This window comes from Paenarthrobacter sp. Y-19 (assembly GCF_029223985.1).
Classification (GTDB): domain Bacteria; phylum Actinomycetota; class Actinomycetes; order Actinomycetales; family Micrococcaceae; genus Arthrobacter; species Arthrobacter nicotinovorans.
On record NZ_CP119414.1, the window covers coordinates 3,197,419 to 3,427,238 of the forward strand.

At 63.8% G+C, this 229,820-nt stretch carries 210 protein-coding genes and 1 tRNA gene (2 of these 211 only partly in view); 99 read left to right on the forward strand and 112 right to left on the reverse strand.

What is annotated here, in order from left to right; translation table 11 throughout:
• Positions 1-115 carry the final stretch of a dienelactone hydrolase family protein gene (locus PYR64_RS14910; RefSeq protein ID WP_275776030.1) on the forward strand. It extends 611 nt beyond the left edge of the window, so 115 of the gene's 726 nt are visible here — the last part of the coding sequence; its start codon lies off the left edge, out of view; it ends in the stop codon at positions 113-115.
• 114 nt (positions 116-229) lie between these two features.
• Here the strand turns inward: PYR64_RS14910 and PYR64_RS14915 are convergent, their stop codons facing one another.
• Complete coding sequence (locus PYR64_RS14915; RefSeq protein WP_275776032.1) at positions 230-1,693, reverse strand: amino acid permease; 1,464 nt, start codon at positions 1,691-1,693, stop codon at positions 230-232.
• 368 nt (positions 1,694-2,061) lie between these two features.
• Here PYR64_RS14915 and PYR64_RS14920 point away from each other — a divergent pair, with 368 nt between their 5' ends.
• The 6 genes from PYR64_RS14920 to PYR64_RS14945 all read left to right on the forward strand — a co-directional run bounded on the left by PYR64_RS14920 (position 2,062) and on the right by PYR64_RS14945 (position 7,704).
• Positions 2,062-3,312, forward strand: a complete 1,251-nt coding sequence (locus PYR64_RS14920) for an Nramp family divalent metal transporter (RefSeq protein ID WP_018776957.1) — start codon at positions 2,062-2,064, stop codon at positions 3,310-3,312.
• A gap of 52 nt (positions 3,313-3,364) precedes the next feature.
• Positions 3,365-4,093 (forward strand): CPBP family intramembrane glutamic endopeptidase, encoded by a 729-nt coding sequence (locus tag PYR64_RS14925; RefSeq protein ID WP_018776958.1) that lies wholly within the window; start codon positions 3,365-3,367, stop codon positions 4,091-4,093.
• Positions 4,094-4,198: 105 nt separating this feature from the next.
• Positions 4,199-4,636: a VOC family protein gene (locus PYR64_RS14930; protein ID WP_026267050.1), complete on the forward strand. Its 438-nt coding sequence runs from the start codon at positions 4,199-4,201 to the stop codon at positions 4,634-4,636.
• Between the two features lie 21 nt (positions 4,637-4,657).
• The gene (locus PYR64_RS14935) at positions 4,658-5,620 is read left to right on the forward strand and encodes a 1,4-dihydroxy-2-naphthoyl-CoA synthase (RefSeq protein ID WP_018776960.1); all 963 of its coding nucleotides are present in this window, start codon (positions 4,658-4,660) and stop codon (positions 5,618-5,620) included.
• Positions 5,621-5,629: 9 nt separating this feature from the next.
• On the forward strand, positions 5,630-6,769 hold the full coding sequence (locus PYR64_RS14940; protein ID WP_275776033.1) for an AMP-binding protein: 1,140 nt from the start codon (positions 5,630-5,632) through the stop codon (positions 6,767-6,769).
• 53 nt (positions 6,770-6,822) lie between these two features.
• On the forward strand, positions 6,823-7,704 hold the full coding sequence (locus PYR64_RS14945) for a 1,4-dihydroxy-2-naphthoate polyprenyltransferase (protein WP_018776962.1): 882 nt from the start codon (positions 6,823-6,825) through the stop codon (positions 7,702-7,704).
• Between the two features lie 59 nt (positions 7,705-7,763).
• Here PYR64_RS14945 and PYR64_RS14950 read toward each other — a convergent pair whose 3' ends face one another.
• On the reverse strand, positions 7,764-8,075 hold the full coding sequence (locus tag PYR64_RS14950) for a DUF4229 domain-containing protein (RefSeq protein WP_018776963.1): 312 nt from the start codon (positions 8,073-8,075) through the stop codon (positions 7,764-7,766).
• Positions 8,076-8,162: 87 nt separating this feature from the next.
• Between PYR64_RS14950 and PYR64_RS14955 the strand changes: the two genes are divergently transcribed.
• Together PYR64_RS14955 and PYR64_RS14960 are read left to right on the forward strand one after the other, a co-directional pair.
• Complete coding sequence (locus PYR64_RS14955) at positions 8,163-8,570, forward strand: PLD nuclease N-terminal domain-containing protein (RefSeq protein ID WP_275776036.1); 408 nt, start codon at positions 8,163-8,165, stop codon at positions 8,568-8,570.
• Positions 8,571-8,576: 6 nt separating this feature from the next.
• Positions 8,577-9,167 (forward strand): hypothetical protein, encoded by a 591-nt coding sequence (locus tag PYR64_RS14960; RefSeq protein WP_275776037.1) that lies wholly within the window; start codon positions 8,577-8,579, stop codon positions 9,165-9,167.
• Here PYR64_RS14960 and PYR64_RS14965 read toward each other — a convergent pair.
• The 10 genes from PYR64_RS14965 to PYR64_RS15010 form a co-directional block, all read right to left on the reverse strand.
• Entirely contained in the window at positions 9,148-10,626 is a 1,479-nt protein-coding gene (locus PYR64_RS14965; protein ID WP_189075383.1) for a dynamin family protein, read from the reverse strand. The genes PYR64_RS14960 and PYR64_RS14965 overlap by 20 nt on opposite strands.
• Complete coding sequence (locus PYR64_RS14970; RefSeq protein WP_275776039.1) at positions 10,623-12,506, reverse strand: dynamin family protein; 1,884 nt, start codon at positions 12,504-12,506, stop codon at positions 10,623-10,625. The genes PYR64_RS14965 and PYR64_RS14970 overlap by 4 nt, the downstream gene beginning before the upstream one ends.
• Before the next feature lie 130 nt (positions 12,507-12,636).
• Positions 12,637-14,010: an IniB N-terminal domain-containing protein gene (locus tag PYR64_RS14975; protein WP_275776041.1), complete on the reverse strand. Its 1,374-nt coding sequence runs from the start codon at positions 14,008-14,010 to the stop codon at positions 12,637-12,639.
• 172 nt (positions 14,011-14,182) lie between these two features.
• The gene (locus PYR64_RS14980; RefSeq protein WP_275776043.1) at positions 14,183-16,252 is read right to left on the reverse strand and encodes a LuxR C-terminal-related transcriptional regulator; all 2,070 of its coding nucleotides are present in this window, start codon (positions 16,250-16,252) and stop codon (positions 14,183-14,185) included.
• Between the two features lie 3 nt (positions 16,253-16,255).
• Positions 16,256-18,307, reverse strand: a complete 2,052-nt coding sequence (locus PYR64_RS14985; RefSeq protein WP_275776045.1) for an Hsp70 family protein — start codon at positions 18,305-18,307, stop codon at positions 16,256-16,258.
• A 177-nt stretch (positions 18,308-18,484) separates the two neighbouring features.
• Positions 18,485-19,552 (reverse strand): c-type cytochrome biogenesis protein CcsB, encoded by a 1,068-nt coding sequence (ccsB, locus tag PYR64_RS14990; RefSeq protein WP_018776971.1) that lies wholly within the window; start codon positions 19,550-19,552, stop codon positions 18,485-18,487.
• The gene (locus PYR64_RS14995; RefSeq protein ID WP_189075388.1) at positions 19,552-21,261 is read right to left on the reverse strand and encodes a cytochrome c biogenesis protein ResB; all 1,710 of its coding nucleotides are present in this window, start codon (positions 21,259-21,261) and stop codon (positions 19,552-19,554) included. The genes ccsB and PYR64_RS14995 overlap by 1 nt, the downstream gene beginning before the upstream one ends.
• Positions 21,261-22,016 carry a cytochrome c biogenesis CcdA family protein gene (locus tag PYR64_RS15000; RefSeq protein ID WP_018776973.1) on the reverse strand — a complete coding sequence of 252 codons (756 nt, stop codon included), beginning with the start codon at positions 22,014-22,016 and terminating at the stop codon, positions 21,261-21,263. The genes PYR64_RS14995 and PYR64_RS15000 overlap by 1 nt, the downstream gene beginning before the upstream one ends.
• 5 nt (positions 22,017-22,021) lie before the next feature.
• Positions 22,022-22,627, reverse strand: coding sequence for a TlpA disulfide reductase family protein (locus PYR64_RS15005; protein ID WP_018776974.1), 606 nt, complete (start codon positions 22,625-22,627; stop codon positions 22,022-22,024).
• A gap of 6 nt (positions 22,628-22,633) precedes the next feature.
• Entirely contained in the window at positions 22,634-23,299 is a 666-nt protein-coding gene (locus PYR64_RS15010) for a histidine phosphatase family protein (protein ID WP_189075389.1), read from the reverse strand.
• 208 nt (positions 23,300-23,507) lie between these two features.
• Between PYR64_RS15010 and PYR64_RS15015 the strand changes: the two genes are divergently transcribed.
• The 3 genes from PYR64_RS15015 to PYR64_RS15025 all read left to right on the forward strand — a co-directional run bounded on the left by PYR64_RS15015 (position 23,508) and on the right by PYR64_RS15025 (position 25,878).
• On the forward strand, positions 23,508-24,059 hold the full coding sequence (locus PYR64_RS15015) for a YceI family protein (RefSeq protein WP_026267054.1): 552 nt from the start codon (positions 23,508-23,510) through the stop codon (positions 24,057-24,059).
• A 166-nt stretch (positions 24,060-24,225) separates the two neighbouring features.
• A complete protein-coding gene (locus tag PYR64_RS15020; protein ID WP_144027583.1) occupies positions 24,226-24,906 on the forward strand; it encodes a hypothetical protein in 681 nt (226 codons plus the stop codon).
• Between the two features lie 228 nt (positions 24,907-25,134).
• On the forward strand, positions 25,135-25,878 hold the full coding sequence (locus PYR64_RS15025) for a hypothetical protein (RefSeq protein WP_018776980.1): 744 nt from the start codon (positions 25,135-25,137) through the stop codon (positions 25,876-25,878).
• 48 nt (positions 25,879-25,926) lie between these two features.
• On the opposite strand, the gene PYR64_RS15030 is transcribed toward PYR64_RS15025, so the two are convergent.
• Positions 25,927-26,634 (reverse strand): redox-sensing transcriptional repressor Rex, encoded by a 708-nt coding sequence (locus PYR64_RS15030; RefSeq protein WP_039242779.1) that lies wholly within the window; start codon positions 26,632-26,634, stop codon positions 25,927-25,929.
• Positions 26,635-26,711: 77 nt separating this feature from the next.
• Positions 26,712-26,966, reverse strand: a complete 255-nt coding sequence (locus PYR64_RS15035) for a glutaredoxin family protein (protein ID WP_018776982.1) — start codon at positions 26,964-26,966, stop codon at positions 26,712-26,714.
• A gap of 200 nt (positions 26,967-27,166) precedes the next feature.
• Between PYR64_RS15035 and PYR64_RS15040 the strand changes: the two genes are divergently transcribed.
• Both PYR64_RS15040 and PYR64_RS15045 read left to right on the forward strand, forming a co-directional pair.
• A complete protein-coding gene (locus tag PYR64_RS15040; RefSeq protein ID WP_018776983.1) occupies positions 27,167-27,985 on the forward strand; it encodes an HAD-IB family hydrolase in 819 nt (272 codons plus the stop codon).
• Positions 27,986-28,206: 221 nt separating this feature from the next.
• Complete coding sequence (locus PYR64_RS15045; protein ID WP_275776051.1) at positions 28,207-29,172, forward strand: DUF559 domain-containing protein; 966 nt, start codon at positions 28,207-28,209, stop codon at positions 29,170-29,172.
• Between the two features lie 199 nt (positions 29,173-29,371).
• Here the strand turns inward: PYR64_RS15045 and PYR64_RS15050 are convergent, their stop codons facing one another.
• The 4 genes from PYR64_RS15050 to PYR64_RS15065 form a co-directional block, all read right to left on the reverse strand.
• Entirely contained in the window at positions 29,372-29,470 is a 99-nt protein-coding gene (locus PYR64_RS15050) for an AURKAIP1/COX24 domain-containing protein (protein WP_003792170.1), read from the reverse strand.
• 164 nt (positions 29,471-29,634) lie between these two features.
• Positions 29,635-29,847 (reverse strand): helix-turn-helix domain-containing protein, encoded by a 213-nt coding sequence (locus PYR64_RS15055; protein WP_017199160.1) that lies wholly within the window; start codon positions 29,845-29,847, stop codon positions 29,635-29,637.
• Between the two features lie 139 nt (positions 29,848-29,986).
• Positions 29,987-31,135 (reverse strand): 3-deoxy-7-phosphoheptulonate synthase, encoded by a 1,149-nt coding sequence (locus tag PYR64_RS15060; protein ID WP_039242783.1) that lies wholly within the window; start codon positions 31,133-31,135, stop codon positions 29,987-29,989.
• Between the two features lie 219 nt (positions 31,136-31,354).
• Positions 31,355-32,374, reverse strand: coding sequence for an acetylxylan esterase (locus PYR64_RS15065; RefSeq protein WP_275776058.1), 1,020 nt, complete (start codon positions 32,372-32,374; stop codon positions 31,355-31,357).
• Positions 32,375-32,612: 238 nt separating this feature from the next.
• Between PYR64_RS15065 and PYR64_RS15070 the strand changes: the two genes are divergently transcribed.
• Positions 32,613-34,664, forward strand: coding sequence for a DUF6807 family protein (locus PYR64_RS15070; RefSeq protein WP_275779975.1), 2,052 nt, complete (start codon positions 32,613-32,615; stop codon positions 34,662-34,664).
• Here the strand turns inward: PYR64_RS15070 and PYR64_RS15075 are convergent.
• The 5 genes from PYR64_RS15075 to PYR64_RS15095 all read right to left on the reverse strand — a co-directional run bounded on the left by PYR64_RS15075 (position 34,615) and on the right by PYR64_RS15095 (position 39,881).
• Entirely contained in the window at positions 34,615-35,916 is a 1,302-nt protein-coding gene (locus PYR64_RS15075; protein ID WP_275776060.1) for an MFS transporter, read from the reverse strand. The two genes, PYR64_RS15070 and PYR64_RS15075, sit on opposite strands and share 50 nt — an antisense overlap.
• Before the next feature lie 96 nt (positions 35,917-36,012).
• Positions 36,013-36,654, reverse strand: coding sequence for a Poxvirus protein I5 (locus PYR64_RS15080; RefSeq protein WP_275779977.1), 642 nt, complete (start codon positions 36,652-36,654; stop codon positions 36,013-36,015).
• Positions 36,655-36,676: 22 nt separating this feature from the next.
• Positions 36,677-37,594 carry a carbohydrate ABC transporter permease gene (locus tag PYR64_RS15085; RefSeq protein WP_018776990.1) on the reverse strand — a complete coding sequence of 306 codons (918 nt, stop codon included), beginning with the start codon at positions 37,592-37,594 and terminating at the stop codon, positions 36,677-36,679.
• The gene (locus PYR64_RS15090) at positions 37,591-38,541 is read right to left on the reverse strand and encodes a sugar ABC transporter permease (protein ID WP_018776991.1); all 951 of its coding nucleotides are present in this window, start codon (positions 38,539-38,541) and stop codon (positions 37,591-37,593) included. Before PYR64_RS15090 ends, PYR64_RS15085 begins: the two co-directional genes overlap by 4 nt.
• Positions 38,542-38,591: 50 nt before the next feature.
• On the reverse strand, positions 38,592-39,881 hold the full coding sequence (locus tag PYR64_RS15095; protein WP_018776992.1) for an ABC transporter substrate-binding protein: 1,290 nt from the start codon (positions 39,879-39,881) through the stop codon (positions 38,592-38,594).
• Between the two features lie 194 nt (positions 39,882-40,075).
• Between PYR64_RS15095 and PYR64_RS15100 the strand changes: the two genes are divergently transcribed.
• The gene (locus PYR64_RS15100; protein ID WP_275776063.1) at positions 40,076-42,094 is read left to right on the forward strand and encodes a beta-galactosidase; all 2,019 of its coding nucleotides are present in this window, start codon (positions 40,076-40,078) and stop codon (positions 42,092-42,094) included.
• Positions 42,095-42,168: 74 nt separating this feature from the next.
• On the opposite strand, the gene PYR64_RS15105 is transcribed toward PYR64_RS15100, so the two are convergent.
• The 3 genes from PYR64_RS15105 to PYR64_RS15115 all read right to left on the reverse strand — a co-directional run bounded on the left by PYR64_RS15105 (position 42,169) and on the right by PYR64_RS15115 (position 45,599).
• The gene (locus PYR64_RS15105) at positions 42,169-43,545 is read right to left on the reverse strand and encodes an extracellular solute-binding protein (protein WP_055971174.1); all 1,377 of its coding nucleotides are present in this window, start codon (positions 43,543-43,545) and stop codon (positions 42,169-42,171) included.
• A gap of 184 nt (positions 43,546-43,729) precedes the next feature.
• Positions 43,730-44,662, reverse strand: a complete 933-nt coding sequence (locus PYR64_RS15110) for a carbohydrate ABC transporter permease (RefSeq protein WP_018776995.1) — start codon at positions 44,660-44,662, stop codon at positions 43,730-43,732.
• Entirely contained in the window at positions 44,655-45,599 is a 945-nt protein-coding gene (locus PYR64_RS15115; protein ID WP_026267057.1) for a sugar ABC transporter permease, read from the reverse strand. Before PYR64_RS15115 ends, PYR64_RS15110 begins: the two co-directional genes overlap by 8 nt.
• Positions 45,600-45,971: 372 nt before the next feature.
• Here PYR64_RS15115 and PYR64_RS15120 point away from each other — a divergent pair, with 372 nt between their 5' ends.
• Genes PYR64_RS15120 through PYR64_RS15130 form a run of 3 tightly spaced genes read left to right on the forward strand, consistent with a single transcriptional unit; the run spans position 45,972 to position 50,325 of the window.
• The gene (locus PYR64_RS15120; protein ID WP_275776067.1) at positions 45,972-47,177 is read left to right on the forward strand and encodes an acetylxylan esterase; all 1,206 of its coding nucleotides are present in this window, start codon (positions 45,972-45,974) and stop codon (positions 47,175-47,177) included.
• Entirely contained in the window at positions 47,174-49,222 is a 2,049-nt protein-coding gene (locus tag PYR64_RS15125; RefSeq protein WP_275776069.1) for a DUF6807 family protein, read from the forward strand. The genes PYR64_RS15120 and PYR64_RS15125 overlap by 4 nt, the downstream gene beginning before the upstream one ends.
• Complete coding sequence (locus PYR64_RS15130) at positions 49,219-50,325, forward strand: M24 family metallopeptidase (protein ID WP_189075398.1); 1,107 nt, start codon at positions 49,219-49,221, stop codon at positions 50,323-50,325. Before PYR64_RS15125 ends, PYR64_RS15130 begins: the two co-directional genes overlap by 4 nt.
• Before the next feature lie 97 nt (positions 50,326-50,422).
• Here the strand turns inward: PYR64_RS15130 and PYR64_RS15135 are convergent, their stop codons facing one another.
• Genes PYR64_RS15135 through PYR64_RS15155 form a run of 5 tightly spaced genes read right to left on the reverse strand, consistent with a single transcriptional unit; the run spans position 50,423 to position 56,350 of the window.
• Entirely contained in the window at positions 50,423-51,874 is a 1,452-nt protein-coding gene (locus tag PYR64_RS15135; RefSeq protein WP_189075399.1) for an aldehyde dehydrogenase (NADP(+)), read from the reverse strand.
• Positions 51,855-53,009 (reverse strand): mandelate racemase/muconate lactonizing enzyme family protein, encoded by a 1,155-nt coding sequence (locus PYR64_RS15140; protein ID WP_275776072.1) that lies wholly within the window; start codon positions 53,007-53,009, stop codon positions 51,855-51,857. The genes PYR64_RS15135 and PYR64_RS15140 overlap by 20 nt, the downstream gene beginning before the upstream one ends.
• Positions 53,009-53,914 carry a 5-dehydro-4-deoxyglucarate dehydratase gene (locus PYR64_RS15145; RefSeq protein WP_275776074.1) on the reverse strand — a complete coding sequence of 302 codons (906 nt, stop codon included), beginning with the start codon at positions 53,912-53,914 and terminating at the stop codon, positions 53,009-53,011. Before PYR64_RS15145 ends, PYR64_RS15140 begins: the two co-directional genes overlap by 1 nt.
• Positions 53,911-54,906: an NAD(P)-dependent oxidoreductase gene (locus PYR64_RS15150; protein WP_275776076.1), complete on the reverse strand. Its 996-nt coding sequence runs from the start codon at positions 54,904-54,906 to the stop codon at positions 53,911-53,913. Before PYR64_RS15150 ends, PYR64_RS15145 begins: the two co-directional genes overlap by 4 nt.
• 31 nt (positions 54,907-54,937) lie before the next feature.
• On the reverse strand, positions 54,938-56,350 hold the full coding sequence (locus PYR64_RS15155; protein WP_055971153.1) for a Gfo/Idh/MocA family oxidoreductase: 1,413 nt from the start codon (positions 56,348-56,350) through the stop codon (positions 54,938-54,940).
• Between the two features lie 180 nt (positions 56,351-56,530).
• Between PYR64_RS15155 and PYR64_RS15160 the strand changes: the two genes are divergently transcribed.
• Complete coding sequence (locus PYR64_RS15160; RefSeq protein WP_055971151.1) at positions 56,531-57,559, forward strand: LacI family DNA-binding transcriptional regulator; 1,029 nt, start codon at positions 56,531-56,533, stop codon at positions 57,557-57,559.
• 69 nt (positions 57,560-57,628) lie between these two features.
• On the opposite strand, the gene PYR64_RS15165 is transcribed toward PYR64_RS15160, so the two are convergent.
• Positions 57,629-58,324: an FCD domain-containing protein gene (locus PYR64_RS15165; RefSeq protein ID WP_018777006.1), complete on the reverse strand. Its 696-nt coding sequence runs from the start codon at positions 58,322-58,324 to the stop codon at positions 57,629-57,631.
• A 90-nt stretch (positions 58,325-58,414) separates the two neighbouring features.
• On the opposite strand from PYR64_RS15165, the gene PYR64_RS15170 reads away from it, so the two are divergent.
• Positions 58,415-59,746: an alpha-hydroxy acid oxidase gene (locus tag PYR64_RS15170; RefSeq protein WP_275776079.1), complete on the forward strand. Its 1,332-nt coding sequence runs from the start codon at positions 58,415-58,417 to the stop codon at positions 59,744-59,746.
• Positions 59,747-59,835: 89 nt separating this feature from the next.
• Here PYR64_RS15170 and gdhA read toward each other — a convergent pair whose 3' ends face one another.
• On the reverse strand, positions 59,836-61,173 hold the full coding sequence (gdhA, locus tag PYR64_RS15175) for an NADP-specific glutamate dehydrogenase (RefSeq protein ID WP_055971149.1): 1,338 nt from the start codon (positions 61,171-61,173) through the stop codon (positions 59,836-59,838).
• A gap of 208 nt (positions 61,174-61,381) precedes the next feature.
• The gene (locus PYR64_RS15180) at positions 61,382-61,915 is read right to left on the reverse strand and encodes a metalloregulator ArsR/SmtB family transcription factor (RefSeq protein ID WP_055971146.1); all 534 of its coding nucleotides are present in this window, start codon (positions 61,913-61,915) and stop codon (positions 61,382-61,384) included.
• A 177-nt stretch (positions 61,916-62,092) separates the two neighbouring features.
• Between PYR64_RS15180 and PYR64_RS15185 the strand changes: the two genes are divergently transcribed.
• On the forward strand, positions 62,093-62,569 hold the full coding sequence (locus tag PYR64_RS15185) for a hypothetical protein (protein ID WP_039242798.1): 477 nt from the start codon (positions 62,093-62,095) through the stop codon (positions 62,567-62,569).
• A gap of 23 nt (positions 62,570-62,592) precedes the next feature.
• Here PYR64_RS15185 and PYR64_RS15190 read toward each other — a convergent pair whose 3' ends face one another.
• Complete coding sequence (locus PYR64_RS15190; protein WP_275776080.1) at positions 62,593-63,819, reverse strand: acetoin utilization protein AcuC; 1,227 nt, start codon at positions 63,817-63,819, stop codon at positions 62,593-62,595.
• A gap of 102 nt (positions 63,820-63,921) precedes the next feature.
• On the opposite strand from PYR64_RS15190, the gene PYR64_RS15195 reads away from it, so the two are divergent.
• Together PYR64_RS15195 and PYR64_RS15200 are read left to right on the forward strand one after the other, a co-directional pair.
• On the forward strand, positions 63,922-65,355 hold the full coding sequence (locus PYR64_RS15195; protein ID WP_018777012.1) for a potassium transporter TrkG: 1,434 nt from the start codon (positions 63,922-63,924) through the stop codon (positions 65,353-65,355).
• A gap of 40 nt (positions 65,356-65,395) precedes the next feature.
• The gene (locus tag PYR64_RS15200) at positions 65,396-66,034 is read left to right on the forward strand and encodes a TrkA family potassium uptake protein (RefSeq protein ID WP_011775951.1); all 639 of its coding nucleotides are present in this window, start codon (positions 65,396-65,398) and stop codon (positions 66,032-66,034) included.
• A gap of 64 nt (positions 66,035-66,098) precedes the next feature.
• Here the strand turns inward: PYR64_RS15200 and proC are convergent, their stop codons facing one another.
• The 7 genes from proC to PYR64_RS15235 form a co-directional block, all read right to left on the reverse strand.
• On the reverse strand, positions 66,099-66,929 hold the full coding sequence (gene proC / locus PYR64_RS15205; RefSeq protein ID WP_055971140.1) for a pyrroline-5-carboxylate reductase: 831 nt from the start codon (positions 66,927-66,929) through the stop codon (positions 66,099-66,101).
• Positions 66,930-67,247: 318 nt separating this feature from the next.
• Positions 67,248-68,078: a sugar phosphate isomerase/epimerase gene (locus PYR64_RS15210; protein WP_018777014.1), complete on the reverse strand. Its 831-nt coding sequence runs from the start codon at positions 68,076-68,078 to the stop codon at positions 67,248-67,250.
• 1 nt (position 68,079) lies between these two features.
• The gene (locus PYR64_RS15215; protein ID WP_018777015.1) at positions 68,080-69,201 is read right to left on the reverse strand and encodes a Ppx/GppA phosphatase family protein; all 1,122 of its coding nucleotides are present in this window, start codon (positions 69,199-69,201) and stop codon (positions 68,080-68,082) included.
• 89 nt (positions 69,202-69,290) lie between these two features.
• Positions 69,291-69,725 carry an SseB family protein gene (locus PYR64_RS15220; RefSeq protein ID WP_018777016.1) on the reverse strand — a complete coding sequence of 145 codons (435 nt, stop codon included), beginning with the start codon at positions 69,723-69,725 and terminating at the stop codon, positions 69,291-69,293.
• Positions 69,726-69,790: 65 nt separating this feature from the next.
• Complete coding sequence (topA, locus tag PYR64_RS15225) at positions 69,791-72,514, reverse strand: type I DNA topoisomerase (RefSeq protein ID WP_055971137.1); 2,724 nt, start codon at positions 72,512-72,514, stop codon at positions 69,791-69,793.
• Between the two features lie 124 nt (positions 72,515-72,638).
• Positions 72,639-73,349, reverse strand: coding sequence for a winged helix-turn-helix domain-containing protein (locus PYR64_RS15230; protein WP_026267060.1), 711 nt, complete (start codon positions 73,347-73,349; stop codon positions 72,639-72,641).
• Positions 73,346-74,995 (reverse strand): methyltransferase, encoded by a 1,650-nt coding sequence (locus tag PYR64_RS15235; protein ID WP_235502995.1) that lies wholly within the window; start codon positions 74,993-74,995, stop codon positions 73,346-73,348. Before PYR64_RS15235 ends, PYR64_RS15230 begins: the two co-directional genes overlap by 4 nt.
• 93 nt (positions 74,996-75,088) lie before the next feature.
• On the opposite strand from PYR64_RS15235, the gene PYR64_RS15240 reads away from it, so the two are divergent.
• Both PYR64_RS15240 and PYR64_RS15245 read left to right on the forward strand, forming a co-directional pair.
• Entirely contained in the window at positions 75,089-75,532 is a 444-nt protein-coding gene (locus tag PYR64_RS15240) for a hypothetical protein (protein ID WP_052247271.1), read from the forward strand.
• A 65-nt stretch (positions 75,533-75,597) separates the two neighbouring features.
• Positions 75,598-76,125 carry a hypothetical protein gene (locus PYR64_RS15245; protein ID WP_055971131.1) on the forward strand — a complete coding sequence of 176 codons (528 nt, stop codon included), beginning with the start codon at positions 75,598-75,600 and terminating at the stop codon, positions 76,123-76,125.
• Between the two features lie 8 nt (positions 76,126-76,133).
• Here PYR64_RS15245 and PYR64_RS15250 read toward each other — a convergent pair whose 3' ends face one another.
• A complete protein-coding gene (locus PYR64_RS15250) occupies positions 76,134-77,030 on the reverse strand; it encodes a rhodanese-related sulfurtransferase (RefSeq protein WP_275776081.1) in 897 nt (298 codons plus the stop codon).
• Positions 77,031-77,157: 127 nt separating this feature from the next.
• On the opposite strand from PYR64_RS15250, the gene PYR64_RS15255 reads away from it, so the two are divergent.
• Both PYR64_RS15255 and PYR64_RS15260 read left to right on the forward strand, forming a co-directional pair.
• The gene (locus PYR64_RS15255) at positions 77,158-77,853 is read left to right on the forward strand and encodes a GNAT family N-acetyltransferase (RefSeq protein WP_026267063.1); all 696 of its coding nucleotides are present in this window, start codon (positions 77,158-77,160) and stop codon (positions 77,851-77,853) included.
• A gap of 84 nt (positions 77,854-77,937) precedes the next feature.
• Positions 77,938-80,280 carry a DEAD/DEAH box helicase gene (locus PYR64_RS15260; protein ID WP_064721415.1) on the forward strand — a complete coding sequence of 781 codons (2,343 nt, stop codon included), beginning with the start codon at positions 77,938-77,940 and terminating at the stop codon, positions 80,278-80,280.
• A gap of 12 nt (positions 80,281-80,292) precedes the next feature.
• On the opposite strand, the gene PYR64_RS15265 is transcribed toward PYR64_RS15260, so the two are convergent.
• From PYR64_RS15265 to ssd, 7 genes are all read right to left on the reverse strand, one after another.
• Positions 80,293-80,655, reverse strand: a complete 363-nt coding sequence (locus PYR64_RS15265; protein WP_275776082.1) for an Rv3654c family TadE-like protein — start codon at positions 80,653-80,655, stop codon at positions 80,293-80,295.
• Positions 80,652-81,038, reverse strand: coding sequence for a TadE family type IV pilus minor pilin (locus tag PYR64_RS15270; RefSeq protein WP_064721414.1), 387 nt, complete (start codon positions 81,036-81,038; stop codon positions 80,652-80,654). Before PYR64_RS15270 ends, PYR64_RS15265 begins: the two co-directional genes overlap by 4 nt.
• Positions 81,035-81,385: a DUF4244 domain-containing protein gene (locus PYR64_RS15275; RefSeq protein ID WP_275776083.1), complete on the reverse strand. Its 351-nt coding sequence runs from the start codon at positions 81,383-81,385 to the stop codon at positions 81,035-81,037. The genes PYR64_RS15270 and PYR64_RS15275 overlap by 4 nt, the downstream gene beginning before the upstream one ends.
• 170 nt (positions 81,386-81,555) lie before the next feature.
• Positions 81,556-82,197, reverse strand: coding sequence for a type II secretion system F family protein (locus PYR64_RS15280; protein ID WP_275776084.1), 642 nt, complete (start codon positions 82,195-82,197; stop codon positions 81,556-81,558).
• Positions 82,197-82,988 (reverse strand): hypothetical protein, encoded by a 792-nt coding sequence (locus tag PYR64_RS15285; RefSeq protein WP_275776085.1) that lies wholly within the window; start codon positions 82,986-82,988, stop codon positions 82,197-82,199. The genes PYR64_RS15280 and PYR64_RS15285 overlap by 1 nt, the downstream gene beginning before the upstream one ends.
• Complete coding sequence (locus PYR64_RS15290; protein WP_064721411.1) at positions 82,985-84,178, reverse strand: TadA family conjugal transfer-associated ATPase; 1,194 nt, start codon at positions 84,176-84,178, stop codon at positions 82,985-82,987. Before PYR64_RS15290 ends, PYR64_RS15285 begins: the two co-directional genes overlap by 4 nt.
• Positions 84,175-85,293 (reverse strand): septum site-determining protein Ssd, encoded by a 1,119-nt coding sequence (ssd, locus tag PYR64_RS15295; protein ID WP_275776086.1) that lies wholly within the window; start codon positions 85,291-85,293, stop codon positions 84,175-84,177. The genes PYR64_RS15290 and ssd overlap by 4 nt, the downstream gene beginning before the upstream one ends.
• Before the next feature lie 161 nt (positions 85,294-85,454).
• On the opposite strand from ssd, the gene PYR64_RS15300 reads away from it, so the two are divergent.
• Complete coding sequence (locus tag PYR64_RS15300) at positions 85,455-87,143, forward strand: bifunctional 3'-5' exonuclease/DNA polymerase (protein WP_275776087.1); 1,689 nt, start codon at positions 85,455-85,457, stop codon at positions 87,141-87,143.
• A 173-nt stretch (positions 87,144-87,316) separates the two neighbouring features.
• Entirely contained in the window at positions 87,317-87,517 is a 201-nt protein-coding gene (locus PYR64_RS15305; RefSeq protein ID WP_179128305.1) for a DUF1508 domain-containing protein, read from the forward strand.
• A 21-nt stretch (positions 87,518-87,538) separates the two neighbouring features.
• Here the strand turns inward: PYR64_RS15305 and PYR64_RS15310 are convergent, their stop codons facing one another.
• The 3 genes from PYR64_RS15310 to PYR64_RS15320 are packed head-to-tail and all read right to left on the reverse strand — an operon-like array spanning position 87,539 to position 90,479.
• Positions 87,539-88,216, reverse strand: a complete 678-nt coding sequence (locus tag PYR64_RS15310) for a CoA pyrophosphatase (RefSeq protein ID WP_018777034.1) — start codon at positions 88,214-88,216, stop codon at positions 87,539-87,541.
• Positions 88,213-89,007, reverse strand: coding sequence for an endonuclease III (nth, locus tag PYR64_RS15315; RefSeq protein WP_275776088.1), 795 nt, complete (start codon positions 89,005-89,007; stop codon positions 88,213-88,215). Before nth ends, PYR64_RS15310 begins: the two co-directional genes overlap by 4 nt.
• A gap of 11 nt (positions 89,008-89,018) precedes the next feature.
• The gene (locus PYR64_RS15320; protein WP_275776089.1) at positions 89,019-90,479 is read right to left on the reverse strand and encodes a hypothetical protein; all 1,461 of its coding nucleotides are present in this window, start codon (positions 90,477-90,479) and stop codon (positions 89,019-89,021) included.
• 427 nt (positions 90,480-90,906) lie between these two features.
• Here PYR64_RS15320 and acs point away from each other — a divergent pair, with 427 nt between their 5' ends.
• The 5 genes from acs to PYR64_RS15345 all read left to right on the forward strand — a co-directional run bounded on the left by acs (position 90,907) and on the right by PYR64_RS15345 (position 97,443).
• Complete coding sequence (gene acs, locus PYR64_RS15325) at positions 90,907-92,952, forward strand: acetate--CoA ligase (protein ID WP_055971103.1); 2,046 nt, start codon at positions 90,907-90,909, stop codon at positions 92,950-92,952.
• Between the two features lie 157 nt (positions 92,953-93,109).
• Entirely contained in the window at positions 93,110-93,898 is a 789-nt protein-coding gene (locus PYR64_RS15330; protein WP_055973002.1) for a DeoR/GlpR family DNA-binding transcription regulator, read from the forward strand.
• An 87-nt stretch (positions 93,899-93,985) separates the two neighbouring features.
• Positions 93,986-94,735: an ABC transporter ATP-binding protein gene (locus PYR64_RS15335; RefSeq protein WP_275776090.1), complete on the forward strand. Its 750-nt coding sequence runs from the start codon at positions 93,986-93,988 to the stop codon at positions 94,733-94,735.
• Positions 94,728-96,098 (forward strand): FtsX-like permease family protein, encoded by a 1,371-nt coding sequence (locus PYR64_RS15340; RefSeq protein ID WP_275776091.1) that lies wholly within the window; start codon positions 94,728-94,730, stop codon positions 96,096-96,098. Before PYR64_RS15335 ends, PYR64_RS15340 begins: the two co-directional genes overlap by 8 nt.
• Before the next feature lie 289 nt (positions 96,099-96,387).
• Positions 96,388-97,443, forward strand: a complete 1,056-nt coding sequence (locus tag PYR64_RS15345) for an IS30 family transposase (RefSeq protein ID WP_227453710.1) — start codon at positions 96,388-96,390, stop codon at positions 97,441-97,443.
• 43 nt (positions 97,444-97,486) lie between these two features.
• On the opposite strand, the gene PYR64_RS15350 is transcribed toward PYR64_RS15345, so the two are convergent.
• Positions 97,487-98,506, reverse strand: a complete 1,020-nt coding sequence (locus tag PYR64_RS15350) for a LacI family DNA-binding transcriptional regulator (protein WP_039242847.1) — start codon at positions 98,504-98,506, stop codon at positions 97,487-97,489.
• A 14-nt stretch (positions 98,507-98,520) separates the two neighbouring features.
• Positions 98,521-99,720 carry a Gfo/Idh/MocA family oxidoreductase gene (locus tag PYR64_RS15355; protein ID WP_064721405.1) on the reverse strand — a complete coding sequence of 400 codons (1,200 nt, stop codon included), beginning with the start codon at positions 99,718-99,720 and terminating at the stop codon, positions 98,521-98,523.
• A 350-nt stretch (positions 99,721-100,070) separates the two neighbouring features.
• Here PYR64_RS15355 and PYR64_RS15360 point away from each other — a divergent pair, with 350 nt between their 5' ends.
• From PYR64_RS15360 to PYR64_RS15375, 4 genes are all read left to right on the forward strand, one after another.
• A complete protein-coding gene (locus tag PYR64_RS15360) occupies positions 100,071-100,892 on the forward strand; it encodes a sugar ABC transporter permease (protein ID WP_110504012.1) in 822 nt (273 codons plus the stop codon).
• 9 nt (positions 100,893-100,901) lie between these two features.
• A complete protein-coding gene (locus PYR64_RS15365) occupies positions 100,902-101,828 on the forward strand; it encodes a carbohydrate ABC transporter permease (RefSeq protein ID WP_039242850.1) in 927 nt (308 codons plus the stop codon).
• Positions 101,829-101,899: 71 nt separating this feature from the next.
• Positions 101,900-103,264, forward strand: coding sequence for a sugar ABC transporter substrate-binding protein (locus PYR64_RS15370; RefSeq protein WP_275776092.1), 1,365 nt, complete (start codon positions 101,900-101,902; stop codon positions 103,262-103,264).
• A gap of 123 nt (positions 103,265-103,387) precedes the next feature.
• Entirely contained in the window at positions 103,388-105,559 is a 2,172-nt protein-coding gene (locus PYR64_RS15375) for an alpha-galactosidase (protein WP_275776093.1), read from the forward strand.
• Between the two features lie 85 nt (positions 105,560-105,644).
• Here PYR64_RS15375 and aroQ read toward each other — a convergent pair whose 3' ends face one another.
• Together aroQ and PYR64_RS15385 are read right to left on the reverse strand one after the other, a co-directional pair.
• Positions 105,645-106,109: a type II 3-dehydroquinate dehydratase gene (gene aroQ, locus PYR64_RS15380; RefSeq protein WP_018777047.1), complete on the reverse strand. Its 465-nt coding sequence runs from the start codon at positions 106,107-106,109 to the stop codon at positions 105,645-105,647.
• A 97-nt stretch (positions 106,110-106,206) separates the two neighbouring features.
• On the reverse strand, positions 106,207-107,391 hold the full coding sequence (locus PYR64_RS15385; RefSeq protein ID WP_110503676.1) for a MarP family serine protease: 1,185 nt from the start codon (positions 107,389-107,391) through the stop codon (positions 106,207-106,209).
• A 236-nt stretch (positions 107,392-107,627) separates the two neighbouring features.
• Here PYR64_RS15385 and PYR64_RS15390 point away from each other — a divergent pair, with 236 nt between their 5' ends.
• A complete protein-coding gene (locus PYR64_RS15390) occupies positions 107,628-108,305 on the forward strand; it encodes a Crp/Fnr family transcriptional regulator (RefSeq protein ID WP_011775987.1) in 678 nt (225 codons plus the stop codon).
• A 224-nt stretch (positions 108,306-108,529) separates the two neighbouring features.
• On the opposite strand, the gene PYR64_RS15395 is transcribed toward PYR64_RS15390, so the two are convergent.
• From PYR64_RS15395 to PYR64_RS15405, 3 genes are read right to left on the reverse strand one after another with little or no spacing between them, the layout of a single operon-like run.
• Complete coding sequence (locus PYR64_RS15395) at positions 108,530-109,441, reverse strand: NUDIX hydrolase (RefSeq protein WP_018777049.1); 912 nt, start codon at positions 109,439-109,441, stop codon at positions 108,530-108,532.
• 17 nt (positions 109,442-109,458) lie between these two features.
• The gene (locus PYR64_RS15400) at positions 109,459-109,995 is read right to left on the reverse strand and encodes a RidA family protein (protein ID WP_018777050.1); all 537 of its coding nucleotides are present in this window, start codon (positions 109,993-109,995) and stop codon (positions 109,459-109,461) included.
• 2 nt (positions 109,996-109,997) lie between these two features.
• The gene (locus tag PYR64_RS15405) at positions 109,998-110,153 is read right to left on the reverse strand and encodes a DUF4177 domain-containing protein (RefSeq protein ID WP_011775990.1); all 156 of its coding nucleotides are present in this window, start codon (positions 110,151-110,153) and stop codon (positions 109,998-110,000) included.
• Between PYR64_RS15405 and PYR64_RS15410 the strand changes: the two genes are divergently transcribed.
• The 6 genes from PYR64_RS15410 to PYR64_RS15435 all read left to right on the forward strand — a co-directional run bounded on the left by PYR64_RS15410 (position 110,152) and on the right by PYR64_RS15435 (position 117,973).
• Positions 110,152-112,506 carry a transglycosylase domain-containing protein gene (locus PYR64_RS15410; RefSeq protein ID WP_082010240.1) on the forward strand — a complete coding sequence of 785 codons (2,355 nt, stop codon included), beginning with the start codon at positions 110,152-110,154 and terminating at the stop codon, positions 112,504-112,506. The genes PYR64_RS15405 and PYR64_RS15410 overlap by 2 nt on opposite strands.
• A 3-nt stretch (positions 112,507-112,509) precedes the next feature.
• Positions 112,510-113,457, forward strand: a complete 948-nt coding sequence (locus PYR64_RS15415) for a metallophosphoesterase (protein WP_110503675.1) — start codon at positions 112,510-112,512, stop codon at positions 113,455-113,457.
• A 151-nt stretch (positions 113,458-113,608) separates the two neighbouring features.
• Positions 113,609-115,408, forward strand: a complete 1,800-nt coding sequence (locus tag PYR64_RS15420; protein ID WP_110503674.1) for an ABC transporter ATP-binding protein — start codon at positions 113,609-113,611, stop codon at positions 115,406-115,408.
• Positions 115,405-117,237, forward strand: a complete 1,833-nt coding sequence (locus PYR64_RS15425; RefSeq protein ID WP_275776110.1) for an ABC transporter ATP-binding protein — start codon at positions 115,405-115,407, stop codon at positions 117,235-117,237. Before PYR64_RS15420 ends, PYR64_RS15425 begins: the two co-directional genes overlap by 4 nt.
• A 99-nt stretch (positions 117,238-117,336) precedes the next feature.
• Positions 117,337-117,413: transfer RNA gene (locus PYR64_RS15430), tRNA-Pro, on the forward strand.
• Between the two features lie 206 nt (positions 117,414-117,619).
• Positions 117,620-117,973 carry an SdpI family protein gene (locus PYR64_RS15435; protein WP_275776112.1) on the forward strand — a complete coding sequence of 118 codons (354 nt, stop codon included), beginning with the start codon at positions 117,620-117,622 and terminating at the stop codon, positions 117,971-117,973.
• Positions 117,974-118,066: 93 nt separating this feature from the next.
• Here PYR64_RS15435 and PYR64_RS15440 read toward each other — a convergent pair whose 3' ends face one another.
• On the reverse strand, positions 118,067-118,282 hold the full coding sequence (locus tag PYR64_RS15440; RefSeq protein WP_018777056.1) for a hypothetical protein: 216 nt from the start codon (positions 118,280-118,282) through the stop codon (positions 118,067-118,069).
• A 124-nt stretch (positions 118,283-118,406) separates the two neighbouring features.
• Here PYR64_RS15440 and PYR64_RS15445 point away from each other — a divergent pair, with 124 nt between their 5' ends.
• A complete protein-coding gene (locus tag PYR64_RS15445; protein WP_018777057.1) occupies positions 118,407-119,672 on the forward strand; it encodes a helix-turn-helix transcriptional regulator in 1,266 nt (421 codons plus the stop codon).
• A gap of 70 nt (positions 119,673-119,742) precedes the next feature.
• Here PYR64_RS15445 and PYR64_RS15450 read toward each other — a convergent pair whose 3' ends face one another.
• Together PYR64_RS15450 and purD are read right to left on the reverse strand one after the other, a co-directional pair.
• Positions 119,743-120,681: a phosphoribosylaminoimidazolesuccinocarboxamide synthase gene (locus tag PYR64_RS15450; protein WP_079580979.1), complete on the reverse strand. Its 939-nt coding sequence runs from the start codon at positions 120,679-120,681 to the stop codon at positions 119,743-119,745.
• Between the two features lie 2 nt (positions 120,682-120,683).
• Complete coding sequence (gene purD, locus PYR64_RS15455) at positions 120,684-121,994, reverse strand: phosphoribosylamine--glycine ligase (RefSeq protein WP_039242858.1); 1,311 nt, start codon at positions 121,992-121,994, stop codon at positions 120,684-120,686.
• A gap of 111 nt (positions 121,995-122,105) precedes the next feature.
• On the opposite strand from purD, the gene PYR64_RS15460 reads away from it, so the two are divergent.
• Complete coding sequence (locus tag PYR64_RS15460; protein WP_055971075.1) at positions 122,106-123,122, forward strand: asparaginase; 1,017 nt, start codon at positions 122,106-122,108, stop codon at positions 123,120-123,122.
• Positions 123,123-123,143: 21 nt separating this feature from the next.
• The gene (locus PYR64_RS15465) at positions 123,144-123,554 is read left to right on the forward strand and encodes a sterol carrier family protein (RefSeq protein WP_189075425.1); all 411 of its coding nucleotides are present in this window, start codon (positions 123,144-123,146) and stop codon (positions 123,552-123,554) included.
• A 72-nt stretch (positions 123,555-123,626) separates the two neighbouring features.
• Here PYR64_RS15465 and PYR64_RS15470 read toward each other — a convergent pair whose 3' ends face one another.
• The 5 genes from PYR64_RS15470 to PYR64_RS15490 form a co-directional block, all read right to left on the reverse strand.
• Positions 123,627-125,114 (reverse strand): cation:dicarboxylase symporter family transporter, encoded by a 1,488-nt coding sequence (locus PYR64_RS15470; protein ID WP_039242863.1) that lies wholly within the window; start codon positions 125,112-125,114, stop codon positions 123,627-123,629.
• 179 nt (positions 125,115-125,293) lie between these two features.
• Positions 125,294-126,304, reverse strand: a complete 1,011-nt coding sequence (locus PYR64_RS15475; protein WP_275776119.1) for a hypothetical protein — start codon at positions 126,302-126,304, stop codon at positions 125,294-125,296.
• A gap of 128 nt (positions 126,305-126,432) precedes the next feature.
• The gene (locus tag PYR64_RS15480) at positions 126,433-127,200 is read right to left on the reverse strand and encodes an SDR family oxidoreductase (RefSeq protein WP_039242866.1); all 768 of its coding nucleotides are present in this window, start codon (positions 127,198-127,200) and stop codon (positions 126,433-126,435) included.
• A 37-nt stretch (positions 127,201-127,237) separates the two neighbouring features.
• Positions 127,238-127,984 (reverse strand): aspartate/glutamate racemase family protein, encoded by a 747-nt coding sequence (locus tag PYR64_RS15485; protein ID WP_275776122.1) that lies wholly within the window; start codon positions 127,982-127,984, stop codon positions 127,238-127,240.
• Positions 127,985-128,016: 32 nt separating this feature from the next.
• Positions 128,017-129,582, reverse strand: a complete 1,566-nt coding sequence (locus PYR64_RS15490) for an NCS1 family nucleobase:cation symporter-1 (RefSeq protein ID WP_275776124.1) — start codon at positions 129,580-129,582, stop codon at positions 128,017-128,019.
• A 290-nt stretch (positions 129,583-129,872) separates the two neighbouring features.
• Here PYR64_RS15490 and aceE point away from each other — a divergent pair, with 290 nt between their 5' ends.
• Complete coding sequence (aceE, locus tag PYR64_RS15495) at positions 129,873-132,632, forward strand: pyruvate dehydrogenase (acetyl-transferring), homodimeric type (RefSeq protein ID WP_275776126.1); 2,760 nt, start codon at positions 129,873-129,875, stop codon at positions 132,630-132,632.
• Positions 132,633-132,717: 85 nt separating this feature from the next.
• Here aceE and PYR64_RS15500 read toward each other — a convergent pair whose 3' ends face one another.
• Complete coding sequence (locus PYR64_RS15500; RefSeq protein WP_039242869.1) at positions 132,718-132,909, reverse strand: DUF1508 domain-containing protein; 192 nt, start codon at positions 132,907-132,909, stop codon at positions 132,718-132,720.
• Between the two features lie 159 nt (positions 132,910-133,068).
• On the opposite strand from PYR64_RS15500, the gene nboR reads away from it, so the two are divergent.
• Positions 133,069-133,707, forward strand: coding sequence for a nicotine blue oxidoreductase (nboR, locus tag PYR64_RS15505; protein ID WP_018778866.1), 639 nt, complete (start codon positions 133,069-133,071; stop codon positions 133,705-133,707).
• A gap of 9 nt (positions 133,708-133,716) precedes the next feature.
• Positions 133,717-134,184 (forward strand): GNAT family N-acetyltransferase, encoded by a 468-nt coding sequence (locus tag PYR64_RS15510; protein ID WP_039242871.1) that lies wholly within the window; start codon positions 133,717-133,719, stop codon positions 134,182-134,184.
• 105 nt (positions 134,185-134,289) lie between these two features.
• On the opposite strand, the gene PYR64_RS15515 is transcribed toward PYR64_RS15510, so the two are convergent.
• The 5 genes from PYR64_RS15515 to PYR64_RS15535 form a co-directional block, all read right to left on the reverse strand.
• On the reverse strand, positions 134,290-137,064 hold the full coding sequence (locus tag PYR64_RS15515) for a molybdopterin cofactor-binding domain-containing protein (protein ID WP_275776132.1): 2,775 nt from the start codon (positions 137,062-137,064) through the stop codon (positions 134,290-134,292).
• Complete coding sequence (locus tag PYR64_RS15520) at positions 137,054-137,989, reverse strand: FAD binding domain-containing protein (RefSeq protein WP_275776134.1); 936 nt, start codon at positions 137,987-137,989, stop codon at positions 137,054-137,056. Before PYR64_RS15520 ends, PYR64_RS15515 begins: the two co-directional genes overlap by 11 nt.
• Positions 137,980-139,203: an XdhC/CoxI family protein gene (locus PYR64_RS15525; protein WP_275776136.1), complete on the reverse strand. Its 1,224-nt coding sequence runs from the start codon at positions 139,201-139,203 to the stop codon at positions 137,980-137,982. The genes PYR64_RS15520 and PYR64_RS15525 overlap by 10 nt, the downstream gene beginning before the upstream one ends.
• Before the next feature lie 329 nt (positions 139,204-139,532).
• On the reverse strand, positions 139,533-141,116 hold the full coding sequence (locus PYR64_RS15530) for an NCS2 family permease (protein WP_064722679.1): 1,584 nt from the start codon (positions 141,114-141,116) through the stop codon (positions 139,533-139,535).
• Positions 141,117-141,122: 6 nt separating this feature from the next.
• Complete coding sequence (locus PYR64_RS15535; protein WP_275776139.1) at positions 141,123-141,614, reverse strand: nucleoside deaminase; 492 nt, start codon at positions 141,612-141,614, stop codon at positions 141,123-141,125.
• A gap of 399 nt (positions 141,615-142,013) precedes the next feature.
• Here PYR64_RS15535 and PYR64_RS15540 point away from each other — a divergent pair, with 399 nt between their 5' ends.
• Positions 142,014-143,369, forward strand: coding sequence for an 8-oxoguanine deaminase (locus PYR64_RS15540; RefSeq protein ID WP_275776141.1), 1,356 nt, complete (start codon positions 142,014-142,016; stop codon positions 143,367-143,369).
• A 143-nt stretch (positions 143,370-143,512) separates the two neighbouring features.
• On the opposite strand, the gene PYR64_RS15545 is transcribed toward PYR64_RS15540, so the two are convergent.
• Entirely contained in the window at positions 143,513-144,799 is a 1,287-nt protein-coding gene (locus tag PYR64_RS15545; protein ID WP_275776143.1) for a hypothetical protein, read from the reverse strand.
• Here PYR64_RS15545 and PYR64_RS15550 point away from each other — a divergent pair.
• Together PYR64_RS15550 and PYR64_RS15555 are read left to right on the forward strand one after the other, a co-directional pair.
• On the forward strand, positions 144,789-145,121 hold the full coding sequence (locus PYR64_RS15550; RefSeq protein ID WP_275776145.1) for a hypothetical protein: 333 nt from the start codon (positions 144,789-144,791) through the stop codon (positions 145,119-145,121). The genes PYR64_RS15545 and PYR64_RS15550 overlap by 11 nt on opposite strands.
• A 427-nt stretch (positions 145,122-145,548) precedes the next feature.
• Positions 145,549-146,481 (forward strand): type IV toxin-antitoxin system AbiEi family antitoxin domain-containing protein, encoded by a 933-nt coding sequence (locus tag PYR64_RS15555; RefSeq protein ID WP_110505665.1) that lies wholly within the window; start codon positions 145,549-145,551, stop codon positions 146,479-146,481.
• Positions 146,482-146,653: 172 nt separating this feature from the next.
• On the opposite strand, the gene PYR64_RS15560 is transcribed toward PYR64_RS15555, so the two are convergent.
• Positions 146,654-146,830 (reverse strand): hypothetical protein, encoded by a 177-nt coding sequence (locus PYR64_RS15560; RefSeq protein WP_018778855.1) that lies wholly within the window; start codon positions 146,828-146,830, stop codon positions 146,654-146,656.
• Positions 146,831-147,199: 369 nt separating this feature from the next.
• Between PYR64_RS15560 and pucL the strand changes: the two genes are divergently transcribed.
• Both pucL and PYR64_RS15570 read left to right on the forward strand, forming a co-directional pair.
• Entirely contained in the window at positions 147,200-148,114 is a 915-nt protein-coding gene (gene pucL, locus PYR64_RS15565) for a factor-independent urate hydroxylase (protein ID WP_018778854.1), read from the forward strand.
• Positions 148,115-148,281: 167 nt separating this feature from the next.
• On the forward strand, positions 148,282-149,784 hold the full coding sequence (locus tag PYR64_RS15570; protein ID WP_189075433.1) for a nucleobase:cation symporter-2 family protein: 1,503 nt from the start codon (positions 148,282-148,284) through the stop codon (positions 149,782-149,784).
• A 130-nt stretch (positions 149,785-149,914) separates the two neighbouring features.
• On the opposite strand, the gene PYR64_RS15575 is transcribed toward PYR64_RS15570, so the two are convergent.
• Positions 149,915-150,670 carry an IclR family transcriptional regulator gene (locus PYR64_RS15575; RefSeq protein WP_018778852.1) on the reverse strand — a complete coding sequence of 252 codons (756 nt, stop codon included), beginning with the start codon at positions 150,668-150,670 and terminating at the stop codon, positions 149,915-149,917.
• A 221-nt stretch (positions 150,671-150,891) separates the two neighbouring features.
• Here PYR64_RS15575 and PYR64_RS15580 point away from each other — a divergent pair, with 221 nt between their 5' ends.
• The 4 genes from PYR64_RS15580 to PYR64_RS15595 are packed head-to-tail and all read left to right on the forward strand — an operon-like array spanning position 150,892 to position 156,000.
• Positions 150,892-152,292 carry an NAD-dependent malic enzyme gene (locus PYR64_RS15580; protein ID WP_018778851.1) on the forward strand — a complete coding sequence of 467 codons (1,401 nt, stop codon included), beginning with the start codon at positions 150,892-150,894 and terminating at the stop codon, positions 152,290-152,292.
• A gap of 18 nt (positions 152,293-152,310) precedes the next feature.
• Complete coding sequence (gene aceB / locus PYR64_RS15585) at positions 152,311-153,909, forward strand: malate synthase A (RefSeq protein ID WP_275776152.1); 1,599 nt, start codon at positions 152,311-152,313, stop codon at positions 153,907-153,909.
• A 1-nt stretch (position 153,910) separates the two neighbouring features.
• Positions 153,911-155,173, forward strand: coding sequence for an aldolase (locus PYR64_RS15590; protein WP_275776154.1), 1,263 nt, complete (start codon positions 153,911-153,913; stop codon positions 155,171-155,173).
• Between the two features lie 14 nt (positions 155,174-155,187).
• Positions 155,188-156,000: a bifunctional allantoicase/(S)-ureidoglycine aminohydrolase gene (locus PYR64_RS15595; RefSeq protein ID WP_055972375.1), complete on the forward strand. Its 813-nt coding sequence runs from the start codon at positions 155,188-155,190 to the stop codon at positions 155,998-156,000.
• Positions 156,001-156,098: 98 nt separating this feature from the next.
• Here PYR64_RS15595 and PYR64_RS15600 read toward each other — a convergent pair whose 3' ends face one another.
• From PYR64_RS15600 to PYR64_RS15620, 5 genes are all read right to left on the reverse strand, one after another.
• A complete protein-coding gene (locus PYR64_RS15600; protein ID WP_018778847.1) occupies positions 156,099-156,404 on the reverse strand; it encodes a hypothetical protein in 306 nt (101 codons plus the stop codon).
• A 10-nt stretch (positions 156,405-156,414) separates the two neighbouring features.
• The gene (locus tag PYR64_RS15605) at positions 156,415-156,723 is read right to left on the reverse strand and encodes an MmcQ/YjbR family DNA-binding protein (RefSeq protein ID WP_018778846.1); all 309 of its coding nucleotides are present in this window, start codon (positions 156,721-156,723) and stop codon (positions 156,415-156,417) included.
• Between the two features lie 102 nt (positions 156,724-156,825).
• Complete coding sequence (locus PYR64_RS15610) at positions 156,826-157,731, reverse strand: carbohydrate ABC transporter permease (protein WP_018778845.1); 906 nt, start codon at positions 157,729-157,731, stop codon at positions 156,826-156,828.
• 10 nt (positions 157,732-157,741) lie between these two features.
• Positions 157,742-158,740 carry a sugar ABC transporter permease gene (locus PYR64_RS15615; RefSeq protein ID WP_018778844.1) on the reverse strand — a complete coding sequence of 333 codons (999 nt, stop codon included), beginning with the start codon at positions 158,738-158,740 and terminating at the stop codon, positions 157,742-157,744.
• Entirely contained in the window at positions 158,740-160,077 is a 1,338-nt protein-coding gene (locus PYR64_RS15620; protein WP_275776158.1) for an extracellular solute-binding protein, read from the reverse strand. The genes PYR64_RS15615 and PYR64_RS15620 overlap by 1 nt, the downstream gene beginning before the upstream one ends.
• A 243-nt stretch (positions 160,078-160,320) precedes the next feature.
• Here PYR64_RS15620 and PYR64_RS15625 point away from each other — a divergent pair, with 243 nt between their 5' ends.
• On the forward strand, positions 160,321-161,391 hold the full coding sequence (locus tag PYR64_RS15625) for a Gfo/Idh/MocA family oxidoreductase (protein ID WP_275776160.1): 1,071 nt from the start codon (positions 160,321-160,323) through the stop codon (positions 161,389-161,391).
• Here PYR64_RS15625 and PYR64_RS15630 read toward each other — a convergent pair.
• Positions 161,388-162,836 (reverse strand): sulfatase-like hydrolase/transferase, encoded by a 1,449-nt coding sequence (locus PYR64_RS15630; RefSeq protein WP_275776162.1) that lies wholly within the window; start codon positions 162,834-162,836, stop codon positions 161,388-161,390. The genes PYR64_RS15625 and PYR64_RS15630 overlap by 4 nt on opposite strands.
• A 153-nt stretch (positions 162,837-162,989) precedes the next feature.
• On the opposite strand from PYR64_RS15630, the gene PYR64_RS15635 reads away from it, so the two are divergent.
• Complete coding sequence (locus tag PYR64_RS15635; protein ID WP_055972395.1) at positions 162,990-164,177, forward strand: substrate-binding domain-containing protein; 1,188 nt, start codon at positions 162,990-162,992, stop codon at positions 164,175-164,177.
• Positions 164,178-164,209: 32 nt separating this feature from the next.
• On the opposite strand, the gene PYR64_RS15640 is transcribed toward PYR64_RS15635, so the two are convergent.
• Genes PYR64_RS15640 through PYR64_RS15655 form a run of 4 tightly spaced genes read right to left on the reverse strand, consistent with a single transcriptional unit; the run spans position 164,210 to position 167,411 of the window.
• Positions 164,210-166,582 carry a polysaccharide lyase 8 family protein gene (locus tag PYR64_RS15640; RefSeq protein ID WP_275776164.1) on the reverse strand — a complete coding sequence of 791 codons (2,373 nt, stop codon included), beginning with the start codon at positions 166,580-166,582 and terminating at the stop codon, positions 164,210-164,212.
• A gap of 10 nt (positions 166,583-166,592) precedes the next feature.
• Complete coding sequence (locus PYR64_RS15645; protein WP_144027665.1) at positions 166,593-166,781, reverse strand: hypothetical protein; 189 nt, start codon at positions 166,779-166,781, stop codon at positions 166,593-166,595.
• Between the two features lie 58 nt (positions 166,782-166,839).
• The gene (locus PYR64_RS15650) at positions 166,840-167,208 is read right to left on the reverse strand and encodes a type II toxin-antitoxin system death-on-curing family toxin (RefSeq protein ID WP_018778838.1); all 369 of its coding nucleotides are present in this window, start codon (positions 167,206-167,208) and stop codon (positions 166,840-166,842) included.
• Positions 167,205-167,411: a ribbon-helix-helix protein, CopG family gene (locus PYR64_RS15655; protein WP_223941739.1), complete on the reverse strand. Its 207-nt coding sequence runs from the start codon at positions 167,409-167,411 to the stop codon at positions 167,205-167,207. The genes PYR64_RS15650 and PYR64_RS15655 overlap by 4 nt, the downstream gene beginning before the upstream one ends.
• 112 nt (positions 167,412-167,523) lie before the next feature.
• Between PYR64_RS15655 and PYR64_RS15660 the strand changes: the two genes are divergently transcribed.
• The 11 genes from PYR64_RS15660 (at position 167,524) to PYR64_RS15710 (ending at position 178,948) form a co-directional block, all read left to right on the forward strand.
• Positions 167,524-168,105, forward strand: a complete 582-nt coding sequence (locus tag PYR64_RS15660; protein ID WP_039242981.1) for a DinB family protein — start codon at positions 167,524-167,526, stop codon at positions 168,103-168,105.
• 84 nt (positions 168,106-168,189) lie between these two features.
• Entirely contained in the window at positions 168,190-169,176 is a 987-nt protein-coding gene (locus tag PYR64_RS15665) for a phosphodiester glycosidase family protein (RefSeq protein WP_275776172.1), read from the forward strand.
• Positions 169,173-170,306: a bifunctional glycosyltransferase family 2/GtrA family protein gene (locus PYR64_RS15670; RefSeq protein WP_018778834.1), complete on the forward strand. Its 1,134-nt coding sequence runs from the start codon at positions 169,173-169,175 to the stop codon at positions 170,304-170,306. The genes PYR64_RS15665 and PYR64_RS15670 overlap by 4 nt, the downstream gene beginning before the upstream one ends.
• On the forward strand, positions 170,303-170,956 hold the full coding sequence (locus PYR64_RS15675) for a DUF4956 domain-containing protein (protein ID WP_275776181.1): 654 nt from the start codon (positions 170,303-170,305) through the stop codon (positions 170,954-170,956). The genes PYR64_RS15670 and PYR64_RS15675 overlap by 4 nt, the downstream gene beginning before the upstream one ends.
• A complete protein-coding gene (locus PYR64_RS15680; RefSeq protein WP_275776183.1) occupies positions 170,953-171,756 on the forward strand; it encodes a polyphosphate polymerase domain-containing protein in 804 nt (267 codons plus the stop codon). Before PYR64_RS15675 ends, PYR64_RS15680 begins: the two co-directional genes overlap by 4 nt.
• Before the next feature lie 10 nt (positions 171,757-171,766).
• The gene (locus PYR64_RS15685) at positions 171,767-173,353 is read left to right on the forward strand and encodes a carbohydrate-binding domain-containing protein (protein WP_275776184.1); all 1,587 of its coding nucleotides are present in this window, start codon (positions 171,767-171,769) and stop codon (positions 173,351-173,353) included.
• A gap of 461 nt (positions 173,354-173,814) precedes the next feature.
• Positions 173,815-174,855: an MFS transporter gene (locus PYR64_RS15690; protein ID WP_275776185.1), complete on the forward strand. Its 1,041-nt coding sequence runs from the start codon at positions 173,815-173,817 to the stop codon at positions 174,853-174,855.
• Between the two features lie 38 nt (positions 174,856-174,893).
• Complete coding sequence (locus PYR64_RS15695) at positions 174,894-175,253, forward strand: MFS transporter (protein WP_275776190.1); 360 nt, start codon at positions 174,894-174,896, stop codon at positions 175,251-175,253.
• A complete protein-coding gene (locus PYR64_RS15700) occupies positions 175,243-175,956 on the forward strand; it encodes an aspartate/glutamate racemase family protein (RefSeq protein WP_275776191.1) in 714 nt (237 codons plus the stop codon). The genes PYR64_RS15695 and PYR64_RS15700 overlap by 11 nt, the downstream gene beginning before the upstream one ends.
• Positions 175,957-176,156: 200 nt before the next feature.
• Entirely contained in the window at positions 176,157-176,657 is a 501-nt protein-coding gene (locus PYR64_RS15705) for an ATP-binding protein (RefSeq protein WP_018778828.1), read from the forward strand.
• A 107-nt stretch (positions 176,658-176,764) separates the two neighbouring features.
• On the forward strand, positions 176,765-178,948 hold the full coding sequence (locus PYR64_RS15710) for a transglycosylase domain-containing protein (RefSeq protein ID WP_018778827.1): 2,184 nt from the start codon (positions 176,765-176,767) through the stop codon (positions 178,946-178,948).
• Between the two features lie 124 nt (positions 178,949-179,072).
• Here the strand turns inward: PYR64_RS15710 and PYR64_RS15715 are convergent, their stop codons facing one another.
• Positions 179,073-179,804: a glutamine amidotransferase gene (locus PYR64_RS15715; protein ID WP_189076642.1), complete on the reverse strand. Its 732-nt coding sequence runs from the start codon at positions 179,802-179,804 to the stop codon at positions 179,073-179,075.
• A gap of 155 nt (positions 179,805-179,959) precedes the next feature.
• Here PYR64_RS15715 and PYR64_RS15720 point away from each other — a divergent pair, with 155 nt between their 5' ends.
• Both PYR64_RS15720 and PYR64_RS15725 read left to right on the forward strand, forming a co-directional pair.
• Complete coding sequence (locus PYR64_RS15720) at positions 179,960-181,201, forward strand: MFS transporter (RefSeq protein ID WP_039242894.1); 1,242 nt, start codon at positions 179,960-179,962, stop codon at positions 181,199-181,201.
• A gap of 175 nt (positions 181,202-181,376) precedes the next feature.
• Positions 181,377-182,702, forward strand: coding sequence for an ammonium transporter (locus PYR64_RS15725; protein WP_039242895.1), 1,326 nt, complete (start codon positions 181,377-181,379; stop codon positions 182,700-182,702).
• Positions 182,703-182,795: 93 nt separating this feature from the next.
• On the opposite strand, the gene PYR64_RS15730 is transcribed toward PYR64_RS15725, so the two are convergent.
• Positions 182,796-183,392 carry a DUF1992 domain-containing protein gene (locus PYR64_RS15730; RefSeq protein ID WP_189076643.1) on the reverse strand — a complete coding sequence of 199 codons (597 nt, stop codon included), beginning with the start codon at positions 183,390-183,392 and terminating at the stop codon, positions 182,796-182,798.
• Between the two features lie 232 nt (positions 183,393-183,624).
• Positions 183,625-185,910, reverse strand: a complete 2,286-nt coding sequence (locus tag PYR64_RS15735) for a bifunctional SulP family inorganic anion transporter/carbonic anhydrase (RefSeq protein ID WP_275776201.1) — start codon at positions 185,908-185,910, stop codon at positions 183,625-183,627.
• 244 nt (positions 185,911-186,154) lie between these two features.
• On the opposite strand from PYR64_RS15735, the gene PYR64_RS15740 reads away from it, so the two are divergent.
• From PYR64_RS15740 to PYR64_RS15750, 3 genes are read left to right on the forward strand one after another with little or no spacing between them, the layout of a single operon-like run.
• On the forward strand, positions 186,155-187,231 hold the full coding sequence (locus tag PYR64_RS15740) for an acyl-CoA dehydrogenase family protein (protein ID WP_275776203.1): 1,077 nt from the start codon (positions 186,155-186,157) through the stop codon (positions 187,229-187,231).
• A complete protein-coding gene (locus PYR64_RS15745; protein WP_275776205.1) occupies positions 187,225-188,589 on the forward strand; it encodes a bifunctional PIG-L family deacetylase/class I SAM-dependent methyltransferase in 1,365 nt (454 codons plus the stop codon). Before PYR64_RS15740 ends, PYR64_RS15745 begins: the two co-directional genes overlap by 7 nt.
• Entirely contained in the window at positions 188,586-189,332 is a 747-nt protein-coding gene (locus PYR64_RS15750) for a glycosyltransferase (protein ID WP_275776207.1), read from the forward strand. Before PYR64_RS15745 ends, PYR64_RS15750 begins: the two co-directional genes overlap by 4 nt.
• 4 nt (positions 189,333-189,336) lie before the next feature.
• Here the strand turns inward: PYR64_RS15750 and PYR64_RS15755 are convergent, their stop codons facing one another.
• Positions 189,337-190,278: a LysR family transcriptional regulator gene (locus PYR64_RS15755; RefSeq protein WP_018778818.1), complete on the reverse strand. Its 942-nt coding sequence runs from the start codon at positions 190,276-190,278 to the stop codon at positions 189,337-189,339.
• 122 nt (positions 190,279-190,400) lie between these two features.
• On the opposite strand from PYR64_RS15755, the gene PYR64_RS15760 reads away from it, so the two are divergent.
• The 3 genes from PYR64_RS15760 to PYR64_RS15770 are packed head-to-tail and all read left to right on the forward strand — an operon-like array spanning position 190,401 to position 193,035.
• Positions 190,401-191,393, forward strand: a complete 993-nt coding sequence (locus PYR64_RS15760; protein WP_039242901.1) for a DUF1852 domain-containing protein — start codon at positions 190,401-190,403, stop codon at positions 191,391-191,393.
• A 20-nt stretch (positions 191,394-191,413) separates the two neighbouring features.
• The gene (locus tag PYR64_RS15765; RefSeq protein WP_189076647.1) at positions 191,414-192,460 is read left to right on the forward strand and encodes a methionine synthase; all 1,047 of its coding nucleotides are present in this window, start codon (positions 191,414-191,416) and stop codon (positions 192,458-192,460) included.
• A gap of 2 nt (positions 192,461-192,462) precedes the next feature.
• Complete coding sequence (locus PYR64_RS15770) at positions 192,463-193,035, forward strand: flavin reductase family protein (protein WP_039242903.1); 573 nt, start codon at positions 192,463-192,465, stop codon at positions 193,033-193,035.
• Between the two features lie 136 nt (positions 193,036-193,171).
• Here PYR64_RS15770 and PYR64_RS15775 read toward each other — a convergent pair whose 3' ends face one another.
• Both PYR64_RS15775 and PYR64_RS15780 read right to left on the reverse strand, forming a co-directional pair.
• The gene (locus tag PYR64_RS15775) at positions 193,172-193,750 is read right to left on the reverse strand and encodes an adenylate kinase (protein ID WP_039242904.1); all 579 of its coding nucleotides are present in this window, start codon (positions 193,748-193,750) and stop codon (positions 193,172-193,174) included.
• Positions 193,751-193,800: 50 nt separating this feature from the next.
• Positions 193,801-194,679: a MurR/RpiR family transcriptional regulator gene (locus PYR64_RS15780; RefSeq protein ID WP_082924656.1), complete on the reverse strand. Its 879-nt coding sequence runs from the start codon at positions 194,677-194,679 to the stop codon at positions 193,801-193,803.
• 108 nt (positions 194,680-194,787) lie between these two features.
• Between PYR64_RS15780 and PYR64_RS15785 the strand changes: the two genes are divergently transcribed.
• The 4 genes from PYR64_RS15785 (at position 194,788) to PYR64_RS15800 (ending at position 198,675) form a co-directional block, all read left to right on the forward strand.
• The gene (locus PYR64_RS15785) at positions 194,788-196,182 is read left to right on the forward strand and encodes an MFS transporter (protein ID WP_064722704.1); all 1,395 of its coding nucleotides are present in this window, start codon (positions 194,788-194,790) and stop codon (positions 196,180-196,182) included.
• A complete protein-coding gene (locus PYR64_RS15790) occupies positions 196,179-196,688 on the forward strand; it encodes a GAF domain-containing protein (RefSeq protein WP_275776217.1) in 510 nt (169 codons plus the stop codon). The genes PYR64_RS15785 and PYR64_RS15790 overlap by 4 nt, the downstream gene beginning before the upstream one ends.
• 1 nt (position 196,689) lies before the next feature.
• The gene (locus PYR64_RS15795; RefSeq protein ID WP_039242906.1) at positions 196,690-197,922 is read left to right on the forward strand and encodes an amidohydrolase family protein; all 1,233 of its coding nucleotides are present in this window, start codon (positions 196,690-196,692) and stop codon (positions 197,920-197,922) included.
• A 99-nt stretch (positions 197,923-198,021) separates the two neighbouring features.
• Positions 198,022-198,675, forward strand: coding sequence for an SRPBCC family protein (locus tag PYR64_RS15800; protein WP_275776219.1), 654 nt, complete (start codon positions 198,022-198,024; stop codon positions 198,673-198,675).
• Positions 198,676-198,748: 73 nt separating this feature from the next.
• Here PYR64_RS15800 and PYR64_RS15805 read toward each other — a convergent pair whose 3' ends face one another.
• Complete coding sequence (locus PYR64_RS15805) at positions 198,749-200,779, reverse strand: rhamnogalacturonan lyase (RefSeq protein WP_275776221.1); 2,031 nt, start codon at positions 200,777-200,779, stop codon at positions 198,749-198,751.
• 345 nt (positions 200,780-201,124) lie between these two features.
• Here PYR64_RS15805 and PYR64_RS15810 point away from each other — a divergent pair, with 345 nt between their 5' ends.
• On the forward strand, positions 201,125-202,261 hold the full coding sequence (locus tag PYR64_RS15810) for an LLM class flavin-dependent oxidoreductase (protein WP_275776223.1): 1,137 nt from the start codon (positions 201,125-201,127) through the stop codon (positions 202,259-202,261).
• Between the two features lie 54 nt (positions 202,262-202,315).
• On the forward strand, positions 202,316-202,759 hold the full coding sequence (locus PYR64_RS15815; RefSeq protein ID WP_275776225.1) for a rhodanese-like domain-containing protein: 444 nt from the start codon (positions 202,316-202,318) through the stop codon (positions 202,757-202,759).
• On the opposite strand, the gene PYR64_RS15820 is transcribed toward PYR64_RS15815, so the two are convergent.
• The 4 genes from PYR64_RS15820 to PYR64_RS15835 form a co-directional block, all read right to left on the reverse strand.
• Positions 202,723-204,258 (reverse strand): MFS transporter, encoded by a 1,536-nt coding sequence (locus PYR64_RS15820; protein WP_275776226.1) that lies wholly within the window; start codon positions 204,256-204,258, stop codon positions 202,723-202,725. The genes PYR64_RS15815 and PYR64_RS15820 overlap by 37 nt on opposite strands.
• 88 nt (positions 204,259-204,346) lie before the next feature.
• Positions 204,347-205,507 (reverse strand): LLM class flavin-dependent oxidoreductase, encoded by a 1,161-nt coding sequence (locus PYR64_RS15825; RefSeq protein ID WP_275776228.1) that lies wholly within the window; start codon positions 205,505-205,507, stop codon positions 204,347-204,349.
• 22 nt (positions 205,508-205,529) lie between these two features.
• A complete protein-coding gene (locus tag PYR64_RS15830) occupies positions 205,530-206,189 on the reverse strand; it encodes a methionine ABC transporter permease (RefSeq protein ID WP_039242913.1) in 660 nt (219 codons plus the stop codon).
• Positions 206,190-206,191: 2 nt separating this feature from the next.
• Entirely contained in the window at positions 206,192-207,301 is a 1,110-nt protein-coding gene (locus PYR64_RS15835; RefSeq protein ID WP_275776230.1) for a methionine ABC transporter ATP-binding protein, read from the reverse strand.
• Between the two features lie 223 nt (positions 207,302-207,524).
• On the opposite strand from PYR64_RS15835, the gene PYR64_RS15840 reads away from it, so the two are divergent.
• The 8 genes from PYR64_RS15840 (at position 207,525) to PYR64_RS15875 (ending at position 215,355) form a co-directional block, all read left to right on the forward strand.
• Positions 207,525-208,409 (forward strand): MetQ/NlpA family ABC transporter substrate-binding protein, encoded by an 885-nt coding sequence (locus PYR64_RS15840; RefSeq protein ID WP_018778801.1) that lies wholly within the window; start codon positions 207,525-207,527, stop codon positions 208,407-208,409.
• Between the two features lie 58 nt (positions 208,410-208,467).
• Entirely contained in the window at positions 208,468-209,832 is a 1,365-nt protein-coding gene (locus tag PYR64_RS15845) for an LLM class flavin-dependent oxidoreductase (RefSeq protein WP_039242915.1), read from the forward strand.
• On the forward strand, positions 209,829-210,374 hold the full coding sequence (locus PYR64_RS15850) for a GNAT family N-acetyltransferase (protein WP_018778799.1): 546 nt from the start codon (positions 209,829-209,831) through the stop codon (positions 210,372-210,374). The genes PYR64_RS15845 and PYR64_RS15850 overlap by 4 nt, the downstream gene beginning before the upstream one ends.
• Positions 210,375-210,518: 144 nt before the next feature.
• The gene (locus PYR64_RS15855) at positions 210,519-212,495 is read left to right on the forward strand and encodes a hypothetical protein (RefSeq protein ID WP_039242916.1); all 1,977 of its coding nucleotides are present in this window, start codon (positions 210,519-210,521) and stop codon (positions 212,493-212,495) included.
• A 108-nt stretch (positions 212,496-212,603) separates the two neighbouring features.
• Positions 212,604-213,434, forward strand: coding sequence for an oxidoreductase (locus tag PYR64_RS15860; protein WP_275776235.1), 831 nt, complete (start codon positions 212,604-212,606; stop codon positions 213,432-213,434).
• Between the two features lie 180 nt (positions 213,435-213,614).
• Positions 213,615-213,785, forward strand: coding sequence for a hypothetical protein (locus tag PYR64_RS15865; protein WP_018778796.1), 171 nt, complete (start codon positions 213,615-213,617; stop codon positions 213,783-213,785).
• Positions 213,786-214,004: 219 nt separating this feature from the next.
• Entirely contained in the window at positions 214,005-215,156 is a 1,152-nt protein-coding gene (locus PYR64_RS15870) for a glycosyltransferase family 2 protein (RefSeq protein ID WP_275776239.1), read from the forward strand.
• Positions 215,157-215,163: 7 nt separating this feature from the next.
• Complete coding sequence (locus tag PYR64_RS15875) at positions 215,164-215,355, forward strand: hypothetical protein (RefSeq protein WP_275776241.1); 192 nt, start codon at positions 215,164-215,166, stop codon at positions 215,353-215,355.
• On the opposite strand, the gene PYR64_RS15880 is transcribed toward PYR64_RS15875, so the two are convergent.
• Positions 215,352-216,677, reverse strand: coding sequence for a hypothetical protein (locus PYR64_RS15880; protein ID WP_039242919.1), 1,326 nt, complete (start codon positions 216,675-216,677; stop codon positions 215,352-215,354). The two genes, PYR64_RS15875 and PYR64_RS15880, sit on opposite strands and share 4 nt — an antisense overlap.
• A 284-nt stretch (positions 216,678-216,961) precedes the next feature.
• On the opposite strand from PYR64_RS15880, the gene PYR64_RS15885 reads away from it, so the two are divergent.
• Positions 216,962-217,459, forward strand: coding sequence for an NUDIX domain-containing protein (locus PYR64_RS15885; RefSeq protein ID WP_039242987.1), 498 nt, complete (start codon positions 216,962-216,964; stop codon positions 217,457-217,459).
• On the opposite strand, the gene PYR64_RS15890 is transcribed toward PYR64_RS15885, so the two are convergent.
• From PYR64_RS15890 to PYR64_RS15900, 3 genes are read right to left on the reverse strand one after another with little or no spacing between them, the layout of a single operon-like run.
• Positions 217,460-218,239, reverse strand: coding sequence for an alpha/beta hydrolase (locus PYR64_RS15890; protein ID WP_275776243.1), 780 nt, complete (start codon positions 218,237-218,239; stop codon positions 217,460-217,462).
• 26 nt (positions 218,240-218,265) lie between these two features.
• Positions 218,266-218,457 (reverse strand): helix-turn-helix transcriptional regulator, encoded by a 192-nt coding sequence (locus tag PYR64_RS15895; RefSeq protein WP_018778791.1) that lies wholly within the window; start codon positions 218,455-218,457, stop codon positions 218,266-218,268.
• Positions 218,454-218,891: a hypothetical protein gene (locus tag PYR64_RS15900; RefSeq protein ID WP_275776246.1), complete on the reverse strand. Its 438-nt coding sequence runs from the start codon at positions 218,889-218,891 to the stop codon at positions 218,454-218,456. The genes PYR64_RS15895 and PYR64_RS15900 overlap by 4 nt, the downstream gene beginning before the upstream one ends.
• A gap of 76 nt (positions 218,892-218,967) precedes the next feature.
• On the opposite strand from PYR64_RS15900, the gene PYR64_RS15905 reads away from it, so the two are divergent.
• Positions 218,968-219,537 (forward strand): MOSC domain-containing protein, encoded by a 570-nt coding sequence (locus PYR64_RS15905; RefSeq protein ID WP_275776248.1) that lies wholly within the window; start codon positions 218,968-218,970, stop codon positions 219,535-219,537.
• A 149-nt stretch (positions 219,538-219,686) separates the two neighbouring features.
• Here PYR64_RS15905 and PYR64_RS15910 read toward each other — a convergent pair whose 3' ends face one another.
• From PYR64_RS15910 to PYR64_RS15920, 3 genes are all read right to left on the reverse strand, one after another.
• On the reverse strand, positions 219,687-221,663 hold the full coding sequence (locus tag PYR64_RS15910) for an ABC transporter ATP-binding protein (protein WP_275776250.1): 1,977 nt from the start codon (positions 221,661-221,663) through the stop codon (positions 219,687-219,689).
• The gene (locus tag PYR64_RS15915) at positions 221,660-223,393 is read right to left on the reverse strand and encodes an ABC transporter ATP-binding protein (RefSeq protein ID WP_275776252.1); all 1,734 of its coding nucleotides are present in this window, start codon (positions 223,391-223,393) and stop codon (positions 221,660-221,662) included. The genes PYR64_RS15910 and PYR64_RS15915 overlap by 4 nt, the downstream gene beginning before the upstream one ends.
• A gap of 115 nt (positions 223,394-223,508) precedes the next feature.
• Positions 223,509-224,186 carry an NAD(P)H-dependent oxidoreductase gene (locus PYR64_RS15920; protein ID WP_275776254.1) on the reverse strand — a complete coding sequence of 226 codons (678 nt, stop codon included), beginning with the start codon at positions 224,184-224,186 and terminating at the stop codon, positions 223,509-223,511.
• A gap of 124 nt (positions 224,187-224,310) precedes the next feature.
• Between PYR64_RS15920 and PYR64_RS15925 the strand changes: the two genes are divergently transcribed.
• On the forward strand, positions 224,311-224,745 hold the full coding sequence (locus PYR64_RS15925) for a helix-turn-helix domain-containing protein (RefSeq protein WP_275776255.1): 435 nt from the start codon (positions 224,311-224,313) through the stop codon (positions 224,743-224,745).
• Here PYR64_RS15925 and PYR64_RS15930 read toward each other — a convergent pair.
• From PYR64_RS15930 to PYR64_RS15960, 7 genes are all read right to left on the reverse strand, one after another.
• Positions 224,735-226,279 (reverse strand): CYTH and CHAD domain-containing protein, encoded by a 1,545-nt coding sequence (locus PYR64_RS15930; protein ID WP_275776257.1) that lies wholly within the window; start codon positions 226,277-226,279, stop codon positions 224,735-224,737. The genes PYR64_RS15925 and PYR64_RS15930 overlap by 11 nt on opposite strands.
• An 87-nt stretch (positions 226,280-226,366) precedes the next feature.
• Positions 226,367-226,852, reverse strand: a complete 486-nt coding sequence (locus PYR64_RS15935) for an SRPBCC family protein (RefSeq protein WP_018778783.1) — start codon at positions 226,850-226,852, stop codon at positions 226,367-226,369.
• Positions 226,853-226,967: 115 nt separating this feature from the next.
• Positions 226,968-227,396 carry a hypothetical protein gene (locus PYR64_RS15940; protein ID WP_035733983.1) on the reverse strand — a complete coding sequence of 143 codons (429 nt, stop codon included), beginning with the start codon at positions 227,394-227,396 and terminating at the stop codon, positions 226,968-226,970.
• A gap of 47 nt (positions 227,397-227,443) precedes the next feature.
• The gene (locus PYR64_RS15945) at positions 227,444-227,779 is read right to left on the reverse strand and encodes a PRC-barrel domain-containing protein (protein ID WP_275776261.1); all 336 of its coding nucleotides are present in this window, start codon (positions 227,777-227,779) and stop codon (positions 227,444-227,446) included.
• Positions 227,769-228,194 carry a hypothetical protein gene (locus PYR64_RS15950; RefSeq protein ID WP_039242929.1) on the reverse strand — a complete coding sequence of 142 codons (426 nt, stop codon included), beginning with the start codon at positions 228,192-228,194 and terminating at the stop codon, positions 227,769-227,771. The genes PYR64_RS15945 and PYR64_RS15950 overlap by 11 nt, the downstream gene beginning before the upstream one ends.
• Positions 228,191-229,420 (reverse strand): divalent metal cation transporter, encoded by a 1,230-nt coding sequence (locus tag PYR64_RS15955; RefSeq protein WP_275776264.1) that lies wholly within the window; start codon positions 229,418-229,420, stop codon positions 228,191-228,193. Before PYR64_RS15955 ends, PYR64_RS15950 begins: the two co-directional genes overlap by 4 nt.
• Positions 229,417-229,820, reverse strand: the 3' portion of a protein-coding gene (locus PYR64_RS15960) for a hypothetical protein (RefSeq protein WP_018778778.1). 73 nt of this gene lie beyond the right edge of the window; 404 of the gene's 477 nt are visible here — the last part of the coding sequence; the start codon falls outside the window, past its right edge; it ends in the stop codon at positions 229,417-229,419. The genes PYR64_RS15955 and PYR64_RS15960 overlap by 4 nt, the downstream gene beginning before the upstream one ends.

The window sequence follows — 229,820 nt, forward strand, 5'->3', positions numbered from 1 at the left end:
ACCGAAGCTGCTCCGCCCCCTGACGCGGGTCATGGGCATCAAACCCGATCCAGCCTCCGCCCCGGAAGCATGGCGGCGCATCGAAGAGCATTTCGCGAAGCACTTGGCAGGCTGACCCGGGCAAAGCTGATTCGGGCAAAAGCGGGCCGAAACGACGGCGGGCGCCCCTTCCGGTGAACGAATCACTGGAGGGGGCGCCCGTCGTCGAGCCTCTGTCAGCTCATAAGCGTCAGCTGAAAAGCTCGCTCTTCGGCTGGTTGTTCTTGACCTTCTGCCAGCCGAGCCACAGCACCAGGGCGAAGAACGGAATGGTGGCAAGGGTCCACAGGCCCAGCAGGAAGACCTCGCCTGTTGCCTTGTCGGTCATGGTGTCGAAACCGATCAGCACAGTGATGGCAAGCAGGGCGACCAAACCCAGCCAGCTGGTCCACGGCGAACCGGGCATGGGGAGGCTGGAGACCTTGCCATGCTTCTTACGAAGCGCGATCTGGCTGGCGAAGATGGAACCCCACGTGAAGATCACGCCGATGGAGGCCGTGTTCAGTGCGAGGTCGAAGGCGTGCGAGCCACCCAGCCAGATGTTGAGCAGGATGCCAACGAGGTACACGCCGCCGATCGCGAGGATGGCCGCGTACGGCACATGGCGGGTGGACATCTTGGTGAGCCACTGCGGGGCGTGGCCGTTGTTGGCCATGGTGCGGAAGATACGGCCGATCGAGTAGAGACCGGAGTTGCAGGAGGACAGCGCGGCGGTGATGACGATCATGTTCATGACATCGCCCATCCAGCCAAGTCCCATCTGGCCGAACACGGTAACGAACGGCGAGGTGCCGGCGACGTACTGGTCGGACGGCAGCAGCATGGCAAGCAGCGTCACCGAACCGACGTAGAAGACAACGATGCGGAATACGACGGCGCGGATCGCCTTGGGAACTTCGCGTTCCGGGTTCTCCATCTCACCTGCGGTGATGCCGACGAGTTCAATGGCGTTGTAAGCGAAGATCACGGCGTTGAGGACCAGGATCATCACCAGGCCGCCCTTGGGGAACATGCCGCCGTCTTCGTGGAAGAGGTTGGCTACGGATGCATGGCCGTCGCCCACCTTGGCGTTGGTGACAACCATGAACGTGCCAACAGCCAGGAAGATCACGATTGCTGCGACCTTGAGGCAGGACGCCCAGAATTCGAACTCGCCGAACGCCTTGACGCTGAACAGGTTCACAGCCACCAGCAGCACCAATGCGGCAATGGCGGACAGTTCAATCGGGACGTTGGGGAAGAAGAACTGGAAGTACAGTCCGATCGCGATGAGTTCGGCAATGCCCGTCATGGCCCAGTTGATGAAGTACATCCAACCGGAGAGGAAGGCGCCCTTCTTGCCGAACATTTCGCCGGCGTAGCTCACGAAGGAGCCCGATGTCTGGCGGTACATGATGAGCTCACCGAGTGCGCGCATCAGCAGGTAGGCGATGACGCCGGCGATGGCGTAGGAGAAGATGAGGGCCGGGCCCGTGGAGGCCAGGCGGCCACCGGCACCCATGAAGAGGCCGACGCCGATGGCGCCACCCATGGCGATCATGGTGACGTGGCGGCGGCTCAGGGTCTTTTTGTATCCCTCGGCGCTGAGGGTAGAGCCTGCGGCTGTGGATGAGGCCTTGGGGCTCTGGAGATCTGTGGGAGTACTTTGCGGCACAGCTGTTCCTTGTGGGTTGGGGTATTGCTGTAGGGGTTTCGCCCAGTGCCGGGACACGGGCGGCTTTGGCACACATAATTCGAGCTTTCCCGCTTTGAGGATCCCGAAGTGTGACAAAGAACGCAGAACGCCGAAGCTTCGCGCAACCCGTCTATCTTACGGGATTAACCGGAATGCCCGTGACGCAGGCAACAGCACCCCTTTCTCCGGAAGCCACGCGGGGTCGGATATGGCCCATATTTATCCGCTGGATGGGCCATATCCGACCCCGGATTTCGGTTCTCCAATGGATTGCCTAAATAAAACTTTTCGGTGTGCCTAAATTTCGCTATCCTCGTAGTGAGTACCCCCAACGATGAGGAACCCCAATGGCTGCACCCACCCTGGAAACACGTGCCACCCCCGGCAAAGTATGGTCCCGGCTCTTGCTCCTGGGACCTGCTTTCGTTGCTGCGATCGCCTACGTGGATCCGGGAAACGTCGCAGCCAACCTCACGGCCGGTGCCAACTACGGCTACCTGCTGGTCTGGGTCCTGGTTGTAGCGAACGCCATGGCAGTCCTGGTCCAGTACCAGTCAGCCAAACTCGGCCTCGCCACGGGGATGAGCCTCCCTGAGATTCTTGGCAAGCGGCTCGGCAACAAGCGCCGGCGCCTCTATTGGCTGCAAGCTGAAGTTGTTGCCGGAGCCACGGATATGGCGGAAGTCATCGGTGGAGCCGTGGCCTTGAACCTGCTGTTCGGAATTCCGCTGCTTGCCGGTGGCGTGATCGTCGGCATCGCGTCCATGCTGCTTTTGGCCTTGCAGTCGCGGCGGGGACAGCGCTCTTTCGAGTACGCCATCCTGGTTCTCCTGGGGATCATCGCCGTGGGCTTCGTGTCCGGGCTGTTCGTCAATCCCCCGGATGCGGGGAGCGCCCTTGGCGGGCTGCTTCCGCGTTTTGAAGGTACGGACACCATCCTTCTGGCAGCGAGCATGCTGGGCGCCACGGTGATGCCCCACGCGATCTACCTCCACTCGGCCCTTGCCCGCGACCGGCACGGTTTCTCCCCGGACCCCGTTATCCGGACAAAGCTGATCCGCGCCACCCGCACGGACGTCGTCGGCGCCCTGCTCCTGGCCGGGGTCGTCAACATCTCGATGCTCCTTCTTGCCGCCTCCAGCCTGCGCGGCATAGAAGGCACGGACACTATCGCCGGAGCCCACGCCGCGGTGACGTCCGCCCTGGGCCCGGCCATCGGCGTGATCTTTGCCATCGGCTTGCTGGCATCCGGACTGGCGTCCACATCGGTTGGTTGCTATGCCGGCGCGACCATCATGGGCGGCCTCCTCAAAGTCCGTATTCCCCTGCTCACCCGCCGCGTCATCACCCTGATCCCCGCACTGATCGTGCTGGGTGCCGGGATTGAGCCGACACTCGCCCTGGTGCTGAGCCAGGTGTTGCTCAGCTTCGGTATTCCTTTCGCTTTGATTCCCCTGATCCGGCTCACCGGCAAGAAGGATGTCATGGGCCTCCACACCGACGGCATGCCGCTGAAGATCGCGGGTTGGACAAGTGCCGTGCTGATCGTCGGTTTGAACTGTGTCCTCATCACGCTCACCCTCACAGGGCAGTCCTGATATCCCGCTTGGCCTGATCCGGAGCATCAGGCAGCAAAGCTAGGCTGGAGCCATGGGCACTCTTCATACCAAGGCATCTTTGTACAGATTCACTGCCCTGGATGCCTTAGCAGTAGCCGTCTATCTCGGATTCACCATCTACTTCACGGTCAGCGGGGAAGCCGTCGAACGGCTGATGCTTCAGCTGTTTCCCGACCCGGCCACAGCGTCCTATGCCGTCAACGCGGTCTTCTATGCCGGCGTCGGAATATTTGCCGTGGCGTCAGCCTGGCGTGTGGCGGGACGTGACCTGAAGATCCTGGGGACACGTCCGTGGTTCACCTTGGGCATGATTCCCCTCGCGATCGTGGTAATGCTCATCCTGACGGCTCTGCTCGTCGCCGCGTTCGGGACCGCCCAAAGCTCCGAGAACCAACTGGGTATCCAGGGATTGCTGCAGCACGTTCCGGCCTGGTTGATGGTGCCGCTGCTGGTGGTTCTGGGGCCGTTTGTTGAGGAGTACCTGTTCCGCCATCTCCTGATCGGCAAGTTGTCGCAGCATGTGAACATCTGGATCTGCTGCGTGATCTCCGTGGTGGTTTTCGCGTCCATCCATGTGGTGGGCCGCGAAGGACTGGTGCTTTCAGCCCTGGCGCCCTACCTGGGAATGGCCGCGGTGCTGGTGGCCGTCTATGTCTGGACAGGTAAGAACCTGATGTTTTCCTACTTCGTGCACGCGGCCAAGAACCTCATGGCGGTCGTGCTGATCTACGCGGTCCCGCCCGAGCTCCTGTCCAACTAAGGGACAGCAAATCTCTACGCGCACTGTCCTCCGCTCGGGTAACCCGGACGGAAGTTGACCGCATTGCGCTACCCAGCCACCCGCCGTCGGAATAGCTTGGTGGGCATGACACTCAACATCCAGGTAGCCGTCGACTGCAGGAAGCCCCACGAACTCGCCGATTGGTGGGCCGAGACCCTCGAATGGACCGTGGAACCCCAGGACGAGGCGTTCATCCGGTCCATGATCGAGCAGGGATTCGCCACCGAAGACCAGACCATCACCCACAACGGCAAACTCGTCTGGGCCGAAGGCTGTGCGATCGTGCCCGCCGAAGACACCGATCCCAAAACAGGCCGCCGTATCCTCTTCCAGACCGATCCCAACCCCAAGACCGTCAAGAACCGGGTGCACTGGGACGTCCGCCTGGACGGCCGGGACAAGGACGTCGTGCGCAAGGAGCTGGAAGCCCGCGGCGCCAAACACCTCTGGACCGCCCGCCAGGGACCCCAGGAATGGCACACCATGGCCGACCCCGAAGGCAACGAGTTCTGCATCAGCTAAGGCCATTACTAGACTCGGACTGTGAACAACGATCTCCCTGCCAAGGTTTCCGACATCTTTGACCCCTCGCGCTGGCGCACGGTTTCGGGTTTCGACGACTTCAAGGACATGACGTACCACCGGCAGGTCGAACGGTCCGCGGACGGCACGGTCAAGGATCTGCCCACGGTCCGTATCGCGTTCAACCGTCCCGAGGTCCGCAACGCGTTCCGTCCCGGCACCGTCGATGAGCTCTACCGGGCCATGGACCACGCCCGGATGACTCCGGACGTCGCCACCGTGCTGCTCACCGGCAACGGGCCGTCCGAAAAGGACGGCGGACATTCGTTCTGTTCCGGTGGCGACCAGCGGATCCGTGGCCGCGACGGTTACAGGTACGCAGTAGAAGACGCCCCAGGAGACTCTGCTGAATTTATAGACCCAGCCCGTGCAGGCCGCCTCCACATCCTGGAAGTCCAGCGGCTCATGCGGACCATGCCCAAGGTGGTCATCGCCGTCGTCAACGGCTGGGCGGCCGGCGGCGGGCACTCCCTGCACGTGGTCAGCGACCTCACCATCGCCTCCCGCCAACACGGCAAGTTCAAGCAGACGGACGCCACGGTAGGAAGTTTCGACGCCGGATACGGCTCTGCGCTGCTGGCGCGCCAGATCGGGCAGAAAGCCGCGCGGGAAATCTTCTTCCTCGCCCGCGAATACTCCGCCGAGGACATGGTCCGGATGGGTGCCGTCAACGAGGCCGTGGACCACGAACGCCTCGAAGAAGTCGCCCTCGAGTACGCCGCCGACATCGCCCGCCAATCCCCGCAGGCCATCCGCATGCTCAAATTCGCGTTCAACCTGGCCGACGACGGACTGGCCGGGCAGCAGGTCTTCGCGGGCGAAGCCACCCGCCTGGCGTACATGACGGACGAGGCCGTGGAAGGCAAGGAAGCGTTCCTCCAAAAGCGGGATCCCGACTGGTCCAGCTTCCCCTACTACTTCTAGGACTCCTCCGTGAACGTCGATCCTGTCCTCAAAGCCCTGATGGCTGCCCTCCACGGTGAGGGTCCCGCCGTCGAAATCGTCTTCGATGAAAACGGCGAACCCCGGGCGGTGCCGGTGGAGACCGGCGTCGAGGATGCCGCGGTGGTGGTCCGCACCTCCGGTTCCACGGGAACACCCAAGGCAACTGTCCTGACCGTCGATGCCCTCGCGGCGTCGTCGGTGGCGACCGCCATGGCACTGCGCGGCGAAGGCCAGTGGCTGCTCGCGCTGCCCCTGCAGTACGTGGCCGGCGTGCAGGTGCTGGTCCGCTCCCTTTATGCGGGAACCCGGCCGTGGGTGATGGACCAGACCAACGGCTTCACTCCGGAGGCCTTCACCGCCGCAGCCGAGGAACTGACGGACAAGATCCGGTTCACCTCCCTGGTGCCGACGCAGCTGCAACGGCTCCTGGACTCCCCCGCGCCCGAAACCCTCGCCGTACTGCGCCGCTTCAACGCCATCTTGCTGGGCGGCGCACCGGCGTCGCCCGACCTCCTGGCAGCCGCCCAGGCCGCGGGCCTGAAGGTGGTCACCACCTACGGTTCCGCCGAAACGTGCGGCGGGTGCGTGTACGACGGCGAGCCGCTTGACGGCGTCGAAATCCGGATCGGCGACGGCGACCTGGAAGGCCGGGTCCTGCTGGGCGGCGACACGGTGGCCGCGGGTTACCTGGATGCTGCCCGCGCGTCAAAGGCTGCGTTCTTCGAAGAGGACGGTACGCGCTGGTACGTCACCGGCGACCTCGGGGAACTGTCCCCGGAAGGCAAACTCACCGTGCTGGGACGCGCCGACGACGTCATCATCACCGGGGGCGTCAAGGCCTCCGCCACGTATATCCAGAGCAAGCTGGAAGAGCTCGACGGCGTCACCGCGGCTTTCGTCGCAGGCGTCCCCTCGCGGGAATGGGGCCAGGCTGTTGCGGCCTACGTGGCCGTCGAGGATCCCAGCCCTGACGGAATCAAGGGTTTCACGGCCCGGCGGGAGGCCGCCCTGGGCGTCCTGGCCCCGAAAACAGTGTTGGCCGACAAGGAATTGCTGATGCTGCCGAACGGAAAACCGGACAGGCTGGCCATGATTGAACAGCTTTCCAATCTGCATCAGGGACAATAGACAAGTTCTTCCCCCCAACTGAGATCAAACGCGAAACACACGAGGTACTACACGTGGCGACAGCTGCACAATGGATCCAAGGAGCCCGGCTCCGCACCCTGCCCGCGGCAATAGCGCCGGTCCTGATCGGTTCGGCAGCGGCGTACGAGCTCCATGCTTTCCGGCTGCCGAACGCGATCCTCGCGGCGCTTGTCGCGCTTCTGCTGCAGATCGGCGTCAACTACGCCAACGACTACTCCGACGGCATCCGCGGAACCGATGAGGACCGGGTCGGCCCGCTGCGCTTGGTGGGTTCCGGGGCAGCGAAGCCGGAACAGGTGAAGTGGGCGGCCTTCGCCCTGTTCGGCGCTGCCATGCTGTGCGGCCTCATCCTGGTGATCATTACCCAAACGTGGTGGCTCATCCTGGTGGGCATCGGTTGCGTCCTGGCAGCGTGGGGTTACACGGGCGGCAAGAACCCCTACGGCTACATGGGCCTGGGTGATGTGTTCGTGTTTGTGTTCTTCGGACTGGTGGCCACCCTGGGTACCACCTACACGCAGGCCGGCCAGGTGAGCCTGGCCGCAGTCATCGGCGCAATAGGTACCGGCCTCATCGCCTGCGCCTTGCTCATGGCCAACAACGTACGGGACATCCCCACGGACACCGCGGCCGGAAAGCGGACCTTGGCAGTCCGCCTGGGTGACCGTCATGCCCGCGAAAGCTACGTGCTGATGCTGGCCGTGTCCATCCTGCTGGTGATCGTCCTGGCGCCCACGAAGCCCTGGATGTTGATCGTGCTCCTGCTGATCCCCGCCTGCCTCATGCCTGCATGGCTGATGGTCAACGGCAAGAAGCGCAAGAGCCTCATCCCGGTGCTCAAGCAGACCGGCCTGATCAACCTCGGCTACAGCCTGTTGTTCTCGCTCGGGCTCATTCTGAGCCGCGGCTTCTAGGCTCCACAAAAAGCGAACGCCCCCGGCAATGTGCTGAGGGGCGTTCGCTGTTTCAATTCTTAGGCCGCGCCGGGGCGCTTGTCGTTATTGACGGCAATGTCCGGGTTCTTCTCCACCAGGCTGTCCTCAGCTTCGGCGTCTTCAACCTCGCCTGCGGTGCGGATGGGCTTGGCGCGCCCGGAGAAACGCTCGCGCATCGCCGCCGTGGCTTCGTCGCGCTGCTTCTGGAAGAACAGGTAGCTGATGGCGAAGGCCATGAGCCCTGCGAAGATGGCCGCAGGCAGCAGACCCACCTGCAAAAGGGCGAAGATGATGAACAACGGCACGAACAGCGCCAGGCGGATGAGGGAATACTTCAGGAAAGCCACCATCCAAGTTTAGCCGCCCGAATGGTTGCACTCTGGTCACGGCCCAAAGAGGGCGTCCAGCGAACGGCTTCCGGGCACTAGACTTGATGCATGCTCCGCGTTATAGGCGTCGTCGTCGTTCTTGTTGTCTTCGTCTATGCCCTGGTGGATGTCATACGCACTGACCGGCACCAGACCCGCGGCATTTCGAAGACCGCGTGGATCATCGTGATGATCGTCCTGCCGTTGCTGGGTGCCGTTCTGTGGTTCATTTTCGGCCGTCCCTACAACAAGCCCACGGCCACCCCCGTAAGGCGCCACCCCACCGCACCGGACGACGACCCCGAGTTCCTCCGCAACCTGGAGACCCGCCGTCGCAACCAAGCCGAAGAGGACCGCCTGAAGAAGCTCAAGGCGGATCTCGAAGCCAAGGAACGCAAACTCCGGGACACGTCTTCAGGCACGGACGATGCCCAACGCGGTGAGCCGGATACGCATGATACCGACGAGCTGAAGTAGGCAAACATGGCCCAGCAAGCTGATGGTTCACGGCAGTCACCCTCCACGCCATCAGTCAGCGGGCCACCGGCGCCACCCCAGCGCCCGGGCATGTCCCTTTCCACTCCGCCGCCCATCCCTGCAGCGGTAAAGCCTCCCGGCCCGGCCCGGTTGTCCCGTTCGCTGTGGCTGGCAAGTTTCGTGGCCGGCATCGCCGTGGTCTTCACGGGGTTCCTTGGCCGCGACGCCCACTTTGAACGCTTGAAGGGCGTTATCCAGTCCATGGTCCCGGACGGCGACGCTAACTCCGTCGAGGGGGCCGCCGCCGTCGTATTCCTCGGCAGCCTGGCCATGATCGCCGTGGTGGTCGCGATGGAAGTCGTCCTCTTGGCGATCCTTTTCAGGCGACGCACGTGGCCCCGTTGGGCCTTGGCTCCCCTGCTCCTCCTCCACGCCGTCGTCACCGTGATCACCGCTGATTATGTGGTGGCTCCGGGCAATGACGGCGTCATGGCCATGGTGCTTCTCGCCGCGCAATTCATCCTCGCTGCAGCCGGCCTGATTCTGCTTTTCCTGCCGTCGACGACAGCCTGGCTGCTCAGCGGGCGGCGGGCATAGCCGCCAGGATACCTTCGCAACTGCGCAGGACAACCCGGCAGGCTTCCACCGCCGAAGGCTCGACCAACAACGGGTTTTCCGCGATCTGCCGCCAACGGTCAAGGGCCCTGCGGGTTTCGCGCGCGATCTCCTCCGCGTCCGCGTCCGGGGGAAGTCCCAGCCTCTGGAACGGAAGGTTGCCGCGGCCGCCCACCAGTCGTTCCGCGTCCTCTGCCTGCCCGGGTGGCAGGACCACACCACCTGTCCGCAGCGAGCCCAGGAGCTTGAGTTCGCGGAATTCGTGCGCGCCGGCGAGCAACTCCTCCAGCGCCGGTTCGAGGACTGCTGACTGGCCGGGTTGGGAGCCGCTCAGCAGTGACTCCAAACCCACGACGGCGGCACGCGCCTTGAGTGCGTCGGCCCGCGTTTGGAACAAGGAGGCCACGGTGTCCAGCAGGCGGCCGAGTCCGCTGCGTCGCGCCAGTTCGTGCGCCAGTTCCGTCGGGTTGGTGATTCCGCCCCGGATCAGGGCCACTGCCAGCCTGATCCCGAACAGCCCGAACCGTTGGACCAGGGAAGCCTTCAGGCCGGGCTCCACGCCTTCCGGTCCGGCCGCGCGGACAAAGCGGTCAACAGAAAGCATCATCCTTTCGCGCTGGTTCCGGTCCATTCGCGCAAGGAGCATGAGGGCGTCCACGTCGCCCTGGCGCATGGTCCTGGAGCTCTGCGCCAGCAGTCCCGCCACGGGTACAACTCCCAGCGCGAGCGGTTTGAGGTTTTCGTCCCGGCTGTATCTGTCGGCAATCACGGCAGCGGAAATGAGCGAATCTATCCTGCCGGCACCTATCTCATCCGCGCGTGACAGGACAGCGAGGGCATTGACCGTCCCGGACTTCCCGGCGGCGGTGTCCTTGAAGGATTCGAGGAACCGGACATCCGAGGCGTGCAAATGACGCATCAGGTAGATGACGGCGTCCGCAGCGGTGGGAGCGTCTTCGGGAAGCAGGAAGGCCGTGGACCTCCCGGATACATCCTTGGACAAGGAAGCGATGCCCGGAGTGTCGATCAAGGTGAGATCCCGGAGGCTGGCTGCCGGCCAATCAACCACGAGCTTTTCCACGTCCTCCGCCTGGAATTCCCCCAATGAAAACACCAAGCGGCCATCTTCACGGTGCACTGGCAGCGCCTGCGGCCCGCCTGCCAAGGGGTGCAGGGTGATACGGGGAGCGTGCCCGTAGCGGTACCACGTGACGATCTTCGTGCACTCACCGGCGTCGGTAGGAGCGATCTCCTCGCCGATGATGGCATTGAGAAGGGTGGACTTTCCGGCTTTGACCATTCCGGCCACCGCAATGCGCAACGGCCCGGCAAGGCGTTGGTCGAGGTCGTCCAGGACAGCCAGGGCAGCCGGGTCCCCCTGGAAGACCTCCCGCGCTTGCCGGAGCAGCTCCGCTGCGCCGGCGATTCCCGATTCGATCATCCCGCCGGAACCGCGGACGACGCCGGAACGGCGTGCTGTCCTCCGGCCCCTTCTTCCTGAAGTTGCCGGGCAACCGCGTGCAAGTTTTCCACGGCTTTGAGCTGGTTCTTGATCTCCTTGATCCGCAGGTCCCGCTCGGCAGCGTAGGTGGCTGCCGCCTTCTGCGCCGCAGCCACGGATTCGGTGAGGGAACGGTGGTGTTCCTCTGCGATGTCGGTGAAGTGATCCCGGGTGGCCCGCTGAACCAGCCGCAACCGGTCCTTGAGTTGCTTGCCCACCTGGAACACGACGTCGTCCACCTGCTTCCGCACCAGGAGTTTGGCCTCTGCCTGCCGACGTTTCAGCCGTGCTTCCTGCTCCTCCCGATACGCTTTCCGGCCCAGCATGAGCCCGGCCCCCACAGACAGCGGGTTGATCAGGGCCAAGCCAAACAAACCCGTCAAGAGGCCAAACATCAGCACCCCGCCGTAGGACCCGCGCATGCCGATCAGAACCTTCTGCACAGGTCCCATACGGCCATCTTCCATGTCCTGGATTTCTGCCACGGGGTCAAGCACTCCGCCGGTGTCGGCAACGTGGAGGGCAGGCAAAGCCACTTCGTCTTCGGAAAAATGCTCTGCCACCTGTCCGGCCAGCCACTGTGCCCGCTCGCTGGTCCACACGAAAGTGTCGGACACGGCGGCGGCAACGCTTTGTTCAAGCCACTTGGCGAACTGTTCCCACGCGGGCCCGGGATCGCCCTGGTCAATGGCCGCCTCGGCTTCGCGTTGTATTCGCCGAAGACGGTCCTTGAGATCATATTCCATGTCCGCGATGAGATCGCCAATGCCGTCATTCAGGGTGGTCTGCCATCGGGCGGACTTCTTCCGGAGCGCGTCGGCATCGTCCTTGGCCGCTTTCAGGCCCGCGATCATCTGCGGTGTGTCTTCGGGATTTTCCAAGGCCCCAAGTTCCGACCGCAACGCCAGCATGAGGTTCCCCGTAACCGACACGAGGTCGTTGCCTACGGACCGGCGCTGGATGAGGGCCGCCTCAGCAACAATGGCGTTTCGCAGGTAGGAGACCAGCTCCGGGAACCCGGATTCGTTGTTCAATTCGGCGTCCTGGAGCCTCGCGGCCTCGAGCCGCAGCTCCGAAGAGACAGGAAACAGGGGGATGTCCGGCCCGACGTCGGCCAGGTGGCCCTTGTCCAGCTCAGCGATCTGGCGCCATGCCGGATAGAGGTCTGTTTTGGACAGCACGCAGGCTACGTTGGGACTCACGCGCATGGCTTGCCGGAGGAAGCGCATTTCCGGTTCTGTGTACTCCTGGGACGCATCGGAGACAAACAGCATGGCATGTGCCGAGGGCAATGCCGTGAGCGTGGTCAGGGTGTGGCTTGAGCCAAGTCCTCCCACTCCCGGGGAATCCACAATGCAGAGCCCGCCTGACAGGAGCTTCCTGGGAAGGGCGACCTCCGCTGCAACGATGTTCCTGGCATTTCCCGGGTTGCCCTTCTCGGAGACAAAGTCCGACAATTCGGCCAACGGCACGGGCTTGCGCTCAAGGCGCGATTCACCGCCGTCGATGTCCGTAAAGCTGTCCGGCCCGGGGGGATCGGCCGCAGGGACGAGGACAACCGCCGACGCCGGATCACCTTGCCTTACCAGCGTGGGAACGGTGGTGGCGATGTCGTCATCCACCGGGCACACAGGAGCGTTGACCAAAGCGTTGATGAGCTGGCTCTTCCCTTGTTTGAACTCGCCCACCACAATCACCCTGACGTTGGGGTCCTGCAGGCGTCGGAGCGTGTTGTCCAAGCGCCGCCTGAGGTCGTTCCGCTCACCTGCCAGTGCTATCCCGTGCTCCACAAGGGTGGTCATGCGTACTGTTTCCGCCATGGTTCTTCCTTTGCTCACATGCCGCCCCTTGTCCGGGGGCCACGAAGTGCCCGGCAGGAGGGGGTCCACCTGCCGGGCACTGCTGGGGTTTCGCGCTTGTGCTTGCAACTCCTGCGCGGAGGGTGCTGCCTCAGTCGATGTCGACGTCGTTCTTGGCAACCACCACCGAATCATCAATGTCGTTGTACTCGACATCGAGTTCGTTATCCGCCACAACAACGTTGTCCTCGACGTTGGTGTAGTCAACGTCGACGTCGCCTACGGTGGTGGAGTTGTCCTCGGTGTAGGTCAACTCGTTGTCGGCCACAACGATGGAATCGTTGATGACGTTGACGTCGTCCACTTCCACGTTGGTGGAGTAGTCCGGCGAGTATTCCAGGTCCAGTTCGTTGTCCTGGACCACCACGGAATCGTTCACCACTTGTACGTCCTCCAGATCGACATCCACGTCCGTGGAGTTGTCGTTGAACGAGTCCGTGGCCGTGTTGGTGGTGTTGGTTGTGGTGGTCGTGTTCGTTGTGTTGGTGGTATTCGTTGTGTGGTTGGAGTTGTCCTCGTTGAACGAATCCTCGATCTCCACGTCCACGTCAACATCGGTGTTGTACGAATCCTCGGTGTTGTAGGAATCGTCCGTGTTGTACGAGTCCTTGGTCACCGAATGATCCGAGTAGTCGTTGCCCACCGAGACATCGTTGTTGTTGCCGCTGGTGTTGACGTTGACCGAGTTGTCCACGGTGTGGTCATCGTTGTTCGTGGTGGTGGTTGTGGTCGTGGTGTTTCCGGAATTCGTGACATCGTCGCCGGCGGCAATGGCACCATCACCGGAGGCGATCACTGCGTCCTGGTTGAACATCTGGGAGACATCACCGTTGGCCCAGATGTTCTGGTTCACCGACTGGTCCGTGATCGTGTCGCGGTCATCGATGGTGGTGGTGTAGGAGTAGTTGTTCACCACGTGGACGAGTTGCTGGACCGCATGTGCATGGTCTTCGTGCCCGCCGCCCCAACCACCGCCGGCACCGCCACCGCCACCGCCACCGCCGTGATCGTCGTCGTGGTCGTGGTCGTGACCGTCATGCCCGCCATCCCAACCACCGCCGGCACCGCCACCGCCGCCGCCGTGATCGTCGTCGTGGTCGTGGTCATGACCGTCATGCCCGCCATCCCAACCACCGCCGGCACCGCCACCGCCGCCGCCGTGATCGTCATCGTGTTCCGGGCGTCCGCCGCCACTCCAGCCGCCGCCATCGTGCTCGGGCCGTCCGCCGCCGGTCGTCGCGTGGTTTCCTCCGGTGTTGTATTCACGGTCGAAGGACGACCGGGCATTGATCGGTGCGTAGTCGAGGACCACGGGGCGGACGGCGTCGACATCTGCGGAGGAGACATCCCGTAGGCCCGCAGCGGCGAGGGCTGCTTCGGGATCGCGTACAAAGTCTTCTGCGGCGTCAGGATCGTTGAACAGGCTCATCAGGAACTGCACGAGCTGTTGTGCGAGTGTTGGCATTGGAGTGCTCCCTCAAATTCTGTGGTTTTCGAAATTGGCCCGGCGCCTTTGCCGGGCTTGCATTCAACGTATTGCCAGGACCGAAGACCGGGCATCGGGGGTGGTCCCCCTACCCCATGCCCTGCCGTTAGGGGATTGCCGGGTTTTCCGTTAGGGGCTGAGGGGGTCCTGCTTACGGAGGGGGGTACCCCTCCCCCAACGCCAGGCGCAGGCGGACCAGCAGCTCTGAACGGTTTTCCGCTCCCAAGCGACGCCGCATGCGCGCCACATGGTGTTCCGCGGTGCGGGGCGAGATGTAGATGGCCTCGCCGATCTCGCGGTAGGTCTTGCCTTCCAGGATGAGCCGGGCGACCTCGCGCTCCCTGGGGCTGAGCCCGGATGAATCCTGAACCCCCGGACTCCCGTACTCCCCGGCAAGTGCATGCAAGGAGACGTCAGCTTGTGAAGCGCCGGCCCGCTCCGGAGGCGGGGCCGATGGGGAAACCCCTTGGGGGTGGATGTCCCGCGCACAGGCAAGGAGCCGCACCATGTCCCGCCGCTCTTCGGCGTGCGCAGCGGCATGGCCGGCCAGCCGTGCGCCTTCCCAGGGCAATCCGACCGAGGCCAAACCACGGGCGGCGGTTTCGACGTCGGACGCTTCAAACCGTGCGGCCAGGACCGAAACCCAGGCTTTGCCCGCTGCAGCGAGCACGGACGCCAGGTGGCTGTGTTCGGAGGCACGCACCAGCGCAGCAGCGTGGGGAGCGAGTTCGGCCGGACTTTCGCTAAGAAGGGCTGCCTGCACTCCAGCCCAATGCAGGGGCACCGACCATAATGGGGCATCCCCCAGCTGGCCAAGGAAGTGCCAGACACCGTCCAGGTAATGCCCCACCCGGCGGGTCTCCCGCAACCGTGCGGCGGCGATCATGAGCTCTCCCCAGGGCAGGAGACTGAACAGGTCCACTGACACATGCATCATTGCCTCGCGGGCCCGCTCCCACGCCAGCAGCAGCTCGTGGACTTCGCTGCCCCGGCGTGCCAAACCGACATCCAATGCAGCAAGCAGGAAATCATCCCTGGGCGCCAGGGGCCAGTGGTTCGCTTTCACTGCTTCGTTGATGGCCAAGCGGGCTTCGTCCGGGTTGTCCTGCTGCATGGCGGTCCAGGCCTGCAACAGGAACAGTCTGGGACGGGCCGTATTGCCGCCCTGTCCGGCGGCAAGCGCTGCCTTGAGGACCATATCGGCGATGCCGGCTTCCCCGGTGTGGAGGGCGCACAGCGCGGCAAGGGCCGCCGGTGTCTCCACAAGGGGAATCGACGTGCCGGCCGCGTTCATCATGTCGGAGGCCCTGATGAGCTCGGGCAGTGCGATTTGCGGCGTGGGTCCCAGTGTTTGACGAAGTCCCTGCTGGGTCAATGACAGAGCCACAGCCAGGAGTGTAGGTGAGCCCTCCGGCGAGGCAGCAGCCGCCAACTGACCGGCGCCCGCAACGTTGCCTGAACCGATCATGGCCACGGCTGCAAGGGGCGCCGAACCGTCGATCCTATCCCGCCCCAGCCAGGTGTAGGTGTCCGCGCTCCGGGAGAGCATGCCCCGCTGTGCCCAAACAGCCGCAGCAACGTCAACTCCCAGGCGGATGTGAGGGGCCTCCGGCGTTGCCAGGAGCCGGTCCACTATCCTGCCGGCAGTGTCCAGATCGCCCAAGGCCGCCGCTGCCTGCGCCCGCCTGGCCGCCGTGGTGGTCTCCTGTCCTCCGGCGAGAAGTGCTTCTGCATAGAGTTCGGCCGCCAGGCCGGGCTCGGAGTCCAGAACCCCCTCCGCGGCACGCTCCAGCTCCGCGACGATCCGTGGATCCTGGAACCCGTTCTGCGCAAGCTGCCGGGCGACGTCGCCCAAGGGACGGCCCTCTGCCGCGGTCCTGTCCACCAGTTCCCTCTGCAGGGCCCGGATGCGCGCCGGCGCTGTGCTCGAGAGCAAGGCATAGTGGACGGTCCCAACCACTGATCCATCAGGCGATATCAGCCCGGCGTCCTTTGCCACGTGGATGACCGAGTCCAGGTCTTCGCGGTGTTCAAGGCTGCCCGGCAGAAGGGAGTGGAGGGAAAAACCCAAGGACAGCGCCAGCAGCAATTCCTGGACTGCGGCGGGCTGACCGGGCAGTTCAGGGCCCGGCGCCTCCCTCGGGGCGCCGGCCGGGAGGCCGGACGGCTGCTCATCCCGCCCGGGCGGAGAATGCCGCGGCCGGTGGTCCTGTCCCGTCATGGGTCAGACCGCCGGAGTCAGTGCTGGATCCGGGGCCGGACTTGTTTCTGTTGGCAGGGGCTCCGGGGCGACTGTGGCCGGCGGGATGGTGGGCTCGGGCTGCACTGTTGGTTCAGGCGGCGGTGGAGCAGGGTCCTGGGTCACTGTGGGTTCTGGCTGCGGCACCGTGGGTACCGGCGATGGGGTAACCGGGTCCGTCGGTATGACAGGTGGCGTGGAAGGATCGGTTACCGGCGGCGGCACAGTGGGTGGCGTCGTTGCCGGTGGTGGTGTGGGTCCGCTGGCGGCCCCGCCTGTAGGCTCCGGGGTGGGCGTCGCCGCCGGTGGGTTGCTGGAGCCGCTTCCGGGAGTCTCCGGCGTCGTGGTTCCAGTGGCAGCCCCGCCTGTAGTGGCAGCCCCGCCTGTCCCGGCCGCGTTGCCTGTCCCGGCCGCACTGCCTGCTCCGCCGGTACCGGCTGTCTGGCCTTGGGCGGCCCCCGATCCCGCACCTGAGCCGTTTCCCGTGCTTCCCGACCGTGCCGGGCTCTTTCCGGTCCCGGTCCCCGCCCGCGTCACTCCAGCGCGGGCACTGGCCTCAAGTCCCGCCGTCGGACTTCCCACCGCCGGTGCCGCACCCGGGGCGGCACCGCCCCCGCCGTTGGCTTGGGCTGCGGCAACCGGCGAGCCGTCGCCGCGCATGACGTCGGCAGCCTGGTTTCCGAACATGGACGCCAGAATGCCGCTGCCTTCCGGGCTCTGCGCCGCCGTGGCGGTGGCAATGGTCAGCGCAGTTGCTGCTGCAACCGCCGCTGCGGCCAGGCGGACGTGGGAGCGGTGTGCGCCCCCGGGAGCGACCGCGGCTTTGACGGCACCGAGGTGGGGCCTGGAGCCGGCGACGGGCGGCCGCGCAGTCTTCGCCCGCTTGGCAACGCCACGTCCTTCCATCACCGTCGCCGGGGCAGCCTCAGCTTCGGCCGCTTCCAGGTCTGCTGCAGTTGCGGTACCCAGACCCGCGACAGCGGCGCCAAGGCAGATGGACGACTTGGGATCGGCATCGACGGCGATAGGACGGTCCAGTTCCACCGAAATCATTTCCGCCACCAAGGGAATGCGGGACGAGCCGCCGATGAGCAGCACGGTACTCAGGTCCCCGGGCTCAAGGTGGATGCTGCGCAGGCTCCGTTCGAGAGCGTGCACGGTTTCCCGGATGGACGCCTCGATCAGGGCCTCGAACTCGGACCGCACCAGCCGCAGGGTCCGCTGGGTTCCCGGCAGCGCGACGGCGATACTGGCCTCGCTGTCCATGGACAGCGCTTCCTTGGCTTCGCGGCACTCCCTCCGCAGCCTGGATAACGCTGCCTTGCTTTCCGGCGCCTCCGGCTCGAGTCCCTCCAAGGCGTCCCCGAGGTGACCCATGACGTAGCGCAGAACGGCGGCGTCGAAATCGGCGCCGCCAAGAGTTTCAATGCCGTCGGGACGGCCCAGGAGTTCGAAGCTGCCAGCGCCCGCCTTGCGCAGGACCGCGGTATCGAACGTTCCGCCGCCAAGGTCATACACGGCGATGGTGCTGCCGTCCTCCACGCGGGTTTGGGTGGCGTAGTGCAGGGCGGCGGCAACGGGTTCGCTGATCAGGGTGACATCGTGCAGGCCCGCAACGTTCAACGCGGCGAGGACCGTCGAGGTACGGTGCGCGCCCCACGCTGCGGGGTGCGTCATGATGATCGACGACGGCAGGCTCCCCTCCCGCTCTTCGGCCCTGTCCACCACCCATCGAGCCATGGTGGCGTACACGTCCTCGGGCGACATCCAGCCCTCACCCACAGCGAGTGGAACGGAGTCGCCTATGCGGCGCTTGAATTCCCTGACCATCCGCCGGGGATCGTCCAGGCCCCGGCGTTCAGCCGCCTCGCCCACCAATATCCGGCCGTCGTCCGCGTAGAAAAGCACCGAAGGCACAGTGCTTCCATGGATCCCAAGGGGCAGGATTTCAGGCGTGGGTGCGGCGCTCCGCCCAGGCTTGATAAGAGCTGCGGCGGTGTAACTTGTCCCGACATCAATGGCGAGAACATAGCTCATGGGTACCTCGAGAGTTCACATGGCACGACGCAAGCGAGCTGCTTCACTAGCGGGTCTTGAACAAGTTAGCACCTGCTCCGGACACGCAAAAGGCTTAATTGCTACACCGAATTGTCAATTTCCCGAGGCCGCTGATGACTATTGAAGTAAAGCTCCTGCTCAGCGCCGGATTGGACCTTAGAGGCCGGAGTAGGAATGCAAGCCGTTGAAAACGGTATTTACCAACGTGAAGTTGATGATGACGCAGGCGTATCCGACGATTGACAACCACGCTGCACGGGTGCCTGTCCAACCACGGGTGGCACGGGCGTGCAGGTAGCCTGCGTAGACAACCCAGATCACGAAGGTCCAGACTTCCTTGGGATCCCAGCCCCAGAACCGGCCCCAGGCCTTCTCGGCCCAGATCGCGCCGAACATGAGCGTGAACGTCCAGCCAATGAACGCGATCGCGTTGATGCGGTAGGACAGGTTCTCCAGGCTCAGGGCGTTGGGAACCACGCGCATGAAGGCCAGGTTGTCTGCGCGGCCGGCCGCCAGGTTCTTCTGCCGGTACGACTGCAGCAACTGCAGGACGGACATGGCGAAGGTCAGGGTGAACAAAGCGGATGACAGGACCGCGATGGAGACGTGGATGATGAGCCAGTAGCTCTGCAATGCGGGGACCAGGTGGCCAACCGGGGTCCAGAAGGACACCGACGCAGCCACCAGCATGATGATAGCCAAGCCCAGCACGAACGTGCCGAGGAACCGCAGGTCGCGGCGGATCAGCGTGATCAGGAAGACGGCCACGGCAACGAAAGCGCCCGTGGTGAGGAATTCATACATGTTGCCCCACGGCACGCGGCCGGCGCCCAATGCCCGGGTCACCACTCCTGCGCCGTGAATCAGCACGCCAAGCACCGTCAAGGCCACTGCCACGCGAGCGGGAACGCGCCGTTCGGCCGTGTACCGCATGTCGCCTGCCGCAGTCCCGCCTGCATGGGTGGGGCCCGACGTCGGACGCTCGGCCCGGCCGGCCGGCCCGCCGGCGTCGGGACCTGACAGGGCAGCCCCAACGCGACCGGCTGCAACGCTGACCTTTTCGCTGGTGGACCTGGCTGCTGCCTTCAAATCCACTGCCTGGAAGGTCTTGCTGCTCTTCGCCAGATCCCAGGCAAAGGCGATGAACGCCACGGTGTACGTGCCGGCGGCCAACAGCATGAACAGCTCGCTGTACTGGCCCAGGGTTTCGTTGATGGCTGGCATTACTGGTCCTTCGAGGTTGAGGAAGAGACGGTTCGAGGTGCGGGAGGCTCCGGTGATTCCGGGAGGTTCCATTCGCGGGCAAAGATTTCACGCAGTGCTGCGGCTTCTCCGGCGAGGCGGTGGTCTTCACCGCGTGCCAGCAAGCCGTACTCCACCATGGTGCGCCCGTCCTGGTGGGTTCCGGTGCGGACCCAGACCCGGCGGCGGTTGACGTAAAGGGAAACCATCAGGCCACCCACCGCCAGCAGGCCGAAGATAAGGGCGTACAGCTGGCCGGGGTTGTGGTGGATGTCAACGCCGATGTACTTCTTAACACTGTCGAAGGTGATGCTTCCCTTACCCTCGGGCAGAGTTGCGGTCTGGCCCAAACCGAGCACGATGCCGCCGGCCTCAAGCTTGCGCCCGTTCAGCTGGGTAAGGTTCTTGACGTCCAGTTCAAAGACATTCTGGGGCGTTCCCTCATCCAGGCCCAGGTCGCCGTAGTAGGAATCCAGGTTCAACTGCGGGTTGGCCAAAGCGGGGTCGGCACTGAAGGAGATTCCTTGTTCCGACTCGAAGGCGGTCGGCAGGAAGAAGCCGTTGAAGCCAAGCTGGTCGGGAGTGCCGTCCGGGACCTTGATGACCACGGACGAGTAGTAGTTGGCCCCCTGGACCTTCGCGGTGACGGGACCTTGGAAAGCCACGTTGCCGTCGCCGTCCCGGACCGTGACCACGGGTGCGTAGCCGTTGCCCGTGAGGTACAGGCTTGTTCCGCCCAGGGAAATGGGGTCGTTGACCTTCAGCACTTCCTTCTGCTCGGGCGCGCCTGGGTCTTCCTTGGTGGTGACCTCGGCCGTGTAGTCGATCGGCTGGCCGGTCTTCTTGGGCGACTCCCGGTCGAACGTTGCCTGGAACTTGTCCAAACGGACCGAGTACGGCTGAAGCGAGCTGCTTTGGAAGTTGGTGCCCGGGGTGAACTGGTCATAGCCAACCAGGGTGTTGACGAAAGTTTCGCCTTCGACCAGGATGCGCTGGCCGCTGTATCCGAACAGGCCGCCGATGGCCACGGACACCAGCACGCCGATCAACGAGGTGTGGAACACCAGGTTGCCCACTTCCTTCAGGAAGCCCCGCTCGGCGCCCAAGGACGGCAGGGCGCCGTCGACGTCGCGTACATCAACGCGGTAACCGCGCTTCTTGAGCAGCCCGGCGGCATCGTTGATGGCTTTCGACGCCGGGATCCCGGCGTCGGCGGGCAGCGCCAGGGTGCCGTACTCCGGAAGCCGCGAAAGGCGCTTGGGAGTGCGCGGCGGCTGCGACTTCATGGCTTTGTAGTGCGCAATGGCGCGGGGGGTCACGCAGCCGATCAGCGAAATGAACAGCAGAATGTAGATGGCCGAGAACCAGGCGGACGAATAGACGTCGAACATCTGGAGGGCATCCAGGAACGGCCCGGTTGCAGGGTTGTTCTTGATCCACTCAGTGACCGTGACAGGGTTGGCGGCGCGCTGCGGGAACAGCGAACCCGGCACTGCACCGACGGCCAGCAAGAGAAGCAGGAACAGCGCTGTACGCATGCTCGTCAACTGGGTCCAGGCCCACCTGAGCATGCCCTTGAATCCGAGCACGGGTACCGCGGCCTCAGACTTGGCCTGCTGGAGTTTTCCTTCCGCTGTGGTGGCGCCTTCAGCGGCTGGTGACTTCTTCTTGGCTTTCACGGACTCGCTCATCAGATTGGCAACTTCACGTCATTTTGGAACCAGTACTGCAACCCGGTCACCCACTGGCCCCACACACCGGTGGCCATCAGGATGCCGAGCAAAATCAGGATGCCTCCGCCGATCCGCTGGATGGCCAAACGGTGCTTGCGGAAGAAGGACATGACACCCATGCCCCGGCGGACGGCCAGAGCGATCAGGAGGAACGGGATGCCCAGGCCAAGGCTGTAGATGAACGCCAGGAGCGCACCTTTGGCCGCCGACGATCCGCCGGACAAGCTCAGCAACTGTACCGCGGAGTAGGTCGGGCCAATGCATGGTGCCCAGCCCAAACCGAACGTGAGTCCAAGCAGCGGCGCACCCCACAGTCCGGCCGGCGGTTTGGCGTGGATCTTGGCATCACGCTGAAGCCAGCCGAAGCCGCCCATGAACACGACGCCCATGACGATCACCAGAAGGCCCAGCAGCTGCGTGATCCAGGCGTTCTGCGGGCCCGTCAGCAGCGTCCCGAGCTGGCCGAAGGCGCCGCCCAGGAGCACGAAAATTACGGAGAATCCGAGGACAAACAGCCCGATCCCCGCCAGCATCCGGCCACGCCGCTGCTTTTGCAGGTCGACGCCGGTCAGCCCGGTGACGTACCCCAGGTACCCGGGTACCAACGGCAGCACGCACGGCGAGAGGAACGAAACCAGCCCGGCCAGCAATGCGACCGGCACGGCCAGCAGAAGGGAACCGTTGAGGATGGTCTCGGCGAAAGGACTGTTCACGGTGACTACTCGCCCACGGCTGAGGTGATGAGGGCCTTCAAGGTGCTCTTTTCAATCTCGCCAAGCACGCGGGAGGCAACTTTGCCTTCCTTATCAAGGACCAGGGTTGTGGGGACGGCACCGGGCGGGACGATGCCGGACACGGACAGCAGCACGGACCCGTCCTTGTCGTTGAAGCTCGGGTAGGTGAGGTTGAACGTCTTGTCGAAGGCCTCAGCGGTGGCCTTTTCATCGCGGAGGTTCACGCCGAAGAACTGGACGCCCTGGTCCTTGAATTCCTGGTGCAGCGCTTCAAGCTGCGGCGCTTCGATCCGGCAGGGAGCGCACGCAGCAAACCAGAAGTTCAGGACCGTGACCTTGCCCTTGAGGTCCTCGGGCTTGACCTCATTTCCGTTGAACAGGGTGCCCTTGAGGGCTACGGGCGCTGCACGGTCGGCTTTGGCGAATTCCGTCACCGAGCCGTCGCCGGCCACGTAGTTCTTGTTGTCGCCCGCCTTTGCCTGCTCCGCAAGGGAGTCCTTCTGGGCGCACGCGGAAAGTCCCATGGTCAGTCCCGCCAGCAGGACACCGCCGGCGGTAAGAACGCCTCGACGTGAAAGGTTGTTGTCCATGTCTTCCTATGCCCCCGGAGTGCTGGCCGCACCGGGAAGCAGCGCGGCGGCAGGTTCGCTGTACTCAACCCGGATAATCCGGCCGTCGTCGTCGAGCGTCAGGGACGTAAGCGACGTCAAAGTGCATTCACGTTTACGGGGATCGTGCGCCAGGCGACGGCCCTCAGCCGTGAGCCGTGTTGACCAGATCGGCAGCTGGTGGCTGACCAGGATGGCCTCGGCGCCGTCCCCGCCAAGTTCGATTGCCTTGACGCGGGCATCCTCAACTGCAGCCAGCACGCGGGCTGCCTGCTCCTTGTACGGCTCGCCCCAGGAGGGCCGCATTGGATTCCGGAAGTAGAACCAGTGCTTGGGCTTCAGGAACTCGCTCTTTGTGGGGTGGAGTCCCTGGAAGTGGTTCTCGGCTTCGATGATGCGCGGCTCGACCGTGATTTCGAGGTTCAGTGCTTCCGCCGTCGGCATGGCCGTCTCCTGGGCACGCGTCAACGGAGAGGCCACCAGATGGACTATCTTCGCACCGTCGGCGGCGCGGGCAACAAAGTGGTCGGCCAGCATACGGGCCATCTCCCGGCCACGCTCGGAGAGGTGGAACTCCGGCAGGCGACCGTAGAGGACGCCGTCGGGATTGTGGACCTCGCCATGGCGAAGCAGATGGACAGTTGCTTGGGGCATGTTTACCAGTTTCTCAAAGAAGCGGGGCGATCCGAAATCTTCTACCGCAAGTAGAACTCAAAGTTTTCCGTAAATGTTCCGTGGAGTTGGAATAAAAGATGCATATGCATGTTTATACTAGACACGAAGCTCAGTTGACGCTTCAAGCAATTGGTTCAACCGGGCAAGCACGCAGTACCTTCCACTACCTATAGGAGCAACAACCATGATGACCCTCCCCGCTTCCGTCACCACCGGCACCTGGACCCTCGACGCTTCCCACAGCGAGATCGGCTTCACCGTCCGCCACGCAGGCATCAGCAAGGTCCGCGGCCAGTTCAAGGACGCTTCGGCCACTTTGGAGGTCGGCGAAACCCTGACGGACTCCAAGGTCTCCGCAACCATCCAGACCGCCAGCTTCGACTCCGGCGATGTCAACCGCGATGGCCACGTCAAGGGCGAAGACTTCTTCGACGTCGAGAAGTTCCCGGAAATCACCTTCGTGTCCCGCCACGTCAAGGCCAACGGAAACAGCTTCGACCTCGTGGGCGATCTCACAATCAAGGGCGTCACCAAGGAGGTCTCCATCGAGACCGAATTCAACGGCGTTGCAGTAGACCCGTTCGGCAACACCCGCGCAGGCGTCTCGGGTGAAACCACCATCAGCCGCAAGGACTTCGGCCTTACCTGGAACGCAGTCCTCGAAGCCGGTGGCGTTTTGGTCAGCGACAAGGTCGTTATCAACCTCGAACTCGCGTTCATCGCTCCGGCCGCAGCCTGATTCCAGAACACCCCGGACGGCGTCCCTGCCCAGCTTCGCGCTGCAGGGGCGCCGTTTCGCATACACATGAGTCACCCGGCCATTGTTCGGCAAACACCCTGTATTTAGCTGCGAGTTGGCTCGGAATTTCCTATGCAACCTTCAACCTGCGGTCTACAGTGATGCCATGAGTACCCCAGATGAAGCACCTCAGCCACAGCAGCCCGGCGCCCAGCCACCGCAGCCAGGCAATGTTCCTCCTGCGGGCTACCAACCTCCCGGCGGTTACCAGCCTCCCCAAAGCGGATCTGTTCCGCCAGGTGGCTACCAAGGGCAGCAAGGTTACCAACCTCCCCCTGCCTACCAGCAGCCGGGACAACCCGCCTACACAGCACCGGCCGGCCCGAACCCCGCACCGCCCGCCGGACTCGGCTATAACGCACCTCCGCGGAACGTCTTCGGTTTGGACTTCAACAACATCGCCCAGAGATTCCGTGACACCACGGGCGTCCCTAAGACCCTCACCACGTCCTACTGGCTGTGGATTGCCGCAGCGGCACTGGGCGTCATCGCCAACTTCGCCAATATCTTCATCTACCGCGACTACTTCGGAGCCCTGGCCATCGGGACGGGGATCTTCAACTTCGTCTTCAGCATCATCATGGCCGCCGTCTACGCCTTCATCGCCATCCGCATGAAGGAGGGCGCCCGGTGGGCCCGGCTGGTCCTCTCCATTTTGGGCGGCTTCGCGGTCTTCTCCCTGCTGTTCCTCCTGATCACTTTCAACCTCGGGTTGCTCAGTTCGGCGGCCGCTGTTGCCGCAGCAATCATGATGTGGCTCCCGGAATCGCAGAAACACTTCGTTTAGCACTTGCTGAGCATGAAGGCCGCGGCCGGATCCCCTGGGATTCCCGCGGCCTTCATCATGAAGACGTACGCCAACATGATGATTTTCCCTGCCCTCTTGAAATTCCTGCGTGTGGTATGCAGCGGCGCGGGACCCTGGGGGTACGGTGGAAGCAGAACCACGCTGGGGGCAGGGTCACTTTGCTGATCCCGGCGGCCGTACCTGCAGTCGAACAAGCAAAGGAATGCCATGAGCAACCCTCCATACCCGCCGTCGAACCCGGGCGACTCCAACCAGCCTGAGCAGCCGGGCACGCAGCCCGCTGCACCACAGTACGGCCAGCAGTCCCCACCGCCGGCAGCTCCGCAATATGGCCAGCCTGCTGCACCACAGTACGGCCAGCCTGCAGCACCGCAGTACGGCCAGCAGTCCCAGCCGCCAGCGGCCCCACAGTACGGCCAGACCGGCGCTTCGCCCTATGGCCAGGCGCCCCAGTACGGTCAGGACACCAACTGGCCGAGTCAGCAGCCGGGTCCTGCCACAGTCCCGCAAATGGTCAACATCGCCTTCTGGTTGATTGTCGGCGCAGGCGCAATCTGGCTGATCTCCATCCTTATTTCCATGGCGGCACTGAACGACCCCTCCTTCAGGAGCATGTTCGAAGACCAGATGTCGGCCGGCGGCGCCGCGGATGTCCGCTTTGAAGACGTCCAGGGCTTCATCGTCGGCGTCATGATTGCACTCGGTGTCATTGGTGCCGGCCTGTACGCACTCGTTGCCATCAACGTCCGCAAGGGCAAGAACTGGGCTCGCATCCTCGGCACGGTCCTCGCCGCGCTCTCGATCTTTGCCCTCGTGCCGCTCAGCCTGGCGACGCTTTCAGCACTGCTCGGAATCGTAGCGATCGTCCTGCTGTACCTGCCGGCGTCGGCTCCGTACTTCCGCAAGACACCGCAGTTCGGAAACCCGTACCAGACTCCCTCCGGACGCTAAAGCGACAGGGTTCCAAACACACCACTACGGGCGCGGACCCGGCGAAGGCTAAACAGCCTGGCCCGGGGTCTGCGCCCGTTGTGCGTGGTAGGCAAGAATCTGCAGCTCCGTGGCCATGTCCACTTTCCGCAGATTCACGTGCGGCGGAACTTGCAGGAGCACCGGAGCAAAGCTCAGGATGCTCCTGATGCCGGCAGCAATAACCCGGTCACACACTGCCTGCGCCACCGTGGCCGGCAGGGCAAGCACCACCATGTTCGTGTGGGTTCGCTCCAGGACCCGCTCAAGCTCGGCTGAGTCGCTGACGCGCAGCCACCCTACCTCGTTGCCTATCACCATGGGGTCCGCGTCGAAGATGGCTACGACGTCGAATCCCCTGGACTCGAAGCCGCCATACCGGGCCAGGGCCTTGCCGAGGTTGCCGGCACCGACGATGGCGACTTTCCAGTCATGGGTCAGACCCAGCGCCGCGGCGATGTGACGGCTCAAGTACTGGACTTCATAGCCGACCCCGCGCGTGCCATACGAGCCTACGTACGAGAGGTCCTTGCGGAGCGTGGAGGAACTGACACCTGACGCCTCGGCCAGCGCTTCGGAGGAGACGCGCTCAACTCCTTCGGCCAAGAGCGAGTTCAGCGCACGCAAATAGAGGGTCATCCGGGCCACAGCCGCGGGCGGGATCTGCTTAGCCGCAGGTTCGTTGTCCCCGGATAGTGCTTCCGCGGACGGTTCCAGCGCAGTCACGGTATTCTCCATTGCGTCGCTTTGTTGTTCCACTCTATGACCCCCGGGCCGGACTCAACAAAAGCCGCTACATACGGGCAAGGCCACCCTCAGCCCTCCAGGGCTTTCTTCAAGGTGCGGGTCAGCCGGGCCTCGTCGATCTTCCAAAAATCGCGCTGGACACCGTTCACCAGCACCACCGGAATCTCTTCCGCGTAGCGCTCCTGAAGTTGGGGGTCGGCGTCGATCCGCTGTTCAGACCAGCTCAAGCCGAGGCCCGCAGTAACGCGCTCGACGGCGGCGCGGGCGTCCGTGCAGAGGTGGCAGTCAGCTTTGGTGAGGAGGACGACGTCGGGAGTAGCCATGTGATTAACGGTAACCGCCCCGCGATCCTCCCTCACACCCCACCCCCTTCAACCCCACCCTCCCTCACACCCCACCCCCTTCAACCCCACCCTCCCTCACACCCCACCCCCTTCAACCCCACCCTCCCTCACACCCCACCGGTAAGGGCGTTCGAGTGCGCCCTCAACGCGGGGTACTCGCCATTGACTAGACTCAAGGCATGCCCGAGGAGAAGAACGTCGCCGTTGCCGCTGCTGCCCAAGCGCAGAAGCACAGCGGCGAAGCTGCTTTCTTCGACGTCGACAACACGTTGATGAAGGGTGCGAGCCTCTTCCACGTCGCACGCAAAATGTATGAACGCAAAGCTTTTACCTTGCCGCAAGCGGCCGGGTTCGCCTGGAAGCAATTTAAGTTCGTGATGCGCGGCGAGAACATGGAGGACGTCCATGCCGTTCGCGACTCGGCCTTGACCCTGGCGGCCGGCATCACCGTAGATGACATCAAAGCCCTGGGCGAAGAGGTCTACGACGAAATGATCGAGTCCCGGATTTGGCCCGGAACGAAGGCTCTCGCAGAGCAACATCTCAGGGTGGGCCGTAAGGTCTGGCTGGTGACGGCGACGCCGATCGAGGTTGCCACCGTAATTTCCACCCGGCTCGGGCTCACCGGTGCATTGGGGACCGTGGGTGAAGTGCATGAGGGCATGTACACGGGGAAATTGGTCGGAGACATCCTGCACGGACCGGCCAAGGCGGTCGCCGTGCAGTTGGTCGCCGACCGGGAGGGCCTGGATCTGGACCACTGCTGGGCCTACAGCGATTCCGCCAACGACATCCCGCTTTTGACAATGGTGGGGCACCCCGTCGTCATCAATCCTGACGCCAAGCTGCGACGCCATGCCCGCGACAACAACTGGCCCGTATACGACTTCCGGTCCGGCCGACGCGCGGCAACCCTCGGCCTCAAAGCCGCCACCGTCGGAGGGGCGATCTACGGCCTGTGGCGCGGCTTCTCACGATTCCGCGGCCCCCGCCTCTAGCGTCGCCAAACCCTCCCTCACATCCCCACTGCTTGAACCAAACCCTCCCTCACATCCCCGCTGCTTGAACCAAACCCTCCCTCACATCCCCGCTGCTTGAACCAAACCCTCCCTCACGTCCCCGCTGCTTGAACCAAACCCTCCCTCACGTCCCCGGATGAGGGCAGACCCGCCTGTGGATAACTTCTGCGCTCACAGCCGGATCCGGGTAACAATGCCGTATGCAGATACCGAAACCCGTTCCGTCCCAACTGGGATCCGCTCCGTTCACTCTTGACGAGGCCAAGGCTGCCGGTCTCGCGCATCGCAATCTCTGGAACCGCGTCAGCATTGAAGCAGTGAGTAAAGGTATCTACCGGCCATCGGATTGGGACTTCGACCTTGAAGCAGCTGCCCGATCGCTCTCGGTCGCGAGTCCAGGCGCCTGGATTTCGCATGTCACTGCCGCCCGGCTGCACGGCTTGCCGCTCCCTCCGTGGCTCGCCGATTCCAATGAGCTGCACCTGAGCAAGCCTCGAAATCTGCCGGCAGTGCGGCGAAAGGGCGTCTCCGGGCATAGCGTCGTAGTGGCGGAGAGCGAGGTTGAGTTGGTCCGAGGGTTTTGGATCAGCACCCGGTCCCGGACCTGGCTGGATTTGGCCCGCATATTGCCGTTGAAGGAACTCGTCTGCGTCGGAGACCAACTCATCCGCGTACCCAGGCCCGAATTTGAACAACGGGACACAGCGTTTGCAACCATTGCTTCCCTCCGCTCGATGGTGGAGCTCCACAAGAACCTTCAAGGTGTCGTGCGGGCTCGGGAAGCAATCGACCTGATGCGGGTAGGCGCTGACTCAGCCCCCGAGTCGCTGCTTCGTCTTGCGATGCTTGACGACGGTCTTCCGGAACCCGAACTGCAACTTCGGCTCCGGCTGGCCGATCCCCTCTCCCCTTCTGCCGACCTCGGTTACCGGGAGCGTCGGATCGCTATCCAGTACGACGGCGGCCATCACCTCGCGGAGGAACAGATCTTTAGCGATCGGCGCAGGGACAAAGCGTTCGAGACTGCCGGGTGGACGGTGCTCATCTTCGGGAAGGACGACCTCGCAGACAATTTCGCAAACGCTACCCGGCAGATAAAGAGGGCGTTGCGGCAAGGATGGGTAGACCCCGCAGTCCGTTCCGGCTTCGCACGGCCCCGGACGTGAGCAAGCGTCACACCCAAACCCGCGGGATGTGAGCAAGCGTCACACCCAAACCCACGGAACGTGAGCAAGCGTCACCACCAAACCCACGGAACGTGAGCAAGCGCCACACCCAAACCCGCGGGATGTGAGCAAGCGTCACGGATGCAAAAATGCCCGCCACCTCGAGAGGCAACGGGCATTCACGCTTGATGAAGTATCTCTACTTCTTATTGCGGCGCTGGTGGCGAGTCTTGCGAAGCAGCTTGCGGTGCTTCTTCTTGGCCATACGCTTGCGGCGCTTCTTAATAACTGAACCCACGAAAGTTCCTTACAAACTAGAAGTTCCTGTCTGTTGGAACACATCCGCGGAAGCAGACAAGTACAACTGACAGATTCTTACATTGACGTAAAACGTTCCTTAACAGAGTACCGCTTCAAAGGGGTACCCCATGACCACGGTCCGTTGGACGGACCCCGGCAGCCTCAGGCGGTCTCGGATTGTCCGTCAACCACAGCACCTTTGAGGTACTGGGCCACGGCTTCTTCGGGGACCCGGAAGGAGCGGCCAAACCTGACGGCCGGCATTTCCCCTGAGTGGACCAGGCGGTACACGGTCATTTTGGAAACACGCAAGACGTCGGCCACTTCAGCCACCGTCATGAATCGCGCATTCGAGAAGTTGGTCTCCGCGGACATTTCCCATATTCCTTTGCTCTCAGCCGACTAGGACACCCCCAGGAAACGGTGTGACGATGCTGAGCCATCAAACAACCATGTGCTAGATACTCTAGAGGCTGATGGGGCCTATGTGAAAGCCTTTCGACGAAGTGGGATACTACTCCCCCGAGACTTCCCGGCGCTTCCGGGCTGAGGCCGCGAGCTGCTCCAGCACCGAAGCGGTGACATCCCATTCCATGCAGGCATCAGTAACGCTCTGGCCGTACACGAGCTCCTGTTCACCGGCCAACTGCTTGGCAACATCCAGGTTCTGCGCACCGCCCACCAGGAAGCTCTCCAGCATGATGCCGGCAATCGGGGAGGAAGCACCTGCTTCGAGCTGGGCTCCGATCTCCAGGGCAACCTCTGCCTGCCGGTGGTGGCTCTTGCCGCTGTTGGCATGGCTCGCATCAACGATCAAGCGCGGGTTGAGTCCCTTGGCCGCCAGTTTGGCGGAAGCCGCTGCTACATCGTCCTGCGAGTAGTTCGGTCCCTTGCGTCCGCCGCGGAGAATCACGTGCGTGTCCGGATTGCCGGAGGTCGCCACGAGGGCCGCCCGGCCGTCGTCGTCGATTCCCAGGAAGGCCTGTTCAGCGGCCGAGGCGCCGCAAGCGTCGATGGCAACCTGGAGGTCGCCGTCGGTACCGTTCTTGAAGCCGATCGGCATGGACAGGCCCGAGGCGAGCTGGCGGTGGATTTGGCTCTCGGTGGTGCGGGCACCGATGGCACCCCACGAGACCAGGTCAGCCATGTACTGCGGGCTGATGGGCTCCAGGAATTCGGTGGCTGTGGGCAGGCCCAAGGCGGTGACCTGCTTCAGGAAACCGCGGGCGGCACGAAGGCCTGCAGCGATGTCGTGGCTGCCATCCAGGTGGGGATCGTTGATGAGCCCCTTCCATCCGACGGTGGTGCGCGGCTTTTCGAAGTACGTACGCATCACGATCAGCAGGTCTTCCTTGTGCTTCTCGGCCTGGCTGACCAAGCGGCGGGCGTATTCAAGTCCGGCTTTGGGATCGTGGATGGAGCAGGGTCCCACGATCACCAGCAGGCGGTCGTCGACGCCGTCCATGATGGCGCGGACCTGGTCACGGCCACGGTCGACGACGGCTGCTGAGCGGGCGTCCAGCGGCAACTCGGCGATGAGGTCCTGCGGGGCCGGAAGGGGCTCGAAGCGGGCAACCCGCAGGTTGGAGGTGGCGGGCTGCGCGGCGTCCGTTGCGGCTGCGGAATCGAGCGCTTCGATGGATTCGGGGGCGGTGCTGGTCATGTCTGGGTCCTGTCCGGGATACGGAGCGGGCCCCTTTTCAGAACCCGCCGGATATGGCGAAGGGCAGAGAATCATCTCTGCCCTGTTGGCTCTGAAGGAAAGTTGGATGCGTGTCAGTTAGACGCGGGCCCCTCCAGAGCCAACGAAAAATACGCATACCAACGGTTTGTCATAGCCACACCATAACCGCGCCCGATCAAACCCGGCAAATCGTGTTCATCATGATGACAAAAGTTTGCGCAGGAACTGCAACTGCTTGATCCAGTGGTGTTCCTGGCCGCCCTCGTGGTTGTTGAAGCGGTACACCTCGATGTCCTTGGCGGGCTCGCTGCCCTTGGCCCGGGAATCAGTGCCGTAGTTGTTGTAGCTCGCGAACACCGTGGACGGCGGGCAGATATCGTCCATTTGGGCTGCTGAGAACAGCGCCGGGACGCTTGCCGCCCGGCCAAGGTGGACGCCGTCGAAGTAGTTGAGCACCGCCAGCATGGGCTCGTAACGGTCGCGGTGGCGGCCCAGGAAACCGGCGATCTCCGGGTACGGACCACGCGGGGCGATGTCGATGGCGCGCGGGAAGTCCTGCAGGAAGGGGACGTCGGGCAGCGCGGCGATGACGCCGTCGAGCCTTCCGGCCGTCAGCCCGGCAGCCGCCACAGTGATGCCGCCGCCCTGGCTTATGCCGGTGAGGACCACCGCGGAAGGGTCGACGGCGGGATGGTTCTGTGCCGCCTCTACCGCGCGGAAGGCGTCGACGTAGACCCGGCGGAAGTAGTAGTTGTCCTTGTGGTCGGCACCGCGGGTCATCAGGCCCGCATAGTTGACCTCGCCGGCTGACGGGTGGGGATCCGGGGTATCCCCGGCGACACCACCGTAGCCCTGCCCGCGGGTGTCCATGATGAAGTGCGCATAGCCGGCCTGCGCCCAGCGGGTGTTCTGGTTGACCAGGCCGCGACCGCCCGAGTAGCCGATGTATTCCACCACGACCGGGAGCTGCTGCCCGGCCTCGAGGTGGGCGGGCACGTGCAGCCAGCCCTTGATCCGGTCTCCCCCGAAGCCGGAGAACGTGACATCGAACGTGTCGATCACGCTGAGGTAATTGTCCACCGGTTCGAACACTGCATCGAGCGGAACCGTGCGGGCTTCGGCGATGGTACGGTCCCAGAACTGATCCAGGTCGGCCGGCGGGAGCGCTGGTGAGACGTACTCGCGGAGTTGCTCGAGGGGGAGGTCAAAGAGAGGCATGAGGACATCCTATGTCATGGTTTTGGGGGCGACGCCACCGGGTAAAGCCGACCTTTTTGAATCGTTACATTTCTACGTACCCCGCGCTACACTGATCTGTAACTACCATTGGAAAGCGCTTGCTAAGTAGAGTCTTAGCCAGCACAGTACACCGTAAAGACTCCGACGACGACGTCACGCGCCTTCGTTGCAGCCCCAGCAGAGGAGAGCCATGGACACCCCATCTTTCGAGCCCGCCATGGGTTCGAGGCCCTTGCAGAGCACATCGGGAACCACCCCAGTACGGGCACGGGTTGCTTTGGTAGGAGTCCATGGATTCGGCACTCACCACCTCCACAACCTTGAGCGGCTCGCCGCCGATGGAATGGTGGAACTTGTTGCGGTGGCAGACCCCAATCCCCCTGCTGCAGGAGGCTTGCCGGGCACAACGGCGGTCCACAGCACACTGGATGAACTGCTTGCCGCAGACCACCGCCCGGACATCATCATCGTGGCAACACCCATCCAGACCCACGCACCCCTGGCACTGTCCGTACTGGCCTCCCATGCGGACCTCTACCTGGAAAAGCCCCCTGTGGCGTCCATGGCGGATTTCCTGCGGCTTCAGGAAGCGGCATCCGCCACCGGCCGGAGTGTCCAGGTGGGGTTCCAAAGCCTTGGCTCACATGCCCTGGCCGCACTGGAACAACTGGCGGTCGGCAACTCCACGGCGGACTTCCCCGGCATTGGCACCCTCAAGGGAATCACGGCGACCGGGCGTTGGGTCCGGGACCGGGCCTACTACAAACGCTCGCGCTGGGCCGGAAAGCGCAGCCTGGATGGCGTGGACGTGGTGGACGGCGTGGCTACCAACCCCTTGGCCCATGCGATCGCGACGGCCCTGCGCATCGCCGGGGCACGCGAACCACATGACCTGGCCTCGGTGGAAACCGACCTGTACCGCGCGAACGACATTGAAGCCGACGACACCTCCGTGATCCGCCTCCGGACCGCCAGCGGCCTACCGATAACCTGCGCCCTCACCCTCTGCTCGGCCGAATCAGTGGAACCATACATCACGCTGCAGGGCACTAAAGGAACAGCTGTCTTCCACTACACCGAGGACCGCGTGGCCGTCACCACGGAGGCGGGCGAAAGCAGCCGTGTCTTCGGGCGCGACGACCTCACCGGGAACCTGATAGAGCACCTGGCCACCGGCGTACCGCTGATCAGTCCACTCCAGCACAGCGGTGCGTTCATGCGTGTTGTGGAAGCCATCCGCACTGCGGAACCGCCCCAGCCGATCTCGCCGGACTTCGTGGAGTGGGTGGGTACAGGCCAGCAGGCCCATGCGGTGATTCCGGGCATCCAGGACGCCGTGGAACGTGCGACGCATGCCCACGCAACCTTCGCCGAATTGGGCCTACCCTGGGCACGACAGGCAACGACGAACACCGAACCGCTGTTCGCGAACGGACCGTCCGACACCGTCCTTCGGAACGGGAGTGGCCTCGAATCCTGGCTCTCGCCCCGCCCCTACCTGCACCCCGTCAGCACCCCGTCCGGGACAGTGGTGACGGACCATCTTCCGTCGGACCACGTCTGGCACCTGGGGGCTGGTTTCGCGCTCCAGGACGTCAACGGGAGCAATTTCTGGGGAGGTCGAAGCTACCGGCGGAGCGCCGGAAAGTACGTGGACCTGATGGACCACGGCCGGATCGAGATCGCCGCTGCTGCCCGCGCTGCCGACCACACCGCCTTGGACCTCGACTGGTTCGGTTCGGACGGCAGCCTCCTCCTCCAGGAACGCCGGACCTTCGAACGGACCGCCATCACCGCCCGCACGTGGCGACTGGACATCCGGACCCGGCTCACCGCCGTCGTCGACGCCTCGCTGGGGAGCCCGGGATCGCATGGTGCCCCCGGCAGCGGCTACGGCGGATTCTTTTGGCGGCTTCCGGCAAACTCCTCGCCGCGCGTCTTTTCCTCCACAGCCGACGGCGAATCCGCCGTGCACGGCTCGGTTTCGCCTTGGTTGGCCTGGGCGGGAGAGTTCGACGCCGGCCCTGCCACCTTGGTGTTCGCCGCACCCCGGGAGTCGGCGGACCCATGGTTCGTCAGGTGCGGGGGCTACCCGGCCGTTGGCTCGGCTCTGGCCTGGGATGAGTCCGTCGAGTTGGCTGCCGGTGAGACGCTGACGCGGACCAACTCCGTCTGGATCAGTGACGGCTTGCTGGATCCGCGGGAGATCGAGGACTTGGTTACGGCTGGACGCGACGACGCCCTGAGCCCCACATCAGGAGGCCAATGACCACGGCGGAGGCCATGCCCAGGGCACCGGTCACCACCAGACCGGTCCGCACGCCGAAGTCCTCGGTGAGCCACCCCGCGAGCAGCCCGCCCAACGCATGGCCACCCAGGAGCAGCGGAAAGTAGAGCGCCAGGACCCGGCCCCGGACATGCGCGCCGGCTTCAAGCTGCACGGCAGTAGCCGCGCTGGTGAGGAAGACGAGCGTCATGAAGCCAACCACCACGAGCATGGCCACGAACCATTCCTGCGTTGGCATCATGGCGGCGATCGCTTGTGTCAACCCAAAAAGGCCTGCGCTGGCCACGATTCCTTTCCGGCCAAAGCGCTTGATCCGGGTAGCCACCAGCGCCCCGGCCAACGCGCCGAGGGCACTGACGGTGTTGAACAAACCGAAGCCCGCGGGACCGCTGTGCCAGACCCGGTCGGCGAAGGCGGCCAGAACCACAGGACCGTTCATTCCGAAGGCACCCAGCAAGCCTGCCAGCAGCATGGTGAGGAGGAGTCGTGGGCGGGCACGGACGAAGTGGAATCCAGCCAATACCCGGCCTTTTCGCACCGTAGGATCAGGCACCACCGGCGAGTGATGGAGTTCCCCGGGCCTGATGGCTGCGATCATCACCAGGACCGCTACGCCAAGGCAGGCATTGGCCGCGAACGCCGCCGCCGGGCCTGCCTGGGCAATGACAACGCCTGCCAGCGCGGGTCCGGCCATGGCCCCCAGTTGGCCGATGGCGCTGTTCAGTCCGATGGCCGCCGGCAACCCGGCGTCGCCCACCACTTCGTTGACGAAAACCTGCCGTGCGGGGCCGTCAATGGCGCTGGTTACTCCCAGTGCGATGCACGCGGCGTAGACAACCCAGACGTCGCTGCCTCCCATCGCGTTCCAGACAGCGAGCCCGGCAGCCAGGACGGCGGCTACCGATTGGCAAACAACGAGAATGCGGCGTTTGGGGAATAGGTCCACCAAGACACCGCTGACCGGGCCCACCACCAGCATGGGCAGGAATTGGAGCGCGACGGCAAGACCCACGGCGGCCGGGCTGCCCGTGAGCTGGAGAACCAGCCAGTCCTGGGCCAAACGCTGCATCCAGACCCCGCCGCTGCCCACCAATGAGAGGGCCACAAAGATCCGGTAGTTGTGGTTCCGCAACGGATAGTGCCAGGTCTCGACCGAGCGGGCCCGTGGGCTTGCAGGCTGAGTGGGGGTGGATCGACGTGGAAAAAGGCGCGGTGGAAAGGGGCGCGGCGACACTGGGGGTCTGCTCGATTCAGCTGGGTCGGTGGGGAGTTTTTGTACAGCTGATGCCTTTAAGAAGGCTTCTTTAGGGCATCAGCTGTACAAAAACTCCTAGTGGTGGGAGCGGATTTTGACGGCCGCAGCGGCCAGGACCAGAGTTCCGGGGACAATGACGAACAAGGCTTGCAACATCCAGACGAACACCACTGCCATGAACACGGCCGCGAGCAGCAGCAGTGAGCCGCTCCAGTCACGGAGCGAATCAGCCTTGGCGCTGGAGTAGGCAGCAGCCCAGCGCTGTGGTCCGGGGACGTCGGCGGGGTGCCGGTCGGCGTCGCCGTCCCAGGTCACTCCCCCGCTCCAATTCGCGACGATCCGAAGGAACAGCACGGCGCCGGCCGCAGCCAGGATCAGCGTGGCGGGCAGGATGACTGCCCGGCCGGGCAGTTGGCCCACCAGGGCGAGCAGCAGGTTCAGGACAATCACGACGGCGGCTGCCGCCGTCGTGATTCCGATCTTCCAACTGCCGGGCAGCGCACGGCGGAAATTCCCCCACAAGCTGCGGAGCGAATCGTCCCTGCCGCTGAGGTGCCTCTCCAGGTGTGCGACGCCGGCCGCATAGGCAGCCGGCGCCGTCACCAAGGGGATGGACAGGAGGAGCACGATGACTCCCGCCAGGATGGTCTCGGCGAAGAGGGCAAAGCGGTTGACCGGAATCCCGGGCTTCGGCGAGGACTTGCCAGTGGCGTCCATGGTGCTCATTTCTGTCTCTCCCCTAGCCTTTGAGGCCTTGTGTTGAAACGCCTTCGACGATGTAGCGCTGGAAGACCAGGAAGAACACCAGCACGGGCAGGAGGGCCAGGACCGACATGGCGATCATCGCTCCGTAGTCCGATGACTGGGTCTGGTCCACAAAGAGCCGCAATGCCAACGGCAGCGGGTACTTCTCGGGGGTGTTCAAGTAGAGCAGCGGCCCCAGGAAGTCGTTCCAGCTCCAGATGAAGGAGAAGATCGACGTGGAAATCAGGGCCGGTTTCATGAGCGGGAGCATGATGGAACCGAAGATGCGGACGTGTCCTGCGCCGTCGATACGCGCTGCTTCGTCCAGTTCGGCCGGCAGTCCGCGCATGAACTGGACCATGAGGAACACGAAGAACGCATCCGCTGCCAGGAACTTGCCGATCAGCAAGGGTACGTAGGTGTCTACGAGGCCCAGCTGCTGGAACACGATGTACTGCGGAATGATCACCACGTGGAAAGGCAGTAGCAGGGTGGCGATCATCATGCCGAAGAACAGTCCGCGGCCGGGGAAGTTGATCCGGGCGAAGGCGTAGGCGGAGATACTCGCTGAGAGCACAGTCCCGACGACGGCGCCGACGGCCAGGATCAGCGAGTTGGTGAAGAACGTCAGTGTGGAGACCCCGCCGATGCCTTCCATGGCCGTGGCGAAGTTGTCGAAGCTGAAGTTGTTCGACCACAACGCGTTGTTCGCGCCGCCGATTTCGGAGTTCGGTTTGAAGGCGGAAGTGATCATCCACAGGGCAGGGTAGAGAACCATGGCCACCAGTGCCAGGGCAATAATGTGGAAGATGGCGCTCTTGATCCGCTTGGCCATGACGGATTCGGACTTCGGGTTGTAGGCCGGCGCCGGAGTGCTTGGCGTGGACTGGATGGGCGTTGCCGTGGTTGTCATTTTGAATCACCGCTGTAGTGGACCCAGGACTTGGAGGTCTTGAAGAAGATCAGCGTTATGATGCCGACCACGATCACCAGGAGCCAGGCCATCGCCGAGGCGTAACCCATCCGGAAATCGGAGAAACCGCGCAAGTACAGGTAAAGGGTGTAGAAGAGGGTGGATCCTGCCGGGCCGCCTTCACCGTTGGAGATGATGTAGGCCGAGGCGAAGATCTGGAACGCGTGGATGGTTTCCATCAGGAGGTTGAAGAAAATCACCGGGGACAGCATGGGCCAGGTGATGTTCAGGAACTTCCGGACCGGTCCGGCGCCGTCCATTGACGCTGCTTCGTAAAGGTCCGTGGGGATCTGCTTGAGGCCGGCGAGGAAGATCACCATGGGGGCGCCGAACTGCCACACGGTCAGCAGGATCATCATGCCCATGGTCATGTTGGGGTTGCCCACCCAGCCACCGAGGTTGATTCCGAAGAAGGACAGTCCCTGGTCCACGGGGCCGGAATCGCCGAACATGGCCTTCCAGACGATTGCGATGGACACCGATGCGCCGATCAGGGACGGGGCGTAGAACGCGGACCGGTAGAAACCCTGGCCCTTGCGTTTGCTGTTGAGCAGCATCGCGATGGCCAACGCCGCCGCGAGCTTCAGCGGGGTACCGAAGACAACGTATTGCAGGGTCACACCTACCGACTGCAGGAAGCGTTCGTCCTGGAAGAGGGTGGTGTAGTTATCGAAGCCGATCCATTTGGGGGCATCAAAGAGGTTGTAGTTGGTGAAGGAAAGGTACAGCGAGGAAATCATCGGTCCTACGGTCAAGGCGATGAATCCCAGCAGCCAGGGCAGCAGGAAGGTGTAGCCGGCGCGGGCGTCCGCCCCGCGCCGCCGCGACTTGCGCGGCTGCGAGGGAGCGGAGGCGGTGCGCCTGCTCAGGGTTGGGCTTTGAGTCACGAGATCAGTCCGTCAGTTGGGAAGCCAGGATCAGACACGGAAGGTCTGGATCAGGCGTTCTGCTTGATGAGGTCTTCGGCTTCCTTGAACCACGCATCCACTGCGCCGTCCACGGTGAGCTTTCCGTAGTTCAGGTCCTGGGTGACCCGCTTGAACGTGGACTCGAGGGTGCCGAACCCAACGATGGGCGGCTCCGGTGCGTCCTTCAGGTACTTCTCGATGGACTTCTCGTAATCGACCACGAGTTTGTCCGTGCCTTCGAAGGTGGTTCCGTCGCGCTGGGTCTTCGACGCCGGTACACCGCGGGAGGTCTTGAAGATCTGGCCGACCTCGGGATCGTTGACCATGAAGTCGATGAAGCGTGCAGCAGCGTCCTTGTACTTGGTCTTCGCGCTGGCCACCATCAACATGGACGGCTTGAGGAACAGGCCCAGGTTGTCCGGATCATCCGATGGGACCGGCACCAGCTTGAGTTCCTTGGCGCCGCTGTCCGCGAGGTACCCGGCCATGAAGTTGTCCCAGGTGACTTCGGTAGCGGTGACATTCGAACCGAACGGGGACTTGGGCAGCAGCTGGGTGGCCTTGTCTTCGCCCACAATCGCACCGGTACCGCGCAGGTCCGCGGTGAGGTTCCACCACTTCTTCAGGTCGTCTTTGGAGAAACCGAGTTTGCCTTCGTCGGTGAAGGCCTTGATGTTGTTCTGCCGCAGCCAGATGTTGAAGTTCCACCAGATGCCCGTGTAGTCGGTGCCGCCGAACAGTGTGCCGTTACCCTTGGCCCCAACCTCAGCCAGGAACGCGTTGAATTCCTTGTAGTTCCAGGAACCGTCCGGCTCCGCAATGCCCAGTGAAGCGAGCTTGGCGGGATCGTAGTACACCGCGAAGGCATTGGTGCTGGTGGGGATGCCGTAGGTCTTGCCGCGGATCTGGCCCGACGGAAGGAGGGACTTCTCAAAGGCGTCCGTGTTGATCTTTACTGTGCCCAGGTCCAGGAGCTGGTTCCGCTGCCCGTAATCGCGCAGATAGGACAGGTCCCACTGCATCACATCCGGCAGGCCACCGCCGGCGGCCTCCGTAGCACGCTTCTGCCAGTAGCCCGCGAAGTCCGAAAAGTTGCCGTTGACCTTGATGTCCGGGTTCTTGGACTCAAACAACGCAATGGCCTTGCGGGTGCGTTCGGCACGGTCGTCGTTGCCCCACCAGGTGTAGGTGATGGTGACGGGGTTGTCCGCGGAACCGGTCTGTCCGCTGGACGACGACGACTGGCCACAAGCGGAGAGGAACGCGGCAGATGCAGTGCCGAGAGCCACCGTGGTGAGGAATTTCCTTCTGTCGATCATGAGAGCCTCCTTGCTCAGTTGGTGCAAGCTTTCCGAGTTTCTGCAACGTGGCAGTGATCTCGCTTACACTCGTTCTGAATCGATACAATATCCTCAATGGACCATCTGGGCAAGCGTTTTCCAAAGACAGTGGGTTTCGCCCATTTCCACACACAGCTTCCATCCAAATCCGGCAACCCGAGCAAGGAGTCCCCATGACCTCCCCCGAAACACCCCACCGCCCCGACGTGTGGAGCAGCCTGGACGGCGTCGCTTACGGCGGTGACTACAACCCGGAACAGTGGCCCGAGGACGTCCGTTTGGAAGACATCGGACTTATGAAGGAAGCGGGCGTCACCTTCCTCAGCGTCGGGATCTTCTCCTGGGGCCTGCTTGAACCCACCGAGGGCAACTACGATTTCGCCTGGCTGGACGATGTCATGGACAACCTCCACGGAGCCGGCATCAAGGTCGCCCTGGCTACAGCTACCGCATCACCGCCGGCATGGCTGGCCCGCAAGTACCCCGAAATCCTGCCCGTCACGGCGGAAGGAACCAGACTTGAGAGGGGCTCCCGACGCCACTACACGCCGTCGTCCGCCGTGTACCGCAGGTACGCCACCACCATGACGAGGGTCATCGCCGAACGCTATAAAGACCACCCGGCCCTGGCCCTCTGGCACGTGGACAATGAACTCGGCTGCCATGTGGGCGAGTTCCACGGCGAAGAAGACGCCGCCGCGTTCCGGGCCTGGCTCGAGCGGCGGTACGGCTCCATTGAAGAACTCAACGAATCGTGGGGAACGGCCTTCTGGTCCCAGCACTACGCATCCTTTGACGAGATCATCCCGCCGGGTGCCGCCCCCACCACCCTGAACCCAGGGCAGCAACTTGATTTTGCCCGGTTCAATTCGTGGGTGTTCATCGACTACTACCGCGAACTGCTGGCAGTCATCCGGGAGGTCACACCTGACATTCCGGCCACCACCAACTTCATGGTGTCCAGCGCTACCAAGTCACTGGACTACTTCGACTGGTCCAAAGACATGGACGTCGTGGCAAACGACCACTACCTGGTGGCCGCCGACCCCGAGCGCCACATCGAACTGGCCTTCAGCGCCGATCTCACCCGCGCCGTGGCAGGCGGCGCGCCCTGGATCCTGATGGAGCACTCGACATCAGCGGTCAACTGGCAGCCGCACAACCAGCCCAAAATGCCCGGCGAAATGCTGCGCAACTCCCTCAGCCACGTGGCCCGCGGCGCTGACGCCGTCATGTTCTTCCAGTGGCGGCAAAGCAAAGCCGGATCAGAGAAGTTCCACTCCGCCATGGTCCCCCATGGCGGACGCGAAACCCAGGTGTGGAGGAACGTCGTGGAGCTTGGAGAAGCCCTGTCCAAGCTGGAACCGGTCAAGGGTTCACGGGTGGACTCCAAGGTGGCGATCGTGTTCGACTACGAGGCCTGGTGGGCTTCGGAACTGGACTCGCATCCGAGCAATTCGCTGAAGTATCTGGACACCATGCGGGCCTTCCACCGGGCACTCTACCTGCAGGGAATCAGCACCGACTTCGTCCACCCCGGCGCCGATTTGTCCGGCTACGAGCTGATCCTGGTGTGCACGTTGTACTCCGTGACAGATGCGGCAGCAGCTTCCATCGCCGCAGCCGCGGCAGGTGGAGCCACTATCCTCATCAGCTACTTCAGCGGCATCGTGGACGAGAAGGACCATGTGCGCCTGGGTGGCTACCCCGGCGCTTTCCGGGATCTCCTGGGAATCCGCAGCGAGGAATTCCACCCGCTGTTCCCCGGCACCACCATCACCCTGAGCGACGGCACTGACGCTTCGGTCTGGAGCGAACACGTCCACACGGAACCGGCGACACACGTGGAGGCGACGTTCACCGGCTACCCGCTGGAGGGCGTTCCGGCACTGACCCGGCGCAGCGTCGGGACGGGATCGGCGTGGTACCTCGCCACCCTCCCGGACGCCGCCGGGATTGAAGCGCTGACCGCACGACTGGTTGAAGAAGCCGGGGTGAGGCCGGTGACCGAAGCCTCCGTCGGCGTCGAGCTGTCACGCCGGCGGTGCGACGACGGCCGGACCTTCCTGTTTGCCATCAACCACAGCACCGAGGACGCCACCGTCAAGGCCGACGGCGAGGACCTCCTCAGCGGGGCCCGCTTCAGTGGAGTGGTTCCCGCCGGCGCCGTCGCAGTCATCGCCGAAAGCTGACCGGCACGCAAAAAACCGTGCCCCGGACGGATCACGAATGATCAGCCCGGGGCACGGTTCCTGCTGCGACGTTGCTAACTGATGGCGGACTTCATTTCGTCCACTGCCTTCTTGCCTGCTTCTTCCGCCGAAAGCCTGTCGAACATGACTTCCGAGGTGTAGCGCTTGATGATTTCCTGGATGGCACCTGCACCCTTCGGCGGAGCCGCCGGCGCATCACCGAGCTCGTCCTTGATGGCGCTGATGAAGTCAACCACCTTGACGTCTGCCTTGGCCAGCTTGGGCGCGATAGCCTCCCGGACCTCGGAGTTCGGGTAGACGCCGCGGTCAGCGAGGAGGATCTCGCCGGCCTTGACGTTGTTGGTCAGGAAGTCGATGAACTTGGCGGCTTCTTCAGGGTGCTTGGTCCGTGAGGACGCAGACCAGAACTGTGAGGCCTTGTACCAAAGCCCGGCATCGTCAGCCTTGCCCGTCTTGGACGGGAACCGGAGAATCTGGAGTTCGCCGCCCGCTGCCTTCTCAAGGGCGGGGAGCTGGTTGGACCACCAGAACGCCATACCGTTCTTGCCGGTTGCCAGCCCGCTCTGGTCGAGCGGCGCAGCTTCCGCTTCAACGATTTCCGACGCCGACGGGACTGCCTTCTTCTCGCTCATCTCCTTGAGGAATTCCCAGTAGCCCTTGATGTCATTGGGCTCGAAGCCAAGCTTGCCGTCCTGGGTATAGAGCGACTTGCCGTTCTGTCGCAGCCAGACCCCGAGCGAAGCCTCGTCCGTGCCGTAGGCCGCGGCACCGTAAGTCCCCTTGGGAGACTTGGCGGTCACTTCGGCGGCAATGCGCTCGAAGTCTTCCCACGTCCAGGTCTTGTCGTCCGGGAGTTGGACGCCGGCAGCCTGGAAGACTGCCGGGTTCGCGAGGATTGTCGCTGCATTGATGCCGGCCGCGATGCCTGTGAGGCCCTTCTCGCCCTTGCCTGCATTCAGCGCAGCTTCATCGAGTTTGGAGGTATCGATGTCGTACTTGGAGAGGTCGAGCAAGGCGCCTCGGGTGGAGTATTCGGTGATGTACTTTTCGTCCATCTGAATGATGTCCGGAGCGTCGTTGGCAGCGACCTGCGTCGCGAGCTTGTCCCAGTATCCGGACCAGTCGCCGAACTCAGCCTTGACGGTGATGTTGGGGTTCTCGGCTTCGAACGCCTTGATGGCTTCCTGCGTCAGCTGGGCCCTCTTGTCTCCACCCCACCAGGAGAAGCGGAGCTCCACTTTGCCGTCGGCGCTCTTGGGTTCCGAACCTCCGCCGCAGGCGGTAAGTGCAAGGACCGCTGCGGCCGTAGCGGCGATCAGGGCAGAGGCTCGGAGCTTGCGCTTGGTGCGTTTGGCCTTGGCCACCAAGGGTCCTCCTGTTGACGTTGCTGCTGCGGGGGCGACTGCTTCACCCTCTGGATGTACGGGCACTGATGTCTCCGATCTTCGTTGATCCTGATGCGATGGAAAGACTGAGAAAGCGTTTTCTTGCTTGGTATTTATGGTACAAGTCACATTCTTGTATGACAAGATGCCATTTTGTTTTCGTCCGGGACGTCCGACGGCGGCCACTCACCCGGAGGGGGCCGCCCCCTCCGGATGGAGACCGGCACGTCTACTTGATACCGGTGGTGGCGATGCCCTTGATGAGGAACCTCTGGCCGAAGAGGAACACCAGGAAGACCGGCAGCAGGGACACGATGGACATCGCGAACAGCGATCCCCAGCTGGTGGCCGACTGCGAATCGACAAAGGCACGAAGGGCGACGGGAACTGTGAACATGTCCGGGTCCGTCAGGTAGATCAGGGCCCCGAAGAAGTCGTTCCAGGTCCAGATGAAGGTGAAGATGGTGGTGGTGGCCAGGGCCGGGACCATCAGCGGAAGGATGACCCGGAGGAAGATCCTGGGGTGCCCTGCGCCGTCAATGCGCGCTGCTTCATCGAGGTCCTTCGGAATGCCGCGGATGAACTGGACCATCAGGAACACGAAGAACGCATCCGTGGCGAGCAGCTTGGGAACAATCAGCGGCCAGAAAGTATTTACCCAGCCGATCTGCGAGAACAGGATGTACTGCGGAACGATCACCACGTGGAACGGCAGCATGATGGTCAGCAGCATGATGCCGAAGAACAGCTTCTTGCCGGTGAACTGCAGCCGGGCGAACGCATAGGCAGCCATGGAACAGGAAACCAGGTTGCCAACAATCGAGCCCAGGACCACGATCGCCGAGTTGATCATGTAATGACCGAACGGGTGGGTCAGCGCCGACCAACCATCCGTGTAGTTGCTCATTTCAAGGTTGTTCAGCCACAGTCCGGGCTCACGGAAGATGAGGTCATTCGGCCGCAGGGAAGAGATCACCATCCACAGCAAGGGGTAGATCATCACGCCGCCCACAATGATGAGGATCGCGTGCTTGATCAGGCCTTTGACGCGGGCACTGCGGCTGAAAGCCAGGCTTCCGCGGGATTCACGCCGGCGTGGGTTCTTCCCGGACTTTTCGGCGGAACCGCCATTAGCGGCGGGGAGGGTCTGGAGTTTAGTCATCGTAGAACACCCAATACTTTGAAGCGATGAAGTTGATGGCAGTGAAGACACCGATGATGACCAGCAGGAACCAGGCCATCGCTGAGGCGTAGCCCATATCAAACTGGCCGAAGCCCTTTTGGTAGAGGTACAGGGTGAAGAACATGGTGGAGTCGGATGGTCCGCCGTTGCCGCCGGAGACGATGAACGCCTGGGTGAACGACTGGAACGAACCGATGATCTGCAGCACCAGGTTGAAGAAGATGATGGGGCTCAGCATGGGCAGGGTGATCCGCCAGAATTGCTGGAGCGTGGTGGCCCCATCCACCTTGGCTGCCTCGTAGTACATCACCGGAATCTGCCGCAGCCCGGCCAGGAAGATGATCATGGGGCTGCCGAAGGTCCACACGTGGAGCAGGATGATGGAGCCCAGAGCGGTATTGGGATCCGAGATCCAGCCCGGCCCTTCTATTCCGATCATCGCCAGGACCTGGTTCACCAGACCGGTGGTGCCGAAGATCTGCTTCCAGAGGATGGCAACAGCCACGGAGCCGCCCAGCAGGGAGGGCAAGTAGAAGATGGAACGGTAGAACGGCAAACCGCGAAGGCCCTTGTCCAGGACGAGGGCGATCACCAAGGCAACCGCCAGCTGCAGAGGTACGCCGACCAGCACGTAGGTGAACGTGACCCGTAGCGAGTTGTGCAACCGGGCATCGCCGAACATTCGGACGAAGTTGTCCAGGCCCACCCATTCCGGGGGCTGGAGGAGGTTGTAGTCCGTGAAGGACAGGTAGAGCGACATGAGCATGGGCCCCACCGTGATGACCGCCAGGCCAAGCAGCCACGGAAGGAGAAAGACGTAGGCGGCCTTGTTGTCGCGCCCGTTTGCCTTCTTCTCTTCCTTGGTCATGGGGCCCTTGCGGCGCGTCATGGTTGAGAGTTCGCCAATAGCGCTCATTGCTTCCCCCTCGCCGTCCCGCGGGCGCCTTGCGGCGTCCCCGCGTATTCGTATGCGGCCATGTGGTCTCCTTTGGTCATCGTGGCCATCCACGGAGTACGAGTGTGGTTGGTGTTTGCCTGCCGGGACGTCGCCGATGCTCTGGCGCTACCCCTTCGAAGTGCCAGGATGCGGGTCCCGGTTTCAGCGGCTCCGTACCAAAGTAAACGTTTTCTTGACCCATGTACAGCCTTTTGCTAATTTTTGAGAAAGCGTTTTCTTGCGAACTCGCCCAATACGGTTTTCCACGCTGAAGAAGCCCGGCGTGCGCATTCGCATACCCTCCGCATCGACAAGGCAGGACACCATTGTTTCCCACCGACCCCGCCTGCCATGACCCGAACTGACGTGGCAGGGCCATCCACCCGCCCCACCGCGCTGGGTGGTTACGAAGACTGGCCCGTCTACCTGGCATCCCATCGCCATGAGGCGGACTCCCCGGAGCGCAGGGACCTGGCCGATATCTTGGGCGTGCCCGCAATAGCTTCGGGCCTTTCGTACACGACTCACGGGGAGACGGAGCACGACGGCGTCATCACCTCTTCGCTGTCCTGGCAGTTGGGCTTCGGGCCCCGGACAGCCGCTTGGTTTGTGCGCCCTGCACAAGTTACCGGCCCGCTTCCGGCGGTGCTCGCCCTGCACTGCCATGGCGGTATCAAGTTCTACGGCGCCGAGCGATTGGTGGCCCTCCAAAATCAGCCCGGTCAGCCCGCCGGTCACGACGCCGGGATCCCGCCTCTGGAAATCCGGGCCAGTCTTTACGGCGGGCGGGCACTCGCTACGTGGCTGGCACAGCAGGGTTTCGCTGTCCTGGCCCACGACGCTTTCATGTGGGGCAGCCGCCGGTTCGTCCTGGATCCACTGCCTCGGCGGGCGGCTACCGCAGTTGACGGCCAGCAGGCACTCTGGCGGGAGGCCGGCGTCGAACCTTCCGCGCAGCAACGCTACGACGCTGCGGCGGCGGTCCATGAGGAAACCGTGGCGAAAGCGGCGGCACTCATGGGAACCACCATTGCCGGGACCGTTGCCCACGACGATCTGGCGGCGTTGGGAATCCTCGCCACGCTGCCCGGGGTGGACCGGGACCGGATAGCCTGCCTCGGGTTTTCAGGCGGGGGCGGCCGGGCCTTGATGCTTGCTGCCCTGAGCCCTGTGATCCGCAGCTATGTGGTGACGTGCATGATGACCACCTTCGCCTCGCTGCTGCCGGCGTACCTGGATGCGCACTCGTGGTTGCTGCACTCCCCCGGCCTCGCCAAGCTCGGGGACTGGCCGGACCTGGCCACGCGGTCCCCGGCCCGTGTGCTGGTCCAGTACGCAATGGCTGACGCCCTCTTCCCCGAGCAGGGAATGCGCGACGCCCACGCCCGCCTGTCCCGGCAACTGCCGCGCGGGCTGTACACCGGCAGCTTCTGGCAGGAACCACACGTTTTCACCCCGGCCATGCAGGAGGAGGCGGCAGCGTTCCTCGCCACCTCCCTGCAGCCCCGGCACCGCATCAATTCACCCTTACCGGACCGCACTAGGACAGACTCATGACCCAACCCTCAACCACCGTCACAGTGGACGCCCGCCCCCGGACTCCCCGCATCGCATTGGTGGGTGTGCACGGCTTCGGCGAAAGGCACCTGGAAAACCTTGAGCGCCTGGGCGCTGACGGCGTCCTTGAACTGGTGGCCGTCGCCGATCCGCTGCCGCCGGCCGACGGAACTGTCGGCCCCGAAGTGGAAGTTTTCGCTTCCCTCGACGAACTCCTCGCTGCAGGGACGGCCCCCGATGTCGTCATCGTTTCCACGCCGATCCAGACGCACGCGCCCCTGGCACTCGCTGCCCTCCAGGCCGGGGCCAATGTGTATCTGGAAAAGCCGCCCGTGGCGTCCATGGCGCAATACGAGGAAGTGATGGCAGCTGCGGCGAGCGCCGGCCGACTGGTGCAAGTGGGGTTCCAGAGCCTGGGTTCAGAAGCCCTTCCCGCGATCGAAGCCCTGGTGGCATCCGGCGGAATCGGCGAGGTCCGGGGCATCAGCGCCACGGGGTTGTGGCTGCGGAACAAGGCATACTTCAAGCGTTCCCGCTGGGCAGGCAAGCGCAGCCTCAACGGAACGGACGTGGTGGACGGCGTGGCCACCAATGCCCTGGCTCACGCCGTGGCAACCGGACTGCGACTTGCAGGTGCCCGGACCGTGGCCGATGTGCAGTCCGTGGATACGGACCTCTACAGGGCAAACGACACCGAAAGCGACGACACCTCCGTAGTCCGGGTGCGGACAACGGACGGCACCGTGCTGACCTGCGCACTGACGCTTTGCGCACCCGTACAGTCCGAGCCGTCGGTCACCGTGTTCGGCACACTGGGCCAGCTCACGCTCTCCTACACGGAAGACCGCGTGGAGATCACCACCGCAGAGGGGGTCCGGACCGAAACCTTCGGCCGTGCCGACCTGCTGGAGAACCTGTTGGGTGCACGGAGCGAAGCGGAACTGCTCAGCCCCCTCAGCGGCGCCGGCGCATACATGGCGGTCCTCGAGGCCATCCGCACTGCCGAATCACCACGGCCGATACACCCGGACCGGGTGACATGGGAGGGCGACGGCGATGACGCCCACCCCGTAGTCCACGGCATTGAATCCCTGATCCAACGGGCAGCACTGGGCCAATCAACCTTCGCGGAGCTCGGCGCTCCATGGACTGTGTCCGGTGGGCCCACGCTCGAGATCAACGGAACCCCTGTTGCGACTCTCCGGGACGGGTCCCTCATCCGGGCAACATCTTCGCCGCGTCCGTACCTCCACCCTGTGCGAACCCTGGCCGGAACCGTCGTGACCGATCACATCCCGGAGGACCACGTGTGGCACCTGGGAGCGGGCGTGGCCCTCCAGGACGTGGATGGCATCAACTTCTGGGGAGGCAGGACCTACACCCGTGATGCCGGAGCCTATGTCTGGCGGAAGGACCACGGCAGGATCGTCCTTGATTCCGCGGAACAGGGCGACGGGTACAGGCAGGAGCAGCTGAGCTGGGTAGGGCCTGACGGGTCTCCTGTGCTCCGCGAGCAGCGCGGGTGGCGCTGGGCCGCCGTCGGGAATTCCGCGTGGAAACTGACGCTGGACTTCACACTGGAGTCCGCCACCGGCCGTCCTGTGCTGCTGGGCAGCCCGGGTTCCAACGGGCGGCCACAGGGCGGTTACGGCGGCTTCTTCTGGCGTTTGCCGAAGGTTGGCGATGCCACCATCTGGACCCCGGAAGCCCGGGGCGAGGACGCCGTGCACGGCAGCGTTACACCGTGGCTGGCGTGGTCGGGAACTTTCGACGCCGGGACCTCCGGCGCGGCGCAGGCCACGGGCGATCCCGGGCTGGGACACCCCGCCACACTCGTCTTTCTGGCCGCTCCGCAGGCTCCGGACCCTTGGTTCGTCCGGCACGCCGGCTATCCCGGCGTCGGGCTCTCCCTGGCGTGGGACCGGCCCGTGGCGACGAAGCCCGGCCGCCCGGTCCACCGGACAGTGACCGTACTTATCGCGGACGGGTTCCTCGCGACACAGGACATCGAACAACTCATCACCACTTTGGGGGAACAGTCATGACCATACCTACTCAATCCGCTGCGGTTCCGGCAACGACAGCTCCGGGAAACGTTGCAGACCGTGCCGTGAAGCGTCGTCGGGTCCTAGACATCCTTGACGCTGCAGGCCGTGACTCATTGCTGCTCACGTCCAACACCGCCCTCACCTGGTACCTGGACGGCAGCCGGGTGCACATCAGCCTGGCCGGAGACCCCATTGCGGCCCTCCTGGTGGACCGCAGCGGCGACCACCTGGTCACGTTCAACAACGAGGCCGGGCGGATAGCTGCCGAAGAATTGCCGGCGGGCGTCAGCCTGGACACTGTGCCGTGGCACGGGCAGTTGCATGCGGCAGCGGCGGCCCTGGCCCTCGACGGCAACCCGCTGGTGGAAGCAGCCGTCACCGCGGAGCTGCGGGCTGCCCGCCAGCAGTTGCTCCCCGCCGAAACAGCCCGGTACTCCGAGCTTTCAGTCGATGCGGCGCGGGCGATGACAGACGTCCTGACGGCCGCAACCCCGGAAACAACGGAATTCGAACTGGTCTCGCAGCTGGCCGCCCGCATTGTGTCTGTGGGCGCCGAGCCACTGGTCCTCCTCTGCAACGGTGCCGGCCGCAGCGACTTCCGGCATCCCTTGGCCACCCACTCCCCGATCGGCCGCCGTGCCATGGCCGTGGTGTGCGCACGCCGGAACGGCCTGGTTGCCAACGTGACCCGGTGGGTGGCTTTCGACGCCGGCACTCCCGCTGAGCTCGACGCCGAGGCCCGCATCGCAGAAGTGGAGGCCGACATTTTCCGGGCCACGGTCCCGGGAGCACGGCTCAACGAGGTCTTCACCGGGATCAAGGCAGCTTACGCCCGCCACGGATTCGGTGATGATCAGTGGACGCTTCACCACCAGGGTGGTCCCGCAGGCTACGCGGGCCGCGACCCCCGGGTCACCGCAGAGGTCACGGACACCATCGTCCTCAACCAGCCCTTCACGTGGAACCCATCCGGGCCCGGAGTGAAGATCGAGGACACCGTACTGCTCACGGATTCCGGCCTGCGCGTCCTGACCGTAGACGAGCGGTGGCCGACCACCGACGTGGACGGCCGCCGTCGTCCCCTGACCTTGCGTCCCTGACCCGGCTTCACTGCCCCTGCGTCCCTGACCCTGCAGGTAACGCGAAAAGGGGCGGGGTCACCGTGATGGTGACCCCGCCCCTTTCGTGTTGGGTGCGTTAGCCGAGCGTCAGGACGCCGTCCACGCGCCGCGGGATCCCCAGCGGGTTGGAGTCGTGCAGCGCCGGGTGCAGCACGCTCTCCGGCGCGTCCTGGTAGGCCACGGGGCGCTGGAAGCGGCGGACTGCAGTGGCGCCCACGGACGTGAACAAGGAGGTCGTGGCCGGGTAGGGGCCGCCGTGTTGCTGGGCCCAGTTCACGGCCACCCCCGTGGGCCAACCGTCGAACAGGACCCTGCCGGCCAAAGTGCTCAGCTGCTCCACCAGTGCAGAAACGTCCTCGCCGGGTTGTGCGTGCACAGTGCCCGTGAGGCTTCCGGGAACCTTGGCGAGCGCGGCGGACAGCTCGTCCTGGGAGGCGTACTCGATCAGCAGCGTGGTGGGGCCGAAGCATTCCTCCAGCAACTCATCCGGGCGTTCCAGCACATTTGCGGCGCTGGTGGAGAACACCACAGGCGCGGCGCCGTCCGCCAGGCTGTCCTGCTCCACCGTGCCGCTGACGACGGCGACTCCCGGCTGCTCAGCAACGTTGCGCAGCCCGTCCGGATAGGCTTCCGCAATGCGCTCGGTCAGCATGGCGGCTGTCGGCTTGTCCTTGCTGGCCTCGGCAAGGTGCGATGCGAAGTCCGATCCCGCCGGGATGAACACCAGTCCGGGCTTGGTGCAGAACTGGCCGGCGCCCTGGGTAAAGGAACCCGCCAGGCCTGCCGCTAGCTGCTGACCGCGTTCGGCGAGCGCGTCCGCAGTGATGACCACCGGGTTCAAGCTGCCCAGTTCACCGTAGAACGGGATGGGCTCCGGGCGGGACGTCGCGAGATCGAACAGCGCCCGGCCGCCGGGGATGGAGCCGGTGAAGCCTACTGCCTTGATGGCCGGGTCCTGGACCAGTGCCGTGCCGGCTTCGCGTCCGCTGACCAGCGCGAAGATTCCGTCCGGGGCTCCGGCCTTGGCCAGCGCCTCGGTGACGATTTCCGCGGTCCGCTGGGACAGGCGAAGGTGGCCCGAGTGTGCTTTGACGACCACCGGGCAGCCAACTGCCAGAGCGGACGCTGTATCGCCGCCCGCCACGGAGAACGCGAACGGGAAGTTCGACGCCGAGAACACGGCCACGGGACCGATCGGCCGCAGTATGCGGCGCAGCTCTGGCTTGGGCGGGGTGGCGGACGGGTCAGCGTGGTCGATGACGGCTTCGAGGTACGAGCCTTCAGTGATGACGTTGGCGAACAGGCGCAGCTGCCCGCTGGTCCTCGCCACCTCGCCCGCGAGCCGGACGGTCCCGAGGCTTGTTTCAGAGTCGGCGATTGCTACCAGTTCGGTGACGTTGGCGTCCAAAGCGTCGGCGACGGCGGTCAGCCAGGCCGCGCGTTCGGCGTCGGAAGCTGCTGCGGTCACCTTCGCCGCTGCCGTGGCTGCGGCCGTGACGGCGGTCAGGTCAAGAGTTGCTGTACTCAATGCGGTTTCCTTTGCTTTCGGGGGCTGAAGTGTCAGTGGCTTGCGTCGGCGGCAATGCCCCGGCGAACTCGAAGCCGAGACCGGGCAGGCCGGCTGAACTAAGCCTGATGGTGCCTGTCGTGTTGCTGATCCGCACCGGGGAAGATCCGGCCAGGATCCCGAGTTGGCCGAACGAGGCATCCTCCACGTCCTCCACGCTGACCGGCTCTGCCAAGGTGAGCGCCAACTGTCCGGAGAGCTCCGGAAGCAAGTGCGGTGCCACCCTGATGCTGTGGGTGCGGGCCAACTCAACGATCCTGCGGAATGGGGTGATGCCGCCCACCCGGACAATGTTGGGCTGGATGATGTCCACGGCTTCCGCTTCGATGAAGTCACGGAAGCGGTAGACGGTGTGGACGTTCTCACCCAGGGCAATGGGAACCGGCGAGTGCTTGCGCAGGCGCCGGTATGCCCAGAGGTCGTCGGCGCGAATCGGTTCTTCCAGCCACTCCAGTCCGTACTCCCCCAAAACATCCAAGGCACGGAACGTGTGGGCGAGGTCCCAACGCTGGTTGGCGTCGATCATGAGCAGCCGGTCAGGGCCGATCACCTGGCGCACTGCGGCAACGCGCTCGGCATCCTCCCGGAGCTCGGGCTTGCCCACTTTGATCTTCACCGCGTTGTGTCCGGCAGCAACCCACCGCTGGGCTTGCTCCACGAGCTGTTCCAGGGTGTAGTGCAGGTTCACTCCGGAGCCGTACACCTCCACGGATTCCTGGCGCCGGCCCAGGAGCCCCGTGACGGACGTTCCCGCCTGGCGTGCTTTCAAGTCCCACAGGGCAAGGTCCACGCCCGCCATGGCGATGGTGGTCAGCCCTCCCCCGCCCGCTTCATGCAGCCGCTTCCACAGCTGGTCCCACACAATCTCCGGGTTCGCCTCGACGCCCCGGATGAAGGGGGCGATGTCGTGGTCCAAGAGGGCCTTCACTGCCTGGGGACCGATGGTCGGTGTCCATGAGAAGCCGTGGCCCGCGCCGCCGTCGTCCGTGGACAGTTCGGTGACAATCACGTGGTTCTCGGGCGCCTCCGCGCCCCAACTGCGTAGCAGCGGCACCGTGATCAGCCGGGTGCTGAGGCCCGTAATGCGGGCGGTCATCAGCTGCCGGCCAGCTCGTGGCCCTTGGCCAGGATGGCCTTGAGTTCCAGGAGCTGTTCCTCGCTGGGATCAACCAACGGCGGACGGACCGGGCCAACGGGCAATCCGGCGAGCCTCAGGCCGGCCTTGATAAGGGAGACGCCAAAGCCGGGGGTCTGGTCGCGCAGGCGGACCAGCGGCGCATAGAAGCCCTCAAGCAGCGCGTGACGGCGTTCTTCGTCACCTGAGATGTAGGCGTCGTAGTAGGCCTTGGCGATTTCGGGGGCCATGGCGAACGCTGCCGACGAGTACAGCGGGATGCCCAGGCCACGGTAGGCACCCTGGGTCAATTCCGCAGTGAGGAGGCCGTTGAAGAGCGCGAAGTCCTTACGCCCGCTCGCGTTGATGGCCGAGACAATTTCCTGGGCCAGCCCCACGTCCCCGATGCCGTCCTTGAAGCCGACTACCTTCGGGTTTGCGGTGAGGCGGGTGATCGCTTCGGCCGTGAACTTCGCGGTACCGCGGTGGTAGACGATCACGGGCAGGCTGCTCGCCGCAGCGATGGCCTCAACGTAGGCCACCACGCCGTCGGTGGGGCCGGTCACCAAGTAGGGCGGGAGCACCAGGAGGGCGTCCGCGCCGGCTTCCTCGGCCACCTTGGCAGCGGCAATGGCATGGCCCAGCGGGCCGCCGGCACCGGAGACCACGGGAACGGCACCCGCAACGGCCTCGACGGCGGCAGTCACCACGGTGCGGATCTCATCGAGGGAAAGCGCATGGAACTCGCCGGTGCCGCACGCCGGGAAGATGCCGCCCGGACCGAACGGGAGCCGTGAAGTGATGTGTTCCTTCAGCAGGGCAACATCAACGCTGCCGTCTTCGTCGAAGGGGGTGACGGGGAAGAACAGTACGCCGTCGAAATTCATGGTGTCTCCTTGGTTGCTCCCGCCGGGACCAGGCCGGCGGTGATCTCGTCATTGAGTGGTGCTCGGTTTGCGGCAGTGTCGGGGCCTTCGTAGGGCGGGGTGAGTTCGGTGCGCCAGGTGCGCTTCGGTTCCCAGCCCAAAAGGTCGCGGGCTTTGTCGATGGAGAACGCCGGGCTGGTGCCGGTCAAGTGTTGGGTCAGCGGGCCGCTGCCCGGCAGGAAGCGTGGGAACAGTTCCGCCAAGGGCGCTGTAGCCAGGGCATCCTTGGCGCCCACGAAGAACACCTCGCCGTTGGGAATGGAGTCCATCCTGTCCAGGAGAACGTCCAGGAAGTCGGCGACATCCCGGGCGTCCACGTAGTTGAACAGGGCCGGAGCGGACAGCGCGGGATCGTCCAGGCGTTCGCGGACTGTGTGGCCTTGCTGCGTGAGCGCTCCTTCCCACTCCTCCGGGGAGATCACGAAGCACGGACGGAAGGCCGCGTACCGGAGCTTGTCGCCCTGCGCCGCTGCGAACATCTGCACCGTTTGCTCGGCGATCAACTTGGACAGCGCGTAGGCGTTCCATGGCTTGGGCGGCGTCCGCTCGTCCAGGGGGAACGACGGCGGCAGCCACCCGGCCGGCGAGCCGTAGCCCAGGGCCGTGGGGCTGCTTGCTGTCACGATCTTCGGGACACCGGCGTCGGTGGCCGCGCTGATCACCGCGTAGGCGAGCCGCGTGTTCGTGCTGAAGATGACGTCTTCGGGTGCGCTGAAGGGTACGGCGATAGCAGCGAGGTGGATGACGGCGTCGGGCGCTGTTTCCCGGATCAGGCGTTCTGCCTCACCCGGCGCAAGAAGGTCTGCGGTGTATTGCCCGGCTCCGGCCGGCAGCTGTTCCGCCGGGATGGCGTCCCGGTCGACGGAAATCACCTCGTGGCCTGCTTCGGCGAGACCGGCCACCACGCTGCGGCCAAGCCTGCCGGAACCACCGGTGACGAAAATCCTGCTCATGATCTGTTCCTTGCGTTGGTAGGTGAACCGGTCAGGCCTGGCTGCGGCTGAGGTCAGCCCCGAGGCCAAGCTCGCTGATACGGACTGGAAGGTCTGTGTCCAGGGACTGGTTGCCGGCGATTCCCACGGACACCGAGCGAAGCCCGTCGATGTAGCCGGACGGGCGGCCCAGCGGGTCCTCGCCGGGACCGTTGAACAGGTCCGAGAGCAGCAGGTTGTCGCCGCCACCGTGACCACCCTCGCCATTGATGATGGGGACCTCGTAGGCAGCTTCCCAGTGTCGTTGGACAACCAGGCGCTCACCGTTACGGCGGACTGCGTCCTCTTCCTCGATGGGTGTCGCGCTCGGGTCAACCACAGTCTTCTTGTCGGTGCTGGACTCGACCGCGGCTCGTTCCACCACTTCGAGTTCCGCCCGGCCTTCAGTGCCGTTGACGGTGACGCGGTAGCCTTCCCACGGGCTGTGGGCGTTCAGCGAGTAGCTGAGTGTGGGGCCGCCCTGGTAGTCCACCACCAGTGCGAGGTTGTCTTCGATGGTGATGCCTTCGGTGAAGACGTCCTGGTCGCGGAGGTAGCCGTCAAACTTTTCGTTGTCGTAGTACAGGGCCTTCAGGCGTTCGTCCTCGCGCATGTCCAGACGGAAGGGGTCATGCTCGAGGCCATCAACGGTGCCACGCTCGGGACGGGAGCCCAAGCCACGCTCGGCAGCATTCTTGTCGCCGTAGAAGCGCAGGCCACCGGATGCGAACACGCGCTCCGGAACGTCGTTGATCCACCAGTTGACGAGGTCGAAGTGGTGCGAGGCCTTGTGGATCAGCAGGCCCCCGGAGTTCTTCTTTTCACGGTGCCAGCGGCGGAAGTAGTCAGCGCCGTGCACGGTGTCCAGGACCCAGCTGAAGTCGATGGACGTGACCTTGCCGATCACCCCGTTCTGGATGACTTCCTTGAGCGCGCTGTTTCGCGGCGAGTAGCGGTAGTTGAACGTGACCACCACGTTGCGGCCGGTCTTTGCGACCGCCTCCGTGATGCGGCGGCAGCCCTCAACGTCGATGGTCAGCGGCTTTTCAACCACGACGTCGGCACCGGCCTCAAGTGCCTCGACGATGTAATCCGCGTGGGTGTAATCGGGTGTGGTGACAATGACTCGTTCGATGCCGTTGGCCTGGATGAAGCCGGTCAGCTCGCCCGGCTCGAAGGACGCCACCGCCTGTGTTCCACCGAGTTCCTTGATGAGCTCCCGATAAAAGTCCACCCGGCCCTGGTTGACGTCCGAAAGGGCAATGAGTTCGGCGACATCCGCGTGCTGTCCGTAAATGGCCCGGATGTACATTTCCGAGCGTCCGCCGGTTCCAATCAGGGCGATCCTGGTCCGTTGGCGGCTGTCTGTCCGGGTTGCCGTTTCCGCTTCTGGGGTCCGGGTCTCGGCTGAGTCGACGTTGACCATGTGAATGCCCCTTTCAAAAGGCAGGAGTGAACCGTTTGACGGCCCGGGTTCGTGTGGAAGAATAACTGAGAAAGCGTTTTCTCGGAGGGATATAAGCTTTCTATCAAGACTCAGGTGGTCACGTCAACCACTGCTCCAACGACGGAGCACATGCGCGGCAGGCAAAAGGGAAGGGGCCACATGGCACGCAGGAACACCAACAGGCGCGTTGGGATTGCCGACGTCGCGGAGAAGGCCGGCGTTTCGCACGCCACGGTTTCACGCGTCATGAACGGTAACGCCGCGGTTGATCCCGGCATCGCCGCTCGGGTCCGCGCGGCTGCGGCCGAGCTCAAGTACCAACCCAACCCCGTGGGCCGAAGCCTGGCACTCGGGAAAACCGACACCATCGGCATTGTGGTCCCGGACCTGGCGAACCCCACCTTCCAGGCCATCCTGCGCGGACTCAGCATCGCAGCAGCCCAGGATGGGTACCGTGTCCTCATTGCCGACTCTTCGGAAGTCACCAGCGAAGAAGCGATCCTGGCCGGGGAGGCCCGGCGGCGCTGTGATGGCGTTGTCCTGTGCGCGCCCCGCATGGGCGATGCCGAACTTGAGGAACTGGCACCCACCCTGCACCCGCTGGTACTCATCAACCGGACCACTATTGCCACCAACACTCCGAGCCTGAGCGTGGACTATGGCCAGGGCATCCAGGAACTGGCGCAGCACCTGGTATCCCTGGGTCACCGCAGGCTGGTATTCCTTTCCGGGCCCGAGCACAGCGCTTCAAACCGGCAGCGCCTGGTGGGTTTGGACCACTTCCGGAAGGAGCACCCGGAGATCGAACTGCAGATGCTCCCGGGAGGTTCGAACTTCGATTCGGGCCACGAATCCACGGATGCCATCATCGCCAGCGGCGCCACAGGCATCCTGGCCTTCAACGACCTCGTCGCCATGGGCCTGCTCAGTGGCTTGCACGAGCGCGGAATCCGCGTCCCGGAGGACATTTCGGTCACCGGCTTCGATGACATTCCGTTCGCAAAATACACCACACCCCCGCTCACGACTGCGGCCGTGCCCATCAACGAACTCGGGAGCCTGGCCTGGCGGAGGATGCGCGAACAGATCCAGCAGGCCGGCGATGCCCCCGTCCAGGCTCAGGACGAATTCTCGCCCAGGGTCGAGATCCGGAAGAGCACCGCAGCCCCTGCCCTCAAGCCCGCTTAGAAAGCAACGCGGGGTCACTTATGGCCCTTTCGGGGGGCTTCTATGGGCCATAAGTGACCCCGCGTTGCTCTATGACCCGTGGGACGAGCCCACTCCGGCTTCTTTGTAGAAGCCTTGGATGTGGGCCGCCACCAGCGCAGCCGCCGTGCCGCCGTCGTTGTTGTTCACCGCGGCGAGGATGGCGCGGTGTTCCGCCCTCAGCCTGGCGCACGTGGCACTCCAGTCGGGCAGGTTCCCTGTCAGCTCACCCGCATAGTTTTCGATCGCACCCCGCAGCGACGCCATCATCGCACTGACGACGGCGTTTCCCGCCGCCTCGGCGAGGGCAACGTGGAAGCGGGCGTCGAGAGCCAGGAACGCGTCGATATCCTGCTCGGAATCCATCTGATCCAGCAGACCTGCGGCCTCCTCCAGCGCCGGAACACCCGTCTTGGCGCGCTCCGCCGCCCAGGATTCCAGAAGGACCCGCGTCTCCACGATATCGGCCACGGGAAGATGGCGCGTGGCCACATGAAGCCGGAGGGTGGATCCCAGCGCAGAGCCCGGTTCCGCGATGACCACGGTCCCGGCGTCCTTCCCCGAACCAACGCCCGCGCGGACCACACCCATTGCTTCGAGAATCCTGACTGCTTCCCGGACGGAAGTCCGGGACACCTGCAGCTGCTCCGCCATGGTCCGCTCGCCGGGCAGGCGCCCTCCGAGCGTGAGGTCGCCGTCGGAGAGCTGCTTCTCGATCCATTGCAGGACAAGTTCGTGGGTACGCATAACGGAATACTAGTTGATGTGGTCCGACCACATGGATTACAGTGTGGTTAGACCACAGTGGCAGGACCACAGAATTCAAGGGAGAACCGCATGACCGACACCCTCGATCCCAAGATCACCGCCGCCCCCGCAAATGCCGGGAGCGACGAAAACGTGAGCCGCCCGCCCCAGCCGCGACCCGCCGTCGTGCAGCCTCCGGCACTGAAGCGCCGCATCCCCAAAGTCTCGGACCTTGCCCCGCTGATGCAGTTCAAGAAGCCGGAATTCAGCAAGACCGCAGGGCTGAAGCGTGCCAGCACCATCTGGGAATTGCGGGACATCGCCAAGCGCCGCACTCCGAAGGCTCCGTTTGACTACACCGACGGTGCCGCCGAAGAAGAAATCACGCTGCGCCGGGCACGCCAGGCTTTCCAAGACATCGAGTTCCGCCCGGGCATCCTCCGGGACGTATCGCGGATCGATCTCCGCACGGACATTCTCGGCAAGGAATCACGCCTCCCCTTCGGCATCGCACCCACCGGGTTCACGCGCATGATGCAGTCCGAGGGCGAATACGCCGGCTCGCAGGCCGCTGAGGCCGCGGGTATTCCCTACACCTTGTCCACCATGGGCACCGCCTCGATCGAGGATGTCGCCACCGCAGCCCCGAACGGCCGCAACTGGTTCCAGCTTTACCTGTGGACCGACCGCGACCGCTCGCTCGAACTGATCGAACGTGCCGCCAAGGCAGGAAACGACACCCTCATGGTCACCGTGGACACTGCTGTGGCCGGGGCGCGCCTTCGCGATGTCCGCAACGGCATGACCATCCCGCCGGCGCTGACGGTGAAAACGGTCCTGGACGCGTCGTACCGTCCGGCGTGGTGGTTCAACTTCCTCACGCACGAACCCCTCACATTCGCGTCGCTGTCGCGCTACACCGGTACGGTTGCTGACCTCATCAACTCCATGTTCGACCCCACCCTCACCTATGAGGACCTGGACTGGCTCCGTGAAACCTGGAAGGGCAAGCTGGTGGTCAAGGGCATCCAGACCGTTGAAGACGCCCGTAAGGTAGTGGACCACGGCGCCGACGGCATCATCCTGTCCAACCACGGCGGCCGCCAACTGGACCGCGCGCCGATCCCCTTCCACCTGCTCCCGGACGTCACCTCGGCGTTGAAGGCAGACAACAGCCAGGCCGAAGTCATCCTGGACACCGGCATCATGAGCGGCGCCGACATCGTGGCCGCCTTGGCCCTGGGCGCCGACTTCGCACTGATCGGCCGTGCCTACCTTTACGGACTGATGGCCGGCGGCCGTGAAGGCGTGGACCGGACCATCCAGATCCTGGAGAAGGACATGACCCGGACCATGGCACTCCTGGGCGTCAGCAAGGTCTCGGACCTGAACCCGGACCACGTGCGGCTCCTGCAGCGCTGAGCGCAGCCAAGCACATACACCCGAGCACAAAGCTGTAGAGGCCGTTTTGAATATTCAAAACGGCCTCTACTTTTGGATTTGGGGAGGTGCTAGATCAGGCCCTGCGCGAGCATCGCATCGGCCACCTTGACGAAGCCACCGATATTGGCCCCCACCACGTAGTTTCCAGGCGCCCCGTATTCCTCGGCGGTCTCGGCGCAACGGTCATGGATACCCACCATGATCTCGGTGAGGCGCTGCTCGGTGTGCTCGAAAGACCAGGAGTCACGGCTGGCGTTCTGCTGCATTTCCAGCGCTGAGGTCGCAACGCCACCGGCGTTGGCGGCCTTGCCCGGACCGAACAGGATCCCAGCTTCCTGGAACACGGATACGGCCGAACGCGTGGAGGGCATGTTGGCGCCCTCGGCCACGGCGATCAGTCCATTGCTGACCAGCTTGGCTGCGGCCTCGCCGTCGAGTTCATTCTGTGTGGCGCACGGCAACGCGACAGTACCGTTCACATCCCAAACGGAACCGCCGGCAACGTGGCTGGCACCCGGCCGCCGGGCAGCGTAATCGGTGAGGCGCCCGCGCTCGACCTCCTTGATCTGGCTCAACAGCGCGACGTCGATCCCCGCCTCGTCCACGATGTAGCCGGCCGAATCGGAGCAGGCCACCACCGTGGCACCGAGGGACTGCGCCTTGGCGATGGCGTGAATGGCGACATTGCCCGACCCGGAGACCACCACACGCTGGCCGTCAAAGGACTGGCCCTTGGTCTTGAGCATCTCCTGGGCGAAAATCACGGTGCCATACCCGGTGGCTTCGGGACGGACCAGGGAACCACCCCAGGAAATGCCCTTGCCAGTGAGGACGCCGGATTCATAGCGGTTGGTGATGCGCTTGTACTGGCCGAAAAGGTAGCCGATTTCGCGGCCGCCCACACCGATGTCGCCGGCCGGAACGTCGGTGTACTCGCCGATGTGGCGGTACAGCTCGGTCATGAAGGACTGGCAGAAGCGCATGATTTCGGCGTCGGAACGTCCGCGGGGATCGAAGTCCGAGCCGCCTTTGCCGCCGCCGATCGGCATGCCCGTCAGGGCGTTCTTGAAGATCTGCTCGAAACCGAGGAACTTGACGATGCCCAGATACACGGAGGGGTGGAAGCGGAGTCCACCTTTGTAGGGTCCGAGCGCGGAGTTGAACTCCACCCGGAAGCCGCGGTTCACGTGGACGCGTCCGGCGTCGTCGGTCCACGGGACGCGGAAGATGATCTGGCGTTCGGGTTCGCACAGGCGTTCCAGGACGGCACCCTCCAGGAACTCGGGATGACGGTCGTGCACCGGGCCAAGGCTTTCGAAGACCTCACTGACGGCCTGGTGGAATTCCTTCTCCCCCGGGTTCCTCGCCAAAACAGTGTCGCGGACGGCTTCGAGCCTTGAATCCATGCGTCTTCCTAACCTCGGTGCGCCGGCCAGCGGCGGGACGAATCAGTCCCGCCCATGGTTGCACCCGAGGACATAGGATCTCCATCCGGAGCCAATGTGACCCTCCGGATGGAGTTAACACAACTGTAGAAAATCACCGATAAATCAAGGAACCGGAAGGTTAACAAGAACTCACAATGTGACGAGGATCACGTTAGATGGAGGCTTCTCAGCGTTTGCGGCCGAACTTGGGGAGGTTGGGCAGATTCGGCAGATTGGCCAACAGGTCAGCAGCCTTGGTAGCGGCCCGGCCCACGGTCCGGCCGATTTGCTGGGGAACGGTATCGTCGGACGCCGGATCAAGTGAGACGGGGGTGCCGCTTGCGTGGACCTTCGCGGCCTGGTTGATTGCCTCGGGAAGGGTCGGCGTCTCAACCGGGGCGGCTGCAGGCTCGACGGCAGCCGGCGCAGCGGCAGGCGCGACGGCGGCGGGAACCGAGGGAACGACGTCGAACGTTTCGAGCCAATTGGCGACGCCGGCGAGCGGCTTGGGATTGAGCGCGTAGAAGCGCTTCTGGCCCTGGGCGCGCATGCTGACGAGATCGGCCTCGCGGAGCACCTTCAGATGCTTGGAGATAGTGGGCTGGCTCGCAGCCAGTTCCTCCACCAGTTCGCCTACTGCTTTATCCCCAGAGCGGAGGGAGACCAGGATGTCGCGCCTGGTTGCCTCAGCTATGACGGCAAATACGTCGTCAGTCACCATGCCTTACACCCTAGCGACATATACGCCGATTGGCATCCCTGTTTCGTTGTGATGCGGCGGGTTTCGTTGTGATGCGGCGGCAGTTCGTTGACCCTCCCCATGGCTGGTGCTACAACAGAGTCACGGCCCGTCCGGGCTCCCAGGGCCCCGGCCGCCCAGAGCGCGGGGTGAGTGGCAATGAGTGACTTCTTTCGGCGGCACATCTTCAACATCATCGCCGCAGTCTTCCTCGCTTTGTTCGTCCTCGTGTGGGCCACTGTGCTGCTGCGGGTCGGGACATGGGTGCCCACCGGCGGCGCCAAAGCCCCCGAACTCAACGGCGCCCTGGTGACCGCGGCGGGAGTCCTGGCGACCTCGCTGAGTTCCCTGACGGCGTCGGCCTTGGGTTTCACCATCGCCGAAGTCAAGAGCGGGAACCAGAAGGCCGGCGACCCGAATCCCGTGATCCGCCCGTCAGAGGTGGCCATGAAACTCTCTGGCCGGGTGATCTTCGCCATCATGGTCTACATGACCATGGGGATGCTGGTCCTGGTGGTCTGGTTGTTCAAAGGACAGGCATCCACGGATCTGATCGGTGCTTTCGCCCTGTCCCTGCTGGGCTGGCTCATCGGCGCAGCGGGAGTGGTCTTCCAAACGGAGAAGACCGAGCCCTAGCCTAAGGCCCCACGAACCGCGCCTTAGTCGAACCACGGATCCAATCCATACAGCGGGAAGATTTCCTTACGGGTCGCTATGACCGTCCGGTCAACCTCGTCCGCGGGATCGTAGCCAACCTCCCAGGAGCGCCACCAGACGTCAACGTCGTCACCCATCGACTCCGGTGCCGTCACTCCGTACGTTTCCTTCACATAGGTCCGCCAGGCTTCCGGCACCGGGGTGCTGAGCGGCACAGGGCGCTGCGTCACCATGCCGATCAGGTGGCTCCACGCGCGCGGCACAACGCCGGTGACGTCGTAGCCGCCTCCCCCGGTGGCGATCCAACGGTTGTCGCAATAGCGGGCAGCAAGGCTCGCGACGGCGGAAGCGGCCTCGCGCTGTCCGTCGATACTCAGGTTGAGGTGCGTCAGGGGATCGTTCCGATGCGAGTCGCAGCCGTGCTGGCTCACGATCACCTCGGGTTGGAAGGCTCCCACCAGCTGCGGAACCACAGCATGGAAAGCCCGCAACCAGGCGGCGTCCCCGGTGAACGTCGGAAGCGCAACGTTGACTGCTGTTCCGATCGCGTCCGGCCCACCGGTTTCGTTGGCGAAACCCGTTCCGGGGAACAGCGTGAGGCCTGTTTCGTGGAGGCTGATGGTCATGACGCGGGGGTCGTTCCAGAAAATACCCTGCGTGCCGTCCCCGTGGTGGGCGTCGACATCGATGCTCACCACGCGCTGCACACCGCCGTCGAGCAGCCGCTGGATGGCCATGGCGACATCGTTGTAAACGCAGAATCCGCTGGCCCGCTCCCGGGCGGCGTGGTGCATGCCGCCGCTGAAGTTCACGGCCCGCACAGCGCGGCCGGAAAGGATCGTGTCAGCCGCCAGAAGCGATCCTCCGGCCAGGCGGGCGCTGGCTTCATGCATTCCTGCAAAGGCGGGGTCGTCTTCGGTGCCCAGGCCACGGTCTTCCTCCGGAGTGGACGGGTCTTCGCTGACGCGGCGCACCGCCGCCACATATCCGGGGCTGTGGACAGAAAGAAGTTCGACGTCGGTCGCCACGCTGGGTGCCTCCACCGCCACATGATGGTGTCCGAAGAGTCCCAACGATTCTGCGAGGCGGGCTGTCAGTTCCAGCCGCTGCGGAGCCATGGGATGGCCCGGACCAAAATTGTAGGCAGTCATGGCTGGATCCCACACCACCGTCGTTGGCAGTGCGGACCGCGTAATGCTGGAAGCAGCTGTTCCAAGCCTGGAGTTCATCCAGAACAGGCTACCTGAGGCTGGAACGCCTCAACGCCCGGTTACGCGCGCGAATAGTGGTTTACTACTCAGGAAAGCTTGTTTCAACCAAGGAAGAACGCCATGTCCCACAGCCAGTCGCGGTCAACGAGCCCGAGCAACTGGCAACCCATTCAGCAGGAACGCGAAGGTCTCTGGATCTTCACGCGCGTGCGTGACTTCATCGACAACATTGCCAACACCTCACCGGCGCGTTTGGCACTGACGGTGTTCGCCGTCGTCATCCTGTTCTTCACTGGATTGCTGTCCCTTCCCGCGGCCTCGACGGAAGGGGTGGTGACGCCACTGCACCAGGCTCTGTTCACTGCCGTATCGAGTGTCTGCGTCACCGGGTTGACTGTGGTTTCCACAGCCACCCATTGGACGTTTTTCGGCCAGCTCGTCATCCTGGTCGGCATCTTCGTTGGAGGCTTGGGCACCCTCACGCTGGCCTCTCTTTTGGCCCTCATGGTCAGCAAGCGGCTCGGTGTGCGCGGCAAGCTCATCGCACAGGAAGCCATGAACAATGCAGGCCGCCTCGGTGAAGTGGGTACCCTGCTCCGAATCGTGATCGTGACCTCGGTGGTGATCGAAGGAGCCCTCGCGCTGGCGCTTATTCCGCGCTTCATCGTGCTCGGCGAAGACTTCTGGCAAGCGGTGTGGCACGGAGTTTTCTACTCGATCTCTTCTTTCAACAACGCCGGTTTCACGCCTCACTCGGACGGCATCGTGCCCTACGAAACCGACCTCTGGATACTTGTGCCCCTGATGCTCGGGGTCTTCCTCGGCAGTCTGGGCTTCCCGGTAGTGATGGTGCTGCAGCAGAACGGGCTCAACTGGAAGAAATGGAACCTCCACACCAAGCTCACCATCCAGGTTTCCTTTATCCTGCTCGTCGCCGGCACAGTGCTCTGGGCCATGATGGAGTGGGACAACGTGCGGACCATCGCGAACATGGACCTCGGCGACAAGATCACGCATTCGCTCTTTGCGTCCGTAATGACGCGTTCGGGCGGCTTCAACCTGGTGGACCAGAACCACATGGAATCCACCACCATGCTCCTCACCGACGCACTCATGTTTGCCGGCGGCGGGTCCGCCTCCACAGCAGGTGGCATCAAAGTGACCACCATTGCCGTCATGTTCCTTGCCATCATGGCCGAAGCCCGCGGTGACGCCGATGTGAAGGTCTACGGTCGTACCATTCCCCAAGGCACCATGCGTGTGGCCATTTCGGTGATCGTTGCTGGCGCCACCTTGGTATCCGTGGCAGCATTCTTGTTGCTCTCCATCAGCGGAGCGTCGCTGGACCGGGTGCTTTTCGAATCCATCTCCGCCTTCGCCACCGTGGGACTCAGCACCAACCTCAGTGCCGAGCTGCCGCCGTCGGGAGTTTATGTACTGACAGCGCTGATGTTCGCCGGACGCGTCGGCACAGTAACCCTTGCAGCCGGCCTGGCCCTGCGCCAGCGCAGCCAGCTGTTCCACTACCCGGAAGAGAGGCCAATCATTGGCTAACACCACGGGGGCTGCCAACCGCCCCGCACACAATGCCCCAGTGCTGGTCATTGGCCTGGGCCGGTTCGGCTCTGCCACAGCCGAGCAATTGGTGAAGCAGGGCCGCGAAGTTTTGGCCATCGAGCGCGACCGCACGCTGGTTCAAAAGTGGGCCCCTGTGCTGACGCACGTTGTGGAGGCCGATGCCACCAACATCGATGCCCTCCGCCAGTTGGGCGCCCAGGAGTTCAGCTCCGCCGTAGTGGGCGTGGGCACCTCCATTGAATCGTCCGTGCTCATCACCGTGAACCTCGTGGACCTCGGCATCCAGCACCTCTGGGTCAAGGCCATCACCCCCTCGCACGGCAAGATCCTCACCCGCATCGGCGCCAACCACGTGATCTACCCGGAGGCCGACGCCGGCGTGCGCGCCGCCCACCTGGTATCGGGCAGGATGCTGGACTTCATCGAGTTCGACGACGACTACGCAATCGTCAAGATGTACCCGCCCAAGGAAACGGTTGGCTTCACGCTGGAAGAGTCCAAGGTCCGTTCCAAATACGGTGTGACGATTGTCGGCGTGAAAACCCCCGGCGAAGACTTCACCTACGCCCGGCCGGAAACCAAAGTGTCCGGCCACGACATGTTGATCGTGTCCGGACACGTAGACCTGCTGGAGCGGTTCGCCGCCCGCCCGTAGCCACTGATTTTTGGTACAGCAAACGCCCTTCCGCCGCTCGCGGGAGGGCGTTTGCCGTAGGGAACTAGCCGAGCTGCTTGGTGATCTCCGCTGCGCGGGCCGCTGCAGCCCTGGCGCCGTCGGCAATGATCCTGGGGATCCCGCCGTCGTCAAATGCCATGATGGCGCGTTCAGTCGTGCCGTTGGGGCTCGTGACGGCGATGCGGAGCGCACGCGGGTCCGCCCCCGGTTCGGCCAGCATGAAACCTGCACCGGCCACCGTCTCGCGTGCCAGCATCAGGGAGAGTTCTTCGTCCAGGCCAAGCTCCACGCCCGCAGCAGCCATTGCTTCAGCCAAATAGAACGCGTAGGCCGGGCCCGAGCCACTGATGGCCGACAACGCGTCCACCTGCTCTTCGGGAACCTCAACTACCTTGCCGGCACCGGCCAACGCCGTTTTGACCTTCTCCAGCTGTTCCGGCGTGCAGTGCGTTCCAGGCGAAACAGACACGACGCCGCGGCCCAGCCTGGCAGGGGTGTTGGGCATCGTACGGATCACCGGCTGGCCTTCCGGCAGCGCCGCCTCAAGCTGCGCGACGGAAACGGCCGCAGCGACGCTCACCACAATGGTGTCCTTCGACAATGACGGGCTGATTTCCCGGGCAAGATCCGCAATGCCCACTGGCTTCACTCCGAGGATGACCATCCCGGAACCTTTGGTGGCCAGCTTGTTGTTGTCCGGTTCTTCTTCGCCGGCGATCGCCATGACGCCGTGCCGCTGGGCAAGTTCATCGGCGCGTTCCGGCCGGCGAACCGTTGCCACGATGTCGGAGGGATCCGTGCCCGCTGCGAGCAGACCCCCCATGATTGCCTCGTTCATGGATCCACAGCCAAGGAAAGCGATTCGGTTGCTCATGGCTCCATCATTGCAGCAGACCTCGGACAGGGTCGAATGGGTTCCGGATTCACAGCTTGTTCCCAAGGTTATTGCAGGCAGTACCCATGCTTGGTCCGTAACTTAGTAGTTACCTCATTGAGGGTGCGAGTGATGAGGCGGGCATGGGGATGTCCGCCAGCAGCACCGGTGGCCGGGCGGGTTTTCCCCCATTTCCCGATTCGGCCGCCGGTGCTTTCGCATTTAAGAGCCTGTTCAGGCGCCGGCAGGCAGCCCTGAACTGTTCGCATGGCCCGCCGTGGAACGGCAGGCCAAGCGAACAACCCGGGAAATTACTGCCTAGCCACGCTCCGCGTTTGCCGGGATCGTGAGGTGCTGCCGGGCGAAACGCAGGGTTTCGGCGAGCATTTCCTCCCGCTCCCCCGCCACCTTCGCCTTGCGGGTGGAAATCTCTGCCACCACAACGCCGTCGAAGCCGGTGGCTGCCAAGTGCTGCAGGGCATCCGCGCACTGTTGGGTTCCCGTGCCAGGAACCAAGTGTTCGTCCTTGCCCGAGCCCGAGCCGTCCGTCAGGTGGACGTGCCTGAGTTTGCTTCCCAGGGCCTTGATGGCTTCCAGGCTGTTGGCTCCCGCAGTGGCGGCATGCGAGAAGTCCCACGTGACGTCGTCGTAATCCTGTCCCAGCGGATCCCAGTGCGGCAGGTAGGCCACCGCTTCCCGACCCCGTACGCGCCACGGATACATGTTCTCGACGGCAATGCGGACCTGGTAGGTCGTCGCGATCTCACGGACGCCTTCAACGAAGTTCTCCGCGTAGTTGGACTGCCAGCGGAAAGGCGGATGGACCACCACGGTATCGCAACCCACTTCAGCGGCCATCTGGCAGGATTTCTCGATCTTGTTCCACGCCGTGCCCCACACCTGCTGAGTCAACAGCAGGGTGGGTGCGTGGATGGAGACGATCTCCTGGTTGTAGCGGTGGCTGAGCTGGATCAGGGCAGCGGGGTCCTGGCTCACGGCGTTGTTGGTGACCATCACTTCAACGCCCTCGTAGCCCAGGTCCTGGGCGACGGCGAAAGCGTCATGGACACTCAGGGGATAGACGGAGGCGCTGGACAGCGCCACTGGGATCTGGCGGTCATTCACTTCAGGTTCGACGTCGTTGCTCATCTCAGGAGGCCAGCCCGCCTGCCGCGGGGGCTGGAATGGGGGAAGGGGCAGGGGTATTTACCGGGACCGGAAACTCTTTCACATCCGGGTGGGAATCTTCATATTCGGCGCTTCGGCCGTCTTCCTTGGCCGCTTTCTTTTTTGATTTGTCCTTCTTCCTTTTCCCCACGTGGGGTGCGGGGTCGAGGGCTTCCTCAAAAACCAATTGGTCCAGCCGGCGCAGGATCAAGCCTTCCCGCAGTGCCCAAGGACAGATCTCCATCGTGGGGAATTCGAAAAGTTCCAGCGCCGCTTCAGCGACCAGGGCACCAGCCAACAGCTGGCGCGCCCGGGCATCCGAGACACCTGGGAGGTACAGCCTGTCTTCCACCGTCATGGCCGAAATCCGCTGCGCCCACAAGCCCAGGTCCGCCGCATGGAGCTCGCGCTTTACATAGGGTCCGGCGGCGCTGGGAGCGGCGCCGGCAATACGGGCCAGTGAACGGAAGGTCTTGGATGTGCCGGCCACAAGATTAGCGCGGCCGAGTTCGTGGAAGTTGCGGACAACGGGCTTCAAGGTTGAGCGGATGTAGCGCCGGAGTTCCTTAACGCTCTTGGCGCTGGGAGGGTCGTCGTGGAGCCAGTCCCGCGTCAACCGGCTGGCACCCAGAGGGACCGAGGTGGCGAACTCCGGGAGCTCGTCTGTGCCGTAAGCCATTTCGAAGGAGCCGCCTCCGATGTCCAGGTCCAGGATCGGCCCGGCGCCCCAGCCATACCAACGGCGCACGGCGAAGAACGTCATGGAGGCTTCTTCGCTGCCTGTGAGTTCCTGGAGGGTCACAGTGGTTTCGTGCTTGACCCTGGCCAGGACCTCGGGCCCGTTGGTTGCCTCCCGGATGGCCGAGGTACAGAAGGCCAGGAGGTCCTCCGCTTTGTGGCTGGCCGCGAACTCCCAGGCCTCCAGGACGAACTCGATGAGCTCATGCTGGCCGGCGTCGTTGATGTTGCCATCACCGTCGAGGTATTGCACCAGTGACAGCGGACGCTTGTGGGAGGCGAAGGCTACCGGGCGCGCGCCGGGGTGGGCGTCCACCAGCAGAAGGTGGACGGTATTGGACCCGATGTCGAGAACGCCAAGACGCATTCTGCCATTATTCACCGATTTGAAGCCCGGTAAGCAACTTGGCGGTGACGTTTCGCCGACGCGAAGGAAGCCAGCTGCCTGGCTTGCTTCTATTCCGCCTGATCTGCTGCCTCGTCCGCCCGCTTGAAGTCGCGGCGGATATTCGCGATGCCCTCAGGGTCGATTTCGAAGCCGAATTCGCTTCCCGGGTTGATGACCATGCCGAGCTCATCACCGATGTTTCCAAGGATGGCTGAACCCATGGTGCCCAGGACGTGCGGTGCGGCCTCGAGGAAGCGGTCGTCAACGCGGCTGGGGTGGCTGAACACTGCAAGAACGGGTTGTCCGTCGGCGTTCGAGAGCACCAACGGCTCAACCGAGGAGTCAGGTCCGTCCACCGCTTCCGAGCTGACGAGGTAGACCTCGTTGTTCAGGAAAGCGAGGATGACGTCCACGGGGTTCGCGTCCGGCTGGTCGGCCAAGGCGAGCTTCGCCTCGAGGTCGTTCAAGGGTCCGTTGTCCGGGGAATCCGTCTGTTCAGTCATGGTTCTACTCGACCACGATGACGGCCGGGACGCAATTCGCGAATGCTTCCCGGCCGACGTCCCGGCTACTTCCTCGCCGCGGCTTTCTTCGCCGGGGCCTTACGTGTGGTGGTCCGCTTGACCGGTCCCTTGGCCCGCTTTTCAGCCAAGAGCTCGACGGCGCGTTCCCGGGTCAGTTCCTCAAGCGAGGTTGAGCGCGGGACAGTAATGTTCGTGACGCCGTCCGTGATGTAGGGCCCGAAGCGGCCTTCCTTCACGACGATGTTCTTCTCCGACACTGGGTCAGGGCCGAACTCGGCCAAGGGCGGGACGGCTGCCCGCGCTCCACGTTGTTTGGGCTGCGAGTAGATCTCCAACGCCTGGTCCAGAGTGATCGTGAAGATTTCCTCTTCGGATCCGATGGACCGCGAGTCCGTGCCCTTCTTCAAGTACGGACCAAAACGGCCGTTCTGGACTGTAATGGGGTTGCCTTCGGCGTCCTCGCCCAGGACCCTCGGAAGGCTCATGAGCTGCAGCGCTTCATCCAGGGTCACGCTGTCCACCGTCATGGATTTGAAGAGCGAACCGGTGCGCGGCTTTGCCTTGACCGGCTTCTTCGGAGGCTTGGGCTTGCCGTTCTTGTAATACTCGACCGGTTGGTTGGCCAACTGTTCCTCGGTCATTTCCGGGATGATCTCGGTGACGTAGGCACCGTAGCGACCATTCTTTGCCACAACCGTGTGACCGGTGTGCGGGTCGGTTCCCAGAACGCGTTCCTCGGGAGCGGCTGTCTCCATGAGCTCTTTGGCTTTTTCGGCCGTGAGCTCGTCGGGAGCGAGTTCCTCAGGGACATTGGCGCGGGCAGACTCAACTACCTCGCCCGTCTTCTCATCCACCGTGGGGATGGAGCTCTCCAAGTAGGGTCCGAACTTGCCAACGCGCAGCGTGATGCCTTCGGCGATCGGCACCGAGTTGATTTCCCGCGCATCAATTTCGCCCAGGTTGTTGACGATGCTCAGCAGGCCGGGATCGGCGTCTTCACCGTAGTAGAAGTGCTTGAGCCAGGCGGTACCCGCTGCCTGGCCGTTGGCGATCTTGTCCAGGTCGCCTTCCATGTCGGCCGTGAACTCGTAGTCCACGTAGTCCGTGAAGTGCTGCTCCAGCAACCGGATCACCGAGAAGGCAATCCAGCTGGGAACCAGGGCAGAGCCCTGTTTCCGGACGTATCCGCGGTCCTGGATGGTGGAAATCGTGGACGCATATGTGGATGGGCGGCCGATGCCGCGCTTTTCCAGCTCTGCGGTGAGGGACGCTTCCGTGTACCGCGGGGGCGGGGACGTTTCGTGGCCAACAGCAACGATGTCCGAAGCAGTCAGGGAATCGTCCTTGGCAACGTTCGGCAGGCGGCGGGCTTCATCGGATTCGTCGTCGCCGCGGCTTTCGTCCTTGCCCTCTTCGTAGGCGGCAAGGAAGCCGGGGAACGTAATGACGGTGCCGGAGGCGGAGAACTCTGCGTCACGTCCATCGGCGGCAACTGCGCCCAGGCGGATCGTGGCAGTGGATCCCTTGGCATCGGCCATCTGCGAGGCGACGGTGCGCTTCCAGATGAGTTCGTACAACCGGAATTCGTCGCCGCTAAGCTGCTTGGCAACCTGGGCCGGAGTGCGGAAGGAGTCACCAGCGGGGCGGATGGCTTCGTGGGCTTCCTGGGCGTTGGCCGCCTTGTTTGCGTAAACGCGCGGGCTCTGGGGTACGTACTCGGGTCCGTACAGTTCAGCAGCCTGGCGGCGGGAAGCGGTGAGCGCTTCATCGCTCAGCGCCGAGGAGTCGGTACGCATATAGGTGATGTAGCCGTTTTCATACAGGCGCTGCGCGATCTGCATGGTGCTCTTGGAGGAGAACCGGAGCTTGCGGCCAGCTTCCTGCTGCAACGTCGAGGTTGTGAACGGAGCTGCAGGCCGGCGCGTGTACGGCTTGGTGTCTACCGAACGGACACGGAAATCAGCGTTTTCCAGCCCTGACGCCAGAGACGTGGCCAGTTCCTCGTTGAGATGGACAACGTTGCTGGACGTGAGCTGGCCGTTGTCGTTGAAGTCGCGGCCGCTGGCCACCTTGGCACCATCCACGGCGGCGAGCTTGGCCTTGAAGGATCCTGATCCTGTGCCGAACTGCCCCGTCAGGTCCCAGTATGAGGCTGCCCGGAAGGCCATGCGTTCGCGTTCACGATCCACGACCATGCGGGTCACCACGGATTGCACGCGGCCCGCCGAGAGTCCGCGGGCTACTTTGCGCCACAGCACGGGGGAAATTTCATAACCGTAGAGCCGGTCGAGGATACGGCGGGTTTCCTGGGCATCGACCAGCGCCGTGTCGACGTCGCGCAGGTTGTCCATGGCCCGGTGGATGGCTTCCTTGGTGATTTCACCAAAGGTCATCCGGTATACGGGAACCTTGGGCTTCAGGACCTCCAGGAGGTGCCACGCGATGGCTTCGCCTTCGCGGTCCCCATCGGTTGCGAGGTAGAGAGCGTCAGCATCTTTCAGCTGGGCTTTGAGCTCGGCAACCTTTTTCTTCTTGTCGGGAGACACCACGTAGTAAGGCTTGAAGTCGTTTTCGATGTCCACCGCGAACTTGCCCAGCGAAGTCTTCTTCAGTTCTGCAGGGAGGTCTGACGGCTGGGGAAGATCCCGGATATGGCCGATGGAAGCCTCGACGATGAAGCCCTCGCCAAGGTACTTGGCGATGGTCTTGCTCTTGGCCGGAGACTCCACGATCACGAGTTTCTTGCCGGTTTTTGCCTTGCTGGGCACGGTGCTCCTACAGAAAAAATGTGTAATTGGGCTGCTGCCCATATTGGCCTAGTTCACCATAGTTTGCAGAATCCTGCGTTTTGGCCAGGGAAACCAGGCGGTCCTTCGGGGACCTGGGATGGTGCTATTGGCCCGGTGCCACGCGGTCGTCAGGGATCATTGACCACAAGGTTGCCATTCGCTGCGCACCCTCGGGAATCCGGGTGGGATCCTCAAGTTCGTACTCCCGCACAACCTCCCGGATCCTGTCCGCAAGCTCTTTCCTCTGCGGGTTGGTCAGGTACAGCAGGTTGCTTGAGAGGACCACGGCTGCGGGCTCCTCCCCCGTTTCCCCCCGCTGACGCCGCTCACCCCGGGCTTTGGCAAATGCCGATGCCCTGCGTCGGAAGGCGTCCAGTTCCAAGTCCACCACTGCGATCTCCGGGCTGGCGACGCTGCCTCCGGAAATCGTGAAGTCCGTCCCGGCCGCTTTCCAACGCCTTTCACGGGCATCTCCCGAGTTCTCCGCCGGTGCCACAATTCCCCACTTTTGGAGAGCCCGGAGGTGGTAGCTCATGGCGCTCGGGGTCAGGCCCGTCCTGGCGGCAAGTTCGGTGGCCGTGTGGCTTACCTGGGTAGCGTAGAGCTCGGAGATCACCTCAATGCGGGCAGCATGCGCCAAGGCGCGGATAGCCTTGGGATCGGTAATCTCAACCGTCTTCTCTGCCCGCTTCCGCCGCGGGGCGTCTCCCGACGTTTGGGATGTCTCGTTGTTCGCAATCACTTCATCAGTGTAGTCAGGGTCACTATCGGGGCGACCGGACGTCGACGGGCGCGGCACGCCTGGGCCATTCATGAGCCGTACCGCTCCGGGTCGGGAAGCAGGAAACCATCGAGGACCAGGTTGGTGACCTCGCTGAACAATCCCTCACGGAAAACACCTTCGTCGAAGGTATCGTCTCCGCCCAGCAATGCCACCAAGGCAGAAACGATCTGCCTGACAGACAGCTGCCCATCGCAGGCTGAAACAAAGCCGGCCAGTTCCGTGCTCAGCAGGTTGGTACGCCGCAGACCGGCCCCCTGACGCAGGAGGATGACACCCGGATGGGCTGCTCCAGGCCGTTGGTGGCGTTCCTCGGTCACGTCCTCGGCCACTATGAGATGCGCCTCCGGGATGGGGTGCGCGGACACCCAGTCCGCCCTCTCCACCGCGGAACCCAGATGTGGCCCAATCGGCTGCTCTATGGGATAGGTGATTTCCTCGAAGCGGTTGATAACGGCACCGTGCCCGGCCTCGGGGCGGCGCAGCAGGATCATGCCGAAACCGATTCCCTCGACATTCCGGGAAGCGAAGTCGCTGAGGTAGGCGGCGTAGGCGTCCTTGTAATGGCCGCCTTCACGGTTCTGCGAGGCGTCCTGCAGCCACGTTTCAGCGTATTGCTCCGGGCCAACCTGCTCGCGTTGGATAAACCACACATCCAAACCTGAATCCTTCAGCCAGGCCTTCGGACGGTCTTTCCAGTCCGCCCCCGCGGCAATCTCCCAGTTGCCCAGCATCTGCGCGGTACCGCCCGGTTCGAGGACGGAGGCGAGGGACTGCACGAGTGATGCCACGATCCCGTCACCTGCCAATCCGCCGTCCCTGTAGGTGAACTGCTCGGCAGAGGACTCACCGCCGGTGCGGGGAGTGATCACGAACGGCGGGTTGGACACCACCAGACCGAACAGTTCCCCGGCCACCGGCTCCAGCAGCGAGCCCAGCCTCAAGCTCACGCGGGCTTCCAGGTTGTCGGGGTCCACGTCCAGCTCAGTGGCGTTGAGCAGGAGATTGAAGCGGGCGAAGGCGAGGGCCCGGGGGGAGATATCCGTGGCCGTGACATGCTCACAGTGGTGCAGGAGGTGGAATGTCTGGATCCCGCAGCCCGTCCCCAGATCCAACGCGCGTACGGTGTGGCGCCGGGACGTGGTCTGGACAAGCGTTGTGGAGGCCCGGCCAATCCCCAGGACGTGATCGTGCCTCAAAACCCCTGGCTGCTGATGGGCAGCGAGGTCGCTGGCCACCCACAGTTCCGCTCCACCGGTGCCGTCCGCGTTGGCATCCCAGCCATAGGGACGAAGGTCCACCCTGGCCTGGACCAGCCCGGACTCAACAGTTACAAGTCCCAGACTTTCCAGTCCGCTCGACCCGGTTCCGGTCAGTGCGGCATCGACATCAGCGACATTTTGCGGAACCGCCAAAAGCCACAGGCGGACAATGACGGCCAGCGCCCGGACGGCCGGGTCTTCGGAGAGCAGCTGACGTTCACTGGCCAACAGGGCTGGAACGAGCTGGTCCCGGGACAGCGCTTCCGAGGCTGACCCGCCCAGGAGCCCGGCCACTCCGTCCACGGTGTAGGAGATGGCACGAAGGTCCGAGGAGAGGGCCAGAAGAAGGTCCGGCTGGTCGCTGCGGGGAGCATCGTCAGTATTGCCGGCGGTAAACAAGGAAGCTGTGTCAGTCACCTTGCCAGTGTAGGTGCGGCACAGCTGCCCATGGGTTCGTCTGTCGCCCTATGTGGACAAAGCACGCCTTCCGAACCCGGTAGCGTTGGATCCATGCTCACTTTCTCCACTGCAAGGCGCCTTGCCGGCCTTGTTTCCATCGCTGCTGCCGCACTGCTGGGGGTCTCAGCCTGCCAGGCTCCGGTCAACATCCAGGATGCCGACGTCCCTGCGTGGAAGGAGAAAGTCCTCCCCGCTACCAGCACCGCTGTGTTGGAGGATTCAGGCAAAATCCTCAACCGGGATCCGCTTGTTAAGGAGTCCGCCGACGTTCCGGCCGGAAATTACACGCTCACCATGGCATGCGATGGCGGCGGCAAGGCCTACTTCGCGGTTTCTTCGGGCGGGAAGAAGATCACCGACGCCGCGGCAGCCTGCAACGCCAGCCTCGATGTGGTGAAGATCAAGGTGCCCGGAAACGGCCCTGTCAGCATCTCAACCAGCAGTGTTGACGCTCCTCTGATCTTCGCCTACCACCTGGTCCCTTCAGGCAGCTAGAACACCGCCACAACGATCCCCGGGGCGGCCTTTAGCCGGAGCCCGCACGGGCGTAAAGTCAGCTCATGGGCAGCAAGGCAGCTCCCTCCGTAACGGCGCAGCGGCTGGCGAGGGCCGCCGTCGTACTCCTTGTGCTCTGCGGAAGCGTCAGCGCCTGCGAATATACGTACGAAGACGGCAGCAGGGCCGCGAGCAGTCCCGGCCCGACGTCCACCAACGTGGTTCTCCCGCCGGATCCAGCTCTGGAATCAACGGTCACCGGCAAGGCCCTGGATGAGTGGGCCACGGCCGCTCTGCCCGAATCCCAAGGGCAGGCGTTCTATTCAAGCAGCGGCTCCCTGGCCGCCGGCGAGTCACGGACTGAGCAGACAGTCCAGCTGCCGGGCGGCACGTACGCGGTGACGTTGGCTTGCCGAGGCACGCGGCGGGTTTCGTTTTCGGTCAAAGTGGGCGAGGCAGAACTCGTCGCCCTGACGCTGGGATGTGCCAATGCCCGGGTCAGCGTGGTCCAGCTGGAAAAGGACGCCGTGCTTGCCATTACCGTCGGGGCAGGCGCGGATGCGAACTTTGCGTATCGGGTAAGCAGGCTATGAGCTTTCACTCAGGCCGCGTCGCAGCCACCGGGGCAGCGGAGCGTTTCCGGGCTTGACGCACATTCGGCGCAGTAAAGAGTGAGCGTGCGGCAACTGGGGTTGGAGCAATTCTCGAACTTGTTGGTGGGCGATGCGCACCTCACGCACTCGCCAATGGTCTTGGCGTCTTCGCTGAATTCGACGCGCATGCGCTTGTCGAACACGTAGAGGGAGCCTTCCCAGAGGCCTTGGTCCTTGAACGTTTCTCCGTAGCGGACAATGCCGCCATCCAACTGGTAAACCTCTTTGAAGCCACGGTTGACCATCAGGCTGGAGAGCACCTCGCAACGGATTCCACCGGTGCAGTAAGTCACCACCGGCTTGTCCTTGAGGTCGTCGTACTTGCCGGAATCGAGTTCCTTGATGAAGTCGTGGGTGGTATCCACATCCGGCACGATCGCATCCTTGAACTTGCCGATTTGGGCTTCGAACGCATTGCGGCCGTCAAAGAACACGACGTCGTCGCCGCCGGCCTTTTTCGCATCCACCAAGGCGTGAAGTTCCTCGGGCTGCAGGTGCTTGCCGCCGCCCACAACACCGTTCTCATCCACCTTCAACTCGCCCGGCGCGCCAAACGAAACGATTTCGTCGCGGACCTTGACGCTGAGCCGTGGGAAATCCGCGGCGCTGCCCTCTGACCATTTGAAGTCGATCCCGTGGAAACCCTTGTACTCCCGGGTGGTTTTGACGTACTGCTTCATGTTGTTCAGTTCGCCGCCCACGGTGGCGTTGATGCCGTCCTTGGAAATGAGGATCCTGCCCGTGAGGCCCAGCTTTTCGCAGAGGGCGCGCTGCCACAGACGCACGGCGTCCGGGTCGGCGATCGGGGTAAAGCCATAGAAGAGCACAATTCGGTTCAAAGCCACTGTTAAAGGGTACTTGGTGCAGTAAAATCCGGTTGCGCCGGAGGGACTACGTCACAATTCAATAAGCAACGATCCTTCCGCTGACCTCGCTCTGTTCCTTCAGGGAGCGCTGGCATACTCTCTCTACATGAGTCCAGACGCCTTGGTTGAAGACATTGCTCACCTCTTGGAAGTCTGGGTGGCCGGCTGGTCCGGCTGCCGGGGCTATGAGTCACGCCAAGAGGGACGCTTCCCTGCCGCACTTCGCGCCGACAAGACAGGTGACTGGGAATATTTCGCCCACGACCCCTCCGACGAAGAGTTCGCTGTCCTGGCGGGCAAAACCGCAGAGGCCCCCACCCGGATCCTGACGGTGCTCACCAACGACGTCCAACGGTATAAGTACCTGGCTGAACAACAGGGCCTGAAAGTGACGTCCGCTTCACAAACCATGATGATCGTCGACATGGAAACCCAGGATGCCGAGGACCCCTGGCTTCCCGACGATGACCTTGAACTTGCCACCTCCGAATCCAACGGGGTCCACTACGCAGTGGTGCATTCCGGCGAAGAAGTGGCTGCCAGCGGCAGGGTGTATGTGGTGGATGGCACCGCCGTATTCGACAAGATCGTCACCGAACCCAGGTTCCAGCGCCGCGGACTGGGCAGCTTCATCATGAAGGCACTCGCCGCCCAGGCTTTCTCCCACGACGTCGAGAACGGCCTCCTCCTGGCCTCCCTTGATGGCCAGAAGCTCTACTCGCACCTTGGCTGGGACGTCGTGTGCCATGTGCTCATGATGTCGGCCAGCGGAGTGGATGGCTCGGACCTCTCCGGAGCCTGACGTTTGCCGCTTGGCGGCCGGGCTCGACGGCGGCTCCCCCGGTGGGCCGCCGTCAGCGTCTCCGTAGAGTGACAGAATGATTCGGTGGCTGCACCGAATTCGCTGATCTCCTTGCTGGGCCGGACCCCCGACCCAGAGCAGCTTCGCCATGTCCACACGATCCCTGCTCGAAAGGCCGTCAATGAGCCTTGGCCGGCCTGGGTGCATCCGGATGTCGTGGCTGCTTACGACACCTTGGGTATCCAGGAACCGTACCGGCACCAGATCCAGGCCGCGGACATAGCCCATGGCGGCCAGCACGTGGTCATCGCCACCGGAACCGCTTCGGGGAAGTCCCTGGCGTACCAACTGCCGGCCTTGGATGCCATCCATCGATCCGAATTGCGGGTCCTGGCTGATCCGGGGAAAATCCACGACGACGGCGCCGTCACGCTCTACCTCTCACCCACCAAGGCCCTGGCTGCAGACCAACTCGCCGCGATCCGCGCCTTGAAGTTGCCCACCGTCCGGGCCGAAACCTACGACGGCGACACTGACGTCTCGTCGCGTCGGTGGATCCGCGACCATGCCAATTTCATCCTGGCGAATCCGGACATGCTGCACTTCGGGATCCTGCCCAACCACACGTGGTGGGCCAGGTTCTTCCGGAGGCTTCGCTACGTGATCGTGGACGAAGCACACAGCTACCGTGGAGTCTTTGGCTCGCATGTAGCGAACCTCATGAGGCGTCTGCGCCGGATCTGCGCCTATTACGGCGCGGGGACCTCCTTCCCCGAGCCGGTGTTCATCGCGGCCTCGGCCACCGCCTCCGATCCCGCTGTCTCCTTTGGCAGGCTTATCGGTGCCCCGGTGCGGGAAGTGTCCGAGGATTGCTCCCCGCACGGATCCACCACAGTGGCGTTCTGGGAACCTGCACTGACTGACGTCAAAGGTGAAAACGGGGCCAAACAGCGGCGGACGGCAGTCGCCGAAACGGCCGACATCCTGGCCAACCTGGTTTCCTCGCGGGTCCGCACCATCGCGTTCATCAAGTCCCGGCGCGGGGCGGAGTCCATTGCGTCCATTACCAAGAGGCTTCTGGACGAGGTGGATCCCAGCCTGCCGGGGCGGGTGGCTGCCTACAGATCCGGTTATCTGCCCGAAGAACGGCGTGCCCTGGAACAAGCACTGAGATCCGGCCAACTGCTCGGAGTCTCCAGCACGTCTGCCCTTGAACTGGGCATCGATATCTCGGGACTGGACGCTGTGCTGGTGGCGGGGTGGCCCGGGACGCGGGCTTCGCTGTTCCAACAGATTGGCCGCGCAGGGCGTGCCGGACAGGACGCGATCGCTGCGTTCGTTGCCAGCGACGACCCCCTGGACACCTACTTGGTGAATCACCCCGAGGCCATCTTTGACGTGTCGGTGGAAGCCACTGTCTTCGATCCGGGCAACCCCTATGTCCTTGGCCCGCACTTGTGCGCGGCGGCCGCGGAGTTGCCCATCGGCCCGGCGGAACTCGACCTTTTCGGCCCCACGGCAGAGGGCCTCCTTGATCGCTTGGTGGCCCAGGGCTATCTCCGCAAGAGGCCGGCAGGATGGTTCTGGACACACCCGGAAAGCGCAGCCGGGATGGTGAACCTGCGGGCCGACGGCGGTGGACCGGTGAGCATCGTGGACGCCGAGACCGGGTCCCTCCTGGGAACCATGGACTCGCCACAAACCCATTACCAGGCCCACACAGGGGCCATCTACGTCCATCAGGGCGACAGCTATCTGGTGGAGGATCTCAATGAGACCGACCACTGCGTCATGGTCCGCCGCGTGAACCCCGACTTCTACACCACGGCACGGGACGTGACGCAGATCGAGGTGCTGGAAACCACACGCACCGTTCAATGGGGCGACATCACCGTGCACTTCGGCGACGTCAAAGTAACCACCCAAGTAGTTTCCTTCCAACGCAAGGCATTGATTTCAAATGAGATCCTCGGCGAGGAACCGCTGGATCTCGGAGCCCGGGATCTCTTTACCAAGGCCGTCTGGTTTGTAGTGGACAACCGCTCGCTGCACGGCGCCGGACTGGTGGAAGCTGAGTTCCCCGGCGCGCTCCATGCCGCAGAACACGCCGCCATCGGCCTTCTGCCCTTGGTGGCGTCAAGCGACCGCTGGGACATCGGCGGCGTTTCCACCGCCCTGCACGCCGACACCGGGGTACCTACGATCTTTGTCTACGACGGACATCCCGGAGGTGCCGGATTCGCGGAGCGGGGCTTCGAAAAAGCCAAAACCTGGTTGACCGCGACCCGGGAGGCCATCAAGGCCTGTGAATGCGAGGCCGGCTGCCCGTCCTGCGTCCAGTCGCCCAAATGCGGCAACAAGAACAATCCCCTGGACAAGGCAGCCGCCATCACCCTCCTCGGCGTCCTGCTGAAGGACGCCGTCTAAGCGCTCCGGCAGTTACGGTGGGGGTCCCGCTCTGGCGTGGCCCGAGGCGACTCCTACGTTGAAGGGGTAGGCCAACTCGGTAACCACCTCCACGATCTCCCCACCTGTCACCACGCAGGATGCCAGGGTTACGTGGTGCTGCCCCACCACGCTTTCCGCCACGGCGCAAGGCTCTCCCGATGTCAGGCCCCGGGCAGCATCGGCTCCTGCAAGGGCCGCGAGGTCGGCAGCAGACGCCGCCCGGGAGGCCATGACTGCTGCTTGTGCCAACAGGAGCAGGCCAAGCAGGAGGGCGATCACCACAGCACCCAAGGCCAGCGCAAGCACCGTCCCGGACCCGCGCTCTGAATTGACGTTGATGGTTCGGTTCCTCATGGAGTTCCCGTCTCTGCGCGAGCGGCCGCCGAAGCTGTCAGGCGCCATGGGATCAACGACCCCAAGGCGCCCCCGACCGGTGATGAGGCAGTGACCGTGAGCCAGCTGCCGTCGTCGGTCACTGACGACGTGACGTCCTTCCCCGCAAGCCGTCCGACGGTATCTTTCACCGAGTCAATGGACTCGTCCCGTGCTGCGGCCCTGGCTCCGGCCCTCACAGCCTCTTCCAGCCGCAATTGTGTGAGGCCGGCAGCGCCGCCTGCCAACAGGAAAGCCAGTAGCAACACCACAGCCGGCAAGGCGACAGCGAACTCGGCAGTGACGGCGCCCCGCTCCCGCGCTGCTGCGACCACTCTCCTGCGGGCAGGCAGCACTTCTGTCATGGCAGCGACAAAGCCGTGCGGATGACGTTGAGCAGGAAGCCCCGGACTTCTTCGCTGCGCAGGATGACCACGAGCAATCCGGCCAGGCCAACGGCGGCCAGGGTGGTGATCGCGTATTCGGCGGTGGCCATGCCCGTTTCCGAACCCATCAGCCCTTTCAGGGGGCCGGTCCGTGGGCGACTGTTCGACCGGCGGCCTTGCCGGGTTCGCAAGCGCACGGATGTTGCGCCCGGTTCGGGTTCCCGGAGCGCCACAACCGCTTGGCTTGACTCGGCTTTACGGGCGGGGAGGGATGGGACACTTGGGCCGATGAGCGCGGCGAGGGGCGGGCTGACTGTTGTTTTCACGGTGTGTTCCTTTCAAGGGATGCCAGCATTCACTGGCTGCTTTGACTCTTCCGCGGCCCGGGCAGGCCTCGGAAGAACCGGATTCCTGCAAGTGGAAAACCCCTCCGGATCGACCGCATGTGGAGGAGCAGTGCCGCGGAGCGCGGCCGAGCGACGGCGGAACGTCCGCTTCAGGCCGCGGGAAGCATGGCGATCAGTACGGGCACGATGCCCAGGCAGATGAAGGCCGGAAGGGAGCAAAGCCCCAACGGCACCACGAGTTTCACGCCCAATGCCGCGGCACGTTTCTCTGCCGCCCGGAAGTGCTCGCGCCGTTCCCTGGCTGCCTGCGCATAGAGGATCGACGCGGAGGGAGCTCCGGTCAGAGCGGCGAAGGCGAGGGCATCCCTGAGGCGCAGCGCCTCAGGGGCGTGTCGCTGAGGCGTCTGCCACGCGGTTTCCCAGTCGGCGCCAATGGCCAGCGCCGCTACAACGGGTCTCAACGAGTGATTGATCGGGGGCGACGCCGCTCTGGCGAGGAGTTCCAATGCCCTCCCTATCCCCGCCCCGGCATCCAGCATGGAAGCCGTCAGCTCCAGCATCATGGCGGTGTCGCGAAGGCCATCCGCTGCGGCGCTCACGGCCTCCCGAGCCTCGCCGTCCGACGCTGTGCCGGGCACGCTTGATGAGCCGGGCATGCTTGATGTCCCGGGCACGCTTGATGTCCCGGCCCGATCTGCAAGGAGCCAGCTTGCGCGGTGCCGGAGCGGGAATGAAACGAACGCTGCGAGCGCCAGGACGCCCATCATCAAGAGGACCCATGCTCCGGGCATCAGTATCCTCCCACCGCGGCTGCAACCAACTTCGACGACCAGATGCGTCCCGCTGCTGTGAGCAGAAGCCCGGTCGCGAAAGTGGCAATGCCCCAGGGGGTGTCCAGCAGGATACCCAGGGGGTCCACACCCAGCGCCATGCCGAGCGCCAGCCCGAGCAGCGGCAGCCACGACAGCAGCCGAACGGTGGCCTTCGGCCCCGCGAGCGCTGTTTGGCGTGCCGCCTCGGCATCCTCTTCGGCTTCCAGTTGTGCCGCGAACCGGGCCAAGAGCTCTGCCAAGGGGCATCCACTGCTTTCGGCAACGTCGAGGCAGGCAGCCAGTTCCATCCACACCCTGCGCTCGGAGCTTCCCCGGGATGGGTAACTCTGCGCTGCAGTTCCGCGGATCGCTTCAGCCGGGGAATTTCCCACGCTGGACGCGGCCCGCGCCGCAGCCAGTACTTTTAGCGACGTGGCGGAAAGCGAGGCAACACCGCTTCCGGCCTGGGCAGGCGCGGCAGCTTCCCCCGAGGATCGGGAGGCATGGACAAGCCACAGTTCTTCCCATAGCCGTGACGTCCCCCGGCCTCCCCGCAGGAGTGCCGCCAATTGCTGGACCAGGACCACAAGGGGCAGGGCCCCGGCAGGTCGATGACGCCGCAACCGCAGGAACGGGAACTGGAGTGGCGAACGGGCGAGAGCCTCCCCTTCCATGCCCAGGCTGTTCGCCAGGCGGCCGCGATCAGACTGGTTGCTCCGGAACTGCAGCCAGGCAGCCAAAGCCAAGGCGAGGACGAAGACGACCGTCATGGTTGGCGGTTCAGGGAAAGGCGACCGGAGAGTTCCGGCCACGCCGGTCCGTGCGATATCCCGGTTGGACCCAGGCTGAGGGCGGAGACCACTTCCGGTCCTTTCGGGGTTTGGGTCATCACTCCGATGGAAGCCACCCTGCGTCCGGAGTGGTTCCTGGCCACATGGATGATGGCGTCCAGGGCCGAGGAGACCTGCAACCGGACGGCCTCGGCGTTCAACCCGGCTAATGCGCCGAGGGCAACAAGGCGCGCGGGCACCGCCTCAGCTGTGTTGGCGTGAATGGTGCCACCGCCACCGGTATGGCCCGTGTTCAAGGCCGTCAGCAGTTCACGGACCTCAGCACCCCGGCATTCCCCGACGATCAGCCGGTCCGGCCGCATGCGCAGCGCCTGGCGGACCAGTTCACCCAGGTCCAACGTGCCTCCGCCCTCAAGATTTCCGTGGCGGGATTCAAGGCTGACAACGTGGGGATGGACCGGGTTGAGTTCTGCAGCGTCCTCAATCAGCACCATGCGTTCGCCCGGATCGCTGAGGCCCAGCAGGGTGGACAGGAGGGTGGTCTTCCCTGATCCCGTGGCGCCGCTGATCAGGAAGCTCAGCCTCTGCGCGATGATGGCCCGGAGAACCGCCTCCACCCTGTCGCAGAACATGCCGCTTTCCCGCAGCTCCGACAGTGTGAAGACTTCTTCCCGACGAATGCGGATGGACAAGAGGGTTCCGGCGGTGGAGATGGGAGACAGCACTGCGTGCACCCGGTAACCGCCCTTCAGCCGGACGTCCACGCACGGGGAACCATCGTCCAACCGGCGTCCCCCTGCGGCGACCAGCCGGGATGCGAGCGATCTGACCTGGTGCTCGGCGTCAAAACGAAGTGAGCTGCGTTCCAGGCCTCGCCCGCGGTCGAACCACACCGAATCCGGTGCATTGACGAAAATGTCAGTGACGGCCGGGTCGTGGGCGAGTTGTTGTAAAGGTCCGAGCCCGTTCAGTTCGGCATTGATCGATTCTGCGGCTTCCAAAGCTCCGGCAGTGCCCAGCAACCTGCCGCTGGCCTGCACAGCTGCTGCCACCGAGGAGGGAGTGACTGGTCCGTTGTTCGCAAGTACCGAGCCGCGAACCGTTTCAAGCAGTACCGAGTCCAGTTTCGGGTTCTGCCGGCGGCGTGGACCGTCAACGAAGCGGCTCACTGGATAGCTCCGTTCAGCTCCAGCACCTCGTCTGTGAAGCGGCCGACGCTCTTGCGTCTGCCCATTTCAAGCAAGCGGCCCAGTTCCGTGCCTGCGGCGACGCCACGCACCTCGGGAACAACGCCGACCAATGGGAGCCCGAGCGATTCGGCGATGAAGGAGGGGCTGACGGGCGATGCGTTGCTCCCGCGCACGATCAGCCCTGTCTCCACGGGGGGAAGTTCGTTCAGGATCCGGGCGGATGCGACTGCTGACCTGAGGTGGGCGGTGGTCAGCAACAACAGTTTGTCGCAGTCCCACGCGAGTCTTCCCACGCCTTCGCCGCTGCGCCCGAGGTCCACGATGATGAGTTCGAACCCCCGGCGCGCAGCGTCCATGATGGCGGCAACGGCACCGGCATCGGGACTCTTCACCGCTTCCCGCGTACCCGGCCAGGACAAGTACGCGAACCCACCGGCGGCAGGCAAGGAATCCCTGAACTGGGCAGGATCAATACTCCCCCGGCTTTCCTGGAAATCCGGCCATCGAAGACCCGGGACAGACCCGTCCGTCAGGGCAAGTTCCAGTCCACCTCCCCAAGGATCTCCGTCAATAAGGAGGGTACTGACGCCTTCCGAGGCTGCGGCCTGGGCAAGCCAGATGGCCGCTGTTGACGCGCCGGCGCCGCCGCAACCGCCGACGATCCCCGTCACTGTTCCTCCGGGGTCGGGCGCTCCGGACATGCTCAGATACTCGGCCAGCCAAGCGGCTGCTTCCGGAAGGACTGCCACCCGGTCGGCCCCCAGCGCAGCAGCCAACCTCCAAAGCCCGTCTCCTTCACCCGCCCTGCCCAGCAGTACTGAGGGCGGCCGCCGTCGAGGTGGCAGTTCACGAACATCGCTGCCCACCAAGACAACGTCCGCGCTGTCCCATCCGTGGACGGCTTCGGTCACGCTGACGGCTGTTCGAAGCGTTCCACCTGCCGCGGCCACCACCCGTTTTGCCTCCTCCTGGAGGTACGGGTCCGCAGAAACGAGGAGTACCCCGGAGGCATCCCGGGGCAGCCACGATCTGTTCGGCTCCCCTTCCGTTGCATGGCTAATGGATTGCCGGTGCTGACGATTTCGCTTGCTCATGGAACCACAGTGGCCGAATCCCGTAACCCCGGTAAGGAGCGGCTTCCAGTATGTGCAAAACCCGCTCACGGGATGCGCCAACAAGGGGTGTGGAGGACAAGTCATGGGCAAAAAGTCCCGCTGTACACCGGCAGCGCAAGCAACAGGGCAGAATGGAATGCATGTATTTGCTGCTCGCCGCCCACCAGGATGGCGCAGCCATACAGCGGCTCTCCCCCACCGGGAAGGCAACTGCCGACGCCCGCGTCCTCACCCGTGGTGAGCTGGCCGGCGTCGTCCGTGAATTCGAAGCCCAGCGGCCCCGCTGGGTGTGGCAACGCGCGCAGGACTGGTACCCCGAACTGCTGGCCCAGGGCGTCGAGCTGGAGCGGTGCCACGACCTGGCGCTGTGCGGGGCAATCCTGGCGCATTCGGAATTCACCGCCCACACGGACTATGCGAAGAATGCGGTCAAGCTCACCCAGGACGACGACGTCCCTCCCCGCATCCTCCAGCCGCCACCACCGCCGGCGGACCAGGGCGCCCTCTTCGAGGACCTTTCCCCGGCGGCTCCGGGGGCTGGGCTGGCCGAACTGAAGGCGGAGTTCGCGGCCCAACAGCAAGCGGTCGCCGACCTGACTACTGACAACCAATGCAGGCAACGGCTGCAGTTGCTGCTCGCAGCGGAATCGGCTTGCGCGATCATTGCCGTCGAAATGCAGCATGCCGGGGTTCCCTGGCGTGAGGAGCTGCATCAGCAGATCCTGGCCGACGTGCTCGGCCCCCGACCGGCACCCGGACACAGGCCTCCTGCTTTGGAAGCTCTCTGCGCTGAGTTGCGGACCATCCTCAACTCCCCCGGTCTGAACCCCGATTCCCCGCAGGATCTGATGCGCGCCCTCCACCGCAACGGCATCGAGGTCAAGAGCACACGGCAGTGGGAACTCCAGGAGTCCAAGCACCCGGCCATCCAGCCGTTGCTCGCCTACAAAAAGCTCTCCCGGCTGCACACAGCCAATGGATGGGCATGGTTGGATGCGTGGGTCCGTGATGGACGGTTCCATCCCGAATACGTGGTGGGTGGCGTGGTGTCCGGCCGCTGGGCCTCGCGTGGTGGAGGCGCCCTGCAGATCCCGCGCAATATCCGTGCAGCGGTCCACGCTGACCCGGGACACAAACTGATCGTGGCTGACGCGTCGCAGTTGGAGCCCCGGGTTCTGGTGGCCTTGGCCCAGGACACAAAAATGGCCGAGGCTGCCCGCGACAAGGACCTCTACGCCGGCATCGCAGCCCAAGGCTTTGGCGGCGACCGGGCGAAGGCGAAGATTGCACTGCTGGGTGCCATTTACGGAGCCACCACCGGCGAATCGGGCAGGCTCATGCCCCAATTGGCCCGAACGTATCCCCGCGCCGTGGGGTTCGTGGAACAGGCAGCCCGCGAGGGCGAGGCCGGCAGGACTGTCACCACCCGGCTTGGCCGGAGCAGCCCGGCGCCCTCTGTTGGGTGGCTGCGGAGCCAGCAATCGACCACCGCCGAGGAACAACGCCGGGCGGACAATCTGGCCCGCTCACGCGGCCGCTTCACACGCAACTTTGTCGTCCAGGGTTCTGCAGCTGAGTGGGCTGCCTGCTGGCTCGCGGAATTACGACGCCGGTTGCGGGCTTTGCGCTCGGAAGGGTCGCCGTCCGGGGAGCTCGTGTTTTTCCTGCACGATGAGGTAATGGTCCACGCCCCCGATATCGCCGTGGACGCCTGCATCCGTGCCATTGAAGAGTCCGCAGCGGCTGCGAAAGAGCTCATGTTCGGCCGGATCCCGGTGGAGTTCCCGGTGAGCGTCGCCGTCGTCGAATCCTATGACAAGGCGAAATAGCCGCACACTAGCCGCCAGGTTGAACACTTTCCAGTCACATCTCGCCGTATGAGGCGCGATGACCCACGAATGACGGTTGACTTTGGTTCGCCGCCGCTTGCCGATATTTTCACAGTGTGGGCAGCTTCAGCGACCCACAGGGCATGCAGGAAAGCATCACAAGGGGGAAAAGCATGGCAGGCAGGTTTGAAATTCTCAAGGAAAACGATCGGGCATACCGGTTCCGCCTCACGGCAGCCGATGGAACCGTGGTGGCGGAGTCGCCGACGTTCCCGCACCTTGACGGCGTTGTGGCCGGTATCAAGGCCGTTCGGGAGAATGCGGCCACCGGCTTGATCGTGGACCGTTCGACGCCGGCACGCAAGGCCGCCTGAACGGCTGCACCGGCGGCGCCGTCAGAGGTCGAGGTGGTGAAGGTTGGCTCTGTCCCAAGGCACGGTCCAACCCAGCTCGTCGAAGAGGCCGCTGAGGACCATACCGGTGAAGCCCCACACCAGCACGCCGTTGATGGTGAAGCCCGGGCTTGTGTAGGTTCGGCCCAAGCGGGAAATCGTGGCGGTGACCCGGTTGGCAGGGTCCAGCAGGTCCCGGACCGGGACCCTGAACACCTGTGCCGATTCAGCGTAGTCCACCACACGGACAGGCGACGGGGCATCCCACCATGCCAACACCGGCGTTACCCGGAAGTTGCTGCGGATGAGTCCAAGCTCCGGGATCACGCCAAGGACGCGGACACCGCCGGCATCCAGCCCCGTTTCTTCTACTGCTTCGCGCAGGGCGGCTGCCACCACTGACTCGTCTTCTGGGTCCACGCTGCCGCCCGGGAATGCCACTTGCCCCGGGTGGTCATCCAGGGTGTGCGCCCGTTCCAGCAGCAGGACGTCAAGGTCTGCGGGTGCGATCTGCCGTCCTGACTCGGCGGGAACATCATCCAGGACGCCAAAAAGCATGAGGACGGCAGCTGCGCGGTTGGTCTCGGCCGTGACCGGGAGCAGGTCCCATAGGGCGGAATCCTTCTGCTGGCCCGCTTCAAAACGGGACACCAGCGCGGTCAGTTCCTCCAGCGCGGTCACCCGGGCCTCCTTTGCGATTCCATGCGGATCTCCGCGGCGCGGTCTGTCTCGGCCAGCAGCCTTTCCAGCAATTCCTCGTTGCCGGGGGCCAGCTCATACTTCAGGAGTTTGGCGGCTTTGACGGGGTCCGTTTCGCCTTCCCCGTAGCTGGGACACAGGCTGGCCACCGGGCACGCGCCGCAGGCCGGCTTCCGGGAGTGGCAAACCCGCCGTCCGTGGAAAACCACACGGTGCGACAACATGGTCCAGTCCCGGGGTTCAAACAATTCGGCGACATCAAATTCGATCTTGACGGGGTCGTGGGACTCCGTCCATCCGAATCTGCGGGCCAGGCGGCCAAAGTGCGTGTCAACGGTGATTCCGGGAATCCCGAAGGCGTTTCCCAGGACCACATTGGCGGTCTTGCGCCCGACACCAGGGAGCGTCACCAGGTCCTCAAGCCTGCCGGGGACCTCGCCGTCGTACTCATCCACCAGCCGCGTGCTTAGCGCCAGGACGTTCCGGGCTTTGGCCCGGAAGAAGCCCGTCGGCTGGAGGATCGCCTCCAGCTCGGCGGGCTCGGCTTCGGCCATGGCCCGGGCATCGGGGTAGCGGGCGAACAGGATCTTGGTGACCTGGTTGACCGCGACGTCCGTGGTTTGGGCGGATAGGACCGTGGCCACCACCAGCTCGAAGGGATTCCTGAAGTCCAGCTCCGCGTGCGCGTAGGGATACTTCTCAGCGAGGACCCTGTTGATCTTGCGGGCCCTGCGCTTGAGTGCAAGGAGGTAGCCGGCTTCGGCGATGGCCACGGCGTCCCTGCCTAGCCGCGTTCGATGTTGCTGAGCTCCCGGAGAACCCCGACCTTGCCGTCGGTGTCCTGGACCAGGAACTCATGGCCACGGTCTTCGAGCGCGAGCACCCAGCCGCCTGGTTCGATGACGAAGGCGGGAGCGCCCGATTGTTCGTTGTACGCAGTGCGGGGCTGGGCCACGGCGAACCAAAACGCCTCGTACTGCGGCGCGTCGGACTCTTCCGGCCGGCTGGCGGGATCCACTGTTGCGCCGATGGAGTCGCTGACCTTCCGGGTGTCTCCGGAGACGATCGGGGTGGCCATGGTGGCAGCCCACGGCTGTTGGGTGGCGGCCTGCTGGGCTCCTGTCTGCGGTGCGGCGGGCTGCTGTGCGGCCGGCTGATGCGGGTGCTGGGTGGTGGCCGGTTCGGCAGCCACGGGCCGGGAGTCCGCGGACTCTTCCGCAGTCGGCTGATCCTTCACGGCGTCTGCGCGCTCCGGCGACGTCGCTGACCCGGCGTGTTCAGACACGGCAGCGGCTTGGGGGCCGTCAGCCGGTTCTCCCACGGGCTTGGAGTCGGCAGAGTGCACGACGGCGGGAGCTTCCGTTACAGGCGACGGCGTGCTTCCGTAGGTTGCCGGCGGAGCAAAGGGGCTGGCGACGGCATTGGCACTGCCAGTAGCGGAGTTTCCGGTGCCGGGAGCACCCGCGCCCGGGCCGGCTGCAGATGCGGCAGTTGCAGCGGGACCGGATGCAGGGTACGCCGCTGAGGACCCTTGATAACCCGCACCCGCGTTGGCAGCGCCCGGAGTGACCGTTGACGTCGTCGATGTGGGCTTGGGAGCCTTGGGCTCTTTCGGTGCCTTGGGTGCAACCGGCTTGCGGCTGGGCACCGCTGCTTCACGGGCGACAACATGGGCCGGAGTCTCAGCGCGGCCCTTGAAATCGGCGGACAGCAAGGGCAGGTGCGGGGCAAGGACCGTCGCGGCCAGCAAGCCCACGGAACCAATCAAGCCCAGAAGCACGCTGCCATTGAAGTCAATGGCAAGGGTCAGGAAGAACAGGGGGAACGCAAAGGACGCTGTCACGGAGGCGAACTGATCGATGGACAGCGAGCCAACCCGGATGATCGTCCCCGGCTGCAAGCGCCGGGCGACGAAGAGGGCAACAACAACCAGGGGCAGGATGATGCCCAGCAGGAGGAAGAACAGGTTTCCGAGGTTCCACAGGTTGTAGAGCGAGCCGAACATCGGCAGGAGGGACGCGACGAACATCAGCAGCGTCGAGCCAAAGACGGTGAGGTCCCGGATGGTGAAGGGGCCGGCGACGGCGTCGAACTTGGCGGCGCCGTTGGTTGTGGCATCGCTTTTTCCCGGCACGGCAGCGGTGTCCTCCGCAGCGGCGTTGCTACTTGCTGCTGTGGCCGTTCCAGCCGTGGTGTCCGGTCCCGTCGGCTGTGAGTCGTGCGGTCCTGGGCTCAGCTGGTTCATGTATTTCTCCTTCGTACGGCGGCGCCTTGGGCAGTCCGGTCCGGTGATCCACGCGGGATTCCGCGGCAACACCGGACACGCCTGAAGATGCGTCCCAAGACTTCTTCAGCCTATGCCACCCCACTGACAGCCTTCTAGCTGAAAACGGTCATACTGCCCGGCCCACAGGGAACTCCAAGGTTACTTACAGAATCCGGCACGCCTTCCGGGGTCCGCAGCGGCAGGCGGGCACCGCCATCGGGCGTCATGTAAGCGTTTCCTCGACGCCCAAGGTGCCATTCGGCGCTAAAAATGCGCCGCTCGCTGCCACGTTTGTGACCACGCACACGTAGGACCTTTCGAGGCGATAGTGTGGAAGGCGGACAATACTCTGCGGACCTCACGGCGGGCTCCGCGCAGCAAAGATCGATGAATAATGAGGTTCACCATGTCCCAGGACACCACCGGATCCACGGCCACCGCTGCAGCTTCTTCGGCTCAGAACGGGCAGGCCCCACACGTAGAGGCGCTTGAAAACCTCCTTCACGAGAACCGCAAGTTCGCGCCTTCGGAAGAGTTCGCCTCGAACGCGATCACGTCAGCGGATGCCTATAAAGAAGCTGAGGCTGACCGCCCGGCTTTTTGGGCCAAACAGGCCCGCGAGCTGCTGACCTGGGATAAGGACTTCACCGAGGCCCTGGACTGGTCCAACCCGCCGTTCGCGAAGTGGTTCGTCGGTGGCGAGATCAACGCGGCCTACAACGCGCTGGACCGGCATGTGGAGAACGGCCTGGGTGACCGCGTCGCCATCTACTTCGAGGGTGAGCCCGGTGATACCCGCAGCTACACGTACGCGGAGCTGACCGAAGAGGTCAAGAAGGCCGCTAACGCCTTCGAGTCCCTCGGCGTGGCCAAGGGTGACCGTGTGGCCGTGTACCTGCCCATGATCCCCGAAGCGGTCATCACGTTGCTTGCCTGCGCCAGGATCGGTGCTGTGCACTCCGTGGTGTTCGGCGGTTTCTCCGCTGACGCGTTGCGTTCCCGGATTGAGGACGCCGAAGCCAAGCTGGTGGTCACCGCTGATGGCACCTACCGCCGCGGCAAGCCCTCCGCCCTGAAGCCGGCCGTTGACGAAGCCCTCTCCAAGCCCGGTCATACGGTCCAGAACGTCGTGGTGGTCAAGCGCAACGGCGAGGACGTCAACTGGGTCGAAGGCCGCGACCTCTGGTGGTCCGACACCGTGGACAAGGCATCCAACGAGCACACCGCCGTCGGGCATGACTCCGAGCACCCGCTGTTCATCCTCTACACCTCCGGTACCACGGGCAAGCCCAAGGGCATCCTGCACACCACCGGCGGCTACCTCACCCAGGGCGCCTACACGCACAAAGCCGTGTTCGACCTCCACCCCGAAACGGACGTGTACTGGTGCACCGCCGACGTCGGATGGGTCACCGGCCACTCCTACGTCACCTACGCACCGCTCATCAACGGCGCCACCCAGGTCATGTACGAAGGCACCCCCGACTCCCCGCACCAGGGCCGCTGGTGGGAAATCGTGGAGAAGTACAAGGTCTCCATCCTCTACACCGCCCCCACCGCGATCCGGACGTTCATGAAGTGGGGCCGGGACATCCCGGACAAGTACGACCTCTCCTCCATCCGCGTCCTCGGCTCCGTGGGTGAATCCATCAACCCCGAAGCGTGGATGTGGTACCGGGACGTCATCGGCGGCAACGCCGGCAAGAACGGCGAGAAGAAAGAACACCCGGCCCCGATCGTGGACACCTGGTGGCAGACCGAAACCGGCGCGCAAATGATCGCCCCGCTGCCCGGTGTGACCGCCACCAAGCCCGGCTCCGCGCAGGTTCCGCTGCCCGGCATCGCCGTGGACGTGGTGGACGAAAACGGCCAATCGGTAGCCAACGGCGAAGGCGGCTACCTGGTGGTCCGCGAACCGTGGCCCTCCATGCTCCGCGGCATCTGGGGCGACCCCGAGCGGTTCAAGGACACCTACTGGTCCCGCTTCGAGGCCATGTACTTCGCCGGCGACGGTGCCAAGAAGGACGAAGACGGCGACGTCTGGCTCCTGGGCCGCGTGGACGACGTCATGAACGTCTCCGGCCACCGCCTCTCCACCACCGAAATCGAATCCGCCCTCGTCAGCCACCCGTCCGTCGCCGAAGCAGCAGTGGTCGGTGCCGCTGACGAGACCACCGGCCAGGCCGTCGTCGCGTTCGTCATCCTCCGCGGTGACGCCGTGAACAACGGCGACGAAACCGTGCTGGAACTGCGCAACCACGTGGGCAAGGAAATCGGCCCGATCGCCAAGCCCAAGCAGCTGCTGATCGTCCCGGAACTGCCCAAGACCCGCTCCGGCAAGATCGTGCGCCGTCTCCTCAAGGACATCGCAGAAGGCCGCGACACCGGCGACGCCACCACCCTGGCCGACCCCGGAATCATGACCCAGATCGCCGAGTCGCTGCGCAAGTAGCGTCCCGGACCCGGCATAACGACGTCGCCGCTCACCTCCCGAGGCGAGCGGCGACGTCGTGCGTTTAATGGCGTCGTCACGCCTTTAAACGGGGGCCGCGCCCTAGACTGGAGCCAGACTCAGACCCATGTTTGACGAGGATCCCAGAAAGGCCCTGATGCTTCAGGCAGCACGCCACTCCGCCATCATCGATGCCGTCCAGCGCGAACGCGTGGTGCGGGTCTCTGATCTTGCCCAACAGCTGGGTGTCTCCCCCATGACCGTTCGCCGGGACATCGAAGCCCTCGAGGAAACGGGCCGGGTTGAGCGCATCCATGGCGGAGCCAAGCTGCCCGGCGACGCCAGCACCCACGAACCCGGATTCGAACTGAAATCCACGCAGCTTACCGCCGAAAAGCATGCCATCGCCGTCGAGGCTGCTTCCATGGTCCAGGAGGGCATGGCGATTGGCCTGAGTGCAGGCACCACCACCTGGGCCCTGGCCAAGGAACTGGTCAATGGGCCCCGGATCACCGTGGTGACCAACTCCGTGCGGATTGCGGATCTTTTCCACCACGGCGCTTCCTCGGGCCCTGGCCGCTTCGGATCCACGGTGATCCTGATCGGCGGCGAGCGCACTCCGTCGGACGCCCTGGTAGGCCCGATCGCCACCGCTTCGCTGAAGCAGCTCCACCTTGACCTGCTTTTCCTGGGTGTCCACGGCATGGACGCGCAAGCCGGTTTTACGACGCCCAACCTGCTGGAGGCAGAGACCGACCGCGCCTTCATGGCCTCGGCACGCAGCACCGTTGTCCTTGCCGACCACAGCAAATGGGGCGTGGTGGGCATTGCCTCGATTGCCCAGCTGGAAGAGACGGATGAACTCATTACCGACTCGCTTCTTGGGGAAGATGCGCGCCGCGTACTGGCTGAAAGCGTCGCGAAACTGAGGATCGCGGAGGCGTAAGCCCTCATACCCCGGGTGGAGGCCGGCGCGCAGAGTTCACCCGGTAGACGGACGCTGCGGCGTGCGCTCATTGGCGATGCTGGTCTTATGAACGCCATCCTCCACGCTCAGCAACTCACAAAGCACTACCCCGGCAGCATCGCCCTGGACCACGTCGACTTCACTGCGAACGCCGGGGAATCCATCGCGATCATCGGGCCGTCAGGTTCGGGCAAGACGACGCTTCTGCATTGCCTCGCCGGAATTTTGAGGCCCGACGCCGGCTCCATCACCTTGAGCACTCCCTCGGCGCCGCTCCGGTTGGACAGCCTGGGGGACGCAGCACTCTCGCGCCTGCGACGCGAAGAGTTCGGCTTCGTCTTCCAGCAGGGAATGCTCCTGCCGGAACTGACTGCCGTGGAGAACGTCGCCCTGGCGTTGATGCTGAACGGCACCGACCGCCCGACGTCCGAGTCCCGCGCTGCGGAGTGGCTCGCTGCCCTGGGCCTGGCGGGTATGGAACAGCGCCGGCTCGGTGAACTGTCCGGCGGACAGGTCCAGCGTGTGGCCATCGCCCGTGCCCAGGTGACAGGTGCCAGGGTGGTCTTTGCCGATGAGCCCACCGGCGCCCTGGACTCGGCAACATCAGCCGAGGTCCTTGATGTGCTGCTGCACTCTGTGGCCGCCAACGGGCGGACCCTGCTGGTTGTCACCCACGATCCCAATGTGGCGGCGCGCTGCCAACGCGTGGTGGAACTCCGCGATGGCAGGATCGTGGCGGACAGCGGCAGCACCGTTGCCAGTCCGGTCCAGACGGCTCACGCGACCACTAACTTCAAGGGTGCCTTCAATGTCTAGCCTCAGCCTGGCCCTGCGCCTCACCCCGTATCTCGCGCGAAGCAGTGGCAGTAGCCTCCGCGAAACCGCCCTTCGCGACGCCGGGCTGCCCATCCTTGCCTTCGGGACCGTCACTGCCCTCCTGCTCACCGTGGCCGGTGGCTCACAGGTCTTCTGGTCCTGGACTGACGGCATCGCCGGCACTTACCAGGCCTTGGCCGTCGTCGCCATGGTCCTGCTCATCATCCCGTTGCTGACCCTCGGCGCCTCAGCTGCGCGACTGGCCGCCCGGCGTCGTGATGACCGCTTGGCTTCCTTGCGGCTGCTGGGCGCGAACAGCGCGACGGTGGTCTGGATGACGGTCATTGAGTCCACGGCCCTGGCAGCTGTAGGCGCGGTGGCTGGTGCCGGACTGTACGCCTGCGCGGCTCCGTTCCTGGGCCTGATCCAGTTCCGCGGTCAGGCGATCGGCGGCCACGCGTGGTTGTCCGTTCCTTCCATCCTGGGCTGTGTCCTGGCGGTCTGCGTTCTCGCAGCGGCGAGCGCCGCGTTGGGACTGCGGAAGGTGGTGGTGACGCCGCTGGGCGTCCGGACCAGGCAGACGGCCGACGGCGCCCATTGGGTTCGCGGTCTCATTGCGGCTGTTGTTGTGGTGACCGGAGTGGTGGCGATGGGGATGCTCAGCAGCTTCGGGGCCTTCATTGTGATCATCGCCGTGATGGGCGGCTGCTTCGGTTTGGCCCTCCTGGCGCTGAACCTCATGGGCCCCTGGATCCTGCGCCTGCGGGCATCCTCGCAATTGAAGCGTGCCAAGGGGCCGGAGCAGTTGTTGGCCGCAAGGACCGTACTGGAGAGTCCCAAGGAATCGTGGCGGCAAGTTGGGGGCGTCGCGATGACCAGTTTTGTGGGAGTCTTCGTCGGGGTGGGCATGGCGGTGGCCGACACCATGGGAGGCAGTGCGGGGGACGAAACCGCCCTGCTGGTCCGGGACATCAATACCGGCGTGATGATCACGCTGCTGGGTTCGTTCCTGATGGTGGCATGCTCAGCCGGGGTGAACCAAGCTGCGGCAGTCCTTGACCGGGCCTCGACACTGGTAGCCCTGGACCGGGTGGGAATGCCCCGGAAACTGATGGTGGCGGCACGGGTCAAGGCGGTGATGTCGCCCCTGTTCCTGGTGGCGGGCATTTCCGCAGCCGCTGCCGCGGTCCTGGTCCTGCCGCTGACAGGTGCCGTCCTGTTGACCCAGCCTGTGGTGTTCCTGACCATCGGCGGGGTGTTCGCGGCGGGCTTCCTGCTGGTCCGCCTGGCTGTCGCGGCCGGCACTGCGCAGATCGGCCAGGTGCTGGCCCGCCCGGAGCGCTACGCGAGCATGGACTCGTAGGCCCCGCTGCCCGCGTAGCCCCCACTGCCCGCGCCGAGGTGGCATTTGATGACAGTGTTTGCATGGCGTCTTCAGGTGGCGAGTGCAACACCCCTGTAGTTGGAGGGGTGTCATGGTCAAGAAGTTGCCGTGGTCGGTTCGTGCGTGTGCGTATGAGCACTTGCTGGCGGGTGAGGACACGGGACGAAGTGCTGCCGCGGCTGGGGTGTCCCGGCAAGCGGTGTCGCAATGGGCGAAACTAGCGGGCATGGAACTTATCTCCGGCCCTGGTGGTGGCGTGCGTCTTCCGATGGCTTCGGAGGTGCTTTCGCGGGATAAGGAGCGAAGGTACCGGCGGCTGACTTTGGAGGACCGGGCTTATATCAAGGCCTGTCTGGGCTTGCCGGAGCCGCGTTCCATGCGACAGATCGCCAAGGAGTTGGGCGTGCATCCATCAACGGTGTCCCGGGAGATCCGCCGACACAGTATCGAGCATTGGGCCCGGCGCTATTACGACGCCGGGGTTGCCCAACACCGGGCACTGGTCCGCCGTAGACGGAACCGGCCCGTGAAGCTCTCTGCGGGAACGGCGGTGTGGAAGGAGGTCGTGGCACGCTTGAACCAGCGTTTCTCACCTCAACAGAGCGCTGCGGACCTGAAGAAGACGTTCCCCGAGCAGCCGGAGATGCACGTGTCCCACGAGTCAATTTACCAAGCCCTTTACGTGCAGGGCCGGGGTGCCTTGCGGCATGAACTTGCCGTGGAGAAGGCCCTACGTTCGGGCCGGACCGGTCGTAAGCCCCAATCAAAGCTGCCTGCCAGGAACGTAAGGCCCTGGCTTGAAGGGGCCCGGCTGAGCGACCGGCCCGCCGAAGTCCAGGACCGGGCCGTGCCCGGCCATTGGGAAGGTGATTTGGTCGTGGGTCCCGGTAACTCCGGGATCGTCACCTTGGTCGAGCGCTCCTCACGGTTCACTTTGCTGGGCCGGCTGCCGGGAGCCAGGGACAGCGCGACGGTCATCGAGGTCATGCAGAAAATGATCCACACCCTGCCCCAGGCGATCCTTAAAACGATCACCTGGGACCAAGGCACGGAAATGGCTCAACACGCCAAGTTCACAGTAGCGACCGGCTGCCAGCTGTTCTTCTGTGACCCGCACTCACCCTGGCAACGCGGCACGAACGAGAACACCAACGGACTGGTCCGCGATATCCACCCCAAAGGCACGAACTTCAACCAGGTCAGCGACGAAGAACTCGCCCACACCCAGCACCTGCTCAACATCCGACCGCGTCAAACACTCCAATGGGACACCCCAACTGAAAGACTGACCAAACTAATCGATGGTGTTGCACTAGCAAGCTGAAACCGCCCATCAAACATTGTCATCAAATGCCACCTCGGCGGAGCTATTGACAGCCGCACGACTGCCGGATGATGAGCTCGGTAGGCAGGATCTGGTGCTGCAGTTCCTCGCCGCGCCCCTTGCCCACCAGGGCCCGGACTGCCGCTTGTGCCATCGCCTTGACCGGCTGGGCAACCGTGGTGAGGGCCGGCCAACTGTATTCGGCGTCCAGGGAGCCATCGAACGAGACCAGGGCCAACTCGTCGGGAACCCGGACACCGGCTTCGTGGAGGGCGCGAAGAATGCCGATGGCCTGCATGTCATTGCTGGCAAAGATGGCGGTGGGACGGTTCGCCATGGAGAGGAACCGCTTGCCCACTTCGTAGCCTCCGGGACGGCTGAAGGGTCCGTGGAGCATCGGACCGTCCGGCAACCCGGCCTCGCGCAGGGCGGCGAGCCAGCCGACCTCACGGCCATCCAGCTGGTTGCCTGTGTTGGTACCGATTGCCAGGCCGATGTTGCGGTGTCCATGGCCGATCAGGTGACCCACCGCCGCCCGTGCCCCGGCCTCCAGATCGACTCCGACGCTGTTGAAGCCGGGCGGGGATCCTGCGTTGTTCAGGAGGACAGCCGGGATTTCCGAGGCTTCCAACTCGGTGACGTCGGGATCGAACACACAGCTGGCCAGGAACACCCCATCCACCTGCCGGGCAGCGAGGGTCCGGATGTTCTTGCGTTCGCGGGTCAGGCTTCCGTCCGAGTTCGTCAGCACCATGCCGAAGCCAAGTTCGGCCGCGGCGTCCTCCACCGCGTGGGCAAGCTGGGTGAAGAACGGGTTGGTGTTGTCCGGCACCACCACGCCGATGGTTTCGCTGGAACCCAGCTTCAGCGCGCGCGCCGCGGCGTTGGGCCGGTAGCCGAGGACGCGGATGGCTTCGCGGACTTTGGCTTCCGTTGCCGGGGCCACGTTCTTGGGCCCACCGTTCACCACATAACTCACGACGGCGGTACTCACCCCGGCGTACCGGGCCACGTCTTTGCGTGTAACCGGGCCGCGCGGGGTTTGTACAGCTGTTGTTGTCATGGGGTAAATGCTAGCTACTCCACGGGAGCATCACCGAAGTCGCGGATGGGAAGACGCTCCCCGCCCCGAAGTGCGGACTCGTGGGCCACGATGCCGGGAAGGGTGAAGCGGGCAGCCACCCAAGCGTTGACCGGCGGAAGGCTGCGGTTGTTCACGGCCGTCACAAAGTCGTCCACCAGGAATTGGTGGCTGCCCTCGTGTCCATTGGGCGCCCCGAGGAACTCTTCCGGGAGGCGGGACTGGTCGTGAACCGGGGCCAGTCCTGAGATGAAGGCGTCCCGCAGCTCCGGAGCCACGTCAGCCAGTGAGGGATCGTCGGCGGACATGGTGGGCTTCGTTTCCACCTGCTCGGATACGTCCTCCACGGTGGACTTGTCCTGCCACACTGTGGTGGTTGCCAGTTGCTCGAAGCTGGCTTCGGTGCCGAAGAAGCGGAACCGGGACTCCCGGATGTGCGAGGGGTAGCCCACGCGGCGCATCTCGTTGGTCCGCATCGCACCGCCGTCGTTCATTTCGAACAGTGCGGTCGCGTTGGAGAAGTCATTGGCGAACATGCTGACGTCCTTGTCGAAGACGCCGTCGCCCCGCTGGTCCTTGACCCCGATGCAGCTCACGCTGACCGCATGTCCGGGCACGGCGCCCAAGACCCCGCCGATGGCGTGCGTGGGATAGAGCATGGGCGGGTAGCTGGCAGTTTCCTTCCACCGTTCCCCGCCACTGTACTGGTAGGCCTCGTAGAAGCCGAGGTCCATGTCGTGGACGTAGTCGCCCTCGGTGTAGAAGATCCGGCCGAATTTGCCGGCTTGGTGCTGCTGCCGGGCGAAGACAGTGGCGGGGTTGTAGTAACTGGTCTCGCCCATGGCGTAGACCAGTTTCGTCTCGCGGACGGCCTCGATGATGCGCTCGATCTCTTCTTCGGAGATGGCCATGGGAACCGCTGAGTAGACGTGCTTTCCGGCCCGGAGGGCCTGCTCCACCAAGGGCCCGTGCGTCCACCGCTGCGTGAAGATGGCGACAGCATCGACGTCGGACTCCAACAGATCCTCGAAGGAGGCCATGGTGCCGTCCAGCCCCCAGCGCTCCTGCGCTGCGGCGGCGCGTTCAGGCAGCTCGTCCACCGCGTAGACCTCGCTGACACCGGGGTGGAGCTTGAAGAGGTGGGCGAACTGGCTGCCGAACTGCCCGGCGCCCACAACACCTATCGAAAACGTCATTGTTTACCTTTCCTGTGGCTACGGGTGCAGCCGTTTGTCTGTCGCATGACACGTACGGACGAGTTTCGCATCACGATCTACACGAGTCAACAGAAACAACATTTCTGAACATTTTTCATCAAAATCTTGCGTCAGCTCTTGCCAAGCCAAAATCTACTCGTGTAGATTCGCCTCCAGTTGTTACCAGCATCACTCCCACGAAAGGGTCGACGATGACCACGCTCACCAAGCAACCGGATCCGGGGCTCTCGGCCAAGGCGCCGCGGAAGTCACGGAAGCGGGGAAAACCATCCGACGGGTTCCGCGGCATCGGAGACCTGAAGGTCGCACTCTTCTTCATAGCTCCAGCGATGGTCGGATTGATCCTCTTCTACCTCGTCCCCACCATCCGGGGCATCTACCTCAGCTTCACCGAGTACAGCATCCTCGGCGACCCGGAATGGATCGGCGCACGGAACTACGAACGCATTGCGAAGGATCCGCTGTTCTGGAACGCCTTGAGCGTCACGGCGGAATACGTAGTGATCAACATCGTCCTTCAGACGGCGCTGGCCCTGGGCCTGGCAATCCTGATGCACCGCGTCGCAAAGTCGACCATCATCCGCGGTGCGCTCCTGATGCCGTACCTGATGGCAAACGTCATCGCGGCCCTCCTGTGGTTTTGGATGCTCGACTACCAGATCGGCATCATCAACCAAATCATCGAATGGACCGGACTGCCCCGCGTAGCCTTCTTCGGCAGCGAGCAATGGGCCATCCCCACCCAAGCACTCATCAACACCTGGCGGCACATGGGTTACACAGCCCTCCTGATCTTCGCCGGACTCCAGGCCATCCCGAACAGTGTCTACGAAGCCGCCAGCATCGATGGTTCCAAGGCCATGAACACTTTCTGGCGGATCACCCTCCCGCTGCTGCGACCCGTTCTGGTACTGGTCCTGGTAGTAACCGTGATCGGTTCCTTCCAGGTTTTCGACACCGTCGCGGTCACCACGGCCGGCGGTCCCGTCAACGCCACCCGCGTGCTGCAGTTCTACATCTACCAGCGCGCCTTCAACGAGCAGGACTTCGGCTACGGATCCGCCCTGGCTGTCATCCTCTTCCTCATCCTTGCCATCGTCGCTTTTATCCAGATGAAATTCCTCCGCGGCAACCAGTCGGACCTGGACTAAGGACACGCCATGACCACTTTCACCTCACCCACGAACACCGGCCGCCGTCGCCCGTTCAGCCGCCCCTTCAACTGGCGCCGCGCCATCGCCCTGACCCTCCTCACCCTTGCCATCGCCGTCAGCATCCTGCCCTTCTACTGGGTGCTGCGCACGGCCCTGTCCTCCAACGGCTCCCTCGCCGCCAACTCCGCCAACCTGCTCCCGGCCGACTTCAACCTGGGTGCGTTCAAGCGGGTCTTCGGCCTCCAGACGGCCTCCGAAGCCATCGCAGAAGGCGGCTCCGGCGCCTCGATCAATTTCTGGCAGTACCTGTGGAACTCCCTGCTCTTCGCCGGCATCACGACAGCCTGCGCGGTGTTCTTCAGCTCCATGGCCGCCTACGCATTCTCCCGGCTGCGGTGGAAAGGGCGCGACGCGGTCTTTTCCTTGTTCCTTGCCACCATGCTCGTCCCGCCGATCTTCACCGCCCTGCCCAATTTCCTGCTCGTGAAGAACCTGGGCCTGCTCAATTCCATGCTCGGACTCGTGCTGCCGTACCTGTTCATGACGCCGTTCGCGATCTTCTTCATGCGCCAGTTCTTCCTGAACATGTCCAGGGAAGTGGAAGAAGCTGCGATGCTCGACGGCGCCAAGCACTGGCGGATCTTCTTCCAGATCATCATGCCCAACGCCGCTGCCCCGATCGCGACCCTGGCGCTGCTGACCTTCATGGGTCAGTGGAACGAATACTTCTGGCCCCTGCTCGTAGGCACCTCCGAGGAATCCAGGGTGCTCACCGTGGGACTGGGAGTCTTCAAATCCCAGTCCCCGCAAGGCGCTCCGGACTGGTCCGGGCTCATGGCCGCAACGCTCGTGTCCGCCACGCCCGTGCTGATCCTCTTCGCCATCTTCGGCAAGCGGATCGTCAATTCCATCGGCTTCAACGGCACCAAATAGCTCTCTCCACCTGCTCACGCGGAAACCGGCATGCGCCGGCACGCACCCATCCAGTCCTGAAAGGACCAACCATGATGAACAAGAAGGCAATCGGCGCCGTCGCCGTCGCGGCAGCCGCCGTCCTCGCGCTGTCCTCCTGCTCCGGCGGAAACTCCGGAGGCAGTTCCGGCGGAGACTCTGCCAAGGGCGAGATCAACTACTGGCTCTGGGACGCCAACCAGCTCCCCGCCTACCAGCAGTGCGCAACCGACTTCACCAAAGCCAACCCGGACATCACCGTCAAGATCACCCAGACCGGTTGGGACGACTACTGGTCCAAGCTCACCAACGGCATGGCCTCCGGTACTGCACCGGACGTCTTCACGGACCACCTGTCCAAGTACCCGGACTTCCTCAAGACCAAGCAGCTGGTGGCCCTCGATGACGCAGTCTCGAAGGACAACGTGGACCTTTCCCAGTACAACGAAGGCCTAGCTGACCTCTGGGTGGGCCAGGACGGCAAGCGCTACGGCCTGCCCAAGGACTGGGACACCGTGGCACTGTTCTACAACCAGAAAATGGCCGCCGACGCCGGCATCACCCCGGAACAAATGGGCTCCCTGACCTGGAACGCGCAGGACGGCGGCACGTACGAGAAGGTCATCGCCCACCTCACGGTCGACAAGAACGGCAAGCGCGGCGACGAAGCCGGCTTCGACAAGGACAACGTTGCCGTCTACGGATTGGGCCTCCCGGGTTCCGATGCCGAGAACGCCGGCCAGACCCAGTGGAGCTACCTGTCGGCCACCACCGGCTGGACCACCACAGACAAGAACCCTTGGGGCACCCACTTCAACTACGACGACAAAAAGCTCCAGGACACCATCGGCTGGTGGGCCTCGCTCGCTGCGAAGGGCTACATGCCCAAGCTTGAAACCACCGTTGGCGCCAACGCCGCCGACAACTTTGGTGCAGGCAAGGCCGCCATCAACAGCAACGGCTCCTGGATGATCGGCCAGTACACCAGTTACAAGGGCATCGACCTCGGCATCGCCCCCACGCCCCAAGGCCCCGACGGCAAGCGCGCTTCCATGTTCAACGGCCTGGCCGATTCCGTGTGGGCCGGCACCAAGAAGAAGGACGCCGCCGTCAAGTGGGTGGAATACCTCGGCTCCGCCGCCTGCCAGGACATCGTAGCTTCGAAGGCTGTTGTCTTCCCGGCCATCACCACCTCCTCCGAGAAGGCCGCAGACGCCTTCAAGGCCAAGAACGTGGACGTCAGCGCTTTCACCCAGCATGTGAAGGACAAGACCACCTTCATGCTCCCGATCACGGACAACGCCTCCAAGGTTTCCGGAATCATGAAGCCTGCCGTGGACGCGGTGCTCGCCGGCAAGGCTCCGGCCAGCTCGCTGACAGCCGCCAACGAGCAAGTCAACGCACTCTTCGCGAAGTAGTAACAACCCTCCCGTTGTGGGGCCCGCTCTGCGCACTCTGACGCCCCTCAGGCGCGCAGAACGGGCCCCACATCTCTTTCGTCCAGGGCCCAGAGCCCACCCCAGCTGAAAGTGACTCACAACATGCAACCGCTCCATCTCCGTTCCGCAGGTACCAGCCTGGTGATCAGCACCCACCGTGGAGAGGCTGAGATCACCCACTGGGGAGCAGATCTGGGCGATTCCCTGCCGGACCTTGCCATCCTCAACGAACCCATCCCGCCGTCGTCCATCGACGCCAATGTCCCCGCCGGGCTCCTCCCCCAGGCATCGTCATCGTGGCAGGGCAGGCAAGGGCTCCGCGGCCACCGCATCACCGACGGCGTACCCGGCTTTGACTTCTCCGTTCGCCTGCGCGTGGTGCGTGCGACGACCGACGGCAGCACCGCCGTCGTGCTTCAGTCAGATCCCGACGCCGGCATCTCGGTGACCAGCAACCTCACCTTGCACCCGGGCGGGCTTCTCGAAATGCGGCACACTGCCACCAACGACGGCTCGTCGCCTTTCCAGGTGGATGAGCTGGCAACCATGCTCCCGGTGGCGCCGGACGCCGTCGAACTCCTGGACCTGACCGGGCGCTGGTGCCGTGAACGGCACCCGCAGCGGCGGGCGATCCAGCAAGGAACCTGGGTCCGCACCGGACGCCACGGCCGCACAGGCCACGATTCGTCGCTGCTTCTTGCCGCCGGGACCGCGGGCTTTGGCAACCGCCACGGCAAAGTGTGGGCCACTCACCTGGCGTGGAGCGGCAATCACGAGCAGTTTGCCGACAGCGTTGCCGATGGCCGGACCATGGTGGGTGGATCCGAGCTGCTTGGATCCGCTGAAGTCGTCTTGCAGCCCGGCGAAAGTTACACGACGCCTGCGCTGTTTGCTGCCTACTCCGACCGTGGGCTGGACGGCATCAGCGAGGCGTTTTACAGCTGGTTCCGCTCGCGTCCGCACCATGTGGGCACACCGCGCCCAGTGGTCCTCAACACCTGGGAGGCGGTCTACTTCGACCACAGCCTGGACACGTTGATCGAACTGGCGGGTTCTGCTGCCGAGCTCGGTGTTGAGCGGTTCGTCCTCGACGACGGCTGGTTCCGGGGGCGTCGGTCCGACAACGCCGGACTGGGTGACTGGTACGTGGATGAGACTTTGTGGCCCGCCGGCCTCACTCCTTTGATCGACGCCGTGACGTCCCGCGGTATGGAATTCGGGCTCTGGGTGGAGCCGGAAATGCTGAACCTGGATTCGGACATTGCCCGTGAGCATCCCGAGTGGATCGTGGGCCCATCCGCTGCTTCGTACAAGGACGGCGGCCGGCTTCCGCTCGAATGGCGCCAGCAGCACGTCATCGACCTCGTCAATCCCGAAGCCTGGCAGTACGTCTACGACCGGATCGACACCCTGCTGCGCGAAAACACCATCAGCTACCTCAAATGGGACCAGAACCGGGATCTCCTGGAACACGGTCATGGCGGCCGCGCCTCGGTTCATGAGCAGACCTTGGCCGCCTACCGGTTGTTCGATGCCCTCCGGGCGGCGCACCCCACCGTGGAAATCGAGAGTTGTTCCTCCGGAGGCGCCCGCGTGGACCTCGGGATCCTGGAGCGGACGGACCGGATCTGGGCTTCGGATTGCAACGACGCCCTTGAACGGCAAACCATCCAGCGCTGGACCGGCCTGGTGGTTCCGCCCGAACTGGTCGGCGGGCACATTGGGCCGGCGACGTCCCATACGACCGGACGCACCCACGACCTTTCGTTCCGCGCCATCACGGCCTTGTTCGGTCACTTCGGGATGGAGTGGGACGTCCGCTCTGTCACGGGGGCTGATCGCGAGGAGCTCAAGCGCTTCATCGCCTTGTACAAGGACCACCGCGCGTTGATCCACAGTGGGCGGATGGTGCGGGCAGACGTGCCGGACGAGTCACTGATGGTGCACGGCGTCGTGGCTTCAGAGCACGACGGCGGCACTCCAGCGGGTGCCACCGCGGCGCTTTTCGCTGTGGTCAAGACGGCGACGAGCTTCGCCGAGCGCATCGGGCGGGTGGCGATCCCGGGGTTGGATCCTCTACGTTCCTACCGGGTGGAGCTTCTGTTCCCGACCCCCGTCGATGCCGACTACGGACACACGTTCATCGAGGCCAAGCCGGCACCGTGGTTGGCTTCCGGGGCAGAGGCTACCGGGCGGTTCCTGGGCGAAGTGGGGCTGCCGATGCCCGTCCTGAACCCGGAGCACGCAGTCCTCCTGCGTTTCACCACCCTCTGACCCTCACTCACATCCCACAGGCTTCCCGGGAACCCTAGCTCACATCTCACGGGCTTCCCGGGAACCCTCGCTCACCGGCAGGGGTTTAGACAGCCTCTGCCAGGTACTCGATGGCCAGCTTGTAGCCCAGGACCCCGGCACCGGCGATGACCGCGTTGCAGACGCCGGAGAGGTACGAGTGGTGGCGGAACTCTTCGCGCTGGTGGACGTTGGTGATGTGGACCTCGACGGCGGGCAGCTGCACCGCCGCGAGGGCATCGCGGAGAGCCACGGACGTGTGCGTGAAGGCCCCGGCATTGATGACGATTCCGACGGCGGTTCCGCGGGCTGCATGGATCGCATCCAAGAGGTCGCCTTCGTGGTTCGACTGCACGCAGTCAACGGTGAACCCGTGGGCCGCGGCTGCCGTCATGGCGAGTTGCTCGACGTCGGCCAGCGTGGAGGTTCCGTACTTCTCGGGTTCGCGCGTGCCCAGAAGGTTGAGGTTGGGTCCATTGATCACAAGGATGGTGCCGCGACCGGCTTCGGTGGCGGGGGTGGCTTCAGTCATGGCTCCCAATCTATAGCTGCTCGCGGGTGTCCGGGAATCACGACCAAAGTATGAGAGAGCACCAAGCTAAAACACTCACCATGTGAGAGAAGAGCCGCTACTTGCGGGTGCACTGCCCGGCGGAGACCGATTCGCTGAGTCCGGGAGCCTGGGCCGCTACCGGTTCCAGATCGGTCATGGTCAAGGCGAATCCCAGGGCGGCGTCCGTGGTGGTCTTGGCGAAGATCAGGCCCGCCACTTGGCCCTGCATCGTCAGCAATGGGCCGCCGGAGTTGCCCGGTTGAACGTCGCCAGCAAGCTTGTACACGAGCTCCGGGGAAGGATTGTTGCCATAAATGTCCGGCACCAAAATGGGCGAAATTCCTTGCACCGTGGCGGGCTTGGACTGGAACGGGCCGCCGTGCGGGTAGCCGGCGAAAGCGGCGGGGCTTCCGTCAGGCAGGTCCGGGCTCAGAGGCAGAGGGCTGGACTGCAGTCCGTCCACGGCCAGGACCGCAATGTCCCGCTGGGGGTCGAAGTAGACCACGCGACCCGGCAACGCACCGCCGTCGGGAACTTCCACAACGGGTTGCGACACGCCCGCCACCACGTGCGCGTTGGTGACGACGCGCCCGGGCGATACGACGAATCCGGACCCGGTCTGGTTCTGGCCGCATTCGAAGGCCGTACCGGCAATCTTCAGTACGGATTCCGCGGCCTGGTTCAACGCAGGGGTGTCCGTGGATGCATTGGGAACGGGCACGGGCGTGACGGGGCCGATGCCTTCAATGAGCTTCGGAATGCCGTCGCCGATCACCGTGGAGCGCAACTGCGCCATGGTGCTCTTGACCGGTGTGGGCGTGATGTTGTCGATGTAGCGGATGACGCGGGATTCCGCCAGCTGCTGCGACACGAACGGCACGCCCAAAGAACTGATGCTGAAGGCCAACATGGACATCACCAGCGCGGCAACCACCACACTCACGACGCCACCGATCAGCCGGTCCACGGCATGCAGCGGCTTGATCCGCACCGCGTGGCGGATTTTGCGCCCGATCATGGTTCCCAGCCCATGTCCCAACGCGATAAGTACGACGGCGGCACCCACCGTGGCGGTCAGCCTCCAACCGCTGTCGGTCACCCAGTTGCTGACGAGAGGTACGGCAATGAACGCGGCGATGGCGCCAACAATGAATCCTGCAATTCCGCCCAAAGTGACCATAAAGCCGTTGCGCAGGCCATAGATCAGGTAGGACAGGAGCATCAAGATCAATGCCAAATCCAATATCGTCAAGCCAAACACCAATGCTCCTCATAGCCGGGTAGCGCCAATTGTAGTTGTGCACCCTGACAGCCAACCGTTAGTCACATCACCTCGGCAGGGCGGTCTTACGCCTCTTTCGTGCCGTCGTTTGGGGCCTGGAACGCCCCAAACCCGCGCCATTTCAGCGTTTCGCGTGCCAAGTACGTCACAGAAGCTCAAAAATTCTGAAACAATGGCTGGAGCGCCACGACCGAAACTTATATTCAGGAGATTTCATGGACATCGAGGTATTGCGCCGCGCACCCCTCTTCGCCACCCTTGACGACGACGCATTCCGCTTGCTGACGGACGAACTCACAGAGGTGGACCTTTCACGCGGGGCTTCCGTGTTCCGCGAAGGCGACCAGGGTGACCAGCTCTACTTCATCGTTTCCGGCAAGGTGAAGCTCGGCCGCACCTCCCCCGACGGCCGCGAGTCCCTGCTGGCCATCCTCGGCCCGGGCGAACTCTTCGGCGAAATGGCGTTGTTCGACCCCAGCCCCCGTACGGCAACGGCCACGGCTGTCTCCGAGACCCGCCTTGCCGGCCTCAAGAACGAGAGCCTGAACGCACTGCTTCGCACGCGTCCCGAGGTCTCCGCACAGTTGCTGCAGGCACTGGCCCGCCGCCTGCGCCGCACCAACGACTCCCTCTCCGACCTCGTCTTCTCCGATGTACCCGGCCGCGTGGCCAAGGCACTTCTGGACTTGGCCGACCGCTTCGGCCGCCCGGCCACCGACGGCGTCCTGGTTGCCCACGAGCTCACGCAGGAAGAACTGGCCCAGCTTGTGGGCGCTTCCCGCGAGACCGTCAACAAGGCACTGGCCGAATTCGTCCAGCGTGGCTGGCTGCGGTTGGAAGCCCGCGCCGTCGTCATTCTCGACATGCAGCGCCTCCGCCAGCGTTCACGCTAAAGCGCAAGAAAAGCCGCCCCGGTTTGGAACCGGGGCGGCTTTTTTGTTGTCCAGTGAGTAAGCGTCAGGCTCAAGCACGCGGAACGTGAGCAAGCGTCAGGCTCAAGCACGCGGAACGTGAGCAAGCGTCAGGCTCAAGCACGCGGAACGTGAGGGAGCATCAGGCTCAAGCACGCGGAACGTGAGCAAGGGTCAGGCTCAAACACGCGGAACGTGAGCAAGCGTCAGCGTTCGCGCTGTGGCTCCCCCGCGACGGTCTTGGCGGCTTCGACTTCGAGCATCAGGATGCCGCCCTCGTCCACCAGTTTGGGCTGGTAGACGTGGGCTTTGCGCTTGTAGCTCAGGTACGCGATGCACCCGTTGGCGTGGGCCATCTTTTCCAGCATGATTTCGGAGCCCGGCACCAAAAGCTGCCCAAGGGCCAGGCCCACAGTGTTTGGCTGGGCGATTTCGTCGCCGAGGGCGGACGTCTCGCGGAGGGCAATGGCCTCTGCCGCGGACACCCATCGGCCCCACACACCTTTGCTGCCAAGGATGCTGGGCTGCTGGTTCACCGGCACGGTTGCGGCAAAGTACCGGGTGTTGAAGCGGGTGTGCGCAAAGTCCGGACTGAGCCAGTTAACCAGCGGCTTCAGCAGATCCGTCCGCAGGGAAAGCCCACGCTTGGTGAGCATCTCCGTGAAGGACTTCTCCTGGGAGGCCACGGCTTCGCGGGCACGCATCCAGTCCACAGTGGAGTTGGCCTCCACTGTGGAGGAAGCGTCGGGTCCGGCCAACAGGACGCCCGTTTCTTCGAACAGTTCACGGATGGCACCCACCACATGACGGCGGGCGAGTCCGACGTCGTCTGTTCCCATCTGCTCAGCCCAATGCTGGGGTGAGGGGCCCACCCAACCGACGGGGTCGTCGTCGGACGGGTCCAGGGAACCGCCCGGGAACGCCACAACGCCCAACGGCGAGGAGCCTGGCCTGTATCCAAGCCAGGTCTCCAAGCCGGAGGGCGAGTCGCGCAGAAGAACAACGGATGATGCGTAGCGGGCGGCCCTGGGGGTCCGCTCGCCGAGTTCAAGCCAGTTTTGTGCTGCCCCCTCAAGTTCGGGAGGGAGGACAAACAATCGGCGGGCAAGCTGCGGCAATTGGGTGAACCGGTTCCTTAGCTGAATTCAGCGATGAGCTCGACCTCTACGGGAGAGTCGAGGGGCAGCACGGAAACGCCGACGGCGGAACGTGCGTGGATGCCGGCGTCGCCGAATACCTGTCCGAGAAGTTCCGACGCACCGTTGATGACGCCGGGCTGGCCGGTGAAGGTGGGTTCGGAGGATACGAATCCGACGACCTTCACGATGCGGGTTACGCGATCGAGGTCGCCGATGACGCTCTTGACGGCAGCCAGTGCGTTAATGGCGCAGACGGCGGCGTAGCGCTTGGCTTCTTCGGGATCAACAGTTGCCTCGTCCGAGGCACCCAACTCGCCCAAGGACACCTTGCCCGTAGCTTCGAGTTTGCCGTTAATAAAGGGCAACTGTCCGGACGTGTAAACGTAGTTGCCGGACACGACGGCAGGGACGTAGGCGGCTACGGGGGCGGCGACCTCGGGAAGGGTCAGTCCGAGCTCGGCGAGACGCTGCTCAACGGCCGACGTCGGGGCGCCGGATTCCGCGGGAGAGGTGGTTTCTGCGGGGGTGGTCATGGTTACTGCTTCTCCCTCTTAAGGTATGCGACAAGGCCCTTGCCATCGGGGCCGCCGACAACCTGGACAAGCTCCCAGCCGTCCTCGCCCCACTGGTCCAGGATCTGCTTGGTGGCGTGAATAATGAGCGGAATCGTGGCGTACTCCCATTTGGTCATGACAGAAAGCCTAGCCCTTGCCGGTAAACTGGAAAACATGGTGACTCGCAAGAACCCCATATTCGATACTGCCACCACCCTCGGAAAGATTTTAGGTTTCCTTGGCGTGAGTGCGATCTGTGGCGTCCTGGTGGCGGGACTTTTGGTCCCCGCCGCTGCCGTCTCGGGCAGTGCCGCAAGTGGTTCAATCCAGTTCTTTGACACTCTGCCGGCGGAACTGCAAGTGGATCCGCCCAGCCAGAACACCACGATCCTGGCGAAAGACGGTACGCCGATCGCCTCGATCTACGCAGAGAACCGCACCAAGGTTCCGCTGGATTCCATGAGCCCTTTCATCAAGGACGCTGTCATCGCCATCGAGGACAGCCGTTTTTATGAGCACGGCGGAATCGACACCACCGGCATCATGCGAGCACTGGTGAGCACCGCCCGCGGCAACAAGCAGGGTGCGTCCACCATCACCCAGCAGTACGTGAACAACGTCATCAACGAGTCACTGGTGGCGTCGGGCAAGGGTGACGACGTCCTCCTCAACGGTGTTAACAAGGGCGTGGGCGACAAGCTCCGCGAAATGAAGCTCGCGATCGCCCTGGAGAAGAAGTTCTCCAAGGAGCAGATCCTTGAGGGCTACCTCAACATCGTGTTCTTCAACCGCGATGCCTACGGCATCGAAGCTGCGTCCAAGTTCTTCTTCAGCACCACCGCCAAAGACCTGACGCTTCCCCAAGCTGCGCTGCTTGCCGGCCTGGTCAACAGCCCGTCTGCCTTCGATCCGATCACCAACCCGGACAACTCGAAGATGCGGCGCGACCTTGTCCTGAACGCCATGCTGGCCCAGAAGAAGATCACCCAGGCCCAGTACGACGAAGCTGTCGCCACGCCCGTGACCACCAAGGTAACCCCGGCCCGCCAGGGTTGCGCCTACGCCACCATGGCTCCGTACTTCTGCGATTATGTTCTGCACCTCCTGCTGAACAACCCGGCTTACGGTGACACCACGGAGGAACGCGAAAAGCGCGTTATGCGCGGCGGCCTGACCATCCAGACCACCCTCGATCCGACTGCCCAGAACGTGGCTCAGCAGCAGGTTGACGCCACGGCGGGTGCCAACCCGGACAAGTGGGGCGCCTCAATCGTCTCTGTCCAGCCGGGCACGGGACAGATCGTCAGCATGGCTCAGAACACCGTGTGGCTCCCTCAAGAGGGCAAGTTCGATCAGACCCAGAACTTCAACGTTGATGTGGTCGACGCCAACGGCAACGACCTCAACGGCATCGGTGGGTTCCAGCCCGGTTCCACGATGAAACCCTTCACGTTCGCCCAGTGGCTGAATGAGGGGAAGTCGATGGAAACCAATGTCAATGCGGCCGTTCGCAGGTATCCGCAGAACTTCCCTTGGAAGAACACATGCCCCGCGCCTACCGTCGGCTGGTACGACTCAACAAATGGGACCTTCGACCTACAGAACTCAGACGAGGGCTACTACAGGAACATGACCGTCCTGTACGGCCTCAAAAATTCGATTAACACAGCCACGTTTGCCTCAGCGGCCCAAGTTGATCTGTGCGGGATCCAAGGCATCGTTGACGCCACAGGCATTCATGGCGGCCTCCCCGCCCGCGACAACACAGGCAAAATCACGGACCCAAATCCCAAGGTCCCCATGACAACTCTGGCCAACCTGATCGGTTCAACCCAGACAGCTCCTTTGACCATGGCTACCGCCTTCGCGACGTTCGCAGCCGATGGTAAGTACTGTGCACCCATCGCCATCACCTCAGTGAAGGACCAGTCGGGAGCTGACCTCCCCGCGCAGTCCTCCAGCTGCAAGGACGCCGTGAAGCCCGAGGTGGCTCGTGGTGTGGCCTATGCGATGCAGGAAGTGCTGAATTCAGGTTCCGGTTCGCTGATCAGGCCATCCCTTTCAACAAAAAACAACTTCCCGGTGGCTGCCAAAACAGGCACGAACGACTCAAACGGCTCCACTTGGGTTGTTGGCTACACCAGCGGTCTTGCAACTGCTTCCTGGTTCGGTGATCCTTTGGGTAATCAGTCTCGCTACGGACGCAACCTCACCGTGAACGGCAAGTTCTACCCGTCCATCGACGGCTATATGATCGCCGGCCCGCAGTTCACCAACTACATGTTGGCCGTCGCTCCGGCCTACGGCACCAACCCGTTCCAGCAGCCGCCGTCCAACCTGACTGGTGCGCCGACACCGCAACGCAACAACACGCCGTCGAACACCACGCCGTCCGCGCCGAAGCAGGCACCAAACCCCGCGCCGTCCACCGGAACCGGCAACAACGGTAACGGCAATGGAAACAGCGGCGACGCCCCCGGCAAGGACTAACGAGTGACGTTCGCTGATTCACTGGCAAACCGCGCCCGTTCTTTCGGGCGCGGTTTTGCCGTCACTGCAGCCGTCGGGGCAGCCGCAGGTACAGCGGCTGCCGCCTACGGGTGGTGGGAAAAGGACCAGTTCGAGGTCCGCCACGAAACGTTGCCAATTCTCCCCGAGGGCTCGGCACCCCTTCGTGTCCTGCACCTGAGCGACATCCACTTTGTCCCCGGCCAAGTCAAGAAGACGCAATGGCTGCATTCCCTGGCGGACCTCAAACCCGATCTTGTAGTCAACACGGGCGACAACTTGAGCCACACCAAGGCCATTGACCCCCTCATCCAGGCCTTGAGGCCCCTGATGGAGTTCCCCGGGGTCTTCGTTCCAGGTTCCAACGACTACTACGCGCCGCGGATCAAGAACCCGGCGGGCTACTTCCGTGGTCCTTCGAAACCTAAAACCGAGCCCCTCCAGCTCGACTGGCCCAAGCTCCGCTCGGCCTTCGGCATGAGTGGCTGGATCGACCTCACCAACCGCGCCCAGTCCGTGGTGCTCAACGGCCTGCGGTTCGACTTCTCGGGCGTCGACGATCCCCACTTGGGCCGCGAACGCTACGCAGGCTGGCCCCGCGGCACTGTAAACCAGGATGCCCGGCCGCACCTCAAAGTCGCCGTGATCCATGCTCCGTACCAACGCGTGCTGGACCACTTCACGCAGGCGGGCGCTGACCTGATCATCGCCGGTCACACTCACGGCGGCCAGATCTGCATCCCCGGCTACGGCGCCTTGGTCTCCAACTGCGACCTCCCCACCTGGCGGGCCAAAGGCCTCCACGATTGGGAAAGCGATGGATTCACGACGCCGGTGAACGTCTCGGGCGGCATCGGCACCTCCCGCTTCGCCCCGGTCCGCATCGCGTGCCGCCCGGAGGCTGTACTGCTGACGCTCACAGCCCGCAGCTGAACTGCGGGCAGCATTACGATTCCCAATAACTGGGTCAAACATTTCACCTGGGGTGCGTGGTCCTGTGAAACGAATCACGCCATGGCATAGGGTAGTTGCTACGGGAAACTACATCCGCACCATCTGAAGATCCAGCTGTTGAGAAGCGGGCATGTCCAAGCAAACGTCATTTTTCACCTCCGTCGGCCGCCTGTACCCTCACGTACGGCCCATCCTCCCGCGCCTCTTCATGGGCCTGATCTGCGCCTTGCTGGCCAGCATTGTCGCGCTCACCATCCCGCAAGTCCTGCGGGTCTTGGTCAACAACTCCTTGCAGCCCGGCGGTTCCACGGACGCCGTCTGGATTGCCGCCGTCGTGATCCTTGCTCTGGGCATCGCCGAAGCAGGACTGGTGGCTCTGCGCCGCCAGTTCGTGATCAACCCGGCCACCACCGTGGAGACCCGGATGCGCGTGACCCTTTACGGGCACCTGCAGGAGCTCACGGTGGCGTTCCATGACCGCTGGGGTTCCGGGCAGCTGCTCTCCCGCGCCATGACGGACCTCAGCTTCCTGCGCCGTTGGATGGCGTTCGGCGCGATCATGCTGGTGGTCACGACACTGACGGTGATCATCGGCGTCGGCGTGATGTTCTCCATGAGCTGGCAGCTGGCGCTCATCTTCCTCGCCGCCGCGGTGCCGATCATGATCAATTCTTTCCGGTTCCGGCGGCGCTTCAGCCTGGTGGCCCGGCTCAGCCAGGACCAGGCCGGCGACCTCGCCACCACCGTTGAGGAATCCGTCCACGGAATCCGTGTCCTGAAGGCGTTCGGACGGAGCCGCGAGGCACTGGAGAACTTCAATGGCCAGGCTGAGGAACTGCGCCAGACGGAGATCGCGAAAGCCAAGCAGCAGGCCGGTTTCACCTTGGTGGTGACACTGCTGCCGGAACTCGCCTTGGGTGTCGGGCTGGTGGTTGGCGTCATGCTCGCCGCGAGCGGTCAGCTCAGCATTGGTGCCTTGGTCGCCTTTTTCGCGACCGCAGCCGTGGTGGCTACCCCGGTTGAATTTTCCGGCATGCTCTTGGCCATGGCGCTCACGGCCAAGACCGCGCTGGACCGGCATTTCGAGGTCATGGACACCGAGAACACCATCACCTCCCCGGAGACGGCCGTGGTGCCGGAAACCGTCAAGGGTGCCTTGCGCTTTGACCATGCAGGTTTTGGGTTCGACGACGGCGGCACCCTCCTGCACGACATCACCCTGGACATCCGTCCCGGCGAAACCATGGCCTTGGTGGGCATCACGGGAAGCGGCAAGAGCGCGCTGCTTCAATTGGTCCCCCGCCTGTACGACGTCACAGCCGGTGCAGTAACCATCGACGGCGTGGATGTCCGCGACTTCGACATCGACGAACTCCGCAAGGTGGTTGCAGTGGCGTTCGAGGACACCACGCTCTTCTCCAGTTCTGTCCGGGACAACGTGCTCCTGGGCGCTCCCGATCCCAGCGACGCCGCGCTGGATGAGGCGTTGGACGTGGCGCAGGCGCACTTTGCCTACTCCCTGCCGGACGGCGTGGACACCCTCATCGGAGAGGAAGGCTTGAGCCTGTCCGGTGGCCAGCGGCAGCGCATCGCACTGGCCCGCGCCATCGCCGCCAAGCCGAAAGTCCTGGTGCTGGACGATCCCCTGTCCGCTTTGGACGTGAATACCGAGGAACGCGTTGAGGCCCGACTGCGTGAGGTTCTCCGCGAGACCACCACGCTGATCGTGGCGCACCGTCCCTCCACTGTGGCGTTGGCCGACCGGGTGGCCTTGCTCGAAAACGGGACCATCACCGCCGTCGGAACCCACACGGAACTGCTGGCCGAAAACGACCACTACCGTTACGTCATCGCCAGCCTGGATGCCGGTCCGAAGGACCTTGATACAGAACTGGACGAACTCGAAGAAGCTGAGGAGGCCCGCCGGTGAGCGCCGCAACCTTTGGAACCGCCAACGAGGACAACACCCTCCTCAGCAAGGCTGACAGCAAAGCCGTACGACGCCGGTCACTCGCCTTGCTTGCCTCGTTGATCCGTCCGGTGCGGTTACGTTTTTGGTTGACGATTGTGATGGTGGTTGTTTCGCAGCTCACCCGCGTAGCGGGGCCGGCACTGATCGCCTTTGGGATCGACAACGCCTTGCCGGCACTTCAGGCAGGCGACAACGGCCCCTTAGTGCTGGCTGGGTCCCTCTATCTGGCCGCTGCGATCGCCACGGCCGGAATGACCGCGCTCTACGTGACCTCCACGGCCCGGTTGAGCCAGGCGATGCTCCTGGACCTGCGGCTCCGCGTTTTCCGGCACACGCAGCGCCTGAGCCTGGAATTCCATGAGAAGTACACCTCGGGACGCATCATCGCCCGGCAAACTTCGGACCTGGAAGCGCTGCGAGAGCTGTTGGATTCCGGGGTTAGTTCGCTCGCCTCCGGCATGCTGTTCATGCTATTCACGGCATTCACGGTGTTTGCCTTGGATTGGCGGAGTGGCCTGATCATGCTCGCGGCCGGTGTCCCCATGTTCTTCCTGGCGCGTTGGTACCAGAAACACTCGCAGATCGCGTTCCGGGAATCCCGGGTAGTCTCGGCCCGGTTGATCGTGCACTTTGTGGAGACCATGACGGGTATCCGCGCTGTGAAGGCGTTCCGCAAGGAGCGCGAGAACGCGGACCGCTATGGCCAACTGGCTGAGGACTACCGCAAGAACACTGTTCGCTCCATCAACCTGAACGGCATTTTCCAACCCGGACTGGTGCTGATCGGTAACGTGTGCGTGGCTGTGGTCCTGCTGTTTGGCGGCTTCCGGGTGCTCAGCGGCGACCTCGCAGTAGGCGTCCTGCTCGCCCTGATCCTCTCCACCAAACGCTTTTTCCAGCCGGTGGACCAGATGGCCATGTTCTACAACTCCTTCCAGAGTGCCCAGGCAGCGCTGGAAAAGGTGTCCGGACTCTTGGAAGAAGTACCCACCGTCCGTCCGCCGAAAAACCCGGTGCCTCTGAAAAGCTCACGCGGGGAGATCGACTTCAAGGGCGTGGAGTTCGGCTACAGCGACGGCCAGTTGGTAGTTCCTACCTTGGACCTGCACATTCCAGCCGGACAGACGGTCGCCTTGGTGGGACAGACAGGTGCCGGTAAGTCCACACTGGCCAAGCTGGTGGCCCGCTTCTACGATGTCACGTCCGGCGCCATCACCTTGGATGGAGTGGACCTGCGGGACCTGGCGACGACGGACCTCCGCCGCGCCGTGGTGATGGTGACCCAGGAGGCCTTCCTCTTCAGCGGTTCGGTTGCCGACAACATTGCTTTGGGTCGCCCCGAGGCTTCCCGCGCCGAAATCGAGGCCGCCGCCGCAGCAGTTGGTGCGCACGAATTCATCACGAGCCTGCCCGAGGGCTACGACACGGACGTCAACAAACGCGGCGGCCGGGTGTCGTCGGGTCAACGGCAGCTCATCGGTTTTGCCCGGGCCTTCCTTGCCGCGCCGGCCGTGTTGATTCTGGACGAAGCTACATCCTCCCTGGACATTCCTTCCGAGCGGATGGTCCAGCAAGGACTGGCTCAACTCTTGGAGGGAGTCGCCGGCGGGAACGCTGCCCGAACGGCCATAATCATTGCCCACCGCCTCTCAACCGTGGAGACGGCCGACCGGGTGCTGGTGGTCCACGACGGGCGCATCGTCGAGGACGGGACGCCCGCCGAGCTGATCAGCGGCGGCGGACGCTTTGCGCAGTTGCACGGGGCTTGGCGGGACTCACTGGTGTAGTCGTGGTGCCGGGTGCGGGTGTGGCGAGGGACACCCTCTCCCCGATTTCGCATCACGGGACGTTTCGGCTATTCTTGAACAGTTGCTTTCGCAGCGGATCGGGATGTAGCGCAGCTTGGTAGCGCGCTTCGTTCGGGACGAAGAGGTCGCAGGTTCAAATCCTGTCATCCCGACCAAACACGAAAATGGCGTCGAGAAATCGGCGCCATTTTTTGTTGCCATTTCTGTCCAAGTCCAGCCGCTTTCGTCGCGGTTATCCACAGGCTGCGCTTTTTCTGTTTGCACGGGAGAACGCTGTCACTACGCTGTCAAGGGTCAGCGCAGCATCCTGGCGCCATCGACATCGGGTTCTAGGAAATCGCAGAACGGGCAGGGCCAGAGAATGCAGACAGAATTTATCCAGCTCATCGTAATCCTGGGCGCCATGGGAGCCCTGCTCATCGTCATGGGGTCGATCTGCATCAAGGGCAAGCTCCCCATGAACTCCCTGGTCGGGATCCGTTTGCCGGCCACCACGGTTTCCGAGGAAGCGTGGATTGTGGGCCACAAGGCAGCAGGTCCCTACGTGATCGTGGGAGGCATCTGCTCTGCTGCAGGTGCGGCGGCCATACTTCTGTTTCCCACGCTGGAACCGCCAACCCTGGCTTCGATCACCGCAGCCGGGGTGGTGCTGTTCATCGTCGTTGCGGCCTTTGTGGCTTCGGGTGCTGCCAAACGTGAATCGTTGAGCGAATGAATATTCCCGGCGCCATTGCACGCCAAAATGGGCAAAAGTAAAACCCCGGGGCATCGCTCGTCACGCCCCGGGGTTTTACTAACTACAATTGATTTACATTGGATCCGGCCAGTTACCGATGGACATCGGCGTATAGGTGGTGTCCGCTGACTTGGTCGGCGCAGCAATGCGCATGGGATCAGGCCAGTTGCCGATGGCGCTTACGGTGGAGGAGTCTGCTGCCGAAGCGGCAGAGACGACTGCGGGAACTGCAACCGTGGCGGTCAGTGCGCTTGCCAAGGCCACTGACGCGAAGATTTTCTTGAACATGATGTACCCCAATGCGAGTCGGATTCGTTACGGAAATTGCGCGGTCCCTGTTGACATACATTGTAAAATGTTTTCCACAGAGACTGTCAAGGTTTTGGTCAAAAGACACCTGTAGGAGGGACCCGTGGGAAACGGATTCGGCGAGAAACTACGTGCCGAACGGCTCGAACGCGGGTTAACGCAGGCAGAGCTCGGCAAGAACCTGTACTCGCCCAGCTACATTTCACTGCTGGAAACCGGCAGGCGCGAACCTACGGCAGAGGTCATCGAAGAGCTGGCCCGCCGGCTGGAACTGGCTCCCAAAGCGTTGGAAGCGTGGAGCCAACCCGTCTCCGTCAGCGATGCCGAGTACGTCCTGGCCGGCCTGTACGCCCGCCAGGCGTGGGACCTGCGGGACTACCAACTCGCCGCGAGCCACGCCGCCACCGCAGCGCAAATAGCCCTCGAGGCCAAGAACAACAGCGCCTGGTGGAACATGACCTATATGCAGGCCGAGTGCGTGATGAAGCAAGGCCAGCTCAAGGAATGCCAGCAGATCGTTGAGCACCTGCTGGAGCACCCCATGGCCACCGAATCCGCCGGCCTCGGAGTACGCGCCTGGCAGATGCTTGCCGCCGTGTGCCACGGACAAGGGCAGCTGGCCACCGCCGTCGAGCATGCCAAGCAGGCAGTGAAGCTCAGCGAGCAACTACCCAAGGGCTCCACCCTCATCATTGGCGCGCACCGCGCGCTGATCGGTGCATTGGCTGAGAGCGGCAAGCTGGATGAGGCCTGGGAGTATTGCCTGGCGATGATCGAGCACATGGACGAACATTCCATGTCCCAGTTGGCCGGTGAGGTCGCGTGGGTGGTGGGCAACGTCGCTTTCATGCGGCACGACTACGTGGAGGGCATCAAACACCACGAACGCGCCGCCAAACTGCTCTCCCCCGCCAATGACATCGAGCTGTGGGCCCGCTTCAACAAGGCTTCGGCAGCGGTACGACTGTCTTCCGGCATCGTGGAACCGGAAACCCTGTCCGCCATTGAACGTGCAGAACTCGCGCTGTCGATCGTGGGAGGCAACAAGACGGACCAGTTGGAGGTCGCTTTCATCCGCGCCCGGTGGCTCTATCTCACCGGCGACATTCCGGCCGCCGTCGAGAAACTCCGCGAAATCCACACCGACCGCAAGGTCTTGGCCCGCCACACGGCCGGCGAAGTTTCACTGCTGTTGGGTAAGTCGTTGAAGGCTGCAGGAGAAGCGTCGGAAGCTCTGAAGTTCCTGGAGGAAGCCCAACACGACTTCAGCGCCGCGGGAGCCTCGGACAGGGTCCAGCAAGCCATGGACGCCGTCCTGGAGATCCGCCTGGCCGAGCGCCGGGCTGCGAAGGAACACTCCCAAGCCTGATTAAACAAGTGAGTCGCAGTTCATGCCGTTATGAGCTCAAAACGACATGAACTGCGACTCAGTTGGGGCTTTACGCGAACGTGCGGCCCGTGAGCTTCTCGTAAGCCTCCACGTAACGGGCACGGGTGCGCTCCACAACGTCGGCGGGAAGTGCCGGCGGCGGGGTGTCCGAGGACTTGTCCCAGCCGGATTCGGCGGAAGTCAGCCAGTCACGGACGTACTGCTTGTCATACGAGGGCTGCGACTTGCCGGGCGCGTACGTGGACGCATCCCAGAACCGCGAGGAATCAGGCGTAAGGACCTCATCACCAAGGGTGATCACACCGGTGGCGGCGTCGATACCGAATTCCACTTTGGTGTCGGCCAGGATGATGCCGCGTTCACGGGCGATCTCCTCGGCGCGGGTGTAGATCTTCAGCGTGAGCTCGCTCAGGCGGGCAGCAATGTCATCGCCCACCATCGCCACGACGTCGTCGTAGGTGATATTGACGTCGTGCTCGCCAACCTCGGCCTTCGCCGAGGGCGTGAACAGTGCCTTCTCCAAGCGGGAGCCATCAACCAGGCCCTCAGGCAGCGGGATCTCGCAGACGGTGCCGTGCTCCTTGTATTCAGCCAGGCCCGAACCCGTCAGGTAGCCGCGGGCGATGCATTCCACCGGGAACATGTCCAGCTTCTTGCAGATCATGGCCCGGCCCTCGACCTCGGCAGGCACTCCGCCTTCGACTGTTGAGGCCAGCACGTGGTGCTCAACGTCCAACTGCTCGAACCACCACAGGCTAAGCTGGGTCAGGACGCGGCCCTTGTCCGGGATCTCACTGCTGAGGACGTGATCGTAGGCGCTGATGCGGTCGCTGGCGACAACCAGGACGCATTCCTGGCCGATCTTCTCCGTGATCGCTTCATCGGCGGGGACGTAGAGGTCCCGGACCTTGCCGGAGTAGACGTGGGTCCAACCGGGGAGATCCAGGGTCTCGGTCTTGAAACCGCCTGCGGGAAGGGATTCAGTCATGTTCAGGCCTGCACTTTCGGGATGGTGCCGGTGGCCGCGTACGGCACCCGGATTTCGCCGCGGGCGGCCTTGCCTGCGATGTCCGTACGGAACTGTGAGCCTTCAAGCTGAACCAGCTCGACGCCGTCGTACGCTTTCTCGCGGGCCTCCACCAGATCCGAACCGAGCGCCACAACCGCCAGGACGCGGCCGCCGGCGGAGACAACCTTGCCTTCGTCGTCCAGTTTGGTACCGGCATGGACCACGTGGACACCGTCCAGTTCGTCGACCTTCTTCAGGCCACGGATGCGGTCGCCTGTGCGGGGTGCGTCAGGGTAGTTCTCGGCAGCAACGACGACGGCGACTGCCGTGTCCTTGGACCAGCGCAGCTCTTCGGCGGTGTCCAGTTCGCCCTTGGCAGCTGCCAGCAGCAGCGCACCGAGCGGCGTCTTGAGGCGGGCCAGGACAGCCTGGGTCTCCGGATCGCCGAAACGGACGTTGAATTCGATGACGCGCGTGCCGCGCGAGGTGAGGGCCAAACCGCAGTACAGGACGCCGATGAAGGGCGTGCCGCGGCGGGCCATCTCGTCCACGGTGGGCTGGGCGACACGGTCGATGACTTCCTGGACCAAGCCTTCGGGGGCCCACTCCAGCGGAGTGTAGGCACCCATGCCGCCGGTGTTGGGGCCTTCGTCGTTGTCGAAGATGCGCTTGAAGTCCTGTGCCGGGGACAGCGGGACCGTGGTCCGGCCGTCGCAGAGGACAAACAGGGAAACTTCGGGGCCGTCAAGGAATTCCTCGATCACCACGGTTCCACCGGCGTCGAAGCAGGTCTGCGCGTGGGCCAGGGCCTCCGCGCGGTCCTTGGTGACGACGACGCCCTTGCCTGCGGCCAGTCCGTCGTCCTTGACGACGTAGGGAGCGCCGAAGGTGTCCAGGGCGTCTGCGGCTTCCCCTGCGTTTTCGGCCACCCGGGCCATGGCCGTGGGAACGTTCGCTTCAGCCATGATCTGCTTGGCGAACGCCTTGGAAGCTTCCAGCTGGGCGGCTTCCTTGCTGGGGCCGAACACCGGAATGCCGGCCTCGCGCACGGCATCGGAGACACCGGCTGCCAGCGGCGCTTCCGGGCCAACAACTACCAGGTCCACGCCCAGCTTGGTGGCCAGGGCGGAGACGGCTTCCGGGTTGTTCCCGTCAATAGCGTGCGTGGGCACGAGTTTGCTGATGCCCGCGTTGCCGGGGGCCGCGTGGACCTCGGAAACGTTGGGGTCTTCAAGCAGAGAGCGGACAATGGCGTGTTCGCGGCCGCCTGGGCCAATGACGAGTACCTTCACAGTCTTCAAGGGTACTTTGTGTGGAGCGCTCGGCCTAAGCTGTGTCACGCAGCGGACCCGGCGCGCACCCGCCTGGCCCGGGAACCACCCCGCCACGCCTAGACTTGCTTCATGCCCATGAGTTCGCATGAAACGTTCAACGTTGAGACCGCCGTCGAACTGGCAGTGATCGAACGCAGTGGCTTCATCGAGTCCCGGCACATAGGTGCGGCCGTGGTCCTCGCGGGTGACGGTTCCGTTGTCACCCGCCTCGGCGACATCGATGCTCCCGTCTTCGCCCGGTCAACGCTCAAGCCCTTCCAGGCCCTCGCCTCCATGCAATCCGGAGTTCCGCTGCGCGGTGCGCAAGTGGCCGTGGCGTGCGGAAGCCACACCGGATCCCTGGACCACATGGACGTGGTGGAGGGAATGCTCAAAGCGGCCGGCGTTCGGGAGGAACACCTGCAGTGCCCCACCGCCTGGCCCCAGGACGAGACAGCCCGGAACTGGCTGGTCCGGTCCGAGCGCGGGCAGTCCAAGCTCGCCTTCAACTGTTCCGGCAAGCACGCAGCCTTCCTGTGGGCGTGCACCGAAAACGGCTGGGACCTCCGCAGCTACCTCGAACCGAACCACCCCCTCCAGCAAAGGGTGCGTTCCGTCATCGAGGAATACAGCGGCGAAACCATTTCACACCTGGGCATCGACGGCTGCGGCGCTCCTGTTGCCGCGCTCTCGCTGACCGGGTTGGCCCGTGCCTACTCCCGCCTGGCCAAGTCCCCGGGCGATAAATCCTCCAACGCCCGCGCAGCCACCATCGCCACGTCCATGCTGGATTACCCGTGGGCCGTCCAGGGCAAGGGTGAGTCGAACACCGTCGTCATGGAAGAGCTGGAGGTTCTGGCCAAGATCGGCGCCGAAGGCGTCCTGGTCCTGGCCACCCCCACTGGCGCCACGGTGGCAGTCAAGGTTCTGGACGGCAACCTCCGCGCCACCACCCTTGTGGGACTGACCCTGCTCGCCGTGAGCGGGGCGGTGGACATCCCGGCCGTATCCAACGTCCTTGAACGGGTGGTGGAGCCTGTTCTGGGTGGCGGTCATGAAGTGGGCAGGATCCGGCTGGGCCACGCAGTCTCTGCCCTGCTGGACTAGTAGTTAAGAAGGAAAGAACCCATGGCTGTTGCACGACGCCGCGTCGACATCTCCGAGGGCCGGGCTGCGCTGGCCGCCTGGCAAACCGCCGTCGGGCCTTCCAGTGGTGAAGCCGCCGGTGAGCCTGGCACCGCTGCCGGGACCACGCCGTCGCGCGCTGTGATAGCGACGGCGGTCCGCTACACGCTGGAAGAAGTCACCGCGCGTGCGCCCGGCAATTCAGTGGAGGTCCGCGTCCCGCCGTTCGGCGTCACCCAATGCGTGGAGGGGCCCCGGCACACGCGCGGCACTCCCCCGAACGTCATAGAGACCGACGCCGACACCTGGCTTGGTTTGGTGACCGGCAGCATCACCTGGGCCGACGCCGTTTCGGCCCACAAGGTGACCGCCTCCGGTTTGCGCGCCGATCTTTCTGAACTGCTGCCCCTCTAAAACGAGTTTTTGTACAGCTGATGCCCCTAAGACCACGTCTTAGGGGCATCAGCTGTACAAAAACTCGCCAGGTCAGTCAGGGCAGACCGGGGTGGACGGTTGCCCGGGCTTGCTCATCTCGAACTGGGGGATGTCGTCCGCTGCAGGTCCGCCGCGGAACTTCGGGGAGGGCTGCTGGCCGGTGCTGATGCGCTCCAGCTCCTGCTGTGCGTAAACCTCTTCCTTGCCGAGCATGATGGCCGTGTCCTCGTTGGTGATCTCGCCGTTGAAGGCGCGGACCATGACGCTGCGGTCGAACTGGCCTTCCCACTTTGCGACGACGAAGGTCGCTACGCAGTTGCCCAGCAGGTTCACCACGACGCGCATGGAGTCCATGAGGCGGTCGGCTCCGAGGAGGAGTGCCACGCCGGCTACCGGGAAAATGCCCAGTGCGGCCGCGGTGGCGGAGAGTGCCAGGAAGGACGAACCGGGAACGCCCGCCATGCCCTTGGAAGTCAGGAGCAGCACACCCAGCGCAGCCAGTTGCTGGCCGAGGTCCAGGTTGTGCCCGAACGCCTGGGCCAGGAACAACAGGGAGATGGAAAGGTAGATCGCTGCGCCGTCGAGGTTGAAGGAGTAGCCGGTCGGAACCACGAGACCGGTGGTGGCACGGGAGCAGCCGGCGTTGGTCAGCTTGGTCATGATGCGTGGCATGACAGCTTCGGTGGAAGCCGTGCCGAGAGCCAGCAGGAACTCCTCCCGGGTGTACTTCAGGAACTGCCACAGCGGAACGCGGGCGAAGCTCCAGGCCACGAGGAACAGCAGGCCGATGAAGACGATCGCGGCGCCGTAGCAGGACGCTATCAACAGGGCATACGTTCCAAGGGTGCCCACGCCGTACTGGCCGATGATGAACGCCATGGCACCGAAAGCACCAATGGGGGCCACCTTCATGATCCAGGACATGATCTTGAAGATCAGCTCCAGGACAGTCTCCATGAGGCTGATGACCGGGAGGCAACGGTCCCGGCCGATGACCACGATCGCGGCGCCGAAGAAGACCGAGAAGAAGAGCACCTGGAGCAGGCTGTTGTTGGCGAAAGCGCCGATCACGCTGACGGGAATGACATCCAGGATGAACGCTGCGGCGTCCTTGGGAGGCGCGTTGCCGGTCTTGGCGTTCAGTGCGTCCTGGGAAAGCGTTGAGGGGTCAATGTTCAGGCCGGCACCCGGCTGGACAATGTTGCCGACGATGAGCCCGAAGACCAGGGCGAAGAGAGTGGCGCCGGTGAAGTACAGGAGGGCTTTGACCCCGACCCTTCCGACCGCCTTGACGTCGCCCACTGCCGAGATGCCTGTGACGATCACGAGGAAAATCAGCGGGGCGATGATCATTTTGATGAGTTGAATGAATCCATCACCCAGTGGCCGGAGTGCGGACCCGATGTTCGGCCAGAAATGACCGATGAGCACACCTGCGACGACGGCGATCAGGATTTGAAAAAAGAGCGACTGGTACAGCCGCTTTTTCTTCTGCGGGGCCGAACTCGCCTTCAGCGCCGCGGGGTCTGGGATCTTCATTGATCTGAACCAATCAGTTTGGGAACAGCCCCTCGTTTTGGGGGGATGTTTTCAATGTAAGCCCGGTCACACCATTCCGCAAGGGGAAATTCGATTTCCATATTGTGGAAGTCACAATTGGTTTTTTGTACAGGTGATGCCCGCATGAGGGGTGTTTAGGGGCGGGAGCTGTACAAAAACTACGCTGCCCAGCCCTGCTTGCGGAGGGCCTGCGCCACCCGGGCAACCACCCACCTCTGCCCTTGCCGCATGTCGATCCTGTTGATCTTGACCTGCCGCCAACCGGCGTCTGCAACCCGCTGGTCCCGATAGGCGTCAAGCGCCTGCTGTTCGGGAGACAGATGATGAAGGCCTTCATACTCCAGGCAAGTGCGATACTCAGGGCATCCCAAGTCCGTCCACACAGGCCGCCCCAGGGCATCCATCACTGGACAGTTGGGCATAAACGCCGGCAAGCGGGCGTCCTCCAGCATGAGTCTCAGCTTCGTTTCCGGCGGGGAGTCGACACCCACCCTCAAGTCGTCGAGCGCCAAGCGGGCTTTGCGAACACCATGGACACCGTTGGCCCGCGCAACGAACGCGCGTAGTTCGGACAAGGAAACCATCGCTACCCTTGCCGGACCGAACGTGCGGGTATGTTCGCTGACAATGGCGTCGCCGGCCACCACCAAGTCTTCAATCGGCAGCATGGTGGCCAGGTCTACCCATGTACGCGCCACGGACGTGAGGACAACGCCGTCCAGGTCAGCGAGGTCACCGTCCCGCAACGTCAGCCGGTGACCGGCCACCCCTCTTCGCCGCGGCAAAGACCCACCCCGTGACCGCGACAGGTGGATAAATCTCCCCGGTTCGCGAAAGTGGGGGCCGCTCTTGGGACCCCAAGGAACAGGTTCCGCAACTGCGGTCACCGGCCCGCCGTCGTCGGGTTTGAAATGCGCCCAAGGAGGCAACGGCAGTCCCAGTACCTCAGCGGCACTGATGTGGCTGAGGAAATCGCCCTGACGAAGTTCAAGATGGGGCCGGGCGATGTCCAGTAGCGTCTGCGGTTTCTGCGGAATGCGGAGTCCGCGGCTGGGCGCCACCAGGTCCGTTGCCCGGAGTCGCTTGGGAGCGACGCCATATTCCGCGGCCTCCTTGATGGTGAAGGCGCGACTAGAGAGGGCAGGGGGAAGAGGCGACAAAGGACGCATGCCCTATTGAGTCACAACGAAGGAGCCGGCGGGACGTTATCCACAGGTCCGCCCGCTCGTCCGCGAGTTTTTGTACAGCAAATGGCCTTAAGGGCCCGATTTAAGGGCGGTAAGTGTACAAAAACTCGCTAGCCGCGGCCTACGAACGGCATTCCGGCAGCCGTGACCACCAAGGATCCAACACTGGTCGTGGCCGGCATGTTGGCCATCATGAGCACGGCGCGGGCAGCATCTTCCACCGGAAACATGGGTTCCACTTTGCGGCTGCCGTCGGCTTGCAAGGCCCCTGAGCCCACGCCGATGGTGTCCATGATCTCGGTACGGGTATTGCCGATATCGATCTGCCCGCACGTGATCCCGAACGCCCGGCCATCAAGCTCGATGCTCTTGGTCAGACCCGTCATCGCATGCTTGGTGACCGTGTAAGCCACAGACCTGGGCCTGGGCGAATGGGCGGAGATGGAACCATTGTTGATGATGCGCCCACCCTGCGGTTGCTGGTCCTTCATGGCCCGGACAGCCTCCGCAGCGCACAACATGGACCCTGTGACGTTGACACGCAGGGTTGCTTCCCACTCGTCAACGCCAATCTCCCCCACGTCCCCGGCCGGTCCGAAGACCCCGGCATTGTTGAACAGCACATCCACCCGGCCCCAGCGTAGGCGCACCTCCGCGAAAAGGCGCGCGACGTCGTCGGGCACTGTTACGTCGCAGGGAACCGCCAGGGCATCCGGATGGCCGTCGGCGGTTTCAAGCAATTGCGCCTCCCGCCGCCCGGCCAGCGCTACCTTGTAGCCATCGGCCAGCATGAGCCTGGCGACGGCCCGCCCGATACCGGAACCGGCCCCGGTAACGACGGCGACCCTCAGGTCGGCGGGCAGGCTGGAGTCAGTCATGTGGTTGCCTCTCGGATGGTGCGTTCAGCGCTTTGGCTCAGCGCGCGGCTTCGGCGGCCTGGGCTGCGGTTATCGGCCAGCCTATGACAGTCTTCGGGCGGGGCGTGGCATACGTTCGCACCTTGGACGTGGACAGGCCAAGACGGACCAAGGACTCGGCAATCGTGACCGCAGCAGCAACCCCGTCAACCACGGGAACCCCGGTGCGTTGGCGGATCTGCTCATCCAGTCCGGCCATGCCGCCGCAGCCAAGGACGATCACTTCGGCCTTGTCATTGTGCACCGCTTGCTCCGCCTGGCCCACGATCGCCTCGACCGCACGTTCCGGATACTCCTCGAGTTCCAGCACAGCCATGCCACTGGCGCGGACGGACGCACAACGCGCTTCCAGCCCGGCGAGCTTGAGCCGGTCCTCGATGAGGGGAACCGCGCGGTCGAGCGTCGTCACCACGGAGTACTTGTGGCCCAGGAACATCGCCGTGCTGGCTGCGGCCTCGGTGATGTCCACGACCGGCACGTCCAGCAGTTCCTGGAGGCCTTCGCGGCCGTGCTCGCCGTAGCCGGCTTGGATGACGGCGTCGAACGGTTCCGGATAGTTGACCACGGCGTCCATGACGGCAATCGCGGCCAGGTAGCTTTCGAAGTTGCCTTCGCAGGAATCGGCGCCGAAGTGGGGTGTGATTCCGATGATCTCGGTGCCGGGCGCCGCCACCGCGCGGGCCTGGGCTGCAATGGAATCGGTCATGGATTGGGTGGTGTTGACGTTCGCGACAAGGATGCGCATGGAATGTCCTTTATATCTTTGGTTGACGGCGCTCAGTGCGTGCTGGCGACGGCGATGGGCTCGCCGGAAACGTCCTCATGGACCTGCTTCTTGTCTGCCACGGCGAAGTACGTGAGCGCAGCGACGCCTGCTCCGATGAACCAGGCGAACGGAGCCGCGGCCGCCAAAGCGGGAATGAACGCGATGGCGATGGCCATGGCAGCGGCCGGAAGCATGGCGATAATGGCCTTGGGGTTGACGCCGCGCTTGTAGAAGTACGCGCCCTTGGGGTCTTCCGAGTACAGCTCCGGAACATTGACCTTGCCGCGCCGGACCAGCCAGTAGTCAGCTATGACCACGCCGAACAGCGGGCCGAGCAAGGCGCCCAGGCCACCGAGGAAGTACACGATCACGATGGGGTTGTTGTAGAGGTTCCAGGGCAGGATGACCAGGCCGATGGTGCCGCTCACCCAGGCTGCCTTGCGGAAATTCAAGTGCCGCGGGAAAAGGTTCGTCAGTGCATAAACCGGGGCCACGAAATTGGCCATCAGGTTCACCGCGATGGTCAGGATCAACAGGGCAAGGCAGGCCAGGACCAGCAGGAGCGTATTCGGGATGCTCTGCACGATGTCCGACGGGCTCTGGATGACAGTGCCGTTGATCTTGTACTGGCCGCCGGCCATGACGACGACGATCGCACCAAAGACAAGCATGTTGATGGGGATGCCCCAGAAGTTGCCCTTGACGATGGACTTCCTGGACGTTGAAGAGCGGGTGAAGTCGCAGAAGTTCAGCACGAACGTTCCGTAGATGGATACCCACAGGGCGCCGCCGGCGAAAATGGTGAGCCACATTTCGGTGCCCTCAAGGCCCTTGATGCCGCTCCACTGGATGGCACCGCCGGCTTCGATGAAGACCCACACTGCAATGGCCGCCATCGTCACCAGGATGATGGGGCCAGCGAAGGCCTCGTACTTACGGATCATTTCCATGCCGAAGCTGACGATCACCAGCTGCACGATCCACAGCGCCACGAAGGAGAACCAGCCAAGGGTTGAAAGGCCGAGGATGGAGTTGCTGTCCAGGTCCTTCAGTCCGGGAGCCACGGCTACCAGCAGGACCCGGAGGACCACCGACGCCAGGTACGTCTGGATGCCGAACCAGGCAACGGCAACGGCACCGCGGACGAGGCTGGCGATCTGGGCTCCCCTGATGCCGAAGCTGATGCGGCTCATGACCGGGAACGGGACACCTGTCTTCTGGCCCATGAAACCTGAAAAATTCAGGAGGGCGAACAGAAGGACGGCGCCGATGCCCAGGGCCACCAGGATCTGCCATCCTCCCAGGCCCAGGGAAAACAGCCCGATGGCGAAGGCATAGTTACCCAAGCTGTGGACGTCGTTGGCCCAGAGGGTAAAGATGCTGTAGCTGGTCCACTTGCGGCCCTTGGCCTTGGTGGGGGCGAGGTCGATGTTGTAAAGACTGGGACTGATGGTACGGCCTGCGGCTTCGGAAGCAATCGCGCAAAGATCCGTGTTTCCCACGACCGGGTGGTTGGGGGCACCCGTCTTTGCGTCTTCCGGAGTCTCATTGACGCCGACTGATGAAGTCGTCTGCATCGTGGATCTCCACTTCGTACTGATTCCACATTATGGAATCGAGTTATTGAATAGTGAAAGAACTCTATGACGCAGGTCACGCCCGGTCAAGGCTTCACGCTGTATGCAGGGTCACATTTGGTTGTTTGCCGCCAGGTTTGCGGGTTGATTGTTTCGGATACGCAATCCGTGTTGACGCTGCCCATCGGCAGACGTAATCTCGAATTGCAGAATTTTATTCTCACAATACGAAATTCCTTGAGCGCCCCCACAGAGCAAGCGCCCAGACATTCAATGAAGAGAGGTTGGACGTGGCTGCAGGAGAAGAGACCTCACACATCCTCAGCGGGTTGACTGCCCAGCTGCCTGATCGTGATCCGGAAGAGACCGCGGAGTGGATTGAGTCCCTTGATGCGTTGATCGCTGAGCAGGGTACCGAGCGGGCTCAGTACATTATGCGTTCGTTGTTGCAGCGTGCTGGTGCCCGGTCGGTGGGTGTGCCGATGGTGACGACCACTGATTATGTGAACACGATCCCGGTGGATCAGGAAGCACCGTTCCCGGGGAACGAGGAGTTCGAGCGCCGGTACCGGGCGTATATGCGGTGGAACGCTGCGGTGATGGTCCATCGTGCGCAGCGCTCCGATATTGGTGTGGGTGGGCATATTTCCACTTATGCCGGTGCTGCGACGTTGTATGAGGTGGGTTTCAACCATTTCTTCCGCGGCAAGGACCACCCCAGTGGCGGGGACCAGGTGTTTTTCCAGGGCCACGCGTCTCCGGGGATGTACGCCAGGGCGTTCATGGAAGGCCGGTTGAGCGAAGAAGACCTGGACGGGTTCCGTCAGGAGAAGTCCAAGGCCGGGCATGCGTTGTCCTCGTACCCGCACCCGCGGTTGATGCCTGATTTCTGGGAATTCCCGACCGTGTCGATGGGTATCGGCCCGATGAACGCGATTTACCAGGCCCAGTCCAACCGGTACCTGCAGAACCGTGGGATCAAGGACACCTCGGACCAGCAGGTCTGGGCGTTCCTTGGTGACGGGGAAATGGACGAGCCCGAGTCCCGTGGTCTGCTGCAGCTGGCAGCGAACGAGAACCTGGACAACCTGAACTTCGTGATCAACTGCAACCTCCAGCGCCTGGACGGGCCGGTGCGTGGCAACGGCAAGATCATGCAGGAACTCGAAGCGTTCTTCCGCGGTGCGGGCTGGAACGTGATCAAGGTCGTCTGGGGCCGGGAATGGGACTCCCTCCTGGAAGCGGACAAGGACGGGGCGTTGGTGAAAATCATGAACGAAACCCCCGATGGTGACTACCAGACCTACAAGGCCGAGTCCGGCGGGTTCGTCCGTGAGCACTTCTTCGGCAAGTCCCCGCAGACCAAGGACATGGTCGCGGACCTGGACGATGAGCAGATCTGGGGCCTCAAACGCGGCGGTCACGACTACCGCAAGGTCTACGCCGCGTACAAGGCAGCGACCGAGTTCAAGGGCAAACCCACCGTGATCCTGGCCAAAACGGTCAAGGGCTACGGCCTGGGCCCGCACTTCGAGGGCCGCAACGCGACCCACCAAATGAAGAAACTCACCATGGAAGACCTCAAAGCCTTCCGTGACCACCTGCGCATCCCCATCAGCGATGACCAGCTCGACGCCGACCTTTACCGGCCCCCGTACTACCACCCCGGCATGGACGCCCCGGAAATCAAATACCTCATGGACCGCCGCGCCGAACTCGGCGGGTTCGTGCCCGAACGGCGCCGCACCCACACCCCGGTCACCCTGCCCGAAGCCAAATCCTACGACGTCGCCAAACGCGGATCCGGCAAACAACAAGCCGCGACCACCATGGCCTTCGTCCGGCTCCTCAAAGACCTCATGCGCGACAAAAACTTCGGCGCCCGGTTCGTGCCCGTCGTCCCGGACGAATCCCGCACCTTCGGCATGGACGCGTTCTTCCCGACCGCGAAAATCTACAACCCCAAAGGCCAGAACTACCTCTCCGTGGACCGCGACCTCGTCCTGGCCTACAAAGAATCACCCGCAGGCCAACTGATCCACCCCGGCATCAACGAAGCCGGCGCCGTCGCAGCATTCACCGCCGCCGGCACCGCCTACGCCACCCACGGCGAACCCCTGGTCCCGATCTACGTGTTCTACTCCATGTTCGGCTTCCAACGCACCGGAGATTCCTTCTGGGCCGCCGCGGACCAAATGACCCGCGGCTTCATCATCGGCGCGACCGCAGGACGAACCACCCTCACCGGCGAAGGACTCCAACACGCCGACGGGCACTCCCCCATCCTGGCCTCCACCAACCCCGCCGTCCGCACCTACGACCCCGCCTACGGCTACGAAATCGGCCACATCATCCGCCACGGCCTCGAACAAATGTACGGCGAGGCCAGTGACGATAAAAACGTCATGTACTACCTCACCGTCTACAACGAGCCCATCACCCAACCCGCCGAACCCGAAAACCTCGACACCAACGGGCTCCTCAAAGGCATCTACCAACTCGCCCACGCCCCCGAGGCCACCACCGGAAACGGAAACCGCCCCACCGCGAACATCCTCGCCTCCGGCGTGTCCGTCCCTTGGGCCCTCGAAGCCCAAAAAATCCTCAACGACGACTGGGGCGTCGCCGCGACCGTCTGGTCCGTGACCTCCTGGAACGAACTCCGACGCGACGGACTCGACGCCGAAGAACACGCCTTCCTCAACCCCGGCCAACCCACCCGCACACCCTTCATCACCGAACAACTCCACGGCCACACCGGACCAGTCATCGCAGTCTCCGACTACATGAAAGCCGTCCCCGACCAAATCCGACAATTCATCCCCAACGACTTCGCCTCCCTCGGAGCAGACGGCTTCGGCTTCTCCGACACCCGCCAAGCCGCACGCCGCTACTTCAAAAACGACACCCACTCCATCGTCGCCAAAACCCTCCAGTTGCTGGCGGCGAGGGGTGAAGTCGAGGAGGGCGCGCCGTCGTACGCCATTGACCGCTACAAACTGCTCGACGTCAACGCCGGTACCACCGGCGGAGCAGGCGGCGACGCCTGACAACCCGCACTAACGACAGTTGGCGGCAGTGTTCGTGAAGAACACTGCCGCCAACTGTCGTTGTGCTGGTTTCGCCGGACCGGGCTCAGGTGCCCAGGTTCCGCCGGTCGACCACAAAGCCCGTTGCCGCGTTCTCGCGGACTGCGTTGATACCGGCCACCACGGCCTTCAAATTGGGAAACTGCGGCGACACTGCCACAACTGTGCCGTCCTCGGTTGTGAGCCTGAAACGGAATGAATTGGTACCTGCTTTGAGAATCTCGAAACTGCCCGCCATTTTCCCCTGTCCTCACGCGTCGTTGCGTAACCGAGCTGACTTCATAACTCCGTCATCGACCCTAATAGCCAATTCACGGGGCCAACAGCCCTACTCAGCAGTAGTTTGAAACCGATATCGGTAGATCAAATGGAAAGCCACCCAGGAGCTAGAGACCGCATGAACCCCCGCGCGTATGGTGAGGATATGACTCCATCCGGCACGACACCCACCACCGGTGTCCTGCTCGCCGCCGGCGCCGGCACCCGCCTGGGGCGTGGCCCCAAGGCGCTGCTGCCTTTCCGCGCCCGCACGCTGGTGGAAGTCCTGGCCGACACACTGTTCGACGGCGGCTGCAGCGAGGTAGTGGTGGTCCTCGGCGCCGAGGCCGACCGCGTCCGGAGCGCCACGGAGCTGGGCCCGCATACGGTGGTGGATAACCCCGACTGGGCCAAGGGAATGGCCGGATCCTTCCGCGCCGGCATCGACGCCGCCACACCCGGCAACAACATCATGGTGGCCCTGGTTGACCAGCCCGGGTTGACCCCGACGGCGGTGAGCAGGTTGCTGGGCAGCCATCGTCCCGGCCGGGTCACCGCAGCCGCCTATCCTGATGCATCAGGCCATCTGAAACGCAGGCACCCGGTGATTTTCGACGTCGGCCTCCGCTCCGAGGCGGCCGCAGCCGCCCATGGTGACACGGGCGCGCGTTCCTTCCTCAAAGCCCATCCGGGGTTGGTGGACCTGGTGGACTGCAGCGATCTCTGCTCGGGCGAGGACCTGGATACGAAGGACCAGCTGCATCTTCTGGACGGGTAAATTGGTTCCATGATCCGCATCGAACCTGACGATCCCGCACGCCCTGACGTCCATGCCCTCCTGAGCGAGCACCTGGCCGACATGTTCGCCACGTCGCCGGCCGAGAGCGTCCACGCGCTGGATCACTCCGCGTTGTCCCACGAATCGATCACGTTCTGGACGGCCCGCGAGGACGGCGTGCTGTTGGGATGCGGCGCGTTGAAGGCGTTGTCCGCCGGGCGTGCCGAGATCAAGTCCATGCGGACAACGGCCCAGGCCCGGGGGCGGGGTGTGGCAACCCGGTTGCTTGAACACATCGTGGCCGAGGCCGGGCGCCGGGGCTATGAACTGCTCAGCCTGGAGACCGGCACGGAGGATTACTTCGCCCCGGCCCGCCGCCTGTATGCACGGCATGGCTTCACCGAATGCCCGCCGTTCGGCGACTACACCCTGGACCCCCACAGCGTGTTCATGGAACTCCCCGTTTCACCCAAGTAGGGGACAACAATCGTCGTCATGAAGGCTCATACCGACGTTGCTGCCCCCTGATTGGGTTAGCGGGCTGCCTGGCTTAGCGGGCTGCCCGGTTATCGGGCTGCCTCGTTAGACGGGCGCAGTGGTCCGGTCGCGGAGGGCCAAGTAGATCTTGTCCCGCGCGATGGGCAGCTCACCGAAGCGGACGCCCGTTGCGTTGCGGATGGCGTTGGCCAGTGCGGGTGCCACCGGGTTGAACGGGCTCTCACTCATGGACTTGGCACCCAGCGGACCGGTGGAGTCGTTGGTGGCGGCGAAGTACACCTCGCTCCGGGGCACGTCCGCGAACGACGGGATGTGGTACTGCCGCAAAATGTCCGTGGTGACCCGTCCGGCGTCGTCCACTTTCACTTCCTCGTACAGCACCGCGCCGAGCGCCTGCGCGATCCCGCCCTCGATCTGTCCCCGGCATTGCCGCGGATTCACCACCACTCCGGCGTCAGCTGCCTGCACGCTTTGCAGGATCCGCAGCTCCCCCGTTCCCCTGTTCACGGCGACGCGGAAACCATGGACGTTGAACGCCACCGAACGCGGCGTCCCTCCCCAGTTCCCATCCGTGGCGAGCCGAACGCCTTGCAGCCGGGCGGCGTCGACGATGTCCTTCAGCGGCACCGAGCGGTCGCCGCACTCCACGGCTCCGTCCACCAGACGGCAATCGCCCAGGGGCGCACCGGTCAGCGAGGACGCAACTGTTTGGATGCGGGTGGCGAGTTCGAGCGCAGCGCCCAGCGTCGCTTTCCCGGCCACCACTGTTCCGGCTGAACCGAACGCGCCGGTGTCGTGCTCCACCAGGTCGGTATCCGACTGTCGCACCGTCACCTTTGACGCCGAGGTTGCCAGCGCGGTGGCAGCCAGCTGCGCATGGACAGTTGTGGTGCCGTTCCCGAATTCCGCAGTTCCGACGTCGACGGCGAACCTTCCGTCCGCCTCCAGGCTCACCCGGGTGTGGGCGAAGTGGCCACGCGGCGGCACGGTGTCGATCATGGACAACGCCGATCCTTCCCCGACCATCCATTCCGGCCCGAGGTTGTCCAGCCCTGCCGCACGGTAGCGTTCCTTCCCCCGGTCCAGGGCGTCGCGCACCAACGCCACGCACTGGTCAAGGCCGTAGCTCCCGTAGTGGACGTCTTCTTCCGGCTCGGGCGTAGTGGACAGCATGTGATCGCCGGGCCGGACCATGTTCTTGAGCCGGAACTCCAGGGGATCCATGCCGATGCCCACTGCGAGTTCATCAATGGCCGACTCGATCGCGAAGATCATCTGGCTCAGCCCGTAACCACGGAAAGCCCCGGCAGGAACGGTGTTGGTGTAGACGGCGTGGGCATCCACTTTCTTGTTCACGCACTTGTACACGGCCAACGATTCGCCGCAACCGTGGAACATCACGCCGGGAGCGTGGTTTCCATAGGCGCCGGTGTTCGTGAGGACGTTCAGTTGCAGCGCGGTGAGGTATCCGTCCCTGTTGGCGCCGGCCTTCAGGTGAATCGTGAAGGGGTGGCGCGTAGTGGTTGCGGTGAACTGTTCGGTACGGGTGAACTCCAGCTGGACGGGCCGCTTCAACGTGAGGGCTGCAAGGGCAACGAGGTCCTCGGTGAGCACCTCCTGCTTGCCGCCGAACCCGCCACCAACACGACCGGCCACCACGCGGATGGTCTCCGGCGGCAGGTTGAACAGACGGCTCAGCGTCCGCTTCACCAGGAACGGAACCTGCGTGGAGGAACGGACCATCAGCCGGCCATCGTCATCCAGCCAGGCAAAGGAGGCGTGCGTTTCCATGGCCACGTGCTGGACGCGTTGGGTCTGGTAAGTGTGTTCGTGGATGAAATCGGCGGCAGCGAAACCATCAGCCACGCTGCCAAGTTCAGCATGGACCTCGGCCACCACGTTCTGCAGCGGACGGGAGATGCGTGACGCTTCGCCGTCCTTCTCACCGTGGATGGCCGGCGCGCCGGGGAGGATGGCTTCCTGGGGAGTGAAAACCGGCTCCAGGAGTTCGTACTGCACCTCCAGCGCACGGGCCCCGGCCTCAGCCGCGCCCACGGATTCGGCGACCACAGCGGCCACCCGCTGCCCGATGAACCGCACCACGTCGTCCAGGACTCGGGTGTCGTCGGGATCGTCCGTGAAGTTCTCGTGCTGCGCCGTGGAAAAGAGCTGCTGCGGGGCATCCTCGTGGGTGAAGACAGCCACCACGCCCGGAACCGCCAGCGCGGGGGCCTTGTTGATGGACACGATCCGCGCGTGGGGGTGCGGGGACCTCAGCAGTTTCATGTGCAGCAGGCCCGGCAATTGTTCAGCCGGGACATCCAGGGTGTAGCGGGCAGTGCCTGTCACCACGGCCTGGCCGGCGGGTGCGGGGACGTTGTCCCCGAGCTGGCCGGGCGTGGCGGGAACGGGAGCTGCGGTGGCGGGAACGCCGCCGTGGCCGCAGACCGCGTCCGCGATGGCGCGGTAGCCGGTGCAGCGGCACAGGTTGCCCTTGAGGTTGCGGGGCAGGTTGGCGCGTTGCTCGTCGTCGAACGTGGCTGCCGTCATCATCATCCCGGCGGTGCAGAAACCGCATTGGAAACCCTGCGCCTCCAGGAACTGTTCCTGCACAGGGTGCAGGCCATCGGCCGTGGCCAGGCCCTCGATGGTGGTGACTGCTTTGCCCTCGGCACGGACCGCCGGGTAGATGCAGCTATGTACGGGCGTGCCGTCGACGTGCACTGTGCAGGCACCGCAGTCACCGCCGTCGCAGCCCTTCTTGACGCCGAAGTTGCCTTGCTCCCGGAGGAACGTACGAAGGCACTGGCCGGGGCGGGGGGCGTCCTGCGCGGCGGCGCCGTTGATCTCAATTGCCATGGGAGGCCTCCTTGTGGGTGCCTGACGTTTCGGGTTGCGTGGACGGCTGGGGCGAAGTGGCATGCGGCGGCCAGAAATCGCCGGACACCGTCATCGACTCATCCAGCAGCTCGGCCCGGATCTCCTCGGCCAGCTTGAGGGTCATGTCGCGGCGCCATGCCGGGAGCCCGTGGATGTCGTCGTGGTACAGCTGCCAGGGAATGGAATGCCCGACGGCGTGGGCCAGCGCTGCTGCGTCCGGAACCTGGCCGGCGGGGAACCTGAGTTGTACGGGCCTTTTGGTGGCTGCGGTGACGGTGATGACCAGGCCAAAAACGGGGTCGAGCCTGCCGATAAGCAGCACTCCGGAGCGCCCCAGGTTGCTCAGGGACAAACGCCGGAAAGCCACCCGGGCGGAGAGCGCTTCGGCGGGGAGGTGGATGCTGCGGAGCAACTCCCCCGGCTCCAGCACTGTCTGCATATCGCCCACCACAACGTCTGCCACCGGAACGGTCCGACTGCTTCCGTCAGGGCTGAGGATGGTTGCCGTACCGTCCAGTCCTGCGCAGAGGGACGTCATGGGCCCGGCCGGCAGCCCGGTGCAGATGTTCCCGCCAACCGTGGACATGTTCCAGATCTTGAACGACGCCACGAACGAGTCGCAGCACGGCCGGATCAGTGCCAGTCCCGGCCACTCACGGTCCGCGGTACCGGCGGAAAGCGGCAGGGCATAGAGCTCCGCAACGGTGCAGGTAGCGGCCAGTTCAATCCCGTCATCGGTGACGGTGATGGCCGGCCAGCCGGCTTGGCCAAGGTCCAGCAGCCGCGTGAGTACGGTGCTCCCGTAGGAGAAGAGGACAGTGCCTCCGGCGAGCCAGGCATCGCCTTCACGCCATTGCGCGGGGTCCGTGGTGGGGACCACGGCCTCGATGGTGTTCATGTCCATGGGTCCTCCTGAGTGAGGTGTCGGGGGGCCGGGTGGATCGGACCGGTGCTGTCTTTGAGGGAAGGGAAGCTTTCCCTGTGGTGACTGGTCCCGCGCCCGGCGATGATTTCGGCTGTGATGGAGACGGCTACTTCGGCTGGAGTCACGGCGCCGAGGTCCAGCCCGATGGGCGAATGCAAGCGGTCCAGGTCTTCGGAAGGTGTTCCGGCCTGCAGGAGTGCGTCCACCCGTTGGCGGTGGCTGCGGCGCGAACCCATGGCACCGACGTAGGACAGGTTCAGCCGGAGCGCGGCCTGGATCAAGGGGATGTCGAACTTGGGATCGTGGGTCAGGACGCACACCACGGTGCGGGAATCGAGTCGCCCACCGGCTGCCTCGGACTCGAGGTAACGGTGCGGCCAGTCGGTGACCACCTGGTCTGCACCCGAAAAACGCTGCTGGGAGGCGAACGCTGGCCGGGCATCACAGAGGGTGACGTTGTAGCCAAGGAGCTGCCCGGCCGGCAACAGGGCGGCGCCGAAGTCGTTGGCTCCGAAGACAATCATCCGTGCCGCCGGCAAGCGGCTTTCCACGAACAACGTGATGGGCTGTGGCTCTTCTTCTTCCCGGGGCGGGGCGGCCAGCCTTTCGGTGGTGACCCATCCGTCGATGCATCCTTCCGGCGGGGCCAGCCGGACCAGGCCCGCCCGGCCGCCCTGGAGCAGTGGCTCCACCTGGGCAGCTGCGGCAAAAAGTGTGGAGGGGTGGTCGCCCAGCAGTACGGCAAGTTCCTGCGACTCCATGGCCCGGAACCGCACAGGGTCATCCACCACCATGACTCCGCCCTTGGCATCGAGCCGGCGAATCAGGGCTGCCGGGCGTTGCGGTCCGGCGAACAATGACAGTTCCGGCGCGCCGGCCCCGAAAGGCTGGATGTGGACTTCCAGCTCGCCGCCGCAGGTAAGTCCGACGGCGAACGCGTCCTCGGCACTGAAGCCGTAGGACTCAAGGCGCGGACCGCCGGCGCGCATGGCTTCCAGCGCCGCCTCCACGACGGCGCCTTCAACGCAACCACCGGACAAGCTGCCCAGGATTTCGCCGTTTTCGGAGACCATCATGGAGGTCCCCAAGGGCCGCGGCACGGAACCGCCGCTCCCTACGATCGTGGCCACGGCCAGTCGTTGGCCGGAGACCGCAGGCCGCCAGCTGCCCAGTGAAGGCATCAGATCCAGCATGGCAACACGTCCTTTTTCCAGGTGTCCCGGCCGGGATGGCCCAGCCGGAGCAGTGCGCGATCTTGCCCCATATTCTCATTTCCGGAGGAAGTTGAGGGGTAGTCGCGGTTTTTCAGTAAGAGTTCAATCGGTCAGTGTTCATAGGAACGGGGGCAAGGGCTTCATCTCCCTGCCCCCGTTCCCTGACGGAGCGTCGGCGTCCGGCCGCCGCCCGTCGTCGTGCCTGGTGAGAGGGACCACGACGACGGACGCCTATTCATGCGGTGGGTACCGACGGACCGTCGATCGGAGTGCCGGAAGGGACCCGCCGGCGCGGGGTGCGGTCCCGGTCAGACGCCCATCAGGGCGTTGATGGGTCCGCGGGCAAAGTAGATGATGAAGCCAACCGTGACCACCCACATGAGCGGATGGACCTTCTTGGCTTTGCCCGAGGCTGCGCTGATCACCGCGAAGGAGATGAACCCGACCCCGATGCCGTTGGCGATGGAGTACGTCAGCGGCATGGTCACGATGGTGAGGAACGCAGGGAGCGCGATGGAGAACTTGGTGAACTTGATCTCGCGGATCTGCGCCATCATCATCGCGCCCACCACCACCAGTGCCGCAGCAGCCACTTCCAGCGGGACAACCGAGGTAAGCGGTGTGAAGAACATCGAGCCCAGGAACAGCAGGCCGGTGACCACGGAGGCCAGGCCGGTGCGTGCGCCTTCGCCGATGCCGGCTGCGGAGTCGATGTACACGGTGTTGGATGAACCCGAGGTTGCCCCGCCCACCACTGCACCCATGCCTTCAACGATGAAGGCCGACTTCAGCTTGGGGAACGTGCCGTCCTTGTGTGCCACGCCGGCGCTCTTGGCCAGGCCGGTCATGGTGCCCATGGCGTCGAAGAAGTTGGTGAACACCAGGGTGAAGACCAGCATGGTGGCGGCGAGACCGCCAATCCGGGCAAACGAACCGAAGAGGTCGAACTGGCCCACCAGGCTGAGGTCCGGAACGGACACCAGCTGGCTGGACAGGATGGGCACGTTGAGGTGCCAACCGCCGGGGTTGTCCGCGGTGCCGGGTCCGATGTGGAAGATGGCCTCGACAACAGCGGCAAGGACCGTGGTGGCGACGATGCCGATCAGCAGGCCGCCCTGGATTTTGCGTGCCACGAGGATGCCCATGGCCAGCAACCCAACAATGAAGACGAGGGTGGGGATGGAGGTGATGGATCCATCGTTGCCCAGCTGGACCGGCGGGCCGCCCGCGGTGGGACGGACAAAACCGGAGTCGACAAAGCCGATGAAGGCGATGAACAGGCCGATGCCAACGGTGATGGCGGCCTTGAGTTCCTTGGGGACCGCCTTGAAGATCGCCGTCCGGGCACCAGTGGCACCGAAGAGGACAATCAGGATGCCGTTGATGACCACCAGGCCCATGGCTTCCGGCCATGTGACTTCCTGGATGACTGCTACCGCCAGGAAGGAGTTGATGCCCAGGCCTGCTGCCAGGCCGAACGGCAGGTTGGCGATCAGACCGAAAACAATGGTCATGACCCCTGCGGTCAAGCCGGTGACGGCACCGACCTGGGCGGCCGAAAGCCAACCGCCGGCCACGTCCGTCGGGGCGTTTTCTGCGGAGAAACCGCCCAGGATGAGCGGGTTCAGGATGACGATGTACGCCATGGTGAAGAAGGTGACCAGGCCGCCCCGGAATTCACGGGCCAGCGTGGATCCACGCTTGGAGATCTGGAAAAACTTGTCCAGGAAGGAGTTCGACACCGGGGGCTTGCTGTTGCCGTTGGCCTGTCCGGTTGCCGTGTGCTTTGCGGCTGTGGGCTCTGCGCCTTTGCTTCCCTCGGGGAAGAGCGCAGCCTGCTTTTCAGCTGCTGTCTGCATTTCTGCGTTGTCCAGGATGTTCATGTCAGCCACCGGGCCCTAGTAATCAATCCTGGAATCAAGCGTGTTCCATGTGTTGAACGGCTGGAGGGCCTCCGGAGCCTGGGGGTCGCCCAGTTCCAGCTTGGCTACCGGCATCAGCGCGTCCCGGTTGTCGTTCTCGAAGTACTCGTAGAAGACGGCGTCATCGAAGCCGGATGCGGCGTCGTGACGGTCTGCGGCAAAGAACACGCGGTCAACGCGTGCCCAGAGCGCGGAAGCCAGGCACATGGGGCATGGCTCGCAGCTGGTGTAGAGGGTTGCTCCGCTCAGATCGAAGGTTCCCAGTTCGCGGCAGGCGTTGCGGATGGCCGTGACTTCTGCGTGTGCGGTGGGATCGTTCGAGGCGGTAACGCGGTTGACGCCTTCAAAGGCTCGTCCGTCCGCGGTGACAATGACGGCCCCGAACGGGCCCCCACTGTTGAGGACATTGGCTGTAGCCAGCCCAATGGATGTGGCCAGGAATTGCTCGGCCGTGACGGTTGTACTCATGTTGCGACTTCCTTAGTGCTGTGGAAGCCGGGTGACCGTTTGGGGGCGCTGCAAAAAGAGCTCCAGTCAGCTCGGTTACCAGGCTTCAGCATGTGCGATGAAGGTTAAGTTGCGCCTGGTAGATAGCTTCCCGAAGTCCGGGTGCCCGCCTTTGGCAGTTAGAGCGTAGCACCACGTTTGTGAGCCGCGCCATAGTTTTTTGAAAACTTAATTTCGTCATACGAAATTACTTAATCCGGGTGGGTGCAGGCCAAATGTGACTGCCCGCGGGCGTTGACTGCCGCCGTCGGGGCTTCTACGCTTTTCTGAACGACGCCCTTGGTGGCGCGTAACCTGGATCAGCAGACAGGGCCTAACTGAGCTGGAACGCGAACACGCCGACCAGACAAGGAACCCATTATGTCGCAATCCCCCTCCCGGCTGTGGATCAGGAATCCGCTGGGCATCTTCACCGCAAACGACCTCGACGCCGGCGGCGGCCTGGTGGTTTCCGACGGGAAAATCGTGGAGTTGGTGCCCTCGGGCGGCCAACCTTCTTCCCCTGCCACCGTCTTTGACGCGTCCGGACACGTGGTCCTTCCCGGCCTCATCAACACCCATCACCACTTCTACCAAACCCTCACGCGCGCCTGGGGTCCCGTGGCCAATGCGCCATTGTTCCCATGGCTGCAAAATCTCTACCCGGTGTGGGCACGGCTGACGCCCCGCAGCCTGGAACTCGCGGTGCAGGTCGCATTGGCGGAGTTGCTGCTCTCCGGCTGCACCACGGCCGCCGACCACCACTACCTCTTCCCCGACGGCATGGAAGACGCCATTGATATCGAGGTCGCGGCCGTCCGTTCCATGGGCATGCGGGCGACACTCACCCGCGGGTCCATGACCCTGGGAGAGGACGACGGCGGGCTGCCGCCCAGGACCACGGTCCAGTCACCTGAGGCGATCCTCGCGGACAGCGAACGACTGATCCGCCAGTACCACGAGACCGGCGATGGAGCCGTGGTGCAGATCTCGCTGGCACCGTGCTCTCCCTTCTCCGTGACCAAGGAAATCATGGCCGAAAGCGCCGCCATGGCCGAACGCTTCGACGTCCGGCTCCATACACACCTCGCGGAAACCATCGATGAGGAGGACTTCTGCCGGTCCATGTTCGGCCTGCGGACCGTGGATTACCTGGAATCGGTGGGCTGGTTGGGATCCCGAACCTGGCTGGGACACGGCATCCACTTCAATGACGAGGAGATCGCCAGGCTGGGAGCCGCCGGAACCGCCGTCGCGCATTGCCCCACCTCCAACATGAGGCTGGCATCCGGGACCGCACGTGTCCTGGAACTCGAGGCAGCGGGTGTGCCGGTGGGGCTGGGCGTGGATGGATCGGCGTCGAACGATGCCTCCAACATGATCCTCGAAGCGCGGCAAGCACTGTACTTGCAGCGCCTGCGCTACGGCGCCTCCGTGCCCGTGGAGCGTGCCTTGGGCTGGGCGACACGGGGATCCGCAGCTGTTCTGGGTCGCTCCGACATCGGGCAGCTGGCTCCCGGGCTCCAGGCCGACCTGGCCTTGTTCAAGCCTGATGAGCTGCGGTTCTCCGGCAGCCACGATCCCGTTGCCGCCTTGCTGCTCTGCGGCGCGGACCGGGCAGACCGCGTGATGGTTGGCGGTCAGTGGCGCGTAGTGGACGGGGCGATACCCGACCTTGACGTGGCCGGGCTGATCGCCGAACACTCGGCTGCGGCGCGGAAGCTCGTAGCCGGATAGCTTTACGGCCTCTCCGGTGGCCCGATTCGTGGCTTCGCTGCGCACTGTGCCGTGCGTGCGGCACAGTGCGCAGTGAGCCAACGAAACGGGTTCAGCCGATGTTCCCGCGCGTCATTCTCCAGCGATGACGCGAAGGGCCTTGGCTAGACCGTGATCTTGTAGACGTGGTGCGTGTACTCATTGGCGAAGGAATCCGTGAACTTCCCGCCCTGCACCGCGATGCTCCGGTTCTCGCCCACAACCTCCACCTGCGTGCCGGTGATCCCTGAGGGAAGCGCAAAGGTCCTGGAACCTGTAGTGCCGTCCTCGCCCATGGCAAAGATGTACGCGGATCCATCCTTGACCTTCAGCATCGAATCAATGCCGTCACCGAAGTCCCATACATAGGACTGGGTATTGATCACGGGCGCCAGGGCCTTGATCTGGTTGTTCACCGCACCGGCTGCAGCTACCTGGTCCTTGAGGCATGCGGTGCCCCTGAGCCGTGCGTCCGCGAAGGCGTCACCACTGATGCAGTCATTGATGTTTTGCTGGTCCGGCGACTGGCTGAACCAGACAATGCCCCGGGCCTCATGAATGATCGAGGCCCACACCTGGGCCTTGGTCTGCTCCGGAGTGAGCTGCCTGTAACCACCGGTGGAGCCGCCCGTGGACACCACGGTTGGCAGGGCCCAGATGGGAGCCTGCACATTGCGGGCCGCGTTCACCTCGTTCTGCAGGGAAATGATCTTCCCGTAGCTCGACGCCGTACGGCAGTTCGATGTCACGATCGGGGTCTGTCCCACCGGTGTACGCCAACGGAGCTGGTTGTCGCCCCAGTCGCATTGCGGTACTGCGTAGAAGTACTGGTCCACTGAGTTCACATTGGCCGTGTTGTAATAGTCCGCGCTGAACGCCATGGACCGGTCATAGGTAACGATCCCCGAAGTCCAGTTCGAGTAGGTAAACCGGCCTGTCTTGGCGGGGTCGAACTGGGCGGCCAGTGAACGCATGTGCGCCAGGCCCGAGGCGGTGTCGAACCGGCCATCCACTTCATCGTCCAGGAGCGTTCCCACCTGACTGGCCCAATCCGCGGGGGCGTCGTTGGGCGAGAATAACGTGAACATGCCGTTGGCCGTGATGCCCGCGGACGGAGTCGCCGGGTTGCCCTGGGCGTAGGTGTTGATCCCGAGCGCTTTGTCGTACTTCAGCTGCGCGTCGCTTCCGGGCGAGCCGTACCAGACGACGATGGGCAGGAACGCCGGATCATCCCAGCCGGCCGCATCGGCCTTCGGGAACTGCTTCCAGTAGTCCGGGCCGCCGTCCCACGGGACCCTGGGCAGGTTGGCGAGGCTGCCGGTGGCCGGGGGCGTGGTGGGGGTTGGGGTTGGCGTTGGCGTTGGGGTTGGCGTGGGGGTTGGGGTTGGTGTTGGGGCTGGCGTGGCCGTCACTGTTGGGGTCGGCGTGGGCGTGGCCGTCACTGTTGGGGTCGGCGTGGGCGTGGCCGTCATTGTTGGGGTCGGCGTGGGCGACGCCGTCGACGTCGGCTCTGACGTAGGTTCCGCCGTCGCAGTTGACGTGGGCGACGCCGTCGACGTCGGCTCTGACGTAGGTTCCGCCGTCGCAGTTGAGGTGGGTTCCGCCGTCGACGTGACCGTCGGGCTTTCCGTGGGCAGGGGCGTGCCGGGGTCCGTGCAGCCGGCGAGGGCCAACGCGAGCACCGCCCCGAGCGTGATGATGGTGGGTTTCATGACATTGTTTTCCTTTGGGTAGCAGCCGCAACCGGACTGCCGTGGCGCCGGATCCCCACTCCCGGCTTCTCTTTTGTCTCCTGCAGCGCAGGGATTATCGGCCGGGAATCCGTGTCCCGGCTCAGCCCGATGACGAGCGCCTGTCCTTGCCCGACCTGCGGCAATGCGACGCGTGCGGACTTCTGTCCGGCGTCATCGAGCCCGCATGTGCGGCCCGTCGTGGGGTCGCGACGGCCTTTGAAGAACCCGGAGGGCGGCCGCCAGCCCAGCTTACGTGACGCAGGCCACATCTGAACTGAATGTGACGCACCCACATCCGACCGGTTCGATGCCCCGCCGCACAACGTGCCGCGCGCACGGCACAGGCTGCAGCCGGGCAACGAAACGGGTTTTCCACATAGGACAACCCGCGACTGTTCGTGGGAGCCCTCGCAATCGAGGCTGTTTTGATGACGACGAAATCCCGGCAGTTACCGGAAGGCATGGATTTATGGCGAACCAACGAACTCCACCAGGCCGGCTTCAACGACAGGAGAATTGCTTCCCTGGTGCGGAGCGGGGAGCTGGTGAGGCTTCGCAGGGGGTGCTATCTCAGGGGCAGTACCTGGGCAGCTCAAAAACCCGCCGTAAGGAGCCTGCAGCTGATCGCCGCACACGCCCACGGAACACTAACGACGTCGGCACGCGGCTTCGTCTACAGCCACACTTCGGCGGCGCGACTTCATGGCTTGTTTCTCCTTAACGTTGATGACCGGGTGCACATCACCACCCCAACCACCGCATCTTCCACGTCCCACGGAGCTGACGTCGTGCCGCATACCCGCACCTTGGCGGCGGGCGACGTCCAGACGGTAAGGGGCATGCCCTGCACCTCACTGGAACGAACTGTGGTGGATAGCTGCCTCATACTCAATGACAAGCAATCCCTGGTGCTGATGGACCACGCCCTGCGAAAAGGCGCTGACGCCGGGGAAATCCGGCGAAGGTGCGCCCTCCTCAAGGGACGCCATGGAGTCCTCTCGTTACGCAGAGCCCTGGAGAACGCGGATGCGAGGTCGGAATCTCCCGGCGAAACATTGACGCGTGAGCTCCTGCAACGCCTCGGGATCGAGATGCCTGAGCTGCAGGTCAGGGTCTCATCAGCCGAGGGAGATCATCGCCTGGACTTTGCCTGGCGGAAAAAGCAGGTGGCCTTGGAGTTTGATGGCAAGGTCAAGTACTTCGACTACGCACCCACGGCCGAGGTGCTGTACAAGGAACGGCTGCGCGAGAAGGCCTTGATGGAGCTCGGCTGGACGTTCATCCGCGTCCGCTGGCGGGACTTGCACCGGGAACAGGAGTTCAAAATGCGGGTCCTTCGTGCGCTGCGGCAACGGAGTTGAACCCGGTTCGGGGGTCCGCTGCACACTCGATGCTGCGCACGGCACACTGTGCAGCGAAGCATCGAAGCAGCGGGAGAACCAAGCGCGTCCGGGCACAACAAAGCGGGCGACACCTCCCCAGGTGCCGCCCGCCGTTGGCTCTGTTGCGCAGAGTCCGCGCCCCTGTTGCAGATCAGGGGCGCTGCCGGCCGAACACAGGAAGCGCACGCAGCCAACGGGAGAACCCGCCGGCCTTGCGATCACAGTCGGCCGGAATGTAGAAGTCCGGATCTGTCGCACCAAAGGGCAGGTACAGTTCCTGGCCCGGCGCCGGGAATTCCACGACGCTGTTCGTATCCTTCGAGTCCATCTGTTCCTCCTCTTTCTCGTGCCCAGTTTCCGCTCTTCGGAAAACTTTTATTGTTATGTGGAAAGTCTAGGCAGCGGGCGAGTCGTCCGTCAAGACCCCCGGAGAAGCCGAATAAAGTTGCCCCGGTCACATTCGGGTAGTTCATAACGATCACCGGGAAGCCATATACACAACCCGAAAACATGCGCTACTCTCGAATCAGTTCGTGGCGTAGGTCACGTAACCTGAGAGCAGCAGGCAGGGTCGTAATGAGCTGGCATCCATGGATGCCGGCTCTTTTTTGTTGGGTCGGCTCCACCAGAAACGCAGTGGAAACACGCGCTTAATTTCATTGATGGAACGTAGGTTCCACCTCACAGAAGTTGGGATATGACCATGAGCAACAACATCGTCCTCGGCGAAAACCAGTACGGCAAAGCAGAAGTCCGCGTCGTCAAGGTCACTCGGGATACGGACCGCCACCACATCGAAGACCTGAACGTCACCTCGCAGCTGCGCGGCGACTTCCAGGCCGCACACCTTCAGGGCGACAACGGCCACGTCGTTGCCACGGACACCCAGAAGAACACTGTCTACGCGTTTGCCCGTGAAGGCATCGGCTCGCCCGAATCCTTCCTCCTGCGCCTCGCGGACCACTTCACCGGGGGATTCGACTGGGTCACCGGCGGCCGTTGGGAAGCCGAGGCCTACAGCTGGGACCGCATCCAGGCACACGGCGAGGGACACGACCACAGCTTCGTCCGCAACGGCCAGGAGGTGCGTACCGCCGTCGTCGTCCGTGATGGCGCAACCACGCACGTGATTTCCGGCCTCAAGGACCTGACCGTCCTCAAGACCACGCAGTCCGGTTTTGTCGGCTACCCGCGCGACAAGTACACCACCCTGCCGGAGACCACCGACCGCATCCTGGCCACCGACGTATCCGCCCGCTGGCGCTACAACACCAACCTGGACGTCGCCGGCACGGACTTCAACAAGAGCTACGACGACATCAAGGCCCTCCTGCTGGAAGGCTTCACCGAGAACTACTCCCACGCCCTGCAGCAGACGCTGTTCGACATGGGCAAGAAGGTCCTGGAAGCACACAGCGAAGTTGATGAAATCAAGTTCTCCATGCCCAACAAGCACCACTTCCTGGTTGACCTGAGCCCGTTCGGCCTGGACAACCCCAACGAGGTCTTCTTCGCCGCCGACCGCCCGTACGGCCTCATCGAAGCAACTGTCCAGCGCGAGAACATCGAGGCTGCACCCGTTGCATGGAGCGGCATCGCCGGCTTCTGCTAAACCGCAACACCCCAGGGACTTGTGTGCAGGTCCGCCCCCGAAGCGCCCCGCAAGGGGCCAGGCCTGCACACAAACCCGACCCCAAAAACCCCACAACACCAAAGATTTTGTTAGCCAGACACAGTTAGCCAGACGAAGACGTCTGCCATGAACCCAGGAAGTCTGCCATGAACATCAAGAAAAAATCCCGCCCCGCGAATACCACCGCCTCGCACCGTCCTGAACGGCCCGAGGACAAGAGGCTCTCCATCGGAAGCACTTTCGCCTACGGCTTCCAGCACGTCCTCACCATGTACGGCGGAATTATTGCTCCGCCGCTGATCATCGGCGCAGCCGCCGGCATGTCCTCGCAGGACATCGGCCTCCTTATTGCCGCATGTTTGTTCGTTGGCGGCCTGGCCACCATCCTCCAGACTGTGGGCATCCCGTGGTTCGGCTCGCAGTTGCCGCTGGTACAGGGCGTTTCCTTCGCAGGCGTCTCCACCATGGTGGCGATCGTCCAAGGCGGTGGCGGGATCCAGGCGGTGTTCGGCTCGGTGATCGTGGCATCGCTGATTGGCCTGGCGATCACTCCACTGTTCTCCAAGATCATCAAATTCTTCCCGCCCGTGGTGACGGGCACGGTGATCACCACCATCGGCCTGACGCTGATGCCTGTGGCCGCGAACTGGGCCATGGGCGGCAACGCCAAGGCCGAGAACTACGGCAGCGTCTCCAACATCGGGCTCGCCGCAGCCACCATGGGCGTCGTGCTCCTCCTGAGCAAGGTTGGCAACGCTGCCATCTCCCGGCTCTCGATCCTGCTGGCCATGGTCATCGGCACCATCATCGCGCTGGTGGCCGGCATGGCTGACTTCTCCAAGGTTGGCCAGGGCGACATCGTGGCATTCCCCACGCCCTTCGCCTTCGGTGCTCCAACCTTCGAAATTGCCGCGATCATCTCCATGCTCATCGTCATCCTGGTGACCCTGACCGAGACCTCGGCAGACATCATCGCAGTGGGCGAAATCGTCGACACCAAGGTTGACTCCCGCCGCATCGGCGACGGCCTCCGCGCCGACATGCTCTCCAGCGCGATCTCCCCGCTGTTCAACTCCTTCACCCAGAGCGCCTTCGCCCAGAACGTGGGACTCGTCGCCATCACCGGCATCAAAAGCCGCTTCGTGGTCAGCGCCGGCGGCCTCATCCTGGTCATCCTCGGTCTCCTGCCGATCCTCGGCCGGGTTGTCGCAGCGGTTCCGACGCCCGTCCTGGGCGGCGCCGGCGTCGTGCTGTTCGGTACGGTGGCAGCCAGCGGTATCCGTACCCTGGCCAAGGTCGAGTACAAGAACAACATGAACCTGATCATCGTTGCCGCTTCCATTGGCTTCGGCATGATCCCCATTGCGGCACCGAAGTTCTACGACCAGTTCCCCTCCTGGTTCTCCACGATCTTCCACTCCGGCATCAGCTCCGCCGCAGTCATGGCGATCATCCTGAACATCCTCTTCAACCACTTCAAGGCAGGCAACTCGGACAACCAGTCGGTGTTCGTCGCGGGCACGGACCGGATCGTCAGCGAAGAGGACATCAAGTGCCTCAGCGAAGGCGACCGCTTCGAAAACGGCAAGCTGATCGACGCGGACGGCAACGAAGTTCCGCTCAAGACATCCAGCGCGTCCGAGCACTAGCTCCGGTCCGCAGATGACAAAAGGCGGCAGTGTTTCCTTGGGGGACGCTGCCGCCTTTTTGTCGCCTGGGCGGGACGACAAAAGATGGCAATGTTCCAGCGGAACATTGCCATCAAATGCCAACCGGGCGTTAGTTCTGGTTCAGCTCCGCGGAGATGGCCATGGCTGCTTCACGCAACATGGGCACGGCGCGGTCGGCGAAGCTCTGGTCCACGCGGGTGATGGGGCCGGAGACGGAGATCGCCGTGGGCGTGGGAGCGTTGGGAACGGCCATGGCGAAGCAGCGGACACCGAGTTCCTGCTCTTCCTCGTCAATGGAGTAGCCGCGTTCACGGATGAGCTTCAGGTCTGCCAGCAGGGAGTCGATATCGCCGATGCTCTTGGCCGTGGGAGTAGGCATGCCGGTGCGTGCAACGATTCCGCGGACCTGCTCATCGTCCAGCTGGGCCAGGATGGCTTTGCCGACGCCGGTATCGTGCGTGTGGGCGCGGCGGCCCACCTCGGTGAACATGCGCATGGAGTGCATGGACGGGACCTGCGCCACGTAGATGACCATGTCGGAATCGAGGACTGCCATGTTGGAAGTCTCCCCGAGGCGTTCCACCAGGGTCTTCAACTGCGGACGAGCCACGGCGCCAAGCTGCTTGCTGGCGCCCTCCCCCAGCCGGATCAGCCGCGGGCCCAGGGCGTAACGGCGATTGGGCAGCTGCCGGATGTAGCCCAGCGACACCAGCGTGCGCAGCAGCCGGTGGATGGTGGGCAGGGGCAGGTCAGTGGACGACGAGAGCTCGCTCAGGGTGACATCGCCGCCCGCGTCCGTGATCAGTTCCAACAGTTCAAAGACGCGCTCAACGGACTGCACGCCTCCGGAGGCTTTTTCAGCCATTCCCTTGTCTCCAATGACTCAGATTCCGACAACTCTTATCCGCATCGTGAAAAGAATTGCTTAGAACACCCAAGATACAGCACGAGGCGCACCTCTGCGATGACACCGAACATGACCAAGCAAGGGCTTGTGTTTCCACTTTGTAGATAATAATATCCATAATACGAAAACATTCAGTTTGGAACGGCGGCCCGGGAACGGGCCTTACAGGAGGAATTTCAATGGCGAATCCGAGCCCCGGAAACTCGATCACCCTGCGCGTCGCCGCACCGTCGAGCTTCACCGCTACCAGCGAACTGGCAGCAGCCGTCGGCGCAGCCGGTGCAGCAATCACCGCGCTGGACGTCACGGAATCCCACCACGAGACGATCGTCGTTGACGTCACCTGCAACACCACCGACGACGACCACGCAGCCCGCGTCAAGGACGCCCTGAACGCCCTCGACGGCGTCACCGTCCAGCACGTCTCGGACCGCACCTTCCTCATGCACCTGGGCGGCAAGCTCGAAGTTGTCCCCAAAGTAGCCCTGCGCAACCGCGACGACCTGTCGCGCGCCTACACTCCCGGCGTCGCCCGCGTCTGCATGGCGATCGCGGAAGACCCGGCCGCTGCCCGCAACCTGACGGTCAAGCGCAACACCATCGCCGTCCTCACCGACGGTTCCGCAGTCCTGGGCCTCGGCAACATCGGCCCCGCAGCCGCCCTTCCCGTGATGGAAGGCAAGGCTGCGCTCTTCAAGCAGTTCGCCAACGTGGATGCCTGGCCGGTCTGCCTCGACACGCAGGACACCGAAGAGATCATCATGATCGCCAAGGCCATGGCACCGGTCTACGGCGGCATCAACCTCGAAGACATCGCCGCGCCGCGCTGCTTCGAAATCGAGAACCGCCTCCGCGAAGAACTCGACATCCCGGTCTTCCACGATGACCAGCACGGCACCGCGATCGTCACGCTCGCTGCCTTGGTCAACGCCCTGCGTGTGGTGGACAAGAAGCTCTCCGAAGTCAAGATCGTGGTCTCGGGCGTCGGCGCTGCCGGCTCGGCCATCATCCAACTCCTCAAGGCCCAGGGCGCGCAGCACATCATCGCCGCCGGCCGCTCCGGAGCCATCCACTCGGGCGAAAAGTACGACGACGAGCACCGCAGCTGGATCGCCGCGAACACCAACGAAGAAGGCTTCTCCGGAACCCTGCACGACGCCCTCAAGGGAGCGGACGTCTTCATCGGTGTCAGCGCCCCGCACGTGATCGGCGAGGAGCAGGTTGCTTCCATGGCCGAGGACGCGATCGTGTTCGCCATGGCCAACCCGACGCCGGAAATCGATCCCGTGATTGCTTCCAAGCACGCAGCAGTAGTGGCCACGGGCCGCAGCGACTTCCCGAACCAGATCAACAACGTGCTGGCCTTCCCCGGGTTCTTCCGGGGCCTGCTGGATGCCGGAGCGTCGGACATCACGCCGAACATGCTGGTAGCCGCAGCCGAGGCAATCGCCAACCGGGTAGCTGACGAGGAGCTGAACGCGAGTTACATTATCCCCAGCGTCTTCGATCCCCATGTTGCCGCCGATGTAGCGACCGCCGTAGCCAACGCTGCGCACGCCAACGCCGCCAGCGCACTCTAGAAAAAGGAATCCGCTCACATGGCTATCACAGTCACAGATCCCCAGCCGATCGATCGCGCCGAGGAAATCCTCACCCCCAAGGCCTTGGCCTTCATCGAGGAACTGCACCAGCGCTTCGCAGGCACCCGCGACGAACTCCTGGAGGCCCGCAAAGCCAAGCGCCAAAAGGTCGCCGAAACCAGCCGCCTGGACTTCCTTCCGGAGACCCGCGAAATCCGCGACGGCGACTGGAAGGTTGCCGAGGCACCCGCAGCTTTGCAGGACCGCCGCGTTGAGATGACCGGCCCCGCGACCCCGGCCAAGATGGCCATCAACGCCCTCAACTCCGGCGCCAAGGTGTGGTTGGCTGACCTCGAAGATGCCAGCACGCCCACCTGGCCCAACGTCATCGACGCCATCCTCAACCTCCGCGACGCCGCCCAGGGAACCCTGAGCTACACCTCCCCCGAAGGCAAGGAATACCGTCTCCGCACGGACGCTCCCCTGGCCGTTGTGGTGGCCCGTCCCCGCGGCTGGCACATGGAAGAGAGCCACCTGCTGATCGACGGCGAACCCGCCGTGGGTGCGCTGGTGGACTTCGGCCTGCACTTCTTCCACATCGCCAAGCAGCTTCTGCTCAACGGCCACGGCCCGTACTACTACCTGCCCAAGATGGAGAGCCACCTGGAGGCACGCCTCTGGAACGACGTCTTCGTCTTCGCCCAGGACTTCCTCGGCATCCCGCAGGGCAGCGTCCGCGCCACCGTGCTGATCGAGACCATCCCGGCCGCGTTCGAAATGGACGAGATCCTCTACGAACTCCGTGACCACGCCTCTGGCCTGAACGCCGGCCGCTGGGACTACCTCTTCAGCATCATCAAGTACTTCCGTGATGCAGGCGAAGAGTTCGTCCTCCCGGACCGCGCCACCGTTGCCATGACGGCTCCGTTCATGCGCGCCTACACCGAACTCCTGGTCAAGACCTGCCACAAGCGCGGCGCTTTCGCCATGGGTGGCATGGCCGCCGTCATCCCCAACCGCAAGCAGCCCGACGTCACCGCCGCCGCCTTCGACAAGGTCCGCGCCGACAAGACCCGTGAGGCGAACGACGGCTTCGACGGTTCATGGGTTGCCCACCCGGACCTCGTTCCCACCTGCCGCGAAGTCTTCGACTCCGTGCTCGGTGACCGCCCCAACCAGCTGGACAAGCAGCGCCCGGAGGTGAACGTCACCGCTGAGCAGCTGATCGACGTCGCGTCCGCCGGTGGAACCGTCACGGAAGCCGGCCTGCGGCTGAATCTGTACGTCGCCGTCGCCTACACGGGCGTCTGGATCTCCGGCAGCGGCGCGGTAGCCATCCACAACCTCATGGAAGACGCCGCGACCGCGGAAATCTCCCGCTCGCAGGTGTGGCAGCAGATCCGCAACAAGTCCGTCCTCGCCGACACGGGCAACACCGTGACCCGCGAACTGGTCACCCGCATCCTGGGCGAAGAAACCGAGCGCCTGCGGATCGAGTTCGGCGACGAGAACTTCACCAAGTACTACGAGCCGGCGTCCAAGCTGATCGAGGACATCTGTCTCTCCGACGATTACACGGACTTCCTCACCACGCCCGCGTATGAGCTGGTGGGCTGAGATGGGTTCATTCTCGGCATCCGACCTGGCACACATTGAGTCGCAGCTGGAGGCAACGGACCAGTTGCTTGACCGCAACTACCCCGGCGACGACGGCTCACGCCAGCCCATCCACACCGTCTACATCCCCGCCGACCGCTTCACGACCACCTTCGTGGCAGATTGGGGCACCCAGGCACTCGCGACGGCGGAAGCCCACGGTGGCCTCGAAAAGCTCGGTCAGCTGTTGGGCCAGGAACCGCACCTGGCTGCCGCTGTTGCCGAGCGCGTCGCCGCGAAGCTCGCTTCCGAGCCGATCGAGGACCTCCGTCTGGACTTCGAGGACGGCTACGGCGACCGCGGCGATGAGGCAGAAGACGCCGACGCCGTTGCTGCCGCCAACGCAGTTGCCGCAGCAGTTGCCGCCGGAACGGCCCCGCCGTTCATCGGCATCCGCTTCAAGTGCTTCGAAGCACCGACGCGTGCCCGCGGCCTGAAGACCCTGGACCTGTTCGTCTCCACCCTGGCCCAGGCCGGGGAACTCCCTGCCGGGCTGATCCTCACCCTGCCCAAGGTCACCACGGTGGCACAGGTGCAGGCCATGGACTTCGCAGTGTCGCGGTTGGAAGAAGTGCACGGACTCCCCGCAGGCCGGCTCCGCTTCGAGGTGCAGGTGGAAACGCCGCAGCTCATCATCGGTGCCGACGGGACCTCTCCGGTAGCCCAGCTCCCCCACGTTGTTCCGGGCCGTATCAGTGCCCTGCACTACGGGACCTACGACTACAGCGCCTCGCTGGGAATCTCCGCCGAGTACCAGTCCATGGAGCACCCCGTGGCCGACTTCGCCAAGGAAGTCATGCAGCTCGCTGTTGCCGGCACGGGAATCCGTCTCTCCGACGGTTCCACCAACATCATCCCCGTCGGTGACGCCGTGGAAGATGCCTGGAAGCTGCACGGCCGGCTGGTCCGCCGTTCCCTGGAGAACGGCTACTACCAAGGCTGGGATCTCCACGCCGCCCAGCTGCCCAGCCGCTTCTCGGCGTCGTATGCGTTCTACCGCGAAGGCCTTCCCGCCGCGGCACTGCGCCTGCGCAACTACGTGGAACGCACCGAAGGCGGCGTCATGGACGAGCCCGCCACGGCCCGTGCCCTCGCAGGCTTCGTCCTCCGCGGCGTCCAGTGCGGCGCAGTGGGGACCGACGAGGTCAAGGCGCTTGCCGGCGTCGAACTTTCACAGCTGACCGCGCTTGCGCACCCGCGGCTCGCACAACCGACTTCCCACTGATAGGAGCTTCCCGCATGGGCAACTACTACTACCCGCAGGGCGGACTGCCGCCCCAGACACATCTGACCACGGAACGGGCCATCGTCACCGAGGCTTACACGGTGATCCCCAAAGGTGTGATGACGGACATCGTCACCAGCAACCTGCCGGGCTTCTCCAACACGCGTTCCTGGATCATCGCGCGGCCGATTTCCGGCTTCGCCACCACGTTCTCCCAGCTGATCGTCGAGATCGCGCCGGGCGGCGGGGCACCCAAGGCAGAGTTCGAGGCCGGCGTTGAAGGCGTCATCTTCGTGACCAAGGGCCAGGTCAACCTGACGCTCGACGGCGAACTGCACCACCTCGAGGAGGGCGGCTACGCCTACCTCGCCGCCGGCGCGGAGTGGGGCCTGGAAAACGTCTCGGACGACATCGTCTCCTTCCACTGGATCCGCAAAGCCTACGAGCGCCTTGAAGGCTTCGAGGCCAAGTCCTTCGTCACCAACGAGAAGGACGTGGAGCCCACCTCCATGCCGGACACCAACGACGTCTGGAAGACCACTCGCTTCACGGACTCCAGCGACCTCGCCCACGACATGCAGGTCAATATCGTGACCTTCCAGCCCGGCGGCGTGATCCCCTTCCCGGAAACCCACGTCATGGAGCACGGCTTGTACGTGCTGGAAGGCAAGGCCATGTACTTGCTCAACAACGACTGGGTTGAGGTGGAAGCCGGCGACTTCATGTGGCTGCGCGCGTTCTGCCCGCAGGCTTGCTACGCCGGTGGACCGGGCGAGTTCCGCTACCTGCTGTACAAGGACATGAACCGCCAGGTGAAGCTCACCTAGTCTTCTGCTTGCGCCGAGATCGCCGGAAAGCTGCCAGTTCGCTGGAGCTCTCCGGCGATTTCGCGTTCCTGCGGCGATTTCGCGTTCTTGCGGCGAAGTCAGCGGCGAACTTGGCGGCGGCCGATGGCCAGCCCGGCCCAGAAGGCGAGGACCAGCAGGCCAACCCCCGCCACGGCCAGTCCCAGCTGGCTTCCGCGGCTGACAAAGCTCCCCCCGCTCGGTTGGAAGACGTTGTCGCTCAGCGGCGCGTAGGCGAACCAACCAATCGGTTCGTTGGTTCCGTTCCACGCCACGATCAGCCCCACGATCACGGCAACCAGGCCCAGCAAAGGCACGACGACGACCGCCAGTTTCCGGGCAGGCTGCGGTGAGTGGTGTTCCCCAAGTGCGTTGTGTTCCCCCATGCGGCCGAGTCTAACCTGCCCGGCCGCCGGCGATCCTGTACGACTCCTGCAGCAGTTCGTCGAGCTCGTCCACATCGATGCCCTCAAGCCGGATCAGGAGCAGCTTCGGGGACTGGTCGTGATGAGGTGTCCAGAAATAGGTGTCCGGTTCCATGGCTGCGAGCGCTTCACGTTCATCGGTCTTGACCGTGACAACCCCGTCTTCCCAGATACGTGCCATGAGCGTCTTGGCGAACCAGGCGGGTTGACCCCAGCTCAAGCGTTCGCTGACACCCGGCATCTCCAGGCAGATGCTCCTGACGTCCTCTTCGGTGGCCATGGTTCACTGTGGCATTGGCGCGCTTCCGAGGACAAGACATGCCCGGCAACCCGTGCTTCTGCGTTATCGACCAGAGTCCGCGGTAGCCCCGGCGTCGAGGGTCTATTTGCCCATCCCGAGCGTGAGTCCCTCGGTAAGTCGGCGGCCCAGCCACACGTAGATGACCAGCATGGGCAGCACCACCATCACCAAGCCTGCGAACAGTCCACCCCAGTCAGCGCCGGAGTAGGTCTGCTGTTGGACGAACGAAATCAGCGCTACCGGGAGCGTGTACTTCTCAGTGGATTGCAGCAGGGTCAAGGCCAGAAGGGTCTCGTTCCAGTGCGAGATGACCTGGAGGATGAAGGCAGTGAGGATGCCTCCCTTGGCCAAAGGCAGGGTGATGCGCCAGAAGGTTCCGAAGGCCGTGGTCCCGTCGAGGGCTGCGGCTTCCTCCATTTCCAGGGGGAGGGAACGGAAGAAGGCGGTCAGCAGGAAGACCGTGAACGGCATGGAAACCCCAATGTAGACGAGGTTCAATCCGATGATGCTGTCCGTGAGGTACACCTTGTTCAGCATCACGAACAGCGGAATCAGGATGACCTGCGCCGGAATTCCGAGGCCCAGGATGAAGTACAGGCTCAGGCCGCGGGTGAGCCTGTTGTCCACCCGGCTCAGGTAGTAGGCGCACGGCGCGGCGATGGCGACGGTCAGGACCGACGACACCACTGTGGTCAGAAGGCTGTTCCACGTGGCCACCGCGAAGTCTCCCACGGTCCAGGCCCGGACGAAGTTGCCGAAGTCCAGGGAGGCCGGCACGCCCCAGGGGTCGTCAAGAATGGCCCGTGTATCCCGGAAGGCCTGCGCCACCATCCACACCAGCGCCGCGATACTGATCGCGACCACCAGCCACAGCAACCCCACACCGATGCCCCGGACTACGCTGCGTTCCCCGCGCAGGGCGGGACTGACACCGCGGCGTCCCCGCCTGCGGGCGGTCAAGGGAGCCAGCAGTTTGTATTCGCTCATGTCATTTCCTTTAGAACTCGACGGCGTCGCGACGCATGGCGCGGCGCAGCAGGACAACCAGGACGGAGATCAGCGCCAGGGACAACACAGCGGAGGCCGTTGCTGCTCCATAGGCAGGCGTTGACTGTCCGGAGAAGGCGTTGACGTAGGTGTAGACGGCTGCCGTCCAGCTTTGGGTGGGAGGCACCCCTGCCCCGGAGCTACCGCCGAATACCCACACGATCTCGAAGATCTTCACCGACGAGATGGTCCACAGCACGGCACAAGTGCCGAAGACATCCCAGGTCAGCGGGAGGATGACGTACCGCAGCCGCTGGAACGCGGAGGCTCCTGCCAGGGCACAGTCCTCGTAGTAGTAGGGCGGGATGCGGTCGACGCCGGCCATCAGGATGGTGGTGAAGTAACCGGTGGTGGTGCAGACCAGGGTGACCATGATGAGTGGGAAGATGTTGTCCTGTGCCAGCCACTTGGGCGGGTCTGTCACTCCAAGGGGCGCAAGGAGGCTGTTGACCATTCCGCCGGGGTTGAAGATGAAGCCGGCCAGGACACCGAAAACGAGCGCGTTGATGAGGTGCGGGAAGAAGATGACGTTACGGACCACCTTCTTCCCTGCCATGTCCCGGAGGACGAGCGTCATGGCGAAAGCGAGAATGAAGATTGCGGCTCCCACCACGAACAGCAGCAGCAGGGTGTTGCCGAACGATGACAGGAACAGCGGGTCCCGGAAGATCCGGCCGTAGTTGTCCAGGCCCACGAATTTCATGGGTCCGGAGCCGGCCCATTTGTGGAGGCTGATCCACACTGCACCAAGGGCGGGAACGATGAACAGGACCGTGTACAGGACGAACGCCGGCCCGACGAAGGGAACCAGCAGCTTCTTGCGCTGCACATCGATGGAGCTTCCCGGTTGGCGGCCCTGAGCTGAGGCCTTCCTGGTCACCGGTTTCCGGGACTCGGGATTCTGCAGTGCCGCTTTACCGGCGCGGGGTTCTTTCAGGCCGACCGACATCAGCCGTTGTCCTTCCAGTACTGGATCTGGGCTTCCTTCATCTTGGCCACGAACTCTGCGGCTGTGGTCTTTCCAAGGAACAGTTCATCCTCCCTGGGGAAGAAGACTTTCTCTGTGTAGCCGGGGAACGTCACGCCGTCGTTCTGCAGGTGCGTGGCCGGAGCGGCGTCGATGGCGGCTTTGACGCTTGCGACGGCGGGATCCACCGGTGCGTCCTGCCTCACCGGCAGCACCTTGGCGTCCGTTCCGAGGGCGTCCTGGTACTTGGCGCCCAGCAGGTACGCCGCAAGCCGCTGGGCAGGAACCTGGTTCTTGGATTTTGCCGGAACAGCGAAGCCGATGAAGTCCACGCGGGCGCTGGCCGGCTTGTCGCCGATGGCCGGGAACTGGAACGAGGAGTATTCGAAGCCCGGGGCGGCGTATGAACCGGTTTCGGTGGGTGTCCACGAGCCGTTGAGGATCAGGGCGGCGTCACCGTTTGCCCAGAGCTGCTGTTGGGCGGGGAACTTGCTGGCGTTGTAGCCACTGTTGAGGTATCCGCCCTTGACCAGGGTTTCCACCTTTTGTGCTGCTTCAAGGACGGCAGGGTCATCCCATCCTGCGCCTGATTTGTCTTCTGCGAGGGCTTTGAAGCTGCCGGCGCCTTTGAGCCGGAGCAGCGAGGTAACGAACCAGGTGGAGTTATAGCCTGCGATATCACCGTCGGCGGCAATGGGGGCTGTTCCGCCGGCCTTCAGCTTGTCCAGGACAGCAATGAATTCATCCCAGGTGGCTGGCGGCTTTGCTTTGAGCTCCGGGTGCTTGGCGGCATCGAACCAGATGCCGTCCGAGCTGATGCTGTAGGGCACCATCCAAGGCTGTCCGTCCTCTCCCTTGAAGACGCCGTTGCTGGTGAACTTCTCCGGAATCACTGAACTGACGGTCTTCCCGTCCAGCTCGTACGCGTAGACGGACGTCAGGGGGCTTGCCTGCCCGGTTTCGCCGATCACCGGAGCGAGCTTGGCGAGTGTTCCGTCCACCAGGTCCGGGACGTTGTTGGTGTTCAGCGCAGGGACGAGCTTTTCGGTGTTGCTGCGTCCCTGCCATTGGACGCTGACTTTGGCGCCGGTTTCTTTTTCGAAGTCCGCGATGGCAGTGGCGATGACCTTTTGCTGAGGTTCGCCGTCCTTCCACATCGACCAATAGTTGATGGTCTGGCCGGAAATGGACCCGGAAATATCCACGGCTTCGGCGGCCGGGGAGGCATCGGTGGCTCCGCCGCAGGCAGTGGTGGACAAGGCAAGCGCTGCACCCAACAGGGCGGCCAGCGGGCGAAGATGACGGGCTGTTTTGCCCATGGGAATCACCTTTCGAGTGAGGGGGAACCAGCCGGATGCGGTTCAGTGAGACGACTCTCACAGTCCCCGAAAGCAGGATTCAATGAGTATTTTGGAAAGTTTCTCCACCTGCCTGGCAGCCCGTGGGCGGTGGGACCCAATTAGGCATTTATTCCTCTTTTCCGGCTGCCCAACAATCGAGGAGACCTGCGCGGCGTTCCGATCGAACGAGCCCGCGCTCCGGCTCCGAGCTAAAGAGGGAAATTGATACGACTTGGAATCATTGGCGCGGGCGCCGTGGCACATTTCCATGCAGCATCCGCAGCGCGGATCAGCAACGTGGAGTTGGCCGCCGTCTGCGACCTGCGGCCTGAAGCCGCAGAGAGGGTCGCATCGCCATGGGGGGCTTCCGTCTTTGGGGACTACCTGGCCATGTACCGCGAGGCCGGCTTGAACGCCGTCATCATCAATACCCCGCACGCCCTGCACCTGGAGATGGTGCTGGCCGCAGCCGACCACGGCTTGCACGTGCTGGTGGAAAAGCCCATGGCCACCACCGTGGCCGACTGCGATCGCATGATTCAAGCGTGCCGGAAGGCCGGGGTGTCCTTGGTGATCGGGCAAATCCAGCATTTCCTTCCGGAGAAACTGGCCGCCGAGGACGTACTGGCAAGCGGCGAACTCGGACGGGTCCTGATGATCCGCGACTACCGGACCACCGATTACCGTCCGGGAACGCGGCCGGATTGGTTCTTCAGCGAGGCCATGGCAGGCGGGGGTGCACTGATGAACATCGGCGGCCATTGCCTTGACCGCTCCATCTGGTTCGGTGGCGCACCCGTTGAGTCCGTGAGCGCCTCTACCCTCAAGCGCTTCGGCGTTCCCGTGGAAACCGACGGTGCCATGGCGTTGACCCTCAGGAACGGGGTGCATGTCAGCATCTCCGTGGTGTCCGACGCCGTGCAGCGCTTGGACGAGGTCCTGATCGTGTGTGAGTACGGCACCCTGTCCTGCAGCCCCCACCATGGAACCTTGGTCCGGCGCGACGGCGTGACACGCACGGTATGGGAGCCGCGGCCCGAGGACATCCAGGAGGGTTTCTTCCTGCAGCTGCAGGATTTCATCACTGTGCTCGACGGCGGTGTCCCCAAAGTCAGTGTTGAGCACGCCCGCCACATCGTGGAGGTAGTCCTGGCGTCCTACGAGGCTGCCGGAAGCGGCCAGGCCGTGGTTCTCCTGGACAGTACCCAGGAGCTCAGTGCCCAAAAGCTCAGTGCCCAAGAGCTCAGTGCCCAGGAACTCAGTGCCGGACTCGCCCTCACGGACGCCGGTTAGGACGACCCTCCGGCTGCGTCCGTGCCATCCCAGTTGGGTGGGGTGAAAGCCCCCAGGGGATCATCCAGCACGGACGCAGTCTGGCCTGCCCCGGCCACGGGAAGCCAACTCCCGTCGAGGCCAGGGACGGCGTGCAGCTGGAACCATTCCTGAAGCCGGGAACGCATGGCGGACACCCGTGCAGCGTGCGTCGGCTCGTTCACAAGGTTGACTCGCTCGTCCGGGTCGGCCAGGAGATCGTAGAGTTCATGCGGACCGTGCGGATACCTGTGCACGTACTTCCAGTCGGTGCTGCGGATCATCCGGACGGGACCGTATTCGTCAAAGACCACGACGGCGCGATCCCCGGCCGCCGGTGGCAGCCCGCCTAAAAGCTCCGCGAAAGACTGTCCCGGCCCGTCTTCGAAGGGGCAGTGGTTTACCCCCGCCAGCTCCAGGATGGTGGCCGCCACGTCGTAGGCGGACAACAGTTCCGTCACTACAGCGCCATGCCGGATCCTGCCCGGGAGCGCGAAGATCGCCGGCACTTTGACGGAGGAATCGTAGACGTTCTGCGGAAACGTCCCGTTGCCCTTCCCCCAAATGCCGTGGTGGCCGCAATTGAAACCGTTGTCGCTGCTGAAGACCACCAAGGTGTTGTCCTGGATCCCGAGTTGCTCCAGCCGGCTGAGGACCGTCCCGATCCCGGCGTCCATGGCACTGACGGCGGCAAAGTACCCCACAAGGGCTGCACGGGTGTCTGCTTCGCCGCCGATCGGCACCCCGTCCACCGTGGGAGTCCACGGGTGCATGGCTTCCTGCGGGCAGCTGGAAAACTCACAGTCGCTGTAGAGATCCTCAAATTCCGGCGGATGCTGCCCCTTCCACGGCTTGTGGGGAGCTGTGTAGTTGAGGGCCAGGAAGAAGGGTTCGGGCTCTTGCGAGGCATCGTTGATGAAGTCCAGGGCATCGCCGGTGATCGCGTCCGTCAAGTACTCGGTGACCGTTTCCCGGTGGCTGGTGCCGCCGTCGAACCTGTACATGACCGAGCGGTCATACGGGCTGCCGCCGCCTTCCAGGGCGAACCAGTGGCTGAAGCCCTTCCGTGGAGCATCGTTGGCGCCAAGGTGCCATTTGCCGGACAGGCCCAGGCGGTAGCCGGCATCGGCGAGGTCATCCGTGAACAACCGCTGCCCCTGCAGGTAGTCGATGGCCTGGGGTCCGGTTTCGACGCCCGCCAGGTAATCGTGGACGCCGTGGCGCGACGGGATGTTCCCGGTCATCAGGCTGGCGCGCGCCGGGGAGCAGACCGGTGAGGCGCAGAAGAAGTTCTCCAGCCGCGTGCCGCGGGCAGCGAGGCCGTCCAGATTTGGCGTGTGGATTTCGGGGTTTCCGGCGCAACCCAGCGCCCAGGCGCCTTGGTCGTCGCTGAGGATGAAAAGGATGTTCGGCTTCTTGTTGGACACCCTCCCATTGCTACTGAGCCTCAAGGCAAGGAATCAATGAGCATTCCCGGTTGGCGTGAAAATACTCCGGGGATCTGACAATTACTCCTCAAATACTCTCTAAATTGTGGTGCATGATGAGAGAAATCGTCTGTCCACAGGTGGAGATGGATCATGCCAAAGAGGAAACAGGAACCGGACTCCGGTGGCGCACCCCTTCGCGACACTGCCAAGGCCAACTTGAAGTTCCAGGACTTGAGCGACGACCTCCGCAGGGACATCCTCGCCGGGACGTGGGCCGTGGGGACCAAGCTCCCCACCGAGCAGCAACTCGCGGCAGAGACCGGCCTTTCCCTGACCACGGTGCGGAGGGCCTTCGAGGACCTTGTAGGCAAAGGGCTGGTGGTCAGGCGGCAGGGCGCCGGCAGCTTCGTCGCTGCACCCCAGCGCACGCAGAAACGCTCGAGGTTCGTCATCGGCGTCCTGCTCCCGGACACGCAGCTGTACTACCCGCGCGTCCTCCAAGGGATCGAGGAACACCTCTCGGCCCGGGGCGCGAGCCTGCAACTGTCCACGTACCACTACGACTTCACGCGCGAGAACGCCGGAATCCAGTTCCTTCTGGATGCCGGAGTGGACGGCCTCATCTTGGTGCCGACGCTGACCGGCTTGGCCGATCCCCAGCAGCGCGTCGCCGAGCTCATGGCCCTTCCCGTGCCGGTTGTCCTCCTGGAGCGGAGCCTTGACGATCTGGGGCCCGGCGACCGCACGGAACACGTCTGCTCGGATCACCAAGGCGGAGCGTACGACGCCGTCATGCACCTCCACCGCTTGGGTCACCGAAAGATCGGGCTGCTCACGCGCGCGAACGAGGCCGCTCGCAGCAGCAATCCCACGCAGGCTGCGGTCATCGCAGGGTATACGGCTGCCATCACGGCGTTGGGGTTGGAGAACGACGGGCACATGGCGTTCAGCGCAACCAAGCCGGAGTGGGAAGCCGACCAGGCCGAGCACATGTTCGGGCTGCTGGCTGGCAGTGGTGCCACGGCGGCGTTGGTCTTCGGAGACCGGGAAGCCGCTCTGCTGGAAGGCGCCGCGTCCAGGCACGGGGTTCGGGTTCCCGAGGACCTCGCGCTCGTCTCCTATGACGACGAAATGGCTGACCTCGCCCGGATACCGCTCACGGCGGTTTCGCCCGCCAAGCACAGGCTGGGCGTCATGGCCGCCGATGTCCTGCTGCGTCGGCTGACCGAAGGTGACGCATGTCCGTTGTACCAAATCCGGTTGCGGCCACGCATTGTTGTCCGTGACTCCTGCGGGGCGAAGCGTTGTGAGGCCCGCTCTGCGGTCTCCGGGGGCTAAATGGCGCGCAGAGCAGGCCCCGCAACGAGGCTCTAGCGGCGGAGCTTGATGAGCTTTGTCTGGCCGCTGAGCCCAGTGGTGTCAAGCGTCAGGGTGCTCCGCCCGTCGGCGTCCGTCCCCAGGGTGCCGGCGCCCTCCAGGACGCTGGACCACGTACCCTCCGGCAAGGTCAGCGTGAGGCCGGCGGCCTTCTGCGTCGGCTCGCTGACGGCCAGGCTCAGCTCATTCCCATGCCTGGAGAACACCACGCAGGCAGGACCCGACGCCCCAAGGTCCCCCGCCATTCCGGGCTTCCAGAACGTTGCGGCCGTGGTCTTCGCGGTCTTGAACTCCACGGACTGGGCCGTAGCATCGTTGCGGATCACGCTGTACTTGTTTCCCTGCAACAGCTTCCGGGTCAGGTCTACCGATGCTCCCGGCGCCACCATGTACGCATAACTGCCGGCGACAGGCCCGACCCCGTGGTCCACGTAGAGGGTGGCGAAATTGCGCTGCTGCACCGTGGCGCTGCCGTTGATGTTGACCCCGGACCAGCTGCCGGACCGGGTTTCCCGCAACACGTGGAGCGGGGAATCATCGAGCATCGCGTACCCGCCGAATCCCTCCAGGTGCACCCAGCGCCCATCGCCCAGCACCTCAACGGTGCCTGCCGTTCCAGCGATAGTGCCCGCCGCCGTCGTGAGTGTATTGCTGCCTTGGTGGAGGTTGCGGTGGTCGACGATGGTTTCCACCTTGGCGCCCGAAGCAGTGCTGATGTCCGCGCCGAGGCAAACGGTGACGTCGCCGCTGACAAACCAGGACTTCCGCGCGGTCAGGCCCGTGCGGCCCGGCCCCACCAGATGCTGTCCGACGGCGGCAACCTCACCCAGCGCTGTGGCCCCGCTCCACTCATTCGCGGGAACGGCAGCGCCCCACTCCCCCTCCACCTTGTCCGGCAAGGGAGTGGTGTCCACCGTGATGCCGGGGAGGCGGTTGTAGTTGGCCGTGGCCCAGAACGCGTCGTCGTACTGGCCGAGGTCGGACGTGTAGAAGTAGGTCATGCCGGAGCCAGTGTGATAGCCGCGGTTGTTCTCGCCGTTGCCGCATTCGTACCAGGCAATGCGGTTGCTGGACAGGGCGAGCGACAATGCCCAGCCGGGTCCGCGGTGCATGGTGCGGTCCATCGCGGGGAAGAGCTTGTGGCCCGTAGCTTCTGCCACGGGGGCAACACCAGTAGCTTGGAGCTCCTTGACCAGTGCCGTCCTGGGCACGCTCGCACTGTTGAGGATCGGTCGATAGGTATTGCGCGCAATCCAGCCCGCGCACAAACCCCGCCATCCGGACGCCGTCGCTGGATCCATGGCCCGTGCCAGGAGCAGGATGGCCTCGATCGCCGACGCCCCCAGGTCATAGCCAGTGTTGGCCTCACGGCTGATGCTCCTGCCGCGGACGGCATCGGCCATGGCCCCGTTGATCATGACGGGCGCAAACGAGCCCTCCACGGCGTCGAAGAAGATGCTGCGCGTTGGGTCGGAAACCTCGAACGCCGTACCTCCCAGCAAGGAGAACAATTTGGACAGCCCGGTGAGCAGGACAACTCCGTAGGAACCGGTGTACGGAGTAGTGCTGTGTTGGATGAACGAGCCGTCGCGGAAAATGCCGTCTCCGCTGGTGACGTACTGCCACACCTGGCTGAGTCCGGCCACAGCATGGTTGAGTCTGGCCGGGTCCTCTCCTGCCAGGGAACGGATGATGATGCCCTGGCACAGGTCCACGCGGTTGGCGCCAACGGAGGTGATCTTGCCGCGCTTGGGCGGGAACTGCAGCCACGGGTCGGGCACGAAATGGTCGATGGCCGCGCAGTAGGCAGTGCGTTCAGCGGCCGACAATTCGGCATGCAGGAGCACCATGGCGTCGGCGAGTGCCCGGGGTACGCCGATCTCCCAGGACCACCAGTTTCCTACCTCTTCCTTCCTGTCGTTGTAGCAAAGGGTGTTGGCATCAGCCAGGCCGGCCTTGATGGCGGCAAGGACCGCGGCGTCCCCGAACACGGCCGCTGTGGGGGTGGCCCAGGCCGTGGCCAGTTGGGACAGGCGGGTGTAGGTGGTGACCATTTCTGCGTCCTTGGCCAAGGACAGGTCCGTGAACACCGAGGTTCGACCCGACGACGTGTTGAGCTTGGCCAGAGAGTCTGCGGCTTTGTTGTTCAGTGCCGTGATGGCTTTGGCGAAGTCAGGGTCGCCGGCCTGGATGACGTTGCGGCCCGTGATCTGGTCCACCCAACGGTTTCGCAGCGCTGCGAACTCCGCGGCGCCCGGTTCTGCGTCGGCCCAGGCGTTCTGTGCGAACATCGAGCTGACCACTGCCGCCAGGGAAAGTGCGCCGGCACCCTGGAGCAGGGTCCTGCGGGGGAATTGAAGTGACAAGGAGTTGCTCCTAACACTCGTGGCGGGACGGGGTCCGGCGTCCTTCGCCGGGTCCGCCACTGGCTTGGGTTGAAGTCAACGCGATGCCGAAGAGAGGAATAAAGCAGTACCTGGTCACGTCCACGTCGCCGGAAACGTGCGGGACCGCCGTCGAGACCTCCCGGGCCCCGGCTGCGGCGAACAGTTGGGCTTTCTGCACTGCTTTGCCTACGGAGCGTCGCTTGGGAGACTGTACGGGCGGCTGATTCCCGGTACGACTAACGTGGCACCAGGTGTTGGGAGATTTCGGCGGCAGAATCCCGCAGTTCGATGGTGCCGCTGGCGACACCGACGACAAGCTTGAAGCCCTTATCTGTGGTGAAGTCATGCTGATATCCGTTGACCCAAAGCAGCAGCACCATGAGTGTCCATGCGGTTCGCTTGTTGCCATCAATGAGTGGGTGGAACCGGGCGACGGACTCCAACAGCGCAGCCGCCTTCAGCGCAAGGTCGGGATAGGCATCTGTGCCCAAGACGGTTGTAGCCGGCCTGGCCAAAGCCGAGGCGAGCAGGCCGACATCGCGGATATGGAAGCCGTACCGATCAACGACTTGAAGGGCATCCTCGATGTCCAGGTATGCTGTCACGCGTCTTCAAGGCGCGTCAGGAGCTCAGCATCATGACTCATGACGAAATCAAGGCCCTCGCTGATTTCGCGTCGGCGCGCATGGCGCTGCAGAACCAGCTCTGCCCCCTGTAGCAGGAGCGCGGACTTGGATGTGTGTTCCTCGGCGGCCAACTTCTCCAGCCGTCGATCCAGGTCTTCAGGTACGCGCAGGTTCATGGCCATGCATCAATGGTACCAGAATGGTACTGATGAAGAGAGCTTCGTCCCGACTGTCGCGGACTGCCCCGGGTTCGCGGCGATCTCGCTGCAGCACCCCTTCGGTAGAGTGCTCACCATGGATGACAAAGCAACGTTGCTCAACTATCTCCGTACCCGCCGGCAGGACCTGCTGGACAAACTGGACGGCCTCGGCGAATACGATGTCCGCAGGCCCATGACCCCCACGGGAACCAACCTGCTGGGCCTGGTGAAACACGTTGCCGGTGTGGAGCTGGGATACTTCGGCGAAACGTTCGGGCGACCGAACGGACGGGAACTCCCCTGGTACGAGGCCACCGCCGAACCCGACGCCGACATGTGGGTGCCTGCCACCCAGAGCCGCGAAGAGATCATCGAGTTGCACCACTTCTCCGCCAAGCACAGCGACGAAACCATCGAGTCCCTCCCCTTGGACGCGCCGGGCGTAGTGCCGTGGTGGTCCGAAGAGAAAAAGAACGTCACCCTGCACCAGATCCTGGTCCACATGTGCGTCGAAACGGCCCGCCACGCAGGCCATGCGGACATCATCCGGGAACTTATCGACGGCCAAGCCGGCCAGCGCGCGAATGATCCCAACATCCCTCAACGGACCGCAGAAGAACTGGCCGCACACCGCCGGCGCATAGAACAGGCAGCGTTGGAAGCCGACGGGCGCTGACTTTCACAGCCACGGGGAGACCTTCACAGCCGCCGCATATGCGAGGCAAACCTCAGGCGTAGCCTGCCTCCGTAGAAATGAGGCATGACTCCTCCACAGACCGAAAACCGCAAAGGCCGCCGGACACGGCGAGCGATCGTCTCCGCCGTCCTGGCGGTCACTCTCTCTGCCGGGGGTGCAACAGCCTGGGCCCTGGACCGCTTCGTCATTCCGCACGCCGAAATCACCAACGTCTCGGAATACGAAGCCAGCCAGGCCGGCACCACCGTAACCACGACGACGGACAGCAGCGCCGCTGATTCCTCCGCGAGCGCCGTGGTCACTGATACTGGCTACACCTCGGGTGACACCGGTATCAGCATCAGCAAGGTAACTACCGGCAGCGGCGACAGCACCGTCACGTACTACGTTGCCGACGTCGTGCTTGATGCGGCCACCACGCTGAAGTCGGCATTCGCGGAGGACACGTACGGCGGCAACATCACTGAAAACACCTCCGCGATCGCCCAGGACCACAACGCGATCTTCGCCATCAACGGCGACTACTACGGTTTCCGGGACACCGGCATCGTGATCCGCAACGGTGTGGTGTATCGGGATGAGGGCGCACGGCAGGGCCTGGCCTTCTACAAGGACGGCACCGTCAAGGTGTACGACGAGACCACCACCACCGCTGACCAACTCATCGCGGATGGCGTTTGGAACACCCTCTCGTTTGGCCCGTCGCTGCTGGACAACGGCGAGATTGCCTCGGGCATCGAGGACGTGGAAGTTGATACAAATTTCGGCAACCACTCCATCCAGGGCGAACAGCCGCGCACGGCGGTGGGCGTCATCGACCAGAACCATCTGGTGTTCGTGGTGGTGGACGGGCGCAGCCCCGGCTACTCCGCCGGCGTCACCATGACGGGCCTAGCGCAGATCATGAAGGACCTGGGCGCCACCACCGCGTACAACATCGACGGCGGCGGCTCCTCCACCATGTACTTCAACGGATCCCTGGTGAACAACCCGCTCGGCGAGAACAAAGAGCGCGGCACCTCGGACATCCTCTACATCGCCCGGTCATGATCATCCTGATACCGGCCTACGAGCCGGACCACCAGCTCATCACCCTTGTCCGAAACCTCCAGGAAGCAGAGCCGTGGATCAGCATCGTGGTGGTGGACGACGGTTCCGGCCCCGAGTACAAGGACACGTTCGACGCCGCCGCCCAGCTTGGGTGCCATGTGCTTGGTTACGCCGTGAACGGCGGGAAAGGTCACGCCCTCAAGAGCGGCTTCGCCTTCATCGCTGAGCGTTTTCCGGGACATGACGTGGTGTGCGCCGACAGCGATGGGCAGCATGGCGTGGCGGATATCCTGGCCGTCGCCGACCGGGTCCGGCACGTCACCGCGGCCATGGTCCTGGGCTCCCGGAACTTCACCGGGAATGTCCCGGCCCGGAGCCGGTTCGGCAACACCGTGACCCGCGGCCTGTTCAGGCTAGCGACGGGCCAGCGGATCACGGACACCCAGACGGGCCTGCGGGGCTACAAAGCGGACATGCTCCCTTGGTTGCTGACGGTCCGCGGACAGCGGTACGAGTACGAACTGAACCTGCTGCTCGAAGCGAAGCATGCGGGCTACGGCATCAGCAGCGTCGGGATCGCCACCGTGTACCTGAACGACAACGCAGGCTCGCACTTCCGGCCTGTCGCGGACTCGATCAGGATCTACGCCCCCCTGCTGAAGTTCCTGGGCTCGTCCCTGTCCGCTTTCGTGGTGGACATGGTGATGTTCCTGGTGCTCATCGGTGTCACGGACTCCCTGCTCATTGCCGTGCTGGGTGCCCGGCTGGTCAGCGCCACAGTGAACTTCCTGGTCAACCGGCGCCTGGTGTTCGAGCACGGCAAAGACCGGCCACTGCGGGTGGCCGCGGCCGGCTATGTGGCCCTGGTGCTGGTGTTGCTGGCGGCCAACTACGCCTCGATCCTGGCGCTGACGTCCGTTTCCGTCCCGGACCTGCCCGCAAAGATCCTCACGGAGGCCGCGCTGCTGGGCATCAGTTTCGTAGTGCAGCACCGTTTCCTGTTCACCCGCAAAGGCCGTGCCGCACAGAAGGAAACGCATACCCCACCCTTGGTCCCGGCACAGTTCCAGCACAGCGTGGCCCTGGAAAGTGGACACCAATTCCCCCAGAGATTCCGGAGTAACCGATGAACACCCTCATCCTCATAGCCGCAGACCTCGCTGCCATTTCCATCCTCACGTTGGCCCTGTACCTCCGCCGCCACAGGCGCCGTGACCTGGTGGTGTCCTACCTCGGCATGAACGTGGGAGTCCTCGCAGTCGCCACCGCACTGTCCGGTTCTGCTGCCGGCGTTGGTCTGGGCCTGGGGCTGTTCGGTGTGCTCTCGATCATCCGGCTCCGCTCCACCGAACTTGCCCAGCACGAGGTTGCCTACTACTTCTCGGCACTGGCGCTGGGCCTGATCTCGGGCATCGGCGTCGAGCCTCTGTGGTTGACGTTGTCCCTCATGTCGTTGGTCCTGCTGGTGATGTTCATTGGTGACAACCCGAAGGTCCTGCCCTCCTACCGCCACCAGACGGTGGTGCTGGACCGGGCCATCAACGACGAAGCCGAACTCTACGTCCGGCTGGAGGAAGTCCTCAACGGTACCGTCCACTCGGCCACCATCCAGGAGCTGGACCTGGTGAATGACAAGACGATCGTGGATGTCCGCTACGCGGTCCGCCCCGCCCGGCTCACCGTCAACCATCCAGCGGGCGCGCTGACAGAGGCGCCGCAGGAACTGCCTGCCAAGCCGTCGCCCCAGCCGTCCATGCCCACCTCTGCGGGTGTCGCATGAGCTGGCCCGAAGCTCCAGGGGTCATGCCCCACCTGGGCCGGCTTCCCGCCGTCGGGCTTGAAGAACTCACTGCTGAAGCCGCGCTGCTGACCCGTGTTGACCGCAAGTACCTGGTTCCCTCGGCAGCAGCCCGACGCGTCCTCTCCACTTTCACCACCCACGCCCGTGTCCTGGAAATGGACGGGGCCCGGACCTTCGCCTACGACTCCGTGTACTTCGACACCCCGGCACTGGACAGCTACATGCTGGCAGCCCACGGGCGGCGCCGGCGCTTCAAGATCCGCACCCGGACCTACGTGGACAGCGCCGTCAGCTTCCTTGAAGTCAAGACCGAAGGAGCACGTGAAGCCACCGTCAAGGAACGCATCCCGTACGAACTTTGCGATCGCGACCGGCTGACTGACGAAGGCCTTCTCTATGTAAACGAGACCCTTTCCGCGGCCATCGGGGACGTCACGTTCGGCCCCTTGTCCCCCGTCCTGTCCACGCAGTACAACCGCACCACGCTGTTCCTGCCTGAGTCGGGAAGCCGCGCCACCATCGATTCCGACGTCACCTGGCAGCGGCCGGACGGGCAGCCCTGGGTCCTGGACGACGCGGTGGTGGTGGAGACCAAGTCCGGCTCCGCCCCGGGCCCCTTGGACCGGCACCTCTGGGCCAACGGCGTCCGGCCGTGCCGCATCTCCAAGTTCGCCACCGGCATGGCCGCACTCCACCCGGAACTGCCCGCAAACCGGTGGAATCAAACCCTTCGGCGCAGGATGCCGCTGCGCCCCCTCAACCAACTCCCCCAAAGCTAAGGAATCAACCATGCGCTCATTCCGCACCTCCCTGTCCATTGCCGTCGTCGCGCTGGCGATCTCCCTGGCCGGCTGCTCCGCCGCAACCACCGGTTCCACGTCCTCAGGCACCTCCGGCACGGCCACAACAACCACCACCCAGCAGGCAGTCACCGCCGCCACCATCGAAGAAGACACCCACTACGACGGCGACGACCTCAGCTGGGACGCCTCAACGGAAGTGGCAATCAGCCTGGCCGACGGCGGCAGCAAAGTGACGTCGTCGTCCTCCACCGGCGTGGCGGTGGACGGCAATACCGTCACCATCAGTGCCGCCGGAACCTACCGCCTCAGCGGCTCGCTGACTGACGGAAAGATCATGGTGGCCGCGGGCGATTCAGACACGGTGAGGATCATCCTGGACGGGGTGCAGCTTGGTAACTCCAGCGGTTCCCCGTTCGTGGTGCAAAGCGCCGATGAAGCGATCCTGTACCTGGAGGACGGCAGCACCAACACCGTAACGGATGCCGCAAGCTACGCGGACCAAGGCGACGACGCACCCAACGCGGCCCTCTTCTCCATGGCGGACCTGACCATTGCCGGGCCCGGTTCCCTGAAGGTCACCGGAAAGTACAACGACGGCATCGTCTCCAAGGACGGCCTGGTCCTGGCATCGGGCAAAGTCACCGTCGAGGCAGCAGACGACGGCATCCGGGGGAAGGACTACACCGTGCTCCTGGACGGCGCCTACCAGGTGACCGCGGGCGGCGACGGGGTGAAGGCCGACAACGAGACGGACGAGGGGCGGGGCTGGCTGCTGGTCAGCGGTGGTTCCCTCTCCGTGACCGCGGGAGATGACGGCGTGAAGGCGTTCAACACCTTGACTGTTTCCGGCGGCACAGTGAACGTAGCCAAGTCCGAAGAAGGGCTGGAGGCGCAGCACATCGCCATCTCCGGCGGGGACGTGACCGTCACTTCCAACGATGACGGCGTGAACGCCTCGGGCGGAGCCTCCTCCAGCACTGCCGACGGCGGCGGCATGGGTGGCGGGATGGGCGGCGGCATGGGTGGGGGCGAGACCGTCGGCGATTACAGCGTTGACGTCTCCGGCGGGACACTGACCATCAATGCGCAGGGTGACGGTTTGGACTCGAACGGAAACGCCAGCATTTCCGGCGGGACCGTCATGGTCAACGGGCCCACCAACGACGGCAACGGAGCACTTGATGTCAACGGCGAGCTTGCCGTTTCCGGAGGCACCGTGGCTGCTGCGGGAAGCGCCGGGATGGCCGTAACCCCCGGGACCTCCTCCACACAGTCCGGCGTGCAGATCACGTTCAGTTCCTCCGTATCTGCGGGCACCCCGGTTCACATCGTCGACTCGTCGGGAGCCGTGGTGGCGACGTTCGTGACCACCAAGACCATCGCATCCCTGGTGTTCTCCTCTTCCGCGATCGCCGACGGTGCCACGTACACGGTGTACACGGGCGGCACCGCCGATGCCACAGCCGGCCTCACGACGGGATCCATCGACGGCGCCAAGCAACAGGGCACCGTGACCGCGGGCCAGTACACCCAGGCGCAAGGTCCCGGCGGCGGTGGCGGCGGCCGCCGCTGAGCTTCGTGGCAGGTGCAATTCTGCTGGATCATTCGTCATCGCCCCGACGCGGTCCCCGGTAATCCGGGGATCTTCAGAGGGAACAAGCGAATGATCCAGCAGAAAACGGGACGCACTGAGTCGGGCTACTGGTCCGCGATGGCATACAACGCTGTGATCGGTCCTCGGATCAGGACAGCCCCTTGGTGAGCCTGAGTAGCGTCCGGAGTGAGCCTTACTGCTCTCTTTCGACCACTGGAGGTCCCTAAATCAACCCTTTTTGGATGAATTTGATGTGCGGGTCATCCAACGGGGGTCAATGGTCCACACATCAAAGCCCGCGCTGAGGATCCGGTCACATTTTGTTTACACAGCAGCTATGGCCTTCTGGTATCCCAAAGTGTAATCTCCATCACATTCCCTCATGCGATATTCGCATTCCGTATGACGGAACCCCTTCAGAGCTCAGTAAGGAGCGCACTGTGGAAAAAGACCTCGCCCAGGAGGCTGCAACACCGCGGACCGGATCCCTGGCACAACAAATCGAAGGCGCGTATCAGCGGATCGGGGTGACCGGCGCGCACCGCCAGATCGTCTTCATGATCCTGCTGGGTGTCTTCTTCGACGCCCTTGAACAAAATGCCGTAGGCATCACCGGCCCCATCCTTCGCCAGTCCTGGGGATTGGGCGCCACCGAAATCGGCTTGCTGAACACAATGACGTTTACGGCAACCGCACTCGGACGGCTGGCGACGGGCCTGATCGTCGACAAATACGGCCGACGCCACATGCTGGTCATCAACCTCATCATCTTCGCCGGAGGCTCGTTGCTCTGCGCTGTGGCCCCCAACTATCCCATCCTGGCGGTCGGACGCTTCATCGTCGGCTTCGGATTGGGCGGCGAAATCGCGGTAGCCGTGATCATGATGGCGGAGTTCTTCGCTGCCAAACACCGTGGCACGGCGGTTGGCCTGATCAACGTCACCGCTGCAGGCTTAGGCAACATGCTGGCACCGGCCTTCGGCATCCTCGTCTTCACCCTCTTCGACGGCCCGGACAAGTGGCGCTGGGTGTTCGGCCTTCTGTTCATCCCCGCACTGCTGGTGATGTTCTTCCGTCGCTACGTTCCGGAAACGCCCCGCTTCCTGGCCTCGCAAGGAAAGATCGACGAAGCGAACCTGGTCATCACCCGGCTGGCACGCAACAAGCTCTCCGGCCCCGTCACCGATCCCGAAACCTATATCACCGCAGTCCCCGACCCCGTGGTGGTGAAGACGTCCGGCCATTGGAAGGACGCACTCCGCGGCAAGCTCCTCAAGCGTACGGTCCTGCTGTGCATCGCCGTCTGCATGTCCTACGCCGCCCAGATCTCCATGCTGACGCTCATGCCAACCATCCTGGTGTCCCGGGGTTACGCCGTGAACACCAGCCTGTGGTTCACGCTGATCATGCAATCAGGTTCCTTGCTGGGCGCCTGCACTGCCGCATACCTTGCCAGCCGGCTGCCCCGGAAAAGGTCCTGACATCGGCTGCGATCCTGGGCTGCCTGTCCGGGCTGTCCATGGCTTTCCTGGCCAGCGACATCGTGCTCATTGTGATCTTCGGGGTGCTCTTCAACTTCTCCGTGATCATCCTGAACACCACTATTTGGCTGTTCGCTCCGGAGCTCTACCCCACCCGCACCCGCGGGTTCGGAACGTCCATCATCCTGGCCGCGGGTTCCCTTTCCGGCGGCTTGTTCCCGCTCATTTCAGGGGCTGTCTTCGATTCGGCCGGACTGCCGGGGATGTTCACCACACTGGCAGTGTTGTTCATTGTCCTGGCCGTCGTGGTCCAGTTCCCACCGGAAACCTTCGGCAAGCCCTTGGAAGAAGACGCCGAACCGAACGAGGACGAGGAGCCTGCCATCTATGGGCACTGACAGTCACGCACCGAGGGACAAAACAGTCCTGCTGATCAATCCGAACACCAACAGCAACACCACCGCCATGATGGTGGACCTCGCCGCGGAGACTCTCGCGTCACACGGCCTCCGGGTCACCGGAATCACCGCAGCCGCCGGACCCTCCATGATCGTGGACCCGGAGAGTCTGGCCGAGTCCGCGGAACACGTCAGGGAAGCAGCCCACGGCTACCTTTCAGGACCCGACGGCGGCAGGGTCGCCGCAGTGATCGTGGCGGCAATCGGCGATCCCGGGCGTGAGCAACTGGACCGAGAGCTGGAGATTCCCGTGGTCGGGATCGGGCAGGGTTCCCTCCATGCCGCCGCCCACCACCCCGACGGGCACCTTCGCCGTTTCGCCATGGCAACGAGCACACCGTTGCTGGTGGAGGCACTGGGCAAAGTGGTAGCAGCCCACGGGTTCCAAGAGTCCTTTGCCGGTGTTCGCTTGACGGAGTCCGAGCCCCTGGTCCTGGCGGCCGACCCCGAAAGACAGTACCGGGAACTGGCCCATGCTGTGTCTGCGGCATCGGAAATGGATGGTGCGGACGCAGTGATCATCGCCGGTGGCCCGCTCAGTGCCACCGCCCGGCGACTTGCCGAGTCCACCTCCGTCGCCATCATCCAACCGGTGCCCAGCGCCTGCCGGCTGTTGCTCACCTTGCTGGCGAAGGACAGCTGACCACACGCCAGTCGCAACCCGACGGCGGTCCGCAAGGGCCGCCGTCGGGCGTCACTGCACGAGGCGCGTCCCTGCCGCAAGCCTCACCCGCAAACTTGATGCGAACTTGAGCCAATCGAAAAGGTTCCTTGATGTAGCGGCGCCACGCTGGAATCAGCCGGAATACCAATACAAAGGCATTCCGACAACGAATTTCCGGTATGAAGCACAACGATGTGGGGGAACCAGTGGAACAGTCAGCAGCCGTCGACGAGGTGGTGGCCGTGAAGGGCATCATCCAGGACCAGAACCCCGTGGATTTCTATGCGTTGGGTGTCGCAGGGTGCATCGACCGCCTTGCCGCGCCGCTTCGCCGCGCCGGTGTCACGGTCCACTGGCATACTCCCCACCACGGCATCGAGATCTCGTCCTCCGCCGCAGGGCTCCTGTACCATGTGGCGCAGGAAGCGTTCAGCAACACGTTGAACTACGCCAACGCCAGTGAACTCACCATCCGCCTCAACGCTGTCTACCATGGCATCCAGCTCACCATCACGGACGACGGCGACGGCTTCGAGATCCACGCTGCGCCCAGCGGCCGCAGGCATGGTTTTGGATTGCTGTTGATGTCTATCGCCGTTCACGACGCCGGCGGGACAGTCGACATCGACTCCGCGGTTGGGCGGGGCACCAGTGTCCGGGTGACACTGCCGCTGGATTGAGTCCGATTTGGGACCTTTATTGGGTACCTGAGCCATGGAACAACTGACGTTCCGGACGTATTCTGTAGCTACTTTTCAGCCTGGCATCCCTACGGATTGGCACGAAAATGGCGCGGAACAACAGAGGACCACTGGGTCTGGGCAAGGTCCTGTTAAGGATCTTCGGGTTCTTCTTCGTGAGCCTGCTCTGCGGGGTGTTGATCTCCGGCTTCGTGGTCCCGGTGGTTGCCCTCACCAGCACAACCGTGGGTGGGTCCATAGGTTTCTACGAGAGTCTTCCCAGCCAGCTCGACGTGGAGTCACCTTCCCTTTCCAGCAAGGTGGTCACCGCTGACGGCCAACTCATCGCCACGTTTTTCGCCGAGAACAGGGTCAAGGTTCCTCTCGAGGACATGTCGCCGTTCATCCGCGAAGCAATCGTGGCGATCGAAGACAGCCGTTTCTATGAGCATCCGGGTGTGGATGCGCACGGAATCATGCGGGCGCTGACCTCCAACCTGACCAAAGGAACCAAGCAGGGGGCCTCCACGCTGACGCAGCAGTACGTCACCAACGTCCTCAACGAGTCCCGGCTTTCACAGGGCCGCCCCGAGGACGTAGTACTCAGCGGCGAGAAAACGGTGGGAGACAAGCTGCGCGAGATCAAGCTCGCCCTGGAACTGGAGAAACGCTTCAGCAAGGACCAGATCCTTGAGGGATACCTGAACATCGTGTTCTTCAACAGGAATGCCTACGGCATCGAGGCTGCGTCCCGCTACTTCTTCAGCACCTCCGCCGCGGAGCTGACACTGCCCCAGGCGGCGCTGTTGGCAGGCCTGGTGAATGGTCCCAGCATCTACGACCCCACGGTCGACCCGGCGGCAGCACTGGCCAGGCGCAACCTGGTGCTGGACCGGATGCTCGAACAGGGGAAGATCACCCCCGTGGACCATGGCGTGGCTGTGGCAACACCGGTGGAGTTGAACATCACTCCATCCCTTCAAGGATGTGCCGGTGCTGCCATTGCCACGTATTTCTGCGATTACATCTCGCACCTCATCCTTAACAACGAGGCCTACGGTGACACGGTGCAGGATCGTGAACGGCTCCTGTATCGCGGCGGCCTCACCATCACCACCACACTGGACAGCAGGCTCCAGGCCATCGCCCAGCAACAGGTGGACGCATCCGCCGGTGATAACCCGGACAAATGGGGTGCTGCCATGACCACCGTGCAGCCCGGTACCGGTAAGGTCCTGGCGATGGCCCAGAACACGGTGTTCGTTCCACAAGAGGGGAAGTTCGACACCCAGCTGAACTTCAACGTGGACGCGAAGGACGAGAACGGCTACGACCTGAACGGCGCCGGAGGTTTCCAGCCCGGTTCCACCATGAAGCCCTTCATCTATGCGGAGTGGCTCAACGAAGGCAAGAACCCCACCGCCGTGGTGGACGCATCACGGCGGGTATACCCCGTGGGCTTCCCTTGGCGTTCCAGTTGCGGCAAGGTGCTGGGCGGCTACAGTACGGCACAGAAGGCACAAAACCTTGGCGCGGATGACGACCTGCAGAACAACGACCCTGGCTACTACCGCCCCATGCCCATCAACTACGGCCTCTACAACTCCATCAATACGGCCACTTTCGCCACGGCGGCACAGCTGGACTTCTGCGGAATCCAGCGGATGGTGGACACTGTTGGCCTGCACAGCGGGCTGGACAATGCCCCAATCAACATGCACCAGATCGGCAATCTCCTGGGTTCCATCGGCGTCGCGCCTCTTGTGTTGGCGAGCGCCTACGCCACCTTCGCCAATGACGGCACCTACTGCAAGCCCATCGCCATCACGGAGATCAGCGACGCCCAGGGCAGGGAATACGAAGCACAGACGCCGGAATGCCGTGAAGCCGTCAAGCCGGCTGTGGCACGGGGCGTAAATGCCGTACTCCAGGATGTGCTCAAGATGGGATCCGGCGTCTACATCGAACCCAAGGTCCAAAGCAGGGTCCCGGTAGCCGCCAAGACCGGAACGTCCAACAACAACGGCGCCACCTGGGTGGCCGGGTACACGACGGCGCTCGCCACGGCGTCGTTCTTTGGGGACACGACGGCGGGACAACAGCGGGCGGGCCAGAACGTCACCATCAACGGCAAGTTCTACAAATCCCTGGACGGCTACATGATCGCCGGCCCGCAATGGGCGAACTACATGATGGAAGCCACGGCGCTCTACCCGAGCGGACCCTTTGTGGCTCCTGCTCCCCCACCCGCCCAGCAGCCCAGCACCAGTCCGGCAGCGCCGCAACGGTAGCCGTGCCACAGGTGACGTTGACGTCCCCGGGGGGGCTTCCGACGTCGGACGTCGCGTTGCGGGGCCCGCTCTGCGTGGCATTCCCCGCGCTCAGCGCGCAAAGCGGGCCTCACAACGGGAGGGGCTAGCGGGCGTAGCGCTCCGTGAAATTCCTGAGCACGCGCATGGGCTCTGTCACGGACGATTTCCGGGCTGTCTCGATGAGTTCATCGGCTTCGTGGGGCGGGAAATATCCGGCGTTCTTGTAGATGTTGATCCGCGTGATGAGTCCGTCGGCGTCCAGCTCGGGGTGGAACTGGGTTGCGTAGAGGTTGTTCTTGATGCGGAACATGTGCACGGGGCAGGCCTCCGAGCTGGCCAGCAATACTGCGTTCGGGGGCAGCTGGCTGCACGCTTCCTTGTGGCCGACGAAGGCCTCGAACCGGTGCGGGAGACCCTTCAGCAGCGGATCCCGGTCCCCTTCCGTCGTCAGGGTGATCTCCGTAGCTCCCACCGGCTCTCCGAAGCGCCGGTCAATGACTGCGCCCTGGTGCACTCCCAGCGTGCCGACACCGTAGCAGGCACCCAGGAAGGGGAAGTCTTCCGCCACGATCCTGTCCAGGAGGGATGAGAGTTCCGTCTCAACCCGGACCTGGTCTGCGCTCTTCTCCTCCACAGGATCGCTAGAGGTGTAGGGACTTCCACCCACGATCACCCCGGAGTAGTCCGACAGTTCAAGAGGCGGCAAAGGCCCGGATTCCAGCCGGATCCGGATCAATTCGTCCGGTTTCAGTCCGCAGTAGCGTAGGTAAGCCTGGTACTCGTCATCTGCTGCGGCGTCTTCGGCGCGGGTAGCCAGCAATAGGAAGGGCTTCACAGGCCAAGTCTGCGTGAGGAATGGCCGGGAGACAAAGTGTGTTGCTGCAAGGGGGTGTCTGACAGGGACTCCCTCACACCGCCGTGGCTGCATACCGTTGTACGGACCCCCATGAAACAGCACCCCGAGCTTGACCCATCCCTGAGGAGCAATCTTTGACGCAGGACCCTTCGGTCGTCGAAACACCATCGCCCACGGCGTCACCCGCTGAAAGGCAGCAGCCCAGGAAGATCCCCTGGGGCGGACTGCTTGTGCTGGCAGCGGCCGGGTTTACTGCGGTAACCACCGAGCTTCTTCCATCCGGCTTGCTTCCGCAAATCAGCCGCGACCTCGGTGTCGACGAGTCGGCAGTTGGTTCGCTGACCGCCGTGTATGCGGCGATCATCGTCTTCACGGCGCTCCCCCTATCCCGGTTCCTGGCCGGCAGGGTTCCCCGCAAGACGCTGCTGATCGCCACCGTGCTGGCTTTTGCGCTCAGCAATGTCCTGCTGGCGTTGAGCCCCGAGCTGGGGTGGGCGATCGGGGCCAGGCTACTCGGCGGCATCGCGCACGGGATGCTGTGGTCCAGCATGGCGCCCTACGTGGCACGAATCGTTCCGGCACACTCCGTGGGTAAATCCATGGCCGTGGTGTTCAGCGGCAACAGCATCGCACTTGCAGTGGGGGCTCCCATCGGCACACTCATGGGTTCACTGATGACCTGGCGTGCTTCCTTCCTGGTTCTCGCGGGCGTGGGCGTGCTGCTGGCCGTGTTGGCTTTCTGGCTCCTTCCCGGCGCTCACGACAACGCCAGCCAGAAGGCTCCGTCCCTGCGTGCTGCCATGAAACTGCCGGGCGTCATCGCCGTGGCCATCGCCTGGCCCCTCCTGCTCCTGGCCCACTTCACCCTGTTCACCTACGTGGCGCCCTTCCTACTGGCTTCCGGGCTGCCGGAATCGGCCACCAGCATCTCCCTGTCCGTGGTGGGAATCGCCAGCCTGGTGGGGATTTGGATTGCCGGCATGACCGCCGACTCCCGTCCACGTGCCTCGGTGATTGCCGCCGTCGGACTCCTGACTCTTGCCTTCGCCCTGCTGCCGGCACTGGGCGGCACCTGGGTGGGGGCGTTCGGGCTGATGACGCTGTGGGGTATCGCGTTCGGCGCGGTGGGCATCTACAACCAGGCAGCGATTCTCCGGGCCGGCGGCGAGCACAAGGACGCTGCCAATGGCCTCACCGTGGTGACCATCCAACTGGGGATCGCCGTCGGGGCTGTCTATGGCGCGTTCGCCCTCACCACTGTGGGCGCCCAGCTGGTGCCCCTGGCCGCGGCGGTTCCGACAGCGATAGCGCTGGTCATCATCATCGCCAGCAGGCGCGGCGGCTACCCGGCCGGACCCCGGGAGAAGCGCCGTTAACATCCCCGAAACATGCCAGTGACCTGATCTTCACGAACGGGAGATTTCTGTAACTTACCTGCAACTTAGCTCTTCTGAGTCGGAAACATAGCTCACCGAATATTGATCGGGGGGCTTTACGGGAGCCGGATAAATCACGGCTCGTTTCGGACAGGCTTGAAAGAAGGGAACGCAGGTGGAGATCTCTGCGCAGAACGTCTGGATGATGTTGTCGGCGGCAATGGTGCTCTTCATGACCCCCGGCCTCGGCCTGTTCTACGGCGGCATGACCCGCGCCAAGGCAGCACTGAACATGATCATGATGAGCTTCATCTCCGCGGGGATCGTGGGTGTTGTCTGGGTCCTTTGGGGCTACTCGATGACTACCGGTGATGGCTTCCTGGGCCTGTTCGGCAACCCCTTCGCACACTTCGGCCTGCAGGATCTGGTGGGCACGCCCGACCTCATCAAGGCCACCTTCGCAGCGACCTTCGCCATCATCACCGTTGCCCTCATCAGCGGCGCCATAGCCGACCGGGCCAAGTTCGGCGCCTGGGCACTGTTCGTGCCGATCTGGATCACAGTTGTCTACTGCCCGCTGGCATACATGGTGTGGGGCGGCGGCCTGATGAGCGCCGGCGGGGCCGTGACTGAAGTCTTCGGCCAGGTCATCGACTTCGCCGGCGGTGCGGTAGTTGAGGTCAGCTCGGGAACTGCCGCTTTCGTCCTCGCATTGATCGTGGGAAAGCGCCATGGATTCGCCAAGGACCCCAACCACCGCCCGCACAACGTCCCCTTCATCATGATCGGCGCAGCAATCCTGTGGTTCGGCTGGTTCGGTTTCAACGGCGGCGCTGCCACCACTGCCGAGCAGGCCGGCCTGATCTGGGTCAACACCCTGGTAACTCCGGCAGCGGCCATGCTGAGCTGGCTTGTGGTCGAGAAGGTCCGCCACGGACACCCCACCTCCCTGGGTGCAGCGTCCGGCGTCGTGGCCGGACTGGTTGCGATCACCCCTTCCTGCGCCAACATCAGCCCGCTGGCCGCGCTGGGCCTGGGTTTGGTGGCCGGTGCTGCCTGCGCGGTGTTCGTTGACCTGAAGTACAAGTTCGGTTTCGACGATTCCCTCGACGTTGTTGGCGTGCACTTCGGCGCCGGTGTCATCGGCACCCTGTCCCTGGGCTTCATCGCCTTCCCCCAGGACGGTGTGGCCGGCGGCCTCTTCTACGGTGGCGGCCCCCAGCAGCTCGTTGCGCAGCTCGTGGCTGTCGTGATCACTATCGCGCTCTCCGGTGTGGGCACCTTGGTCATTGGCCGGATCATCAACAAGACCATCGGCTTCCGGGTCCCGCACGAGCACGAAATCACCGGCGTCGACCTCACCCAGCATGCCGAGTCCGCTTACGAGTTCGGCCTCACTGCGCACGGCCACTTCCGCCAGCAGCAGGCGCACCTGTCCGCGCTGCTCAAGGGAAAGCCCGCCGCGGCCACTCCGGAGGCCAAGGAAGACAGCTTCGCCTAACGGCACCACCATCAAACAGCAGCCGACGGCGGGACCCGGGTCCCGCCGTCGGCTGCTGTTGGGTGCGCCCCGCCCAAGCGGGCAGCGTCCGGATTAGCCCGAGCCGTTCCAGAGGCGCTGCCAAAAGCTTCGCTTGCCCGGCGCCTGAGGTTCCGGCTCCGGCGGAGAGGCGGCAGCACGCCGCTGCCGCCACCGTTCGAGTTCGGCATCCACATCCCTGAGTTTCGTGATGACCGGCGGCCCGCCTTGGAGCTGTCTCCGGGCCTCGATCACGCGTTTGTTGAAGTCCTCGAGGATGTCCCGGACTTGTTTCTCGCTGTATTGCTGATCCAGCTTCGCGTCCAGTTCGGCGTCTTCAATGCGCAGCAGGATGGCAGGAGGGCCGATCCCGCTCAGCCGTTCGCGCTGGATGAGTCCCTTGACCCACCAGTCGGGATCGTAGTGCTCGCCGAGCCCGGGGATCGGTTTGCCGGCGTACTTGAGGTTGTCGAACTTCCCTTGGTTCATGGCGTCCCGGATCAGGTATTCGACGCGGGCCGCGTCATCCACCTTTCGGCGCTTCTCGCGTTCTTCCGCGTCCGCGGCCTCAAGCTCGGCGTCCTCCTGGGCGTTGCCGCCCCAGCCGCGTACGGCCCGCAGTTCGGCCCCGCGCTCCAGCTTCCGCCTGAAAGCGTTGTTCCCGGCACTCATCGTGTCCGCCACCTCCTCGAACGGCAGCCCTCGTCTGCCGGAATTCGTGGTTCTCCGTCCAGTATTCCGCACCTTGCAGTGCTTAATCCGTACCCAGCGCGCCGTCGTCGAAACCGACAGGCTGTACCTCCACCACCCACTCTGAACGTGAAACTGCCCCGACACGCCGCGGGTACGGAGTGTCGGGGCAGTATGGGTTCGAAAATGGGTGGTGGCGGTGCACCGCTGAGGCTTAGCGGACGGCCATGCTCGGATCCAACTGCTCGATACCTTCCGGGGTCACCAGGACCACCCTCGCCGTGCAGATGTCGTAGAACAGACCGGTCGCCTGAACTGTTCCGGATGCCAACGCCGGACCGGTAACGGGATGCTCGGCCAGCTTGCCCAACTGCAGGGCCACATTCACCATGCTGAGTTGATCCAGGCGGCCGAAACCTTCTGCTTCAGCGGCGCGGGCCACGGGGTGTCCTGCCAGGAGTGCCTGGTAGCTGGGGCGGGCATGTTCAAGCCAGGCATCGAACCCACGTCCCAGGCCAGCGGCTGATCCTTCCGCATCGGCGATCACGGCTTTCATGGCTCCGCAGTTGGAGTGGCCGCAGACAACGATCGAGTCCACGGACAAGGCCTTCACTGCAAAGGCCAGCGTGGAGTCAATGGAGGCGTCATGATCGTCGCTGCACACCACGTTGCCGATGTTCCTCAGGGTGAGGAGATCACCGGGACCACTGCTGGTGATCAGGTTCGGATTCACCCGCGAATCAACGCAGGCCACGAACAGGGTGTCGGGATTCTGGCCTTCGGTGAGGTCCTGGACCAGGGGCCGGACTTTGTCTGCGTGGCGGCGGTGGTATTTGTCGATGCCCAGGAGGATGGAGCGCAGCGGCGGGTGGGCGTCGCCGTCGTCGTTCCTTTGGCCGGCGGCATCGACCGGCTGCCATGACGTACGCGGCGGCAGCGGAAATTCGCGCGGTTCCTGGCGCTGCGGCGAGTTGTCCTCGGCATCGCTGAATGCGGTAGTGCCGTGCTCCTCCACCACCACGGCTGCTCCGCCGTTCCTCTGCTGTTTCTCCCACGCCACCAGTGCTTCGCGGAAGGCATGATCCAGGTAGTCGGCGTTGAGTTCCACTACGGCGTCCTGGCCTTCGGGCACGGAGTGCAGGACGCGGTTGAGCCGGGGCAGCGCGAAGAAGCTGCACGAGCCGGCGATCGTTACGCGCCAGGGCAGCCCGGTTCCTGCCGGGGCGTGCGCCTGGATCTGGGCACGAAGGACCCGCCACAGCACGCACAGGGCGGCGAGTGCCAGGCCGATGATGACGCCCTCCAGGAGGTTCAGCGCGACGACGCACACCAGCGTGACGGCATAGACCAGGAGGTCGCCCGTGCGAAGACTGGTGCGGATGTCGGCCACTTTGACGAGCTTCGCGCCGATCACCAACAGCAGACCGGCAAGGACAGAAAGCGGGATCAGCTGGATGAGGCCGGCGAACAAGGCCGAGAAGACCAGGACCCAAACGCCATGCAGGATGGCGGACGTCCGGCTTTTCGCGCCGGCTTCGACATTGGTGGCGCTGCGGACGATGACCCCGGTGACCGGCAATCCACCGAGCATGCCGGAGACCATGTTCGCCGAGCCTTGACCGACGAGTTCGCGGTTGAGGTTGGTCCGGATTCCGCCGTGCATCTTGTCCACGGCAACGGCGGACAGCAGCGATTCGATGCTGGCGATCAGCGCCACCGTGATAACGGCCATGGCGGCGGCGCGCCAGTTGCCATCAGGCAGGCTGGGGAGTGCGACGGCGTCGAAAATCGAACCCGTGAAGCTGATCCGCTCCACGCCCGGCGCCACCGCTACGGACAGCGCGGTGACGGCAACGACGGCGGCCAGGGGTCCCGGCACTTTACGCACCGCAGCGGGGAGGAACTTCCACGTCAGCAGAATCGCGACGACGGCCAGTCCCAGCAGTGCCGAGTGCAGCTCAACGTTGGTGACTGCGGCTGGCAGTGCGGTGAGGTTTTCGACGGCGGAGCCTGCAGCCTGCCCGCCGAGGAGGACATGGAGCTGCTGCAGGATGATCGTGATTCCGATGCCCGCGAGCATCGCCTTGACCACCACTGGCGACACTGCCAGCGCGGCCCGGCCTATGCGGCTGACGCCCATGAGCAGCTGTACGACGCCGGCTGCAGCGGTGATTGCGCACGTCACCTGCCAGCCGAATTCTGCGACCAGACCGGCGACGACGACGGTCAGTCCCGCGGCGGGGCCGCTCACCTGCAGCGGGGAGCCGCCAAGGCTGCCCGCGACAATGCCGCCAACGGCTGCGGCAATGAGCCCGGCCATGATCGGAGCACCGGAGGCTGCGGCGATTCCAAGGGAAAGCGGAAGGGCTACGAGGAAGACCACGAGTGAGGCAGGGAGATCCGCACCGAGGTTGCTGAGGAAACTTGGCTTCTTTGTTCCCGGGCCCGGCGGGCTGTGGGAGTCGGTGGGGACGGTGGCGGATTCGTTGGGCTGAGGCATTGGTTCTCCTGGCTCGGAATGTGCTGACCCTTCCAAGCTACGGAACCTGTCACGGTTAATGACAACAAGATGTGACAAGCGTGACAAAAGCTGTGAAGATGCGCTTCATGTTGGGACCTATGGGAACTTTGACGGGGGTGGCGCGCGTTGGGGGGTCCGGAGCGTGGCAGTCGAGGCCGACCTTCCCGCCGTCGTTTCTTTCCACCCGCGCCAAAACTAAGGGTCCTTAGAATAGGCTGGGTCCATGAGCGCACCCGACCCCCAGCCCGTACGCATCAGCTCGGTCCCTGTACAGCTCCAAGCCCTGGAACCAGCCCAGGAAAAGATCAAGGCTGCCGTGGGCGATGTCCCGGCCCTGCTCGCCATCGCCGGGGAACTCGGCCAGACAGCTCCCATGCCCGGGGAGGGCAGCACAGCAAAGCTCTGGGAACTCCTGGCCTCAGTGACGGCCGTGGATGTCGCTGCCGGGCGAGTGCTGGAACCCCACTTGGACGCCCTCGCGATCCTTGCCCAGGCCGGAAGCGAAACCACCACGGCAGGCGCCTGGGGAGTGTTCGCGGCGGAGGGACCCGGCATGAAGCTCGAAGCCAAACGCACCGCGAACGGCAGCTACGTCCTGCACGGATCCAAGCCGTGGTGCTCCCTGGCCCAACATCTGGACGGCGCGGTGATCACTGCGCATCTTCCCGACGACGGCGGCAGGGCCTCCTTCGCGGTGAACCTGAAGGACCCCGGGGTGAGCGCGGAAACCCCGATATGGACGGCGCGCGGACTGCAGGAAATCCCGAGCGGCACGGTCCACTTCGCCAACGTCCCGGCCGCACCGGTCGGCGGGGAGGGCTGGTACTTCTCCCGGCCCGGATTCGCGTGGGGCGGAATGGGAGTCGCTGCATGCTGGCTGGGCGGGGCGGTGGCCGTGGCCCGGGACTACGTCACCGCGCTGAGCAAGGCTTCCGGCAATGGCCGTGAACCCGACCAGATCGCACTGGCCACCTTGGGAGAAATCGACCGCACCATCAGCACGGTTACCGGCTACCTCGCCCAGACCGCGGAACGCATCGACGCCGGCGAGCTGGAGGACGCGGATTCCGAAGGTCAAAGCCCCTGGAGCGATGCCTTGCGTGTCCGCGGAACCGTAGCCGCCGCCGTCGAGCGCATCCAAACCCTGGTGACGCAGAACCTCGGCCCCGCCCCGCTGGCATTCGACGAAGCATATGCAAAGCGCATGGCGGACCTGTCCCTGTACATCAGGCAGCACCACGCCATGCGGGACGATGCCCAGTTGGGCGCCCTGGCCTTGAAAGGGGATCGCAGTTGGTGACGTTCACGCATGCAGATACCGGCACGGCGGAGTCTGACTGGCTGGCCAGCGGCCTGGCCGCCTTGCCCGAACTCCCCCTGGACAAGGACGAACTTGCGGGCACGACCTTCGTGGTGCTCGCTGCGCACCCGGATGACGAATCCCTGGGCGCCGGCGGATTCCTCGCAAAACTTCACGCAGCAGGCGCAGACATCAAGGTCCTGCTCTGCACCGCCGGTGAAGCCTCCCACCCGGAATCGCCAACGACGACGCCGGAACAGCTTGCCGCTGTCAGGCTCACTGAGTTCGACGCGGCTGTGTCCGGGCTGGCTCCCGGCGCGAGCTGGCAGTTCCTGGAACTGCCCGACGGCAGACTGGCAGCCAACGCAGACCGGATCGCGGACGCGGTGCGGAAGGCCGTGGCATCATCAGGGCGTCCAGCGGAAAACGTGACGATCGTTGCCCCGTTCCGTTCCGACGGGCACACCGACCACGACGTCCTGGGCTCCACGGCCGCGCAGCTCGCCGAAAACGATGGCCACGGTTTGTTGGAATACCCCATCTGGTACTGGCTGTGGGCAGGGCCGGACCACGAAACCTGGCGGACGTGGGTGCGGGTCCCGCTCGAAGCATCGGAGCAGGAAGCCAAAGCTGCCGCGATGCGGGCCCACGCCTCGCAAACGGAACCTCTCTCCGGGCAGCCGGGCGACGAGACACTGCTCTCCGGAACGTTCTTGGAACACTTCCAGAGGCCTTGGGAAACCTTCGCCTGGCACCCGTCAACGGCTGGAAACAACAGCGCCAAGGATGCCGAGCGGATCTTCGACGAAGTCCACTCCCGCGACGAGGATCCCTGGAGCTACACCACCAGCTGGTACGAACGCCGCAAGCGGGCCCTGACCCTGGCTGCACTCCCCCGGGAATCCTACGAAGCAGGACTTGAACTGGGCTGTTCCATCGGCACGCTGAGCGAAGAGCTCGCCAAGCGCTGCGGAACGTTCCTCGGAGTGGACGCCAGCAGCACGGCGCTCGAGGAGGCCAGTAAGCGGCTTTCCGGGTTTCCGTCGGCGGAAGCCCGGCACCTCACCATGCCGCATGAGTGGCCCGAAGGCACGTTCGATCTGGTGGTGTTGTCCGAGACCGGCTACTACCTTTCCCCGGAGGAGCTCACCGAACTCCTGGCCAGGATCCATGCCTCCACCCGCCCCGGCGGCACCCTGCTTCTGTGCCACTGGCGGCACCCGATTTCCGGCTGGCAACTTGATGCGGAAGCCGTCCATGCGATGGCCCGCACCCAACTGGATTGGCCTACGCATGGGCTTTACCGTGAGAAAGACTTCATGCTCGAGATCCTCGTCGCCCCGGGCGGAGCGACATGACAGATCCGGCACCCGAGGGCATACGGGATGTAGCAGTGGTGGTGCCCGCCCACAACGAGGACCAGCACATCGGCAAAGCGCTGTCAGCGCTTCGGGCAGCCGCCGACGCGCTCAACAAGGCACGCCCGGACATCCGGCTCCGCATGACGGTAGTGCTGGACAGTTGCACCGACCGTTCAGCGGAGATCACGGCCGCGTACGTGGCCGGCGATGCCCGCTTTTCCCTGATTGAAGTGGCGTTGCGGAGCACGGGCGCCAGCCGCGGTTTTGGCTTCCGCAGCGCGCTGGCCGCGTGCCACCCCATCAACGCCGGGGACCTCTGGCTCGCCAACACCGACGCCGATTCCGCGGTGCCGGAGAACTGGCTTGTGCGTCAGGTGGAGCTCGCTGACAACGGAGCGGATGCCATCCTGGGTTCCGTGGAGCCCGACCCCGACGATGTTGACCCCGCAGTGCTGCGGCGCTGGCTGGAACTCCACCCGTTCCGCGAGAACCACCAGCATATTTATGGCGCGAACTTTGGTGTCCGCGGCTCTGCATATCTTGCCGTGGGCGGCTTTCCGATGCTTCGGGCGCACGAGGACAGGGTCCTGGTGGAACGCCTCCGCAGCCGGGGATTCCAGGTGGTCGCTACGGACAGCATCCGCGTCCTGACTTCCGGGCGGACCCACGCCCGCGCACCGGAGGGATTCGCTGCCTACCTCCGGGCCCTGGGAGCGGAACTTCCGGCCGTAACGGGCTAAGCCGTCAGTCGATCAGCGCTACGCCGAACTCAGCGACGACGGCCCGCAATTCCTTGAGGTAGCGCTGCGCTTGGTCAGTGAGCGGAATCGCTGCGTGGCCGATCCAGCCGATCTCGATGCGTTCGTCAACGTCGAGCGGGATGGCGACGATCTCCGGGTCGAGGCGGCCGCTGATGATGCCCGTCGAGATTGTGTAGCCGTGGAGACCGATCATGAGGTTGAAGATCGTGGCACGGTCAGAGACCCGGATCTCCTGCTTGCTGGACAACGTGGAGAGAATCTCCTCGGCGAAGTAGAAGGAGTTATTCGCACCTTGGTCGAAGGTTAGCCGCGGCATGCCGGCGAGATCGTCGAGGGTCGCGCGCTCTTTTGAGGCGAGCGGGTTGTGCCGTGAAATGAAAATGTGCGGATCGGCAAGGAAGAGCGGAGTGAACGCGAGCCCGGAATCCCGGATCAGCTTGTCGATGATCTTCCGGTTGAAATCGTTCCGGTAAAGGATGCCTATCTCGCTGCGGAGCGTCCGGACATCCTCGATGATGTCCCAGGTTCGGGACTCGCGCAGCGAGAACTCGTATTCGGCCACGTCAGTGGCCTTGACCATCCGGACGAAGGCGTCAACCGCGAACGAGTAGTGCTGCGTTGACACCCCGAGCAAACGTCGCGTCGGCGGGCTGCCGAGGTAGCGCTGCTCAAGGAGAGCAAACTGCTCGACGACCTGCCTCGCATAGCCGAGGAACTCCACCCCGTCGGCGGTGAGGGTGACCCCGCGGGCGGAACGGAGCAGGAGCGCACGGCCCACCCGGGCCTCAAGATCCTTCATCGCGGCAGACATTGTCGGCTGCGCAACGTAGAGAAGGTCTGCAGCCGCGGAGATCGACCCCTCAGCTGCAACCTCTATGAAGTAACGGAGCTGCTGCAGGGTCAGACCACTCGAAATCTGGGGCATAGGGAAATTCTATATGAATGCATAGAAAGGCCTAGTTACCCGATATCCCCAGGAAGGTTGCACCATGGATACATCCCCTTCTGAAAGGCCGTCTCCGGCCCATCACCACGGATTGGCAACGCATGGCAGACGACTTCAGCTTCAGCATCACCACCACCCGCTTCGACGAGGACTACTCGCCGTCGGAAGGCTCCCGGATCACGACGAATTTCGCCAACCTGGCACGGGGCGAGCACCGCCAGGAGAACCTCCGCAACGCCTTGACGATGATGCGGCGACGCTTCAACGATCTCGCAGCCTGGGACAACCCGCACCGGGACCGCTACACGCTCGAACTTGAGATCGTTTCCGTACAGATACAGCTCCCCACGGAAGCCACGGACCAGCAGTTCCCCCTGTTCGAGGTTCTCGACATCCAGATCGTCGACCAGCTGAACGGGGTCCGTCACCAAGGGATCGTGGGAAACAACTTCTCCTCCTACGTCCGCGACTTCGACTTCAGCGTCGTACTGCCGGCAGCAGCAGGCGACTCAGGCAAGCCCACCGTTCCCGAAGACTTCGGCGATCTTCACGGCAAACTGTTCCAGCACTTCCTCGATTCCCCGGAATGCCAGGAACGCTTCCCGCAGCCGCCGGTGGTCTGCATCAGCGTCTCCACGAGCAAGACATACCGGCGCACCGGAAACCATCACCCTGTCCTGGGCGTCGAGTACCAGCAGGACGACTTCTCGCTGACCGACCTGTACTTCGGAAAGATGGGGCTGCAGGTCCGCTACTTCATGCCGCCCGGCAGCGTCGCGCCGCTCGCCTTCTATTTCCGCGGCGACCTGCTCAACGACTACTCCAACCTGCAGCTCATCGGCACGATCAGCACCATGGAGACGTTCCAGAAGATCTACCGCCCGGAGGTCTACAACGCGAACTCCGCCGCCGCCGCCATCTACCAGCCGAGCCTGGGAGAACAGGATTACTCGCGGACCCGGATCGCTTACGACCGCGTCGAGCGCAGTCAGCTCGCGGTCAAGCAGGCGAAATACACGGAGGAGCACTTCATCACTCCCCACAAGGACCTGTTGGACCGGTGGACCGCCAAATACCCCGCTCTCGTCAACTGACCCCCGGAGAAACGTCAATCATGAACACACTTTTGCCCACCACCGTTGTCGGAAGCCTGCCGAAACCATCGTGGCTCGCACAGCCGGAGACTCTTTGGTCGCCGTGGAAACTGGAGGGAGATGCGCTGCTCGAAGGCAAGCAGGATGCCCTGCGCATCGCCATCCAGGAACAGACCCGGCGCGGCATCGACATTGTCAGCGACGGCGAGCAAACCCGCCAGCACTTCGTCACTACCTTCATCGAGCATCTCAGCGGGGTCGACTTCGAACAGCGCAAGACCGTGCGCATCCGCGACCGCTACGACGCGAGCGTGCCGACCGTCGTCGGACCGGTGCGCCGTGAACGGCCGGTATTCGTCGAAGACGCAAAGTTCCTCCGCGCAACCACCGACCGGCCGATCAAATGGACTCTTCCCGGTCCAATGACAATGGTGGACACGCTCTACGATGACCACTACAAGAGCCGCGAGAAGCTGGCCTGGGAGTTCGCCGCGATCCTGAACGAGGAGGCGAAAGAACTGGAGGCGGCCGGAGTGGACATCATCCAGTTCGACGAGCCCGCGTTCAATGTCTTCCTCGATGAGGTCAAAGACTGGGGCGTGGCCGCCCTGGAGAGAGCGGCAGAGGGACTGCGCGCGGAGACCGCCGTGCATATCTGCTACGGCTACGGGATCAAGGCGAATACTGACTGGAAGGCGACGCTCGGCTCACAGTGGCGGCAGTACGAGGAATCGTTCCCGCTGCTGCAGAATTCCAGCATCGACATCATCTCGCTGGAGTGCCAGAACTCCCACGTGCCCATGGACCTCATCGAGCTCCTCCGCGGCAAGAAAGTCATGCTCGGGGCAATCGACGTCGCAAATGAGACCATCGAGACCCCGGAGGAGGTCGCCGACACCCTCCGCAAGGCCCTGCAGTTCGTCGATGCGGACAAGCTCATCCCCAGCTCGAACTGCGGCATGGCGCCGTTCCCCCGGGACGTCGCGCTGGCCAAGCTGAGCGCTCTCAGCGCAGGGACGAACATCATCCGCGAGGAACTCGCCCGCTCCGCCGCCCAGGTGTCATAACCATGTTTCACGCCTACCCGCCGGACACGTGGGTCGGGGCTCCGAAGCAAAGCTTCCCGTCCTCCCTCTCGGCCGACGAATTCAAAGCACTGTTCCGTGGCCACCCGGGAGGTGTCGCCGTCATCACGGCGGATGCCGGCGAAGGACCGGTGGCGCTGACGGTGTCGTCGGTCGTGTCAGTGAGTGCGGAACCTCCGTTGCTGATTTTCTCGGTCTCGGCATTGTCCTCTGCCTCTGAGGTCCTTTCACGCGCCGAAACCGTCGTCGTGCACCTGCTGGACGCGCACGACATCGACTTGGCGAAGTTTGGAGCCACCCCCGGCGCCGACCGCTTTGACCAAACGCACCGCTGGTCGACCCTTGAAACCGGAGAAGCGGTGTATGACGATGTGCGCGCCTGGGTGCGTTGCGCCGTCATCAATCGCATGGAGGTGGGGACCTCCAGCATCATCGCCGTTCACGCCCTGGAGTCCCGCGTGATGCGTGACGTCCAAGCGGGCGAATCCGGCGACGCCCTGGTCTACCACAACCGTTCATGGCACCGCCTGGGCGAGCATTCCAAGCATGAAGGCTGAGCGCCGCGCCAACAATGCAATGCAGCAGGCCGAACGGCGGACGACGGCGGGAGCATAACTCCCGCCGTCGTCCTCGTTAAAGTCGACGGCGGTGCGGTCGCCGTCGTCGAACTGCGCGCGAAGCGGTCCCCTGGGGCTAAGCCGCCAGCGCCCCTTCAACGGCGGCAATTGCGGCCCGCGTAATGCTTTCCCGCTCGCCGGTTCCCTCCACGGTCAACAGAATCCCGCGCTTGGTGTACGCCGTCAAAACCGGCTGGGTCTCTTCGCGGTACAGCTCCAACCGACGTTGGATCACGTCTTCGGTATCATCGCTCCGACCCTGTTCTTGGGCACGGCGGAGCATCCGGGCCAGCAACTCGCCGTCCGGGGCCGTGAGCGCCAGGACAACTTCCAAGGGCTGGCCACGTGCTGCAAGCATCTCGTCCAGGGCCCCGATCTGAATGACAGTCCGGGGGTAGCCATCCAGCAGGAAGCCGTCGGCAGCATCGGGTTCCTCCATGCGCTGCTTGAGCATGTCCGTGGTGACGTGGTCCGGCACGAACTCGCCCTTGTCCATGAAAGCACTGGCTTCCAGCCCGAGTTCGGTTTTGTCCCGGACGTGGGCGCGGAACAGATCCCCCGTGGAGATGGCGGGAATCCCGAAATGCCGCGCAAGGTGCTCAGCCTGCGTGCCTTTGCCGGAACCTGGAGGGCCCATGATGATCAGTCGCGCCATGACACTGGTCCGTTTCGAGAGGCGGCCGGGGTTACAAGACTACTCTCCCGCTAGGAGCTGGAGCGCGGGTGCATGATCCGCATCTGGTCCCAGGTACGCTCCGATGCAGCGATGTTCTGGTTGGACCGCTCACGGTCCAGGGAGGCGAGTTCGACGGCGATCGCCTGGACTGCGGATACCGCACCTGTCAGGGATGGGAAGAATCCCGCGCCTTCCGTAGGCACCACGATCCGATGATCAGCATGCACTGCCACCGGCGATCCTGCGCTGTCCGTGATGGAGGCGATGGGGGTGCCCAGGTTGTGCGCGATCTCGACAGCACGCATGGTGCTGTCGTAGACCCTCCAAAGGCTGATCGCGATGACGAGGTCTTCTGCACCAAGCCGTGCAATGGCGTTGGTCAGGGCAGCGACGTCGGCATCGAGGAGCCGGACGTTGTAGCCGGCGATGATCGCGTTGTGTTCCAGCGCCTTGCCCGGGATGGCGTAACTGCCTGCTGCAACGATGAAAGTCTGCCGTGCACCGGCAATCGCCTGCGCAATGTCATGAAGAGTGTTGGCATCCAGGGTTCGCTCAAAGTGGGCCAGGTTGGCGCGATCCGTGGACACTGCAGCCTGTGCCGGGCTGTTGATGTGGCCGTTGTGTTCGGCGGCAACTTCCACTGCGCTAAGGGACGCCAGGAAGCGTGAACGCAGCTCGAATTGGAAGTCTGCCCACCCCTTGAATCCCAGTGTTTGCGCGGTTCTTGTCACCGTGGAGGCATTCGAGGCGGCAGCCCCGGCGATGTCGCTGACAGAGCCGTAGGACGCAAGCCGTGGCTGGGATCGGAGGATGCCAATGACTTGCAATTGGCGTGCCGCGAGCTTCCGCCCTTGGACACGGCTGTCCAACCACTCGGTCAACGTTGACGAGTCGAAATCTTCTTCCACCTATTGACCTACCTCACACTTTGGCCGTAACTTCGATACATCGCTTCTGCACAGATCCGTGCATATTCCTAAAAATGTACAACTTGGCCCACTTTGGCAGGAATCACCATGTCTCTCACAGCACGCTTGGATCGTCTGGCTCTCAGTCGACCACACTACAAGCTTCTCCTTATCGGAGGCCTCGGCTACTCGTTCGACGGCATGGACGGTGCAGTAGTCGCCTTCCTGCTCCCGCGCATCCAGGAACTATGGGGCCTCAGCACCGCCAGCCTCGGATTGGTTGGCTCCGCGGCCCCGTTCGGCTTCTTCTTCGGCGCAATCCTGGCCGGTTGGATGGGTGACCGCTTCGGCCGCAAGAAGGTCATGTTGTGGGCTCTTGCCTTCTACTGCCTCATGTCGATCGTCGCGGCCATGGCCCCCAACTTCGAAATCTTCCTGATTGCACGGATCTTTGCAGGATTGGGGGCCGGCGCTGAAAGCGTGATCATCGCCCCCTTCCTCTCCGAGTTCATCCCTCCCAAGCGCCGCGGCTGGTTCATTGGAACCCTGGCCGGCTTCTTCTCCTTCGGCTTCGTGGCTGCCGCACTCATCGGCCGGTTCGTGGTTCCGATGGGCGAGGATGGCTGGCGCTGGGCGCAGGTCATCACTGCCGTTCCCATCCTCCTCCTGCTCTGGTGGCGTCGCAGCCTGCCCGAATCCCCCCGCTTCCTCATCAGCCGCGGACGCATCGCAGAGGCAACCGCAGTTGTGGATCGCTTTGAGCAGAGCGTAGTGAAAGCCACCGGGAAGCCCTTGGAGCCCTTGCCATCCGCGGAAGAAGAGATCACCAAGCACGAGCAAAAGATCAGTGTCTGGAATGCCCTGAAATTCATGTGGTCCAAGGCAATGCGCCGCCGGACCGCGGTGATCTGGTTGATCTGGTTCGTCATCACGTTCTCCTACTACGGCTTCTTCTCCTGGATTCCCACGTTGCTGGTAGGCCGTGGCATCACGGTCACCAAGAGCTTCGAATTCTCCATCCTCATTTACCTGGCACAGATCCCCGGCTACTTCTCGGCGGCCTGGTTGTGTGACCGGATCGACCGCAAAAACACCATCGCCCTCTACCTGGCGGGATCGGCCATCAGCGCCTTCTGGCTGAGCCAGTCCAACGATTCCGGCATGATCCTGGTGGCCGCAGCAACGTTGTCCTTCTTCCTGAACGGCACCTACGCAGGTGTTTACGCCTACACGCCGGAGCTCTTCCCCACCTGGATGCGCGCCACCGGCGTTGGCCTTGCCAGTGCTGTGGGCCGCGTCGGCAGCATCCTGGCCCCGTCCATCATCGGAATCTTCGCGGCTTCCCTCGGTTTCGGCGGAGTGTTCACCATGACCACCGTGGTGCTGACAATCGGCGTCCTGGGCGTCGTGATCTTCGGCGCCTCCACTGCGGGCAAGTCGCTGGAAGACATCAACGCCCGAGCCGAACATGACCCGGCAGCGGCAGGAACAGCGAGCAAATGAGCGGAAACACCATGAAGACTGACACCACGTTCCAAGAGGCCTTCACCTCCCTGCAGAAGGATCCGGGAGTCATCCTGTTCACTGCATTGCAGTGGATCCCGCAACGTTCCGGCCTGAAGCGGCTGTTCACCAGCCATCCCGCGGAATACCCGGTGGGCGGAGAGAAGACCGTCGAGATCTCCCCCGGCTGGCTGGGAACCGTCATCGAAGAAAAGAAGCCGTTCCTTGCCCCTGACCTGGCAGCACTCCGCGAAGTCTTTTCAGACTCCGGACTTATCCAGCAGCTCGGCTGCGGAGCCGTGATCAACGTGCCGGTCCTCGATCCCGACAACAACGTGGTGGGCGTCCTGGCGCTCCTTGATGCGGAAGGCAAGTACACGCAGCAAAGTGTGGACACCGCCGTCGAAGTCATCAACGCGAACCTGCCCGCGCTGGTCCAAGCCTTTGAAGCCCATCCCACTGAAGTACCTGAAGACCCCGAAGTCCCCGGGAAGGAAACCGTTTAGCATGAGCACCACCCTTGAAACCACGGCCCTCGTCATCCGCAACGCCAGCGTCCTGGACGTGGACGCCGGCACCTACTCGACTGCCGACGTCGTGAGCGTTGATGGAAAGATCAGCAGCGTAGGACCGAACGCCGAGGCACCTTCGAACGCCCGGGTCATCGACGGCACAGGGAAGTTCGTCATCCCGGGCCTCATCGACGCCCACGTCCATGTCGTGGCGTCAAGCGCCGACTTCCGTTCCCTGACCTACACGCCGGCGTCGTACGTCTACGCGCAGACGGCCCGGATCATGGGAGAGATGCTGCGCCGCGGCTTTACTACTGTCCGTGACCTCTCGGGCGCCGACTTCGGGCTGGCCATGGCGCAGGAGGAGGGGCTGCTGGAAGGCCCGAAAATCCACTTCTGCGGCCATGCGCTGAGCCAGACCGGCGGTCACGGCGATATGCGGCTCCCCGGCGAAGATCATGATCCCAATGGCCGCGGCTGCTGTGGCATCGGCCGGGTGGCTGATGGCGTAGACGCCGTCAGGGCCGCTGCCCGCGACGAAATCCGCAAGGGCGCCCACCACATCAAGATCATGGCGTCCGGCGGCGTCTCCTCCCCCACTGACCGCATCGACTCGACGCAGTATTCCATGGAGGAAATGCGGGCAGCAGTGGAAGAGGCCGAGGCCGCCAACCGCTACGTCGCAGCCCACGCCTACACCGCCCGGGCCATCAACCGCGCGCTGGAAGCCGGCGTGCGTTCGATCGAACACGGCAACCTCCTGGACGACGAAAGCCTGCGGCTCTTCCTCGAGAAGGACGCCTTCCTGGTTCCCACGCTGGTGACCTACTGGGCGTTGAAGGAAGAAGGCAAGGAATTCGGCCTCACCGAGGAGATGTGGGCCAAGGTGGACTCCGTGCTCACCAGTGGACTCGAAGCCATCTCGCGTGCACACCAGGCAGGCGTCAAGATGGCCTTCGGATCCGATCTTCTGGGCGGCATGCACCGCCACCAGAACGAACAGTTCAGGCTGTTGGGCAAGGTCCAGCCCGCCATCGACGCCATCCGCTCAGCCACCACGACGGCGGCGCTGCTGCTTGAGCGCGCAGGTGAACTTGGCGTGGTGGCGCCGGGCGCCGACGCGGACATGCTGGTCCTGGACGCGGATCCGGTGGCCGATATCTCCGTGCTTGCCGATATTTCGGAGCACCTCGAATACCTGGTCCAGAACGGCCGGGTGATCTCCTAGCGCCTGCTCCCGAGGGCCATCAGGCCTGTTCTTCCCCTCCGAAAAGCCCGATAATGTAAGCATGCTGATCAATACCGAATCGAGCAGGAGGAGGACAAAGTGACCACGAAAGTGAACAAGACAATCATGGTCAACGTTCCGATCAGTACGGCCTACAGGCAATGGACACAGTTCGAGGAATTCCCGCACTTCATGGGCGGAGTGGAGCGAGTGACGCGGCTCGGCGACGACCGCCTTGAATGGGTCGCCGAGATTGCAGGCGTCCACCGCACGTGGGAAGCCAGGATCGTCCAGCAGGACGTGGACCGTGCCGTGGCGTGGGCCGCCGTCGAGGGTGTCAAGAACGCAGGGTGGGTGGAGTTCAAGGAAGCCGGCCCCAGCCAGACTTCCCTGCACTTGTCGTTGGAATACGAACCCCACGGCGTCTTGGAATACCTGGGGGACAAGTTGCACATTGTTGAGAGGCAGGCTGAGTCAGACTTGAAGAAGTTCAAGGAGTACATCGAAAAGCAGGCACCGGAGACCGGCGCCGCGGGAACCGGCACCACAAACACCACAGGAACCGACACCACAAACACCACACCGGTTATCGACCCCATCAACCACCCGTTCGACCAGACCAACGGGTTGGCGGACGTCGATGGAGACTCGGATGGCACCGCCGAAAGCGATACCCAAAGCAAGGCCGAACGCAGGGACGGGGACGACCCCGGAGCCATCCCTCCACTGGGTGGCACCCTCGGCCAGCACTGACCGGAGAAAGCAAGCGGGGTTACTTACGGCCCATAGGGGGTATCCCAAAGGCCATAAGTAACCCCGCGTTGTTCTACTTGGTGCCGGTGTAGACGACGGCGGGCGCCGCCGGGGCCTGCATCCCCTCACCGATGAAGAAGCCCGGGTGCGGCGGCTGGTTGTACGCCACATTCTCACGTGCAACAGCCGTGCGGTAGACGGTGTCGTGCATCAGCGTGCGCAGGCGAACCTCGGTGGGAGCCGTGGTGGTGTAGATCCTGAGTTCGGTGCTGTCCGTGGACGGCCAGGCGATCTCCTCGCGCCAGTCACCCAGGATGTCGGCCTGGATGGACGGGTTGCCCTTGGTGGTGTTGTTGCTGCGGGCACCGTCTGCCGTCAGGAGGCGGTCGCTGGTTTCGGTTTCCCAGTTCCACTTGGAGATGGTGGGGACGCCACGGGAGACCGTTGCATCGTAGTCGTGGTCAACGATCTCGCGGAGCAGGTCCCCGTCCCACCAAGCCAGGAAGTTGGCGGCGGGAATGTTCTCGGAGATCAGCTCACCCTTGGCCGACCTCAGCTGGCCCACCGGCGAGTCCCAGGCGGCGGAACCACCCACGGCCCAGCCCTCGGCCCCTTCATAGCGGGGATCGATGTCACCCGCTGCACCACGGCCGGTGTCCTTGACGGCAGGGATGCTCCAGAGAATTTCACCCGTAGCAGCATCCCGGAAGGTCGCTCCACGGTTGCCGCTTTGCCCCATGCTTTCGTGGACGGCAAATGTCTCCAGCCCCGGCCTGGACGGGTCGAGGTCGCCGGTGTGGATCGCGTCGCCATGACCGAGCTTGGTGTTGTACAGCGGCTGGCCGTTGTCATCGATGGTCATTGAGCCGAAGACGAACTCATCCTTGCCGTCCTGGTCCACGTCCGCGACGGAGAGGTTGTGGTTGCCTTGCCCCTTGTACTCGTCCCCGGCCTGGTTGGAATCGAAGGTCCAGCGTTTCACGAGTTTTCCGTTGACGAGGTCGTAGGTCACCAGCACTGTGCGGGTGTAGTAGCCGCGGCTGAACATCAGCGAGGGGTGTTCGCCGTCGAGATATGCCACGGCTGCGAGGAAGCGGTCAACGCGGTTGCCGTAATTGTCGCCCCACCCTGCCACCGGGCCCCGGGCCGGCTCGTAAGCGACGGTGTCCATGATCGTTCCAGTCTCGCCCTTGAAGACCGTGAGGAACTCGGGACCGGACAAGACGTAGCCGGCACTGTTGCGGTAGTCGGCGTTGGCGTTGCCGATCACCGTTCCCGCCGCGTCCGTCGTGCCGTCCGCCGTCTTGAACGAGACCTCGGCCTTGCCGTCGCCGTCGAAGTCGTACGCGAGGACCTGCGTGTAGTGTGCGCCGGCGCGAATGTTGCGCCCCAGATCGATGCGCCACAGCTTGGTTCCGTCCAGTTTGTAGGCATCCACGTAGACGTTGCCCGTGTAACCGGATTGCGAGTTGTCCTTCGCGTTGGATGGCGCCCACGTCTGAATAACCTCGTACTTGCCGTCGCCGTCGAGGTCTGCCACGGTGGCGTCGTTGGCCGAGTAGGTGTAGGGCTTGCCGTCGGGCGTCACACCGTCGGCCGGCTTGTCCAGCTTGATGGCCAGGTAGTTCTGCGCCAGGGGCGTGACCGCCTCGGTCAGCTTGTCCCGGCCCTGGCCGTTGCCGACGGTCTTGATCACGTAGCTGGACTGCGCCGTCCCGTCCGGGTCAACGAACATCGTGGCGTTGCGCAGGGGTTCGGGGGTGATGTTGACGCCGTCGCGCAGAACCTGGAAGCCGACACTTTCTTTGTCCAGGCCGAGCATACGCCAGCTCACTGTGACGCCCTGATCCGTCAGGACGGCTACGGGTGCGCGGTCCAGGTTTTCCACTTGGCGCTTCAGCGAAGCGGGGTCCTTGGCGGCAGGCACGACGGCGGGAAGTCCGGTTTGCGCTGACTGCGGGAGTTGGGCGGGAGCTGCTTGGGCAAGCGGGACGCCTGTCAGCGCGATGGCGGCGGCAGCCAGGGAGGCAGAGGCCGCCAGTGGAACTGCCCTCCGCGCATGACGACGGGCGGTGGGGTAGGAACATTTCGAGGTGTGAGCCAAAGAACATCTCCTTTGATGCTGGGCGGCAGGGGGTCTGCACGCACATTTTTGGAACGTTTCACTCGGCGCCAAGCAATCTCTCCGCATATGAGCGAGTGAAGTGATCGATGCGAGAAAACGCTTTCCGCCAACAAGGTTTACCAGCGCCGCAACCATCCGGTCAAGGGTTTAACAGGAAATGACTGTGCGGCTTCGGTGCGAAATGTTCGAATTTGTCCGTTGCTCCATGTGCATCTGTGAGCCCTCCGTGACGGTCCGTTTCGTCGGATTTCGCCGGATTTAGCCCGGTTGAGCGGGGTGACGGATCGGCTTTGGCCGGGGCACTGCGCTCCGTAGTGTCGTGCCATGCCGAAGCCTTCAGTCACTCCCTTGTCCGTCCTCGACCTGAGCCCGGTTTCTGCCGGGCAGACACCGGGCGAGGCGCTGCGCAGCACCATCGCGCTTGCCGCCTCCGCCGAAGCTTCCGGCTACTCGCGCTACTGGCTCGCAGAACATCACCTCAACACAGGCGTTGCCGGTTCTGCCCCGCATATCCTGGCCGGTTTGGTTGCGTCGGCCACCACGACCATCCGTGTCGGCACGGCGGCCACCCTGTTGGGGAATTACAGGCCGCTCCAGATTGCGGAGAGCATCGGCACGCTCGCCGCCGTGTTCCCGGACCGTGTGGACCTTGGCTTTGGTCGCTCCGGCCCACCGAAGTCGCCCAGCGAACCGGCTCCTGGAGTAGTTCCCCCTACGGACACACCCGGCGATCGCGTGGTTGACGGTTTGCTGATTCCTTCGCCGCGCCCCATCTTCGGCGCCGTCCTTCCCAGGAAATTCCGCTTGCAAGGTGAACTGCTGGGCCGCTTCCCCGGGGACACGGACAACTTCGAGAACGACGTCCAGGACATCATCGGGTTCTTCACGGGAAACTACCGAACGAAACACGGCGAGGAAGTCACGGCTACACCGGCTCTGGGACAGGCGCCGCAGTTCTGGGTCCACGGCTCAACAGCCGGGCCAAGCGCACGGTTAGCGGGAAAACTGGGCCTGCCCTTCGGTGCGAACTATCACGTTGCGCCTGCGGGCGTGCTGGACTCCATCGCCGAGTACCGCGCCCACTTCGAACCGTCCGCCATCTTGCAGGAACCGTACGTGATTGTCTCGGCAGACGTGTTGGTGGCCCCGGACGAACATCAAGCACAGCGACTCGCCCGCGGCTACGCCCAGTGGGTTTACGGTATCCGCAGCGGCCAGGGCGCCATCCCCTACCCCTCGCCGGACGATGCCCTGGATCTTCCCTGGGACGCTGAAGCCGAGGACCTTGTCAAAGACCGCGTGGACACCCGGTTGGTGGGGGACCCACACCAGGTCAGCGACAAGCTACGCACTCTGCAGCGGGCCACGGGCGCCCAGGAACTGCTCATCACCACCATCGCCCATGACCCTGTCGACCGGCAGAACTCCTACCAACTGCTGGCCGAAGCCTGGGGCCTCTGACTTTCCGATTTTCCAACCACCACCAACACGTCCACCACCTACAAAAGGAGCACCATGTCCATCGAAACCACAGTCCAGGATTCAGTACAAGAAGACACCCAGCTGATCACCGCCGATGCCGCGGCCAAACTCATCGAAGAAGGCGCCCTCCTGATCGATGTCCGCAGCGAAGGCGGGCGCGCCAGCACCGGCGCAGTCCCCGGTGCCGTAGTGGTCAACCGCGAGCACGTTGAGGAAGACTTCAGCCCCGAATCCGCGCACCGCCTTGCCCAGGTCAGCGGCACCGACCAGAAAATCGTGGTGTTCTGCGGCTCCGTGAACGGTTCACGTCCCGTCGCGCAGAGGCTCAAAGTCCTCGGCTACGCCAACGCCGTCCACGTGGACGGCGGCTTCCCGGCCCTGCGCGACGCCGGTGTTCCCACCACACCGCCCGTCGAAGCCGTGCCGGCCGTAGACACAGCTCAGGCGTCCACCGGTTCGGGGGCTTCCGGGCGCTGAGTACATGCCGCCGTCGGGCCTTCCGGCGTCAGCACCACCGCCGTCGTCGAGGCTTCCTTCCCGGAAGTCACGACGACGGCACGTGCGTTTCTGCGGTCCCGCGCCTCGCGCAGCCAGTCCAGTCCGCCGGCAAGCAGGGCAACACCAAGCAAAATGCAGCACATCACGATGCCCTGGTGGAACGCATCCTTGGAGGCTTCACCGGTGGCCGCGCCGTACGCTTGCAGGAACATCCCAGCGGCAGCGGCCGAACACAGTGCCGCCGCGAAACGTTGGCTGAGTTGGTAGAAGCCTGCCGCCACTCCGGCCGTGCCGGCAGGTGCATGCGCAAGCGTGAGTGTCTGGTTCGGAGCAACCACCAGCCCGGTGGCCACACCTTGGGCAAGCCCGACGGCGGCTACCGCGAGAGCCGCTGTCCCGCCGTCGAGCATTTGCACGAAAAGGTCCTTGGCAATCAGGCAAGCCAGGCTGCCTACCAGTGCGTAGACGATTCCGGCGCGCCCGTACCGGGCTACGAATCGCCAACTGAAGCTTGACGCCAACAACATCCCGGCTGCTTGCGGCGCGAGAATGGCTGCAGCTGCCAACGGCGCCATCCCTGTCCCGGAGAGGAAGTAGAAGGCGGTCACCGCGGCCATTCCGGCGCCGACGCCGAACTGGCAGAGCGCCACCACCGTGCCCAAGGTGTAGCCCTTGGATTTCACCAACGAGGCACTGAGCAACGGGGTTCGGCCGCGCCGGTGGTAGAGAATCTCCCAGCCGGCGAAAGCCAGCAGCGCGCCGGCCCCGATTGCCAGCGACGTCACGGCAATAATGCCCGCACCGTAAATCGTCGGGATGAGGGAAGCGATCACCACTCCGCCGAGCAACAGGGCGCCCAGGACGTCGATGGAGGGCTTCGCGGTTTCGGGCCGTCTGGCCGAATGTGGCAGGAGCCTGAACGCAAGCGGCACCAGGACCAGTACCAAGGGAACATTCGCGAGGAACAGGATCCGCCATCCGATCGCGGGGTCGCCCACGGACAAGACAAGTCCGCCGATCAGCGGGCCACAGACCGCGGCGGAACCGCCTGCGGCAGCATAGGCACCCAGCGCTTTCGCGCGGTCATGTCCCGAGTAGATGTCCTGCAGGAGGCCAAGCACTTGCGGATTCAGGGTGCCTGCGCCGAGACCTTGGAGGAGCCGCGCGATGATGACCAAAGATGGGTCCGAGGCCAGCCCACCCAACAAGCTCGACGCTCCGAAGACTGCAATACCCGCGATAAAGAGCGTGCGCCGTCCCACGATGTCTCCGAGCCTGCCCGCGGGAACCAACGCGACGCCGAACGCCAAGGAGTAACTGGCAAGGATCCATTGCACCGAGCCTGAGTCGGCATGCAGGGAAACGGACATCGCGGGAACCGCAAGCACGAACATTGACTGGTCCAACAGCGTGATGAATCCGGCGCCCAGGCAAAGCCATAGAGCGGCACGTTTAGCGTGATTTCCGTGGCCGGTCATGCGTTCCTTCCCGCCCCTCTTTGCCTCAAGTTGGCCCGAAAAACAACCAGAAATGGTTAATTTGGGGGCATGTGAATGTCAAAGCGGGTCAGGAAGCCACCGAGAGGACCCGTGCCCGGGAAGCGGCTTGGCCTGCCCGGATTTCCTCGGCGGTGCGGCTCTTCTCCCGATGCGCAACCTCCTGCTTCAACTGCGGAATGACGTGCCGGCCAAACTCGAGGGCATCCGGGACGAAGTCGTAGCCACGGAGTCCGAAGATCTCAAACCCAAGCTCGTGATAGTCCAGGATCGCCTGGGTGACGGTGTCATAAGAGCCGACCAACGCCGTCGCGCTTCCTCCTCCCCCACCAGCGGCCTTGGCGAGGGCCGTCCACAAGGCGCGGTCGTGTAGATCGCCGCGCTCAGCCGCCGCCAGCAAGCGCTGGGTCCCGGCAGCCTCCGGCTTCTGGTTGTAGTGGCGAACAGGATCGATCACCTCACCCGCTGACCGCCGGGCCTGGAACGTCCCAAGGACGCCATGTGCCTTTTCCCACGCCAACTCATCGGTGGCAGCAACAATGGGCCGGAACGCGATCTGCCAGCGCAACGGCTCGGTCCGCCCGAGCGCAGCAGCCCGCGCAAGGATCTGCTCCTGCTGCGATGCGGCGTCGGCCAGCGGTTCACCGAACAGCGCATAGATATCCGCCTCGGCGGCGCCTACTGACCAGGCAGCCTCGGAAGACCCACCAAAGGAAATCCCCGGACGCTTTCCGGCAAAGGGCCCCAAACCAGAGGCAAAGTTTTCAAAGCGGTAATGCTCTCCGTCCCAGTCGAAGGAGTCGCCGGACCACGCCCGCCGCACGATCTGCATGTACTCCTGCGTCCGGCCATACCGGGCGTCCTTTGCCAGGAAATCACCCTCCCTGGCTTGGTCCGCCTGGCTTCCGCCGGTGATGAAGTGAACGGTCAACCGTCCCCGCGCAATGTGGTCCAGTGTCAGGAAGGACCGGGCCGCGAACGTTGGATGCGAGACGTTGGGCCGGTGCGCCAGGCGCAGCTGGATCCGTTCAGTGTTCGCTGCAACCCACGCCGCGTGGATGGAAGGATCCTGCGTACTGGAGTTGTAGGCGAACAGGACGTGGTCCCAGTTGTTGTCCTCGTGGATCCTCGCAATGCGGGCTGCATACTCCGGGTCAAAGAAGGGCGTGGTAGCTGGCCAAGTCTCCGTGGAGTCGTTGCCGGCACCCATGCCGAGGAATTCGATAGGCATTGTGGTTCTCCTGAGGGAAGATTTAGCGGCGAAGGATGCGCTGGGCCAGGAAGTTGCCCAGCAACTGCGCGGCCTGCACCATAACGATGATGATCAGGACAGTCACCAACGTGACCTCCCAGTTGAACTGCTGGTAGCCGTACATGATGGCGAAATTGCCCAGCCCGCCGCCGCCGATGTACCCGGCCATGGCGGACATGTCCACGATCGCGATGATCATGAACGTGTAGCCCAGGATCAGCGGCGCCAGCGATTCCGGGATCACCACTGACCACAGGATGTGCAGCCGGCTGTCACCCATGGCCCGCGCGGCTTCCACCACACCGGGATCGGACGCCACTAGGTTCTGCTCCACAACCCGCCCGATCACCACACCGGCCATCAGCGCCATCGGCAGGATCGCCGCGGTGGTGCCGATGGTGGTTCCCATGACGATCAGCGTCAGCGGAGCGATGGCCGTGATGAAGATGATGAACGGGATGGGCCTGATGATGTTCACCAGGAAGTTCAGGAACGAGAACACGGCCCTGTTGGCGAACAGGTTTCCCGGCCTGGTGGCGTAGAGAGTGACGCCCAGTGCCAGCCCGGCCGCGCCGCTCAGCAATACGGTGATGACCACCATGTAGATGGTCTGTTGGAATGATTCGCCCAGGACGGGCAGGAGGGTTGTCCAGTCGGTCATGGCTATTCTCCGGCGGTCGCGGGGACGGGGGCTGGAAGGTGCGGGACGGCACTTGCGGTGGGTGCCGCCGTCGCAACTTGGCGTTCGACGGCGGTGACCTCACCCAGGTCGGCGAGCGCGGCGTCAATCGCGGCGTCGCTGCCCGTAAGTTCGTAGGTGAGGGTGCCAAGGATCTTGTTCTGGATCTCGGTGACCCCGCCGAAGACAACGCTTGATCCCACACCATGGCGCTCGAAGGTCGCTGCGACCAGCGGGGTGGGCGCCGTTTCGGAAATGCCGATGGAGACGAGCCGGCCGGGGTGGGCTGCGGAGAGTCTGCTGACGGTGTCGGGTTCCGGTGTGCCGTGCACGGCCGTGGAGACGAAGCGCTGGGTGGACGCACTTTGGGGGTCGGCGAACACCTTGTACGTTGGCCCGGCTTCCACCACGCGGCCGGATTCCATCATCACTACGGTGTCGCAGATCTCGCGGACCACGTGCATTTCGTGGGTAATCACCACGACGGTGGTGCCAAGTTCCTTGTTGATGCGTCGGAGCAGGCGCAGGACGTCACGGGTGGTTTCCGGGTCCAGTGCGCTGGTGGCTTCATCTGCGAGCAGGATGTCCGGTGCGTTAGCCAGCGCGCGGGCAATGCCCACACGCTGCTGTTGCCCGCCGGAAAGTCGCCGCGGATAGGATCCGGCTTTGTCCGCGATACCCACGAACTCCAGCAGCTCGTCCACCCGCGGCTTGATCCTGTCCTTCGGCCAGCCGGCCACTTTGAGCGGGTAGGCGACGTTCCCGAACACGGTACGGGACTTGAGCAGGTTGAACTGCTGGAAGATCATGCCGATGCCGCCGCGGACTTTCCGCAGTTCGCCCTCGGGAAGGTAGGAGATGTCCTGCCCCTTGACGAACACCTGGCCCTCGGTGGGGCGTTCCAGTCCGTTCAGCAGGCGCACCAACGTGGATTTTCCGGCCCCGGAGTAGCCAACAATGCCAACTACTGTTCCCTCTTCGATGTCCAGGGTGACGTCGTCGACGGCGCGCACAGCTTCGGTACGTTGGGTGCGTTTGCCTCCTTGGACCGGGAACAGTTTGCTGACGCCGCGCAGCGAAACGATCGCGCTCACCGGAGCCTCCTTCAGGGGTTGATTGGATGCCCATTCCAACAGCGGGCGGGCCATCCCATCGAACCCAATGACCCCCTGTGACCTGCGGTTTCTTTCCTTGACGGTGCGCGTCGGAGTGTTGCGAAAGCGTTCGATTCCCACCACGGCAACTGCCTAGCGTGAGGCAGGGGGAACACCCCGTACCTTTCCATTCGCATCAATACCCTTTGTACGGAGAAGCATCATGAAGAACCGCCTGTTAGTCGCCGCCGTCGGCCTGGTTGCCGCCCTATCGCTCTCGGCTTGCGGGGGTGCGTCAAGTGGTTCGTCAACCGCAGCGAACACCAAGGTGGTCATCGGTGTGGACGACGGCGCCGAGGAGCATTGGACCCTCTTGAAGAACAAGCTGAAGGATCAGGGGATCGATCTTGAGGTCAAGAACTTCACTGACGGCGCCCAGATCAACACGGCCACCCAGCAGGGCCAGGTGGACATCAACCTGTTCCAGCACCTGAAGTACCTCTCGCAGTTCAACGTCAACAGCAACGGCACCCTGGTTCCGGTGGGCGCCACCGCGGTGTACCCGTTGGCGTTGTACTCGGAGAAGTTCAAGTCCGTGGAGGAGCTGCCGGCCGACGCCGAGGTTGCCATCCCCAACAACCCCACCAACCAGGCGCGCGCCCTGCTGAACCTGCAGACCGCAGGCCTGTTGCAGCTCAAGGATGGCGGCAACTCGCTGTCCACGCCGGCTGAGATCACCTCGAGCAAGATCAAGGTTGTCCCGGTGGACAGCAACCAGACGGTGAACGCGCTCAAGGGAACCACGGATGCCGCCGTCGTGAACAACACCCAGGCCCAGAAAGGCGGCCTGGGCGACGAGAAGATCATCTTCAAGGAAGACCTGAATTCGGAATCCCTGGCGCCGTACATCAACGGATTCGTGGTGAAGGCGGACCGCAAGGACGATCCGACCTGGAAGAAGATCGTGGATGCCTATCACACGCCTGAAGTTGAGGCCTCGGTGACCAAGCTCAACGACGGGAACCTCCAGTTCAAGGCCGACTGGACTGCTGCCAAGCTGCAGGAAGTCCTGACTGCCGAAGAAGAAGCCATCAAGAAGACCAAGTAGCTGTGTGCAGGGTGCCCGTCCCAAACGGGCACCCTGCAAACATTTCAGGAACAGGCCCATGAACCAGACACTCACCCGTGAACGCCAACAGATCCATTTCTTCGCCTACCTGGTGGGCACCGGCATCCATCTGGCTTCGTGGCGCCACGAAACAGCATTTCCGCAGGCAAGCATCGACTTCGCACATCAAGTGCAGCTCGCCAAGACCGCGGAGAAGGCCAAGTTTGATGCCATCTTCCTTGGCGACTCCCTGGCGATCGACGAGACCTCCAACCCCGGCATCCTCAACCGCTTCGACCCCATAGGCCTTGTCACGGCTCTTGGCGCGGTCACCCGCAACATCGGCCTCATCGCCACGTCCTCCACCTCCTACGACGAGCCCTTCAACTTTGCCCGTGCAGCCCTCACCGCGGACCACATCAGCGGCGGTCGCGTCGGCTGGAACATCGTGACCACGCGTGACCTCACCAACAGCACGGCAGGCAACTTCAGTGCTGATGAGCACTTCGACCACAGCCTCCGGTACCGCCGGGCTGAAGAGTTCGTTGAGGTAACCCAGGGACTTTGGAATTCCTGGGACAAGGACGCTTTCCTCTACGACAAGGAAAACGGCACGTTCTTCGACCGCCACAAACTCAGCCGTTTGGACTACAAAGGAGAGTTCTTCAAGGTTGCCGGGCCGCTCAACATCGGGCCTTCTCCGCAGCACTCCCCTTTGCTGGCTCAGGCGGGCACTTCCGTGCCCGGGCAGAAACTGGGTGCGAGGTTCGCCAACGCCCTCTTCGCGAGCCATCCGGATATTCCGCAGGCCCGGAGCTACCGCGCATCGGTCCGTGCCCAGGCAGAGGCCTTCGGCCGGAATCCGGATGAGCTCTACGTTTACCAGGCCATCTCGCCCGTCGTCGCGGACACCCGTAAAGAAGCTCTGGAGCGCATCCGTGAGCTGGACGGCCTCATCACCGATCAACAGGTCCTGGACTTCCTGCAGGAATATTTCTCCGGGCCCGCCCGCGAAGGTACCGTCGACTTCACCGGCCTCGGAGCGGACGCCACGGTGGCCCAGTCCGGCATACCCACGATCGCCCTGCCCCGTAGCGATTTCCGTTCTGCCGGCGAACAGATCCGGGGCCGGGAGGACGAGGTCACCCTCAAGGACCTCTACTCGATCCTCACCGGCGACAAACGCAATCATGACTTCATCGGTACCGCGGAGCACGTGGCAGACTCGCTGGAACGCTGGCACTCGGAGGGCGCCGCGGACGGCTTCAACCTCATGTTCTCACTCCTCCCCCAGGATCTGGAGCGCTTCGCCTCCGGGGTCGTTCCCATACTCCAGGAGCGCGGCCTGGCCCGCACCGAGTATTCGGGCACCACGCTCAAATCCCATCTCGGACTCGATCCGCAGCCGAAAGGACAACCATGACCACTACACCAACCGTCGCCACCGGCACCCATGTGATCCGGCAGGCACGCCCCGAAGAGTACGACGCCGTGGGGCAGCTGACGTACGAAGGCTTCGGTCATCATCTTCCCGGCGCGCATCAACCGGACGACGCGCGGCTCAGCCTCCTGCTGGATGCTGCCGCCCGGGCCCGCGAAGGTGTGCTGCTGGTAGCCGAAGACGTCGAAACCGGTCGCCTGGTAGGCACGGCCAGCCTCCTGCCCTTTGGCTCACCTCTGAGCAGGCAGGCTGAAGACGGCGAAGTGGAGCTCAGGCTGCTGGCGGTACTGCCCGAGGCCCGCCGGACCGGTCTTGGCCAAAAACTTCTCGACGAGTCGGCCCGGCTGGCCGCCGCCAGGGGTGCCGCGCGCGTGGTCCTGGACACCGCCGTCGACAATGAACCGTCCCAGCGCCTCTATCGCCGGCTGGGCTACGTCCGCCGGCCCGAGCGGGAGAAGGAACGGCCCGCACCGAAGGTGCAGCTGGTGGTCTACACCTTGGACCTTCCGCCCGTGAGGGGTTAGCTCCCACCCCTTTGGCTCGCGCCAATAACTCCGGGAGCTCACCCCTCGCGTAAAGGTCTCGTCAAGAATCGGCCACTTCAGGCATCACGCCTCGTGCGCGGTGCTATGTTCAGCTCAGATCGACGAGCGTCTGGGAGGGCACCCATGACCACGTTAAGCAGACCACCGGCTGACCCCTCGGCTCCCAGGCCCCGGGGTTGGACATCATTCCGGACGTGGCTCCTGTTCGGGCTGCAGGACAGCAAAGGCCGGCATCCCGGCCCCGGCGTGGTCAGTGCGGCCCACGAAAAGAAGCACCATTGGTGGCAGGTCATGTGCCTGACGGGCGTGGACTACTTCTCCACCCTTGGCTACCAGCCGGCCATCGCTGCCTTGGCCGCGGGCGTGATCTCACCGCTGGCCACCATCGTCCTGGTTGCCGTTACCTTGTTCGGCGCGCTTCCGGTCTACCGGCGCGTGGCAGGGGAAAGTCCCCGCGGCGAGGGCTCCATCGCCATGCTCGAGCGTTTGCTTCCACGCTGGGGAGGCAAACTGCTGGTGCTGGTGCTGCTCGGCTTTGCCGCCACGGACTTCATGATCACCATGACCCTTTCCGCGGCGGATGCCACGGCCCACTTCATCCAGAACCCCGTGATGCCACCCTGGTTGCAGGGCCAGAATGTTCCTGTCACCTTGGTCCTCCTGGCACTCCTGGCCGCAGTTTTCCTCCGTGGTTTCAAGGAGGCGATAGGCGTCGCCGTCGTTCTTGTGGTCCTTTACCTGGGCTTGAATGTGGTGGTGGTCGCCACCACCGTCGTCGAGGTCCTGGCGCATCCCACCGCCGTAGGTGACTGGTGGCAGCTGCTGTGGACATCCCACGGCAACCCGCTCATGGCCGTAGCCATCGCTTGCATTGTCTTTCCGAAACTCGCGTTGGGCCTCTCCGGATTCGAGACGGGTGTCGCCGTGATGCCGCAGGTGCAGGGCGACCCCGATGACACTGAGGCCAAGCCAACAGGCCGCATCCGGGGAACCCGGAGAATGCTGACCACCGCCGCATTGATCATGAGTTCGTTCCTCATCACCTCAAGCTTCACTACTGTGGTCCTTATCCCCGAGCGCGAGTTCGAGCCCGGCGGCCAGGCAAACGGCCGTGCCCTCGCGTTCCTCGCCCACGAGTACCTGGGCCTGGGTTTTGGCACGGTGTACGACATCAGCACCATCGCCATCCTGTGGTTCGCAGGCGCCTCCGCCATGGCCGGCCTGCTCAACCTCGTACCGCGGTACCTTCCCCGCTACGGCATGGCTCCGGAATGGGCCAAGGCGGTTCGCCCCTTGGTGCTGGTCTTCACGCTGGTGGGGTTCTTCATCACTTTCGTCTTCAACGCCGACGTCGACGCCCAGGGCGGTGCCTACGCCACCGGCGTCCTGGTGCTGATGACGTCAGCCGCCGTTGCCGTGACACTGTCCACCCGCCGTCGTGATCAGCGCAAACGCATGATCGGCTTCGGCGCCATCGCCGCCGTATTCGTCTACACCACGGTGGCCAACGTCGTGGAGCGACCCGAAGGCATCCGGATTGCGGCCGTGTTCATCGCCGGCATCATCGGCATCTCCCTGCTGTCCCGGGTGCGCAGGTCCTTCGAGCTGCACGCCACACAGGTCCACATGGACCGCAACGCCCTGGAATTCATCCTTGACGACGGCACCGAACCCATACGGCTCATCGCGCACGAACCGCTCCGGCTTACGGCGGAGGCCTATCGCTCGAAGCTGGTCTCGGCCATCGAGGTCAGCCACCTCCCCCTCAACTACCACGGCCTGTTCCTTGAAGTGGTGCTGGACGACACTTCGGATTTCGAGACCGAACTGTACGTCAAGGGCATCGAACGGCACGGCTACCGGATCCTTGAGGTGCATGGTCCGGTGGTGGCGAACACCATTGCCTCCGTGCTTTTGCATATCCGTGACGTCACAGGACTGATGCCCCACATATATTTCCGCTGGACTGAGGGCAACCCGATGACCAACCTGTTGCGCTTCCTGTTCCTGGGCGAGGGCGAAATAGCGCCGGTGACCCGCGAGGTCCTCAGGGAGGCCGAACCGGAGGTGAGCCGCCGCCCGTGGGTGCACGTCGGTTGAGCGGCGTCGTCTGTCCCGGGTGGCACCGGCAATACCTGTATGGGCCGTCACTCCCGTGGCGCCGGGGAGTAGCGTTCAGTGGGATAGGTCAACCATGAAAGGAACATCATGACTACCTGGCTCATCACAGGCTGCTCCACCGGTCTCGGCCGCGCACTGGCCCGGGCGGTCCTCGCGAAAGGCGATAACGCCGTCGTGACCGCGCGCGACACCGCCACTCTGCAGGACCTCGCCGCGGAATTCCCGACGACGGCACTCGCCGTCCCGCTCGACGTCACCGATCAGTCGCAGGTGGAAGCGGCCGTGCAGCAGGCCGTGGAGCGCTTCGGCGGTGTGGACGTCCTGGTCAACAACGCCGGATACGGCTATCGCGCCGCGATCGAAGAGGGCGCCGACGCGGACGTCAGGACGCTGTTCGATACCAACGTGTTCGGTCCCGTCGCCATGATCAAGGCCGTCCTGCCCGGGATGCGTACCCGGCGTTCGGGTGCGATCGTGAACATCTCCTCGATCGGCGCCCGCATCTGCCCACCCGGCTCGGGCTATTACTCGGCAACAAAGGCCGCGCTGGAAGGCATTTCCGGTTCCCTGCAGAAGGAACTGGCACCGTTGGGCATCACAGTAACGGCCGTGGAACCGGGTGGTTTCAGGACGGACTTCGCCGGAAGGTCGCTCACGCAATCCGCAGAAGCCATTGACGACTACGCCCAGACTGCCGGCAAGCGACGCAAGGAAAACGACACGGTGCATGGGACGCAGCAGGGTGATCCGGACAGGGCAGCCCAGGTGATCATCAACGCCGTCGAGGCCGCTGAAACTCCTGGCTTCCTGCTGCTCGGTGAGGACGCCGCCAAGGCCTTTGACGCCGTAGCGGAAGCCCAGCGGGCCGAGGTGGATCGTTGGCGGGATCTCACTGTCAGCACCGGTTACACGGAGTAACAAGCAACGTGTAATCGGTCACACTTGGCTGGATTCGCTTGTCAATCACGGTGGGCAGCATGAACCATGAATGAGGGAATCCGTTCCAATACAAGCTGAATCAGCAATCCTCACCGACGAGGATGCGGCCCCGGGCGACGAAGCTTGGGGCTGTCACCAGCCTGAGTGAAAGTACTGACAATGACGACACATACTGACTCCATCACGCTGAAAATCTGGGATAAGTCGGCCATCGACCACACCATCGATGCCGCCATCCAGTCCCTTTCCCACCGCGCTGCGGCAGAAAACTGCGGCATTGCCGTGACCCTCAGCGGACCGAAGACCTTTACGGTCAGCCTGAGCCGCTAAGCCGCTCGACAACAAACGCAAGAGGACGACGCCGGGACCTCCCGACGTCGTCCTCTTGCGTTTAAGGCTGCACCTGATCCCGTAGCCGTTTGCGTGACGCTTCAAGCAAACCCTGAGCAAACCTTGATTTTTCCTTGACGCTTTGCCTGCGCGTTTCTTGCGTTGGCGTTGGAACTCTAAGTGAGTCAACGCTTCCAGCTAACGAACGGAGGGATCACAATGCTCACGGAAACCACGGTCCACGCATCAACGGACACCGCTGCCTCACCGGCCCCGGCCCCGGCCACCGCGCCCCGCGGATCCCACCGTGCCGCCGGCGGCGTGGTAACTGTCCTGGTTCCGGCCCACAACGAATCCGCCGGCATCACCGACACACTTGTCTCCCTGAACAACCAGACCCGCCGCCCGGACCGCGTGATCGTGGTGGCCGATAACTGCACCGACGATACCGAGGACCTCGCGGTCGCCCAGGGCGCTGAGGTCATCCGTACGGTGGGAAACAAGGACAAGAAGGCCGGAGCTCTGAACTTCGCCCTCAGCCGGCTGCTGCCCGACGCCGACCCCGAGGACCTCATCCTGGTCCAGGACGCAGACTCCCAGCTCGCCCTTGACTTCATTGAGAACGCCACACAAAACCTGCTCGCCGACGAACTGCTCGGCGCGGTAGGCGGTGTCTTCAGCGGAGGTCCCGGTGGCGGCTTCGTAGGTCACCTCCAGCGCAACGAATACGCCCGCTACGCCCGGGACGTCAAGCGCCTCCACGGCAAGTGCTTGGTAGTCACAGGGACCGCCGCCCTTTTCCGCGTCAAGACTCTTCGCGACGTCGCAGCTGCCCGCCTTGGCGGCACACTCCCTCCCGGAAACGGCAAGGGCGGCATCTACGACACGTCCGTCCTGACAGAGGACAACGAACTCTCCTTCGCCCTGCTGACACTGGGTTACCGGATCGCTTCACCAGCCAACTGCACGCTGGTCACAGAGGTCATGCCCACGTGGCGCGAACTGTGGGCGCAACGGCTCCGGTGGAAGCGGGGCGCGGTGGAGAACTGCGTGCAATACGGATGGACCAAAGTGACCAGGCCCTACTGGGGCCGCCAGTTCCTTTCAATGATCGGCGTCGTAGTGACGCTGGCCTACTTTGGCTCCATCCTCTTCGCGCTCATTTCAGGGATGGGTCTGAACCTCCAGCCCTTCTGGATTGCAGTCACCGGCATCTTCATCCTGGAACGCGTCATCACTGTGCGGTTCCGGGGCTGGAGGCACATGCTGCTGGCCGCAACCATGTACGAAACAGTGATCGACATCTTCCTCCAGGCAGTCCACGCCAAGGCTTACCTGGACGCAGCACTCAACAGAAAGAAAGTTTGGTAATCGACTCATGTACAACAGCCCAGTAACCCCCGCAGCCGGAGCAGCCGCGGCCGGAATGGGATCCGGTACCCTCGCCCTGACCGGAGCAGGCGACCTTTTCTGGTTCGCCCTGGCCGCGTTCGCCATGCTGGCATTGGGGCTCGCGATCAAGAGGATTGTTCCCGTCCGCGCACAGAAAAACCTGCCGTCCACCTCCTAGGGGATCACCGCGGTGCTTGCTGAAACCCTGGACACCGTGGTGTAGCCGGCTTTGGTTCCGGTGACTCTGACGCTCATGGTGTCCGCCTGGTCTGCGCTCACAAGCTTGTAGTTCTTGGCCGTCGCTCCAGCAATCAAGGTCCCGGAGCGGTACCACTGGTACGTCAGTGCGGTACCGGAAGTCCACGTTCCGGGGTTTGCTGTCAGGGTCGAACCAACTGTGAGCGTACCTGTGATGGTGGGGGTCGGAGCCTGCAAGGTTCCGGCCACCACTGCCGCCGTCGGGGCCGACTCCTTAGTAGCCGTGGCATACCCGGCCAGGCTTCCCGTCACACGCACAGTCAGGCTGGCGCCCTGGTCCGCAGCGGCCAGGACTCGGGTGGGTCCCGTGGCTCCTGAAATGGCCGTGCCGTTTTTGAACCATTGATACGCCAAGGTTGTTCCGGCAGGCCAGGTGCCCGGGACTGCGGTGAGTGTCGAGCCCACCGCTGCCGTGCCGGTGATAGTCGGAACCGGACCCGTGAGCTGGTTCGCCGGGACAAAGGAGAAGTCCCTGATCGTGACGGTTTCCGGTGCAACGTGTGCAGCGTCTCCACCGCCGCCGCCGGTGACCCACAGGTTGAAGTGAATCTGTTCCTTGGCAGGAGTGGGAACAGTGGAGCCTTCCAGGACTGTCCTCTTGAGGAGTGGCCCGTCGTACCCTTCCCCGGCAAACGTCTCAAAGGTCAGCTTGCCCGGCTCCCAGACCATCCGGTGGGTGAGGATGGGGGCATTCGTGACATCGAAGGTGACCGTGTTGTTGCCTTGGCCCGGAGGCAAGGTGGCATCGAACCAGTAACCGTGCCCTTGGGTCACCGGCCAGCTTTCGCCATATGCGGCGCCCCCGCCCCACGCCGACGCTTCACAGAGGTCGATCTCGGTGTAGCCGGGAACGGCATTGGGGTCATAGGTGAAAAGGCAGCCCCACACCACTTCCTTTTGGAGTGCGCTGACATCCTTTTCCACCGTGGTGCTGTATGTACCGTAACCGAATCCTTCACGGGTGGACTGGAATTCCGCACCCTTGGGCGCCGAACCTGTCGGGTTGCTTATGGACAGCTTCACGTAGCCGTTGGCATCCGGGTTGCTGACATTGTTGGCATCCCACGTCGCGTTGTACATGGGCGCTCCACCCCAAAAACGCTTCTGCCAATTGAATCCCTTCCAGGCAAAACTGCCCACCGGGCCGGGATCATCTGCCATAGGCGTTGTGTCCGCCGCATGCGATGGTCCTGTGCCGGCAAACATGGACAGGGCAACCGCAGCAATTACGGCTACCCCCATAACTTTTCTTCCCCCACGTGGAAGGAGCCTCATAGACAATGCCATAGCTGTTTCCTCCTGCTGATGCGCCCAGAATGCCAGCGGCTGGTCCCGCTGGCCGCAATACGCTCCTCCCCCCGGAGAACGTACAACTCCTCGATTATCGAGTAGCCGTGGCCTTGCGGGAAGCGAAATTGGTACCCAAGATCCGGGAATTAACATCGATTGGATAACGGCCGCGCCTGGCGGCGTAGCCTTGAGGTGTTCCAACAAATGTGTGCAGCACCTTTACCCCGGGAGGCGACATCACTATCCGCAGCGCAGGAATCCTCCTTTACCGGCGAAATACCGCCGGACAATTGGAGCTTTGGATAGCCCACATGGGTGGGCCCTTTTGGGCGCGGAAAGATCAGCACGCGTGGTCAATTCCCAAGGGCGAATTCTCCGACGACGAAGACGCTTTGGTTGCCGCACGAAGGGAATTCACTGAAGAAATCGGCACTCCGCCGCCATCTGCGGACTACGTTCTGTTGGGTACATTCCGGCAGCCCTCGGGCAAACTGATCACGGCGTTCATCGCGGAAGCCAGTGGTTTTCAGCCCGAAGAGATTGTCAGCAACACGTTCCCCATGGAATGGCCCAAAGGCTCTGGCACCATCAAGGACTTTCCCGAAATCGACGACGCACAATGGCTTGAGGAAGCCGTGGCCCGGACCAAGCTCGTCAAAGGGCAACTGCCCATTGTGGACGCGCTGGTACAACGGCTTGCCGGGGAATCGTCCCAGGCCGGCCCGCAGTATTAGCTAGCCGCTCCTGCGCGCGATGAACTGCCGGATCCACTCGACGGTCCCGGGGTGATCAAGGTGCAGCCCGTGTCCCGCACCCGGTACGCGGACAAGGACCGAACGGGCTATGTGCCCGCGTAGCAGCAGCGCATTGGGCAAGGGAGTCAGTCTGTCTTCGGTGCCATGGAGTATCAAGGTGGGAGCCGTAATCGCACCCAGTTCGCTCCAGGCATCGTGCTCGCGGCTGGCCCTGAAATGACGCGCCTTGGCCCACGCCGACGCGCGGGAATTGAAGAAAGTGTGGGTCGCCTCGGGGTTGTTCCTGGCCCACTCAGAGTCGAAAAAGAGCGGCTCCAGACGGGAGAGGTCGCCACTGACCAGGGCGTCAAGGGCGGCTTTGTCCGGCTCGGCTGCGCTGTCCGGCATTCTCCCGCCACTCGTTGCCGCCAGGATCAGGGTACGAACCCTTTGCGGCTCATCGATGGCCAGCCACTGGCCTATGCGTCCGCCCATTGAATGGCCGTACACGTGTGCCGATTCCGCACCGGCCGCGATGAGCACGGCCGCAGCATCGTTGGCGAGACTTCGAGTGGTGTACCGCTCGGCGTCACCCCTCCCACTGTGGCCAATCCCGCGGTGATCAAAGCGGATGACGCGGTAATAGCGCGACAGAAGCTCCGCCGTCGGGCCCCAACCGTCCATGGACGTGGCCTGCCCGGCGATTAGCAGCATGGGTTCGCCTTCGCCCTCCGATGTCCAGGCGAGTTCGACGCCGTCGGCTGCTTCAGCAAAGTTCACGGTGCCACTTTATCTTTACCGTGGTGTCACTCCGCGGTGAAGACGTCCTCGATGGCGCAGCCAAAGGTCCGCGCAATGAGGAACGCCAAGGGCAATGACGGGTCGAACTTCTCTCGCTCGATGGAGATGACGGTCTGCCGGGACACTCCGAGCGCGGCGGCCAGATCCGCCTGGGTCCAGTTGCGGCCGGCTCGACGCTCGGCAAGGTTGTTCTTCACTTCAGAGCACGGTGGCGGATGGCCACGTAACGGAGGCCGGCATCCAGCGTACTGAGGCCAACGAGCCCCAGAAGCAGTGGGAGCGCATCAACCTGGAAACGGCCGAAGGCCAGCACCAGCGAAGCAACAATCGTCGCGACCAGCACGTCAATGAAGGCCCCGGCCCCGGCCTGGCGCATCCATTGCAGCTCCACGCTTTGTTCCCCGTTCGGGTCCCGGGTGACGGTGTTATTGGAGACGAAAACCCGCACTCCGAGGGACATCGCAGGGTACCCGGAGCATAGCGCCCCGATCCCTGCGGCGGGCCAGAAATCATCCGGGTTTGTTGCTCCCACCACCACCGCAACCGTGATTGTCAGGATGGCGCCGAGGATGACGGCCAAGACATAGTGCTGGGCCGGAACCCGCCGGGATGTAAAGGACGCTTTACTCATAGGCAAAGTAAAGCACGCTTTACACCGCGGAACAATGCCCCCTGCGCTCCACACGGACAGGGGCTAGCGTTGAAGCATGAATGATTACAGGTACGACGTCGAAGTGCTGCACCTTTTGGTGTCGCCGGCGCACGCCTACTTTGGCCGTGCGCGCGAAGGCGCCGCGGACGTTCCAACTGCCGACGCCGACCACGCTGAGCTGGTTGCCGGCAAGGGGATTGTTGGGGACAGGTTCTTCGGCAAGGCCGCCCACATGGACGCCGCAGTGACGGTGTTCGCCGTTGAGGCACTGGAAGCCATTGCTGCCGAACTCGACGCCGGGCCTTTCGATCCGCTGCTGACGCGCCGGAACGTCGTGCTGCGGGGAGTGGAACTGACTCCATTGCTCGGCCACGGATTCACGCTGGAGTCCGGTGGAGATGTGGTGACGCTGAAGGCCGGCAGACCAGCCCATCCTTGCGCCTGGATGGACCAGATGCTCGCCCCGGGTGCCCACAAGGCGATGCGCGGGCGCGGCGGCGTGCGGTGCCAGGTTGTTTCCGGCGGACTGCTGCATCGTGGGCCGGCTGTCCTGACCAGCCCGGTGCCGCTCGACCCGGGCAAGGCGGGCGACGCAAACGTGCTCCGGCCTTCGAGGCTGCCTTAGCAGGCACGTGCGCTTCCCGACCTTCTTTGGCCGCAGCGTGATCCGAAAACAACCAAATAGCGTTGAAAGATGGCGTTTACGCATCCAAAGTGGGTCAGGAAGGCACCCATAAGTGGGTCAGGAAGCCACCTGCCCCGCAACCGGAAAGCTCAAACTTCCTCCGCCGCCGGCGCCGCAAACTGGGCTTCGTACAACCGGGAGTAGGCCCCACCGGCAGAGAGCAGCTCCGAGTGCGTGCCCTGCTCCACGATCTGCCCGTCCTCCATCACCAGGATCAGGTCGGCGTCGCGGATGGTGGAGAGCCGGTGGGCAATGACGAAGCTGGTCCGGTCCGAGCGCAGGGCGTTCATGGCTTTCTGCACCAGCACCTCGGTACGGGTGTCAACGCTGCTCGTGGCTTCGTCCAGGATCAGCACCGATGGCCGGGACAGGAAGGCCCTGGCGATGGTCAGCAATTGCTTCTCGCCGGCCGAGACGTTGCCGCCTTCGTCGTCGAGAACGGTGTCGTAGCCCTCGGGGAGGGACCGGACGAACCTGTCCACATACGTTGCCTGCGCCGCTTCGACGATCTCGGCTTCAGAAGCCGTGGGCCGGCCATAGGCGATGTTGTCGCGGATGGTGCCGCCGAACAGCCACGTGTCCTGGAGGACCATGCCCATCCGCGAGCGCAACTCCTGCCGCGAGATGGAGGCAATGTCGACGCCGTCGAGCGTTATCCGCCCCGAGTCCAGCTCGTAGAAGCGCATCATCAGGTTCACCAGGGTGGTTTTGCCCGCCCCCGTAGGCCCGACGATGGCGATGCTCTGGCCGGGTTCTGCCACCAGGCTGAGGTCCGTGATCAGGGGCTTGTCCGGGGAGTAGCGGAAGGAGACGTTCTCGAACACCAGTCGACCGCGCCCGGCCGAAGCGCCCGAAGGAGCAGGTTCGGGCGACTCTTCGTCCTCGTCCAGGAGATCGAACACACGCTCGGCGGAGGCAACGCCGGATTGCAGCATGTTCGCCATGGATCCGAGCTGCGCCAGGGGCATGGTGAATTGCCGTGAGTACTGGATGAACGCCTGCACATCACCCAATTGCATGGAACCGGAAGCCACCTGCAGGCCGCCAACCACGGCAATGCCTACGTACACCAGGTTTCCGATGAACGTCATGGCCGGCATGATCAGACCGCTGACGAACTGCGCTCCGAAGCTGGCCTGGAACAGCTCACCATTCTTGGCGCGGAACTTCTCCTGGACCTCGTTCTGCCGCCCGAACACCTTCACCAGGGCATGCCCGGTGTAGGTTTCCTCAATCTGGCCGTTGAGCTCACCGGTGTTCTTCCACTGGGCAACGAACAGCTTCTGCGAGCGCTTTGCAATGAGGAGCGTCGTGCCGAGCGTCAGGGGAATGGTCACCAGTGCGATCAGCGCCAGCAACGGCGAGAGCAGGAACATCATGACCAGCACGCCCAGCACAGTCAGCAGGGACGAGACCACCTGGCTGATCGATTGCTGCAAACTTTGGGAGATGTTGTCAACATCGTTGGTTACCCGGCTCAGCAGTTCGCCGCGCTGGATGGAGTCGAAGTAGCGCAGGGGCAGGCGGTGGATTTTTGCTTCGATGCGTTGGCGGAGGCGGTACACCGTCCGCTGCACGACACCGTTGAGCACGTAGGCCTGCATCCAGCCGAACGCTGAGGCAAGGACGTACAGGGCCAGTGCCCACAGCAGTACGGAGGACAACGCTCCAAAGTCGATTCCGACGCCGGGTGTGAGGGTCATGGCGCCCAGCATGTCGGCTTTGCTGTTCTCACCTGAGGCCCGCAGGCCCGCGATGACCTGCTCTTTGGATACCCCGGCGGGCAGTTGCTTGGACACGATGCCGGCGAAGATCAGGTTGGTCCCTTCGCCCAGCAAGCGGGGACCGATCACGGACAGCGCAACGCTGGCCACGGCGAAGACCAGCACCAGGGCCAGCCAGAGCCGTTCCGGATGCAGGGTTCCCAGGAGTCTGCGGGCCGAAGCCTTGAAGTTCGACGCTTTCTCTGCCGGAATGTTCATTCCGGCGAACGGGCCTCCCCTTCCCGGGCCCATTGCGGGGCGCTGGGGTCCGCGGCCGCCGGCTGGAGCGGTGGACGTGCTCATGCTGCCTCCTCCGCTGCCAGCTGGGACGAGACGATTTCGCGGTACGTTTCGGATGTCTCCAACAATTCTTCGTGCGTCCCCTGGCCGACGATCCTGCCGTCGTCGAGCACCAGGATCCGGTCTGCGTCGGCGATGCTGGACACACGCTGGGCGATGATCACCAAGGTGGCGCCGTTGGTATGGCGCTTGAGGGCCTGCCGGAGCCGCGCGTCGGTGGCGGTATCCAGCGAGGAGAAGGAGTCATCAAAAATGTAGAGCTCCGGCTGCTTCACCAGGGCCCGCGCAATGGCGAGCCTTTGACGCTGCCCGCCCGAAACGTTGGTCCCACCCTGGGAGATGGCCGCATCCAGGCCCCCGTCCATGCCGCGTACGAAGTCGTCAGCCTGGGCCACGCGCAGCGCTTGCCACAGTTCGTCTTCGGTGGCGTCCGGTTTGCCGTATTGCAGGTTGCTGCGGACCGTGCCGGAGAACAGGTACGGCCGCTGCGGCACCAATCCGATGTGCCCCCACAGCAGGTCCGGGTGGAGGTCGCGGACGTCCACACCGTCCATCCGGACGGAGCCCGTTGTGGCGTCGAACAACCGGGGCATGAGGTTGACCAGCGTGGTCTTGCCGGCTCCGGTGCTGCCGATGATCGCGGTGGTCTGCCCTGCGCGGGCCGTGAAAGTCAGGCCACTCAGCACGGGCCGCTCGGCACCCGGGTAGGCGAATCCGACGTCGCGCATTTCCAACTCGCCGCGGCGGATGCCGCCGGTGACAGGGTTCGACGGCGGCCGGACACTGGAGTCGGTATCCAGCACCTCCCCGATGCGGTCGGCAGAAACCGACGCGCGCGGGATCATCACCGCCATGAACGTGGCCATCATGACCGACATGAGGATCTGCATGAGGTAGCTCAGGAATGCGATCAGGGTGCCCACTTGCATGGAGCCGTCCTCGATCCGGAAGGACCCGAACCAGATCACTGCCACGCTGGATACGTTCATGACCAGCATGACCACAGGGAACATAAGCGCCATCAAACGGCCGGCCCGCAGCGCGACGTCGGTGACGTCGTCGTTCGCTTTGGCGAACCGGCTGATTTCCATGTCCTCCCGCACGAAAGCCCGCACGACGCGGATGCCGGTGAGTTGCTCGCGCAGGACCCGGTTCACGGCGTCGATCCGCACTTGCATCTTGCGGAACAGGGGAACCATCCGTGTCACGATCAGCCCGACGGCAACCAACAGCACGGGCACGCACACGGCAATCAGCCAGGACAGTTGCGCGTCCTGGCGCACGGCCATGATCACGCCGCCAATGCTCAGCATCGGCGCCGCGACCATGAGCGTGCAGGACATCAGGACCAGCTGTTGGACTTGCTGGACGTCGTTGGTGGACCGGGTGATCAGGGAAGGAGCACCGAACCTGGTGACTTCCTGTTCGGAAAACTCCCCCACCCGGTTGAAGATCGCGTCACGCACGTCGCGGCCCATGCCCATCGCAGCCTTCGCCCCGAAGTAGACCGCAACCACGGCGCACGCGATCTGCAGGAGAGTGATCAGCAGCATCAGCCCGCCCATGCGGAGGATGTAATCGGTATCCCCGGTGGCAACGCCGTGATCGATGATGTCGGCATTGAGCGTCGGCAGGTACAAGGACGCAATCGACTGCGCCAACTGAAAAATGACGACGCCCACCAGCAACCGCTGATGCGGCCGCAGGAAGCGAACCAGTACCTTCCAGAGCATGCTGTCTCCGAGCTTTCGAAGTGAAACCGAAGGCCAGTTTACGTCTGGTTGCTGTGGGCAACTAGAGGGAACCGGGGCGTTGTGGAGGCAACCCGGACAACGCCCCCGGTTCACCTCACTTGCTGATCAGTTCCGAGGCCCGAACGGCATCGAGCTTCCCTGCGAACAACAGTGCTGCGTCGCTCAATTCCCTTTCCGCGAGGTGGCGGCTGCCGTCCACGTCCGTGTTCAGGACCGTAGGGGCAAATCGGATGTGGGCGGCGTCCTGGATCCCCACGAAGTTCAGCCAATCGGCAAAATACGTGCTGCTGAAGTCGGCACCGAACATTGCCGGGACCCCTGGGGCGTAGACACCGCTGGTGTGGATGGCCATCGCCAGCTTCCCTTCCATGAGACCGGTGTACCCATGCTCCGGGTGGAAACCGAAACTCCAACCGGGCTGGGTGACGATGTCGATCCACTGCTTCAAAGCGTAAGGAATCCCCGAATTCCACATGGGAATGTTGAACACGTAGGCATCCGCCGCCGCGAACTGGTCAAAGACCGACCGTGCCGCTTCCCACGCTGCCACCTGCTCCGGCGTTTGTTCCTGGCCCGTGAAGACCGCCATTTTCGCGGAGGCGGCGACCCGACCGAAAGCCGGCAGTGCATCGTCGTCGAACAGGTTCAGTGTCTCCAGTTCAAAAGTCTCCGGAGCCGCAGACTGGACCGAATCGATGAAGTGACGGGCGAGTCCCAGCGAATCGCTGCTGCCGTAACGGGGAGAGGCGTTGATATGGAGGATGGAGGGCATGGTTTTCCTTTCAAACGGGGGACGTTCCGACCCCTTACTGATCCTCGCCCGGCTTCCCGGCACAGCGTAAGAACGCACTTTTTTGTGCCCAAGGCACGTCGAAGTGCCTGCAATGATTGGGGGTATGACACTCACGGCTGAGCAGACCCGTCAGAAAGCCCGGCACCAGTACAACGCCTCCCTGGAGAACTGCCCGGCCCGGCAATTGCTCGAAGCGATCAGCAGCAAATGGGTGACTTTGGTGATGCTGGCGCTGGAAGAGGGACCGCAACGCCACAGCGGGTTACGCAGGCACATTCCGGGGGCCAGCCAGAAAATGCTGACATCCACGCTGCGTTCTTTGGAGCGCGATGGCCTGATCCACAGGGAAGTCACGCCGTCCGTCCCCGTCCGGACCGACTACTGGCTCACGGACCGCGGCCGCTCACTCCTGCCGATTATTTTCGACATGAAGGATTGGGCTGAGGACAACATGGACGCCGTGGCTGCGTCGCGCCGGCTGCACGACGCTGAGCGTGCCCGGGCCACACCGGCCGGCAACCCGGAACCTACTTCTTAAGGCGCAGTTTCAAGGTCTTGGCACTGCCCTTAAGGTACTTGCGCTCCGTTGCGTCTGAAACGGCGGATTCCCTTGCATGCAGCACCCCATAGGTGAAGGCCGCGCTGGCCGTCCCGGGCGCTGAACCAAGGTCCAGCAATTCTCTGCGGGCCAACACGCTGTCCTGGTGGGTACCCAGAACCGATTGGACTTTGTGCGCAGCCTTGCCAAGCTTCGCTGCGCGCTTGCCGTGGACGCTCTCTGCGGCCGCCGCCGCGAAACGCAGCTTCTTGGCGGACTTCCGCACGCGGTGCAGGGCTTCGTCGCGTAATTGCCCGACGGCGGCCGATACCGCCGCGTCGTGGCGCTTGCGGAGGCGCTTCACGGCTTTGTTGACGAGCTTCGCGGTGGTCTTCCTTGCCGGTGCGCGCCCTTTTTCCGTCAGGGGCGGCGCTTCGATGAACGCCTCAAGGTCGTCGAGGAGACGGAAGTACCCCGGGCTGGTCAGACGCGTCCGGATGGCGGCCAGTGCAGTATCGGCCCTGATCATCATCCGCTGGTCCAGCTCATCGTGGAGCGGGCCCAAGACCAGGTTTTCCGGCAGCTCATCAAGGGCATCCCGCAGGCGCTCATGCAGGACTTCGGTGTCGCGGTACCGGCCCAGGGTCTCCGCCAAGGATTTCAGCCCGCGTTCCAGGTCATTGACGGGCCCGGGGGCAAAAAGCGGACGATAAATGTGCAGGACCGAGCGTATCCGTCGGGTGAACGCCCGCATTTGATGTACGGAATCGTCACGGCCCAGCCGCACGTGGGCGTCCTGGAGAAGCAGGCCGGCGAGCTGCCGCTGCAAATAGCTGAGCACGGCGTCCGCTGCCGTTTTCTTGCCGGCGCCCTTGGCGGCGCCTGGCTTCCGGTCAGCTTTCCCAGCCATGGGCAATTCGCCACCCAAGCCGCCCAAGGCGGTGGCCAGTTTGGAGCTTCGATGGCTGGGAGTCGCACCTGCTGCGGAAAGCTGGCGGGTCAAGGTTGCCAACAGGGAGTCACCGGTTCCGTCGGAGGCCGCGAGCTCCACCTCCCATTCCCGCCATTCAAGCCGGCGGTCGTCCCCCACCGTGACATGGGCCCGGACCCGATCATCCACGAAGTCGGCCAAACGCTCGCCCTGGCCTCCGTACAGGGCGTAGCTCATACGATCCGTATGCAGGGTGGCCACTGCGAGGACGGCGTGCGCCCGGGTATAGGCGAGCACTCTGTCCATGAGCTCCACCGGAACGGTATCTGCGCTGCCCAAAGGAGCGTGGATTTCGGTTCGTTTTCCGGGGCCGAGCGGCAGTTTGAGGTGCCAGCCGGCGTCGTGTCCTCCGGTGCGGCGCCGCAGCGTGATTCCGTGGCGTGCGAGCGAAAGCCGGCTGGTGTCGAAGTAAGTGGCTTCCAGTGTGTGGCTTACCGGGTCACCGACTCTGCCCACGCCGTCGATGGCGTCCAGCATCGGAAGCGGCGTGGACTCCAGGGCGTCGAATTTCTGTTCTGCCTCTACGCTGCTGGACGTTGCCATGGCTTTCGGTACTCCCCTTCACGGTTACTCCAAGTATGCCGCGAGGGCCGGTCCGTGGAAACGGCCGGCCCTCGCGTGCAGCAAGATTTACAGAGGCGCTCCGCCTGCGTCGTCCACATCGCCACCGGACACTGTTCCGCGCCAGGCGCCGGACTCGTGCCCTTGGGCTTCTATGAACTTCTTGAACTTGTCGAGGTCGGCGCCCACCCGCAGTTCGTCCACGCCAAGCGCAGATCCGGCCTTTTCGGCGAGGCCTTCAGGCTCCCAGTCGATGGCCACGTTGACCCGGGTGCGGGCATCCTCGAGGGGCACGAAGCTGACTGTGCCCGAATTCCGCGGCCCGTCAACGCTTGTCCAGCTCACCAATGCGTCAGGAACCTGCTCGATGATCTGGGCGTTGTATTCGCGCTTGACCCCTCCCACGTTGGTGGAGAAGTGCAGGGCCGTGTCATCGATCTGCTTCACGGACTCCACGCCATTCATGAATTCCGGGAAGGATTCGAACTGCGTCCATTGGTTGTAGGCGACAGACACGGGCACGTCCACGTCAATTGACTTGTTCACCGTTGCCATGGGTCTTGCTCCTTCGATCTAGCCTCTGTTTCCAGATTCGGGATTTCCGGCGGCGCACCAACCGGCTGGCTGCTTAACCAGTGGCGCGCCAGTCTAAGCGCGCCAGCCAAAGCTCTTAGCCGGCGTCAAAACTTTCTTCGTCATCATCGTTCGGCGACTCTTCCTGGGGAAGGTCGTTTCCGCTGCCATCGGGAAGTTCTTCAGTGTCATCCGGCACGGATGACTGCTCTGCGTGGGACTGTTCGTCGATGCCGCCAAAGCGGCCTGCGCCCGGCTCGCCGGAGCTGTCCGAGTCTTCCGGATTCAAGTGGCTAAGGTTCGGCGCACCGGTACCCTCACCCAATGCAGCCTCGTCGATGTCTTCTTCAACGCGCGGCTGGGCCTGGCCTCCGCCGGCTTCCTGCTCTGCCGTAGGAGTGCCGTAGCCTCCTACTTCCTCTTCGGGTGTGGCGTCCTGCTTGTCCATATGACTAGTCCTTTCCGATGCGGCGAACGTGTTGATGGAACACTTCGAACCTATAAGGATGCTTAGTGGCATGTCCATGCTACGCCAAAATTATCAGTAAACTTAGCATTTCCCTTTTCGATGGTCTATCGTGTCAGCCGCGCATCGTAGGCGGTGAAGCCAGGGCGCAGTCCGACCCTCTCCGGACCCATCACCGCGATGTCCTCCCACAGCACCAGAAATGACCCCTTGTGCCGCCAACGGAGCAGCTGAGCAACAGGCCAAGGCTGACTGATTTCCTGCCGCTCGAAGCCCAGAAACGACGACGCCGTCCGCGGACTTACCACGATGCCCACCAGCCGGGCCGGGCTAAGGAGCTGACCTGCTCCCGCATCCAATGCGAACCGGACGTCCGACACCTCGCCCAACCGCTGGCCGGCCCCATCCACTACATCGCTGCCCAACACGTCGCTAAGGTTCATGCCTGCCTCCCGGGATCCTCGCAATGACATGGTTTCGCAGCCACCGCTCAACCCATGAGGCATCCATCGAGTCGGCGCGGACCCCCAGCGACACCACCGTGTCCACGCCCGCCACCACTTTCCACGGAATACGGATCAAACGGCTCGACGGCGGCCTGCCGCCGAAAATGCGGGTTCCCAATACCGGCCCAGTGAGCAAAGCCGTGATCTGCGGGGGCGCCGATCCCTCCGGGATCTTCTCATCGGGTTCGGGCCCGCTCAGCTCGATGTCGTCGACCGTGGTGACAGGGACGCCGTCGACGTCCAATATCTGCCTGTCCAACAAGTGCAGCTGGGCGTCGAGCACAAGGCCCGCCGGATAGGGTGCAGCGTGGAGCTGCTGCGGTTGGAAGCGTTTGGGCTTGCTCTTGTTCATGCTCCAGCTCCTGTGGCGATCATCAAGGGGATGGCCGCCAGGGAGGCAACCAGGATGATGAACAGGTAGATCACTCCGGCGATGTTCACCGCGCGGTTGTTGACATGCTTGCCCATGTACTGCGGGTCGTTGGCCACGATGAGTATCGGCAGGTAGGTCAACGGAAGCGCTATTGCCGAGAAAACCACGGAGTATTCAGTCACGAGGATGGGATCAACGCCCGTGGCCAGCACCGCCACCCCGGCCAGCAACACCACGATCATCGACACGTGGAACCGGGCTGCCTGGGCCGGGCGGCGGAACTTGCCCCACGACCATCCAAAGAACTGTGCAAGCGTGTAGCCACTGGACAGCGTCGTCTCTAAGGCCGCCCCGAAAGTCGCTGCCACCACCCCCAGAATCAGCACAGCCAGTGCAAGCTGGCCGCCCGCCTGCGCCACGGGAAGCGCAACCTGCGACAACGAGGTGACGCTGATTCCGGCGGGGAGAAGAACGACGGCGGCACACCCGGCGATCGCAAGGGACAAGAACCCGCCGAGCGGGAAGCCGAGAAGGACGTTGAGGCGTGATTGGGCCAGGTCCTTGATCTTCCAGCGCTCCTCCACTGCTCCGGAGGAAAAGAAGAACACCTCATACGGCGTCATCGCAGCTCCGAATAGGGCAATGGCGTAGTACCAGTACACGCCGGCGCCTTCCTGGGCCGGAACGGACGGAGAAAACGCCTGCCCGGCCAGGGCACCCCAATCAGGTTTGAGAAGGAACAGGGCGACGGCGGACACCACCAAGGACAAACCCACAAGTCCTGTGACGTTCTCCATGATGCTGAACTTCACCCGCCAAACCACCAGCCACACGGCCAGCAGCGCAAAAGGAACCCAGAGAATATAGGCCACCCCGCTGGCTAGTTGGAGGGCAAGGGCAATGCCGCCGATTTCGGCGGTTACCGTCATGACATTGATCAGGAAGGACGCACCCAGATTGGCCAATCCGGCCCGGGGTCCAAGGCGCTCCCGAATGACTTCGAAAGTGGCCCTGCCGGAGACTGCAGCCACCCTGCCGGACATATTTGCGAAGAGGCAGATACCGACGACGCCCACCAGCACCACCCATGCCAGCGACATGCCGAACCGTGAGCCCACCACGGCGTTCGTCACGAGGTCCCCGATGTCAACAAAGCCCCCGATCGCCGTCAGGATGCCGAGTGCAACACCGAGGAGCCGTTTCACTGGATGCCGGCCTTGGTCATCAGACTGTCCAGTTGCTCGGTGGCAACGCGAAGTTCTCCTTGCACGGTGGAAAGCCGGGCTTTCCCTTGCCCGTCGTCAGGACCGTTCGACGACGAAGAAAGGGCATCCCGCGCGTGCAGGAGTGCCCTGGAAATGGAGGAGAAGGCAGCCAGGACATCGTTGCGAAGTACGCGTTCTTCCTGGGTTTGCGCCGTGAGTCCGTGCACCTCGTTCGTGGCCGACTCCACATCGCCCAGCATGTCGTCGGCAGCGGTAGCAGCGGCGGCCGCCGTCGTACTGTCCGAAATCCTGAGATCCACCGCAAGGCTGGCCGCCCGCACGGCCGATGAAACCTCATCAGCCGGCCCTTTCAGGGCGTCGGCTGAGGGTTGCTGCGAAC

Bases quoted from the DNA above. Each gene is read 5' to 3' on its own strand.
- PYR64_RS15705 (WP_018778828.1), top strand. From the start codon at position 176,157: ATGAAGCACAACGATGTGGGGGAACCAGTGGAACAGTCAGCAGCCGTC.
- PYR64_RS15365 (WP_039242850.1), top strand. From the start codon at position 100,902: ATGACCACTTTCACCTCACCCACGAACACCGGCCGCCGTCGCCCGTTC.
- PYR64_RS15830 (WP_039242913.1), bottom strand. From the start codon at position 206,189: ATGACCGACTGGACAACCCTCCTGCCCGTCCTGGGCGAATCATTCCAA.
- PYR64_RS15045 (WP_275776051.1), top strand. From the start codon at position 28,207: ATGCAGATACCGAAACCCGTTCCGTCCCAACTGGGATCCGCTCCGTTC.
- PYR64_RS15570 (WP_189075433.1), top strand. From the start codon at position 148,282: ATGAACATCAAGAAAAAATCCCGCCCCGCGAATACCACCGCCTCGCAC.
- PYR64_RS15930 (WP_275776257.1), bottom strand. From the start codon at position 226,279: ATGGCAACGTCCAGCAGCGTAGAGGCAGAACAGAAATTCGACGCCCTG.
- PYR64_RS15870 (WP_275776239.1), top strand. From the start codon at position 214,005: ATGCTCACGGAAACCACGGTCCACGCATCAACGGACACCGCTGCCTCA.
- PYR64_RS15685 (WP_275776184.1), top strand. From the start codon at position 171,767: ATGCGCTCATTCCGCACCTCCCTGTCCATTGCCGTCGTCGCGCTGGCG.
- PYR64_RS15540 (WP_275776141.1), top strand. From the start codon at position 142,014: ATGTCGCAATCCCCCTCCCGGCTGTGGATCAGGAATCCGCTGGGCATC.
- PYR64_RS14980 (WP_275776043.1), bottom strand. From the start codon at position 16,252: ATGACGGGACAGGACCACCGGCCGCGGCATTCTCCGCCCGGGCGGGAT.
- PYR64_RS15015 (WP_026267054.1), top strand. From the start codon at position 23,508: ATGACCCTCCCCGCTTCCGTCACCACCGGCACCTGGACCCTCGACGCT.
- PYR64_RS15435 (WP_275776112.1), top strand. From the start codon at position 117,620: ATGCAGACAGAATTTATCCAGCTCATCGTAATCCTGGGCGCCATGGGA.
- PYR64_RS15825 (WP_275776228.1), bottom strand. From the start codon at position 205,507: ATGCCTATCGAATTCCTCGGCATGGGTGCCGGCAACGACTCCACGGAG.
- proC (WP_055971140.1), bottom strand. From the start codon at position 66,929: ATGAGCAACCGAATCGCTTTCCTTGGCTGTGGATCCATGAACGAGGCA.
- PYR64_RS15170 (WP_275776079.1), top strand. From the start codon at position 58,415: ATGACCGACACCCTCGATCCCAAGATCACCGCCGCCCCCGCAAATGCC.
- PYR64_RS15655 (WP_223941739.1), bottom strand. From the start codon at position 167,411: ATGGCCATGAACCTGCGCGTACCTGAAGACCTGGATCGACGGCTGGAG.
- PYR64_RS14960 (WP_275776037.1), top strand. From the start codon at position 8,577: ATGGCCCAGCAAGCTGATGGTTCACGGCAGTCACCCTCCACGCCATCA.
- PYR64_RS15775 (WP_039242904.1), bottom strand. From the start codon at position 193,750: ATGGCGCGACTGATCATCATGGGCCCTCCAGGTTCCGGCAAAGGCACG.
- PYR64_RS15900 (WP_275776246.1), bottom strand. From the start codon at position 218,891: ATGAGTAAAGCGTCCTTTACATCCCGGCGGGTTCCGGCCCAGCACTAT.
- PYR64_RS15510 (WP_039242871.1), top strand. From the start codon at position 133,717: ATGATCCGCATCGAACCTGACGATCCCGCACGCCCTGACGTCCATGCC.
- PYR64_RS15490 (WP_275776124.1), bottom strand. From the start codon at position 129,582: ATGCAGACGACTTCATCAGTCGGCGTCAATGAGACTCCGGAAGACGCA.
- PYR64_RS15030 (WP_039242779.1), bottom strand. From the start codon at position 26,634: ATGGAGAATACCGTGACTGCGCTGGAACCGTCCGCGGAAGCACTATCC.
- PYR64_RS15340 (WP_275776091.1), top strand. From the start codon at position 94,728: ATGTCTAGCCTCAGCCTGGCCCTGCGCCTCACCCCGTATCTCGCGCGA.
- PYR64_RS14970 (WP_275776039.1), bottom strand. From the start codon at position 12,506: ATGGCGGAAACAGTACGCATGACCACCCTTGTGGAGCACGGGATAGCA.
- PYR64_RS15120 (WP_275776067.1), top strand. From the start codon at position 45,972: ATGACCCGAACTGACGTGGCAGGGCCATCCACCCGCCCCACCGCGCTG.
- ccsB (WP_018776971.1), bottom strand. From the start codon at position 19,552: ATGCCAGCCATCAACGAAACCCTGGGCCAGTACAGCGAGCTGTTCATG.
- aroQ (WP_018777047.1), bottom strand. From the start codon at position 106,109: ATGACTGAAGCCACCCCCGCCACCGAAGCCGGTCGCGGCACCATCCTT.
- PYR64_RS15815 (WP_275776225.1), top strand. From the start codon at position 202,316: ATGTCCATCGAAACCACAGTCCAGGATTCAGTACAAGAAGACACCCAG.
- PYR64_RS15950 (WP_039242929.1), bottom strand. From the start codon at position 228,194: ATGAACAAGAGCAAGCCCAAACGCTTCCAACCGCAGCAGCTCCACGCT.
- PYR64_RS15475 (WP_275776119.1), bottom strand. From the start codon at position 126,304: ATGCGTCCTTTGTCGCCTCTTCCCCCTGCCCTCTCTAGTCGCGCCTTC.
- PYR64_RS15850 (WP_018778799.1), top strand. From the start codon at position 209,829: ATGACCACTACACCAACCGTCGCCACCGGCACCCATGTGATCCGGCAG.
- PYR64_RS15730 (WP_189076643.1), bottom strand. From the start codon at position 183,392: ATGAGTGCCGGGAACAACGCTTTCAGGCGGAAGCTGGAGCGCGGGGCC.
- aceB (WP_275776152.1), top strand. From the start codon at position 152,311: ATGGCTATCACAGTCACAGATCCCCAGCCGATCGATCGCGCCGAGGAA.
- PYR64_RS15115 (WP_026267057.1), bottom strand. From the start codon at position 45,599: ATGAGCGCTATTGGCGAACTCTCAACCATGACGCGCCGCAAGGGCCCC.
- PYR64_RS15195 (WP_018777012.1), top strand. From the start codon at position 63,922: ATGTCCCACAGCCAGTCGCGGTCAACGAGCCCGAGCAACTGGCAACCC.
- PYR64_RS15060 (WP_039242783.1), bottom strand. From the start codon at position 31,135: ATGACCAGCACCGCCCCCGAATCCATCGAAGCGCTCGATTCCGCAGCC.
- PYR64_RS15335 (WP_275776090.1), top strand. From the start codon at position 93,986: ATGAACGCCATCCTCCACGCTCAGCAACTCACAAAGCACTACCCCGGC.
- PYR64_RS15405 (WP_011775990.1), bottom strand. From the start codon at position 110,153: ATGACCAAATGGGAGTACGCCACGATTCCGCTCATTATTCACGCCACC.
- PYR64_RS15320 (WP_275776089.1), bottom strand. From the start codon at position 90,479: ATGAACCAGCTGAGCCCAGGACCGCACGACTCACAGCCGACGGGACCG.
- PYR64_RS15210 (WP_018777014.1), bottom strand. From the start codon at position 68,078: ATGAGCAACGACGTCGAACCTGAAGTGAATGACCGCCAGATCCCAGTG.
- PYR64_RS15915 (WP_275776252.1), bottom strand. From the start codon at position 223,393: ATGCTCTGGAAGGTACTGGTTCGCTTCCTGCGGCCGCATCAGCGGTTG.
- PYR64_RS14955 (WP_275776036.1), top strand. From the start codon at position 8,163: ATGCTCCGCGTTATAGGCGTCGTCGTCGTTCTTGTTGTCTTCGTCTAT.
- PYR64_RS15370 (WP_275776092.1), top strand. From the start codon at position 101,900: ATGATGAACAAGAAGGCAATCGGCGCCGTCGCCGTCGCGGCAGCCGCC.
- PYR64_RS15710 (WP_018778827.1), top strand. From the start codon at position 176,765: ATGGCGCGGAACAACAGAGGACCACTGGGTCTGGGCAAGGTCCTGTTA.
- PYR64_RS15080 (WP_275779977.1), bottom strand. From the start codon at position 36,654: ATGGACGCCACTGGCAAGTCCTCGCCGAAGCCCGGGATTCCGGTCAAC.
- PYR64_RS15160 (WP_055971151.1), top strand. From the start codon at position 56,531: ATGGCACGCAGGAACACCAACAGGCGCGTTGGGATTGCCGACGTCGCG.
- PYR64_RS15615 (WP_018778844.1), bottom strand. From the start codon at position 158,740: ATGTCGGTCGGCCTGAAAGAACCCCGCGCCGGTAAAGCGGCACTGCAG.
- PYR64_RS15040 (WP_018776983.1), top strand. From the start codon at position 27,167: ATGCCCGAGGAGAAGAACGTCGCCGTTGCCGCTGCTGCCCAAGCGCAG.
- PYR64_RS15055 (WP_017199160.1), bottom strand. From the start codon at position 29,847: ATGTCCGCGGAGACCAACTTCTCGAATGCGCGATTCATGACGGTGGCT.
- pucL (WP_018778854.1), top strand. From the start codon at position 147,200: ATGACCATGAGCAACAACATCGTCCTCGGCGAAAACCAGTACGGCAAA.
- PYR64_RS14975 (WP_275776041.1), bottom strand. From the start codon at position 14,010: ATGCCAACACTCGCACAACAGCTCGTGCAGTTCCTGATGAGCCTGTTC.
- PYR64_RS15155 (WP_055971153.1), bottom strand. From the start codon at position 56,350: ATGGTCAACGTCGACTCAGCCGAGACCCGGACCCCAGAAGCGGAAACG.
- PYR64_RS15810 (WP_275776223.1), top strand. From the start codon at position 201,125: ATGCCGAAGCCTTCAGTCACTCCCTTGTCCGTCCTCGACCTGAGCCCG.
- PYR64_RS15070 (WP_275779975.1), top strand. From the start codon at position 32,613: ATGGGTTCGAGGCCCTTGCAGAGCACATCGGGAACCACCCCAGTACGG.
- PYR64_RS15165 (WP_018777006.1), bottom strand. From the start codon at position 58,324: ATGCGTACCCACGAACTTGTCCTGCAATGGATCGAGAAGCAGCTCTCC.
- PYR64_RS15580 (WP_018778851.1), top strand. From the start codon at position 150,892: ATGGCGAATCCGAGCCCCGGAAACTCGATCACCCTGCGCGTCGCCGCA.
- PYR64_RS15450 (WP_079580979.1), bottom strand. From the start codon at position 120,681: ATGACTGAATCCCTTCCCGCAGGCGGTTTCAAGACCGAGACCCTGGAT.
- PYR64_RS15375 (WP_275776093.1), top strand. From the start codon at position 103,388: ATGCAACCGCTCCATCTCCGTTCCGCAGGTACCAGCCTGGTGATCAGC.
- PYR64_RS15520 (WP_275776134.1), bottom strand. From the start codon at position 137,989: ATGGACATGAACACCATCGAGGCCGTGGTCCCCACCACGGACCCCGCG.
- PYR64_RS15350 (WP_039242847.1), bottom strand. From the start codon at position 98,506: ATGACAACAACAGCTGTACAAACCCCGCGCGGCCCGGTTACACGCAAA.
- PYR64_RS15065 (WP_275776058.1), bottom strand. From the start codon at position 32,374: ATGCCTCTCTTTGACCTCCCCCTCGAGCAACTCCGCGAGTACGTCTCA.
- PYR64_RS15575 (WP_018778852.1), bottom strand. From the start codon at position 150,670: ATGGCTGAAAAAGCCTCCGGAGGCGTGCAGTCCGTTGAGCGCGTCTTT.
- PYR64_RS15010 (WP_189075389.1), bottom strand. From the start codon at position 23,299: ATGCCCCAAGCAACTGTCCATCTGCTTCGCCATGGCGAGGTCCACAAT.
- PYR64_RS15500 (WP_039242869.1), bottom strand. From the start codon at position 132,909: ATGGCGGGCAGTTTCGAGATTCTCAAAGCAGGTACCAATTCATTCCGT.
- PYR64_RS15635 (WP_055972395.1), top strand. From the start codon at position 162,990: ATGCCAAAGAGGAAACAGGAACCGGACTCCGGTGGCGCACCCCTTCGC.
- PYR64_RS15665 (WP_275776172.1), top strand. From the start codon at position 168,190: ATGACTCCTCCACAGACCGAAAACCGCAAAGGCCGCCGGACACGGCGA.
- PYR64_RS15485 (WP_275776122.1), bottom strand. From the start codon at position 127,984: ATGCGCATCCTTGTCGCGAACGTCAACACCACCCAATCCATGACCGAT.
- PYR64_RS15855 (WP_039242916.1), top strand. From the start codon at position 210,519: ATGACCACGTTAAGCAGACCACCGGCTGACCCCTCGGCTCCCAGGCCC.
- PYR64_RS15460 (WP_055971075.1), top strand. From the start codon at position 122,106: ATGCCCATGAGTTCGCATGAAACGTTCAACGTTGAGACCGCCGTCGAA.
- PYR64_RS14995 (WP_189075388.1), bottom strand. From the start codon at position 21,261: ATGAGCGAGTCCGTGAAAGCCAAGAAGAAGTCACCAGCCGCTGAAGGC.
- acs (WP_055971103.1), top strand. From the start codon at position 90,907: ATGTCCCAGGACACCACCGGATCCACGGCCACCGCTGCAGCTTCTTCG.
- PYR64_RS15670 (WP_018778834.1), top strand. From the start codon at position 169,173: ATGATCATCCTGATACCGGCCTACGAGCCGGACCACCAGCTCATCACC.
- PYR64_RS15145 (WP_275776074.1), bottom strand. From the start codon at position 53,914: ATGAATTTCGACGGCGTACTGTTCTTCCCCGTCACCCCCTTCGACGAA.
- PYR64_RS14925 (WP_018776958.1), top strand. From the start codon at position 3,365: ATGGGCACTCTTCATACCAAGGCATCTTTGTACAGATTCACTGCCCTG.
- PYR64_RS15220 (WP_018777016.1), bottom strand. From the start codon at position 69,725: ATGACTGAACAGACGGATTCCCCGGACAACGGACCCTTGAACGACCTC.
- PYR64_RS15150 (WP_275776076.1), bottom strand. From the start codon at position 54,906: ATGAGCAGGATTTTCGTCACCGGTGGTTCCGGCAGGCTTGGCCGCAGC.
- PYR64_RS15100 (WP_275776063.1), top strand. From the start codon at position 40,076: ATGACCTCCCCCGAAACACCCCACCGCCCCGACGTGTGGAGCAGCCTG.
- PYR64_RS15595 (WP_055972375.1), top strand. From the start codon at position 155,188: ATGGGCAACTACTACTACCCGCAGGGCGGACTGCCGCCCCAGACACAT.
- PYR64_RS15560 (WP_018778855.1), bottom strand. From the start codon at position 146,830: ATGGACTCGAAGGATACGAACAGCGTCGTGGAATTCCCGGCGCCGGGC.
- PYR64_RS15300 (WP_275776087.1), top strand. From the start codon at position 85,455: ATGTATTTGCTGCTCGCCGCCCACCAGGATGGCGCAGCCATACAGCGG.
- PYR64_RS15880 (WP_039242919.1), bottom strand. From the start codon at position 216,677: ATGGGGGTAGCCGTAATTGCTGCGGTTGCCCTGTCCATGTTTGCCGGC.
- PYR64_RS15750 (WP_275776207.1), top strand. From the start codon at position 188,586: ATGACAGATCCGGCACCCGAGGGCATACGGGATGTAGCAGTGGTGGTG.
- PYR64_RS15190 (WP_275776080.1), bottom strand. From the start codon at position 63,819: ATGAACTCCAGGCTTGGAACAGCTGCTTCCAGCATTACGCGGTCCGCA.
- PYR64_RS15620 (WP_275776158.1), bottom strand. From the start codon at position 160,077: ATGGGCAAAACAGCCCGTCATCTTCGCCCGCTGGCCGCCCTGTTGGGT.
- PYR64_RS15675 (WP_275776181.1), top strand. From the start codon at position 170,303: ATGAACACCCTCATCCTCATAGCCGCAGACCTCGCTGCCATTTCCATC.
- PYR64_RS15230 (WP_026267060.1), bottom strand. From the start codon at position 73,349: ATGAATGGCCCAGGCGTGCCGCGCCCGTCGACGTCCGGTCGCCCCGAT.
- ssd (WP_275776086.1), bottom strand. From the start codon at position 85,293: ATGAGCAAGCGAAATCGTCAGCACCGGCAATCCATTAGCCATGCAACG.
- PYR64_RS15680 (WP_275776183.1), top strand. From the start codon at position 170,953: ATGAGCTGGCCCGAAGCTCCAGGGGTCATGCCCCACCTGGGCCGGCTT.
- PYR64_RS15140 (WP_275776072.1), bottom strand. From the start codon at position 53,009: ATGACCGCCCGCATTACGGGCCTCAGCACCCGGCTGATCACGGTGCCG.
- PYR64_RS15465 (WP_189075425.1), top strand. From the start codon at position 123,144: ATGGCTGTTGCACGACGCCGCGTCGACATCTCCGAGGGCCGGGCTGCG.
- PYR64_RS15920 (WP_275776254.1), bottom strand. From the start codon at position 224,186: ATGCCCTCCATCCTCCATATCAACGCCTCTCCCCGTTACGGCAGCAGC.
- PYR64_RS15125 (WP_275776069.1), top strand. From the start codon at position 47,174: ATGACCCAACCCTCAACCACCGTCACAGTGGACGCCCGCCCCCGGACT.
- PYR64_RS15020 (WP_144027583.1), top strand. From the start codon at position 24,226: ATGAGTACCCCAGATGAAGCACCTCAGCCACAGCAGCCCGGCGCCCAG.
- PYR64_RS15005 (WP_018776974.1), bottom strand. From the start codon at position 22,627: ATGGACAACAACCTTTCACGTCGAGGCGTTCTTACCGCCGGCGGTGTC.
- PYR64_RS15760 (WP_039242901.1), top strand. From the start codon at position 190,401: ATGGCAGACGACTTCAGCTTCAGCATCACCACCACCCGCTTCGACGAG.
- PYR64_RS15420 (WP_110503674.1), top strand. From the start codon at position 113,609: ATGTCCAAGCAAACGTCATTTTTCACCTCCGTCGGCCGCCTGTACCCT.
- PYR64_RS15845 (WP_039242915.1), top strand. From the start codon at position 208,468: ATGAACCAGACACTCACCCGTGAACGCCAACAGATCCATTTCTTCGCC.
- PYR64_RS15790 (WP_275776217.1), top strand. From the start codon at position 196,179: ATGAGCGGAAACACCATGAAGACTGACACCACGTTCCAAGAGGCCTTC.
- PYR64_RS15555 (WP_110505665.1), top strand. From the start codon at position 145,549: ATGACGACGAAATCCCGGCAGTTACCGGAAGGCATGGATTTATGGCGA.
- PYR64_RS15400 (WP_018777050.1), bottom strand. From the start codon at position 109,995: ATGACCACCCCCGCAGAAACCACCTCTCCCGCGGAATCCGGCGCCCCG.
- PYR64_RS15390 (WP_011775987.1), top strand. From the start codon at position 107,628: ATGGACATCGAGGTATTGCGCCGCGCACCCCTCTTCGCCACCCTTGAC.
- PYR64_RS15440 (WP_018777056.1), bottom strand. From the start codon at position 118,282: ATGTTCAAGAAAATCTTCGCGTCAGTGGCCTTGGCAAGCGCACTGACC.
- PYR64_RS15535 (WP_275776139.1), bottom strand. From the start codon at position 141,614: ATGAGTACAACCGTCACGGCCGAGCAATTCCTGGCCACATCCATTGGG.
- PYR64_RS15360 (WP_110504012.1), top strand. From the start codon at position 100,071: ATGGTCGGATTGATCCTCTTCTACCTCGTCCCCACCATCCGGGGCATC.
- PYR64_RS15345 (WP_227453710.1), top strand. From the start codon at position 96,388: ATGGCTTCGGAGGTGCTTTCGCGGGATAAGGAGCGAAGGTACCGGCGG.
- nboR (WP_018778866.1), top strand. From the start codon at position 133,069: ATGAACCCCCGCGCGTATGGTGAGGATATGACTCCATCCGGCACGACA.
- PYR64_RS14930 (WP_026267050.1), top strand. From the start codon at position 4,199: ATGACACTCAACATCCAGGTAGCCGTCGACTGCAGGAAGCCCCACGAA.
- PYR64_RS15940 (WP_035733983.1), bottom strand. From the start codon at position 227,396: ATGGACATGCCACTAAGCATCCTTATAGGTTCGAAGTGTTCCATCAAC.
- PYR64_RS15255 (WP_026267063.1), top strand. From the start codon at position 77,158: ATGAGTCCAGACGCCTTGGTTGAAGACATTGCTCACCTCTTGGAAGTC.
- PYR64_RS15795 (WP_039242906.1), top strand. From the start codon at position 196,690: ATGAGCACCACCCTTGAAACCACGGCCCTCGTCATCCGCAACGCCAGC.
- PYR64_RS15130 (WP_189075398.1), top strand. From the start codon at position 49,219: ATGACCATACCTACTCAATCCGCTGCGGTTCCGGCAACGACAGCTCCG.
- PYR64_RS15330 (WP_055973002.1), top strand. From the start codon at position 93,110: ATGCTTCAGGCAGCACGCCACTCCGCCATCATCGATGCCGTCCAGCGC.
- PYR64_RS15185 (WP_039242798.1), top strand. From the start codon at position 62,093: ATGAGTGACTTCTTTCGGCGGCACATCTTCAACATCATCGCCGCAGTC.
- PYR64_RS15480 (WP_039242866.1), bottom strand. From the start codon at position 127,200: ATGACTGACTCCAGCCTGCCCGCCGACCTGAGGGTCGCCGTCGTTACC.
- PYR64_RS15735 (WP_275776201.1), bottom strand. From the start codon at position 185,910: ATGCCTCAGCCCAACGAATCCGCCACCGTCCCCACCGACTCCCACAGC.
- PYR64_RS15265 (WP_275776082.1), bottom strand. From the start codon at position 80,655: ATGAGGAACCGAACCATCAACGTCAATTCAGAGCGCGGGTCCGGGACG.
- PYR64_RS15840 (WP_018778801.1), top strand. From the start codon at position 207,525: ATGAAGAACCGCCTGTTAGTCGCCGCCGTCGGCCTGGTTGCCGCCCTA.
- PYR64_RS15285 (WP_275776085.1), bottom strand. From the start codon at position 82,988: ATGACGGTCGTCTTCGTCCTCGCCTTGGCTTTGGCTGCCTGGCTGCAG.
- PYR64_RS15605 (WP_018778846.1), bottom strand. From the start codon at position 156,723: ATGGCCACCGAAGAGGACGTCAGGAGCATCTGCCTGGAGATGCCGGGT.
- PYR64_RS15925 (WP_275776255.1), top strand. From the start codon at position 224,311: ATGACACTCACGGCTGAGCAGACCCGTCAGAAAGCCCGGCACCAGTAC.
- PYR64_RS15770 (WP_039242903.1), top strand. From the start codon at position 192,463: ATGTTTCACGCCTACCCGCCGGACACGTGGGTCGGGGCTCCGAAGCAA.
- PYR64_RS15035 (WP_018776982.1), bottom strand. From the start codon at position 26,966: ATGGCTACTCCCGACGTCGTCCTCCTCACCAAAGCTGACTGCCACCTC.
- PYR64_RS15110 (WP_018776995.1), bottom strand. From the start codon at position 44,662: ATGACTAAACTCCAGACCCTCCCCGCCGCTAATGGCGGTTCCGCCGAA.
- PYR64_RS15910 (WP_275776250.1), bottom strand. From the start codon at position 221,663: ATGAGCACGTCCACCGCTCCAGCCGGCGGCCGCGGACCCCAGCGCCCC.
- PYR64_RS15410 (WP_082010240.1), top strand. From the start codon at position 110,152: ATGACAGAAAGCCTAGCCCTTGCCGGTAAACTGGAAAACATGGTGACT.
- PYR64_RS15785 (WP_064722704.1), top strand. From the start codon at position 194,788: ATGTCTCTCACAGCACGCTTGGATCGTCTGGCTCTCAGTCGACCACAC.
- PYR64_RS15935 (WP_018778783.1), bottom strand. From the start codon at position 226,852: ATGGCAACGGTGAACAAGTCAATTGACGTGGACGTGCCCGTGTCTGTC.
- PYR64_RS15755 (WP_018778818.1), bottom strand. From the start codon at position 190,278: ATGCCCCAGATTTCGAGTGGTCTGACCCTGCAGCAGCTCCGTTACTTC.
- PYR64_RS14965 (WP_189075383.1), bottom strand. From the start codon at position 10,626: ATGATCGAATCGGGAATCGCCGGCGCAGCGGAGCTGCTCCGGCAAGCG.
- PYR64_RS15240 (WP_052247271.1), top strand. From the start codon at position 75,089: ATGCTCACTTTCTCCACTGCAAGGCGCCTTGCCGGCCTTGTTTCCATC.
- PYR64_RS15700 (WP_275776191.1), top strand. From the start codon at position 175,243: ATGGGCACTGACAGTCACGCACCGAGGGACAAAACAGTCCTGCTGATC.
- PYR64_RS15660 (WP_039242981.1), top strand. From the start codon at position 167,524: ATGGATGACAAAGCAACGTTGCTCAACTATCTCCGTACCCGCCGGCAG.
- PYR64_RS15905 (WP_275776248.1), top strand. From the start codon at position 218,968: ATGAATGATTACAGGTACGACGTCGAAGTGCTGCACCTTTTGGTGTCG.
- PYR64_RS14985 (WP_275776045.1), bottom strand. From the start codon at position 18,307: ATGAGCTATGTTCTCGCCATTGATGTCGGGACAAGTTACACCGCCGCA.
- PYR64_RS15525 (WP_275776136.1), bottom strand. From the start codon at position 139,203: ATGCTGGATCTGATGCCTTCACTGGGCAGCTGGCGGCCTGCGGTCTCC.
- PYR64_RS15470 (WP_039242863.1), bottom strand. From the start codon at position 125,114: ATGAAGATCCCAGACCCCGCGGCGCTGAAGGCGAGTTCGGCCCCGCAG.
- PYR64_RS15270 (WP_064721414.1), bottom strand. From the start codon at position 81,038: ATGACAGAAGTGCTGCCTGCCCGCAGGAGAGTGGTCGCAGCAGCGCGG.
- PYR64_RS15610 (WP_018778845.1), bottom strand. From the start codon at position 157,731: ATGAGCGAATACAAACTGCTGGCTCCCTTGACCGCCCGCAGGCGGGGA.
- PYR64_RS15280 (WP_275776084.1), bottom strand. From the start codon at position 82,197: ATGCCCGGAGCATGGGTCCTCTTGATGATGGGCGTCCTGGCGCTCGCA.
- PYR64_RS15180 (WP_055971146.1), bottom strand. From the start codon at position 61,915: ATGGTGACTGACGACGTATTTGCCGTCATAGCTGAGGCAACCAGGCGC.
- PYR64_RS15515 (WP_275776132.1), bottom strand. From the start codon at position 137,064: ATGGCAATTGAGATCAACGGCGCCGCCGCGCAGGACGCCCCCCGCCCC.
- PYR64_RS15740 (WP_275776203.1), top strand. From the start codon at position 186,155: ATGAGCGCACCCGACCCCCAGCCCGTACGCATCAGCTCGGTCCCTGTA.
- gdhA (WP_055971149.1), bottom strand. From the start codon at position 61,173: ATGGATTCAAGGCTCGAAGCCGTCCGCGACACTGTTTTGGCGAGGAAC.
- PYR64_RS15085 (WP_018776990.1), bottom strand. From the start codon at position 37,594: ATGACAACCACGGCAACGCCCATCCAGTCCACGCCAAGCACTCCGGCG.
- PYR64_RS15860 (WP_275776235.1), top strand. From the start codon at position 212,604: ATGACTACCTGGCTCATCACAGGCTGCTCCACCGGTCTCGGCCGCGCA.
- PYR64_RS14950 (WP_018776963.1), bottom strand. From the start codon at position 8,075: ATGGTGGCTTTCCTGAAGTATTCCCTCATCCGCCTGGCGCTGTTCGTG.
- PYR64_RS15355 (WP_064721405.1), bottom strand. From the start codon at position 99,720: ATGACGTTTTCGATAGGTGTTGTGGGCGCCGGGCAGTTCGGCAGCCAG.
- PYR64_RS15095 (WP_018776992.1), bottom strand. From the start codon at position 39,881: ATGATCGACAGAAGGAAATTCCTCACCACGGTGGCTCTCGGCACTGCA.
- PYR64_RS15875 (WP_275776241.1), top strand. From the start codon at position 215,164: ATGTACAACAGCCCAGTAACCCCCGCAGCCGGAGCAGCCGCGGCCGGA.
- PYR64_RS15945 (WP_275776261.1), bottom strand. From the start codon at position 227,779: ATGAACCTTAGCGACGTGTTGGGCAGCGATGTAGTGGATGGGGCCGGC.
- PYR64_RS15305 (WP_179128305.1), top strand. From the start codon at position 87,317: ATGGCAGGCAGGTTTGAAATTCTCAAGGAAAACGATCGGGCATACCGG.
- PYR64_RS15600 (WP_018778847.1), bottom strand. From the start codon at position 156,404: ATGGGGGAACACAACGCACTTGGGGAACACCACTCACCGCAGCCTGCC.
- PYR64_RS15865 (WP_018778796.1), top strand. From the start codon at position 213,615: ATGACGACACATACTGACTCCATCACGCTGAAAATCTGGGATAAGTCG.
- PYR64_RS15765 (WP_189076647.1), top strand. From the start codon at position 191,414: ATGAACACACTTTTGCCCACCACCGTTGTCGGAAGCCTGCCGAAACCA.
- PYR64_RS14920 (WP_018776957.1), top strand. From the start codon at position 2,062: ATGGCTGCACCCACCCTGGAAACACGTGCCACCCCCGGCAAAGTATGG.
- PYR64_RS15215 (WP_018777015.1), bottom strand. From the start codon at position 69,201: ATGCGTCTTGGCGTTCTCGACATCGGGTCCAATACCGTCCACCTTCTG.
- PYR64_RS15820 (WP_275776226.1), bottom strand. From the start codon at position 204,258: ATGACCGGCCACGGAAATCACGCTAAACGTGCCGCTCTATGGCTTTGC.
- PYR64_RS15025 (WP_018776980.1), top strand. From the start codon at position 25,135: ATGAGCAACCCTCCATACCCGCCGTCGAACCCGGGCGACTCCAACCAG.
- PYR64_RS15245 (WP_055971131.1), top strand. From the start codon at position 75,598: ATGGGCAGCAAGGCAGCTCCCTCCGTAACGGCGCAGCGGCTGGCGAGG.
- PYR64_RS15590 (WP_275776154.1), top strand. From the start codon at position 153,911: ATGGGTTCATTCTCGGCATCCGACCTGGCACACATTGAGTCGCAGCTG.
- PYR64_RS15695 (WP_275776190.1), top strand. From the start codon at position 174,894: ATGGCTTTCCTGGCCAGCGACATCGTGCTCATTGTGATCTTCGGGGTG.